193 protein-coding genes and 2 pseudogenes (2 of these 195 only partly in view) are annotated in these 229627 nt (G+C 70.1%); 71 read left to right on the forward strand and 124 right to left on the reverse strand.

Annotated elements, in window-relative coordinates; all coding sequences use genetic code 11:
* Positions 1-1588, forward strand: partial view of a GAF domain-containing sensor histidine kinase gene (locus ACVTJA_RS44420; RefSeq protein WP_465829856.1) — the 3' end only. The gene continues 3380 nt to the left of window position 1, outside the view; the window shows 1588 of its 4968 coding nt (coding positions 3381-4968); its start codon lies off the left edge, out of view; it ends in the stop codon at positions 1586-1588.
* Between the two features lie 16 nt (positions 1589-1604).
* On the opposite strand, the gene ACVTJA_RS44425 is transcribed toward ACVTJA_RS44420, so the two are convergent.
* Both ACVTJA_RS44425 and ACVTJA_RS44430 read right to left on the reverse strand, forming a co-directional pair.
* On the reverse strand, positions 1605-2633 hold the full coding sequence (locus tag ACVTJA_RS44425; protein WP_465829858.1) for a class I SAM-dependent methyltransferase: 1029 nt from the start codon (positions 2631-2633) through the stop codon (positions 1605-1607).
* Between the two features lie 99 nt (positions 2634-2732).
* Positions 2733-3281, reverse strand: a complete 549-nt coding sequence (locus ACVTJA_RS44430) for a GspE/PulE/PilB domain-containing protein (RefSeq protein WP_465829860.1) — start codon at positions 3279-3281, stop codon at positions 2733-2735.
* Positions 3282-3620: 339 nt separating this feature from the next.
* On the opposite strand from ACVTJA_RS44430, the gene ACVTJA_RS44435 reads away from it, so the two are divergent.
* Positions 3621-5573: an alpha/beta hydrolase family protein gene (locus ACVTJA_RS44435; protein WP_465829862.1), complete on the forward strand. Its 1953-nt coding sequence runs from the start codon at positions 3621-3623 to the stop codon at positions 5571-5573.
* An 18-nt stretch (positions 5574-5591) separates the two neighbouring features.
* Here ACVTJA_RS44435 and ACVTJA_RS44440 read toward each other — a convergent pair whose 3' ends face one another.
* On the reverse strand, positions 5592-7502 hold the full coding sequence (locus ACVTJA_RS44440; RefSeq protein WP_465829864.1) for a TonB family protein: 1911 nt from the start codon (positions 7500-7502) through the stop codon (positions 5592-5594).
* 203 nt (positions 7503-7705) lie between these two features.
* Positions 7706-8008 (reverse strand): hypothetical protein, encoded by a 303-nt coding sequence (locus tag ACVTJA_RS44445; protein ID WP_465829866.1) that lies wholly within the window; start codon positions 8006-8008, stop codon positions 7706-7708.
* Positions 8009-8223: 215 nt separating this feature from the next.
* Between ACVTJA_RS44445 and ACVTJA_RS44450 the strand changes: the two genes are divergently transcribed.
* The 5 genes from ACVTJA_RS44450 (at position 8224) to serA (ending at position 14929) form a co-directional block, all read left to right on the forward strand.
* Positions 8224-8601, forward strand: a complete 378-nt coding sequence (locus ACVTJA_RS44450; protein WP_465829868.1) for a SpoIIAA family protein — start codon at positions 8224-8226, stop codon at positions 8599-8601.
* A 121-nt stretch (positions 8602-8722) separates the two neighbouring features.
* A complete protein-coding gene (locus tag ACVTJA_RS44455) occupies positions 8723-10369 on the forward strand; it encodes a trypsin-like serine peptidase (protein ID WP_465829869.1) in 1647 nt (548 codons plus the stop codon).
* A 265-nt stretch (positions 10370-10634) separates the two neighbouring features.
* Positions 10635-11861: a sensor histidine kinase gene (locus ACVTJA_RS44460; RefSeq protein ID WP_465829871.1), complete on the forward strand. Its 1227-nt coding sequence runs from the start codon at positions 10635-10637 to the stop codon at positions 11859-11861.
* Between the two features lie 144 nt (positions 11862-12005).
* Positions 12006-13667 (forward strand): sensor histidine kinase, encoded by a 1662-nt coding sequence (locus ACVTJA_RS44465; RefSeq protein ID WP_465829873.1) that lies wholly within the window; start codon positions 12006-12008, stop codon positions 13665-13667.
* An 11-nt stretch (positions 13668-13678) separates the two neighbouring features.
* Entirely contained in the window at positions 13679-14929 is a 1251-nt protein-coding gene (gene serA / locus ACVTJA_RS44470) for a phosphoglycerate dehydrogenase (RefSeq protein WP_465829875.1), read from the forward strand.
* Positions 14930-14947: 18 nt separating this feature from the next.
* On the opposite strand, the gene ACVTJA_RS44475 is transcribed toward serA, so the two are convergent.
* The 3 genes from ACVTJA_RS44475 to ACVTJA_RS44485 all read right to left on the reverse strand — a co-directional run bounded on the left by ACVTJA_RS44475 (position 14948) and on the right by ACVTJA_RS44485 (position 19102).
* On the reverse strand, positions 14948-16354 hold the full coding sequence (locus ACVTJA_RS44475; RefSeq protein WP_465829877.1) for an FAD-binding oxidoreductase: 1407 nt from the start codon (positions 16352-16354) through the stop codon (positions 14948-14950).
* A gap of 72 nt (positions 16355-16426) precedes the next feature.
* A complete protein-coding gene (locus ACVTJA_RS44480) occupies positions 16427-17728 on the reverse strand; it encodes a hypothetical protein (RefSeq protein ID WP_465829879.1) in 1302 nt (433 codons plus the stop codon).
* A 15-nt stretch (positions 17729-17743) separates the two neighbouring features.
* Positions 17744-19102 carry a hypothetical protein gene (locus ACVTJA_RS44485; protein WP_465829881.1) on the reverse strand — a complete coding sequence of 453 codons (1359 nt, stop codon included), beginning with the start codon at positions 19100-19102 and terminating at the stop codon, positions 17744-17746.
* Positions 19103-19259: 157 nt separating this feature from the next.
* On the opposite strand from ACVTJA_RS44485, the gene ACVTJA_RS44490 reads away from it, so the two are divergent.
* Positions 19260-20096, forward strand: a complete 837-nt coding sequence (locus ACVTJA_RS44490; protein ID WP_465829883.1) for a hypothetical protein — start codon at positions 19260-19262, stop codon at positions 20094-20096.
* A 21-nt stretch (positions 20097-20117) separates the two neighbouring features.
* Here ACVTJA_RS44490 and ACVTJA_RS44495 read toward each other — a convergent pair whose 3' ends face one another.
* Complete coding sequence (locus ACVTJA_RS44495; protein ID WP_465829885.1) at positions 20118-20591, reverse strand: GNAT family N-acetyltransferase; 474 nt, start codon at positions 20589-20591, stop codon at positions 20118-20120.
* Positions 20592-20793: 202 nt separating this feature from the next.
* Here ACVTJA_RS44495 and ACVTJA_RS44500 point away from each other — a divergent pair, with 202 nt between their 5' ends.
* From ACVTJA_RS44500 to ACVTJA_RS44515, 4 genes are all read left to right on the forward strand, one after another.
* Positions 20794-22428: a cell wall anchor protein gene (locus ACVTJA_RS44500; RefSeq protein ID WP_465829887.1), complete on the forward strand. Its 1635-nt coding sequence runs from the start codon at positions 20794-20796 to the stop codon at positions 22426-22428.
* 187 nt (positions 22429-22615) lie between these two features.
* A complete protein-coding gene (locus ACVTJA_RS44505; RefSeq protein ID WP_465829889.1) occupies positions 22616-23479 on the forward strand; it encodes a TolB family protein in 864 nt (287 codons plus the stop codon).
* Positions 23479-24129 (forward strand): M23 family metallopeptidase, encoded by a 651-nt coding sequence (locus ACVTJA_RS44510; protein WP_465829891.1) that lies wholly within the window; start codon positions 23479-23481, stop codon positions 24127-24129. The genes ACVTJA_RS44505 and ACVTJA_RS44510 overlap by 1 nt, the downstream gene beginning before the upstream one ends.
* 111 nt (positions 24130-24240) lie before the next feature.
* Entirely contained in the window at positions 24241-24735 is a 495-nt protein-coding gene (locus tag ACVTJA_RS44515; protein WP_465829893.1) for a SpoIIAA family protein, read from the forward strand.
* 9 nt (positions 24736-24744) lie between these two features.
* Here the strand turns inward: ACVTJA_RS44515 and ACVTJA_RS44520 are convergent, their stop codons facing one another.
* The 13 genes from ACVTJA_RS44520 to ACVTJA_RS44580 all read right to left on the reverse strand — a co-directional run bounded on the left by ACVTJA_RS44520 (position 24745) and on the right by ACVTJA_RS44580 (position 37234).
* Entirely contained in the window at positions 24745-25254 is a 510-nt protein-coding gene (locus tag ACVTJA_RS44520; protein WP_465829895.1) for a hypothetical protein, read from the reverse strand.
* A gap of 21 nt (positions 25255-25275) precedes the next feature.
* Positions 25276-26364: a hypothetical protein gene (locus ACVTJA_RS44525; protein ID WP_465829897.1), complete on the reverse strand. Its 1089-nt coding sequence runs from the start codon at positions 26362-26364 to the stop codon at positions 25276-25278.
* Entirely contained in the window at positions 26364-26879 is a 516-nt protein-coding gene (locus tag ACVTJA_RS44530) for a phage tail protein (RefSeq protein ID WP_465829899.1), read from the reverse strand. The genes ACVTJA_RS44525 and ACVTJA_RS44530 overlap by 1 nt, the downstream gene beginning before the upstream one ends.
* Positions 26866-29457 (reverse strand): putative baseplate assembly protein, encoded by a 2592-nt coding sequence (locus ACVTJA_RS44535; RefSeq protein ID WP_465829900.1) that lies wholly within the window; start codon positions 29455-29457, stop codon positions 26866-26868. Before ACVTJA_RS44535 ends, ACVTJA_RS44530 begins: the two co-directional genes overlap by 14 nt.
* On the reverse strand, positions 29454-29882 hold the full coding sequence (locus tag ACVTJA_RS44540; RefSeq protein WP_465829902.1) for a GPW/gp25 family protein: 429 nt from the start codon (positions 29880-29882) through the stop codon (positions 29454-29456). The genes ACVTJA_RS44535 and ACVTJA_RS44540 overlap by 4 nt, the downstream gene beginning before the upstream one ends.
* A complete protein-coding gene (locus ACVTJA_RS44545; RefSeq protein WP_465829904.1) occupies positions 29879-30220 on the reverse strand; it encodes a hypothetical protein in 342 nt (113 codons plus the stop codon). The genes ACVTJA_RS44540 and ACVTJA_RS44545 overlap by 4 nt, the downstream gene beginning before the upstream one ends.
* Positions 30220-31728, reverse strand: coding sequence for a phage baseplate assembly protein V (locus tag ACVTJA_RS44550; RefSeq protein WP_465840665.1), 1509 nt, complete (start codon positions 31726-31728; stop codon positions 30220-30222). Before ACVTJA_RS44550 ends, ACVTJA_RS44545 begins: the two co-directional genes overlap by 1 nt.
* Before the next feature lie 5 nt (positions 31729-31733).
* Entirely contained in the window at positions 31734-32477 is a 744-nt protein-coding gene (locus tag ACVTJA_RS44555; protein ID WP_465829906.1) for a CIS tube protein, read from the reverse strand.
* Positions 32477-33802, reverse strand: a complete 1326-nt coding sequence (locus tag ACVTJA_RS44560; RefSeq protein WP_465829908.1) for a hypothetical protein — start codon at positions 33800-33802, stop codon at positions 32477-32479. Before ACVTJA_RS44560 ends, ACVTJA_RS44555 begins: the two co-directional genes overlap by 1 nt.
* Complete coding sequence (locus tag ACVTJA_RS44565; protein WP_465829910.1) at positions 33795-34283, reverse strand: phage tail protein; 489 nt, start codon at positions 34281-34283, stop codon at positions 33795-33797. Before ACVTJA_RS44565 ends, ACVTJA_RS44560 begins: the two co-directional genes overlap by 8 nt.
* Positions 34276-35457: a phage tail sheath family protein gene (locus tag ACVTJA_RS44570; RefSeq protein WP_465829912.1), complete on the reverse strand. Its 1182-nt coding sequence runs from the start codon at positions 35455-35457 to the stop codon at positions 34276-34278. The genes ACVTJA_RS44565 and ACVTJA_RS44570 overlap by 8 nt, the downstream gene beginning before the upstream one ends.
* Before the next feature lies 1 nt (position 35458).
* Positions 35459-36142 (reverse strand): carboxypeptidase-like regulatory domain-containing protein, encoded by a 684-nt coding sequence (locus ACVTJA_RS44575; protein WP_465829914.1) that lies wholly within the window; start codon positions 36140-36142, stop codon positions 35459-35461.
* Between the two features lie 150 nt (positions 36143-36292).
* Positions 36293-37234 carry a LysR family transcriptional regulator gene (locus ACVTJA_RS44580; RefSeq protein WP_465829915.1) on the reverse strand — a complete coding sequence of 314 codons (942 nt, stop codon included), beginning with the start codon at positions 37232-37234 and terminating at the stop codon, positions 36293-36295.
* A 72-nt stretch (positions 37235-37306) separates the two neighbouring features.
* Here ACVTJA_RS44580 and ACVTJA_RS44585 point away from each other — a divergent pair, with 72 nt between their 5' ends.
* Positions 37307-38215, forward strand: coding sequence for a cyclase family protein (locus ACVTJA_RS44585; protein WP_465829917.1), 909 nt, complete (start codon positions 37307-37309; stop codon positions 38213-38215).
* Between the two features lie 139 nt (positions 38216-38354).
* Here ACVTJA_RS44585 and ACVTJA_RS44590 read toward each other — a convergent pair whose 3' ends face one another.
* The 3 genes and pseudogenes from ACVTJA_RS44590 to ACVTJA_RS44600 all read right to left on the reverse strand — a co-directional run bounded on the left by ACVTJA_RS44590 (position 38355) and on the right by ACVTJA_RS44600 (position 40520).
* Positions 38355-38642 (reverse strand): hypothetical protein, encoded by a 288-nt coding sequence (locus ACVTJA_RS44590; protein ID WP_465829919.1) that lies wholly within the window; start codon positions 38640-38642, stop codon positions 38355-38357.
* A gap of 302 nt (positions 38643-38944) precedes the next feature.
* Positions 38945-39690, reverse strand: a pseudogene (locus ACVTJA_RS44595) (immunity 52 family protein).
* On the reverse strand, positions 39687-40520 hold the full coding sequence (locus ACVTJA_RS44600; RefSeq protein ID WP_465829920.1) for a Tox-REase-5 domain-containing protein: 834 nt from the start codon (positions 40518-40520) through the stop codon (positions 39687-39689). Before ACVTJA_RS44600 ends, ACVTJA_RS44595 begins: the two are co-directional and overlap by 4 nt.
* Positions 40521-40853: 333 nt before the next feature.
* Between ACVTJA_RS44600 and ACVTJA_RS44605 the strand changes: the two genes are divergently transcribed.
* The 3 genes from ACVTJA_RS44605 to ACVTJA_RS44615 all read left to right on the forward strand — a co-directional run bounded on the left by ACVTJA_RS44605 (position 40854) and on the right by ACVTJA_RS44615 (position 42733).
* Positions 40854-41477, forward strand: coding sequence for a hypothetical protein (locus tag ACVTJA_RS44605; RefSeq protein WP_465829921.1), 624 nt, complete (start codon positions 40854-40856; stop codon positions 41475-41477).
* Positions 41478-41495: 18 nt separating this feature from the next.
* On the forward strand, positions 41496-42038 hold the full coding sequence (locus ACVTJA_RS44610) for a hypothetical protein (protein ID WP_465829923.1): 543 nt from the start codon (positions 41496-41498) through the stop codon (positions 42036-42038).
* Positions 42039-42199: 161 nt separating this feature from the next.
* A complete protein-coding gene (locus ACVTJA_RS44615; RefSeq protein ID WP_465829925.1) occupies positions 42200-42733 on the forward strand; it encodes a CBS domain-containing protein in 534 nt (177 codons plus the stop codon).
* 6 nt (positions 42734-42739) lie between these two features.
* Here the strand turns inward: ACVTJA_RS44615 and ACVTJA_RS44620 are convergent, their stop codons facing one another.
* Positions 42740-43297, reverse strand: a complete 558-nt coding sequence (locus tag ACVTJA_RS44620; protein ID WP_465829927.1) for a hypothetical protein — start codon at positions 43295-43297, stop codon at positions 42740-42742.
* A 98-nt stretch (positions 43298-43395) separates the two neighbouring features.
* Between ACVTJA_RS44620 and ACVTJA_RS44625 the strand changes: the two genes are divergently transcribed.
* The 3 genes from ACVTJA_RS44625 to ACVTJA_RS44635 all read left to right on the forward strand — a co-directional run bounded on the left by ACVTJA_RS44625 (position 43396) and on the right by ACVTJA_RS44635 (position 46932).
* Complete coding sequence (locus ACVTJA_RS44625) at positions 43396-44136, forward strand: TetR/AcrR family transcriptional regulator (RefSeq protein WP_465829928.1); 741 nt, start codon at positions 43396-43398, stop codon at positions 44134-44136.
* A 51-nt stretch (positions 44137-44187) separates the two neighbouring features.
* Positions 44188-45054, forward strand: a complete 867-nt coding sequence (locus ACVTJA_RS44630; RefSeq protein WP_465829929.1) for a lytic transglycosylase domain-containing protein — start codon at positions 44188-44190, stop codon at positions 45052-45054.
* Positions 45055-45330: 276 nt separating this feature from the next.
* Positions 45331-46932: a vWA domain-containing protein gene (locus tag ACVTJA_RS44635; RefSeq protein WP_465829931.1), complete on the forward strand. Its 1602-nt coding sequence runs from the start codon at positions 45331-45333 to the stop codon at positions 46930-46932.
* Positions 46933-47025: 93 nt separating this feature from the next.
* On the opposite strand, the gene ACVTJA_RS44640 is transcribed toward ACVTJA_RS44635, so the two are convergent.
* On the reverse strand, positions 47026-47760 hold the full coding sequence (locus tag ACVTJA_RS44640; protein WP_465829933.1) for a glucosamine-6-phosphate deaminase: 735 nt from the start codon (positions 47758-47760) through the stop codon (positions 47026-47028).
* 171 nt (positions 47761-47931) lie between these two features.
* On the opposite strand from ACVTJA_RS44640, the gene ACVTJA_RS44645 reads away from it, so the two are divergent.
* The 3 genes from ACVTJA_RS44645 (at position 47932) to ACVTJA_RS44655 (ending at position 52211) form a co-directional block, all read left to right on the forward strand.
* Positions 47932-49359 carry an amidase gene (locus tag ACVTJA_RS44645; RefSeq protein WP_465829935.1) on the forward strand — a complete coding sequence of 476 codons (1428 nt, stop codon included), beginning with the start codon at positions 47932-47934 and terminating at the stop codon, positions 49357-49359.
* A 77-nt stretch (positions 49360-49436) separates the two neighbouring features.
* Positions 49437-50474 (forward strand): 6-phosphofructokinase, encoded by a 1038-nt coding sequence (locus tag ACVTJA_RS44650; protein ID WP_465829937.1) that lies wholly within the window; start codon positions 49437-49439, stop codon positions 50472-50474.
* 93 nt (positions 50475-50567) lie between these two features.
* Positions 50568-52211 (forward strand): long-chain fatty acid--CoA ligase, encoded by a 1644-nt coding sequence (locus ACVTJA_RS44655; RefSeq protein WP_465840667.1) that lies wholly within the window; start codon positions 50568-50570, stop codon positions 52209-52211.
* A gap of 6 nt (positions 52212-52217) precedes the next feature.
* Here ACVTJA_RS44655 and ACVTJA_RS44660 read toward each other — a convergent pair whose 3' ends face one another.
* The 6 genes from ACVTJA_RS44660 to ACVTJA_RS44685 all read right to left on the reverse strand — a co-directional run bounded on the left by ACVTJA_RS44660 (position 52218) and on the right by ACVTJA_RS44685 (position 58287).
* Entirely contained in the window at positions 52218-52679 is a 462-nt protein-coding gene (locus tag ACVTJA_RS44660) for a hypothetical protein (RefSeq protein WP_465829939.1), read from the reverse strand.
* Entirely contained in the window at positions 52676-52978 is a 303-nt protein-coding gene (locus tag ACVTJA_RS44665; protein ID WP_465829941.1) for a hypothetical protein, read from the reverse strand. The genes ACVTJA_RS44660 and ACVTJA_RS44665 overlap by 4 nt, the downstream gene beginning before the upstream one ends.
* Positions 52979-53231: 253 nt before the next feature.
* The gene (locus ACVTJA_RS44670) at positions 53232-53807 is read right to left on the reverse strand and encodes a GNAT family N-acetyltransferase (protein WP_465829942.1); all 576 of its coding nucleotides are present in this window, start codon (positions 53805-53807) and stop codon (positions 53232-53234) included.
* 69 nt (positions 53808-53876) lie between these two features.
* Complete coding sequence (locus ACVTJA_RS44675) at positions 53877-54755, reverse strand: bestrophin family protein (RefSeq protein ID WP_465829944.1); 879 nt, start codon at positions 54753-54755, stop codon at positions 53877-53879.
* Between the two features lie 94 nt (positions 54756-54849).
* Positions 54850-56964 (reverse strand): hypothetical protein, encoded by a 2115-nt coding sequence (locus ACVTJA_RS44680; protein WP_465829946.1) that lies wholly within the window; start codon positions 56962-56964, stop codon positions 54850-54852.
* A gap of 348 nt (positions 56965-57312) precedes the next feature.
* The gene (locus tag ACVTJA_RS44685; protein WP_465829948.1) at positions 57313-58287 is read right to left on the reverse strand and encodes an alpha/beta hydrolase; all 975 of its coding nucleotides are present in this window, start codon (positions 58285-58287) and stop codon (positions 57313-57315) included.
* Between the two features lie 69 nt (positions 58288-58356).
* Between ACVTJA_RS44685 and ACVTJA_RS44690 the strand changes: the two genes are divergently transcribed.
* A complete protein-coding gene (locus ACVTJA_RS44690) occupies positions 58357-58890 on the forward strand; it encodes an FHA domain-containing protein (protein WP_465829950.1) in 534 nt (177 codons plus the stop codon).
* 183 nt (positions 58891-59073) lie between these two features.
* Positions 59074-60261 (forward strand): metallophosphoesterase, encoded by a 1188-nt coding sequence (locus tag ACVTJA_RS44695; RefSeq protein ID WP_465829952.1) that lies wholly within the window; start codon positions 59074-59076, stop codon positions 60259-60261.
* A 73-nt stretch (positions 60262-60334) separates the two neighbouring features.
* Here ACVTJA_RS44695 and ACVTJA_RS44700 read toward each other — a convergent pair whose 3' ends face one another.
* Positions 60335-61351 carry an MBL fold metallo-hydrolase gene (locus ACVTJA_RS44700; RefSeq protein ID WP_465829954.1) on the reverse strand — a complete coding sequence of 339 codons (1017 nt, stop codon included), beginning with the start codon at positions 61349-61351 and terminating at the stop codon, positions 60335-60337.
* A 142-nt stretch (positions 61352-61493) separates the two neighbouring features.
* On the opposite strand from ACVTJA_RS44700, the gene ACVTJA_RS44705 reads away from it, so the two are divergent.
* Positions 61494-62417 carry a LysR family transcriptional regulator gene (locus tag ACVTJA_RS44705; RefSeq protein ID WP_465829956.1) on the forward strand — a complete coding sequence of 308 codons (924 nt, stop codon included), beginning with the start codon at positions 61494-61496 and terminating at the stop codon, positions 62415-62417.
* Here the strand turns inward: ACVTJA_RS44705 and ACVTJA_RS44710 are convergent.
* Genes ACVTJA_RS44710 through ACVTJA_RS44735 form a run of 6 tightly spaced genes read right to left on the reverse strand, consistent with a single transcriptional unit; the run spans position 62414 to position 66945 of the window.
* A complete protein-coding gene (locus ACVTJA_RS44710; protein ID WP_465829958.1) occupies positions 62414-63052 on the reverse strand; it encodes a class II aldolase/adducin family protein in 639 nt (212 codons plus the stop codon). The genes ACVTJA_RS44705 and ACVTJA_RS44710 overlap by 4 nt on opposite strands.
* 2 nt (positions 63053-63054) lie before the next feature.
* Entirely contained in the window at positions 63055-64161 is a 1107-nt protein-coding gene (gene mtnA, locus ACVTJA_RS44715; RefSeq protein ID WP_465829960.1) for an S-methyl-5-thioribose-1-phosphate isomerase, read from the reverse strand.
* A complete protein-coding gene (locus tag ACVTJA_RS44720) occupies positions 64158-65045 on the reverse strand; it encodes an S-methyl-5'-thioadenosine phosphorylase (RefSeq protein WP_465829962.1) in 888 nt (295 codons plus the stop codon). Before ACVTJA_RS44720 ends, mtnA begins: the two co-directional genes overlap by 4 nt.
* A 24-nt stretch (positions 65046-65069) precedes the next feature.
* A complete protein-coding gene (gene mtnC / locus ACVTJA_RS44725) occupies positions 65070-65765 on the reverse strand; it encodes an acireductone synthase (RefSeq protein WP_465829964.1) in 696 nt (231 codons plus the stop codon).
* On the reverse strand, positions 65762-66307 hold the full coding sequence (locus ACVTJA_RS44730; RefSeq protein ID WP_465829966.1) for a 1,2-dihydroxy-3-keto-5-methylthiopentene dioxygenase: 546 nt from the start codon (positions 66305-66307) through the stop codon (positions 65762-65764). The genes mtnC and ACVTJA_RS44730 overlap by 4 nt, the downstream gene beginning before the upstream one ends.
* Positions 66304-66945 carry a methylthioribulose 1-phosphate dehydratase gene (locus ACVTJA_RS44735; protein ID WP_465829968.1) on the reverse strand — a complete coding sequence of 214 codons (642 nt, stop codon included), beginning with the start codon at positions 66943-66945 and terminating at the stop codon, positions 66304-66306. The genes ACVTJA_RS44730 and ACVTJA_RS44735 overlap by 4 nt, the downstream gene beginning before the upstream one ends.
* A gap of 338 nt (positions 66946-67283) precedes the next feature.
* Here ACVTJA_RS44735 and ACVTJA_RS44740 point away from each other — a divergent pair, with 338 nt between their 5' ends.
* The 3 genes from ACVTJA_RS44740 (at position 67284) to ACVTJA_RS44750 (ending at position 69640) form a co-directional block, all read left to right on the forward strand.
* A complete protein-coding gene (locus ACVTJA_RS44740) occupies positions 67284-67751 on the forward strand; it encodes a hypothetical protein (RefSeq protein ID WP_465829970.1) in 468 nt (155 codons plus the stop codon).
* Between the two features lie 32 nt (positions 67752-67783).
* Positions 67784-69040 (forward strand): SGNH/GDSL hydrolase family protein, encoded by a 1257-nt coding sequence (locus tag ACVTJA_RS44745; RefSeq protein WP_465829972.1) that lies wholly within the window; start codon positions 67784-67786, stop codon positions 69038-69040.
* Between the two features lie 159 nt (positions 69041-69199).
* Complete coding sequence (locus ACVTJA_RS44750; RefSeq protein WP_465829974.1) at positions 69200-69640, forward strand: CBS domain-containing protein; 441 nt, start codon at positions 69200-69202, stop codon at positions 69638-69640.
* A 50-nt stretch (positions 69641-69690) separates the two neighbouring features.
* Here the strand turns inward: ACVTJA_RS44750 and ACVTJA_RS44755 are convergent, their stop codons facing one another.
* Positions 69691-70500, reverse strand: coding sequence for an alpha/beta hydrolase (locus ACVTJA_RS44755; RefSeq protein WP_465829976.1), 810 nt, complete (start codon positions 70498-70500; stop codon positions 69691-69693).
* A gap of 138 nt (positions 70501-70638) precedes the next feature.
* Between ACVTJA_RS44755 and ACVTJA_RS44760 the strand changes: the two genes are divergently transcribed.
* On the forward strand, positions 70639-72213 hold the full coding sequence (locus ACVTJA_RS44760; protein ID WP_465829978.1) for a right-handed parallel beta-helix repeat-containing protein: 1575 nt from the start codon (positions 70639-70641) through the stop codon (positions 72211-72213).
* 3 nt (positions 72214-72216) lie between these two features.
* On the opposite strand, the gene ACVTJA_RS44765 is transcribed toward ACVTJA_RS44760, so the two are convergent.
* From ACVTJA_RS44765 to ACVTJA_RS44825, 13 genes are all read right to left on the reverse strand, one after another.
* The gene (locus tag ACVTJA_RS44765; RefSeq protein ID WP_465829980.1) at positions 72217-73464 is read right to left on the reverse strand and encodes a DUF1501 domain-containing protein; all 1248 of its coding nucleotides are present in this window, start codon (positions 73462-73464) and stop codon (positions 72217-72219) included.
* 106 nt (positions 73465-73570) lie between these two features.
* The gene (locus ACVTJA_RS44770) at positions 73571-75190 is read right to left on the reverse strand and encodes a DUF1800 domain-containing protein (protein WP_465829982.1); all 1620 of its coding nucleotides are present in this window, start codon (positions 75188-75190) and stop codon (positions 73571-73573) included.
* Between the two features lie 33 nt (positions 75191-75223).
* Positions 75224-76312: an alpha/beta fold hydrolase gene (locus ACVTJA_RS44775; RefSeq protein WP_465829984.1), complete on the reverse strand. Its 1089-nt coding sequence runs from the start codon at positions 76310-76312 to the stop codon at positions 75224-75226.
* 47 nt (positions 76313-76359) lie between these two features.
* The gene (locus ACVTJA_RS44780) at positions 76360-77598 is read right to left on the reverse strand and encodes a type IV pilus twitching motility protein PilT (protein ID WP_465829985.1); all 1239 of its coding nucleotides are present in this window, start codon (positions 77596-77598) and stop codon (positions 76360-76362) included.
* Between the two features lie 242 nt (positions 77599-77840).
* On the reverse strand, positions 77841-79088 hold the full coding sequence (locus ACVTJA_RS44785) for a serine/threonine-protein kinase (RefSeq protein ID WP_465829987.1): 1248 nt from the start codon (positions 79086-79088) through the stop codon (positions 77841-77843).
* Positions 79089-79225: 137 nt separating this feature from the next.
* A complete protein-coding gene (locus ACVTJA_RS44790) occupies positions 79226-79927 on the reverse strand; it encodes a response regulator transcription factor (RefSeq protein ID WP_465829989.1) in 702 nt (233 codons plus the stop codon).
* Positions 79928-79931: 4 nt separating this feature from the next.
* The gene (locus ACVTJA_RS44795) at positions 79932-81749 is read right to left on the reverse strand and encodes a sensor histidine kinase (protein WP_465829990.1); all 1818 of its coding nucleotides are present in this window, start codon (positions 81747-81749) and stop codon (positions 79932-79934) included.
* Between the two features lie 9 nt (positions 81750-81758).
* Positions 81759-83258 carry a YfbK domain-containing protein gene (locus tag ACVTJA_RS44800; protein WP_465829992.1) on the reverse strand — a complete coding sequence of 500 codons (1500 nt, stop codon included), beginning with the start codon at positions 83256-83258 and terminating at the stop codon, positions 81759-81761.
* A gap of 137 nt (positions 83259-83395) precedes the next feature.
* Positions 83396-83743, reverse strand: a complete 348-nt coding sequence (locus ACVTJA_RS44805; RefSeq protein ID WP_465829994.1) for a hypothetical protein — start codon at positions 83741-83743, stop codon at positions 83396-83398.
* A gap of 59 nt (positions 83744-83802) precedes the next feature.
* Complete coding sequence (locus ACVTJA_RS44810; protein WP_465829996.1) at positions 83803-84450, reverse strand: M15 family metallopeptidase; 648 nt, start codon at positions 84448-84450, stop codon at positions 83803-83805.
* Complete coding sequence (gene queC / locus ACVTJA_RS44815) at positions 84447-85139, reverse strand: 7-cyano-7-deazaguanine synthase QueC (RefSeq protein WP_465829998.1); 693 nt, start codon at positions 85137-85139, stop codon at positions 84447-84449. The genes ACVTJA_RS44810 and queC overlap by 4 nt, the downstream gene beginning before the upstream one ends.
* Position 85140: 1 nt before the next feature.
* Positions 85141-85746, reverse strand: a complete 606-nt coding sequence (locus tag ACVTJA_RS44820) for a hypothetical protein (RefSeq protein WP_465830000.1) — start codon at positions 85744-85746, stop codon at positions 85141-85143.
* 20 nt (positions 85747-85766) lie between these two features.
* Positions 85767-95315 (reverse strand): flagellar hook-length control protein FliK, encoded by a 9549-nt coding sequence (locus tag ACVTJA_RS44825; RefSeq protein WP_465830002.1) that lies wholly within the window; start codon positions 95313-95315, stop codon positions 85767-85769.
* A 155-nt stretch (positions 95316-95470) separates the two neighbouring features.
* Here ACVTJA_RS44825 and ACVTJA_RS44830 point away from each other — a divergent pair, with 155 nt between their 5' ends.
* The gene (locus tag ACVTJA_RS44830) at positions 95471-98059 is read left to right on the forward strand and encodes a protein kinase domain-containing protein (protein ID WP_465830004.1); all 2589 of its coding nucleotides are present in this window, start codon (positions 95471-95473) and stop codon (positions 98057-98059) included.
* Between the two features lie 62 nt (positions 98060-98121).
* Here the strand turns inward: ACVTJA_RS44830 and ACVTJA_RS44835 are convergent, their stop codons facing one another.
* The 8 genes from ACVTJA_RS44835 to ACVTJA_RS44870 form a co-directional block, all read right to left on the reverse strand.
* Positions 98122-99231 (reverse strand): energy transducer TonB, encoded by a 1110-nt coding sequence (locus ACVTJA_RS44835; protein WP_465830005.1) that lies wholly within the window; start codon positions 99229-99231, stop codon positions 98122-98124.
* Positions 99232-99257: 26 nt separating this feature from the next.
* Positions 99258-99917 carry a hypothetical protein gene (locus ACVTJA_RS44840; RefSeq protein WP_465830006.1) on the reverse strand — a complete coding sequence of 220 codons (660 nt, stop codon included), beginning with the start codon at positions 99915-99917 and terminating at the stop codon, positions 99258-99260.
* 14 nt (positions 99918-99931) lie between these two features.
* Positions 99932-101557, reverse strand: a complete 1626-nt coding sequence (locus ACVTJA_RS44845; protein ID WP_465830007.1) for a caspase family protein — start codon at positions 101555-101557, stop codon at positions 99932-99934.
* Positions 101512-102228, reverse strand: a complete 717-nt coding sequence (locus ACVTJA_RS44850; protein WP_465830008.1) for a zf-HC2 domain-containing protein — start codon at positions 102226-102228, stop codon at positions 101512-101514. Before ACVTJA_RS44850 ends, ACVTJA_RS44845 begins: the two co-directional genes overlap by 46 nt.
* The gene (locus tag ACVTJA_RS44855; protein WP_465830010.1) at positions 102218-102733 is read right to left on the reverse strand and encodes an RNA polymerase sigma factor; all 516 of its coding nucleotides are present in this window, start codon (positions 102731-102733) and stop codon (positions 102218-102220) included. The genes ACVTJA_RS44850 and ACVTJA_RS44855 overlap by 11 nt, the downstream gene beginning before the upstream one ends.
* Before the next feature lie 136 nt (positions 102734-102869).
* Positions 102870-103325, reverse strand: a complete 456-nt coding sequence (locus ACVTJA_RS44860) for a hypothetical protein (protein ID WP_465830012.1) — start codon at positions 103323-103325, stop codon at positions 102870-102872.
* Positions 103326-103393: 68 nt separating this feature from the next.
* Positions 103394-104326, reverse strand: coding sequence for a CHAP domain-containing protein (locus ACVTJA_RS44865; protein ID WP_465830014.1), 933 nt, complete (start codon positions 104324-104326; stop codon positions 103394-103396).
* 67 nt (positions 104327-104393) lie between these two features.
* A complete protein-coding gene (locus ACVTJA_RS44870) occupies positions 104394-109970 on the reverse strand; it encodes a hypothetical protein (RefSeq protein ID WP_465830016.1) in 5577 nt (1858 codons plus the stop codon).
* Between the two features lie 339 nt (positions 109971-110309).
* Here ACVTJA_RS44870 and sitA6 point away from each other — a divergent pair, with 339 nt between their 5' ends.
* From sitA6 to ACVTJA_RS44895, 5 genes are all read left to right on the forward strand, one after another.
* Positions 110310-111008, forward strand: a complete 699-nt coding sequence (gene sitA6, locus ACVTJA_RS44875; protein ID WP_465830018.1) for a SitA6 family polymorphic toxin lipoprotein — start codon at positions 110310-110312, stop codon at positions 111006-111008.
* Positions 111005-111772: a SitI6 family double-CXXCG motif immunity protein gene (gene sitI6 / locus ACVTJA_RS44880; RefSeq protein WP_465830020.1), complete on the forward strand. Its 768-nt coding sequence runs from the start codon at positions 111005-111007 to the stop codon at positions 111770-111772. The genes sitA6 and sitI6 overlap by 4 nt, the downstream gene beginning before the upstream one ends.
* Positions 111773-112166: 394 nt before the next feature.
* Positions 112167-112679: a GNAT family N-acetyltransferase gene (locus ACVTJA_RS44885; protein ID WP_465830022.1), complete on the forward strand. Its 513-nt coding sequence runs from the start codon at positions 112167-112169 to the stop codon at positions 112677-112679.
* A gap of 120 nt (positions 112680-112799) precedes the next feature.
* Complete coding sequence (locus ACVTJA_RS44890; protein WP_465830023.1) at positions 112800-113015, forward strand: hypothetical protein; 216 nt, start codon at positions 112800-112802, stop codon at positions 113013-113015.
* A gap of 31 nt (positions 113016-113046) precedes the next feature.
* The gene (locus ACVTJA_RS44895) at positions 113047-113793 is read left to right on the forward strand and encodes an endonuclease III domain-containing protein (protein WP_465830025.1); all 747 of its coding nucleotides are present in this window, start codon (positions 113047-113049) and stop codon (positions 113791-113793) included.
* 18 nt (positions 113794-113811) lie between these two features.
* On the opposite strand, the gene ACVTJA_RS44900 is transcribed toward ACVTJA_RS44895, so the two are convergent.
* Positions 113812-115095, reverse strand: a complete 1284-nt coding sequence (locus ACVTJA_RS44900; RefSeq protein WP_465830027.1) for a phospholipase D-like domain-containing protein — start codon at positions 115093-115095, stop codon at positions 113812-113814.
* Between the two features lie 143 nt (positions 115096-115238).
* Between ACVTJA_RS44900 and ACVTJA_RS44905 the strand changes: the two genes are divergently transcribed.
* Positions 115239-117578 carry an acyl-CoA dehydrogenase family protein gene (locus tag ACVTJA_RS44905; RefSeq protein WP_465830028.1) on the forward strand — a complete coding sequence of 780 codons (2340 nt, stop codon included), beginning with the start codon at positions 115239-115241 and terminating at the stop codon, positions 117576-117578.
* A gap of 66 nt (positions 117579-117644) precedes the next feature.
* The gene (locus ACVTJA_RS44910) at positions 117645-118157 is read left to right on the forward strand and encodes an ester cyclase (protein WP_465830029.1); all 513 of its coding nucleotides are present in this window, start codon (positions 117645-117647) and stop codon (positions 118155-118157) included.
* A gap of 7 nt (positions 118158-118164) precedes the next feature.
* On the opposite strand, the gene ACVTJA_RS44915 is transcribed toward ACVTJA_RS44910, so the two are convergent.
* Positions 118165-118788: a hypothetical protein gene (locus ACVTJA_RS44915; protein ID WP_465830030.1), complete on the reverse strand. Its 624-nt coding sequence runs from the start codon at positions 118786-118788 to the stop codon at positions 118165-118167.
* Between the two features lie 151 nt (positions 118789-118939).
* On the opposite strand from ACVTJA_RS44915, the gene ACVTJA_RS44920 reads away from it, so the two are divergent.
* A complete protein-coding gene (locus ACVTJA_RS44920) occupies positions 118940-120370 on the forward strand; it encodes a M48 family metalloprotease (protein ID WP_465830032.1) in 1431 nt (476 codons plus the stop codon).
* Positions 120371-120467: 97 nt separating this feature from the next.
* Here the strand turns inward: ACVTJA_RS44920 and ACVTJA_RS44925 are convergent, their stop codons facing one another.
* Positions 120468-121262: a hypothetical protein gene (locus ACVTJA_RS44925; protein WP_465830034.1), complete on the reverse strand. Its 795-nt coding sequence runs from the start codon at positions 121260-121262 to the stop codon at positions 120468-120470.
* A gap of 241 nt (positions 121263-121503) precedes the next feature.
* Between ACVTJA_RS44925 and ACVTJA_RS44930 the strand changes: the two genes are divergently transcribed.
* On the forward strand, positions 121504-121854 hold the full coding sequence (locus ACVTJA_RS44930) for a DUF3293 domain-containing protein (RefSeq protein ID WP_465830036.1): 351 nt from the start codon (positions 121504-121506) through the stop codon (positions 121852-121854).
* Between the two features lie 62 nt (positions 121855-121916).
* On the opposite strand, the gene ACVTJA_RS44935 is transcribed toward ACVTJA_RS44930, so the two are convergent.
* Together ACVTJA_RS44935 and ACVTJA_RS44940 are read right to left on the reverse strand one after the other, a co-directional pair.
* Positions 121917-122960: a hypothetical protein gene (locus tag ACVTJA_RS44935; protein WP_465830038.1), complete on the reverse strand. Its 1044-nt coding sequence runs from the start codon at positions 122958-122960 to the stop codon at positions 121917-121919.
* 176 nt (positions 122961-123136) lie between these two features.
* Positions 123137-123379: a hypothetical protein gene (locus ACVTJA_RS44940; RefSeq protein ID WP_465830039.1), complete on the reverse strand. Its 243-nt coding sequence runs from the start codon at positions 123377-123379 to the stop codon at positions 123137-123139.
* 794 nt (positions 123380-124173) lie between these two features.
* On the opposite strand from ACVTJA_RS44940, the gene ACVTJA_RS44945 reads away from it, so the two are divergent.
* Positions 124174-124437 (forward strand): hypothetical protein, encoded by a 264-nt coding sequence (locus ACVTJA_RS44945; RefSeq protein ID WP_465830041.1) that lies wholly within the window; start codon positions 124174-124176, stop codon positions 124435-124437.
* Positions 124438-124587: 150 nt separating this feature from the next.
* Here the strand turns inward: ACVTJA_RS44945 and ACVTJA_RS44950 are convergent.
* From ACVTJA_RS44950 to ACVTJA_RS44990, 9 genes and pseudogenes are all read right to left on the reverse strand, one after another.
* Positions 124588-124860, reverse strand: a pseudogene (locus ACVTJA_RS44950) (transposase); the annotation flags it as partial.
* A 942-nt stretch (positions 124861-125802) separates the two neighbouring features.
* Entirely contained in the window at positions 125803-127263 is a 1461-nt protein-coding gene (gene tnpC / locus ACVTJA_RS44955) for an IS66 family transposase (RefSeq protein WP_465826334.1), read from the reverse strand.
* A gap of 13 nt (positions 127264-127276) precedes the next feature.
* The gene (locus ACVTJA_RS44960; RefSeq protein WP_465830043.1) at positions 127277-129091 is read right to left on the reverse strand and encodes an RHS repeat-associated core domain-containing protein; all 1815 of its coding nucleotides are present in this window, start codon (positions 129089-129091) and stop codon (positions 127277-127279) included.
* A gap of 60 nt (positions 129092-129151) precedes the next feature.
* Positions 129152-130864, reverse strand: a complete 1713-nt coding sequence (gene tnpC, locus ACVTJA_RS44965; protein WP_465830045.1) for an IS66 family transposase — start codon at positions 130862-130864, stop codon at positions 129152-129154.
* A 90-nt stretch (positions 130865-130954) separates the two neighbouring features.
* A complete protein-coding gene (gene tnpB, locus ACVTJA_RS44970; RefSeq protein WP_465830046.1) occupies positions 130955-131296 on the reverse strand; it encodes an IS66 family insertion sequence element accessory protein TnpB in 342 nt (113 codons plus the stop codon).
* Positions 131293-131628, reverse strand: coding sequence for an IS66 family insertion sequence element accessory protein TnpA (gene tnpA / locus ACVTJA_RS44975; RefSeq protein ID WP_465830048.1), 336 nt, complete (start codon positions 131626-131628; stop codon positions 131293-131295). The genes tnpB and tnpA overlap by 4 nt, the downstream gene beginning before the upstream one ends.
* A 405-nt stretch (positions 131629-132033) precedes the next feature.
* Positions 132034-132615, reverse strand: a complete 582-nt coding sequence (locus tag ACVTJA_RS44980) for a HEAT repeat domain-containing protein (RefSeq protein WP_465830049.1) — start codon at positions 132613-132615, stop codon at positions 132034-132036.
* A gap of 349 nt (positions 132616-132964) precedes the next feature.
* Complete coding sequence (locus tag ACVTJA_RS44985) at positions 132965-133372, reverse strand: tetratricopeptide repeat protein (RefSeq protein WP_465830051.1); 408 nt, start codon at positions 133370-133372, stop codon at positions 132965-132967.
* Positions 133373-133392: 20 nt separating this feature from the next.
* On the reverse strand, positions 133393-135516 hold the full coding sequence (locus ACVTJA_RS44990) for an RHS repeat-associated core domain-containing protein (protein WP_465830052.1): 2124 nt from the start codon (positions 135514-135516) through the stop codon (positions 133393-133395).
* Positions 135517-136270: 754 nt separating this feature from the next.
* Between ACVTJA_RS44990 and istA the strand changes: the two genes are divergently transcribed.
* Together istA and istB are read left to right on the forward strand one after the other, a co-directional pair.
* Positions 136271-137776, forward strand: a complete 1506-nt coding sequence (gene istA, locus ACVTJA_RS44995) for an IS21 family transposase (RefSeq protein ID WP_465824713.1) — start codon at positions 136271-136273, stop codon at positions 137774-137776.
* Positions 137773-138534 (forward strand): IS21-like element helper ATPase IstB, encoded by a 762-nt coding sequence (gene istB / locus ACVTJA_RS45000; protein WP_465824711.1) that lies wholly within the window; start codon positions 137773-137775, stop codon positions 138532-138534. The genes istA and istB overlap by 4 nt, the downstream gene beginning before the upstream one ends.
* Here istB and ACVTJA_RS45005 read toward each other — a convergent pair.
* Together ACVTJA_RS45005 and ACVTJA_RS45010 are read right to left on the reverse strand one after the other, a co-directional pair.
* A complete protein-coding gene (locus tag ACVTJA_RS45005) occupies positions 138458-141829 on the reverse strand; it encodes an RHS repeat domain-containing protein (RefSeq protein ID WP_465830054.1) in 3372 nt (1123 codons plus the stop codon). The genes istB and ACVTJA_RS45005 overlap by 77 nt on opposite strands.
* Positions 141830-142427: 598 nt before the next feature.
* A complete protein-coding gene (locus ACVTJA_RS45010; RefSeq protein WP_465830056.1) occupies positions 142428-142811 on the reverse strand; it encodes a hypothetical protein in 384 nt (127 codons plus the stop codon).
* 421 nt (positions 142812-143232) lie between these two features.
* Here ACVTJA_RS45010 and ACVTJA_RS45015 point away from each other — a divergent pair, with 421 nt between their 5' ends.
* The gene (locus tag ACVTJA_RS45015) at positions 143233-145152 is read left to right on the forward strand and encodes a bifunctional metallophosphatase/5'-nucleotidase (protein ID WP_465830057.1); all 1920 of its coding nucleotides are present in this window, start codon (positions 143233-143235) and stop codon (positions 145150-145152) included.
* A 138-nt stretch (positions 145153-145290) separates the two neighbouring features.
* Here the strand turns inward: ACVTJA_RS45015 and ACVTJA_RS45020 are convergent, their stop codons facing one another.
* Together ACVTJA_RS45020 and ACVTJA_RS45025 are read right to left on the reverse strand one after the other, a co-directional pair.
* The gene (locus ACVTJA_RS45020) at positions 145291-146727 is read right to left on the reverse strand and encodes a choice-of-anchor Q domain-containing protein (protein WP_465830059.1); all 1437 of its coding nucleotides are present in this window, start codon (positions 146725-146727) and stop codon (positions 145291-145293) included.
* A 185-nt stretch (positions 146728-146912) separates the two neighbouring features.
* Entirely contained in the window at positions 146913-147794 is an 882-nt protein-coding gene (locus ACVTJA_RS45025; RefSeq protein WP_465830060.1) for a hypothetical protein, read from the reverse strand.
* Positions 147795-148203: 409 nt separating this feature from the next.
* Between ACVTJA_RS45025 and ACVTJA_RS45030 the strand changes: the two genes are divergently transcribed.
* Positions 148204-149262: an SDR family oxidoreductase gene (locus ACVTJA_RS45030; protein WP_465830061.1), complete on the forward strand. Its 1059-nt coding sequence runs from the start codon at positions 148204-148206 to the stop codon at positions 149260-149262.
* Between the two features lie 69 nt (positions 149263-149331).
* Here ACVTJA_RS45030 and ACVTJA_RS45035 read toward each other — a convergent pair whose 3' ends face one another.
* From ACVTJA_RS45035 to ACVTJA_RS45045, 3 genes are all read right to left on the reverse strand, one after another.
* Entirely contained in the window at positions 149332-149754 is a 423-nt protein-coding gene (locus ACVTJA_RS45035) for a hypothetical protein (protein ID WP_465830063.1), read from the reverse strand.
* 207 nt (positions 149755-149961) lie between these two features.
* Positions 149962-150660: a hypothetical protein gene (locus ACVTJA_RS45040; protein WP_465830065.1), complete on the reverse strand. Its 699-nt coding sequence runs from the start codon at positions 150658-150660 to the stop codon at positions 149962-149964.
* Between the two features lie 168 nt (positions 150661-150828).
* Positions 150829-151275 carry a hypothetical protein gene (locus ACVTJA_RS45045; RefSeq protein WP_465830067.1) on the reverse strand — a complete coding sequence of 149 codons (447 nt, stop codon included), beginning with the start codon at positions 151273-151275 and terminating at the stop codon, positions 150829-150831.
* Between the two features lie 124 nt (positions 151276-151399).
* On the opposite strand from ACVTJA_RS45045, the gene ACVTJA_RS45050 reads away from it, so the two are divergent.
* Positions 151400-152212 (forward strand): helix-turn-helix transcriptional regulator, encoded by an 813-nt coding sequence (locus ACVTJA_RS45050; RefSeq protein ID WP_465830069.1) that lies wholly within the window; start codon positions 151400-151402, stop codon positions 152210-152212.
* Positions 152213-152281: 69 nt separating this feature from the next.
* Here the strand turns inward: ACVTJA_RS45050 and clpP are convergent, their stop codons facing one another.
* Together clpP and fumC are read right to left on the reverse strand one after the other, a co-directional pair.
* Positions 152282-152887 carry an ATP-dependent Clp endopeptidase proteolytic subunit ClpP gene (gene clpP, locus ACVTJA_RS45055; RefSeq protein ID WP_465830070.1) on the reverse strand — a complete coding sequence of 202 codons (606 nt, stop codon included), beginning with the start codon at positions 152885-152887 and terminating at the stop codon, positions 152282-152284.
* Positions 152888-153092: 205 nt separating this feature from the next.
* A complete protein-coding gene (gene fumC / locus ACVTJA_RS45060) occupies positions 153093-154493 on the reverse strand; it encodes a class II fumarate hydratase (RefSeq protein ID WP_465830071.1) in 1401 nt (466 codons plus the stop codon).
* A gap of 159 nt (positions 154494-154652) precedes the next feature.
* Here fumC and ACVTJA_RS45065 point away from each other — a divergent pair, with 159 nt between their 5' ends.
* Positions 154653-154826, forward strand: a complete 174-nt coding sequence (locus ACVTJA_RS45065; RefSeq protein WP_465830073.1) for a hypothetical protein — start codon at positions 154653-154655, stop codon at positions 154824-154826.
* Between the two features lie 8 nt (positions 154827-154834).
* On the opposite strand, the gene ACVTJA_RS45070 is transcribed toward ACVTJA_RS45065, so the two are convergent.
* The 3 genes from ACVTJA_RS45070 to ACVTJA_RS45080 all read right to left on the reverse strand — a co-directional run bounded on the left by ACVTJA_RS45070 (position 154835) and on the right by ACVTJA_RS45080 (position 156786).
* Complete coding sequence (locus ACVTJA_RS45070) at positions 154835-155182, reverse strand: antibiotic biosynthesis monooxygenase family protein (protein ID WP_465830075.1); 348 nt, start codon at positions 155180-155182, stop codon at positions 154835-154837.
* Positions 155179-156336, reverse strand: coding sequence for a cytochrome P450 (locus ACVTJA_RS45075; RefSeq protein WP_465830077.1), 1158 nt, complete (start codon positions 156334-156336; stop codon positions 155179-155181). Before ACVTJA_RS45075 ends, ACVTJA_RS45070 begins: the two co-directional genes overlap by 4 nt.
* A 99-nt stretch (positions 156337-156435) precedes the next feature.
* Positions 156436-156786, reverse strand: coding sequence for a PspC domain-containing protein (locus tag ACVTJA_RS45080; RefSeq protein ID WP_465830079.1), 351 nt, complete (start codon positions 156784-156786; stop codon positions 156436-156438).
* A 272-nt stretch (positions 156787-157058) separates the two neighbouring features.
* On the opposite strand from ACVTJA_RS45080, the gene aceB reads away from it, so the two are divergent.
* The 3 genes from aceB to ACVTJA_RS45095 all read left to right on the forward strand — a co-directional run bounded on the left by aceB (position 157059) and on the right by ACVTJA_RS45095 (position 160663).
* Positions 157059-158684 carry a malate synthase A gene (gene aceB, locus ACVTJA_RS45085; protein WP_465830081.1) on the forward strand — a complete coding sequence of 542 codons (1626 nt, stop codon included), beginning with the start codon at positions 157059-157061 and terminating at the stop codon, positions 158682-158684.
* 91 nt (positions 158685-158775) lie between these two features.
* Positions 158776-160062 carry an isocitrate lyase gene (gene aceA / locus ACVTJA_RS45090; protein ID WP_465830083.1) on the forward strand — a complete coding sequence of 429 codons (1287 nt, stop codon included), beginning with the start codon at positions 158776-158778 and terminating at the stop codon, positions 160060-160062.
* A 181-nt stretch (positions 160063-160243) separates the two neighbouring features.
* The gene (locus tag ACVTJA_RS45095; RefSeq protein ID WP_465830084.1) at positions 160244-160663 is read left to right on the forward strand and encodes a hypothetical protein; all 420 of its coding nucleotides are present in this window, start codon (positions 160244-160246) and stop codon (positions 160661-160663) included.
* 16 nt (positions 160664-160679) lie between these two features.
* Here ACVTJA_RS45095 and ACVTJA_RS45100 read toward each other — a convergent pair whose 3' ends face one another.
* From ACVTJA_RS45100 to ACVTJA_RS45140, 9 genes are all read right to left on the reverse strand, one after another.
* Positions 160680-160925, reverse strand: a complete 246-nt coding sequence (locus ACVTJA_RS45100) for a hypothetical protein (RefSeq protein ID WP_465830086.1) — start codon at positions 160923-160925, stop codon at positions 160680-160682.
* A gap of 103 nt (positions 160926-161028) precedes the next feature.
* Positions 161029-161364: a hypothetical protein gene (locus tag ACVTJA_RS45105; protein ID WP_465830088.1), complete on the reverse strand. Its 336-nt coding sequence runs from the start codon at positions 161362-161364 to the stop codon at positions 161029-161031.
* 50 nt (positions 161365-161414) lie between these two features.
* Complete coding sequence (locus tag ACVTJA_RS45110; RefSeq protein ID WP_465830090.1) at positions 161415-162713, reverse strand: TIGR04013 family B12-binding domain/radical SAM domain-containing protein; 1299 nt, start codon at positions 162711-162713, stop codon at positions 161415-161417.
* Between the two features lie 72 nt (positions 162714-162785).
* Positions 162786-164309, reverse strand: a complete 1524-nt coding sequence (locus tag ACVTJA_RS45115; RefSeq protein WP_465830091.1) for a pyridoxal-dependent decarboxylase — start codon at positions 164307-164309, stop codon at positions 162786-162788.
* Positions 164310-164369: 60 nt separating this feature from the next.
* Positions 164370-164747: a DUF2019 domain-containing protein gene (locus ACVTJA_RS45120; protein WP_465830093.1), complete on the reverse strand. Its 378-nt coding sequence runs from the start codon at positions 164745-164747 to the stop codon at positions 164370-164372.
* Between the two features lie 5 nt (positions 164748-164752).
* Entirely contained in the window at positions 164753-164983 is a 231-nt protein-coding gene (locus ACVTJA_RS45125; protein ID WP_465830094.1) for a hypothetical protein, read from the reverse strand.
* Positions 164984-165016: 33 nt separating this feature from the next.
* Entirely contained in the window at positions 165017-165370 is a 354-nt protein-coding gene (locus ACVTJA_RS45130; protein WP_465830096.1) for a DUF2019 domain-containing protein, read from the reverse strand.
* Positions 165367-166725 carry a SitA5 family polymorphic toxin gene (sitA5, locus tag ACVTJA_RS45135; protein WP_465830097.1) on the reverse strand — a complete coding sequence of 453 codons (1359 nt, stop codon included), beginning with the start codon at positions 166723-166725 and terminating at the stop codon, positions 165367-165369. The genes ACVTJA_RS45130 and sitA5 overlap by 4 nt, the downstream gene beginning before the upstream one ends.
* Positions 166726-166862: 137 nt before the next feature.
* Positions 166863-167876, reverse strand: coding sequence for a polysaccharide lyase (locus ACVTJA_RS45140; RefSeq protein WP_465830099.1), 1014 nt, complete (start codon positions 167874-167876; stop codon positions 166863-166865).
* A gap of 350 nt (positions 167877-168226) precedes the next feature.
* Between ACVTJA_RS45140 and ACVTJA_RS45145 the strand changes: the two genes are divergently transcribed.
* Positions 168227-169252: an arginine N-succinyltransferase gene (locus ACVTJA_RS45145; RefSeq protein WP_465830101.1), complete on the forward strand. Its 1026-nt coding sequence runs from the start codon at positions 168227-168229 to the stop codon at positions 169250-169252.
* 12 nt (positions 169253-169264) lie between these two features.
* Here the strand turns inward: ACVTJA_RS45145 and ACVTJA_RS45150 are convergent, their stop codons facing one another.
* Positions 169265-170320 carry a lasso peptide biosynthesis protein gene (locus ACVTJA_RS45150; RefSeq protein ID WP_465830103.1) on the reverse strand — a complete coding sequence of 352 codons (1056 nt, stop codon included), beginning with the start codon at positions 170318-170320 and terminating at the stop codon, positions 169265-169267.
* Between the two features lie 62 nt (positions 170321-170382).
* Here ACVTJA_RS45150 and ACVTJA_RS45155 point away from each other — a divergent pair, with 62 nt between their 5' ends.
* Positions 170383-173529 (forward strand): ABC transporter substrate-binding protein, encoded by a 3147-nt coding sequence (locus ACVTJA_RS45155; protein ID WP_465830105.1) that lies wholly within the window; start codon positions 170383-170385, stop codon positions 173527-173529.
* Between the two features lies 1 nt (position 173530).
* On the opposite strand, the gene ACVTJA_RS45160 is transcribed toward ACVTJA_RS45155, so the two are convergent.
* Both ACVTJA_RS45160 and ACVTJA_RS45165 read right to left on the reverse strand, forming a co-directional pair.
* Positions 173531-175699, reverse strand: a complete 2169-nt coding sequence (locus ACVTJA_RS45160; RefSeq protein WP_465830106.1) for a hypothetical protein — start codon at positions 175697-175699, stop codon at positions 173531-173533.
* A 67-nt stretch (positions 175700-175766) separates the two neighbouring features.
* Positions 175767-176387, reverse strand: coding sequence for a DedA family protein (locus ACVTJA_RS45165; protein WP_465830108.1), 621 nt, complete (start codon positions 176385-176387; stop codon positions 175767-175769).
* Between the two features lie 304 nt (positions 176388-176691).
* Here ACVTJA_RS45165 and ACVTJA_RS45170 point away from each other — a divergent pair, with 304 nt between their 5' ends.
* On the forward strand, positions 176692-177249 hold the full coding sequence (locus ACVTJA_RS45170) for a hypothetical protein (RefSeq protein WP_465830110.1): 558 nt from the start codon (positions 176692-176694) through the stop codon (positions 177247-177249).
* A gap of 29 nt (positions 177250-177278) precedes the next feature.
* Here ACVTJA_RS45170 and mscL read toward each other — a convergent pair whose 3' ends face one another.
* On the reverse strand, positions 177279-177692 hold the full coding sequence (gene mscL, locus ACVTJA_RS45175) for a large conductance mechanosensitive channel protein MscL (RefSeq protein ID WP_465830112.1): 414 nt from the start codon (positions 177690-177692) through the stop codon (positions 177279-177281).
* Between the two features lie 379 nt (positions 177693-178071).
* Between mscL and ACVTJA_RS45180 the strand changes: the two genes are divergently transcribed.
* Positions 178072-178842, forward strand: coding sequence for a DUF1003 domain-containing protein (locus ACVTJA_RS45180; protein ID WP_465830114.1), 771 nt, complete (start codon positions 178072-178074; stop codon positions 178840-178842).
* 12 nt (positions 178843-178854) lie between these two features.
* On the opposite strand, the gene ACVTJA_RS45185 is transcribed toward ACVTJA_RS45180, so the two are convergent.
* On the reverse strand, positions 178855-179340 hold the full coding sequence (locus ACVTJA_RS45185) for a DUF2127 domain-containing protein (RefSeq protein WP_465830115.1): 486 nt from the start codon (positions 179338-179340) through the stop codon (positions 178855-178857).
* 379 nt (positions 179341-179719) lie between these two features.
* On the opposite strand from ACVTJA_RS45185, the gene ACVTJA_RS45190 reads away from it, so the two are divergent.
* Positions 179720-181171 carry a hypothetical protein gene (locus ACVTJA_RS45190; protein ID WP_465830117.1) on the forward strand — a complete coding sequence of 484 codons (1452 nt, stop codon included), beginning with the start codon at positions 179720-179722 and terminating at the stop codon, positions 181169-181171.
* 63 nt (positions 181172-181234) lie between these two features.
* A complete protein-coding gene (locus ACVTJA_RS45195; RefSeq protein WP_465830119.1) occupies positions 181235-181795 on the forward strand; it encodes an RBBP9/YdeN family alpha/beta hydrolase in 561 nt (186 codons plus the stop codon).
* A gap of 15 nt (positions 181796-181810) precedes the next feature.
* Here ACVTJA_RS45195 and ACVTJA_RS45200 read toward each other — a convergent pair whose 3' ends face one another.
* The 4 genes from ACVTJA_RS45200 to ACVTJA_RS45215 form a co-directional block, all read right to left on the reverse strand.
* Positions 181811-182875: a radical SAM protein gene (locus ACVTJA_RS45200; RefSeq protein ID WP_465830121.1), complete on the reverse strand. Its 1065-nt coding sequence runs from the start codon at positions 182873-182875 to the stop codon at positions 181811-181813.
* Entirely contained in the window at positions 182872-183111 is a 240-nt protein-coding gene (locus ACVTJA_RS45205) for an anti-sigma factor family protein (protein WP_465830123.1), read from the reverse strand. Before ACVTJA_RS45205 ends, ACVTJA_RS45200 begins: the two co-directional genes overlap by 4 nt.
* A gap of 65 nt (positions 183112-183176) precedes the next feature.
* Positions 183177-183791: an RNA polymerase sigma factor gene (locus ACVTJA_RS45210; protein ID WP_465830125.1), complete on the reverse strand. Its 615-nt coding sequence runs from the start codon at positions 183789-183791 to the stop codon at positions 183177-183179.
* Between the two features lie 34 nt (positions 183792-183825).
* The gene (locus tag ACVTJA_RS45215; RefSeq protein ID WP_465830126.1) at positions 183826-184407 is read right to left on the reverse strand and encodes a DNA-3-methyladenine glycosylase; all 582 of its coding nucleotides are present in this window, start codon (positions 184405-184407) and stop codon (positions 183826-183828) included.
* Between the two features lie 132 nt (positions 184408-184539).
* On the opposite strand from ACVTJA_RS45215, the gene ACVTJA_RS45220 reads away from it, so the two are divergent.
* Positions 184540-186090 carry a 4-alpha-glucanotransferase gene (locus tag ACVTJA_RS45220; RefSeq protein WP_465830127.1) on the forward strand — a complete coding sequence of 517 codons (1551 nt, stop codon included), beginning with the start codon at positions 184540-184542 and terminating at the stop codon, positions 186088-186090.
* Positions 186091-186187: 97 nt separating this feature from the next.
* Here the strand turns inward: ACVTJA_RS45220 and ACVTJA_RS45225 are convergent, their stop codons facing one another.
* Positions 186188-186496 (reverse strand): hypothetical protein, encoded by a 309-nt coding sequence (locus ACVTJA_RS45225; RefSeq protein ID WP_465830129.1) that lies wholly within the window; start codon positions 186494-186496, stop codon positions 186188-186190.
* A gap of 177 nt (positions 186497-186673) precedes the next feature.
* Here ACVTJA_RS45225 and ACVTJA_RS45230 point away from each other — a divergent pair, with 177 nt between their 5' ends.
* Together ACVTJA_RS45230 and ACVTJA_RS45235 are read left to right on the forward strand one after the other, a co-directional pair.
* A complete protein-coding gene (locus ACVTJA_RS45230; protein ID WP_465830131.1) occupies positions 186674-188791 on the forward strand; it encodes a BamA/OMP85 family outer membrane protein in 2118 nt (705 codons plus the stop codon).
* Positions 188788-193554 (forward strand): translocation/assembly module TamB domain-containing protein, encoded by a 4767-nt coding sequence (locus ACVTJA_RS45235; protein WP_465830132.1) that lies wholly within the window; start codon positions 188788-188790, stop codon positions 193552-193554. Before ACVTJA_RS45230 ends, ACVTJA_RS45235 begins: the two co-directional genes overlap by 4 nt.
* Positions 193555-193587: 33 nt before the next feature.
* Here the strand turns inward: ACVTJA_RS45235 and ACVTJA_RS45240 are convergent, their stop codons facing one another.
* Positions 193588-194640, reverse strand: coding sequence for a hypothetical protein (locus ACVTJA_RS45240; RefSeq protein WP_465830134.1), 1053 nt, complete (start codon positions 194638-194640; stop codon positions 193588-193590).
* Positions 194641-194846: 206 nt separating this feature from the next.
* Between ACVTJA_RS45240 and ACVTJA_RS45245 the strand changes: the two genes are divergently transcribed.
* Positions 194847-196220: a hypothetical protein gene (locus ACVTJA_RS45245; RefSeq protein ID WP_465830135.1), complete on the forward strand. Its 1374-nt coding sequence runs from the start codon at positions 194847-194849 to the stop codon at positions 196218-196220.
* Between the two features lie 51 nt (positions 196221-196271).
* On the opposite strand, the gene ACVTJA_RS45250 is transcribed toward ACVTJA_RS45245, so the two are convergent.
* The 15 genes from ACVTJA_RS45250 to ACVTJA_RS45320 form a co-directional block, all read right to left on the reverse strand.
* Entirely contained in the window at positions 196272-197525 is a 1254-nt protein-coding gene (locus ACVTJA_RS45250; RefSeq protein WP_465830136.1) for a DNA alkylation repair protein, read from the reverse strand.
* 363 nt (positions 197526-197888) lie between these two features.
* Complete coding sequence (locus ACVTJA_RS45255; RefSeq protein WP_465830138.1) at positions 197889-200657, reverse strand: VWA domain-containing protein; 2769 nt, start codon at positions 200655-200657, stop codon at positions 197889-197891.
* Positions 200654-202018, reverse strand: a complete 1365-nt coding sequence (locus ACVTJA_RS45260) for a hypothetical protein (protein ID WP_465830140.1) — start codon at positions 202016-202018, stop codon at positions 200654-200656. The genes ACVTJA_RS45255 and ACVTJA_RS45260 overlap by 4 nt, the downstream gene beginning before the upstream one ends.
* 25 nt (positions 202019-202043) lie before the next feature.
* Positions 202044-203309: a group II intron reverse transcriptase/maturase gene (gene ltrA, locus ACVTJA_RS45265; protein ID WP_465825123.1), complete on the reverse strand. Its 1266-nt coding sequence runs from the start codon at positions 203307-203309 to the stop codon at positions 202044-202046.
* 824 nt (positions 203310-204133) lie between these two features.
* Positions 204134-205858, reverse strand: a complete 1725-nt coding sequence (locus ACVTJA_RS45270) for a BatA domain-containing protein (protein WP_465830142.1) — start codon at positions 205856-205858, stop codon at positions 204134-204136.
* Positions 205855-206703 carry a DUF58 domain-containing protein gene (locus ACVTJA_RS45275; RefSeq protein ID WP_465830144.1) on the reverse strand — a complete coding sequence of 283 codons (849 nt, stop codon included), beginning with the start codon at positions 206701-206703 and terminating at the stop codon, positions 205855-205857. The genes ACVTJA_RS45270 and ACVTJA_RS45275 overlap by 4 nt, the downstream gene beginning before the upstream one ends.
* An 8-nt stretch (positions 206704-206711) precedes the next feature.
* Entirely contained in the window at positions 206712-208235 is a 1524-nt protein-coding gene (locus tag ACVTJA_RS45280) for an ABC transporter permease (RefSeq protein WP_465840669.1), read from the reverse strand.
* A gap of 8 nt (positions 208236-208243) precedes the next feature.
* On the reverse strand, positions 208244-209227 hold the full coding sequence (locus ACVTJA_RS45285; protein WP_465830146.1) for an ABC transporter ATP-binding protein: 984 nt from the start codon (positions 209225-209227) through the stop codon (positions 208244-208246).
* Complete coding sequence (locus tag ACVTJA_RS45290) at positions 209224-210951, reverse strand: hypothetical protein (RefSeq protein WP_465830148.1); 1728 nt, start codon at positions 210949-210951, stop codon at positions 209224-209226. Before ACVTJA_RS45290 ends, ACVTJA_RS45285 begins: the two co-directional genes overlap by 4 nt.
* The gene (locus ACVTJA_RS45295) at positions 210944-211942 is read right to left on the reverse strand and encodes an AAA family ATPase (protein WP_465830150.1); all 999 of its coding nucleotides are present in this window, start codon (positions 211940-211942) and stop codon (positions 210944-210946) included. The genes ACVTJA_RS45290 and ACVTJA_RS45295 overlap by 8 nt, the downstream gene beginning before the upstream one ends.
* Before the next feature lie 29 nt (positions 211943-211971).
* Entirely contained in the window at positions 211972-213492 is a 1521-nt protein-coding gene (locus tag ACVTJA_RS45300; protein WP_465830151.1) for a hypothetical protein, read from the reverse strand.
* A 555-nt stretch (positions 213493-214047) separates the two neighbouring features.
* Entirely contained in the window at positions 214048-217110 is a 3063-nt protein-coding gene (locus ACVTJA_RS45305; protein WP_465830152.1) for an ELWxxDGT repeat protein, read from the reverse strand.
* A gap of 215 nt (positions 217111-217325) precedes the next feature.
* Positions 217326-217703, reverse strand: a complete 378-nt coding sequence (locus tag ACVTJA_RS45310; protein ID WP_465830153.1) for a hypothetical protein — start codon at positions 217701-217703, stop codon at positions 217326-217328.
* Between the two features lie 279 nt (positions 217704-217982).
* Positions 217983-218471: a dihydrofolate reductase family protein gene (locus ACVTJA_RS45315; protein WP_465830155.1), complete on the reverse strand. Its 489-nt coding sequence runs from the start codon at positions 218469-218471 to the stop codon at positions 217983-217985.
* Between the two features lie 139 nt (positions 218472-218610).
* Positions 218611-218796: a hypothetical protein gene (locus tag ACVTJA_RS45320; RefSeq protein WP_465830157.1), complete on the reverse strand. Its 186-nt coding sequence runs from the start codon at positions 218794-218796 to the stop codon at positions 218611-218613.
* Positions 218797-219232: 436 nt separating this feature from the next.
* On the opposite strand from ACVTJA_RS45320, the gene ACVTJA_RS45325 reads away from it, so the two are divergent.
* Genes ACVTJA_RS45325 through ACVTJA_RS45335 form a run of 3 tightly spaced genes read left to right on the forward strand, consistent with a single transcriptional unit; the run spans position 219233 to position 221866 of the window.
* The gene (locus ACVTJA_RS45325; protein WP_465830158.1) at positions 219233-221161 is read left to right on the forward strand and encodes an alpha-amylase family glycosyl hydrolase; all 1929 of its coding nucleotides are present in this window, start codon (positions 219233-219235) and stop codon (positions 221159-221161) included.
* A 9-nt stretch (positions 221162-221170) separates the two neighbouring features.
* Positions 221171-221656, forward strand: coding sequence for a hypothetical protein (locus tag ACVTJA_RS45330; RefSeq protein ID WP_465830159.1), 486 nt, complete (start codon positions 221171-221173; stop codon positions 221654-221656).
* A 54-nt stretch (positions 221657-221710) separates the two neighbouring features.
* Positions 221711-221866: a hypothetical protein gene (locus ACVTJA_RS45335; RefSeq protein WP_465830160.1), complete on the forward strand. Its 156-nt coding sequence runs from the start codon at positions 221711-221713 to the stop codon at positions 221864-221866.
* Positions 221867-221951: 85 nt separating this feature from the next.
* Here the strand turns inward: ACVTJA_RS45335 and ACVTJA_RS45340 are convergent, their stop codons facing one another.
* Positions 221952-222164: a YgaP family membrane protein gene (locus tag ACVTJA_RS45340; protein WP_465830161.1), complete on the reverse strand. Its 213-nt coding sequence runs from the start codon at positions 222162-222164 to the stop codon at positions 221952-221954.
* A gap of 126 nt (positions 222165-222290) precedes the next feature.
* Here ACVTJA_RS45340 and ACVTJA_RS45345 point away from each other — a divergent pair, with 126 nt between their 5' ends.
* From ACVTJA_RS45345 to ACVTJA_RS45380, 8 genes are all read left to right on the forward strand, one after another.
* Entirely contained in the window at positions 222291-222875 is a 585-nt protein-coding gene (locus ACVTJA_RS45345) for an RNA polymerase sigma factor (protein WP_465830163.1), read from the forward strand.
* Between the two features lie 124 nt (positions 222876-222999).
* On the forward strand, positions 223000-223773 hold the full coding sequence (locus tag ACVTJA_RS45350) for a helix-turn-helix transcriptional regulator (RefSeq protein WP_465830165.1): 774 nt from the start codon (positions 223000-223002) through the stop codon (positions 223771-223773).
* Between the two features lie 48 nt (positions 223774-223821).
* Positions 223822-224304: a DoxX family protein gene (locus tag ACVTJA_RS45355; RefSeq protein ID WP_465830167.1), complete on the forward strand. Its 483-nt coding sequence runs from the start codon at positions 223822-223824 to the stop codon at positions 224302-224304.
* Positions 224305-224316: 12 nt separating this feature from the next.
* On the forward strand, positions 224317-225312 hold the full coding sequence (locus ACVTJA_RS45360) for an aldo/keto reductase family protein (RefSeq protein ID WP_465830169.1): 996 nt from the start codon (positions 224317-224319) through the stop codon (positions 225310-225312).
* Positions 225313-225571: 259 nt separating this feature from the next.
* Positions 225572-226066: a universal stress protein gene (locus tag ACVTJA_RS45365; RefSeq protein ID WP_465830171.1), complete on the forward strand. Its 495-nt coding sequence runs from the start codon at positions 225572-225574 to the stop codon at positions 226064-226066.
* Between the two features lie 207 nt (positions 226067-226273).
* A complete protein-coding gene (locus ACVTJA_RS45370) occupies positions 226274-226984 on the forward strand; it encodes a MotA/TolQ/ExbB proton channel family protein (RefSeq protein WP_465830173.1) in 711 nt (236 codons plus the stop codon).
* Between the two features lie 3 nt (positions 226985-226987).
* Positions 226988-227425: an ExbD/TolR family protein gene (locus ACVTJA_RS45375; RefSeq protein WP_465830174.1), complete on the forward strand. Its 438-nt coding sequence runs from the start codon at positions 226988-226990 to the stop codon at positions 227423-227425.
* A 16-nt stretch (positions 227426-227441) separates the two neighbouring features.
* The gene (locus ACVTJA_RS45380; RefSeq protein ID WP_465830175.1) at positions 227442-228239 is read left to right on the forward strand and encodes an energy transducer TonB; all 798 of its coding nucleotides are present in this window, start codon (positions 227442-227444) and stop codon (positions 228237-228239) included.
* 52 nt (positions 228240-228291) lie between these two features.
* Here the strand turns inward: ACVTJA_RS45380 and ACVTJA_RS45385 are convergent, their stop codons facing one another.
* Positions 228292-228783 carry a MarR family winged helix-turn-helix transcriptional regulator gene (locus tag ACVTJA_RS45385; protein WP_465830176.1) on the reverse strand — a complete coding sequence of 164 codons (492 nt, stop codon included), beginning with the start codon at positions 228781-228783 and terminating at the stop codon, positions 228292-228294.
* Positions 228784-229096: 313 nt separating this feature from the next.
* Here ACVTJA_RS45385 and ACVTJA_RS45390 point away from each other — a divergent pair, with 313 nt between their 5' ends.
* A protein-coding gene (locus tag ACVTJA_RS45390) for a TolC family protein (protein ID WP_465830177.1) crosses the window boundary here: on the forward strand, positions 229097-229627 show its 5' end (the start). It continues 918 nt past the right edge of the window; 531 of the gene's 1449 nt are visible here — the first part of the coding sequence; it begins with the start codon at positions 229097-229099; its stop codon lies off the right edge, out of view.

Here is a 229627-nt window from a genome sequence, read left to right on the forward strand (position 1 = left end):
CTCCAGCCTCCATCCCGCGCGCCGTGAGGCGCTGCTGCGCCGCGCGGACGCCATGGCGAAGCGCGCCCACCACGTGGCGCGCACCTACCGCAACAACCTCCCCCATGCACTGCGCGAGCGGGCCTTGCTGGCCGCCATGCGCGGCCACCCCCGGCGCGCGCGCCGCTTCCTGGAACAGTCGCTGCGGGTGGCGGAGGCGCAGGAGATGCGCCACGAGCGCGCGCTGACGCTGCGGGCACGCGGCGAGCTGGGCGAGGCGCAGGGCTGGCCCGGCGCCTCGGAGGAGCTCGCGGAGGCCACCCGCGAGCTGGAGGCCATGGAGGAGGGCATCGCCCCCGAGAAGGGCGAGCATGAGAATGGCGGCGTGGGCACGCTGTCATTGGTGGACCGCTTCCCGCGCGTGCTGGAGGCCGGCCGCCGCCTGGCCGCCGCCCTGTCGCGCGAGGCCGTCATCGAGGCCGTGCGCCAGTCCATGCTGGAGCTGCTGCGCGCCGAGCACTGCGTGGTGCTGGACCCGCAGGGCCTCCTGCCCGACGACGAGCTCCAGGCCCAGGGCGTCAGCCGCACGGCACTGGCCCGCGCGCTGGAGACAGGCCGCATCGCCGTCATGGGCCAGGGGCTGCCCGGCGGGGTGAGCGAGAGCATGGAGCTCCTCGGCGTGCGCTCTCTCCTATGCGCCCCCATCCAGGTGCGCGGCAAGACGGTGGCCTGCGTGGTGGCGAGCCACCGGCAGGTCGGCGCGCTCTTCGGTGAGACCGAGGAACGACTCGCCGAGTTCGTCGCCGTGCTGGCGGGCGCGGCCCTGGAGAACGCGGAGAACTTCGCCCGCATCGCCGCCCTCTCCGAGGAGCAGGGCCGCCTCTACCGCGCCGAGCAGGAGGCGGTGCGCCGGCGCGACGACTTCCTCTCCATCGCCGCGCATGAACTGAAGACGCCGCTCACCTCATTGCAGCTCCACATCCAGGGGCTCCAGTCCCAGGTGCGTGCGAGCGCGCACAAGCCGCTCGCGCCCGAGAAGCTCGGCGCCAAGCTGGAGTCCGCCTACTCGCAGACGCAGCGGCTGGGGCGGCTCGTCAACGACCTGCTCGACATCTCGCGCATCGCCCAGGGGCAGCTCCACATCAAGCTGGAGGACGTGGACCTGGTGGCGCTGGTGCGCGGGCAGCTCGAGCGTAGCAAGGAGGCGCTGGCCCGGGCCGAGTGCCCCGCGCGCCTGCACACCACCGCGCCCGCCATGGTGGGCCGCTGGGACGCCATGCGGCTGGAGCAGGTGGTGGGCAACCTGCTGGCCAACGCCATGAAGTACGGCGCGGGCAAGCCGATTGAGCTGAACCTGGAGGAGAGCGACGGCCTCGTCCGCCTGAAGGTGACGGACCGGGGCATCGGCATCGCCGAGGAGGACCGCGAGCGCATCTTCGAGCGCTTCGAGCGCGCGGTGTCCGTGCGCCACTACGGCGGCTTCGGCCTCGGCCTGTGGATTGTGCGCGAAATCGTCCAGGCGCTGGGCGGCACCATCGACGTGGAGAGCACCCCGGGCCAGGGCTCCACCTTCACCGTCACCCTGCCCCGCTCGGGGCCCGTGCACTGAAACCGAGCGCCGCGCGTCAACGCCGTGTCAGCTCCAGGTAGATGACATTGTCCTGGCTGTCCCGGTACAGGCGCAGGGCGGCGAGCTGGTCCAGCGGCACCTCGCCGAGGAGCGCGCGCATGCCGTCCTCGTCGCGGTAGATGAGCCACCAGTCCATGAAGGCCTCCATGTAGCCCGTCTCCGGCGGGTACATGGCGAAGTTGGCCACCACCACCTTGCCGCCCGAGCGCAGCATGCCGAACAGCAGCCCGGTGAGTCGCGTGGCCACCGCGTCCGAGAGGTAGTCGTACAGGCCCGCCGAGTAGACGAAGTCCATGTCCTGGAACTTCGTCTTGCCGGACAACAGCGCGCGCACCGAGCCGCACACCGGCTTCACCACTTCCGGAGGGTTGTGGTGGGAAATCTCCGCCAGGCTGAGCGGGTCCTGGTCGAAGGCGATGAGCTCGCCCACGCGGTGCTCCTTCACCGCGAGCGATGACTCCGCCTCGCGCAGGTGGCCGCACGCAACCGAGAGGATGCGCGCCTGTCCGGGGACGCGCTCGGCCGTCTCGTCGATGGCCTTCGCCAGCAGCTCCCGCCGCTCGCGCACGCTGAGCGAGCTGGGTTGCTGGTGCATGTACTTGTAGATTTCACGCCCCGCGTGCAGCTCGTCCGCGGCGTGGTCCATGTAGAGGTAGTCGATGAGGACCGCGTCACCGGCGTAGCCGCGAGGCCGCTCGTACGCGCGGCGGGTGAAGGGGCACTGGTGCAGGAAGGGCCGCAGCGGGTGCTTCTTCGCGGTCTCCTTGCAGAAGCGCCGCCACATCTCCGGGCTCCACCGCCGCCGCAGGGTGATGAGGCCCAGGTGGAGCGAGTGCATGTTCTGCCGCAGCACCTCGTCCGGGCCGTTCAGCATCCGCTCGTGGACATTGTCGAGCCACTCCCGCGCTTCCTCGAACGCTTCCCGGAAGGAGTCCTCGGGCACAGGAACGACCAACCGGTTGCGCTCACCGGCGATGAGGTTCGGGGCGGAGGCGCGGGTCGAAGTGGTCTGGGAATCGTGCATCGCCAACACAACGCGGAAGGGGATGGTTTTCACTTCCCTCGGGTACACGTCTCGCCCGCCCCGCATTTCGGGCGGCGGGCCGGGCGCTGCCCTGGCGGCTCACCCGGACCGGGCGTCCGAAGCAGGCCAAGCCTCGCCGCCCCGGGAGATTTCGAGGCCGCGTCCGTCGTCGGGCGCAAGCTCGAGGGGGACGATGCCCCGCGTGCCTACCAGCCCGTGTTGCCGCAGCGTCCGCTCGATGTCCTCCGGCAGGGCGAGCACCGGACGCACGGTGAAGTTGGTCACGAATGCCAGCTCGTCCAGGGCAGGCAGGTTCCCCGGCTGGTCCGTGGCCACGTACAGGATGCCCCGCGAGCCCTGGCGTTCCACGCGCAGTGGGCACACCCGCCACCGCGTCAGCATGGCCGCCGGCACGCTGTGCACCACGGCGGCCGGCACCTTCGCCATCTGCTCGCCCCGGACGAAGGGCACCTTGAGCTGGCTGGACAGCGCTCGCTGCACCTGCTCCGGCGTGAGCAGCCGCATCTGGACGAAGGCCTCGCCCAGCCGGCAGTGCCACCGCTCGTGGTACGCCAGCGCCGCCTCCAACTGCTCCCGCGTCACCAGTCCCAGGTGAAGCAGCAGCTCCCCCAATCGCATGCGCCGCATGCGCCACCCCCACGGCTTGCCACGCCTCGTGGGAAATGCGTACGCCGTGCCATGGCGCGCCCCAGTGCTTCCGCGCGCTTGCACCGCGCGCTCGCAGCCGAGGTGAAACCTTTTCCACCCGCAGGCTTTCGGAATGACAGTCCGGCCGCCGGGGCGCGAAGGGGGGTGTTGAGAATCTCGCCTTGCGTGGAGCGCTGCGCGAGAGTCTCCGCGCGGAACAGGCGTGCAATCTCCCCGCCCCCCATGCGTACAGGACTCACAAGCCGCTGCGCGTCCCCCGCGACGGCCCGGCGGCGAACCGGGCATCCCCCCACCCTCACATCCTCTCAGAGGTCTTCAATGCCATCGTGGTCCACCCTGTCCCGAGCGCTCACCGCCGCGGCGCTCGTCCCCACCCTCGCGCTGGCCGCGCCCGCGCCGAAGGCCACCCCGCCCTCCACGAAGCCCCCCGCCGAGCGCGTCACGCCGCGCCCGTCGAAGCAGTACACCGTCGAGCAGTTCATGAAGACGACGAGCGTGCGCGGCGCGTCCTTCTCCCCCGACGAGAAGAAGATCCTCTTCTCGTCCAACCAGACCGGCATCTACAACCTCTTCTCCGTGCCGGTGACGGGCGGCAAGCCCACGCAGCTCACGCACTCCACCACGGACACCACCTGGGCCGTGGGCTACTTCCCGAAGGACGAGCGCATCCTCTTCGAGCGTGACAAGGGCGGCAACGAGCTGTCCCACCTCTACGTGCGCACGCCGGACGGCAAGGAGAAGGACCTGACGCCGGGCGAGAAGCACGTCGCCAGCTTCGTCGGGTGGAGCCACGACGACTCCGCCTTCTACGTGCTCACCAACGAGCGCGACCCGCGCTTCATGGACCTGTACCGCTACGACGCGAAGACGTACGCGCGCACGCTGCTCTTCCAGAACGACGACGCCTATGACGTGAACGACGTGTCTCCGGACGAGAAGTGGGTGGCGCTCGGAAAGACGCGCACCACCGCCGATAGCGACGTCCACCTCTACAACGTGGCCACGAAGGAGCTGAAGCACCTCACGCCGCACAAGGGCTCGGCGGCGTGGAAGGTCGCCACCTTCTCCCCGGACTCCACCGCGCTGTACCTCCTCACCGACGAGGGCTCGGAGTTCAACCGCGCCGTCCGCTACGTGCTGGCCACCGGGAAGACGGAGGAGGTGGAGAAGGCGGACTGGGACGTCATGTACACGTTCTTCTCCCGCAACGGCGCGTGGCGCGTCACCGGCGTCAACGAGGACGCCCGCACCGTCATCCGCATCCATGACGTGAAGGCCGGCAAGCCGCTCGCCCTGCCGCAGCTCCCCGAGGGCGACCTCACCGGCGTGGTGATTTCCCGCAGCGAGAAGCGGATGACCTTCTTCGTGAAGGGGGACCGCGCGCCCACGGACCTCTACGTCTACGACTTCGGCACCAAGAAGCTCACGCGGCTGACGGACACGCTCAACCCCGAAATCGACGCGAAGGACCTGGTGGACTCGCAGGTGGTGCGCTTCAAGTCCTTCGACGGGCTGGAGATTCCGAACATCCTCTACAAGCCGCACCAGGCCACGCCGGAGAACAAACTGCCCGCGCTCGTCTACGTGCACGGCGGGCCGGGTGGGCAGACGCGCAAGGGCTACAACCCGCTCTTCCAGTACCTCGTCAACCACGGCTACGTGGTGCTGGGCATCAACAACCGCGGCAGCTCCGGCTACGGCAAGACGTTCTTCACCGCGGATGACCAGAAGCACGGCAAGGAGCCGCTCCAGGACTGCCTGGAGGCGAAGAAGTACCTGGCCAGCCTGCCGTACGTGGATGGCTCGCGCATCGGCATCATCGGCGGCAGCTACGGCGGCTACATGACGCTGGCGGCGCTGGCCTTCCACCCGGACAGCTTCAACGTGGGCGTGGACATCTTCGGCGTGTCCAACTGGCTGCGCACGCTGAAGAACGTGCCGCCCTACTGGGAGTCCTTCCGCGAGGCGCTGTACCAGGAGATGGGCAACCCGGAGACGCAGGAGGAGATGCTCCGCGCCGTCTCGCCCCTCTTCCACGCGGAGAAGATTCGCAAGCCGCTGCTCGTCATCCAGGGTGCCAATGACCCGCGCGTGCTGAAGGTGGAGTCGGACGAAATCGTCCAGGCCGTGAAGAAGAACAACGTCCCCGTCGAGTACGTCGTCTTCCCCGACGAGGGCCACGGCTTCACCAAGAAGAAGAACGAAATCGAGGCGTACTCGCGCACGCGCGCCTTCCTGGACCAGTACCTCAAGGCCCAGGCGACGAACTGAGCGCGCGAAGGTGCCCTTTCACCGCAGCCGGAAGGGCACCTTCACCACGCGGTAGACGGCGATGGGCCGGCCATCCAGCAGGGCCGGCTCGTAGCGCCAGGCGCTCACCGCGCGCACCGCCGCGGAGACGAAGGGCTCCTCGCCGCGCAGCACGGTGACGTCGCGCACCAGCCCCGTCTCGGTGACGACCACCTTGAGCACCACCTGTCCCTCCTTCCCGGCCGAGCGCGCGGCCTGGGGGAACTCGGGAGGCAGGTTGGAGGCGAGCTCCACCGGAGGCTTCGCGTCCTCCGGTAGCTGGATGGGGCCGGACGGACGCGCCGGCCTTGCCACCGCCTGCTTCTCCACGGTGCCGCTCGCGGGCTTCACCGGGGAAGGCATCTCCATCGGCGTCGGCGCGCTCAGCAACTCCGGCGCGCTCAGGCCTGGCTCTCCCACGGTGGACTCACGGGAGGACGCGGACGCAACCTGGAGCCGGCTCCCTCCGCCGCGCTGGCGCTGCATGCGCTGGGTGAAGTGCACCTCGCCCGAGCCGCCCGCCACCACGCGGTCCGTCGCATAGCCGTCCAGCATGAAGGTGAGCTCCGCGGAGGCCACGCCGTCCGCGCCCGGTGGCACCTCCAGCACCAGCGGCGTGACGCCGCGCTCCTGTCCCTTCCAGAAGACACGCGCACCCGCGGGCTCGCTGGAGACGCGGAAGCGCACCGGCGCGCGGGCCGTCTCGGCGGGTGTCGCCGCGGGCGCGGGCGCGGCGGCCTCGGGAGCCGTCGTCACCGGTGCCACCGGCGTGGGAGCTCCGCGCGTGCCCAGCACGTACGCGCCCACGATGCCCAGGCCCACGAGCGCCAGCACGGCCACGGCCACCCACGGCGCGCCCACGCCCACGCGCTGGGGCTGAAGCGAGGGCCCCTCGTCCACGCTGATGTCCAGCACCATGGTGCCCTGCGGCTGCGACTGGGGCCCGGTGGACAGCGCGGCGTGCGGCGCGCTCACGGGGCCGCTCACCGCCTGACCGGCGGCGGAGCGCAGCGCGTCCAGCACCTCGTCCATGTTGGCGTAGCGGTGCTCGGGCAACTTCTCCAGGCAGCGGCGCACCACGGCCTCCACCGCCTCGGGGATGACGAGGTCCGTGCGCAGCGCGCGGAAGTGCGGCGGCGTCTCCTTGTGGTGCGCGAAGATGAGCTCCAGCGCGTCCTTCGACACGAAGGGCGGCCGCCCCACCAGCGCGTGGTAGAGGAGCACGCCCAGCGAGTAGATGTCGCTGCGCGCGTCCGCCACGTTGCGCGCCTGCTCCGGCGCCATGTACGTGGGCGAGCCGAGGAAGGTGCCGCCCTGGGTGATTTCCGGCACGGACAGGCGGCCCTCCTGCGCGACGAAGGACTTCACCAGGCCGAAGTCCAGCACCTTCACGTGGCCGCCCTCGGCGCCGCCCTCCTCCGCCACCAGCATGACGTTGGCGGGCTTCAAGTCACGGTGCACCACGCCCAGCCGGTGCGCCTCGCGCAGCGAGCGGCAGATGCCCTGCGCCACGTCCACCGCGCGCGCCCACGGCAGCGGGCCGGACGCGAGGTGCTCCGCCAGCGTGCGCCCCTCCAGCAGCTCCATGGCGATATAGAACGTCCCGTCCTCCGTCTTCCCGTAGTCGATGACGGTGACGGTGTTCGGGTGCCGCAGCTTCGCGGTGACGCTCGCCTCCAGGAGGAAGCGGCGCTGGAAGTCCGGGTCCAGCGTCGTGGAGAACGCGGGGCTCAGCACCTTGAGCGCCACCACGCGCTCCAGCGGCAGTTGCAGCGCGCGGTACACGCGCCCCATGCCGCCGGCGCCCAGCGGCTCCAGCACCTTGAAGCGGCCGTGGAGCACCTGCCCCAACAACGCGTCGGCGGAAGGGTCCACGACGACGCTGGGAGACGCACGCGAGTCTGTCTGCATGGCGATGACCTCGGGGGGCACCGTCGCACGCGGCTGTCACGGAGCGGTCGAGCGAGCGTCACGACGGAGCCAATACGGCGCAACATGGCGCCCCAAAACACCGGCGCGGCGGGTGGAGGCCTCTCTTTCGAGACCCCACCCGCCGCGCCTGTCACTGCATGGCGCGGGCGCGAGCCGGCCGCCCGCGCGCGCTCATTCGTGGATCAGGACCGGAGCGGACTGACGGCCTCCGGGCACTTCCAGTACGTGTACTCGCAGGTGGCCTTCGTCTCGTCGCAAGGCACCTGGATGATGGTGATGAGCTCGCACGGGTGACGCGGAATTTCCGAGTCACTCGCGCTGCGCGTGGTCGCGCCCGTCGCGCGGCCTCCGCGGCCCTTCCGCGAAGCCCCGCGCGAGTCGGGACGCGACTCCTGCGGTGAAGCCACCGGCGCCGACAGCGCCTCCGGCGGCAGCCCCGGAGCGGCGCCCAGCACCGCACCCAGGACGTACAGCTTCGTGTTCATGAGACCCCCTTACCGGCACCTTCCGCCGCCACGCCCCTTCGGCGCGGCGGTACCGGGGCAGCCGGAATGACGGTGGTACCACCCAGGTCTGACATTCCCCGTACTCCCGGACAGGGCAGGCGGCCCACCCTCCAGGGAGGATGTGCGGTCGTCGAGTATCGGATTGTCGCCGGCTGCGGCTAGGATGGCGCGCCCGTCCGGAGCCGTCACCGCATATGCCATTCCAGATTGTCGTCCACGCGCAGGACCGCATCCTCGAGGTCGTCTATCCGCCGCAGGTCACCGCGGAGGACCTTTCCGAGTACCTGGCCGAGGTGAAGAAGGCCATGGCCTCCTTCGACGGAGAGTGGTCCGCGCTGGTGGATCAGTCCCAGCTGCGGGTGATGCCGGGGGACGTGGTGAGCGCCATGGCGAGCCTCAACGCCTACGCGCAGCTCCACGGGATGAATCGCTCCGCGCGCGTCGTCATCGACCCACCCTCGGGCCTCCAGGCCTGGCGCATGACGAAGCGGGCCATGCTCACCATCCCCACGCGCACCTTCGAGACGCGCGGCGAGGCGCTGGCGTGGCTGAAGAACCCCGACGCCGACTGAAGCACCGCCTCGCCTGGGGGCTCACTGACGGCCGCTTCCTGTTTCGCCTATAGTGTGGCCTGCCTGCCGTTCAGGCGGGCCTCCCTCTTCATCGCCCGTCCCCACCAGGAGTGGTCGTTCCATGCCTCGTTCCCTGTCCTCCGCCCGAGGGAAGCTGCTCGGCGCGCTGCTGTGTACCCTTGCCGTCGCGGCCTGCGGCCCCACTCCGGAGCCCGCGCCGTCCACCCCATCCACGGGTGAGGGACAGCAGCAGCCCGTCGTCTACGGCACGGACAACCGCACGGACGTGTATGCGCACGCGGACGCCACCCTGCGCGACCGCGCCCAGCAGTCCACCGTGGCGCTGATCAGCTCGGGGAAGATCAATACGTCCAACCCCAACAACGTCACCTTCACCGCGCCCACGCTGAAGAGCTACTACAACCTCTGCTCCACCGAGCGCTTCCTGAATGACCTGACGCCGGCGTTCTGCTCGGGCACGCTCATCGACGACGACCTGGTGCTCACCGCGGGCCACTGCGTCACCAGCGCGTCCTCGTGCTCCAGCACGCGCTTCGTCTTCAAGTTCTACCGCACGTCCGCCACCACGATGGAGACGGTGACGACGGCGGACATCTTCTCGTGCAAGTCCATCGTCGCGCGCCTGCAGGACACGGTGAATGGCCGCAAACTGGACTACGCCGTCCTCCGGCTGGACCGCGCGGCCACGCCGCGCTTCACGCCCGCCCCCATCCGCGCGGGCAACAGCGCGCTGCCCGCGGGCACCAGCGTGACGGTGATTGGCTCCGGCAGCGGCATCCCCTTCAAGATTGACTCGGGCGGCGCGGTGCGCGACCCGCGCGCCGGCACGCTGGACTACTTCGTGGCCAACACGGACACCTTCGGCGGCAACTCCGGCTCCGGCGTGTACGAGAACCCGGGCTACACCGTGGCCGGCATCCTGGTGCGCGGCGACACGGACTACGTCGCCAACGGGAGCTGCAACATCGTCAACGTGTGCTCGGAGACGGGCTGCGGCGGCGAGGAAATCACCTACGTGCGCCCCGCCATCGACGCGTACTGCGCGGTGGCCACCAGCACGCGGCTGTGCAACAGCGCGCCGCCGCCCGTGACGAGCAGCTTCACGTACACGGCCACCAACACCAGCAACGCCACGGTCAACACCACCAACAAGGTGGTGGCCCTCACCGCGGGGCAGAAGCTCACCCTGGGCACGTGCGGCGCCACGGGCGCGAGCTTCACCGGGGACACGTACCTGCGCCTGTACGGGCCGGCAGGCGCCCAGGTGGCGTCCAATGACGACGCCTGCGGAGGCGTGGGCTCCAGCCTGAGCTTCACCGCCACCACGGCCGGCAACTACGAAATCCGCGCGGGCTGCTACAGCAGCGGAAGCTGCGGCGGCACCGTGTCGTACACGGTGGAGGGAGGCAGCGCGGCGCCCACCAGCGGATCGTTCTCCTTCAACGCCACCAACACCAGCGACGCCCAGCAGAACACCGTCAACCGCGACGTCCCGCTCACCGCCGGCCAGAGCATTGCCTTCGGCACCTGCACGGTGTCCGGCGCCTCCGGTACTGGCGACACGATTCTGCGCCTGTACAACGCCGCCGGGCAGCAGGTGGTGTTCAACGACGACTCCGCCGCCTGCGGCCTGCTGTCGTACGCCACGTACACCGTGCCCACGGGCGCGGGCGGCACGTACCAGATTCGCGCCGGCTGCGCTGACACCTCGAGCTGCAGCGGCACCGTGGCCTGGACGCTCCAGTAGCCACATCAGTCACGTGAGTGCGCGCGACGGCGGGTGGCCAGCTCCTGGCCCCCGCCGTTCGTGTTCGTGGAGTCCGGGCCCTGTCAGGTACCCAACGCAGGGCTCCGCCCCCAGGGGTTGCGGCGCCTCCGCGCCATTCATATACCCGGTTGCATGCGAGCAAGTCCCTGCCCGCCCGGTCAGTCTCCGAGCGTCCAAGGCGAGCGCGTGAACGTTGCGCCTCCCGGACGTGTTGGCTGAGTCCATCCAACCGAGGAGGAGCTCCTTGCGCCGGTTCCAGGACCCGCTTCCGTTCGAGGAATTGTCTCACGACGACGCGCTCGTGCTGCTGGAGGTCGTACGGGAGCTCGCCCACCTCCGGGAGCTCGAGGACATCATGGCGCTGGTGCGTCGCGCGGCCCGCCAGTTGAGCGGTGCGGATGGCGTCACCTTCGTGCTGCGCGAGGGCGAGCATGTGCACTACGCGGACGAGGAGGCCATCGCTCCGCTGTGGAAGGGGCGGCGCTTCCCCATCACCGAGTGCATCTCCGGCTGGGTGATGCTGAACCGCGCGCCGGCCGTCGTGGAGGACATCTATGCGGACAAGCGCGTGCCCGCCGCCGCGTACCGCGCCACGTTCGTGAAGAGCCTGGCCATGGTGCCCATCCGCCGCGCGGACCCCATCGGCTCCATTGGTGCGTACTGGGCGGAGCGCACCACGCCGGGCACGCGGCAGGTGGCGCTGCTGCAGGCCCTGGCGGACTCGGCGGCGGTGGCGGTGGAGAACGGGCGCCTCTACGAGGCCGAGCGCACCGCGCGCCGCGCGGCGGAGTCCGAGACGCGGCTGCGCAAGGAATTGCTGGCCATGGTGTCCCACGATTTGCGCAACCCGCTCAGCGTCATCACCATGACGACGTCGCTGCTGGCGCCGCTGTTGGCCCCGCTCAACGGGCGCGCGCGAAACCACCTGGACACCATCAACCGCTCGACGCTGCGCATGGAGCGGCTCATCCATGACCTGCTGGACTTCGCGGCCATCGAGGCCGGGGCGTTCCGGCTGGCGCCGGAGCCGCTGACGGTGAGCACGCTGATGGAGCAGGCCGCGGAGCTGAGGCCGCTGGCGCACGAGCGCGGCATCGACCTGGAGCTGCGGCCGCCGGAGCGGGACATCTCCGTGCGGTGTGACGCGGACCGCATCCACCAGGTGTTCTCCAACCTCGTGGGCAATGCGGTGCGCTTCACGCCCTCGGGAGGCGTCATCCAGCTCGCGGCCGCGGTGCGGGAGGACGTGGTGGAGGTGAGCGTGTCGGACACGGGGACGGGGATTGAGCCGGACGTGCTGCCCGTGCTGTTCGACCGCATGCAGCGCCCGCCCGCGCGCACGCCCGGCGGCGGCGTGGGGCTGGGGCTGTCCATCACGCGTGGAATCATCGAGGCGCATGGCGGCTCCCTCACGGTGGTGAGCGAGGTGGGCCGGGGCACGACGTTCACATTCACATTGCCCGTGGCTTGAGGCCGCAGCTCGAGCCCCCGCTCCCACGCCCGGAAGGTATCCAGGCAGGCTTCGAAGACACCCACCCGGACAGGGCCCGCTCCCCCGCCCGGGCGGCCCCGGAGTGCCATTCATAGGTTCATGGTCCGAAGCAGGGGGCCGGGCGTGGACCCAACGCGACAGCGACAGCTCTGGCGCAGGGCGGGACGGCTGCCGCGAGCCGCCGTGGCCCTCGTGCTCCCCCTCTGCGCCATCGTGCTGGCCGGCTGGGCGCTCTGGGGCCGGGACGTGCTCACCTCCACCCTTCCCGGCGTGCCCGCCATGGTGCCCGCCTCCGCCACCTGCCTGATGCTCACGGCCGTGGCCACCGCGTGGCTGCTGAAGGGCAGCCCCACCCGCCACTGGCTCGCCGGTGTCGCCGCGGCGCTGGTGACCGCCGCGAGCCTCCTCACCCTCCTGTCGTATTTCTGGTACCCGAACGCCGTGCAGCTCCCCGGCCTGCTCACGGGACGCCGCATGTCGCCCCACACCGCGTCCACGCTGACGCTGCTCGGCCTGTCGCTGCTCATCGTGGACCGCCGGGGACTCGGCGCGGCGCGCTCGCAGCTCCTCGCCCTGGCCGCCATGCTCATCCCCCTCACGGTGCTGCTGGGCTATGCCTTCGCGGAGCACCGCATCTACCGCCTGGGCGGCGGCATCGGCGCCGCGCCCCACAACGCCGCGGCACAGCTCGTCCTGGCCATTGGCATCGTCTTCCTGCGCCCGGACCAGGGCCTCGTGGCCACCGTGACGTCCGTCGCGGCCGGCGGCGTCATGGCGCGCCGGCTGCTCTTCGCGGGCCTGCTGCCGCTGGCCGTAGGCGTGCTCGTCGACGTGGGCGTGCGGCGGGGGCACGTGGAGGCGCGGCTTGCCTGGCCCCTCTTCGCCATGACGATGATGGTGGCGCTGACGGCCGTGGTGTGGCGGGCCGCGCGGGAGAGCAACCGCCTGCACCAGGAGCAGGTCCGCGCCTGGAAGCAGGCGGGCGAGGAGGCCGAGCTCCAGCGCAGTCTCGCCGCGGAGAACGCACGCCTCGCCCAGGCCGCCGAGGCCGCCGCGCGCGAGCGCGAGGACGTGCTCGCCATCGTCTCCCACGACTTGAAGAACCCGCTGGCCACCATGCGCCTGAGCGCCGCGGTGCTCCAGCAGAAGCTCACCCGGCTGCCCGGCGGCGACGCCCTGGTGTGCCGCGTGGCCGCCATGGACCGGGCCGCGGTGCACATGCTCGGCCTCATCACCCGGCTGCTGGACGCCGCCCGCCTGGACGCGGGCCAGCCGCTGGCCGTGGAGCCACGGCCGGAGCCCGTGGGCGAAGTCATCGGCGAGGCGCTGGCCCTCATCGAGCCCCAGGCCACGCGCCGGGAGCTGCGGCTGGTGCACCACCTGACACCGGGCCTGGTGGCCCTGTGCGACCGCGAACGCATCCTCCAGGTCCTCGCCAACCTGCTGGGCAACGCGGTGAAGTTCACGCCCGCGGGCGGCACCGTGACGGTGGAGGCCCGCGTCGAGGCCGGCGAGGCCCGCATCATGGTGCGCGACACCGGCCCGGGCATTCCCGAGGACGAGCAGCCCCGCCTCTTCGAGCGCCACTGGCAGTCCCGGAGCACCGCCCGCCAGGGCAGCGGCCTGGGCCTCTACATCGCCCGGGGGCTGGTGGAGGCCCACGGCGGCCGGCTCTGGGTGGAGAGCGTCACCGGCTCCGGCAGCACCTTCACCTTCACCCTCCCCCTGCCACCCGGGCGGCGGCTCCCTCACCCCACGCTTGACAGCCCTGGAGCCGAGGTCTAACGCAAAGCGACATGAACACTGCCCGGTTCCCCTCACCGACGCGTCCCATCGCCAACACGGGCCCCTTCCGGGCCCTGCTGCTGGAGAACATCCACCCGTCCGCGGAGGAGATGCTGGCCGCCGAGGGCTTCCAGGTGGAGCGCACCTCCTCCGCCCTCAAGCCGGAGGAGCTGGCCGAGCGCCTGAAGGGCGTGCACCTGCTGGGCATCCGCAGCAAGACGACGGTGCCCGCCGCCGCGCTGACGCACGCGGAGAATCTCCTGGCCATCGGCGCCTTCTGCATCGGCACCAACCAGATTGAGCTGACGGCGGCCAACACCCACGGCATCCCCGTGTTCAACGCGCCCTTCAGCAACACGCGCAGCGTGGCGGAGATGGTGCTCGCGGAAGTCGTCGTGCTGACGCGCCAGCTCTTCGACCGCAGCCGCGAGGTGCACGCCGGCCAGTGGCGCAAGGTGGCCACCGGCAGCCACGAGGTGCGCGGCAAGACGCTGGGCATCATCGGCTACGGCCACATCGGCTCGCAGCTCGGCGTGCTGGCCGAGTCGCTCGGCATGCGCGTGCTGTACTTCGACGTGATGACGAAGCTGCCGCTGGGCAACTCGCAGGCGGCCAACACGCTGGACGAGCTGCTCGCGGTGTCGGACTTCGTCACGCTGCACGTGCCGGCGCTGCCGTCCACGCACATGATGATGGGCGCGGACCAGATTGCGCGGATGAAGAAGGGCGCGTGCCTCATCAACGCCAGCCGCGGCACGGTGGTGGACATCCCCGCGCTGGCGAAGGCGCTGCGCTCCAAGCACCTGGGTGGCGCCGCGGTGGACGTCTACCCGGAGGAGCCGGAGAGCAACTCGGACGGCTTCGTCACCGAGCTGCAGGGCCTGCCCAACGTGGTGCTCACGCCGCACATCGGCGGCTCCACGGAAGAGGCGCAGGCCTCCATCGGCAAGGAGGTGGCCACCAGCCTCCTCAAGTTCTACAAGGCCGGCGCCACGACGGGCGCGGTGAACTTCCCCAACATCGAGGCGCCGCTCATCCCCGGCACGCACCGCATCCTCAACGTGCACCGCAACATCCCCGGCGTGCTCCGTGACATCAACCGCATCGTCTCGGACCTCAACGCCAACATCCACGCCCAGGTGCTCAGCACGGACGCCAACATCGGCTACCTCGTCATGGACCTGGACCAGGACGTGTCCCAGCCCGTGTGCGACGCCATCGCCGGGCTGACGACGGACATCAAGACGCGCATCGTGTCCTGATGTCCCGAGGCACGCGCCTCACGCGTCGATGACCTTCCCGGGGTTGAGGATGCCCTGGGGGTCCAGCGTCTTCTTCAGCGCGCGGAGCAGCTCCAGCTCCGCGGGCGAGCGCGAGTAGCCGAGGTAGTCCTTCTTCAACAAGCCGATACCGTGCTCGGCGGAGATGCTGCCGCCGTGCTTCTTCACCAGCTCGAACATGGTGGGGTCCGCCTGCTTCGTGCGGGAGAGGAACTCGGCCTTCTCCATGTCGTCCGGCTTCATGATGTTGACGTGCAGGTTGCCGTCACCGATGTGGCCGAAGAGGCAGATTTCCCAGCCCGGGTAGCGCGCGGAGAAGACGGACTCCAGCTCCGCGCAGAAGTCCTCCAGCCCCGCCACCGGCAAGGAGATGTCGTTCTTGTGCGGCAGGCCGGTGGCGGACAGGCTCTCGCTGATGCCCTCGCGCAGGGCCCAGAGCTCCGCCGCCTGCGCCGCGCCCTGGGCCTGGGTGCCATCCGTCACGAGGCCCCGCTCGAAGAGCGAGGCCAGCCACGCCTCCACCGCCGCCGAGTCTCGCGGCTCCGCCTCCAGCAGCACGTAGCAGCCGCTGGACGCGTCGAACGGGGAGCGCAGCTTGCGGTGGCGCTGCAGGCGCGCGAGGCACTTGTCGGTGAAGAACTCGTACGCGGAGATGCCGAAGGACGTCTGCTGGCGCGCGTCGCGGAACAGCCGCAGCACCGCGGCCACGTCCGGCACCGCGAAGAGGAACACGTCCAGCTTGCCGGGCAGCTGCGTCAGCTTGAGGGTGGCCTCGGTGATGACGCCCAGCGTGCCCTCGCTGCCGATGAAGAGCTGCCGCAAGTCCGTGCCGGTGTTGTTCTTCTCAAGCGCGCCGTTGAGCTCCAGCACCTGGCCCTGCGCGGTGACGACCTGCAGGCCCAGCACCCACTGGCGGGTGAGGCCGTACTTGATGACCTTCACGCCGCCCGCGTTGGTGGCGATGTTGCCGCCCACGGTGCTGGAGCCCTTGGAGGCGAAGTCCACCGGCCAGGTGAGGCCGTGCTCGGCGCAGTGGTGGTGCACGGCCTCCGTCACCGCGCCCGCCTGCACGCGCACCGTGTTGCCGAGCAGGTCCACCGGGCCCAGGCGGGCCATGCGCTGGAGGGACAGCACCACCTCGCCCCGGGCCGCCACCGCGCCGCCCGCCAGGCCCGTGCGGCCTCCGGAGGGCACCACCGCCACGCGGTGCTGGTTGCACAGCGCCAGCAGGCGGGACACCTCGTCCGTGCTTCGCGGCCGCACCACGGCGCTGGGGGCCGGCGTATAGACGCGCGTCCAGTCGCGGCCGAACTCCTGCAGCTCGCCCGGCTCCCGGGTGAGGAAGTCCGGAGGGAAGCCCTCGGCGATGGCGCGGAGGAAGTCAGCGGGGAGCTCGGAGGAGGACATGCCTCTAGGCGTATTGCAGGGGCCCCGACATGACAAGCGGATGGCGCGCCGTTCCGCCGTCCCGCCGACGGCTCACGTGCCCGAGCGAGGCCACGAGCGGAGGATGCGCTCGGTGGCGTCCTGCCGGGACCAGTCCACCCCGCCCGTCAGCACCACCGGGCCGCGGGTGATGCGGACCTCCTTCCAGACGGGCGTCCCCGGGCGGTAGCTCGAATCCCAGGCCGACCAGCGCTGGCCACCCGTGGCCTTCACCACGCGCTCCAGGCACGCGTCGAAGTCCGAATCCGGCAGCCAGCGAAGCTGCTCCAGCACCCACTCCGTCTCCACCGGCAGGTCCGCCGCGTTCCCCGTGACGGCATGCAGCGCCGCGAGGCCGCTGCCTTCGGGAACGAAGGACACGCCATGCGGGCGCAGCACGGCATGCCCCTTCCTGCGCCCGGTGGCGTCCGTCAGCATCGCGGGATAGATGGCCACGTCCCCCAGCTTCACCCCGGCCCGCGCCACGCCGCGCAGCGGAGGCTGGCGGTGCAGCTCCACAAGCACGGCGAGCTGATGCGCGTCCTGCAGGTGCCTGACGTGCACCTTGCGCTCCCCCTCCACGCGAACGTCGAGCAACTCCGGGTGCACATGGATGCCGCCCAGCCGAATGGACTCCAGTGGGACGGACACCGCCTCGCCCAGCACCGGCTGCCACACCAGCCGCTCGCTGGTGAGCCACGCGCGTCCGGAGCGCAGCGCCACCACCATCAACGGCGCGAGGGTGGCCATCATCATCAGCAGCGCCGGGCCCCAGCCCATGCCGAAGACCTTGGCCACGAGGACGGCGGACACCACGAGCACCCCGGTGCACAGGAGGAGCAACAGCGCCAGCGGAGGAATGTGGGGCGAGGCCTGCCACTTCTGCTGCCCGTCGAAGACAAGCACCTCGCCCGGCGCCAGCGTCAGCGCCGCCTCCTTGCGCACCAGCGCGTCCAGCCGGGACAGGTCCTCCTGGAGCGACGCGGCTCCGGACACGGGCGCGAGCGAGGCCAGCCGGCGGCGCGCCAGCTCCGTCAGCCGCTGCCCGCCATCCACCAGCTCGCGCGCGGCCACCAGCACCGGTGTGTCCCCGGGCCAGCCCTCCAGCTCCGCGCGGCGGCGCGTGCGCTCCAGAGCCTCGGTGACGGCGGGCGCGTGCTCCACCCACTGCGGAATCAGCTCCGGCCGCGCGCGAAGCCGCCGCTTCCACCGCCGCGCGCCGAGCACCGACTCCAGCTCGGCCTGGCGCGTGCGGGCGGCCTCGATGACCTCCACCCGTCCCTCCAGCTGGCGGCGGATGTCCTCGGCGGAGAGCGTTTCCCCTGTGACGCCGCCGGAGCGGATGCGTTCGGCCATGTGCGGACCGAGAGCCTAGGCGCCGTCCCGGGGCGGGGGAAGCGCCGGCCCCGGGTCCCGTCTCCACGAGGCGAGGATGCGCTCGATGGTGTCCAGACTCCTCCGCGGCGCGCGACCCGCGAGCACCTCGTTGCCATAGGTGAAGTGGACTTCCTGCTCCAGGGGGACATTGCTGGAGTGGCGGGCGAGGTCCGAGGGCCACGCGGCGCCCCGGGTCGCCTTCACCGCGCGGAGGAGGTACGCGTCGACGTCCGACTCGGGCTGCCAGCGCAGCAACTCCATCACCGACGACAGCTCGGCGGGAAAGTCCGGCGTGCGCCCCGTCGCCGCGCGCACCAGGGCGGGGCCGGCCTCCGCCTCGGGGAGGAAGAAGAGCATGCGCCGCATCAGCACCGCGTACCCCGACTCCCACAGCTTCCCGCGGCGCAGGAGCGCCCGGAAGCAGGCCATCTCCACCGGCTGCTCCACCAGCACGGTCCGCTCCCGGAGCTCCGGATGGCGGAGCATCTCAAGCCACAGCCGGAGCTTGTCCGCGAATATCCGCTCGAGGCCTCGCAGGCGCATGAGCCGGTCTCCCTCCACCCGGAGCACCTTCCCGGCCTCCTCCGTCGTGATGCCCCCGTCCGGAATGGAGTCCAGGCGCACCTCGATGGGGCTGCCACGGGCGGGGGACCACACCAGCCGGCGCGGCGTGAGCCAGAGGGAGCCCGGGGCCAGCAACCGGAAGGCCGCGAAGGCGACCCCCGACGCGAGCACCGGAAGCGCGCTCAACCCCCACCACACATCCGGCTTCGACCCCCAGGCCTGCGTCATCGCGTACAAGCTGAAGGGCACGAGGGTCAGCATCGCCAGGCCATAGCCGATGGCCACCACGCCCTGCTTCCAATCTCCCAGCGACCCGCCGTGCAATACGAAGGACTCTCCCGGCTCGCGCACCATCGACACCGGGACGCGGACGAGGGGCTCCAACTGGCGCAGCGCCTCCTCCAGCGAGGGCTCGCCGCGCACCGTCTTCACCTCGCCCAGCCGCTCGCGCAGCAGCGTCTCCAGCCGCGCCCGGCACGCCGTCACCTTGCGGGCGAGCTCGAGCACCGACGTGCCGTCGGGCCAGTGCTCCACCTCCGCGCGCTTCCTCACGCGCTCCAGCGCCTCCAGGCACGCCGCGTCCCCATCCAGTACCTCCTTCATCAGCTCGGGCCGCGCCTGTAGACGGCCTTCCCAGTCGCCGTCCCTCAGCGCGTCGTCCAGCAACCGGTAGTGCCGCAGGCCCGCCTCGAGGCGCTCGACGCGCCCCTCCAGCTTGCGACGCAGGTCCTCGTCGGTGGGCCGGGACTCCGACGTGACTTCCCCCATGACACGTGCGCGGTCGGACATTTCCTACGCAGCATAGCGGCGAATCACTGCCCTCTGGGAGGAGCCCCCGTGCGACGCCGGACGCCGCGCGCCGCCAGGCCCGGGAGCCCACTGGCGCCGTGCCTATCCTCCACCGCGCGTGCGGCTCCGGCGCGCGCGCCGGACGGGGGGACGACGCATGGGTGGCCTACGCAAACCCTTCTTCATCGTGTCGCTGGTGCTGCTGGCGCTCTCGGTGCTGGTGGAGGTGGGCTCGCCGATTCTCCTGCCCAAGGCGCCTCCGGACTGCTCGGCGGTGCGGAACGTGGCGAGGCCGTGCCCCTCGACGCCACCGCCGAGCGTCACCGAGGAGTGCGTGCCCCTCTACAAATCGCTGTGCGAGGGAGAGGGAGTGGACGCGGATGCCGTGTTCAAGACGCAAAAGGAGAACCCTCCCACGCCCGGCATGGGCATCCCCTATCTCGCGCTGGTGGACGGGCTGCTCTTGCTCACCCTCGCGCTGATGGGAGCCAGCCTCATCATCCCCGAGCGCGTCACCGGGCGCGTGCAGGGCCTGGCCACGCTGATTGGCTCCATCGCGGTGCTGCTCGCGGGCATCGCCATGCTCGTCGCCGCCATCGCGCTGCTCATCACCATGGTGAGCCTGCTGTGCGCGGTGCCCTTCGGCACGATTGCCTATCTGGCGGTGTGGGGCTTCTTCAACCGGGGCGGCGCGGCCGGCACGCTGGGACTGCTGATGACCTTCAAGCTGGCGGCGGGCGTGTGCCTCGTGCTCGCGCACCAGCGCTTCCTGCAGAACAAGGGGCTGGTGCTGCTCTACCTCACGTCGCTGCTGGCCAACGCCGTGGTGGCCTTCCTCCACGGCATCGTGCCCGGCATCCTGGTGAGCATCACCGACGCGGTGGGCGCCATCATCGTCGCCATCCTCGGGCTCATCTGGGCGGTGCTGCTGCTCATCGGCGCGCTGGTGTCCATCGTCAAGGTGCTGCGCCTCAAGCGCGTGGCCGTGGCGTGAGTCAGTCGAAGTGCATGGGACTCACGCCCTCCCGAGGTACTTCTTGAAGCCCCGGCTGAGGTCGCCGCGGAAGCCCAGCCGCTCGAAGAGGCGGTGCGCGTCGGTGCGGTGCTGGGCGCTCAGGAGCATCATCTTCGTGCACCCGCGCTCGCGGCAGAGCCCCTGGGCATGTGACAACAGTTGAGTCCCCAGTCCCTGGCCGCGCGCTTCTGGGGCCACGACGAAGTTCTCCAGCACGGCATAGGGCCGCTCGCCGTACATCACGTCCGCGCACAGCGTGACGAACACGGTGCCCCGCACCTCGCCGCCCATCTCGGCCACGAGGAGAAGGCTCGCGGGGTCGGCGCGCAGTCCCTCCACCCGCTCGGGCAGGACGTGGATGCGCGGGTTGTCGGGCACGAGGGTTTGATACAGCGACGCGAGGGCTCCGCTGTCGCGACCCTCCGCGCGGCGGATGACGGAAGAATGCGGTGTGGCGGTCGAGACACGGTTCATGGCACTCGCAAGGCCATTGCAACCGCCAGGCCGCGCGCTCTCTCGACGGAACGGGCCGGGCCGCGTCTTGCGGGACACGGCCCACGTGGCACGTGAGCCACACCGGACCGCCTTCATCCATACATATACATGCGCGGATGGCTCATGTAACACAGACGCAATGTCTGGCGACCGAGCCAGACAGTCCCCCTCGGAGATTGTAATGACATTGAAGGTCTTCAGGCTGAACGCCTCACGCCTCGCCTGCGCGCTCCCGCTCCTCGCCCTGCTGGGCTGCGGACCGGTGGACACCCGCGAGACGCCCATCGAGTCCGACTCCCCGTCCCAGCAGGCCTGGTCGCTGACGACCATCGGCTACCGGAGCAGCACCACCGCCAGCGGGAAGTCGATGACGTCCCTTGCGATTGCGAAGCCCGCGGGGACGGTGGCGGGAGACGTGCTGCTCGCGCGCATCATCAACCGCAACAACGTCGCCGCCGTGCTGACGGCGCCCGCCGGCTGGACGGTGCTGCGCTCGGACCAGAGCGCGTCTCAAATCAAGGCCTGGGTCGCCTACAAGGTCGCGGGGAGCAACGAGCCCACGAGCTACACCTTCACCATCGACCTCGCGAGCTACATGGCGGGCAGCCTCTCCGCCTTCACCGGCGTGGACAACGCCGCCCCCATCGACACGCACAGCGGACAGAAGAACGGGCTCACCTCCGCATTCAACACGCCGGCCATCACCACCACCGCGTCCAATGGGCTCGCGGTGTGGTTCGGCTCGCAAATCTGGACGGGCGCGGCCTGCCCGGACAGCCCCATCGTTCCTCCGGCGGGCTTCACCGAGGCGTTCGAGACGTGCCTCGTCTCCTCGTCCACGGGGCTCATCTACGACGCGGCCCATCTGTCCCTGGGCGCGGCGGGGGCGCAGCCCGCGTTCAACGGCAGCTCGCCGTACGCGGAGACGAACATCGCCCAGGTGGTGGCGCTGCGCCCCGTCGGCGCGCCCACGTGCACGGCGGGTGACACGTACGCCAGCACGTACACGACGGTGGGTACCGTGCAGTCCACCGCCATCGTCGAGCCGTCCGGGCTCGCCGCGAGCCGCCTCACGCCGGGCGTGCTGTACGTGCACAACGAGGACACCACCGCCGTGGTCGCCATCAGCACCGCCAACGCGAGCACGCTGGGCACCTTCAACGTGGCCAACGTGACGCCGGCCGACTGGGAGGACGTCGCCACCGGCCCCTGCCCCGCCGGCCAGTGCATCTACATGGGCGACATCGGCCGCAACAGCGCGAACTTCCCCACGCCTCCGTCCACCTTCGCCGTGTACCGCATCCCCGAGCCGAACATCGGCGGCGGACAGACGAGCGGCGACCTCACGGCGGAGAAGTTCCCCTTCCAGTACCCGGATACGCCCAAGGACGCGGAGGCCATCATGGTGCACCCCACCACCGGCGACATCTACGTCATCACCAAGTCGGGCACCGGACTGAGCAAGGTCTACAAGTTCCCCCAGCCGCTGCCGGCGCCGGGCACGATGTCCACGCTGGTGTTCGTCTCCAACCTGCAGCTGCCCACCACCAGTGACGTGAACTTCTCGTACACCACGGCGGCGGCCATCCACCCGTGCGCGGAGCGCTTCATCCTCCGCACGTACCGCACCGTGTACGAGTTCCGCGCGCCCGCGGGCAGCGGCTTCGAGGCGGCCTTCGCGGCCGCGCCGGTGACGCTGACGGACACCGTGGAGGGCCAGGGCGAGGCGATTGAGTACGAGGCCAACGGCGCGAGCTACTTCACGATGAGCGAGAGCCCCTCGCCCTTCAAACTCAAGCGCGTCGTGCGGCAGTAGCGCGTCTGACGCGTGGCGCCCCCGAGGCTCAGCGCGGGGGCGCTTTTCCGTGTGGACATACACCCAGTCTTCAATTCTCGCGCCTCCAGGGAATTATCACTTTCCAAGCAACTTGTTCGGGCGATTGAGGAAAACCCATCTCGTCACAAGGCCCCCGCACGGTTTTCCCCTCTACCCCTGGAGTGAAATGAGAAAGCAATTCCTGGCACTCACCGTGTTGACGCTGGCGACCGCCAGTGTCGCGGCGGACCGCATGAATCCCGCGGACCTGCGCCGTGTCACGAAGGCCCGTGAGCACATCGTCCCCGCCGTCGCGAAGGAGTTCGGACCGAAGGCCCGGTTCGTCCACCTCTTCGGCCAGGGCAAGGGAATGCTGGCGGGCGTCGTCGCGGAGATTCCCGCGGAGCCGCTGGGTACGGACGACGTACCGCTGCTGGCCATCGTCCAGTACGACGAGGACACGGGCGCGGTGCGCGTGGTGGACCGCGAGTTCAAGTACCGCGAGGCACGCACGGTGGGGCGCGATGTGGCGCTGCTGGACGGCGAGGGAAACCTGCGCCTGCGCGAGGCCAACGGCCGTGAGCGACTGCTGGCGCAAGGCGTGGGCGGAGACCTGTTCCCCACCGCGAAGGGCGACGCGCTGGTGGCCACGCTCATCATGGACGGACAGCATGCGCACGAGACGTCCGTGGGCATCATCGACCTGAAGGGCCGCGTGAAGGTGCTGGCGGACGGGCCCGGCGTGGACGCGACGCCCAGCATCTCTCCCGATGGCCGGACGGTGGTGTTCGTGTCTGGCCGCACCACCGTGGCCTCGTTCTACGTGACGACCGTGGACGGCGCGGCGCCGAGGCAGCTCACCAACGTGGGCATGGACAACACGATGCTGTTCGGCGGTCCGCCGAAGGGCTTCGTGCCTCCGCCCGTCTCCAGCCACCACATGGAGTGGGTGAGCGAGGACGTGCTCCGCTACAACGCGGGCGGCGGTGAGTTCTGGAAGCTGAACGTGCGGACGGGCGAGGCGGCTCCGGACCTGGGAGGTGAGAAGTGATGCGCGCCCTGATGAAGCAACTCACCGCGGTCCTGGCCTTCTCGCTGCTGGCTCTTCCGGCCCTCTCCTCCGCGCAGACGATGTTCCGCTTCCCCGCGTCGCAGCTCGCGGACCAGTGCGGCAACGGCGGCTGCGTGGTGAGCGCGTACAAGGACTACGGCGGCCGGGATTACGCCTGCGGCGGCGTGCGCTACAGCGGCCACACGGGCACGGACTACGCGCTGGTCGGCGGGTTCAGCAAGATGGACTACGGCGTCTGGGCGATGAACGCCGCACGGGGCTACATCGAGGCCAACGTGGATGGGTACTACGACCGGTGCAACTACTGGAACCAGGCCAATCCCTACGCCGCCTGCGGCCTCTACACGGCCAACTACATCATCATGCGGCACCCGGACAACACGCAGAGCAAGTACTGGCACCTGAAGGCCTATACGCAGCAGTTCGCCCGGGGCACGTCGCTCTCCTGCGCGTATTGGATTGCGCGAGTGGGCTCGTCCGGTGCCTCCACCGGGCCGCACCTGCACTTCGAATACTGGGTGCCGGGCTACGGCACGGATGACCCGTACGCGGGCCCGTGCGGCACGCCGTACACGCGGTGGACGGCGCAGGGTGCGTACCGGGCGCTGCCCGGCATCGCCTGTCAGTAAAAGCGCACGTGAGCCTCGGCTCATGAAGTGGGGCGCTCCCGACTCAGGCCGGGGGCGCACCCGCAGTGCACGGGGTTGCGACACTCACGGCCCGCAGGCGACATTTCGTGAATGACTGCCTCTTCCGAGATGAGTGCTTCCTCGTCGGCACAGGCGATTCTCGACGCTCCGGACGTCGTGGGTGTCTTCAAGGGCCGCACGATGGGCACGGCCATGGTGGGCAGCGTGCTGGTCATCGCGCACAACGCGCAGCCGCCCGCGCAGGACGAGTGGGTCCACTACTGCGACCTCGTGGGCAGGTACATCTCCACCCTGAGCGCACAGCTCGTGATGGCAGAGGGGCCCGGGCCGAACGCCACCCAGCGCCAGCAGGCGTTGGACCGGGGCAGGCAGACGAAGGGGGCCTCCATTCCGCCCACCGCCGTCCTGACCCGCTCGGCCCTGGTGCGCGGCATCGTCACCCTCTTCAACTGGTTCACCCCGAGGTCCATGCGCGCCTTCCCTCCAGAGGACCTGGCGGACGCGGCCCGGCACATAAAGATGACCGATGAGCAGATGCGGCGCCTGATAGACGTCGCCCACGCGCTGCTGCCCTCGGGGCCGTAGGGCCCGGTCCTACCGCCCGGCGTCCGCCTTCGCGGTGGACGCGGGCAGCAGGCGCAGCTCGCAGAAGGGCAGCGGCGCCACGGGCACGAGGCACGTCACCTTCAGGTCCGCGCCCTCCTGTGTCACGTCCAGCTTCTTCGCCTCATCGAGCGTGTTGAAGGTGGCCGGCACCGACGGCTTGCCACGCGGCACCCACTCCACCTTCACGGAGGACGCTGAGCGCGGTGTCAGCTCAATCGAGCGGGAGCGCGTGTCCGACTCCTTCACGTCCACCGTGCACGTCGCCGCGCGAGGCACGGCCAGCGCGCCGTCAGCGAAGGAGCACGCCGTGGCCAGCTCCTCCGCCGTCACCGCGCGAGGCTTGAGGAAGCGCGCCTTCAGCCTCTGCCCCTCCTCCATCGGGTCCACCGCGCGAGGCGATGTGCCTGTCGCGCCCAGCCCCACGCCGAGCACGTACAGCGCGGCAATCGCGATGAGGACGAGGATGAGCACCGCGTGGATGGGCTTCAGCTCGGGCATGGCGCGTGGCGACCGTTGGAGTTACTGCGGAGCGCTCCTCTGAATCTGGAGCTGCTGGATGCTCTCGCGCGTCTTCGGTGCGGCGAGGAGCATGTCCTGGTTGAGCACCGTGCCCGAGGAGATGGGGATGCACCGTCCCCCGCTGCACGCGGAGAAGGGCGGGCACCCGGCGGGGCACTGGAAGGTGATGGGCGCGGGCTGGCAGGTGCCCGCGCAGAAGCCGGAGACGCACGCCTCGTTCCGCGTGCACTGCTGCCCGTTCGGAAGCTGGCAGAGCTTGGTCTGGCTGCACGTGGACGGCGAGCGACACTCCGCGTCGGTGTCGCAGCGCCCGTCGTCCCGGTTGCACTTGCCGTCCGGGCGGCAGAAGAAGCTGGAGCAGTCGCTGTCCCTCTCACAGGCCGAGTCCGGCTTCAGCATGCAGAGGGAGCTGCCCAGCACCGCGGTGCACTTCAGCGGGCCCGTGCAGTTCGCATCCGTCGTGCACGTCTCGCCCAATGGCAGCTCGCACTTCCCGCCCCGGTTGCAGAAGCCGGTGTAGCAGAGCGCTCCGCCGTCGCACGCCTGCCCCGCCGCCAGCAGGCACACGCCGCCGTCCTGTCCGGTACAGGCGAGCCCCTTGTCACACGCGCCCTCCGGACACGGCTCCTTCAGCTCCGGCTTGCCACGCGAGGAGATGATGCCAATCACCGTCCCGAGGATGAGGACGACGCCCGCCGCCAGCGCCACCCATATCCACGGGAAGGGCTTCTTCGGCGCCAGCGTGGCCACCACCACCTCGAAGGCCGTGGAGGGCCCCTCGGCGTAGCGCTCATCCGGACTCTCCACGTCCGCCACGAGCAGGTGGAAGGTGCACCGGCCCGGCGGCGTGCCCGGAGGCACGCGTACCTTCACGGCGAACTGCTGCGTGCCGTCCTGAGGGAAGTCCCGCTCCGCGTCGCCCTCGATGCTGAACCACTCCGCCTTCGCCCCTGAGTCAGGCACCACGGTGGCGCGGGCGCGCACGGGGGCGCGCAGCGCGTTGGAGACCGTGAAGGCCACCTCCCCCTGTCCCGCCGCATCCAGACGGATGGTGTCCGTCACGGCGGTGATGTCGAAGGCGCGTGGCATCAACCTGCTCCTTGGGCCGGCTGCACGAACTGCAGCTCGTAGGTGACGTAGGCGGGCTTCTCGCGCTCGATGATTCGCTCCAGCAGCAGCCGGTGGGCCGAGACTTCCGCGGGCGCGCGCACCCGCACGTGAAAGGGACGCGGCCGCCCGTCCGCGCCGGGCACCGACTCATCCACCTCGAAGTCCGTGCGCCCGGTGGCGGTGGTGAGGAACAGGCGCAGGCCGCGCGCCGTGCCGCGCCACCGCGAAATCTCCACCGCCGCGGCCACCAGTTCGCGCAGCCGGCCCAGGCCCGTCGTCACGGGCAGGTCCATGCCCACCCAGCTCGCGAGGAAGGGCACGAAGCGGTCCGGCGCGCGGCGCGGGTCGAAGTGCGCCGCCAGATTGCCGAGCACCGCCTCGCTGGGCGCGTGCAGCGCCTCCATCACCTCCAGCAGCGCGGCCAGAGGTGTCTTCGGCATCACGGTGCGCTGGAAGACGCCCGGGAGGAGGCGCTGAATCTCAGGGCTCCGCATTGTCCGTCACCACCTCCAGCACATGCGGGCCGGAGCAGAGGAGCCAGGTGGGCGGCAGCGTCACCTTCTCGGTGAACTCGCGCGTGGAGACGGGCTCGTAGCGCTCGCTGCCCGCGGGCCTGCGGAAGACGCCGTCCGGGCCACCGGCCAGCAGCGGCGCGCCCTTGGGAGACGTGGCCAGCGCGTACACGGGCTGGAACAGACGCTCGGCCTCGCGCAGCGGGAGGCCGCAGCCCACCTCGGGCCGCTTCCACGTCACGCCCGGGCGGCTCCCGTCCAGCCACAGCACGCCCACGCGGTGGCTGCCCGCGTACACGGTGGAGCCACTGAAGGAGAGCGCGAGGCAGCTGCCTCCATCCCAGCCCTTGTCGAAGGGCCGCCACCCGTCCGGCGGGTCCGCGCTGCCCATGAGCTCCCAGCACAGGCAGCCCTTGCCCGGGTCCGCGCCGCTGGCGGCGGCCAGCCCCGCCCAGAGGAAGGAGCGCGGTCCGTCCTTCTGCACCTCCAGCACGCGCACGTCCGCGCCCTTCGGGCCGATGGGACGGAAGGTGCCGCTGCGCCCGCCGCCCGCGGAGAGGAAGACGCCGCGCGTGCCCATGGCCGCCACCGCCACGTTGACGGCGCCGCGCGCGTCCGTGGTGGCCGCCACCGCGAAGAAGCCGAGGTCCTGGCTCGCCGGGTCCACCAGCACCTGAATCGGCGTGGCGCCCGGACGCACCATCAGCTCGAAGAGGCCCACGCGCGTGGCGAGCAGCAGCACGGGCACTCCGTCGCGCTCCGCCCACGCGAGGTCCTCCACCGCGTCCAGCGTGTGCGTGGCGGACTCCCACGTCTCGCCGCAGTCGAAGGAGATGTGGATGCGCGAGCGCTTCGAGTCACTGGCCAGCCGCGCGGACACGGCCACGTAGCCCGCGCGCGTCGGGTGCGCCTCCACCGCGTCCACGTCCTCGCCGGGGAAGAGGCCTGCCTTCTCCCAGCCGTCCGCGTCATTCACGGTGCGGAACAGCGTCTCGCCTCCGCCCGCGTAGAAGGTGCCGGGCTGGAAGATGTCCGCGGCGAGCGTGCGCACCTCCTTCGGCACCTCGTCCACCATGAGGCGTACCTTGTCGAGGTAGCTGACGCCCGGCTCCGCCAGCAGCGCGTCGTACACGTGCGAGGCCCGCAGCGCCTGGCCGAAGCGCCATCCCTCCGGCTGCAGCGACGAGGGCAGCGGCGTGAGCGTGCGGTGGAGCCGCTCGATGAGGCGCGTGCGCAATGCGACGGGGTCCTCCTCGCGGTGCGCCACCACGCGCGCCTGCACACGGACCGTCTTGTAGCGCGCCCACTCCACCTGGCACGCGGTGCCCAGAGGGCGACGCATGTCCAGCTCCGCGAGGATGCGGGCGCGCGCCTCCTCCGTCTCGCGCTCGCGCAGGGTGGCCTCGGTGATGCCCTCTCCCGCCGTGCCCTGCACGTCCGGTGGCAGGTTGGGCACCAGCAGCACCTCCACCGTGCCCGCGGGCGCGTGGGCCCAGAGCTGCGCCAGCGTGACGGCCTTCGCGCGCGCCACCGCGCCGGAGCTGCGCAGCGCCAGCAGCTCGAAGTCTCCCGCCGTCACGGCGCGCCGCAACGAGTGCAGCTCCTGGGGCCCGCGCAGCAGCGCGTTCTCCAGCGTCTCCGCGGGCCGGCCACCCGTGGCGGGCGTGGGGTTCGTCACCTTGACGCCGGGGATGGGGACCTTGAGCACCTCCAGCGTGTTCGAGGCCACGTTGCCCTTGTCGCCACCGCCGCGCCAATACCAGAGGAGGATTTGACTCCCCTCGCGCGGAATGCCCGCCAGCGCGCGCGGCGCGCCCAGCTCGCCGGCCTCGTTCGCCAGCCGCGCGGATGGGGCGAAGGTAATCGCGCCCGTCATCCGGTCCACGACGTACGCGGGCTCGTCCGGTGCGAGCGCGGCGAAGTTCTCCACTTCCTTCCAGATGCGGTAGGTGCGGCCCTCGTGGCGGCGGGCCGGGGCGCGCGCATCCAGCTCGCCGGGCTGCGTCTCCACCCCGACCATCAAATCCAACCCGGTGCCGGTGGGCGCGACAATCGGAGGGCGCTTCGCCTGGAGGGTGAGGCCCGGCTGTCCGGTGCCCTGCCCCGCCACCTCCGCGTCCACCTGCTCGCAGTGGTACGCGACCACCTCCGCCTCGGTGCTCCCCACCGGAATCGTCACCGCGTCCGCGGTGTGGAAGACGACGGGCTCCGCGCCCGAGCTGGCCCGGGCCAGGGTGACGGGTGTGTTGCGTGGCACCTCCACCGGCCGCTCCGCCGGACGCGCCAGCGTGAAGCGCAGGCGCACCGACGCGGCGGCGGGCGGCTGGAGTCGCACGCCCAGCAGGCGCAGGAACTCCACGTACGCCTTCTCCGGCAGCCGGTTGAGGCGATACAGCATCGTCTCCGTGAGGTGCGAGAACACCTCCACCAGCACCATGCCCGGGTCATGCGGCGTAAGGTCCGTCCAGTCCGGGCACGAAGCCTGGATGCGAGCACGCGCCTGGTCCACCAACTGGGCGAAGCTGCGGTCATCCAGGCGCGGCGACGGGAGCGAGGTCATGTCGGGCCTCCCGCGAGCGAGAAGGGATACGCGAGCCGCTCGGTGCGGCCGGTGGCGCGCACGCGGTACTCGAGTGAGATGTCCAGCCGCTCCGGAGCCTCGGGGCTGCGCGTGGCGTCCAGGTGGAGCACGTTGATGCGCGGCTCCCAGCGCTCCAGCGCGCGGCGCACGTAGTGGATGGCGAGGCCCGCGGTGGTGTCGTCGTTGCTGGAGAAGAGCAGCCGGTGCAGCTCGCAGCCGTAGTCCGGGCGCATGACGCGCTCGCCGGGCGTGGTGGTGAGCAGCAGCAGCACGGCCTGGCGGATGGAGGCGTGCTCCTCCACCATCTCCGCCTTGCCCGTGGGGGCGAGGCGCAGGCCGGAGAGCTCCGCCATCTCGAAGTCCGGATGCGCGAAGCGCCAGGTGCGGTAGCGGGGCGCGCTCATCCGGCCTCCGTCACCAGCGACTGCCCGGGGGCATTCACCTTGTACTTCACCATGCCGGGCGGGGTGCCGTCCGTCAGCCCCGACAGCGAGTCGAGGCACACGGGCTTGCCATCAATCGTCACGAGCGTGGAGTAGCCCTTCTGCACCGCGAGCGTGCTGGTGCAGGGCTTGATGGTGGGGCCGATGTTGGGACACCCGCCGATGGGGCGCCCCTCCGGGTCCGCGCGCACCAGCACGGGCCGGCCCTCCACCGTCACGAAGGACTGGGAGTTGACGAGCCCCACCCGTCCCAGCTCGTGGGCACACACCACCAGCGCATCCACCGTCAGGAAACGCATCACCCTCTCCGGAAGTCGATGGAGCGCCCGCGGATGACCACGTCCTGCCCGGGCGCCTCGATGTCGAGCGACACCTCGCTGTGCAGCCGCACACCGCCGGGCGTCAGCTCCAGGTAGCTGCCCTTGCTGTCCTCCAGCCGCAGCGTGCGCTTGTCGTCGTCCAGCTTCAGCTTGTGGCCGCCCGGCGTCAGCAGCGTGAAGCGCTTCACCGCGCCGCCCTCCACGCCCGCGTCCGGATACCCGCCGCCGCCGTACAGGCCACCCACCACCACGCCGCGCGCCGGGTCCTCGCCGCCCAGCGCGAGCAGCACCGTGTCGCCCACGTCGGGCAGCAGCATCAGTCCCTTGCCCGCGCCGCCGCCCGCCGCGAGCACCTGCATCCAGTCCGTCTCCACGTTGCCGTACGCCGGCAGCGTGGCGCGGATGCGGCCCTTGCCGTCCGGGTCATCCACGCGGCTCACCACGCCCAGCGTCACCGCCGAGGCCCGGGCCCGTGTGCGGCGCGGAGGAGGCGCGGAGGACAGCTCGGAGATGAAGCCGTGGCGCGCGTCCACGAGGTGGGTGACGGCGGTGAGCACGTAGCGGCCCGCCACGGCGGCGGCCACTCCGGCCACCTCCACGCGAGCGCCGGGGCGCAAACGCGCGTCGCCCTCCGCCACGGCGGTGAGCACCACCTCGCGCGCGGCGCGGTAATCCAGCTCGGCCTGGGCCGCGGCGTCGGCGTGGGGCACGCCCTCCGTGGCCTCGTCCACCAGCGACCGCAGGGGCTCACCGCCCACGCTGCCCGGTGCGACTTCCACGTCCACGCGGCGGCCCACGCGCGGCGACTCCGCGTGGCCTGCGTGCGACTCGGCGCGCAGCGCGTCCCAGCCGTCCGCGGCCACCTCGCGGCACGAGGCATCGCCATTCACTTCGACAGTGGCCTCCAGCAGCGACTCGCCCAGGAGCAGCGGCACCGCGGAGCCCTCGCCTTCCAACGTCAGCAGCTTCAGCGTGTCCCCGTGCAGCACCGGGTAGAGGCCGCAGCGGTCCGCACGCTCCACGAGGAAGTCGAGGTCGGACTGGCCATGCTGGATGAGGTGGCGCCACAGCGGCCCGGACGCCGCCGCGTCGACGGAGAGCCCCAGCCCCGAGGCCAGCTCCCGCGCGAGGTCCTCCAGCGTCACCTGCACGTGCGCGCGCACCGGCTGGCGCTTGCGCAGGCGGTGGAGCACGTCATAGCCGCGCACCCGCACCTCGCGCGCGCCACCCGTGGCGTGGACGTACTCGACGGCCGTCACCTCGCCATTGAAGAGGTCCTCCGTGCCGGAGCCGGCCGCCACGCGCAGGGAGGTGCCCGGTGGAATGCCCGAGGAGGCCAGGCTGCCACGAGGGTCCGTGAAGACGAGCTCGCACTGCGCGGGCGCGGCGAGCCGCTGCTGCACGCGCACGGCGGACAGGCTGCGCAGCTCCGCCGCCGCCAGGGGCGAGCCGCCGCAGTCGATTCGCAGCTCTGGCAGTCCGCGCATGCGGCTCACATCACCCTCCGCAGTGCCTCGGCGGTGGGCAGTCGCAGCACCTGGCCCGCCGGAAGGTTGTTGGGGTCCGCCACGCCGTTGAGCCCGGCAACGAGCCGCCACAGCGACGGGTCCCCGTAGCGCTGGTATGCGATTTCATCCAGGCGCTGCCCACCCGGAGCTCCCTCTTCCTCGCTGGCGCCCAGCACGGTGTGCGCCTCGTAGTCCTCGGGCGCCAGTCTGGCGGCGACCTCGTCCGCGTCCGGAGGCTCTTCCGTGAAGACGGGCTCCGGCGCGCCCGCCTCATCCTCCACGCGTAGCAGGCGCATGCGCAGCCACGAGCGGCGCGGCGCGCCAGTGGTCGTGAAGTGCTCCAGCCGCTCCGCGACGGCGGCCACCACGCCGAGGTAGTTGAGCCACTTGCCCCAGACGATGCGCGCATACGACGGCCGCATGCTGCCGTCCTCGCGCAGGCCGTTCTCCGCCAGGCGCCACAATGGCTCGGTCAGCTCGCGCACATCCTCTGTCTCGAGAGTGGAGCCGGAGAGTGACACGTCGAAGAGCAGGTCCAGCGTCAGCTCCGTGCTGCCTCCGCCGGTGAAGATGAGCGGGTCATCCCCGGGCCCGCCCCACGGCAGCGAGCCGCCCAGCGCGCGCCGGGGATGGAGTCCCGCCACGCGGCGCATGACGAGCGTCTCGGGGTTGAGCAAGGCCCCGATGCGCTCGCCGCCGGGCTCGATGAGGAAGGCCACGCGCTCCATCACTCACCTCGCTGTTCGCGGTCCAGCCGTCGGCGTCGCTCCCACTGGCGGAGCTCCACCACCGCCTCCGTGCTCTCTGGCGCGGGAGCGGGAGGCAGCTCGGGCCACGGGCTCGCGGTGGCCGGCACGGACTCGTCATGAGTGCCGGGCACGTCGGGAGGCGTGGGCGGGGGTGCTTCCACGAGGCGCGGCCTCCACGCGGCGGGAGCGCGAGCGCCGTCCCACGTGCCCTCGTCCGTCAGGTACGACACGCGGCCGCGCGGAGGCTCGCGAGGCTCGGGGCGAAGACCGGCGTCTTCCTCCTGTGGCTGCCAGGGCGTGTGCACGCGGGGCAGGTCCAGGGCCGGCAGTGCCTTCAGGCGCTCTGCGAAGGCCCTCGGCCCTTCCTCCGAAAGCGTCGTCGCGGGAGCGGGCACGCGCGTGGGTGTGCGGGTGACGCGCTCCCCGCTCGCGAAGGGAGGAAGGTCGTCCCACGGAGAGCGGCGCTCGGGAGCGCCAGTCTCAAGCAGGGCCACTTCACGCGGCACGGGAGCGAGCGGAGGACGGGACTCCGCGCTGACAGGGGTGCGCGTGGGAGGCACGCGGAACGCCGCGAAGTTCTCCGGCCCCAGGCCCCATGAAGGCGGGGGCGTGCTCCGCGTGGGCTCCGGCTCCGGACGACGCGGCGGCATGGCCGGCCAGAGCGCGGCGACGGGTGGAGGCGTCGGCCGTGAAGCACGGGCCGTGGTCTCGAAGGGGAACGGCGGCGCCGGACGCACGCTCGGCTCGGCGACATGCGAGTCCGCTTCCGCTTCAGGAGGAGCCAGGTACTGCACGACGGAACGCGGCTCCTCCGTCGTCGCTGGCACGCGGGGCGGTGAGGGTCTGCGCGGCATGGCGGTGGTGGCCCCGGCTCCGCGCGGCGAACCAGGAGGCGCGAGCCCCTCGCGAGCCAGTTCCTCCAGCACGCGAGGCGCGCCCTTCGTCACACGCGCCACCCAATCCCCTACGGGGCCCCTGCGACGCGCTTCGATGTCGCGAAGCCAGCGCGCCTCCATGGCTTCGAGTGTGGCGCCCGGCGACATGGGCCCCAGTGGAGGAGGTGCGGCGGGAGCCCTCGCCATGCCGGACTCCGGAGACCATGAGCCCGCCGCGCCTGGCTCGAACGCCGAGCGCGTCGCGGCCAGCCGGGCATCCTCGCCGAGCACGGACTCCGGACGCGGTGCTCCCGTGGCGGAGGCCGTCCCCGCCTCCTCGGCGAGCACGGACTCCGCCCACGTCTTCACCCTGCGGGCCACGGCGCGCACCCAGGCGGCGCGCCAGGGTGTCTGCGGTGTCTCAGCCACGGGTGAGCGACTCGTAGACCAGCGTGAGCGAGGCGATGGCAATCTCCTGGCCGAGCGCATCCAGCGGATGCGCCTTCCACTCCGACGGCCAGCACTCGTTGAGGTTCCACCGCAGCCGCTCGGTCAGCCCATCCACGTCGAGCATGAGGATGGACACGTTCTTGCGCTGGGGCTGGCCGGCCGTCGTGGCGAGGAACCACGTCCACAACTCCGGCGACGTGGTGAAGCCGCAGCGCAGCACCACGTCCCCGTGCGAGATGGGCCCGGGAAGCCGGCGCACCACCGGCCCGCCGCCGCCCTCGCGGTAGCGCAGCGCGGCCACCTTCACGTGCACCTCCGAGCAGTACAGGAAGTGCCCTTCGTTCACCCCGTCGATGAGCAGCTTGAAGTTGTAGTTGCGGAACGGGTCCGTGGGCGCACCCGGCTGCGCGCCCGCGTCCTGGGCCGGCGGCGGTGCCTCGGGAGCCTTGGCCTCAGCCATTGGATGCCTCCTCCACTTCCGTGCCACCGGCGTGCTGGCCGATGCGGAAGATGATGAACTCAGCGGGCTTCACCGGCGCCATGCCGATGACCGCGAAGACCTGCCCCGCGTCGATGCTCTCCTGCGTGTTCACCTGCTCGTCGCACTGCACGAAGAACGCTTCCTCCGGCGTGCGCCCCATCAGCGCTCCGTCGCGCCACAGCCGCAGCAGGAAGGCGCTCACGTCGCGACGAATCGACTTCCACAGCGTGGGGTCGTTCGGCTCGAACACCGTCCAGTTGGTGCCCAGGGCAATCGACTCCTCCACGAAGTTGAAGAGCCGGCGCACGTTGATGTAGCGCCACTCGCTGTTGTCGGGAGATGCCAGCGTGCGCGCGCCCCACACGCGGATGCCGCCGCGCGGGAAGTAGCGGATACAGTTGACGCCCACCTGGTTGAGCTCGCCCTGCTCTTCCGGCGTCACGTCGCGCACCAGCCGCATGGCGCCACGGACCACCTCGTTGGCCGGCGCCTTGTGGACGCCGCGGGTGACGTCGGTGCGCGCGTAGATGCCGGCCATGTGGCCGGACGGCGGCACGTTGACCAGCGTCTTCCCGTCTCCCATGGGGTCCACCGCGGAGAACCATGGGTAGTAGAGGGCGCCGTAGCCCTGTGGCGAGTCGCGGGGATGAAGACCGCCGCCCGGTTCCCCCGTGGCCACCTTGGTGAGGCGGCCTATGTCGTCCACGTCCTCGGGCGCGTCGAGGATGGCGAAGCGGTCCCTCATCTTCTCGCAGTGGGTCAGCAGCGCGTCCCAGGCCATGGGGGTGGCGAAGCCGGGCGCGGAGACCATGGCCACCTCGCCGACCTCTTCCAACACGGCGACGCCCTGACGCCTGCGGGGGTCGCCCACGACGCTCTCGCTGTCGCCGATGTTGACGATGAAGCAGCGCCGTCCGCCGTTCTCGAAGAAGCCATACACGGCGCGGGCGAGCGGCGTGCCGGGCGTCCCGGGCGGGGCGAACTCCTTCACGAACTGGGCCCAGCCATTGACGGGCACGGCCTGGTGGAGCCGGGCATCCACGGCGGGTGCGCGGCCCACGAAGGCCGCGGTGGTGGTGCCCACGCCCTGGATGGAGCGTGTCCCACTGGGAACCTCCTCCACGTAGACGCCGGGCGTCAGGTAGTTCGGCACGTCACTCCTCCTTCAGCGGCAGGCGGATGAGCAGCGGCTGTGGCTCGGCGGCGAGCGCCTCCGGTCCGAGCGCGAGCACCTCCCCCTTCGCCCGCACTTCCAGCCGCCCCAGCGTGGCCACTGGCGGCACGCGGGGAAAACGAAAGCAACCCTTCGAGTCCGTGCGCGTGGTGAGCTTCAGCGCCGGAAGCTCCACCAGTGCGCCGGGAATGGGCACGTCGCCGGGGCCCACCACGCAGCCGAAGAGCACCTCGGCGGGGACGGAGCTGGTGACGACGGGGAAGCGCACGCGGTGGACGACGGGCTGCGGGCGCTCGCGGCGCACGGGGACGCGCAGGCGGAAGCCCGGACGCGGCGCGGAGCGGAGGCCCGCCCACACGGCGGTGGGGATGGGCGTGAGCTCCACGTCGAAGTCGGGCTCCTCCATCGCGGCGAAGACGAGCTCGCCGAGCAGGCGGTGCGCGCTCTCGGGGGACTCGCCGCCGGTGGTGATGAGGTAGCAGACGGAGATTTGCAGCGGGGTGCGGCCGCCGCCGCGCGGGGGCGGAGCGGGGCCGAGCTCGAGGAGGTAGAGGCAGACGCCGCGCTCGAGCGACTCACGGTCCGGCACCCCGAGAAACACGGGGATGTCACCGGCGATGCGGCCCACCCACGCCTTCATGCGTTGATCGACTTCGTCGATCATCCGGTCCCCCCCAGCCCTGGGCCGGAGCACACGGATGGCATCCTCGCCGTCCGTGCTTTCCGGGAGGGGAAGGTCTCACCGGCCCCATGCATCAGGTAGTGACCCGCGGGGTGGCGGGACGTCGGGACTTCAACGGAGCCTCGCGCCTGCTCAGCGGGCCGGCTTCGTCACTCCACGCGCGAGCGACAGCGGGTCCAGCTTCGCCGCCACGGTTGTCAGTGCATCGAGGAGGACGCCCACGACAGGCTCCAGTGCGGGGCGAGGCGCGCGGTGCCAGACGCAGAGCCGGCGGAAGCCCACGCCCGGCGTCGCGGCCAGCGCGACCGTCCCCGCGGGCAGGTCCGCGAGCGCGAGCAGGGGAACGATGGCGGCGCCGAGTCCCGCGGACACCAGGGCCAGGACCGCTGGGAATTCGGTGCACGTATGCGCGCGCCGCGGTGTGAAGCCGTGGTCCTCGCCGAGCCGGTCGAGGGCCTCGGCACAGGCCGTGCCGGGAGAGCCCGCCACCCAAGGCACTTTGGCGAGGTCCGCCAGTGAGCGCGGTCGCGGCGACCAGCGTCGGGGCACCACGACGCGGTACTCGTCGTCGAGCAGCGGCCGGGCCACGCTGCCCGCACGTGCGGGAGGCATCTCGCCTCCATCGTGCTCGCTGAGGACGAGGTCGACGCCGCCCGTGTGCAGTTCCCGGAGGGCTTCGGGCCCTTCGAGCTCGACGATGGAGGGAAGGACGTCCGGGTGGGTGCGCGCGAGCCGCTCCACGGTGGGCACGAGGAGGTGGCGAATCGCCGTGGGAAATCCCGCCGCCACCACGCGCCCCATGGCTCGGCCACTGAGGCTGGCGAGCTCCTGCCGGGCAGCGGCCAGCTCGGACTCGATGCGCTCCGCGCGGGCGGCGAGCAGGCGCCCCGCGGAGGTGAGCTCGATGCGTCGGCGTGAGCGGTCGAAGAGGGAGAGCCCTACTTCCTCTTCGAGCAGGGCGAGCTGCTGGGAGACGGCGGAGGGCGTGAGGTGCAGGAGCCGGGCGGCATCCATCACCCCACCGCGCAGCGCCACGGCCCGTAGGACCCGGAGACGACGGGGGTCGATGTCCATTCAGAATGTCCCAAGCGTTACTTCAGAAAGTCGAGATTGAACGTTAGCACTGCTTCATTGAAGGTAACGGGCATGTCCGAGCAATGGCGCGTGCAGTTCGATGCGAAGGTGGAGTTCCAGAACGGGGGCTGGCTGGAGGTGGAAGGGTTTCGCCTCGACATTCCGGGGACGGACATCGATGACGACGCACTCGCGGCGGCGTTCGTCCGGCACCTGGGGCTGCTGATGGCGGGGAAGGTCGAGGTGCGCCGCAAGGAATTGATTCGCGAGGCGCACAAGGGCTCGCGAGGCATGGTGCCTCCGGGTGCGCGAGTGGAGCGGCGGCTGGTGGAGCTGAGCCACGACATCCGCCATGGCATGACGACGTACCCGGGGCTGCCCGGTCCCGAAATCACCGAGCACCTGACGCGAGAGGCCTCACGGGCCCGCTACGCGCAGGGCACCGAGTTCCACATCGCGCGCATCTCGATGGTGGCGAACACCGGCACGTACGTGGATGCGCCGTCGCATCGATATGAAGGGGGCGCGGACCATGCGGCCGTCCCGCTCGGCTCGCTCGCGGACCTCGTGGGGCTGGTGGTGCGGGTGGATGACAGTCGCGAGCGCGCCATCGACCGGAATGTGTTCCTGCCGTACGACGTGCGTGGGCGCGCGGTGCTGGTCCACACGGGATGGGACAGGCACTGGGGGACGGAGCAATACGGCCGCGAGGCGCCGTTCCTCACGAAGGCCTCAGCGGAGTGGCTGGCCGAGCAGGGCGCGGCGCTGGTGGGAATCGATTCCGTCAACATCGACGACACGGGAGATGGAACCCGGCCCGCGCATACCGTGTTGCTCGCGGCGGGAGTGCCCATCGTCGAGCACCTGCGCGGGCTGGAGCAGCTTCCCGTGGAGGGATTCCGATTCCACGCCGCCCCGCCCCGCGTCCAGGGCATGGGCACGTTCCCGGTGCGGGCCTACGCCGTCGTGGAGCCTCGGTGAGGTCCATGGGCGAGGCGCGGGAGAAGCACCCGCGCTTCGCCTTCAAGGACGTGGCTCCGTTCGTTGCGTTCCGGATGCGGCCGAGGAAGGAGCGGGCGCCTCGGCCCCGCCCCGTCCTCGGCCCGTCCTCCGGTGTGACTCAGGGGCAGAGGCAGCCGCCACCACACTGGTGCTCACGGTAGCAGGCGACGCTGCCACATGCGGCGGCGCACAGCTCCCCCGTGTTGTAGTACCGGCGCGTGGTATCGCAGTACCACTTGAGCGGGCAGAGGGCCTGCTGCGTGACGTCCCCCTCGGGGCGCTGCTCATCCACGGAAATGGACTCGGACGCGGGAGCCTGCTCGGGCTCGGACATGCCGCCGCCGCAGCCCGCCATGGAGAGGGTGAGGCCCGCGAAGACAGCCAGCAATGAAGAGGTGAGTCGCATCGGAAGAGCTCCTGGGTTCCACGAGGTTTGACAGCAGTTGCCAGATTTTCTGGCTTTCACAGCTTACGCCAGGTGCGGACGTAAGCCCGCGAAGAAGTCCGAGCGCACGGAGCGCAAGCGGCGGAAGCAGGCCTGCGCGACACGAGCGTGGACTCCTCTCGCACCGCGCCCTGGGCGGCGGCGTCACAGTGGGTCGAGCGCAGCCGTGCCGCCTCGCGTCCGGGGCATGGGCACGTTCCCGGTGCGGGCCCATGTCGTCGTGGGTGCTTGAGGCGCGCACCAGGGCATGGACCCGGCCGTCGTCACACAGGCGATGGTGATGGGCTGAGAGGCTTCAGCAGCCCCGACTGTACCAGCAGGTTCTGCACATGAGCCGCGAGCTCAACGTGCGCTGGATTGCTGGCACTGAAGCGCTCAGGGGTCAGGATGACGAGAGTGCCTTTGTCGCCTACGGGCTTCGTGCGAACGGGGTCTGGCAATGGAGGCAGCGTCCCTCGACTGTGCGCGAAGTACATGACCCAGCCGACAAACGTTCCCGCCTTGGAGAGTTTCAAGACCTCATCCCGATGAGCCTGGGACGTGACGATGGCCCACTCCGGCTCCCAGGCCAGGACCATGGCTCGCAGCACCTGTTCGAGCGTGGCCGCGGACAAGACTCGCTCCCGGACAGGCCCTTCCGTCGGAAGGCTTAGCGTGCAGAAATCGCCCAGGAGTGACGATATCGGGCCGCAAGCGAACCGGACCGCGCTGCTGACTCATCCGATTCTCCATTCCAGGCCGAGAAGGAGATGCCATCCTCGTCGCGCTTGTACTGCTTCTTCTCGAAGAGGCCGAGCAGCGTTTCAGCATTCGGTGTGAACTGAAGCTCGAGCGCCGCCGAGCGAGAACCTGCCTTTTCGAGCCATCGCGTGAAGGTCGGGTCCGCGGAGGCCAGCAGGTGGAAGAAGGTCTCCGCGCGGTAAGCGTAGGCCTCCAACGGCTCGACGCGCCCGGGCCAGTACGCACCTGCGTAGTACGTTTCAATCATGCTGCGAATGCTCTCTGTCATCGGACCGGCGTGAAGACCACCTGGATGTCCCCGAGCTCGCTCTCACGAAGCATGGCTCGCACTGCGTCAGCGACCTCTCGCTCCGCGAAATGCCACTGGATGGGTGTTCCCATTGCCGCCTTGAACTGGCGCTCCGCCTGCTGAAGAAATCCGTCCGCACCCCGGAACCATGACCTGAAGCTCCCATTCTTGAGGAACTTTGCGTAACCGGGCCCCTTGGTCTCCAGCAGCACGCCATTCGTGTAGCCATCGAACTTCAGCAACTGCCCCATCGCCGCGGCCAGCTCGACGAACGCCTCCTCCGCGCCATCCAGCGAGCGCCCCAGGTAGTCGGCGTCGTCGTACACCTCCGCCAGAGCACCACCACCGGCATCCCTCAACCGCTCATCCAGCAACCGGAACGCCCCACCCTTCCCCGAGTAGAAGCGCCCCAGCTCGAACGGCCCCGCGCGGAAGGAACCGTCATTCCACTGCACCGGCCCCACGCCCTGCTGCGTGCGTCCGCTGCGTGTCCAGGCCAGGTATCCATCCGGCCTCAGCACCGCCACGAGGGTGAAGCGCTCGACCCTCCGCAGCAACTCCTCACGTGACACTTCGCCACCCGCGAGCACCTCACGCAGCAGGTGGCTCGCCGCAAGCCTTGGCGGAAAGCTGTCCAGCGTCACCGGCCGCGTCAGCAGCAATGCCAGCAGTCGCGCTGCGTCGTCCGGAGTCAGGTCCTCATCACGAGGAGGCAACCCCTTCGCGGAGTCCACCCCAGCAGCCACCAGCAACTGCTCGAACGTGTCGAGCCGCACTCCGCCCTGGGAAACAACCATGGGGCTCGCCATGGCGACCACCCGGCCCCGCTGCCGCGGCCCGGCCCCATACCCGAGAACCCCGTCAGACGCCGAGGGCACCGACGCACAACCCGCGACAAGACACGCCAGCAGCAGGCTCCAACCACACCGCGTCATGAAGCCTTCGCTCCGCCTCGGGCGCATGAAGCCTCAACCTACTCGACAGCCCCGGAAAACGTGCTCCCATACGCTCGGCAGGTCCCCCACAATCCCTGTCCGCCCGCACTCATTCGCGGGTCATTTCCCTCGACGTGACTTCCGTTTCCGCTCGTGCCGCCAAATGATGGTCGCCGGGCCGGAACCACGCTGGAACTTCCTATGACGATGGCGACATCCCCGACGAGAAGACGCACGGCACATCCCCTACGACAGCACGGCGCAATCTGCGTCTGTCTCCTGGCGCTCGCGGCCGCGACACCGGCGCTGGCCCAGGACGCCTCCGGCGAGCCGCAGCTCCGCCGCTTCGGCGTCCTGCTCGACGCGGGCGCACCCCACGGCGTCGGCCTGTCCGCGGTGCTGCGGCCGCTGCCCTGGCTGCGCCTGCAGGCGGGCCCCACCACCAACACGCTCAGCTTCGGCGTGCGCGGCGGCGTCAGCCTCCTCCCCATGCAGACCTTCGTGGCGCCGTCCATCAACGCCGAGGCGGGCCACTACTTCGGCTCCGAGTACAACGACGTCGTCGACTGGCTCGGCGCCAGGCCGACCGGCTCGTCCACCAGCGACGTCACCTACGACTACGTCGGAGGCAGCGTCGGCCTCGAAATCGGCTCGGCCAGCCGCTTCAACTTCTTCCTTCACCTCGGCCTGAGCTACGTGGCGCTCAAGGTCGACGACGCGAGCGCCATCGTCCAGGACGTCGCCAACGACCCCAGCATCACCGCCCGGGACCTCTCCGTGCGCGCCACCGTCCCCTCCGTGAAGGTGGGGTTCCTCCTGTACTTCTTCTAGAGCCGGAGCCTGATTCCCATGCGAACGACTTCCTTCCGCGTCCTGCTCCTCTCCGCGGCGCTCTTCGCCACCGGCTGTGACTCGCTCTTCTTCATCGAGGCCGAGGCCGAGGAAATCTGCAAGACGGAGCCGGACCTCGAGTTCCCCGCCGCCATCCCCGGCACCGCGAGCGTCCAGCAATCCCTCACCTTCCCGCTCGGAGACCTCTCCGACCCGCTCCCCGAGGACGCCGACGTGGACACCGAGCTGCGCCTCAAGGTCTTCGAGGTGACGGCCGACACGAACATCAGCGGCATCGAACGCGCCAGCGTCGCCGTGCGCAAGCCGGGCACCGAGGACACCATCCTCATCGGTGAGTACCGCCGCACCAGCACCGCGCCCACGAACACCATCGAGCTCACCAGCAGCGGCGCCGTGGACCTGCTGGACCTGGCCCGCGAGGACGAGCTGGAGTTCATCTTCACCGCCCGCGGCTCTCTGCCCCTCGAGGACTGGACGGCCACCCTCCGGGCGTGCGCGGGCATCCGCGCCCGGTCGAACTACTTCGACCTCGTGTTCTGACGGTAACAGCCACGCAGCCCTTGCGCGGCCCCACCCGGGGCACGCAGCGGCTGCGCGACTGTTGCCCATGAAGGCCCCGGCCGTGGCCCGCTGGAGGGCTGGCCGGGGCCTTGCTATCTCCCCTCCTGGAGCCCATTTCCGGGCCAGGAGGACTTCGCTTCATGGACACCATCGAGAGCTTCATGACCCGTTCCGTCCACACCATCGGGCTGAAGAGCCCGTTGGCGGAGGCCCACCGGGTGATGAACGAGTACGGCATCCGCCACCTGCCGGTGCTGGAGGGCGGGCGCCTGGTGGGGCTCGTCTCCCAGCGCGATTTGCACCTCGTCGAGACGCTGAAGGACGTGGACCCGAAGGAGGTCAACGTCGAGGAGGCCATGTCCCAGGACTGCTACACGGTGCAGGCGGGGACGCCGCTCGCCGAGGTGGCCGGGGAGATGGGCCGCCACAAGTACGGCTCGGCCGTCATCATGCGCGGCACGCAGTTGCTCGGCATCTTCACCACCACGGACGCGATGCGCGCGCTGGAGACGGTCCTCTCGCGCGCGGCTCCGGTGCCCGAGCGCAAGCCCGCCCCACGCAAGGCCGCCGCGAAGGGAGCCGCCCGCACCGCCGTGCGCAAGGCGAAGCCCACCGGCAAGCGCCCCGCTCGCAAGGCTCCCGCGAAGAAGGCCGCGAACCGCCGTACGCGCTGAAGCGCTTCAGGCCGCGCCGGCCGGAGCCACCGCCGCCGGAGCCACGGAGTCCTGCACGGCGGCGGGCGCGGGCTTCACGGACTCCAGCGAAGCAGGCGGCTGCACGCCGAGGTACTCGCGCCGCGTGCCCAGGACGTTGTCGAAGAACGGGTGCGTCACGCACCAGTTCGCATTCTGGTTGCGCCCCATGTGGTGGTCGTAGTGCCACGGCACGTGCTCGCGCGCCCACGCCGGGTCCAGGTGCGCGCGCCGGTGCACCCGGTAGTAGTTCACCGCGCAGACCCACACCGTGCCCACGAAGAAGGGCGCCACCGGGAACAGCGGCGCATGCGCCACCGCCAGCGCCGTCAGCGCCAGGAGCTCCTTCGTCTTCGCCGACCAGGTCCACAGCGAGCGCATGTACTGGTCATCCACCATGTCGTGCCGCCGCGACTTCTGGTGGTGCTCGTGCCAGTGGAAGCTCCAGACACTGTCCCGAGCCTTCCCCAGGCCGTGCAGCACGTACTTGTGCAGCGCCCATTCCCCGAAATTGGAGTACGCCCAGCCGAGTGGAATGCCGATCATCGTTGCCTCTCCGGCGGGCGCCCGGCCGACGCCACGCTGCGAATGATGACTATTTGGTCACTCTTTTTCTATACCGCAACACGTCGGAGTGCACGCTGATGGCGACGAAAGAGCCCCACCGAGGCGCGGGAGCGGACACTTCCCCACAGGCAGGCAGCAGGCCCGGGCGTCCGGGCGGGCGGCGGGAGGCCCACCGGCGTGAGCGGACGAAGGAGCTGGAGGACGCGGCGCTGAAGCTCTTCCTGGAGCGGGGCCTGGACGCCGTCACCATCGACGACATCACCCAGGCGGCCGGGGTGGCCAAGGGGACGTTCTACCGGTACTTCGACGACAAGGCCGCCCTGGTGGATGCGCTGCTGGAGCCGGTGCGGGGCGAGCTGCTCGAGGGGATGGAGGCGTGCGGCCGCTCCCTCGAGCAGGCGCGAGATGTGGAGGCCATGTTCGACGCCTACCGCGCGGTGGCGGCCGTCATCGTCGGGGCGCTCCTCCAGTACCCGGGGGTGGTGCGGCTGTACCTCCAGGAGAGCCGGGGCCCGGCGGTGGGCGCGCGCACCAAGGTCGCCGAGCTGTCGAAGCTGGTGGCTCGTCACGCAGTGGACATCACGGAGAAGGCGCATACTCATGGACTACTGAGACCCGTCCGCCCGGCTGTGAGCGGGCTCGCGGTGGTGGGCGCGGTGGAACGGCTGCTCCTGGCGGTGCTGAGTGAGGAGGACATCGGCAACCCACTGGAGCTCCCGGACGCGCTGACGACGCTGGTGCTGGACGGGCTGCGGCTGCCGCCGGAGGTCGGCAAGGCGGGGCGCCGGAAGTTGGACGGAGGCCCCAAGCGCCCTTAAGGGTGGGGCGTGGGACGCAAGCGGGCTCAGGGTGGCGGCGGCGGATTCGGCGTGCCCGTGTGGGCATGGCTGCTGCCGTGCGCGCTGGTGCCCGTGGTGCTGCTCAACGTGGGCGTCTCGTGGCTGGGCGGGACGACGGTGTCTCCGCTGTCGTTCTCCTTCCTGGAGCAGAAAGCCGATGCGCTGCGCGCGTACGCGGAGCACCGGCCGTCGTGCCTGCTGGAGGGGCACGAGGAGCTGGAGCCGCTCATCGACGCCGCCGAGCGCAGGCACCGGCTGCCTCCGGGCCTCTTGCGCGCGCTGGTGCAGGTGGAGTCGGAGACGCGCGTGCACCGCATCTCCCCGGCGGGGGCGATGGGCCCCGGGCAGCTCATGCCGACGACGGCATCCATGCTGCGCGTGGAGGACCCGTTCGACCCGGAGACGGCCATCAACGCGAGCGCGCGTTACCTGGCCGAGCAGCTCCGGCGCTTCGGCGACGTGAAGCTCGCGGTGGCCGCGTACAACGCGGGCCCGGGCGCGGTGAATGGACGCGTGCCTCGGAACGGAGAGACGGAGTTCTACGTGCCCAAGGTGATGGCGGCGTGGAAGCACACGCGGCCGGCCGCGCCCGTCGTAGCTGCACGGACGACGCCGAAAACACCCACGCCCGTGAGTGCCCGTCCGGCCGTGAAGCCCGCACCTGTCACGACGCCGGTCGCGCGCGCCGCGACGAAACCCGCGCCCAGCACACAGAAGGCGACCCAGGCCGCGACGAAGCCCGCTGCCACGCCGAGCCCCCTGGCCCAGGCGAAGCCCACTCCCGCCGCGAAGCCCGTGGCCCAGGCCAAGCCGTCGGCGCCCACCCGTGCGAAGGCACCGGCTCCCGCGAATGCCCAGGCGAAACCCGGCGTCACCGCGAGCGCGCGGCGCGGCTGAACAGCTTCGACTTCACCTCTTCGCTTCGCACAAGCGGACGCCCCGCGACCACGCTCCGGGGAGAATGGCACTGCGCCGGACGAAGCCGTGCATCACCGGGGGCATGTGGCGAGGTCGAGCGGCCTCACTGACGGCACACGCCCTGGCCGTGCCATCCGCCCGTTGACCGACCTCCTCCCATTGACCGACCTCGGACGAATGACGGACGCGCGGCCACCACTGCGCGTGAGACGAGGAGGCACCCACCGCGCCTACCGCTCTTCCCCCGAGGTCCCCATGAGCAGAACCTTCACCTTTGGCGGCATCGCCCTGCTGGCGGCCCTGGTCGTCCTCGCCAGCCTCGCCCTGTTCAGCGACCGCATCTTCCGGCTCTTCGGCGTCTCCGCCGCGGCGCTGTCCAGCTCCTCCAGCAGCCAGGGGAGCCGGACCAAGACCCTGTCGGACTTCAACCGCCGCACGCTCGGCGCGTCCGTCAGCGGCAGCGGCGCGGAAGCCCCCAGCAGTGGCAATACGCACACGCGGCACGAGCCCAATCCCGTCACCTCGGTCCGGGAGGACCGTCTCTCCACCTTCGCGGTGGACGTGGACACCGCGTCGTACTCGATGTTCCGCCGCACGGTGAACGAGGGCGAGCTGCCGGGATGGGACTCGGTGCGCGTGGAGGAATGGGTGAATGCCTTCGACTACCGCCTGCCGGGGCCGACGCCCGGCACGGGGGACTTCCGCGTGGACCTGGAGGCGGCGCCGTCGCCCTTCACGCCGGGCTGGCATCTGCTGAAGGTGGGGCTCCAGGGACGGCGGGTGGCGAAGAGCGAGCGCAAGCCCACGCACCTGGTGTTCCTCGTGGACACCAGCGGCTCCATGGAGGGAGAGGACCGGCTGGGGCTGGCGAAGAAGGCGATGAAGCTGGCGGTGGGCGGGCTCAACGAGACGGACACGGTGGCCATCACCACCTACGCGGGCGAAGTACGCACGGTGCTGGAGACCACGTCCGCCATGCAGCGCTGGCGCATCGAGCAGGCCATCGACTCGCTCGTCGCGGGAGGCGGCACGGCGATGGGGGACGGCCTGGAGCTGGCCTACCAGCAGGCGGCGCGGAGGGTGGGTCCCGACAACGTGTCGCGCGTGGTGGTCCTCACGGATGGAGACACCAACCTCGGGCGCAACCAGACCGCGGACGCGATGCTGGAGAGCGTGGCCCGCCACGTCCGCGAGGGCGTGACGCTGTCCACCATCGGCTTCGGCACGGGCAACTACCGCGATGACTTGATGGAGCGACTGGCGGACAGGGGCAACGGCAACTGCTTCTACATCGACACCGAGCTCGAGGCCCGGCGCGTCTTCCAGGAGAGGCTCTCCGGGATGGTGGAGGTCATCGCGAAGGATGTGAAGGTGCAGGTGGACTTCGAGCCGGATGCGGTGCGCCGCTACCGGCTGGTGGGCTACGAGAACCGCGCCGTGGCGGACAAGGACTTCCGCAATGATGCTGTGGACGGGGGCGAGATTGGCGCGGGCCACTCCGTCACCGCGCTGTACGAGGTGGAGCTGACCGGCGAGGGCACGCGCCTGGCCACCGTGCGAGTGCGGGCGAAGAAGCCGCACGGCGAAGAAGCGGCCGAGCAGCGCTTCACGCTGGAGCGCCACATGATGCACGCATCCCTGAAGGAGGCGTCGGCGGACCTGCGCTTCGCCGCGGCGGTGGCGGGCACCGCGGACCTGCTGCGCGGAGCACGCGAGGCGTCGAACTGGAGCCTCGCCACCGCCGAGTCGCTCGTGGAGGGCGCGCTCGACGGCAGGGAGGACCGCAAGGAGTTCCTCACCCTGTTGCGCCGCGTGCGCGAGCTGCGCGGCGAACGGATGTCACAGGCCTCCAGGTAGGAATGACGCTTCCGACCTCCAGGTGCGGCGCCACACCCGGACCGACGCCGGAATGAGCGTTCCTTCCACCGGAAGGGCGCACCGGCGCGGAGCCTACGTGGACACGAGCCGTCCAGCCTCAGGGTCCACCCAAACCTCCGCGTCGCGGTGGAGTTGAAGGAACGAGGCGGGACAGCGCGGCGTCACGGGCCCGTTCACCATCGCCGCCACCGCCTCGGCCTTGCTCGCGCCGAACGCGAGCAGCACCGCGTGCTTCGCCTGGAGGATGGCGCCCATGCCCAGCGTGAGCGCCTCCATCGGCACGCGCGAGGCGTCGTCTCCGAACAGCCCAGCGTTCGCCAGCCGCGTCTCGCGCCCCAGCTTCACGCGGTGACACGGCGCCAGCAGTGAGTCTCCGGGCTCGTTGAACGCGACATGCCCGTTGGCGCCGATGCCCAGCAGCACCAGGTCCAACCCACCCGCCGCGACCAGCTCCGCGTCGTACCGGGCGCACTCCGCCTCCGCGTCCGGAGCGCTGCCATCGAGGAAGTGGATGTGCTCGCGAGGCAGCTTCACGTACCGGAAGAAGTTCCGCTCCATGTACGAACGGAAGCTGCCCGCGTCCTCGGGCGGTAGCTCGAAGAACTCATCCAGGTTGAACGTGCTGGCGCGAGACACATCCAGCGCCCCACGCGCGGACAGGGCGACCAGCTCGCGATAGACATTGAGCGGCGTGCGGCCCGTGGGCAGTCCCAGCACCAGTGATGGATTCGCACGCACCGCCGCGGCGATGTGTGCCGCGCAAGTCACAGCGGCCTGTTGTTCGGAGTCGAAGACACGCAGTTTCACGGAAGAGGCCCCGCCCACGGAAAAGGGCGCGCGAGCATAGAGAGCCCGAGCCGGCGCGCGAGCGCGGAAGTCTCCGTCCCGTTCACTTCAATGCGGCGCGGCATGAACGCTGTCCACGGCGAACGGGCGCCTCGCGAGCGACCGACATGGAGGAAGCGCTAGAGTCCGGACATGGACCCCTTTGTCAGCCTCGATGCGACAGCCCAGGCGGAGCTCGTCCGCCGCGGTGAAGTCACTCCGCTGGAGCTGGTGGACGCAGCCATCGCCCGCATCGAGCGGCACAACCCGAAGCTCAACGCGGTGACGCAGAAGCAGTTCGACACCGCGCGCCTGCGCGCGAAGGGAGCACTGCCCCAGGGGCCCTTCACCGGCGTCCCCTTCCTGCTGAAGGACCTCCTCGCCGCGCAGGAGGGCTACCCGCTCACCAGCGGCTCGCGCTTCTCGAAGGACTTCGTGCCGGACCACGACAGCGAGTTGGTGAAGCGCCACCTGCGCGCCGGGCTCGTGGTGCTGGGCAAGACGAACACGCCCGAGCTGGGCCTGCTGCCCACGACGGAGAGCGAGCTGCTCGGGCCGTGCCGCAACCCGTGGAACCTGGAGCGCTCGCCGGGAGGCTCCAGCGGCGGCGCGGCGGCGGCGGTGGCCAGCGGCATGGTGCCCTTCGCGCACGCGTCCGACGGCGGCGGCTCCATCCGCATCCCCGCGTCGAGCTGCGGCCTCTTCGGCCTCAAGCCCACGCGCGGCCGCAACCCCACGGGGCCGGACTTCGCGGACCCCTACCACTGGCTCGTCGCGGACCACGCCCTCACCCGCTCCGTGCGCGACAGCGCGGCGCTGCTCGACGCCACGGAAGGCCCCGACGTGGGCGCCCCATACATCGCCCCGCCCAAGGCACGCCCCTACGCGCTCGAGGCCGGAGCCCCACCAGGCCGGCTACGCATCGGACTGGCGCTGCGCAACTCCGTGGGCGCGCCCGTGCACCCGGAGTGCCTCGCCGCCGTCGCGGCCGCCGCCCGGCTGCTGGAGGGCCTGGGCCACTCCGTCCTCGAGCTCAGCCTGGAGGCCCCCGGCGACGAGGTGCTGGGCCAACACTTCATGACGGTGTGGGCCGCGGGCGTCGTGTACGGCATCGACCGGATGGCGCAGAAGAGCGGCCGCACGCCCGAGCCCGAGCACTTCGAGCCCTTCACCTGGGCGCTCTACCAGTTCGGCCTCACGCAGGGCCTGTCGGCCTACCTGCTGGCCCAGGCGGAGCTGCAGCGCTTCAGCCGGCTCATCGCCCGCCGCTTCGAGGACGTGGACGTCTGGCTGCTGCCCACCGTCACCGAGCCGCCCGCGCCGCTGGGCACCTTCGCCTCGCCACCGGACGAGCCGCTGGCGCCCCTCTTCCGCGCCGCCGCCTTCACGCCCTACTGCCCGATGGCGAACATGACGGGGTGCCCGGCCATGAGCGTGCCGCTACACTGGAGCCCGGAGGGGCTGCCCGTGGGCGTGCAGTTCATCGGCCGCTTCGGGGACGAGGCCACCCTCTTCCGGCTGGCCGCCCAGTTGGAGTCAGCGCACCCATGGACGCTCCGCCGCCCGGCCGTGTTCGGCTAGGCGGAAAGTCCCCCGGTGAGCGCTCAGGCACATTTGAGGGGTTCCGTCCGGCGCGGGGCGGGTTAGAACATTCCCATATGAAAGTTGCTGTTCTCACGGGTGGGGGTGACTGCCCCGGTCTCAACGCCGTCATCCGCGCAGTGGTCCGCCGCGCCGCCGAGCACGGCTTCGAGATGATGGGGCTGCGGGATGGCTGGAAGGGGTTGCTGGAGGACAACCACTTCCGCCTCACGCGCGAAACGACGTCCGGCATCCTCCACCGCGGCGGCACCATCCTCGGCACCTCGCGCGTCAACCCGTTCAAGGTGGAGAACGGCCTGGAGCGCGTGAAGCGCGCCGTGGAGCGCAACGGCATCCACGCCATCATCGCCATCGGCGGCGAGGGCACGCTGTCCGCCGCCACGCGCATGTCGCAGGAGGGCCTGCGCATCGTCGGCGTGCCGAAGACCATCGACAACGACATCAACGCCACCGACTTCACCTTCGGTTTCGACACCGCGGTGGAGATTGCCACCGAGGCCATCGACCGGCTGCACTCCACCGCCGAGTCCCACAAGCGCGTCATCGTCTGCGAGGTGATGGGCCGTCACGTGGGGTGGATTGCGACGTACTCGGGCATCGCCGGCGGCGCGGACGTCATCCTGGTGCCGGAAATCCCCGCGGACCTGCCGAAGGTCGCCGAGCACATCCAGCGCCGCCATGCGAGCGGGCGCATGTTCTCCATCGTCGTGGTGGCGGAGGGCACGCGCATCAAGACGTCTCCGGACCAGAGCGAGCACCTCGTCACCACGGGCGCGCTGGACGAGGCGGGCCGGCCGCGCCTGGGCGGCGTGGGCACCATCGTCGCGGCGGAAATCGAGCGGCGCACCGGCTTCGAGACGCGCGTGTCCGTGCTGGGCCACATCCAGCGCGGCGGCGCGCCCACCCCACATGACCGCGTGCTGGCCACGCGCTACGGCGTCCACGCCTGCGACATGGTGGCCCGCGGCGAGTTCGGAAAGATGGCGGCCCTGCGGGGCAACGACATCATCAGCGTGGACCTGGCGGACGCCACCCGCGAGCTGAAGAAGGTGCCCAAGGAGTTCTTTGAGGTCGCCCAGGTGTTCTTCGGATGACACGGCGCGGCATCGCCGGGCGCCCCTGAGAAGGAGCGCCGGGCTTCCGGTAGCATCGGCGCTTTCACCCCTCACGACGAAGGGATGGTGCCGATGCTCGCCGGACGGATGATGGACTTCCCGCTGACGCTGACCCACTTTTTGGAGCGCGCGCGCACGTACTTCCCGCGCTCGGAAGTCATCAGCCGCAACCCCGACAAGTCGCTGCACCGCTATACCTTCGCGGACTTCTACAAGCGCACGTGCAGGCTGGCGAACGCACTGACGCGCCTGGGCGTGAAGCCCGGGGACCGCGTGGCCACGCTGAGCTGGAACCACTACCGGCACCTGGAGGCGTACTACGCGGTGCCGGCCATGGGCGCGGTGGTGCACACGCTGAACCTGCGGCTGCACCCGAACGATTTGGGCTACATCGCGCGGCACGCGGAGGACACGGTGCTGGTGGTGGACCGCTCGCTCCTGCCGCTGTTCGACAAGTTCGCCGCGCAGGTGCCGAGCCTGCGTCACGTCATCGTGGTGCCGGACGCGGGGCCCGCGCCGGAGGGGAAGCTGGACTACGAGCAGCTCCTCGCGGCGGAGTCGGACGTGTTCGACTTCCCGAAGCTGGATGAGAACTCGGCGGCGATGCTCTGTTACACGTCGGGGACGACGGGGAATCCGAAGGGCGTGCTGTACAGCCACCGCTCCATCGTGCTGCACACGATGGCGTGCTGCATGACGGACGTGACGGGCATGCGCGAGGCGGACCGGGTGATGCCGGTGGTGCCCATGTTCCACGCGGCGGCGTGGGGGCTCGCGTTCGATGCCATCTTCACGGGGGCGACGTTGGTGATGCCCGGGCCGCACCTGGACCCGCAGTCGCTGCTGGAGCTGATGGCGGAGACGAAGGTGACGATGGCGGGCGGCGTGCCCACCATCTGGCTGGGAATCCTGGCGCTGCTGGATGCGACGCCGAAGAAGTGGGACTTGAGCTCGGTGCGGTCGATGTTGATTGGCGGCTCGGCGGCGCCGCCGTCGCTGATTGACGGGTTCAAACAGCGACACGGGCTGGAGGTGGTGCACGCGTGGGGCATGACGGAGCTGAGCCCCGTGGGCACGATGGCGAAGCTGAAGGGCGAGCTGAAGGAGGCGTCGCAGGAGGCGCAGCTCGCGGCGAGGGCGTCGCAGGGCTTCGCGCTGCCCTTCGTGGAGACGCGGGTGGTGAGCGACGACGGGAAGAAGCTCCCGTGGGACGGGGAGACCATGGGCGAGCTGGAGGTGCGCGGCCCGTGGGTGTCGAGCTCGTACTACGGAGACGAGGGGAAGGACCGCTTCACGGCGGACGGCTGGTTCAAGACGGGCGACGTGGTGACCATCGACAGGGATGGCTACGTGCGCATCTGCGACCGGAGCAAGGACGTCATCAAGTCGGGTGGCGAGTGGATTTCGTCGGTGGCGCTGGAGAATGCGCTGATGGCGCATCCGGCGGTGCTGGAAGCGGCGGTGTTCGCCGGCCGGCACTCGAAGTGGGACGAGCGTCCCCTGGCGGCGGTGGTCTTCAAGCCGGGCCACACGGCCACCAAGGAGGAGCTGGCCGCGCACCTGGCGAAGCAGTTCGCGAAGTTCTGGATGCCGGATGACTACCTCTTCATCCAGCAGATTCCGCGCAACTCGACGGGCAAGTTCCTCAAGACGAAGCTCCGCGACGAGTACGGCGACCACCTGCTGAAGAACGCGGGTGTGAGCTCGGCGGGGTAGGCGCGTTCAGTCATCCGACGAGTCGATGAGCCGGATCTTCCGGCTCACGCACACATCTTCGAAGTCATCTCTGTTGAATGTGATGAGAGCGTGCAGCCGATGCTTCGGGCTGAGCAGCATCAGCCGCATGACCCTGTCGACCAGACTCAAGGCACGGTAGCTGCTGCCGTGCCGCTTCAACTCGTCGAAGCATTCACCGAGCGCCTGCTCGCGCATCTTCCGGTCGAACAACATCAACAGACGGTTCTGCCGCCGAAAACGCGTCAGGTCGCGCTCGAGGAACGCCATCGACTCGCGCCGCCGCGCCATGCGGGTCGACACCGTCTCGTACAGGATGGGCCAGGGAACGACGAGCTGGTGCGATGCCGAATCGAAGAACTGCTGAAAGAGCTTCGTCGCGACCTGATGCTGCCCGTCTTTCTTGTCGTACAGCGCGAGCATGAAGCAGGCATCCACGCAGACATTCATGCCTCGTCCTGCTCCTCGTCCGCAACCTCGGCATAACCGACCCAGGGAGCCGGCCTCCTACTGCCGAAAAGCCACTTGCCGCTCCACTTTCCATCCTTGCCAGGGCCCACCAGATAGGCTCGCCCCTTCTTGCCAACAATGGGCTTGAGCGCTCGCTTTATCTGTTCGGGCGACAGGTCCGCCGTGAAGGTCGCAACACCGTCCCCACACTCTCTGGCATCCAATCTGGCAAGCCATCTGTAGAGGTCGTCGTAGTTTCCTCGGAGCCCCAGATCATATGAGAGCCAGTACCTGCTCATGCTGCCTCCTCTACCGGCCCCGGGTGCACCGTGATGGGCATCCGCACGAGCAGGCGCAACGTCCCATCCAGGTCCCGAACCGTCAACACGACGCTGACTTCCATTGCTGGCCGTCCGAGGAATGGATGAGTGTCTGGCTCCGGAGCGCCTCTTGCGGTTTGGTTGCATGGAGTCTCACTATCGAGATGGTCTCAGCCGTTTCGAGGTGTTGAAACCCACTCCATGCAACGCACGCACCAATTGAACGTGAGCATTACCTCGAGAACGTGCTTTCCGAAGAATGCCTCGCCCACTCCCGGCCGAGCATCGCGTACAGGAACTCGTCACCCCAGGCGCCCTTGAAGAAGATGTTCTCGATGAAGTGACCTTCGCGGCGCATGCCCACGTGCTCCAGCACCCTGGCCGCAGCGGTGTTCTTCGCATCCGTCACGGCGATGACCCGGTGCATGTTCAACGCGCCGAACGCATAGCCCAGCAGCACCCTCACCGCCTCCGTGCCCAATCCCTGCCCCTGGTGCTTCCGGGACAGCGTGAAGCCAATCTCGCCCTGGCGTGGGTCCTCATCCGTGCGCAGCGCGCAATCCCCCGCCAGCGCGTCCGTGTCCTTCAGCGCAATCGCGAATTGGAACCAGCCGGGCTCTCCGGGCTGGCGCCCCTGCATCGACTCGATGAGGTGGCGTCCCCGCTCCGCGTCGTAGTCGCTCCAGCTCTGGTACCGCGCCACCTCGGGGTCATTCCGGTAGGCCACCAGCGCGTCCAGGTCCTCCGCTCGCAGCCGCCTCAGCACGAGCCTCGGGCTCTCTACCCTGCCGAACTCCGGTACCGCCATGGTTGTCACCCTCCTCGGCGACGCGGACGCCACCCACCTCCGGCTTCCTGACACCGGAGCATCAACCCCTCAGAGGATTTCCTCGACGTGCTTGCGGATGTTCCCGCTGATGCGGTCCGTGGGCAGGTCGTTCGCGTCCGTGCCGAAGGGGTTCTCGACTTCCTCCGCGATGAGCTCCATCGACGCGAGGACGTAGAACGTGAAGGCCACCGCGATGATGACGTAGTAGCCCAGGCTGAACGCCAGGCCGAACGGCAGCGTCATCACGTAGAAGAAGATGAACTTCTTCAGGAACACCGAGTACGAGAACGGCACCGGCGTGTTGAGGATGCGCTCACACGCTCCACAGACATCCGTGAACGACTGGAGCTCCGCGTTCACAGACAGCAACTCCTCCCCCGTCAGCACGCCCTGCCTCTGCAGCGCGTAGGCCTTCCGCATCATCACGGACGCGAGCTGGTTCGGCACGTGCTTGCCCGGGTCCACCTGCTGGAGCTCGAAGCCCCCTCCCGCCACGAGCTCCTCCGGGCGGTACTTCCCCTGGAGGTGGTTCTTCAGCGCGAAGGCGTAGTTGGGAATCAGCGCCCGGAACAACCGCCGGCTCTCCGCGTCCTCCGCGGGCAGGAGCGCGTTCAGCCGCAGGGCCAGGTTCCGGCTGTTGTTGACCAGCGAGCCCCACAGCTTGCGCCCCTCCCACCACCGGTCGTACGCGCTGTTCGAGCGGAAGGCGAGCAGCAGGGAGAGCACGAACCCCAAGAGGCTGTGCATCACCGAGATGTTCTTCACCCGGCTGGTGTCCGGCAGCTTCAACACCTCGGCTTCCAGCCACGCCACCAGCGCCGAGTACAGGCAGATGGCGACAATCATCGGCAGCAGCTTCCGGAACGTGTCCGCCTGGTGGAACCGGAAGATGAACGTGAACCAGTCCTTCGGGTTGTAATCAATCATGGCTATCCAGGCCCCTCGTATACCAGGGACCCGCCAGCCTCATGGGAGAAGCCGCGCGCCAGTGTCCTCCCGGCGCGCGGCTCCGGCCCTCACCTCAGTTGCCGCCCCGGCAGATGGCGCCACCAGCGCACGTGTTCTCAATCTGACCACCGGGCCGCAGGAAGCGGTCCACCTGCGCCAGGCCCTCGTCGTCCCGGCGCACGCCCTCGTGCACGGCGTTGTCCTGCGTCGGCAGGTCCGCCACCGTTCCCGGCAGCGGCGCCGGCAACCCGAAGTCGAACTGCACCAGCCCCGAACCGAAAATCGTCGAGTCCTGTGCGGCCAACTGTGGCACGCGCCACGTCGCGGGGAGCTGCTCCGTCAGTCCCACCACCCGCGCGTGCAGCTCGGTGGCCACGTTCGGTACCTGCGCATCGCCCAGCCCGTACTGCGCCAGCACCCGGCGCTCGGCCGGCGCTCCCGCGTATTTGTCGTTCAGCACGTGCGGTCCGTACGTAATCGGGTCGATGCGGTCGAAGCCCGTCTGCGTCAGCGCGGCGAACTTCTGCTGGTCCAGCGCGTCCGGCACCGTCTGGGCAATGACGTTGAGGAACTGGGCGAAGGGCCTCGCGCGGAACATCATCAGCGAGAAGTCCGCTCCGCCCACGCTCAGCACGGCCCGCTGCACGTGCGGCGAGAGGGCCATGTACGTCCCGCCCAGGATGTGCCCCTGGCTGATGCCGTAGAAGTACGTCTGGTCCGGGTCATAGACGAGCACGCCCTTGTCCTGCAGCTCCGCCACCGTCTTGAGCGTGTTGCGCGCCGCGTACGTGACGGCGATTTGATTCGCCATGCCCTGGTGCACGCGGTCCGTGAAGCGCAGCGTCTGCGTGGGATTGCTCCCCATGGCCTGCAGCACGCCCGGCGCGTCCACGTTGGACATGCCCCACCAGTCCACCGTCATCACCACGGACTTCGTCGCCTGGATGAAGGGCCGGACAAAGGAGCCGTCCGCCTCGGCCTGGCTGCCGAAGAAGCCGTGCCCGTACTGGATGAAGCGCACCGGCGCCACGCCCTGCCCCCAGACGCTCTTGGGAATCTGCAGCGTGAAGGGCACCTCCGCGTCTCCGTTGCGCCTCACGCGGCCCGCCGAGTCCCTCGCCAGCAGCGCTCCCAGCTGGGTGCTCTCCAGGAAGAGAGGCACGCGAATCGTGCCATTGATGCGGCGGGCGACATTCGCATCCACGTCGTCCTTCACCTCCGTCACCGTGACGGCGGGCGGCGTGGCGTCCAGCGCCGCCAGCGTCAGGCGCCGCACGTCGAGCATGTCGCGGGTGACGTTCTCCTCCGACTCGGTGGTGAAGTCCCAGGCGAGCTGCAGCTCGGCTCGGGGTACGCCCGCGGCGGCGAGCGCCGGGAAGACCTGCTCCTCGTAGCGCGCGGCGATGGGCGCCAGCAGCGGGTCACCCACCGTCAGCCTGTCCCGGATGCGGCGGAAGCCCTCGGGCACGGGCACCGGCGTGCCGTCCTTCGCCTTCAGCCCGCGCAGCGCGACGATGTAGCGCGCTCCATTGCGCAGCCGCACCAGCGGCCGGATGAACAGCGCGCGGCGGGCGTCGCTCGAAGCGCGCGGGTCCACTTCAGCGAAGTGGAGCACTCCCGCGCCGCGCTCCGCGTCGAGCAGCACCGTGCGCCCCGTGGTCACCGACAGCGGGTTGCCCAGCGTGGGCAGGCCGGCCGTGTCCACGCCGCCCGGGAAGAGCGCGAGCACCTGCGTCCCATGCGACCAGCCATCCGCCGGGTGCAGGTCCGTGAAGTCGAACGAGCCACCGTCCGTCATCTTCAGCTTCGCCGCCTCGGTGAGCTTCACGCGGTGCCCCGAGGGCAGCGTCGCGTCCGCCGCGAGGAAGTAGTCCGAGGGGAACGGCAGGAGGCAGTCATGCTCCGCCGCAATCGGGTTGCAGCCCTGCGGCACCACCAGCGGCGGAAGCTGCGTGCCCGCGTCGACGCCCGCATCCGCCGTGCCCGCATCGGCACCCGCATCCGCCGTGCCCGCGTCGGCACCCGCATCCGCCGTGCCCGAGTCCCCCGCGTCGGAGCTCCCGGAGTCCGGCACCGTGGTGCCGGCGTCCTGCCGGGGCTCGTCCTCCGAATCGCCCGAGCACGCGGACACCACCAGCAGCATCGTCACCAGCGCCAGCGCGCCGTACCTCCGCCTCTGCTCCCTCATGTGTCGCTCGTTCCTGTTGTCAGCACGGCGGTGGGCGCTCCTGAAGCCTGCCCCCGGACACACAGGACTTCACTGCGACCACCCGGCCCTCCAGGGCCTCACGAGGCTCCGCCCGGACGACCACCGCCCGGCCCCGAGAGGTCCATGCTCTCCTCGGGCTGCCACGACGGAGACGCTCGCGTCACGCGGATGTTACAGACCGAGAGCGCGGTGGGAAGCACTCACGCGGCGCGGATTCACTCGACGCACCGCACCACGAAGGTGCCTCACCGCGAGGGCATGGCCCCCACGCGCAGGAAGAAGCGCCTCACCACGAGGCTTCGGCCCCCACGCGCAGGAAGAAGTGCTTCACCGCGAGGCTTCGGCCCGCTCGCGCAGGAAGTCATGCATGGCCTGGCGGAGCTGCGACACGCCGGGCTCCTCCACCGGGAAGTGACCGGCGTTCTCCAGCATCACCTTCCGCTTCGGCACGCGCAGCTTGTCGAAGAACGGCTGGGACACGGAGACGTGCGTCCACCGGTCCTCGGCCGGGTGCACCATCAGGACGGGGCACACGTCGAAGGACTCCGGCGACACGAGAGGCTCGGACTCGAGGAACGTGCGCAGGAAGCGCCCCGGCATCCACGTGCCTCCCGCCAGCGGGTCCTTCGCGATGGCACGCGACAGCTCCGCCGAATTGGCGATGGCCATCATGTTGCCCGCCATGCGCATGGGCACCGGCAGCGAGTCCGAGAGGAACGGCAGCCCCGTCAGCATCGGCCCCGAGAGCCCCGCCATCCACGGCCAGCGCACCATGTGGCGGCGCACCTCCGCGTCCCGAGGCGCCAGGAAGCACGTCGCCACCAGTCCTGCGGGGATGCGCGTGCGCGCCGTCACGTCATACGCGAGCATCCCGCCCATGCTCGCGCCGAACACCACGAGCGGGCGCTTCGAGCGGCCGGCCTCCGCCTCCAGCACCGCGGCCAGCGTGTCCCGCCAGTCCTCGTAGACGAGCGCGCGTTTGTGCTCCACCCGCGTCAGCCCATAACCCGGCAGGTCCGGCGCCACGACTTCGTACCCGAGCCCGGCGAGCATCGCCCCGAAGGGGGAGAGCAGCCGCCCGTTGCCTCCACCTCCATGCACCACCACGACCGAGGCCGGCGCCTCCGGCCTGCGCCAGCAGTCCAGGTGGACGCGGAACGAGCCCACGTCCCGCCACTCCTCCTCCGGCATCGGCATTCCAGCCGCGCCGAGCCGGAGAGCGGGAGGCAGCAACTCCTGAACGTGGCGCCAGCCCGGCTCATGGGATGCATAGGTGGGCAGGGGCGCGGAAGTCGTCGACATGACGAACTCCATACGGCGTCCCCACCGGAATGGGCAAGGACGCACGAGCCCGGGGTATCGTCGCGCGCCATGCCGTCCGTGAAGCAACTTCGCCCGTTCGCCCTGGCTACGCTGGAAGCCTTTCTCGAGGCCTCCGGCCCCGTGGTCCTCGTGCAGCAGCCCCCCGAGCCCGTCTTCCAACAGGTGGCGATGCGGCTGGGCGAGGCACGCACCGTGGGCATGGCCCACCGCAGCCGGCTGGTGGACCGGCTCTTCGTCATGCTGCGCGGCTTCGACGCCCTGGAGGTCCACTTCCTCCGCCCCGAGGTGGACGGGCAGTCCTTCACCGTGGGCCGCACCGATGGCTGCACGCTGGTGGTGCCAGACCCGTCCGTGTCCAAGGTCCACGCGACGCTGCGCTGGCACTCGGAGGCCCATGACTGCTCCATCCGGGACGAGGGCTCCTTGAACGGCACCTTCGTCAATGCCCAGGCCCTGAGCGCCGAGCAGGAGCGCATGCTCAACGACGGCGATGCGCTGTCCTTCGGCGACGCGCAGTTCCTCTACCTCCGCACGGAGACGCTGCACGCACACCTGCGCATGGCCAGCCCCGGCCGGAGCTGACTCCCGGGGAATGTGCCGCCCGGCTCGCGAGTAGGAGGGAGGTGCGACCGGGCAGGGGCCCGACCGCTCATCCCCCCTTCCCGCCCATTCATGGCTCCCGCGCACCCGCTTAGCGAAACTTCACGGCACGGTCCGCCGCCTCTGGCTATGAGTCCTCCCTCCAACCGCAAGGGAGCGTCGTAGATGGTCCGGCTGCTGCTGATTCTCGGGGTCAACGTAGCTGCATGGGCCGTGCTGCGCTCGCTGTGGCCCGGCCTGCTCCGGAAGTGGCGGCTGGGCGTCTTCGTCGCCGGGGCGGTGCTGTCGCTCGTCATCCTGGCCTTCGCGGCGCTGCCGGGCCTTCGGTCCGGGATGCTCCTGGACGACGCCCTCTTCCGCGTGTTCGCCATGGGCTGGTCCCTCACCGCCGTCATGGTGGTCCTCTTCGGCACACCCATCGTGCTGGTGCGCGCGTGGGTGGAGCGCCGGGCCGCGAAGCGTGCACAAGCTCCTGCCCCGAAGGTGGACCTGGGCCGCCGCAGCCTGTTGACGAACGTGGGCCGCGCGGTGCCGGTGCTGGCGGCGACGACGAGCTCGGCGGGGCTCGCCGCAGGAGTGTCGGGGTTCACGGTGCGCCCGGTGGAGGTGCGACTGCCCGGCCTCCCCAAGGCGATGGACGGCTTCCGCATCGGCCAGATTACCGACGTCCACGTGGGCACCTTCATCGACACCGAGTACCTGCGCAGCGCGGTGCAGGCGATGAACGACGCGCAGGTGGACCTCCAGGTGATGACGGGCGACCTCATCGACGACCTGGAGCAGCTCGACGGCACCATGGCCGCGCTCTCCGAGTGCAAGGCGCGCCACGGCATGCTCGCGGTGCTCGGCAACCACGAGCACTGGCGCGGGCTGAATGCCGTCCGCCGCGCCTACGCCGACCTGGAGGCGCGCGGCGGCCCGGTGCGCCTGCTGGTGGACGCGTCCCACGGCTTCGAGCACGAAGGCCAGCGCGTGCGCGTCGTCGGCGTGGACTACCCGATGTCCCGGGGAAGCCGCACCCACGCCGTGAAGACGGAGCTGATGCAGCGGTCCGCGGAGCAGTCCTTCCGCGACGCCTCGCCGGAGGAGGTGTTGCTGTGCCTCTCGCACCACCCGGACTTCTTCCCGCACGCGGCCGAGCGCGGCGCGCGGCTCACCCTGGCAGGGCACACGCACGGCGGACAGGTGGCCTTCCTCGGTGTGCCGGCGTTCTGGTTCGCCTTCAAGTACATGCTCGGCCGCTACCGGCAGGGCGACCACCAGCTCTACGTGTCCGGCGGCACCGGACACTGGATGCCCTTCCGCATTGGCGTGCCCACCGAGGTGACGATTCTCACCCTGCGCTCGGCGTGAGGCGCCAGGCCATTGGCGCAGCGCCTCCACCCCGTCGCCCACGAAAGGGCTGTGCTCGTGGCGCTGGAGCGCATCACTCCGCGCTGCTCTTCGCGCCCTGCCACCGCTGCCCAGAGCTGTAGTTGACCGGTATCCACCGGTAGCCCTTCCCCTCCGCGCCAAGCCGGCCCAGGCCGGGAAAGGGCATGTGCGCGAGGCCGAGCAGGTCGCCGCGCCTCGCAGCCTCCGTGAACGCACGCGCTCGCTGGGATGCGGCCGCACGGTCATCGACGTCGTAGGCGACCGTCACCGAGGGCTCGCGCAGTTGCACGGAGCCGAAGTGCATGAGGTCGCCCCAAAGGGCCAGCCGCTGCCCACGGCTCTCGACCACGTATGCGCTGTGCCCGGGCGTATGTCCCGGGGTCGGCATGGCCCGGATGCCCGGGACGATGGCTTCCCCGTCTCCGAACGTCTTCAGCTTGCCCGCGCCCCGGTACGGCTCCACCATCGCTCGCGCCTCCTCGAAGTACTTCGGGTCTACCGGCCCCTTCGCCCGGTCATCGCGACCGAGCCAGAAGCTCGCCTCGCGCGCGTGCACCTGAAGGATGGCGTTGGGGAACGCCCGGGCGACGTTGGACATGAGCCCACCGGAGTGGTCGGAATGGATGTGCGTGAGCAGCACCACGTCGATCTGCTCCGGCTGGTAGCCCGCGGCCCGGAGACTCTGCTGGAGCTGGCCGCCCACACCGGGGCCGAAGAAGCCCCCAACGCCTGTGTCCACGAGCACCAGCGCCGTGCCGGTGTTGATGAGGAACGCGTTGATGGACACCTCGACCGGATCCTCGAGATGGTCGCGCGAGAGCAGCTCCTTGACCCGCTCCGGCGTCGTGCGTGTCGCCACCTCGCTCACCGTCTGTGGGACGGTGCCATCGGACAGCGTCGTGACTTCGAAGTCGCCGAGCATCATCCGATAGAAGCCAGGGGCCTGGGTTCGCACCTGGGGCGCCGCCGCATGCACGGTGGACGGAAGCAGTGGAGCGCCGGCCAGCAGCAGCAGGGTCAGGGCACGAGAGACAGCGTGGAAGGCACCGCGGGGCAGGGGATTTTTCATGGGTGAGGAGATACGCCCCGCATCCCCTGGGATAAACGGGCGCTCTTCACACATTCCGTTTCACCGCTGAAACAATCCGGGGGGCGCGACGGGCCCATGGGGCTTCCCGGCCGAACGCGGTATGCCGTGCTGGAGGTGGAAGATGGACAGGTTCACGGCGATGGAAGCGTTCGTCCGCGTGGTGGAAAGCGGCACCTTCACCAAGGCCGCCGACGCGCTGGGCCGCCCGAAGACGGCGGTGACCCGACTCATCCAACAACTGGAGGCGCAGCTGCGCGTGAAGCTGCTGCACCGCACCACTCGCCGCGTGACAGTCACGCCAGAGGGCATGACCTACTACCAGCAGGCCTTGCGCCTGTTGGGCGAGGTGCGGGACCTCGAAGCCACGCTGTCCCAGACGCGTCGCGGCCCCAGGGGGCGCCTGCGGGTGGAGTCGAGTGGGACCATCTCCCGGCTGCTGCTCATCCCCGCGCTGCCGTCCTTCTACGCGCGCTACCCCCAGATGCACATCGAGCTGGGGGTGAGCGACCGCGTCGTGGACCTCCTCTCGGACAACGTCGACTGCGCCATTCGCGGAGGCGCCGTGAAGGACGAGTCCCTGGTGGCACGACACCTGGGCGACCTCTGCTATTGGTTATGCGCGTCGCCTCAATACCTGGAGCGTCACGGCACGCCACTCCACCCGCTGGAACTGGCGGGCGCGTCACACGCGGTGGTCAGCTACTTCTCTTCGCCGAGCGGCAAGGAACTTCCCTTCGTCTTCGTCCGCGATGCCGAGCGGCTGGAGGTCCAGGGCCGCAGCCTGCTCACGCTCAACGAAACCAACGCCTACCTGGCCGCCGGGCTCGCGGGACTGGGCGTCATGTTCGCCCCGCGCTTCGTATTGGAGCCGTATGTGGCATCCGGGGAGCTGGTGCAGGTGCTGAACGGATGGCGGCCCGAATCCCGGCCCCTGTTCCTGGTCTACCCACCCGCGCGACAACTGGGCGCCGGGCTGCGGGCCTTCATCGACTGGACGACGGAGCTGTTCGCGAGTCGTCCGAACCTGTGGCGCCACGAGGGTTAGGGCTGCTGCCCGTACGTCTTGAACTTCTCGATGACGCGCTCCATCTCCGCGTCGTCGAGGATGACGGGCTCACCCACCTGGAGCGCGCGCCAGTACATGGCCGCGAGCGTCTCCACCTCCACCGCCAGCTTGAAGGCGGCCGGCAAATCCTTCCCCAGCGCGAGCATGCCGTGGTTGGCCAGCAGGCACGCCTTGCGCCCCTCCAGCGCGTCCAGCGCACTGCGCGCCAGCTCCGCCGTGCCGAAGGTGGCATAGGGCGCGCAGCGCACGTCCGAGCCGCCCGCCGCCGAAATCATGTAGTGGAACGCCGGGATGCCCCGGCGCAGGCACGCCAGCGTGGTGCAGAACATGGAGTGCGCGTGCAGGATGGCCCCGGCCTCCGGGCGCGCCTCCAGGATGTCCCGGTGGAGCTGCCACTCCGAGGACGGACGGCGCCGTCCCTCGTGGCTCCCGTCGAAGCGCATGAGGACGATGTCCTCCGGCACCAGCGCGTCGTACTCCATGCCGGTGGGGGTGAGCAGGAAGCCCCCCTCCACCCGCACGCTCAGGTTGCCGGAGGTGCCCTGGTTGAGCCCCGCCGTGTTCATCCGCCGGGCGGTGGCAATCATCGCCTCGCGCAACGCCCGGGGTTCCATGCTCAGGCCGCCTTCCCGCGCCGCTCGGGGAAGAGCGAGAGCAGGCCCTCCTCGGTGGCAGGACACACGCCGCGCTCCGTGACGAGCGCCGTCACCAGCCGCGCCGGCGTCACGTCGAAGGCGTAGTTGGCCGCGGGGCTGCCCTCGGGCGTGATTCGCACCGTGGCGATTTCCCCCGAGCGCAGGCGCCCGGTGACGTCGCTGAGCTCCGTGCCCTCGCGCTGCTCGATGGGGATTTCCTTCACCCCGTCCTTCAGCGTCCAGTCGATGGTGGGCGAAGGCAGCGCCACGTAGAAGGGCACGCCGTTGTCCTTCGCGGCCAGCGCCTTGAGGTACGTGCCAATCTTGTTCGCCACGTCCCCGTGCGCGGTGGTGCGGTCCGTGCCGACGATGCACAGGTCCACCTCGCCGTGCTGCATGAGGTGACCACCCACGTTGTCGGCGATGACGGTGTGCGGGACGCCGTGCTGTCCCAACTCCCACGCCGTCAGCACCGCGCCCTGGTTGCGCGGGCGCGTCTCGTCCACCCAGACGTGCACCGGCAGGCCCGCGTCGTGCGCGAGGTACATGGGCGCCAGCGCCGTGCCCCAGTCCACCGTGGCCAGCCAGCCCGCGTTGCAGTGCGTGAGGACGTTGAGCCGTCCCTTGCGTCCCTTCTTCTCCCACGCCGCCTCGAAGAGCTTCAGCGCGTGCTCGCCGATGGCGCGGTTGATGGCCACGTCCTCGTCGCAGATTTCGCCCGCGCGGCGCAGCGCCGCGGCCACGCGCTGGCCCGGAGGCAGCGGCGCCAGGGCGCGGCGCATCTCATCCAGCGCCCAGTGCAGGTTGACGGCGGTGGGCCGCGTGCCGCGCAGCACCGTGAGCGCCTTCTCCAGCGCCGCGTCAGAGGCATCCACGCGCATCGCCAGCCACACGCCGTAGGCCGCGGTGGCGCCGATGAGCGGAGCGCCGCGCACCAGCATGCTGCGGATGGCGTGCGCAGCCTCGTCGAGCGTGGACAGCCGCACGGTGACGAAGGCGTGCGGCAGGCGCGTCTGGTCGATGACCCCGGCGGCGGCGCCGTCGGGCTCGAGCCAGATGGAGCGCATCGGCTTGCCGTGGACCTTCATTTGCGCAGCACCCGGCCGGCCACGGCGGACAGCTTCTCCAGCAGCGCCGGGTCTCTCGCCTCAGGCGCGGTGATGAGCGCGTGGTCCAGCGCGTTCTGGCAGCCCTTGCTGCACGGGCCGGTATGCGCGCCGAGCAGCGGCACCACGTTCTTCACCAGCCCGCGCGCCTTGCCGGCGTTGCCCAGCAGGTGGGCAATCACCTGGTCCACGGTGACGGCGTCATGGTCCGGGTGCCAGCAGTCGAAGTCGGTGACCATGGCCACCGTCGCGTAGCAAATCTCCGCCTCACGGGCGAGCTTGGCCTCCGGCATGTTCGTCATGCCGATGACGTCGCAGCCCCAGCTCCGGTACAGGCGGCTCTCCGCGAGCGAGGAGAACTGCGGCCCCTCCATCACGAGGTACGTGCCGCCGCGCTTCACGTTGACGCCCAGGCCCTCGCACGCGGCCACCAGCGCGTCACCGAGGCGCCCGCACACCGGCTTCGCCATGGACACGTGGGCCACCATGCCGGTGGTGAAGAAGCTCTTCTCGCGCGCGAAGGTGCGGTCGATGAACTGGTCCGTCACCACGAAGGTGCCGGGGGGCAAATCCTCGCGGAGGCTGCCCACCGCGGACAGCGAGAGCAGGTCCGTGACGCCGCTGCGCTTGAGCGCGTCGATGTTCGCCCGGTAGTTGATTTCGCTGGGCGACACGCGGTGGCCGCGGCCGTGGCGCGGGAGGAAGACGACCTGCACCCCGTCGAGCGTGCCGAAGCACAGCTCGTCCGAGGGCTCGCCGAAGGGCGACGACACCTTCTTCCAGGTGACGTCCTTCAGGCCGTCAATCTGGTACAGGCCGCTGCCGCCGAGGATGCCGATGACGGGCTTGGTGGAGGTGGACGACATGGTGGGGACTCCCGACTCGGGGGGTTAGAGGGCGGACGGGTCCAGCGTGGCGAAACCGTGAAACGTGGGGTGGCCATGCCCGGCGGGGATGACGGCTTCCCCTCGGTCCAGGCAGGCCGTGCGCAGTCCCGCCGAGCGGGCGGCGTTCAACTCCGCCACGCTGTCCGACAGGAAGAGCACCTGCTCGGGCGCCAGGCCGATGGCCTGCACAATCTTCGTGTACGAGGGGCTCTCCACCTTCGGGCCGGTGGTGGTGTCGAAGTAGCCGGAGAACAGCGGCGTCAAATCACCCCAGGCCGTGTGGCCGAAGATGAGCTTCTGCGCGGCGATGGAGCCCGACGAATAGACATACAGACGGAAGCCGCGCGCATGCCACGCGCGCAGGCCGTCCACCGCGTCGGGGTAGACGTGGCCCTGGACCTCGCCGCTCGTGTAGGCCTGCTCCCAGATGAGCCCCTGGAGCGACTTGAGCGGCGTGGCCTTCCGGTCCTCGTCAATCCACTGGCGCAAGAGCGCCACGGTGTCCGCGTCGGACAGGCCCGGGTTGCCGGCGAGCTCGCGAGCGCCGTCGAGACACTCGCGCACCCGGGGCTCGTGGGCGTGGGCGGTGACGAAGGCCTCCAGGTTCTTCTTCGCGAAGGGGAACAGCACGTCCTTCACGAAGGAGATGGAGCTGGTGGTGCCCTCGATGTCGGTGAGGATTGCGCGGACGCCGCTCATGTCTCGTAACGGGGGAAGCGGTCGGCGATGGCGTCACCCGTGAAGTTCCCCACCCAGCCGTCCGGACGGATGAAGAAGCGGATGGCGGCGAACTCGGGGCGGGGGCCCATGTCGAACCAGTGGCGCATGCCCTCGGGGACGCTGATGAGGTCTCCGCGCGTGCAGACAATCTGGTACACGCGGCCCTGCGTGCGCAGGTAGAAGCAGCCGCTGCCCTCCACCATGACGCGGGACTCGTCCTCCGTGTGCGTGTGCTCGGAGAGGAACTTCTGGCGGGCCTGCGCGGCGTTGGGGTTGTCCGGCTTGATGCGCGCCACGTCCACGGTGTTGTAGCCGTGCTTCGCCTTCTCCGCGTCCACCACGTGCTTGTACGCGGCGAGCACCTCGTCCTGGCCGGCGCCGTCCGCCAGGGAGATGGAGGCGTCCACGCGCTCGAAGCGCACGCCGATGGCGTTCAGCTCGCGGCGGATGGCGTCGGCTTCGGTGTACGTGCCCACGGGGGCTTCGGGGTGGGCGTCGGGGTAGATGGTCAGCTGGCTCATCGTCGCACCTTCATCGTTTCGAGCTCGTACGTCAGCAGGTGTTCCAGGGCCACCGTGTGGCGGCGGGCCTCGGCCATGGAGCGGCCCCAGGTGTAGAGGCCGTGGCCGGCGATGAGGTAGGCCACGCACTCGGGGCGCTGCGCCAGGAGCTCCGACGCGCGCGCGGCGAGCCGGGGCACGTCCTGGTCATTGGGGAAGATGGGGATGGAGACCGTCGTCTCGTGCGTCTTGTTGTCGCCCAGGGCCTTGAGCAACTCGTAGTCGCTCAGCCGCAATTCGCCCTCGGCCTTGCGCAGGTTGGACAGCAGCGCGGAGACCATGGAGTGCGTGTGCAGCACGGCCTGGACGTGCGGCCGGTCTCGGTAGAGGTGCAGGTGCAGGTGCGTCTCCGCGGAGGAGCCGGGCGGCGGCGGCGCGTGGATGTCGAGCGCCCAGACGTCGGACTCCGTCAGCTCGCCCTTGTCCACGCCCGAGCGCGTGACGGCGGCGGTGCGCGCGTCGAGCCGGCGCGAGAAGTTGCCGCTGGTGGCCGGCACGAAGTCGCGGACGCTGAGGAAGCGGCCCACCTCGACGATTTCACGAGCGGCGTCCGCGAGCGCGGTGGAGGGAGACGTGGGGGCGGCTGCCGGGACACTCATCCGAACTCTCTTGGGGGGAAACCGAGGCCCGTGAGCGTATGGGCCGGGCCCCTCCGCGCGCAAGCGACGCCCTGCGTTATCATCAGCCCACTCGGTCCCCTGGTCTGGAGCTTTCCCGACTGGGACGCCTTCAGCTTCGCGTTCCATCTGCATCAGGATGTCACCCGGGCGCACGAACCGTGTGGCGCACGGGTGTACGGGTCTCATGACTGACCCCGTCCCCCGGTCGTCCAGCCCGCACGCCGCAAGACAGTGATGCGCACCGCCGCGCCAGAGTCTTCCACCTCGGGCCGCGCATACCCTGGCAGCGCGTCCAACCCCCGACCTCGAGGTAGTCCATGCGGAGAGTATTCGCGGCTGCTGCTTTCACTGTCGTGCTGGCGATGTGTGCCTTTGCGCCCACGGCACTCGCGGAGCCGCCCTCGGACGTCGACGACACGTTCGAGAACCTGACGGGCCTCTGCGACTTCCCCGTGACGGTCATCCAGGAGGGCCAGTCGAAGACCCTCCAGCTCTCGGGCGGACGCTTCATCGTCACCTGGCCCAACTTCCGCGTCACCGTGCGGAACGCCGACAACCCCACCCACGAGGTGACCTTCGTCGCCACCGGCACCTTCCACCAGACCGCCCTGTCGAATGGGAACGTGATGACGGTGTCCACCGGCCGCAGCGTCCTCTTCGACCCTGGGGTGGGCTTCGTCCTGGCCATCGGGCGGTTCACCTATGTCTCCGCTCCGGATGGGAGCATCGTCCAGACCCTTTCAGGTGAAGGGCACCTGACCGACATCTGCGCGCTGGTGGATTGAGCTTCAGGAGGCCCCTGAAGTACGCAGGAGGGGTGAGCATCACTCTCGGACCTGGTACCCGGCGCGCGGTGCTCGTCGCACTGGCCGTCGGCTGCGCGGCGCTGGCCTCGTGCAAGCCCCGTGGGGAGGCACCCACGGGCCCTCGCCCGACGCGGGTGCTCTTCATCGGCAACAGCTACACGTACTACAACAACCTGCCCCGCGTGCTGGAGGCGCTGGCCGCGTCCGCGTCCCCTCCCCTCCTGCTGGAGACCCGCGCGGTGACGGTGGGCGGCGCGCGGCTCAAGACACACTGGGATGACGGCGACGCGCTGAAGGTCCTCCGTGAAGGCGGCTGGGACTACGTCGTCCTCCAGGAGCAGAGCACGCTGGGCGGGCTGCTCGTGGATGGGCGGCTCGAAATCAATGACCCGGAGCGGGTCTTCTTCCCGTACGCGCGGAAGTTCAACGCGGAGGCGCGGCAGCGGGGGGCGAAGACGCTGCTCTCGCTCACGTGGTCCCGGCGGCGGGTCCCGGAGGCCCAGGCGCAGCTGAACCATGCGTTTCTCTCGCTGGGCCGAGAGCTCGGCGCCACCGTCGTGCCCATGGGGCCCGCGTGGCTCACCGTGCGCGAGCAGCATCCGGACGTCGCCCTGTATGTCAAAGACGGAAGCCACCCCGCTCCGTCCGGCACGTACCTGGCGGCATGTACGTTGTACGCGACGCTGTTCGGACGCTCGCCGGAGGGACTGACCTCCACCGTGCGCGGCATCCCCACTCCCGACGGGAAGCCGCGCGGAGCGGAGGCCACCCTTGTCTCGCTTCCCGAGCCCACCGCGCGACTCCTGCAGCAGACCGCGTGGAGCACGGTGGAAGCGCTGAAGGCCCGTGGCGACATCGTGGAGCCACTGCCTCCGAGGACGCTGCCGTCGCTACCGTCGGGAGCGAATGGGCGGTGGGACTCGCTCTCCGGCGTCTGGAGTGGCGAGCTGCGCTTCTACCCGGAGGAAATAGGCGAGTCGCCCGCGAAGCTGCGGTTGGAGCTGTCTTCCTCCGGAGAGGGGTACGACGGCGTGCTGCGCATCACCTTCGCGGATGGACGCAGCGAGGGCCCCTTCGAGGTGCGAGTGGAGCGCGCTCCGGAAGGGACGCTGCGCTTCACCGCGCCCTTCGGTGAGAACGGGCCGGGCGCGGTGCGCTATGCGGCCATCATGTCCGCTGACGGAAGGCTGGTGGGCACGACGACGTGGGAGGACGCGGAGTCGCTCGACCGGATGCTCGGCTCGTGGGGGCTGGAGCGGGCGCGCTGACGTTCGTTCGAGCCCCTGCTCCCCCCAGGCGTCCAGGCGGGCCTCCGCGTCCGTGAGCGCCGGGGCGCCCGGGCGGCGTCCCCCTGAGGTGGCCTCTGCCGCCATGCCGCGTGCGCCCCACCTTGAAGGGACACACTTCACAACTCCCGGAGAAGGCCCATGAAGGTGGAAGAAGTCATGACCGAGAACCCGGTCACCTGCATGCCGGACACGAGCATCCAGCAGGCGGCCAAGTGGATGGTCGACGGGGATTGCGGCGCGCTGCCCGTCGTGGACATCGACAACAAGCCGCTCGGCGTCATCACCGACAGGGACATCACCTGCCGCATCGTCGCCCAGGGCAAGAACCCCTACGCCCTCCACGTGGACGACGCGATGACGCACTCCACGGCCACCGTCTACAAAGACACCCCGTTGGAGGACTGCCGCGACCTCATGGAGGAGAACCAGGTGCGCCGGCTGATTGTCATCGACGATGACGGCGGCGTGTGCGGCATGGTGTCCATGGCGGACCTCGCCCAGAACATGCAGGCCGAGGACACCGCCGAGCTGGTGCGCGAGGTCTCCGAACACACGAGCACGCCGTCGATGGTGCACTGAGGCGACGGGCTCGCGAAGAGACGTGCAGCTTCGCGAGCCAGCCTCACTCCCTACGGGCCGCCGAGCGCGAAGGCGGCCATGCGGTCGATGAGCTTCGAGCCGGAGCGCGCCAGGACATCGTTGTGCCCTGCCCCCGCCACCGTCTCCACCGTGGCGTGGGGGAAGCGCGTCCCGAGCGTGCGCCCCATCTCCACCGGGATGAGCGTGTCCTGCTCTCCGTGGATGATGAGCACCGGCAGCTTCACGTCGGGCGCCTTGGAGAAGGTGTCGAAGCGGTCCCTCACCAGGAGCTTCGTCGGCAGGAAGGGGAAGCCCAGCGCCGCGACGTCCGCGATGGACGTGTAGGGCGACACGAGCATCACCCGCGAGCCATGCCCGCGCCGCGCCATCTCCACCGCCACGCCCGTGCCGACGCTGCGCCCGCTGAGCACCGTGCGCTCCGGAGGCACGCCCTGGGCGCGCAGCCAGGCGAGCCCCGCGTCCGCGGCGGCGTAGATGCCGTCCTCGGAGGGACTGCCGGGCGAGGCGCCATAGCCGGGGTACTCGACGGCGAGGAAGCCCAGGCCCCACGCGTGCAGCCGCGTGCCGAAGTCCATCTGGCCCAGGAGCTGCTCGCCGTTGCCGTGGAAGTGCACCACCGTCGGCGCTCCGGGAGGCGCGGGCAGGTAGTACGTGTCCACGTACAGGCCGTCCTTCAGGGGCAGGCGAGCGAACCCCTGTTTCTCGGGGAGCTTGATGGCCGCCTTCGGCGCGGGGAAGAGCATGGAGCGCTGAAGCGCGAACGCGGCCACGCACAGCACGAGGTAGAGAATCGCGACGGTGGAGACCAGGAGGGTGAGCATGCGGCGCAGCCGGAGCATGAGGGCTCCAGTCTGCCCCATCCGGCCCCTCGCGTGATGGGGCATCGCCAGGTGCTCCCGCATCCACCTCCGGAAGTCCTCGCGTAGCCGCTTTGGTGGCCCGGCCACCGAAGTCCCTACGCACCGGAGGTCTCATCCATGCCGCACCACAGGTTCCACGTCGCGAGCGCGGTGCTCGCGTTCCTCACCGCCCTTTGCATCGCGCCCCACACCGCGCGGGCCCAACAGAGCTGCGACGCGCTCGTGCCCTCGGGCGGAGACGACGCGCCCACCATCAACGCCTGCCTGGCCAACACCGGGCGCGCCTCCCTGGGCGCGGGCGTCTTCCTCCTCTCGCGCCCCATCGTCTTCCCCCGCGCGCCGGGCGTGCAGCTCTCCGGCGTGGGCGCGTCCACCGTGCTCAGGCCCACGTACACCTGCGGCCAGAGCTCGCCGTTCGTGCTGCCTCTGGGAGCCCAGTCCGGGCAGTACCAGCCCACCCTCAGCGTGACACGCGCGCCGGGCGCCGTGCTGCGCGACTTCCGCGTCAACCTCCAGGAGCTTCGCCGCGACTGCGGCCACAAGGGCGCGTACACCCTCATGGTCGACAAGTCGGATGACGTGCAGGTGCTCAACCTGCGCCTGAGGGGCTCGCAGTTCGGCACGCCCGACTACACCAGCGGCGGAGCCAACGGCGGCGGCATCCAGTTCGTCAACTCCGCGCGCGGCGTCATCCGCGGCAATGACATCCGCGACGTCGGCTTCGCCACCGACGTGGGTGCCCAGTCGGCGGGGAGGAACGGCATCGCCATCGAGAACTCAGCCCGCACCCGCGTCGAGAACAACAACGTCGAGCGTGCGGCCTTTCAAATCTCCGTGTCCAACTTCAGCCCGGCCTTCGGCTTCACGGGCGACTCCAGCGGCACCTCCGTGACGGGCAACACGCTGGTGGGCGCGGCCAACATCAACTGCCCGGGCTGTTCACAGGGACGCGCCATCAAGCTCCAGGCGTGCGGACGCCTGGATGTCCAGGATGAGCTGCCACTTCGCAACCTCGTGGTGCGGAACAACAACGCCCGCGACTTCGGCGGTGCCAATGGCCAGCAGGGCGGCTCCGGACTCGACCTGATATGCGGCGTCCAGTACGGCACCTTCGAGAACAACAGCCTCATCGGCGCCGGCACCGCCGAGTTCGCCGGACAGGTGCGCAGCTCCTTCCAGTCGCTCGTCAACCCGAGCCACCACAACACGTTCAACTTCAACACCTTCGTGTCGGGACGGGGGCAGCCGGGCTGCGACGGCTCGTGCGTGGACGTGAACTTCAACTCGGACGCGCCGGACCAGATTGGGCTGCGCCGCGGTGTCGCGGGCACCAACTTCGCGAACAGCTTCCGCCCCGGGAGCAGCAACTGCGGCGACTACAGCCACGCCTTCTTCAACTACCCGGCGGGGCAGAACTTCGTGAACCGGGGACAGAGCCTGCTGCTCGCCGCCGCGGGCACGAAGCCGGGCACGTCCACCGTCTTCCGCTTCAAGCGGCAGGACGGCGTCCAGGTGGCGGCCTTCACGTCCCAGTCCGCCAACGGCAACTGCGTGGTGAACCAGCAGTTCTTCCCCATCAACGCCGCGCAGTTCGCTCCGGGCCAATACGCCCTCTTCGCCGAGTACTCCGACGGCAGCAGCAATGGGGTCTTCATCTCCAATGACCCCGTCGGCACCATCGACGTGCGTTGAGGCCTACGTGGCGAAGGGCCCCAGCGGCGCGGGCGGAGTGAAGCCTGGGAACACCTTCGCCAGGTCCACTCCGGGACGGCACGCGCGCAGCGCCTCCGCGAGCGGTGCGCGCACGTCCGTCCACGAGGGCACGTCGCGCCCGTCCTGCAGGTGCTCCGGTGCGAGGGAGTCGAAGCGGCCGTACACCTTCCCGCCGCGCACGCCTCCACCGAGCACCAGCATGGCGCTGCCCACACCGTGGTCCGTGCCCCGGCTGCCGTTCTCCCGCACCGTGCGGCCGAACTCCGTGAGCACCACCACAGTGACGTGTTCCAGCTTGGGACCGAGGTCCGTGGCGAAGGCTGCCAGCGCTCCGGCGAGCTCCTGGCATCGATTGGCGAAGACGCCCGAGGCCGCGCCCTGCGCCGCGTGCGTGTCCCAGCCACCCATCTCCGTGGCGGCGACTTCGAGCCCTACGTCACCCTTGAGCAGCCTCGCGATGTCTCGCAACCGTTGACCCAGCGGGCCTCGCGGGTACTCCACCGTGGAGTCGGAGGGCAGCTTCGACAGGCGCTCCGTGTCGAGCTGGGACAGGGCCTCGAAGGCGCTGTGTCCCGTCGTGCGCAGGGCTTCGTCCACCGCGCCCGCGTAGAGCGCGCTGAAGCCACTGGCGGCCTGCTCTCCGCGCCTGCCGCCCCGGAGGCGGAACTCCTCCAGCCGTCCCATGGCCAGGGCTCCCGAGCTCCCGAACAGGGCTCTTGGCAGCGTGGGCTGGAGGGCTACGGCTCGCAGCGCGGCGCTGCCTTCCTCGTCTTCGAGGGCGCGATTGAGCCAGCCGTCTTGTGTGGACTTGCGGCCCGGGGTGCCGGACTCCACGAAGTCCTGCGCGTCGAAGTGCGAGCGCACCGGCTCCGGCAGCCCCACTCCGTGCAGCACCGCGAGCCGGCCGTCCTTCCAGAGCGGGAGCAGCGGCTCCAGCTTCGGGTGCAGGCCGAAGCGTCCGTCGAGCTTCAGCGCGGCGTCCGGGCCGCTGCCAGGTGACTTCAGCGCCAGCGTGGGACGCGCACGGTGGTACGCCGCGTCCTCGACGGGTGGAATCAGGGACAGGCCATCCACGCCTCCGCGCAGGAAGACGGTGACCAATGCGCGACGGGCGGGCGTGTTGGCACTGGCGGCCAGCGCTCGGCCCAGGAAGCCCGGTGCGAGGACGAGGCCCGCGCCCGTCATTCCCAGGGCGCGCAGCAGGTGGCGGCGAGAAAGTCGCGGGCTCATGGATTCGAGACCTCCGGCGCACGGGTGGCGAAGTGACGGCACAGCGACGGGCTCATCGCTTCGTGACCTCTGGCGCATCGAGCAAGCGCCCGGTGAAGAGACGAGCTCATTGCTTCTGGAACTCCGGCGAGCCGAGCAGCAGCCCGGCGATGAGGGGCACGTCCACGGGTTTCTGCTCGCCCTCGGCACTGGCGGCCTCCGCCCGCTTCGACAACGCAGCGAGGATGGTGGCCCGCGTCTCCTCCGAAGGCGACGCTCCCAGCAGCACGCGGCCGAGCGCGTCCACCTGGGCCTCCGCCGTGGATTCGGCCGGTGCGTCCAGCTTCACTCGCGTGCCCGGCAGTCTCCCGGAGACGAGCTCCAGGCTGAAGTTGAGCCGGGCCACCAGCGCGCCACTGTTCACCCATGGCGCGGAGACCTCCGGGAACCCCGTGGGCGCGGGCGCGCGATAGAGCGGCTCACCCATCCTCGCCAGGGACTGCACGAGCCTCGGCCTCACCGTCACCTCCGCGTCCGTCGCTCGCAGCGCCGACACCACGAACTCGAAGGGCGTCTTCACCTTCGCCGCTCGCGCCTCGGACGCCCAGAACTCCGGCGACTGGAAGAGCGCGCGGTACACCGTGCGCAGGTCTCCATCCGAGTCGAGGAACGCCTTCGCCACCCGCTCCACCAGCGCGGGCGGCGGCGTGTCCGAGACGAACCGCCGCGCCAGCTTCGTCGCGATGTGCCGCGCCGTGGCGGGATGACGCGCGAGCAGGTCCAGCACCCGCTCGCCGTCCTCCAGGTTCCCTCCCGAGGGAATCCGCTGCCCGAGCACGTGCTTCTCGTCCGAGTCATGCGCCCTGCGGCGGAAGAAGAACTCGGGCTCGCGACGAGGGCGGCGGATGCTCCAGCCGGTGAAGCAGCGCGCGACTTCACGGACATCCTGCTGCGTGTAGCCACCGTCCACGCCGAGCGTGTGCAGCTCGAGCAGCTCGCGCGCGTAGTTCTCGTTGAGGCCGGGACGGGGCTCCGCGTCCTCTGCTTCCTCGGACTCCATCATGGCTTCGTCCGCGCCCGCCGCTGGCGCCGCGTCCCGGCGCGGGAGCCTGGGCATGCCGTCGCGCGTGCTCCGCCAGTTGTCCAGGTAGAAGAGCATCGCCGGGTGACGGGCCGTCGCTCCGAGCAGGTCCCTGAAGCGGCCGAAGACATGCGGGCGGATGGCGTCGCGCTCGTAGGACGTCACCATCCACCGCACCGCGCCCTTCTCCGCCGACACGTTGAAGTGGTTGAACCAGAAGTCCACCAGCACCTCTTCGAGCTGGCGGGGGCTCTCCACCGCGCGCAGCACCTTGGCGGCGGACAAGTCATAGACGATGAGCGCGGGACGCAGCAGCTCGCGACCGTCCAGCAGCGCCTGCTCCCGCTCCTTCTTCAGCGGGTACTCGCGCGCGAGGTCCGCCATCGACATCGTCAGCGTGGGGTAGGCCTGGAGCTTCGCCTCCAGCTCGGGTGGCAGCTTCGACTCCGAGGGAGCGAGCTGCGCCTCCACCCAACCCTCCACGCCCAGTCGCCGCACCTCGCCCCAATCCCTCTCGGAAGGTCCGAAGGCCAGGCGCTGGAGGGCATGCACCGCTCGCGCCTCATCGAAGGGCGGCGGCTCGATGACATTCGCGCCCGAGGGGTGCGGGCCGTGCCCACACGAGAGCAGGACCGCCACCACGGGCCAGAGGAGCAGAATACGCATGGCAGAGGCTCCAACCCACGAGGCCGCCAGAAGTTACGCCGGGACCTCCGCGAAGAAGCCGAGCAGCAGCTTGCGGAACACCTCCGGCGCCTCCAGGTGCGGCGAGTGCCCCACGCCCGGCAGCACCTCCTCGCGCGCGTGGCCGCCCCGGCTCCGGTACTCGTCGAGCAGGGCCCGCATCTGCTTCACCATCGGCTGCGCCGGGTACACGTCCGCGCCCGGCCATCCCGGCACCGCGCCGAGCTGTCCCAGGAAGCCGAAGTCGAACAGCGACGTGTCCGAGACAATCTGGTCGTCCGCGCCGCGAATCCACAGCACCGGCGGTCGCGTGGGGATGGAGGGAAAGCTCCGCACGTCGAAGTACTTCCCGGAGATGGCGTTGTTCATGCCCCGCGTCCCCGGCCCCACGCCCGGCCAGTTCGCGGACTTCACGCTGTCGCCCGGGTAGAAGTCATCGCCCACCGCCATCTTCAGCATCTCCGCCACGAGGGCGTCCTCGCGCGAGCGCTCCAGCCGGAAGGGCGGCTTGAAGTAGTACCGGTTCATCACCGTGCGCGGCGAGGCGTCGTTCTCGTCGGACGCGTCCTTCGCGATGAGGCGCCGGACGAACTCCGGGTTCACCGTGCCGCCGCCCGAGCCCGCGAAGTCCGGCCAGCACGGCGCCACCGACGCATCGCCCTTCGTGCCGCCGAAGCCCGCCGGACTCATCGGCGACATCAACACCAGCGAGGCCACGCGCTCCGGGTGGTCCAGGGCGAGGCGCATCACCACACCCGCGCCCGCGGACCAGCCCACCAGGTGCACCTTCTTCCCCGCGGGCACCAGGTCCGGCTTCTCCAGCAGGGCGAACACGTCATCCGCGAAGTCCCGCACGCCGCGCGTCGCGTCGATGGGCGCGCGCTCCGTCTCGCCGAAGCCCCGCAGGTCCGGCGCGAGACAGCGGAACGACGCGGGCATCGCCGCCAGCGTGTCCTCGTAGAAGCGGCAGGAGGACACGTTGCCGTGGACGAAGACCACCGGCACTCCCTCCGGTGCACCGCTCGACAGCAGGTGCTGCTCACGGAGGCGGGACGTGGAGACCTTCAGGGACTCGATTCGGGGCAGGACGTTCGCGGTCGTCATCCCCGCAAGAATCGACCAGCGCCCGCCCGAGCGGAAGCCCCGTCCGCTCAGCTCCCGCCTTCCAGCTCGGCGATGAGGGAGACCAGGTCGTCCTGCTCGCCCTGGATGACGAAGACGCCGTCCTCCGGCGACCGCGACTCCGTGGGACTCGCGGGAGACGCGCTCCGCCGCGTCCGCGCGTGCTGCGCGGGAATCCGCGTGACGACGGCGGGCCGCGTTTTCGCGGCGGGGAGGAGCGACTCGCGCGAGGGCTCCGCGACGGGCGCCGCGGTGGGCGCCTCCTCCGTAGGTGTGGAAGGCTGGCTCCAATCCGTCTTGCGCGCCAGCCACTCCGCGTAGCGCGGGAAGGACCAGCAGCCGTCCGCGGCGCCAGTCTCGATGGCGGAGGGAATCTTGTAGAAGTGCCCCTGCCTCACGATGCTCTTCACCGGCGTGCTGCCCATCAGCACCTCGCACTCGGGCACGCGCAGGCCCACCTCGGGCCGGTAGCGCAGCCGCTGGCACACCACGCCCACGAGGCAGTCCGCGAGCTGCGCGCACACCGCCGCCTGCATCTCCGGAGGAAAGGCAGACACCACCCGAGACAGCGCCTCACCCGCGCTCGCCGAGTGCACCGTGGCCAGCACGAGGTGCCCCGTCTCCGCCGCGTTCAGCGTCAGGCGCATCACCTCCGGCTCGCGCATCTCCCCCACCATCAGCACGTCCGGGTCCTCGCGCATCGCATCGACGAGCGCCTGCGCGAAGGACGGCGTGTCCCGCCCCACCTCACGCTGGCGAATAAAGGACAGCCGAGGCACCAGCGCGTACTCGATGGGGCTCTCCACGGTGATGATGTGGCGCGACTCCTCCAGGTTCAGCTCCTGGAGCAGCGCGGCCAGCGTGGACGTCTTGCCCGAGCCCGTGGGCCCGCACACCAGCACGAGTCCATGCGTGGGCTCCACGAGCCGTCGTAAATCGGGGTGCAGGTTCAGGCGCTTCAGCGTCGCCTGTGACGTGGACAACAAACGGATGGCGAAGCCCACACCCCGCGCGCTGCGCAGCACGTTGATGCGGATGCGCTGTCCCTCCAGCGTGCGCGACAGGTCGTACGAGCAGCGCTCCACGAACTCGGGCCAGTCGTCGCCGACGACTTCACGGGCCAGCGTGGTGAGCGTGGAAGCGGACAGCGGCTCGCCCACCAGTCGCAGCGCGCCTCGCACGCGCAGCGCCATGGGCATGCCGCCTTCCAGGTGGACGTCGCTGGCCCCCTGCTCGCGGGCCTGGCGGATGATGGCTGAGAGCTGCATGCGGGCCTCCTTGTCTGACCCGCCACGTGCGGAGCAATGCACGTGCCGACAGGGCCTCACGAGTGGACGCGAGGCCACGCGGCGACGGCCCCGTGCCGGATTGTCGGAACAACGCGGGAGGTACCGGGACAGATTGTCCTCCCCGTTCGCGCAGTCATGTCTGGGGAGCAGGCAGCCTGGCACTCAGGCCGGATGCGGCCTCGGATGAGCCATCCGTCGCATGCGCGACATGAGGCCGCGCTTCATCCCAGCAGCGACATCAGCGTGAAGGCGATGGACCCCAGCACGAGGCCCGCCCCCAGGCCGGTGATGATGATGACGGCCACCGGGTGGCGGTCCACGAAGCGCAGCACCTCGTGCAGGCCGCGCTTGAGCAGCGTGCGCTGGCACTGCACCACGATGTTGCCCTCCATCAAGCCCTGGAGCGCCTCAATCATCTCCTCCACGGACTGGTAGCGCTTCGTCACGTCCTTCTTGAGGCCCTTGGACACGAACCACGACAGCTCCGCGGGCACAGGCTGCTGGTGCCGGCTCGACTGGAGCTCGCCCACCGCGGGCGAAACCCGCTGCACTCCGTCCAGGATGTCCTCGAGCGACTCGCGCCCGTCCAGGTAGTGCTTCAGGAAGAGGAACTCGTGGAACAGCACGGCGAGGCTGTACACGTCGCTGCGCGCGTCCAGCGCGTCGTCGCCGCGCGCCTGCTCCGGGGACATGTAGAGCGGCGTGCCGACAATGGAGCCCACCTGCGTGCGCAGCGAGGCGGCCTCGCGCAGACCCACCGGGGGCACCGCGTGGATGCGCATGGCCACGCCCTGGCTATCGGGTGTCGGGGCCGGAGCGGGCGCGCGCACCGCCCGGGCGAGGCCCCAATCCATCACCGTCACCTCGCCGAAGGGGCCCACCATGATGTTCGCGGGCTTCAGGTCGCGGTGGATGATGCCCTTGCGGTGCGCGTACGCGACGGCGTTGAGCACTCCGAGACACACCTGCACTCGCGCGCGGAAGCCGAAGCGGTCGTGCGTGGCCCTGTCCCCGCGCCGCAGCTTCGCGATGAGGGACTCCAGCGTGTCGCCGTGCAGGTGCTTCATCACGAAGAAGTACCGGCCACGCTCGTCGATGCCCACGTCGTGCACCGGGACGATGTTCGGATGGTCCAGCTGCCCGATGGTGCGAATCTCCTCCACGAAGCGCAGCACCCGGTCCACGTCCGCGCCTTCCGGCAGCCGCTTGAGCGCCACCAGTCGCTCGATGTCGTGGTCCTTCAGCAACACCACCTCGCCCATGCCGCCCTGCCCCAGCGGGCGCATCTCCTCGAAGCGCTCACGCTGGAAGGGGACGAGGTCCGCCCGGTCTCCCTTCCATTCCACCCGCGGCAGCACCGTGTTGCGACGCGCAGTGGAAGCAGACGCGGGTACCGCTGGCGCGGCCTCGCCGGGGGACTTCTGCGAGAGCACCGTGGCGTCCAGGGCGTAGCGAAGCGTGTCCGTCATGGCCCGCCTGAATAACGAGCCCCCCGCCGCACACTCAACCCCACCTGCTCCGCCAAATACTCATTTCCGGATGGAGGTGGATACGGACCCCATGGTTTGCCGCTTATACCTGGGTAGGGCCTGGTCCTTCGGCAGGCTCAGGGTGATTCGATTTCCATGCGGTAGCCCACGCCGCGCACCGTTTGAATCGCGAAGCGCGAGGCGCTGTTCCAGCCGAGCTTCTTCTTCAGGCTGGAGACGAAGTTGTCCACGGTGTGCGGGTCCACGACGACATCGCGGCCCCACACCGCGTCGAGGATGTCGTCACGGCGCAGCACGCGCTCCTTCTCGCGCACGAGGAAGGCGAGCAGGTCGAACTCGGTGCGCGTCAGTTCCACCGGCGAGCCCTGGGGCGACTCCAGCTTGCGGCGGTCCAGGTCCATCTTGTAGCCGGCGAAGCGCACCTGCTTCGTCGGCGCACCGCCGGAGCGCTTCACCAGCGCGCCCACGCGGGCCAACAGCTCGCGCAGCCGGTAGGGCTTGCCGAGGTAGTCCTGCGCGCCCGCCTCGAAGCCGCGCACCACGTCGTCCTCCAGCGTGCGCGCGGTGAGCATCAGCACCGGCGTCGTCACGCCCTCCTCGCGCAGCGCGCGGCACAGCGAGTAGCCGTCACCGTCCGGCAGCATCACGTCCAGGAGGATGAGCTGGAATTGGCCCTTCGCGAGGTGCTCTCGCGCCTCGCGCACGTTGGTGGCCTCCTCCACCGCGTAGCCGCCCTGGTGCTCCAGGTTGTCGCGCAGCGCGAGCCGCAGGTTGGTGTCGTCCTCCACGACGAGGATGGTGGGCTGGGGAGAGGTCATGTCGTCACCGTGGGGGGAACGTGAGCTCGAAGGTGGTGCCCTCGGGGCTGGAGGCCGCGACGCGCAGGTTGCCTCCATGCAGGCGCATGATGCGGCGGCAGAGTGCCAGACCCAGGCCGCTTCCGGGAACATCCCGTCCCTGCCCCGGCAGTCGGACGAACTCCTCGAACACGGTCTCCCACTGCGCCTGGGGAATGCCGATGCCGTTGTCCGAGAAGCGCACCCGGCCCCCGGGCAGTGCTTCCACGCGCAGGCGCACGGGGCTGCGTTGGTTGTAGGCACAGGCATTGCGCGCGAGGTTGGACAGCAGCAGGCGCAGGAGCTGCGCGTCCGCGCGGAAGGTCTGCTCTCCGACCTCGGCCTCCAGCTCCACCGGCACCTTGGACCAGGCTTCCAAGTCGCGACGCAGGAGGGACACCAGCTCGTCGAGGCGCACGGGCTCCAGCCTCGGCACCCAGCGGCCCTTGTCGATGCGGTTGAAGGAGAGGAGGTTCTCCACGAGGAAGCCCAGGCCGTCGGCCTCGCGGACGATGCGCGCGGGATAGTCTCGCGCGTCCGTGCCCTCCGCGAGCCGCCACTCCAGCGTCTCCGCGAGCAGCCGGATGGAGGCCAGTGGCGTGCGCAGCTCGTGCGACACGGTGGCCACGAAGTCGCTCTTCAGCTCCAGGAAGCGAAACTTGCGCTGCTGCGCGACGAAGGCCAGCGCGAAGATGGCCACGGCCAGCACGCCGCACAGCGCCACCATGCCCGTCTTCAGGCGGTAGCGCCGCTCCAGCGCGCCCTGGGCCCGCGCCCACTCGGGCGTGTCCACCGAGAGGGGCAGCGCATCCAGGGACAGCACCTCCGCGTCTCCGAGGAGGCGCACCCGCCCGTCGACTTCGAGCAGGCCACGCTCGCGCATCTCGCGGGTGAGGGACTCCAGCAGCGAAGTCGGGTCCACCGCCACGCCGCGCACCTGGCTGCCTCCGCGCGGCTCCAGGTAATAGCCGGCCCGCACCAGCGAGGGGCCCGGCAGCGTACGGGGTAGCGGGAGCGGCTCGGTGGCCAGCTCATTCACTCGCGACTCGAAGTCCGCGACCGGAGCGCCCACCTTCGCGGAGAGGGCAGCCACGCGCTCGCGCAGGAAGGAGAAGTCCGTGGCGGTGAAGCGCGAGCGGCGCAGGAGCAACAGCCGCTGGAGCCCTTCCAGCCGCCCTCCCCTTCCATCGGCGAGGCCGTCCCGCACCAGCGCGTGCATGAGCTGGGGCACCGGGTCTCCGCGCTCGGCCAGGGACTCCAGCACCACCAGCAGGCCCGGCACGTCGCGAGTGGAGGCGAGCACGTACTGCGCGCGGTGCTGGAGCAGGGACATCAGCGCCACCGTGGAGGCGCGACGGTCTCCGCGGGCCAGGGCGGTCTCCACGGCTCGCACCAGCGCGAGGCGCTCCGCCCAGGGGTCCCCCTCCTCCTCGTCCGCGCGCTCGGTGCCGGCGCGCAGACGGGCGTAGCGCTCCTTCGCGGGGGCGTCGTCGCCGGCGTCGTGGAGGGCCATGCGCGGCAGGAGCTGCTCTCCGCGCTCGCGCAGGTACAGGCCGGTGGCGGGGAGGAGCGGGTCCACGGACGCGGCCTCCAGCGCGGGGCGCGCGGCCTCCAGCCTGTCCTGCAGTGACTGTGACAGCGAGGCGCGCGCGTACTGCTCCAGTGCCTTGCGCCGCGAGTCGAGCGAGGCCTGCGCGTCATCGCGCTCGGCGGCGAAGATGCGCTGGAGGTAGCCCAGGCCCCAGCCGAGCCCGACGAGGCCGAGCACGAGGGCAATGACGGTGGGCAGGAGGCGGCGGAGCATCGTCTCGGGCTAGTTGTCCGTCCCCGGGGCGCGGTCCTGGTCCATGGCTCTCATGGTCGATTCGACTTCGCGGTCCTTGCGCTTGTCGAGCCCCTGCGCCTTGCGGATGAGCGCGCCCAATTCCACCACGTCCGGACGGCTGTGGAAGGGCTCGCCCACGTCGTCGCAGAGGGCGGCCAGCCGCGCCCAGTCGAGCGTGCGCGTCCAGTAGGAGTCGCGCAGCTTCTCCGCGAAGGCGGCGGCCACGTATGCGAGGCGCGTGGCGGGCGCGGCGCGGGCGTAGGAGGCGCGCAGCACGCTGGAGGGCAGCAGCTTCTGCACACGCCTCCAGCTTCCTCCGTCCGCGACGTCGTAGTGGATGCGCAGCGTGCCGAAGGCGATGGCGGGGCCGTGCACCTTCACCTCGTAGATGGCGGTGACGGCCTGGCCCGGGGCGAGCGGCGTCTTCGGCTCGTCGTCCTCGTCGAGCGACTCGGGTGCGGGGACGGCGCGCTCGTAGCCCACGAGCCGGTAGCGAGCCACGGCCGCCCGGTCGAACTCCACCTGTACGTCCACGTCCGGGAGCGCCTCGCGGGCCCGCAGGGTGATTCGCACCACGTGGTAGCCCTTGCGGCTGGGAGACGGGAAGCCCTCCGCTTCGATGACGAAGGGGCCGTGGACATCGCCGGAGTCGCCGTAGTCGAAGGCGTTGATGAAGGACTCGGCCCAGACGATGCGCTCGTCGGGGAGCACGTCGCGCTGCAGGTAGTCGCGCGCCACGGAGTACGGCGTCGTGTCCACGCCGACGAAGAAGACGGAGAAGCGGTCCTCCTCGGTGTCGATGGTGGGGTTGACGCCGTTGCTCCCGGGCTTGGAGTGGCTGCGCGAGGAGTCGTCGGAGTCCCGGTAGAAGTACTGGGTGGCGTCCTGCAGCGGGGTGAGGTGCCGCAGGGCCCAGGTCGGCGGGTCGCCCGGAGACTCGCGCGGCGCGAGGTAGGTGGGCATGTAGCGGGCGATGCCTTCTGCCTCCGTGCGCAGCGGCGGGGCCAGGGGGGCCACGGACTGGAAGGCGCGGGCCGGGTCCTGCGCGTTGACGGGAGGCGCGACGGCGATGCTCGGAGGCGCCTCTGGGGTGATGGGGGGCAATCCCCTGTCGATGCTCGGGAAGGGATTCACCGCCCGGGTCTCGCCGGGGTTCGCGGCGGAGGCCAGCTCCATGTTCACGCGCACGATGCCGCCGGGCTTCAGGCGGAGGTCCGTCTTGGTGAAGGGAAGGAAGGACTCCTTCTCGAAGCGGAGCGCGTAGGTGCCGGGCGGGAGCTGGGGGATGCGGTAGTTGCCCTGGGCGTCGGTGACGGCCACCTGCTCCGTCTTCAGCGCGGGCGAGGTGGCGGTGACGCGCACGCCCGCGATGGGCCGCAGGTCCACGCGAGCGACGACGGCACCGAGAAACGTACCGTTTTGTGCCAGCGCGGGCGCGGCGAGGAGCAGGAGGGCGCCACACAGGGCATGGAAGAAGGCGGGCTTCATGGGGTGGCCAGCACGGTGCGGCTGTCCTCGAGAGGGCCCCGCAGCGTGCCGCAGACGGGGTGACCAATCATCACGGTTTCATCATGGCACGGGGGACCGGCGCACGCCTGCTTGCTGGCGCGTACGCCGGGTACGCGTCAGTGTCCGAAGTCCGGGCTGCCACGCTGTGCCGACGGAGCCCGATAAACCAACTGGGGCGTGCCGTCCGGAACGACGACGGGCATCCGCGAGAGCATCCAGGACGGCGTCACGGCACGGGCGCGGTCCACCCGGAAGCCGTCCCGCGTGAAGTGTCGTGGGCGGGCCACGGCGACGTGCTTTTTGACCTCCACGCCCACCGGAGCGCAGGTGAGCGCCGGGTCGATGTCGATGGTCGGTGGAGTGGCCGTGGCCTTCGGCGAGGAATCCTCAGCGCTAGCGGCGGTGGACAGCAGGAGCGCACAGAGAGCGGCACTTCGTACGAATGGGTTCATGGTGATTGCCATGTTCCCCATCCGGCTCGCGCCCCGCCGCACGCGAGCCTCCGTTCTTCATCATCGTTCCGTCACGGCGTCTTCGGCGCGTCGAACGGCACGTCCAGCACGGGCCGCGTCTTCGCGTCCGGCAAGTCGTAGTGCCACCACTCCATGCGGTTGGGCGTGAAGCCCGCGCCCTCCATCGCCTCGCGCAGAATCTCGCGGTGCTGGCGCGACGCCTCGGTGCCGCCCTCGTAGCCGTGGTGTGCCGCCGGACTGAACGTGTCGAAGGGCGTGGGCATCTCCACGTCCTTCCCCTCCAGCGTCACCAGCGTCAGGTCCACCGCCCCGCCCCGGTTGTGGTTGGAGCCCTTCTTCGGGTCCGCCACGTAGCCGGGCACCGGCATGATCTTCCACATCTCGTACTGCACCGCGCGCGGCCGGTAGCAGTCGTACACCTTCAGCCGGTAGCCCTTCGGCCGCAGCACGTCCGCCGCCTTCTTCAGCCGCTCCGCCGACTCCGGCAACAGCAGGCACCGCGCCGAGTCCGGGTACACCTTCCGCTTCAGGAAGTTGTCCGGCGTCGCGTAGCGCAGGTCCTCCACGAGGTCCGGCACCACCGTGGTCGCCACCACCAGCTTGCCCGCGTCCTTCGGCGCCTTCGACTTCGCGAGCCCCGTGCCGCTCACGCAGAGCGCCACCGCCCCCGCCGTCGCCATCCACGTCCGCGCCGTCATGCGCCCTCCGTGTAGCGCGTCGGGTCCGGCACGCCCGCTTCCTCGAAGCCCTTCTTGCGCAGCACGCAGCTGTCGCACCGGCCACACGCGCGGCCCTGCGCATCCGGGTCGTAGCAGGAGTGCGTCATTCCGTAGTCCACGCCGAGCTTCACGCCCTCGCGGATGATGTCCGCCTTCGTCAGGCCGGACAGCGGCGCATGCACCGTGAAGCGCGCGCCCTCCACGCCGGCCTTGGTGGCCAGGTTCGCCATCGCCTCGAACGAGCGGATGAACTCCGGCCGGCAGTCCGGATAGCCGCTGTAGTCCACCGCGTTGACGCCGATGTAGATGTCCGTGGAGCCCACCACCTCCGCCAGCCCCAGCGCCAGCGAGAGGAACAGCGCGTTGCGCGCCGGCACGTACGTCACCGGAATCCCGTGGCTCATCTCGTCCGCGGGCCTGTCTTTCGGCACCTCGATGTCCGCCGTGAGCGCCGAGCCGCCAACCTGACGCAGGTCGATGCTGACGATGCGGAAGTCCTTCACGCCCATGGCCGAGGCCACCTTGCGTGCCTGCTCCAGCTCCACCGCGTGCCGCTGGCCGTACGCCACCGCGAGGCACACCGGCTCGAAGCCCTTCGCCTTCGCCATGGCCAGACACGTCGTCGAGTCCAGCCCGCCCGAAATCAACACCACCGCCCGCCGTGCCATCTCAGTCCCTCCGCTCGCCCTGGACGATGTACGACGTGGTGCAGGTCGCCGGCTGGCAGTTGCAGTTGCGCGTGCCCGGCAGGAACACGTCCGTCAACGAGCCACACGCCAGCGACACGTCGTAGCCATTCTCCGTCGGACCCGGCACCGTGCCCGGAGGAATGCCGCCGTCGTGCAGCTTGCAGTCGCGGTTGAGCGCGCGCGCCTGGCTGTCGCTGAAGAGCATCACCTTCAGCGTCTCTTCAATCGCCGAGTCCTCGCAGCCCGTGCCGCACGTGGCGCGCGGGGCATTGGCCCGCAGCGTGGACGTGGCGTTCTGCCCGGCGTAGCCCGCGTCGCGCGAGTAGCCCTGCACGGTGAAGTAGCCGGTGCCCGCGTCGGTGTCGCGCGAGAAGGTGCCCTCGAAGCGGAACACGCCCGCGTCGTCGAGCTGCGCGAAGTCTCGCACCGAGGCGTCGCACGTCGTCCGCGACGGGTCCAACCTCGCCTCGAAGCGGAAGGTGCCGAGCACCTGGTTGCCCGGGTACACCGGGTCCGAATAACAGGCCATGGCCACGGCGACAGCCGCGACCGGGAGGACGGAAAGGGCAAGGCGCTTCAGGTGCATACCGCGGGCAGGCTACACGGCTACGCGCCGTCGAGCACGGAAAGGGCCACTGCCCGGAAGAGCGAGCCCCGAGCGAGCACGAGGCCCACCTCCACCTTCGCCGGGTCCCCTCCGCGCACCTCGGAGTCCACCTGCGCCAGCACCCGCCCCGCCGCCAGCGAGGCCGGCATGGCGCGGAAGGCCTTCACCGCCGCCTCCGCCAGACCGGGCACGTCGCCGGGCCGCGCCAGCTTCACGCCGGACTCGCCCAGCGCCAGGGCCAGAGCGCACAGGTAGCCCAGCTCCGTCGCGCCGAACGCGGACAGCGCGCCCGCGCCCAGCACCAACTCCTCGGCGCTGGCGAGGTACGCCTCCACTCCGCCCACCGGGTCCACCATCACGCGCAGCGCACCGGCGCCCATCGACGACAGCAGCGGGCGCAGCGCGGCGGCGAGGCGCGGGAAACGCTCGGACGTCACCGGCACCCCGTTGGGAGGCACCGGATGCTGGAAGCCGGAGGGCACCGGCAGCGGAGAGATGGGCGCCATGCGAGCCGCCGCGCTGCTGGAGTCCAGCGCCGCGCCGAAGCCGTCCGCGCGCTCCGCGGCCTCCACGCGACCCAGGCCGCGCAGGGCCTCCGCGTAGAGCGTCCAACCGTCCACGTCCAGGGGCTGCGCGCGCAGCAACTCCGGCCAGAGGCGGGCCGCGAGCGGTGCGCCCTCGGGAGAGGAGGCGAGCCGCTCGGCCGCCATGCGGGTGACTTCCGGCGACAGCACGCTGGCCTCGAAGAGGCGCTCCGCGAGCCGGGCCGCGGGCGAGACGAGCTGCGCGTCCAGGTAGCCGCGGAGGATGGACTCCAGCACGGCGGGCTCGTCGGTGAGCCGCTCGCGCAGGCGCAGCGCCTCGCCGGTGAGGCCGCGCTCCTCGGCGAGCCGTGCGCGGCGGGCCAGGCGCTCCTCCGTCTCCGGGAGGCTCTCGAGCTGCGCGGCGGCGTCCGCCACCATGCCCAGGGCCTCGTACGCATCCGCCAGCCGCTCACGGTACGGCAGGCTCGCCTCGGGGCCCTCCTCCACGGAGAGCCGCTCCGCGAGCGACACGAAGACGGCGGGCTCGGCGGCCACGTCGACGAGGGCCAGCAGGTTGCGCAGCGCCGGCACGTGCGCGCCGTCCTCGGCCAGCGCCTTCTCGAAGGCCTTGCGTGCTTCCTCGGGCTGGTCGAGCGGGCTCAGCAGCAGCTCGCCGCGCTCGTGGTGCAGGGCGGCGCGCTCGCTCGCGTCCTCCTCGGCCTCGATGAGCCGCGTCAGCGTCTGCGCCGCGGCCTCGAAGCGGCCCAGCTCGAACTCCAGCCCGTGGCGCTCGCGCAGCAGCTCCTTGCGCCGGGAGGGCCAGCCGTCGGCGGCCATGGCCAGCGCTTCCACGCGGGCGTGCTCCGGCTGTGCGTGCACCTTGGCCAGCACGGCCCCGGCCAGCGCCTCGGGCAGCTTCTCCAGCGTGGGCAGCAGCAGCGTGAGGCGAGCGGCGAAGCTCGCGTCGGAGGACAGCTCCTCGAGTGCACGCAGGCGGGAACGCAGCGGGGCGCTCGCCGAGCGGAGCACCTCGTCGCGCAGCGCCACCGCGAAGGCGGCGTCGCGCGCCTCGGACACACCCGCCAGCTCCAGCAGCCCTTCCGTCTCGCCTTCGGCGCGCAGGCCTTCCGCCAGAGCAGCGGCATGCGCGGGGTCCGCGTCCGGCAGTCCGGCCAGGGCCCACAGCGCCTCGCGCTCGCGCGCGGTGTCACCGGCCTGCGCGGCCATGGCCAGCGCGTCCGTGTAGTCACCGGCGGCCATGGCGGGCGCGAAGCCCACGTCCAGCGCGCGAGAGAAGGCACCCAACCGGCCGAAGCGCTCCGCCAGCTCCGACGGAGGCAGCATGTCCGGCGCCTCGGTGGCGATGCGCTCGATGACCTCCAGCGCCTCGCCGTGCTCGCCGGCCTTCTCCCAGAGGCCCACCGCCTCCAGCAGCAGCGGCGGGCGCTCCTCAGGCGCCGCGAGCCGGGCCGCCTGCAGCAGCGCGCGCGCGGCGCTCGGCGCGTCTCCGGAGGTGCGGTAGAGCTGGGCCACGCGCAGGGCCGCGTCCACGTCCGGCTCCACCGCCGCCGCGGCCTTCGCCGCCTTCAGCGCGTCCGGAAGCCGGCCGGCGGACTCGAAGGCCCGCGCCGCGGACATGAGCAGCACCTGGCGCTCGCGGCCGGACACCAGCTCCGCGCGAGCCACCTGCACCTCGGCCCGGCGCGCGGGCACGTCGCCCAGCAACTGCTCCAGCGACACCAGCGCGTCCGCGTAGCCAGCGCCCGCGGGGCCGCGAGACACCACTGCTTCGAGCGCCTCGCGGGCCGCGTCCTCGCGCTGGGCGGCGCGGGCGAGAGAGGCCTGCTCCAGCCGCAGCACGGACGCCTCGTCCGCGTCCTCCACGCGCGGCACCAGCCGCTCCAGCGCCTCCAGCAGTCGCGTGGACTCGCCGCGCTTGCGCAGTCCTTCCACCAGCGCGCGCAGCGCCGTCAGGTCCTCCGGCGCGGCCTCGGCGGCGCGCTGGGTGAGAGCCCAGGCCGTGTCCTCGTCGGCCAGCGACTCGGTGGCGACGGAGGCGGCGGCCAGCAGCAATTCGGCGGCGCGCTTGCCTCCGGCGGCCTCGGCGCCGGCCGCGTACACGTCCAGCAAGTCCCCATGACGACCGAGGGCGTGCAGGCCCGCCACGGCGCGGTCGATGACGGCCCCGTCGGCGGGGCGCAGACGCGCCAGGGGCAGCAGCGCGTCGATGGCGTCCTTCGGGTCGTCGAAGAGGTCCGCCGCGCGGCGGTAGAGCACCTCGGCCGTGGCCGTGTCGTCCGCGCGGCGCGCGAGCTGGAGCGAGGCCCGGTACAGCCCCGGCCCGTTGCCCGTGCGCGAGTGGACCTCGGCCAGCAGCGACAGCGCCTCGCGGCCGCGCTCGCCCTCGGGCTCCAGCGCCACCACGGCCTCGAAGGCATCCGCCGCGTCGTGGTACGCGCCCGCGCCCAGCGACGCATGGCCCAGCCGCAGCCACGTGCGCGCGCGCACCGGCACCGGCAGCGCGTCACCACCGGCGGACAGCAGGCGGCGGTCATACGGCCGCGCGGCGATGGGGCCTCCACCCTTCGCGGCCAGCTCGGCGCGCGCGGACAGCGCCTCCACGTCGTCACCGGCGCGGGAGAGGTACTCGTCGAAGGCCTCGGCGGCCAGCAGCGCCTCACCCGCGTCCAGCAGGCTGTTGGCGCGCTCGCGCAGCAGCGGCAGGGCCTGGGGCGCGGGCAGCGCCGCGGCGCGCTGGGCCAGGAGCTCCGCCAGCCGGCGCACGTCTCCGGCGGCGCGCTCGCGCACGCGCTCGAAGGCCTCCTCGCTGGCGGGGTTCAGCTCGAACGCCTGGTCCTCGCACAGCAGCGCGCGCTCGCGGGCTCCGGCGGCGCGGAAGGCGCGGGCGGCGGCGAGGTAGCTCTCCGCGGCGTCGGCGGACTCCTGCCGCTGGGCCCGGCGCAGCATCAGCTCGGCGAGCGCCTGGTGGTCCTCCGTCTCCTCCAGGAAGGCGAGGTGACGCGTGAAGATGGGCTCGCGGAACGGGTCCGCCTCCAGCAGCACCGCGTCGAACTCGGCGGCGTCCGCGTGGCGCTTCACCTCGTGCAGCAGCTCCGCGGCCTGGGCCGTCAGCTCCAAATCATCCGGGCGCGCGGCGCGGGCGGCGATGAACGCGGCGGCGGCGGCATCCGGACGTCCCGCCCTGTCGCGGTAGAGAACGGCGGCGCGCTGGAGCAGGGCCGCGCGGCGCTCCGCATCCGGCTCGCCCTCGGCACACTCCTCGTACCAGGCGGCCAGCTCCGCGAGACGGCCGTCGCTCTCCAGCAGCTTCGCCAGCAGCGCTTCGGCCTCGGACAGCGAGCGGTCCGCGCGCAGGGCCTCGCGCAGGAAGGCCTCCGCCTTCTCCACGTCGGAGAGCACGCCCAGGTGCAGGCGCGCCAGCCGCAGCCGCAGCGTCGCCGCCTCGTGCGTGTCCTTCAGCAGCGGCAGCGCGCGCTCCAGCCAGCGGGCCTCCGCCTCCGCGTCGTCGCGACGCTCGGCCAGCGCCGCGCCCAGCCGCGCCGTGCCCAGGTCCTCCGCCAGCGCGAAGGCCCGCTCCAGCGCGGCCTCGGCGGCGGTCGGGTCCAGCTTCACGTCGCGCAGCAGCTCCGCGCGCTTGCGCTCGCAGGCGGCGGCGTCCGCGGTCTGGCCCTTCGACTCCAGCACGTCGCGCGCATCCGCCAGCGCGCGCAGCGCGTCGTCCGCGCGGCCGGTGTCCTCGGCGAGCCGGGCCTCCTCCGTGTACGCGGCCAGCGCCGCGGCCACGTCTCCGGCCTGGAGGCTGAGCGTGGCCACCTTGCGCAGCTCGGGGAGCAGCTCCAGCGAGCGGCCCGTCTCGCGGTACAGGCCCGCGAGCTGGCGCCGCAGCGGCAGCGGCTCCTTCGCCATGTCCGCCGCGCGAGCCAGCAGCGACGCGGCGACCCCCGCGTCCGCCAGCGCCGCGCGAGCCCGCTCCGCCAGCGCGACGAGCCGCCGCACCGTGTCCTCGGAAGGCGCCAGGGCGCGCGCATGGGTGACGAGCACGTCGAAGGCGCCGCGCGGGTCGTCCTTCTCCAGCAGCGCGGCGAGCCGCTGCACCGCGGCCTCGCACAGGGGCCGCTCGGCGAGCAGCTTCCGGTACGCGGCCACCGCGCGCTTCGTCTCTCCGGCCTGCTCGGCCAGCTCGCCCAGGCGCAGCCACGTGACCTCGGCGGCCTCGGGCGCCGCGCGGAAGTCCGCGTCGCGAGCGAGCGTGTCCTGCAGCGGCAGCGCTTCCAGCACCGCGCCGCGCAGGTAGAGGAGCTCCGCCAGCGAGGCGAGCTCGGCGCCCTGCGCGGGCACCAGCGCGTGGGCCTTGCGCGCCAGCTTCAGCGCGCGGTCCAGGTCCTGAGCGCCCCTGGCGTAGCCGGCGCCCTCGCGCAGCAGCGCGGCGGCCTCCTGGGCGGATGCGCTCTCGGACGCGGTCTCCAGCAACGCGGCGGCCTCGCGCAGCTCACCGCGCCCGGCGACGAGCGACACCAGCCGGCGGCGCACCGCCGCGTCGGAGGGAGACAGGCGCAGGGCCTGGCGCAGCGCCGCTTCAGCCGGAACGGGCTGCGCCAGTCGGTCGAGGTAGAGGTCCGCCAGCTCCGCGTACATCGCGGTGGCCTCGGCGGGCGGCGTGTGCGGCGCCTCGGCGGACAGCAGCTCCGCGAGGGCGGCCCAGTCCTGCTGGGCGCGCAGCACGCGCTGGAGGGCGGCGGTGGCCTGAGTGTGGCGCGGCGCCAGACCGAGCGCGGCCTCCAGGCTCTCCCTCGCGTCCCGGGTGCGTCCGCTCGACTCGAGCAGCGCGGCGCGAGTGAGCAGCGCCTCCACGCGGCGAGGCGTCGGCCCCTGGCGCGCGGCCTCGGCGAGCGCGGCGGCCTCTTCCTCCGGCTGCCCGTCGCGGTGGGCCAGCTCGGCCAGGGCGAAGAAGGCGTCACAGCGCTCGGCGGCGGGAGGCTCCAGCGCAATCGCGGCGCGCAGGGCTTCGCGAGCGGGAATGCGCGCGTCCTTCTCCACCAGCGCGGTGGCCAGGGCAAACAGGCGCTCACGGGCGCGCGTGGCGAGGTTGGCGTCGGCGGCGACGGCGCTGCGCCACACGTCCAGCTCGGCGGCCTCGTCGCCCGACTCGCGCGCCAGCTCGGCCAGGGCCAGCAGCAGCGGCGCGGGACGGCGGGAGAGCTTCGCCGCCTCGGAGAAGTCATCGCGCGCGGAGGCCACGCGGCCGGCGGCGCGGTGGAGCACGGCGCGGCGGGCGAGGAGCTCCGCCCGGACCTCGCCCGACGCGGCGGCCACGAGGGTGCCCAGCAGCTCCAGCCGCTCGGCCTCCTCCTCCGTCGTGCCCGTGCCCGGCGGGGGCAGCAAATCCAACAGCGACTGCGCGGCCCACGTGTCGTGCGGCTCCTCCAGCCGCAGGCTGCGCAGCGAGTCCACCGCCGCGCTCGCACGGCCCAGGCCCAGCGACAGCTCCGCCAGCTCGCGGCGGGCGGCGCGGCGGGGCTCGCCGGACAGTCGCGGCCACAGCTCCACCAGCAGGTCCGCCAGCGCCTCGCGGGCACCGGCCTTGCGGTGCAGCGCGGCCAGCTCCGTGCGGGCGTCCAAATCTTCCGGCGCACGGGCGCAGTACTCGGCCAGCAGGCGGCGCGCGGAGTCCGTGCGGCCCGCGCGCACCGCGGCGGTGGCGGCCTTGCGCGTGAGGGCGACACGCTCCGCCTCGCGCGGGGCGTCAGCGTCCACCGGCGGCAGCGCCAGCACGGCCTCGAAGTCCTCCAGCGCGGCGCGAGCGTCCGTGGGCAGGCGCAGCTCACCGCGCCGCTGACGGGCAGGGGCGAAGGAGGAATCCCGCTCCAGCGCCTCGGCGAGGAAGGCCTCCTCGCGGCTGGTGCCCGCGGCGAGCAGCGACGCGCGGAAGAGCAGCTTCGCCCCGGCGCGCGCATCCGGCACCAGCGCCGCGCGGCGGGCGTACAGCCTCGCGGCCTCCAGCTTCTCGCCGCGCTCCAGCTCCAGCTCGGCCAGCGACTCCAGCACCTCGGCGGCCAGCGGGCCCTGGGGGCTCGCCTCCAGCGCGGCCGTCAGGCGCAGCAGCGCGGCGGCCTTCTCTCCGCGCTCCAGCAGCGCGCGGGCGCTCTGGAGGAAGAGGGGCGCGGCCTCCTCCGCGCGGTCGGCGCCCATGAGCGCCTGGGCGCGGCTGGCCCACAGCTCGGCCAGGGCCTGCGTCTCACCGGCCTCGGTGTAGAGAGTCTCCAGGCGAGCGGCCAGCGCATCGTCCAGCCGGCGCAGCGGGAAGGCCTGCGCGTAGGCGGCGATGGCGCCGTCGCGGTCTCCCAACATCTCGCACGCGCGGCCCAGGCGGGCGCGCACGTCCGCCAGCTTCTCCGGCGCCGCCGTGCGGGGCAGCGTGGACAGCAGCGTCTCCAGCGCGCGGCGCGCATGCTCGGGCCGCTCGCAGCGCAGCGACAGGTCCGCGAGGTCCAGCAGCACCGCTGCGTCCGGCGCGAGACGCGCGGCCTTCTCCAGCGCCACCAGCGCATCGCCCACGCGGCCCAGGCGAGCCTCCAGCACTCCGGCCAGCTCGCGCAGCGCCGCGGCCGCGAGCCGCTTGTCGCCCTGCGCCTCCGCCACGCGCGCGCGCTCCTCCAGCGCCGTGGCCAGTCCCGACATGTCCGCGCGCTTGCGCTGCAGGGCGCACAGCTCACCGAGCGCGGGCAGGTCATCCGGCTCCGCGCGCAGCACCTCCTGGAGGGCGTGCACCGCGAGGTCCAAATCGAAGGCCAAATCACGCGCGGCCACCGCGAGGCGGCGGTACTTCTGCGCGCGGTCCTTCAGGTCCGTGGACAGCCGCGCCAGCGAGGACAGGCACCGCGTCAGCAGCGAGCCGTCACGCCGCGCCTCGGCCAGCGCGAGCAACGACTCCAGCGCGGCCCGGTGGTCGCCGTCCGCTTCGAGCGCGAGCAACAACAAGCGCTCGGCCTTCTCCGGCTGCTGGAGCTTGCCGCGGTACAGCTCACCGGCCTCGGCCCACAGCGCGGCGCGCTTGCCGGACTCCGCCTGGAGCGCGGCGGCCTTCTCCACCGCCTCGGCCAGTTCCTGCGAGCGGCCGGTGGCGCGGAAGTACGGAATCAGCTCCTCGAGCGCCACCGAGTCGCGCGGGTCCAGCGCCAGCGCGGCCTCCAGGTGCTCGCGAGCGCGCGCCGGGTCTCCCAGCCGCGTGCGATACAGCCGCGCCAGCGCGTGGTGGCTGGCGTGCGCGGCATGGCGCACCCCTTCCGAGCGCGGCGCGGGCCCCGCCAGCTCCAGCGCCTGCTGGTAGCCGGCGAGCGCCTCCTGCAAGCGCCCCAGTCCCTCCGCCACGCGAGCGGCGGCGAACAGCGGCTCCGGCTCACCGGGCAGCAGCGACACCGCTTCACGGAAGCGCAGCAGCGCGTTGTCCGGCTGCTTCAGGCCCTCGTCCCAGACGCGGCCCGCGAGCAGGTCCGCATGGCCCACGCGGTCCAGCTCGTGCCGGGCCATGGCCACTTCACGCAGCCGGTCCAACGCCTTCAGCGCACGCAGGTGCTCGCCGCCCCGGTGGCACAGCTCACCGAGGAGCAGCAGTGCGTCCGGATGGTCCGGCGCCAGCCGCAGCGCGGCCTCGCAGTGCAGCCGCGCACCCGCGACGTCATCCTCCGTCTGCGCGCACAGCCGCGCGAGGTGGACGTGCGCGTCGGCGGCCTCGGCCGGGTCCCTCGCGAGCGCCGCGAGCCGCCGGTACGCCCGCACCGCGCCGGCCCTGTCGCGGGCCTGGTCGGAGGCGCGCGCCAGCGCCTTGAGCGAAGGCAGGTGGTCCGGCTTGAGGCCCAGCAGCTCGTGCAGCGCCTTCACCGCCACCTGCGGCGCGGTGTCGCGCGAGCAGCGGGCGGCGGCCTCGGCGGCGTAGAAGGCCGCGGACTCCTCGGACGTGCGACGCGCGAGCGCGCACAACGCGAGATACCGCTCGGCCGCGCGAGCACCCTCGCCGCGACGCTCGCGCACCACCGCCTCGCCCCAGAGGGCCGCGGGGCTGCGGTCCCTGCGGCGCAGCAACGTGGCCGCGAGGTCCAGCGCCAGGTCGTGCGCCTGCGGGTCCGCCACCAGGAGCGACAAGAGCCGCTCGGCGGCGAACGGGTGCGCGTCCTGCGCGTCACCGGCCTGGAGATACGCCTGCCGCGCCTCCGCGAGCCGTCCCTGGGCCACCAGCCCTTCCGCGTCCGCGAAGGCGCGAGCGCCCTCCAGCGCGAGCATCAGCTCCTCGTCCGGAGCGGCCGGAGGAGGCAGTCCACCCGCGGCGAAGCGCAGGCGCAGGCCGGTGCTGGACACCTCCGCCGCGGACAGGCGCGCGGTGTCCAGCGCGGGCATCTTGTAGCCCCGGCTCACCGCCGCGAGCTGGCACAGCGCGGGCAACACGCGCGTGGAGAACCCCGTGGCCCCGCGCACCTCGACGTCCGGCACCAACCCCAGCGCGCCCACCGCCGTGGCGAGCAGCCCGGGCACCTGCACCGACGGAGTCGACGAGAACCCATACAGCCGCACGTCGTACAGGTAGACGGCGAGCTTCTCCCCGTCCGCGTCGAAGGCCACCTTGAAGGTGAAGGGCGTGCGCTCCGGCGCGGGCAGCCGGCCCTGGCCTTCGAGGTAGCCGGGGCGGAAGTGCAGCCGCAGCTCCTCGATTCCCGCGAGCCGCCCGGCCAGCTCCGCCACCTTGCGCGTCACCAGGTCCGCGTCGACGGACAGCTCCAGGAAGCCGAAGAGGAGCTTCTTTCGCTGGTAGCGCGTGGGCCCCGCACTGACGTTGAAGGGGAAGCTGACGTCCGGAATCTGCAGCGCGAAGTCGGAGATGCGCAGGCCCGGCAGCACCTCCAACGCCGGGAAGCCCACGAACGCCCTGCGGTCCAGCAGGCGCAGCTCGGGGGCGGCGGCGCGCGCTTCCTGCGCCGCGGCGGGCTTGGTGGAGTCGCTTTCGTTGGCCATCGCGGGGAGACAGACGCTACCACGCCCTCCAAGCCCTCGAAATTTCTGACAATCCCCCCGCTTGTGGAGCAGGCAACGAGGCGTAATGACGGGCTTGGCGCACTGTGCAGGAACGACATGCACCCCGGCCGGAAGTCGGACTATATGCCTCTCAAGTGCTGGCCCCCGACTCGCTCGTTCTCGAAGGTCGCTTCCGGGTCCTCCGACCGCTGGGCTCGGGTGGCATGGGCGAGGTGTACCTCGGTGAGCAGGTGTCCCTGGGCCGCAAGGTGGCCATCAAGGTCCTGCATCAGGATCTGCACGCCCAGGCCGGCATGGCCGAGCGCTTCAAGCGCGAGGCCCGCCTCCTCTCCGCCGTGGAGCACCCGGCGGTGGTGCACATCGTCGACTTCGGCGAGTCCGGCGACCACGCCTGCCTCGTCATGGAGTTCGTCGAGGGCCAGAGCCTCTACGACGTCCTCGTCCCCGGCCCCATGCCTCCGGGCCGCGCGCTTCCGTTGCTCCAGCAGCTCGCGGAAGGGCTGGCCGCCATCCACGACAAGGGCATCATCCACCGTGATTTGAAGCCGGAGAACGTCTTCATCTCCCCGGGCGCGCGCGGAGAGCAGGCGCGGCTGTTGGACTTCGGAATCGCCCGGCTCGTGGAGCCCGAGGCCGGCAGCGCCGTCAGCCAGGTGGGCGTGGTGCTGGGCACACCGGAGTACCTGTCTCCGGAGCAGGCCGTGGGCGCGAAGGTGGACACGCGCAGCGACCTCTACTCCTTCGGCGTGCTGATGTACCGCGTGCTCGCCGGGCGGCTGCCCTTCGATGGGCCCTCGCCGCGCCACTTCCTCGCGCAGCACGCGTCGCACGCGCCGCTGCCCCTGGACAGGGCGGCGCCGTCGCTGTCGCGCTACATCGGCCTGCTGTCGCTGGTGATGCGCCTGTTGGAGAAGGACCCGGCGAAGCGGCCGCAGAGCGCGCATGAATTGGCGGACGCACTGGCCGCGGCGCACTCCGCCCTCTCCGCCTTCACGCCTGGCCTGGGCACGCCCGTCTACGCACCTCGCGGAGCCACGCCGTCCTCCGGCACCTCCGTCTACGGCGGAGATGAGACGGCGGCTCCGGGGTCCAGCGGAACGGCCGTCTTCGCGGGAGGCGAGAACCCGGCGCCGGGGCCGAGCGGCACGGCCGTCTACGCGGGTGGCTCGCCCACGGCGCAGCCTCCGCCGCAGGGCAGCGGCACCGTGGCCTTCGGCGCGGGGAATGTCCCTTCCTCACCGGCCATGGCGCCCGTCGCGATGCGCACGGGGACGGCGGCCTTCGGGTCGCGGCAGTCCGGCAGCGCGATGTCGGTGTCGGGCAGCGCGTCGGTGGTGAAGCCGCAGAACCTGACGGTGATGCTCACCGACATCCAGGGCTTCACCGAGCGCACCAGCCGGCAGACGCACGAAGAGAACGCGCGGATGCTGGAGACGCACGACCGGCTGCTGATGCCGCTGGTGAAGGAGCACGAGGGTCGCCTCATCCAGAAGCGCGGAGATGCGCTGCTGGTGGTGTTCCGCTCCCCCACGGCGGGTGTGCTGTGCGGCATGGCCATGCAGGACCGGCTGTGGCGGCACAACCAGACGGTGCCGCCGGAGGAGCAGCTCCACGTGCGCGTGTGCCTGCACGCGGGCGAGGTGCTCGTCACCGCCGACACGGTGCTGGGCGAGCCGATGGAGGTCGTCGAGTCGGTGGAGCACGTGGCCTCCGCGGGCGAAGTCACCTTCACCGAGGCCGTGAATCTCGCGCGCAACCGCGCCGAGGCCGCCGCCGAGCCGTGCGGCACCATCACCCTCCCCGGCCGCGAGGAGCAGCTCCAGCTCTACCGCTGCCAGCACGCGGCGGAGGGCCCGCCCTACGGAGACCGCTTCACCTCGTCGGGCGGCATCGGGCCGCTGCTGGGCCGGGTGACGGGAGCGCTGGCTCCCATCGGTTCGCGCATGGCGGCGCTGCCCGTGAAGGAGCGGCTGAGCGACGTCGCGCGGCTCGCGGGGAAGGGGCTGTCGGCGGGAGTCTCGGCGCTGCGGCGCAACCCGCGCCTGCTGGCGGTGCTCGTGGGTGTGCTGGTGCTGGCGGGCGTGGGCATCGCGTGGGGGGTGCACCAGAACTCTCCGCCCGTGCGCGCGCTGGCGTTGCTGGACGAGGGCAAGAAGGAAGAGGCCCGGAAGCTCCTGGATGCGGTGCTGGACGAGGACCAGAAGGAGCCCGCGTGGCAGTGGGCGCGCGCGGCCGTCTTCCACGCGCAGAACTCGCACCGGAGCGAGCACTCCCTCCTCTCCAAGATGGATGAGGACACGCGGGCGAAGGTGGAGGACCGCGTCCTGGATGGGCTCGCGGAGGACTACGCCCGCGACGAGAGCGACGCGCTCGAGAAGCTCATCGGCCGCCTCCCGAAGGAGCACGTCGTCGACCACTTCGAGGACCTCGCCGAGGAGCCGTACTCGCCGAGGCAGTGGGGCGCGCTGCGCTACCTGGAGTCCGCGGGGGCCACGGGCGGCGTGGACCTGGTCCACGCGTACATCAACGCGCTGGACGCGAAGGACTGCGGCATCCGTGCACGGGCCGCGGGGCGACTGGAGGAGCTGGGAGACGACGATGCCGTCCCCGCCCTCACCCGCGTCACGGAGCAGCCGCGCGAGAAGAAGCTCCTCGGCAGCGGGAGCTGCGGCCACGACGAGGCCAACAAGGCCCTCCAGAAGCTCGCGCCGAAGCGGGACTGAACCGCTTCGGCGAAATCTCCCGAGGCGGGACCGGACATGCGCCAGGGATGAGCGGTGCTCCGCTACTTCTCCGAGGTTGTCGAGGCCCCCTCCGCGGCTGCCGCACCCACGCACTGGCGCTGGTACTCCGCCAGCGTGCGCGTGAAACGCTCCCGCTCCGGGGCGGGCCACTCGGCGGGGAGCTTCTCCACGGCGCGACGCTGCTCTGCGAGCGCCTGCTCACACTGTCCGGTGGCGGCCAGCACGGCCGCGGAGGTCTCCAGCACGTAGGAGTTGTCAGGCTCCTTCTCCAGCGCGCGCCTCACCAACGGCGCGGCCTCGGCATGGCGACCGGCCTGCACATGGAGCCAGGCCAGCTCGTTGGCCGGCCACCAGTAGGAGGGCAACAGGGCATGGAGGCCGCGCAGCGACTCGGCGAGCGCGGGGTTCTCCGGCGCATGACGCGAAAGCAGGGTCGCCAGACGGGCCCATGCCGGCGGACTCTTGGGGAACTGCTGCGTCCGAGCCGCCGCCACCTGGATGTGCTGCTCCGCCGTGAGCTCGACCCGGTAGGGATTGAAGTTGGCGGTGATGGTATAGGGAATCGAGATGGGCTGGCCCGCGATCCTCGCCGGCTGGAAGACCGCATTGGACGTATATGCGAGCATCACCCCGGTGAGCCCATCCGGCCCGCTCTCGAGCACCTTGCAGCCACGGAACCGGCCATCCGCGCCCAGTTGGCAGCGAACGACGACCACGGCAAAGGTCCCCTTCTCCAAGGCCTCGTTCGTGAATTCCGGCCGGGGCCCGGAGATTTTCACGGGGCTCTCGAACTGCTCGCGCGCGAAGTCGCACGCCTCCTTCAAGCCGGCCCTGCATGCGGCCAGGAGGTCATCGTGCGCAGCGCTCGTCTCCTCCGGAGTGGGCTTGCCGCGAAGCACCGCGACGGCCTCGTCGTAGACGGCGCGGGCCTGCTCGGGCTCCACGACCAGCTTGGGCTCATCCAACTCTCCGGCGGCGGGCACGGAGTCAGCCGCGGACTCCGGGGACTTCTCCACGTACAACTCCAGAGCCTTGGACAGACGCGCGTGGCTGGCGGGCAGCGTGGGCAGCGTTGGCGCGTTCGGCTGCAAATGACTGCATCCCGCCGCGAGCAGCAGGAGCGAGGACAGGGCACGGGCACGATGGCGCATGGGCCACCATCCTATGTCATACGCGCTCAGTGATAGTTGATGCAGGAGATGACGCTCTTGTCATTCGGGTCCGCCACGGGCACGGGCTCGTTGGGGATGATTTCCAGCGTGTCGAGGCTGGAGTCCGTCCCCGTGCAGACGCCGCGCGCGAGATTGTAGCCCTGCTTCAGGTCATCCACGTTGAGGAAGCCACCCCAGGCCCGCAGCATCTCCACGAAGTCTGGGGAGCGCTCGGGCACGTAGATGACCACGTGGTTGCGCGCCATGCCGCGCAAATGACTCCAGTTGGTGCCTTCCGAGCCCCAGCCATCCGGCCTGCCATCCGCATCCAGGTCCTCGTAGACGAGGAGGTTGGCGAACCCGATGAAGCCCCCGTGGAAGTCATTGATCTCCAGCCCGGTCGGGACGTCGAAGATGCTCAACTGGTAGTCGAACGGAGGGTTCTGGCTCCCCAGCTCCACGTCCTGGAACGAGTAGAAGTCCCCCTCGCGTGCCCAGTTGTCCCAGGCGAGGGTGACATGCGTCGCCCCCGGCTTCGTGGCGGGCGCCAGCGACTTCACCTCGCCCTGCACCGCGTAGAGGGTTTCCCCCACGTAGGAGCCGTCCCTCAGCGCATCTCCACACCCCGCGGCGCCCCCGAGCGCGAGCACCAGTCCCAGGGACTTCACGAACCGACTCCACGTCATGACAGGACTCCTTCTCACCACCGCAGCCCCATGCCGGCCGCGGCCATCCCCTTCACCGGCGTGCGCTTCTCCTCCGGCCCCGTCGACGACTGGGTGCGCATCCACGACGTCCGCACCCCCGCCTCCGCGCCCACGAAGAAGCCCCACCACGGCAGGTGCAGGTCCGCGCGCAGCACCGTGTCCAACTGCGGTACCACCTGCCAGCGCCTCGGCGCCTGCCGGCCGGAGAACCTCTCGAGGAACCGCTGGTCCACGTACGCGGCCCCCAGCCTCGCGCCGCCCGACAGGGAGAAGGGCCCCACGTCGAACACCTTCCGCGCCCCCACCCGGAGCGCCCCGAACGAGAGCCGCCGCTTGAGGCTCACATTGTCGGTGTAGCCCGAGTGTGCCCCCTCCAGCTCCGTGTCCAGTGTCAGCGCCGACGTGTCCAGCGACACCTGCACCGCGCCGGATGGAAAGAAGGGGAAGTCCTCCAACAGGCTCGGCGTCGCCCGGCTCCACAGGCCCACCGTCCACGTACTCCCACCGCTCCCTCCCTTGCGCACGAGCTGGTCCAGCTCCACCACGCTCCACGACGCCTTCGCCAGCTCCAGCGGCTGGCCCTCCCCCGCGACGACGCGCGCCTCGCGCAGCCGGTCCGGCAGGCGGTGCTGCACGAAGTACGTGCCCGGCACCAGCCGCGCCGTGCGCGCCTCGTGGGAGATGCCGGCCTCCAGCACCACCGGCCCGTCACGCCCGCCCTGCCGGAAGTAGTACTGCCCCGCTGTCTCCAGCCGTACCGCCGCCAGCCCCTGGTTGCGCCCCGGCCGCGTGAGCACCAGCTCCGAGCGCCCCTTCAACTCGTACAGGTACGTGGGGTGCTGCACCCCGCCCAACGTGGCGACGGTGCTCGCCACCGTGCGGTCCGCGGCGTACTGGTATGCCTCCGCGAGACTGACGAGCCCGTCCGCACTGGTGTCCGCCACGCCGCGCAGCGCGGCCACCAGGTGGTGCGTGAAGAACGAGCCCTGCAACGAGTCCGACTCCTGCGCGCTCTCCCCCGCGGCGGACGAGGACAGAATCGCGAAGCCCTCGGGCAGCCCATGAGACTCCACGTCCGGAGGCAGCGCGAAGGGCGCCGCCAGCTTCGTCCCCTTCACGCGCGTGGCCTGCCCGGAGCGGCACGCATCCACCACCAGCAGTCGCGCGGCGGCGGAGGAGCCGGACGTCAGGTTGCGCAGCTCCTCCCACGGCAGCAGCGTGCCGCCCAGGTGCAGCGACTCCGCGTCCGCGTGGCCCGAGTAGAAAACGAGCAGCACGCTGGAGCGGTCATGCGCCACCTCCTCGCGGATGCGGGCATTCGTCCGTGCCAGCGCGGTGCGCACGCGGTCCGCGCTGGGGTCCGTGAGCACGGTGACGTTCTCCTGCGGGAAGTCCCCCAGGGTGACGAGCACCTCGCGCAGCCGCTCCGCGTCCCGCCCGGCGAAGTAGAGGCGCGGCTCGTCCGCGTTGCCCTTGTGCGCGCCCACCAGCAACGCGTAGCGCGCCTCGCTCGCATGCGCGGCCACGGGCAGCAAGGCGAGCAGCACACCGAGCCACAGTGAAGCCACGCGCGTCATGGCGTCCCAGCCATGCCCCAGTCGTAGACGCGCACCCTGCATACCTCCTCGGGCGGCACGCCGCGCGGAGGCTTCTCCCTGCACGCCATGAAGCGCATCCGCGTGCGTCCCTCGGGAGTAATGGTGATTCCCATGGGCAGCCAGCCGCCCTGGGGCGCGAGCCCCTCGAAGTACGGGGTCCATTGTCCTTCCTCGTCGCCCTGGAGGATGAGCCATGTGGACGCCTCCGCGCCCTGCACGCGCAGGCGCAGCCGGTCTCCCGCCCGCAGCCCCGCCACCTCCTCGGCGGAGATGCCGTTGACCACGAGCGCCCCCTCGCGCGCAACCGCGACGTCCAGCGACACGGAGCCCTTCAGCGTCCCGCCAGGGCGCTCCACCGAAGAGGTCGGGCGTACCGCGAGGAACACCCCCACCGCCAACGCGGGCACGGCGGCGAAGGCGGGCACCCACTGCCACCAGGCCCGACGCGCCGGGCGCGAGGGCACGGCCGAGGCCGCCGCGAGCACCGCCTCCGGCACCTTCTCGAAGGCCGCCGCGCGCGCCTGGGCATGCTCCGCGTCCACGCGCTGCTTGCAGGAGGCGCAGGAAGCGAGGTGCGCCTCGGCGGGCGCGCGCTCCTCGGGGGACAGCAGCCCGAGCACCACCTGCGAGACGCGCCACCCGGACAGGCAGTCCGGGGACACCTTGGACCTGGGAAACGGCTCAGCCACCATGGCCTGCTTCCTTTCTGCGCTCGCCTCGCAGCATGAATTCGGCGTGGGCGCGGAACTTCTCCAAGCGGCGGCCCACGGTGCGGCGCGGGACGCCGAGCAGCCCGGCGATTTCCTCGTGCTCCATGCCGTGGATGAAGTAGCAGGCCGCAATCTGCGCCTGCTCCGGGTCCGCCTCGGCCAGCACCTTGCGCAGCGCCAGCCCGTCCTCGGGCGAGTGCGGGCTGCGCGGCTCCTCGTCCGGCAGGTGCGCGTCGTGCAGCCCCTTGCGCCGGCGCGCGTCGCGCAGCCGGTTGAGGGCGAGGTTGGTGCTGGTGCGGTAGAGGAAGGCGGCCGTGTCCTGCTCGTTGCCGCTGCGCTCGCGGTGCTGAAGGAAGCGGATGAAGGCCTCCTGCGCGACGTCCTCGGCGGCCGCGGGCTCACCGAGGATGCGCAGCGCACAGCCGCGCACCAGCGCCACGTGGCGCCGATAGAGCGTGGAGATGTCGGCCTGGGAGATGGGAGTCATGACGCCGCACCCTGAAGACACCGGGGCGCGAATCCGCGGACACCCGAGCATGAAAACAGCGCCGCCCGGCGTCCGTCACAGGAGGCGGTGTGGGGGCACCACCTCGCTGGCGGGCGGCCGGGCGGGAAGCGGAGGTTCAGTCGTCGCGGTGGGCGTGGCCCTTCTTCTTCCCCCGGCCATGGCCATGGCCGTGGTCGTCGTCGTCCCAGTCGTCGTCGTCATCGTCCCAGTCGTCGCGACGGGCCTTCACCTTGTCGTTCACCTTGAGCAGGTTGCGCGTGTAGGCGTCGTAGTCCAGGTGCAGGTGGCCCTTCGCGGGGCCGGGGCCGAAGACCTTGAACTTCACCTTCCACACGTCATTGCCGGTGCGGTGGGCGTCCTGCAGCCGGCACTCGTAGCGGCGCGAGCGGCACTGGCCGAAGCCCAGGTCCACGGCCTCGTTGTAGGACATGGCCGAGGGACGCGAAGGAGGTGGGGGTGGAGGCGGTGGAGGAGGCTGCGGGCGCGGCGCGGGACGCGGCAGCGGCCGCGTGTGCACGACACAGCCCGGGGCGAGGAGCAGACCACCAACGAGCAGGAGGGCGATTCGCATGTCGCGTATGACGCCCCAGCGCCGCTTCTCTTCAAAGCCACGCCGGGTGTGGGCGCCCTACTGGAAGGTTACAGGCCCTCAGGGGAGGCGAACGCGGCGAACAGCTCTCCGGCCAGGTAGGCGCGGGTGCCCTTGCTGGCGGGACGGATGTAGTCGTTGAGGATGGGCCCGCCGCCGCGGAGCTGGTGCGTCGCGGGAGCGGACAGGTTGAGACGCCCGCGCGCCACGCCCTTGCCGCCGCGATGGATGAAGGTGACAGTGCCGTCCGCGTCCACCGACTCGACGACGCCGATGTGCGTCATGCCGTCGTTGCGCCGGCCGTCGCGGTTGCGGTCATACGTCTCGCGGAAGAAGACGAGGTCCCCCGGGCGCGGCGCCGTGTGGTGCACGGTGCCCACGTCCAGCGCGCGGCGGAAGATGGCGGACACGGCGTTCTCCCCGGCGAGGAAGCCGTGGGCCACCAAATCGATACCCGCCGCGAGGTACGCGAGGCGCACGAAGCCCGAGCAGTCATTCGGCACGCCGCGACTGACTCGGCCCAGGTTGCGCTCACCGACGAGCTGGATGGAGCGCTGGACGATGGAGCGCCCCAACTCCGTGGGAGACAGCAGCTCGTCCCAGAAGCGGCCCGTGGTGCTGGCCGGGCCCGTCACCAGGCTCGCGGCCTGGAGCGCGGCGGCAATCACGCCCGACGCCACCAGCTTCACCTTCTCCGGCGGAGCGACCTCGGGCGTGGCGGCCGGCTCCACCGGGGCCTCGCGCACCATGGCCGGGACCGACGACGCGGGCGCCTCCACCGTGGCCACCGTCACCAGGCCCGCCTGCCCACCCTCCGCGTAGGAGTCGGCGGCCATCGCCGGCACCGCCTCCAGCGCGGGCGCCGTCACCGCCGCGGGCGCCGTGGCCACCGGAGGCTCCGCCGCACGGGACTTCACGGTGGCACAGCCCACGAGGGCACACAGGGGGATGGCGGCGAGCAGGCGCAGGCGAAGCAACAGCACTCCTCCGGGGGTTGTTGGGGCTGCATTCAATCCCACCTCCCGGGCCTGTCGCCAAGAACTCTCCGTGTCATCCCTCCCAGGTGGAGAGCAGCTCTCTCACCCGTGCATACCTCTGGAGGAGGGCGGCGCGGTACGCACTGAGCATCACCATGGAGCCGATGACGAGCATCCCCAGCATGAACAGCGACGCGGCGGCGATGCGGTGGTCCCTCATGCCGAAGCGCACGAGGTTGGCGGCGATGCACGTCACCAGGAACGCGGTGCCCAGGTACACGTACGAGCGGATGCGCAACGCGATTCCGAAGCCCACACCCACCACGCACAGCACCACGCACAGGAGCATGGAGCCGCCGTCGCTGAACATGAGCGGCTTCCATGCCCCCGCCACGTAGATGCCGGTGACGGCCACCGCGCGCAGCCGCTCGTAGGTGTCCTGCTCGATGGAGGCGCGGAACACGCGCAGCAGCGCGAGCAGCGAGAGGCCCGCGGGGATGACGTAGTACTGCGGCTCGCCGGCGCCGGTGCCCTGCCACACCAGGAGCAGCGCCGCGTTGAAGGCCACCACCGACGCCAGCGACGCCGTGCCCCGGCGCGCCGGGTCCATGCCCAGCGCGGCGAAGTGGGCGGCGTGGCCCACGAGCAGCGCGGCCACCTGCAGCGGCTCGTGCCACGGCGCGCAGAGCAGGCCCGCCATCGGGAAGAGGAACGCGCCCACCAGCGCGGCCCGGCGGAAGGCCTTCAGGCCCGCGCCCTCGCGTTGAACGAAGAAGTAGAGGCCGGTGAAGAGGGCGCCGCCCACCAGTGCGGCGAGGCTGTCCGCGGGGCCGGGGTCATCGCCCATGCCCAGCATGCGTACGGACAGGTAGCCCAGCGCGAGCACGCCCTGCGCGAGGAAGGCGGACACCTCGTCCTCCTCCACGGCGGCGCGACGCACCAGCGCGAAGAGCAGCACGGCCAGCGACACGGTGGCCACCAGCGCCTCGCGCAGCGCGTCCCCGTTGGCGCCCAGCAGCGCCAGGCCCAGCAGCACCTCGGTGAGCGCGACGACGGTGAAGCCGTGTCCCACGCCCCGGCGCCACGGCTTCCCCGCCACGAACAGGGCCAGCGTCGCGAGCAACGCGCTGGCGGCGCCGAAGTACGGGAGGATGAAGTCCGCGCCCCGGCCCGACGAGTACACCGCGCCCAGGTGCATGACCACGCCGTGCGCGGCGGCCAACGACGCCAGCCAGCCCACCACCTCGCGCTCGCGGCGTCGCAGCACCACGGCCCACGCGGAGCCCAGCCCGAAGAGGAGGCACAGCGGCGTGCCCGCGTGCTTCAAGTCGCGCAGGCCCGCCAGTGACAGCAGCGACAGCGCCCAGCCGCCATGGTGCAGCGCCGCGCCCACGCGCACGCCGCGCCCGTCCAGCCACATGCCGGCGAGGCACAACAGCAGTCCCGTCCCGCTGACGACGGCGGGCGCCCACAAGGGCGGCACCATGGCGATGAGCGACAGGCCCAACAATCCGGTGGCCACGTTGGCCATCCACCGAGAGCGCGCCACCATGAGCACGCACGACGTGAGCGCGGCGCCCAGCGCCACGGGCAGCGCCAGCCCGCCCGGGCCCATGTCCAACAGCCGCCCCATCAGCAGCAGGCCCAGCGAGCCCGCGCCGCCCACCCACAGCGGCTCGCTCCACGTGCCGTCGAGCTCCGGAAGCACGCGGGCGAAGGCAGCGGTGAGCGCGCGCTGCACGCGGCCGGACTGGCACACGGCGGACAGCAGCGCCGCGCCGAGCGCCACTGCGACGATGGGCAGCCCCGCCTCGGGCCGCCACTCCAGGAAGTCGTAGGCGATGGCCTTCCCCACGGGCGCGAGCGCCAGGGCCAACACCGCGGGGGTGAGCAGCCAGCGCCGCGACAGCAGGAACGCGGCGACGGCGAGCACGCCGGCCAGCCCGGCCAGGTGCGGCGGCGAGGGCAACGTCAGCACCGGCAGCACCGCGAAGGTGAGCGCCGTGAAGACGACCGCGGTCCGCAGCGTCTTGTCCGGCTCACACCGGAAGAAGGCCCACAGCGCGGCGGGGCGGTGGTACTCCGCGAGGGCGAGCGCCAACAGCAGACCCGTGACGACGGGCCGCGCCTCAGGCACGAAGATGAGGAACAGCGCGGCGCCGCAGACGCGGAGGAAGGGACGCGGCCCGGGCATCAGCGCCAGCGAGGCGGTGAGGAAGTACAGGTGTCCGGAGCCCTCCCACGGCGGCAGCAGCAGCACCGGCGTCACCACCGCGAGCGCGACCTGCATCCACCTGGACAAATCGCGCCGGGGCTTCTCCTCCGACGAGCGCAGCAGCAGCGAGGCCACGGCCGGGACGTGCTCCACCGCGCGCACCACGGCCAGGGCCACCAACGGCAGGAACTGCGTCCACGCGGGCGGAGTCCTACCCACCACGACGATGCCCACCACCGTGTAGGGCACCATGAGGGCGGCGAAGAACGGCATCCGGTTGGCGCGAGTCCACAGCAGCGGCAGCACCACCGTGCCCGCGACGAGCAGCGGCAGGCTCGCGTCATCCCACTCCATCACGGAGATGCTCAGCACGACGGCGGCGGCCAGCGTGGCGACCAGGGCGAAGCGCTGGCCTCCCGCGCCGATGCGCAGCACGGTGGGCACCTCCTCCAGCACCGCGAGGATGCTCAGCACGGTGGCCAGCGCCAGCAGCGCCACGGGGCCGACGGTGGAGAGAGCGACGGTGGCATACAGCGCGGCCATGCCGACACTGAAGCTCGCGGGCAGGGCACGCGCGGTGAGCAGCGCCGCGAGTGCCGCGGCGAGCATCAGGGACACATGGTGCCCCGCGCCCACCACTGCGGGGACCAACGGGAAGACGAGCGCCACCAGCGCCGCCGTGGTGGTGCTGGCGCTCCGGCCCCAGCGCACGGCGGAGAGTGAGGTGCCCAGCGACCAGAGCACGAACAGCACCGAGGACAGGGCCGGAGACATCCACCCGCCCCAGGGCTCGTAGACGTTATGGATGTCGGGGAGCAGCGCGGCGGCGGCCATGACGACGGCCAACGGCCGCACGGCGCGGAACGTGCGCGACGTCACTGCGACGGCGCCCGCCGCGGTGAGCACCACCAGCCCCAGCCCCGGCACCTCGGACGCAATGGCCCAGGGCAGCGCGAGCACGGCGTAGAAGACGGCGGGAACACCGAGCAACCGCGCCATCCCACCGCGCTCGCCCAGCACGGCGAGCCCCAGCGCGGCGACGGCGAGCGAGGGCGCCACGGCGTCCGAAGACACCTGGGCCGCCAGCTTCGGCACGGCCGCCACGGCGATGAACGCGGCGAACGCCATGGCCGCCGGACTCCGTGTGGCCCAGGCCGCGACGAGCGCCGCGATGCCGCACAGCACCACGCCCGTGACGGACAGCGCGCCACTGCTGATGACGCCCATGAGGAAGCCGAGGGACGCCACCACACCCACGACGGAGGCCAGCAGCCAGCGCGTGCGCGACGTGCACAGCAGGGCCACACCGGCGAGCACCAGCGCCAGCGCGCCGGACACGACGGAACCGCCTGCGGCGCCGAGCACGATGGAGGCATGGACGGGCAGCAGCAGCGCCAGCCCGGCGCCCACGGCCGTCAGGTAGAAGCGCTCCACCAGCAGGCCGGCGGTGAGGCACACCAGGCACAGGCCGAGCGCGCTCCAGAAGGCCGGGCGCGAGTCGGGGCCCGCCATGCCGTAGAAGGCGAACAGCGGGCTGGCGATGGCGGTGGCGCGCAGCAGCACCTCCGCGAAGGCGATGTCCTTCGCATTGCCCGTGCGCTCACCACGCCACAGCCGCGTCACCGCGAGCACGACACCGGCGGTGACGAAGGGCAGCGCGGACAGGGAGCCATACTGGAGGGGCAGCTTGTCGGCGACGGGGTAGCCGAGCTGGACCTTGAGCGCGTCGATGAAGCGCCTCACCGGGCCGGGGATGAGCTGCCCGCTGGAGGCATAGGCGAAGTACGTGCTCGCGTACGCGCCATACACCCAGGGCAGCCGCGCGAGCCCGCCGCGAGCCAGTGTCACCAGCGTCCACGTGAGCACGGCGGCGGTGAAGAAGAAGCCCGGTGGCGGAGCCGTCGCGGCGGCGGCCAGGGAGGCCACCTGGAGGGAGACGACACCGAGCGCCAGCGTGTCGGCGGTGCGCTCGGGAGGCAGCGTGCGGAAGCGCAGGGCCGTGGCGAGCATGAAGGCGACGAAAGGCGCGTAGGTGCCCGGCACGGGCTCCAGGTCCACGCCCACCAGCGCCACGTGCAGGCGCACGGAGTAGAGCGCGAAGAAGTAGAGCGGCGCGGCAATCGCGAAGACGAGCGCGGAGCCCTTGCGAGGCTCGGGAGTGGAGCGCAGCGAGAGGACGAAGAACAGCGCGCAGGGCAGGACGTTGAGCCACAGCGCGGCGCCACCGAGCTTCGCGGCGAGCGGAGCCAGCCCCATCATCAGCGTGCTCGCGGCGAGGAAGGCCTGCACGAGCGGCCGGGACGGAGCATCGAGGGCCCGAGCCGGCTTGCTGACGAGGACGGCGGCGACGCCGGACCACGCCAGCAACATGGGGATGAGCAGCAGCGGTCCCACGCCGCTGAACTGGAGCGCATCACCGAAGTCCAACGGCCCGAGCGCGATGCCCGCGAGCGGAGCGATGGCCGAGCCGATGATGCCGAGGATGTGGCCCTGGTCTCGCAGCGCCTCGCGCCGGGAGAGGAACGCCCCCCAGACGGAGAAGCCGGCGGAGATGCCCGCCGTCATGCCGAAGACGGTGAGCGAGCGCAGGCTGGAGGACATCCCCGCCCAGCTCTCGAAGACGAAGTAGAGGGTGCCCGAGAGGATGAGGAAGGCACCGACGAACCACATGATGCTCTCGTAGAGGAACGGCCTCCACACCCGGTTCCAGGTGGAGACCTCCTCGACGACGCGCGCGGTGACGCCGCGAGGTTGCGGAGGCTCCGCGTACGGCTCGGCTGGATTCGGAGGCAGCGGGAGCGGGGGACGCGGCAGGCCCGGCTTTCGGGTCGTCCGCCCGCGAGCCGGCTCTTCCCGCGAGTGGCTCTCCGTCGGCTCCTGCGCGGAAGCAGTGGCTTCACGCGAGCCATCAGTCGACTCCGAGGCAGGAGTCCCCTCTTCCGACTCCGAGGCAGGAGCCTCTGCTTCGGACGAACGAGCCTCCGCCGACTCCGGGGCAGGTACCTCGGCCTCTGGCTGGCGAGCCTCCACAGACTCGGAGGCAGAAGCGAAGGCCTCCGCCGTCTCCTCCGAACGCGACACCACCGGTTGCACGACAGGAGCCACGACTTCGGCCGAACCCGCCGCCTCGCCCCCCTCCTCGGTGCGAGCCACCGCCTCCACAGGAACGGGCACCGCCCCGCGCGCGTCGACAGGCATCTCCGTGAGCACGGCGAGGAGGATGCGCGCCTGGCGCTCGTACCGCTCGGAGATGAACCGGGCCACGTTGCGCGGGACCTCGGAGGTGTCCCAGCGCTTCAGCTCATCGAGCAGGAAGTGCACATGCGCGAGCTCGGCCTCCACGACGTCGCGCGGCCGCATCGTCATCGCGGTGCCGCACAGCGCGCAGTCATGGGCATTGCCGAGCCGTTCCTGCCGGCAGTCAGGGCAGTACATATCCCCCCTCTTGTTACAACGGACGTGCCACGGAGGATGCCCCGGAACGCGGGCGAGAAGAAGCCCGCCCCCCTCGGAGCCACAGTCCCAGGTGCGTCGCCCCGGTGGCACCTGTGCACCCGGCTGCACAACCGGTGCGCCGATTTGTTCCCAAGGGGGACGGTTCCAGAAACGGCAGCAGCGATTCCTCCTGGTGGAACCGGGTCAACTCCACGCCTGGCACCCCGGCACCACAGCATCCGCGAATGAATCTCGAATCGCATGGGCCTACGCGCTTTCCCTCATCCAGATACGGCATCGCGAGCCGGTAGGCTGACCGGATACTTCGCGGGGGGGACCATGCGGCTTTGGCTACTGCTACTCGTCGCAGCGCTGCAGGCGTGCGCCACCACGCCGACACACGAGCACTTGTACGACTCCACCGCCACGTGGGACGCGGCGGTCCATGATGACGAGGAGTGCAACGACTCGGACGAGGACAGGTGTCTTGTCCCTGCCTGCACGCCGAACGGATGCGGCCTCTACCGCTGCGAGGACCTGGAGCCGGCCCGTATTGTCCGTACACGGGGGGCATCGGCTGTAGGCCCGTCTGCGAACGCCCAGCGCAACTGGGGTAACAGCCAGGCCCTTCCAGGCGACACGCTGCCGGTGTTCGTCATCCAGTGGTATCGCCCCGAAGAACTCCCCAGCCAGAAGGAAACCGAGCGTCGGCTAACGCTATGGCGTCAGAGGCCGCACGAGCGGCACCACATTTTTCCCCAGGCGTTCAAGAGCTACTTCACGCGCAAGGGCATCAACATCCACCAGTGGACCCTGGTCATCGACGCGGCCGAACATGCCAGAGTCCACCGGCTGAAGGACCGGGGCCCCTGGAACACGGATTGGGACGACTTCATCACTCGTCACGGCAACAAGGCCACGAAGGCGATGATTTTCGAATTCGGCTCGTACCTCATTCAGAAGCACCACCTCTGGGGAATGCCAGCGACGTACTGGCAGACCTTCGAGTTGCCCCCGCTGCCGCCCACCAACCCATGACGCACTTCTACGTGATTGCTCGAAGCCCTGAGCCCACCTGGAGCAGCACCTATCGCGCCGAGCGTCGGTGGTCCCTGCCCGGCCTGGATGAGTGCCCCGGTTGTCGGGAGGGCTGGACCAGTCTCCTCACCTATCCAGCCGTAGACCTCTCGAAGCTGAAGGAGGCCAGCGAGCTTGCGGAACCCCGCCCCGCCTCGTTTGACGAGTACGTGCGACTCCGCGAACTGGTGCGTCCTTACCTCCCGCCAGGTGCGCCGCTGGAACCAGGAACGGAGCTCGGCCCGCTCGTTGGCTCAACTCGCGGCAGATGGGGCCCCTTCACCCTCGGGAATCTGGCAACGCTCTTTGTTCGTGAAGATGCGCTCCAGGCTCTCTCAGACCTACGCGGCATCGTGCCGTCCTGGCCGCAGTTCCGGCGCCCTCCCGTTCCTGCAGTCGCGGAGCTACAGCTACTCTCTCGGGGGCGGCTGTCGCCTGACTGCCTGCCACCAGACACCCCCGAGCCGTGCGCTGTATGCGGCTCCGCAGCGGTGGTGCTGCCACACCACTATTGGGTTGACCCGGATTCACTTCCAACAGACCTGGACGTGTTCCGGCTGCAGGGGCATCCGCATATCATCATCGTGAGCGAACGATTCGCCAACGTCGTTCGCTCCTGCGAGCCCAGCGACGTCGCGCTCAAGCTCCTCTCGACGTCCAGACCTCCAGGTATCCAGACACCAGAGCGCCTCCAAGGCAACGCAGCCATCATCATCCGGAGGTGAGCTCCCAGTCCGCGGCCTTCCGTGGTGCCCGGCGCGCGCTCCATGCACGAGGGCGGACTCTGCACCACGAATGCCGGCGCCGGACCGGCCTGCTTCAGGCTCGTGGCGCCCTCTTTCTGGCGGTGGAGGAGGAAGAATCCCGCTCGAAGTGAAGCAGCTTTGGGGAGAAGGCGCTCCTCCAGGGTACTCACTAGAGGAGCTTCGCCTGCTGGGTTCTCCTCCCGCTGCGCCCACGCTCAACAAAGCCCCGGTCCCACGAAACACGTCGGCACCCGACGGGAGCGCCAACCGCCCCAGCTTGCTCGGCCTCCGGCCTGCACAACCGGTGCGCTCCTGCACGCACCTCGCGCTGTCGCTGGCCCTCCGGCGCGGGCTGTGGAACGTTGCGGCTCCCATGACCACGAGCACGGAAACCCTGGTCCTCCGTCCCATCGAGCCTCGGGACGACGCGGCGGTGGCCTCCATCATCCGCGCGGTGATGCCGGAGTTCGGCGCGGACGGCCCTGGCTTCGCCATCCACGACCCCGAGGTCTCCACCATGAGCGCGGCCTACGCGCGCCCCCGTCACGCCTACTTCGTACTGGAGCGCGATGGCCGGGTCATCGGCGGCGCCGGCATCGCCCCGCTGGAGGGCGGAGAGAATGGCGTCTGCGAGCTGCGCAAGATGTACTTCCTCCCCGAGGCCCGGGGCCTGGGCGCGGGCGAGCGCATGCTGCGCCGCTGCCTCGACTTCGCGCGCGAGGCGGGCTTCAAGACCTGCTACCTGGAGACGCTCGCGGGGATGAAGCAGGCGCAGAAGCTCTACAAGCGCATCGGCTTCCAGTCCCTCTGCGCGCCCATGGGGAAGACGGGGCACTTCGGCTGCGACAACTGGTACGCGCTGGACCTGACGAAGCCCGCCGCCTGACCTCACAGGTCCTCTGTCCGCGAGCAGCCCCTCGCTCCCCTGCCCCACCAGCGGGCCAGGGAGCGAGCCCGGGCCACGTCCCGCCGCCGTCCCCACCTTTGGGGAACCAGGAGGCAGACCATGGCGAAGAAGCAGGACAAGGGCCAGGAGCGGAGGAGCGAACCGGAGAGCCAGCCCCGCAAGGCGGACTCCGGAGATGTGTCGGGCCAGGGCCGCGAGCGCCGTGACGACACGGACGTCTACCCCGCCAACCGCAATGCGGGAGACTTCGGCACGCACGGTGGCCCGAACAAGAATCGGGAAGCGCGCTCGGATGACGCCGACACGGAGGAATAGCAGGGCCTCCACTCGGCGCGCCCCCTCGGAGGTGAGCGCGAGGACGGCCCGCCAGCCCCGGAAGCCGGAGTCCGCTCCGGCACCGGGCGTGGTGGCCGAGCCTCCGCCCCGCGAGGACAAGGCCCCCTTCGACATCGACGAAGTGCTCGGCCGCATCCGCGAGGAGGTCCGCCGCTACGCGGACGCCGCGATGTTCGCGCTCGCCGCGCACGGCCACGACACACTCTTCGAACAACTCATCGCGTGCATCCTCTCCATTCGCACACGGGACGAGGTGAGCCTGCCGGTGTCGCTCGCGCTGCTCGGCCGCGCCTCCACACCCGACGCCATGGCCCGGCTCACGCCGGACGAAATCGACGAAATCATCCAGCCCGTCACCTTCCACGAACCGAAGGCGCGACAGATTCACGCCATCGCCGTGCGAACGCGCGACGAGCTCAACGGCAAGCTGCCGTGTGACGCCCAGTTGCTCCAGTCCTTCAAGGGCGTGGGCCCCAAGTGCGCGCACCTCGCGCTCGGAATCGCCTGCGGGCACGAAGCCATCAGCGTGGACATCCACGTGCATCGCGTGACGAACCGCTGGGGCTACGTGCGCGCCCGCTCACCGGAGGCGACGCTGGAAGCGCTGGAGGCCCAGCTCCCGCGCGCGTACTGGGTGGAAATCAATCGGCTGCTGGTGCCCTTCGGAAAGCACGTGTGCACAGGCACGCGGCCGAAGTGCTCCACCTGCCCGGTGCTGAAGTACTGCCGCCAGGTAGGCGTAACGGACCATCGCTGAAGGAAGCGGGCGGGCCCGTTACCTGTCCCGACCCACGAGCTGCGTGCTCCGCCGGGCCAGGCGCCGCCACGGGTTGGTGCGGCCGCCGTTCTCCAGCGTGATTTCCTTCGAGTGGCGCAAGTCCTTCGCCCAGCACCGCTCCAGCTTCCGGACGAACTCCGGGTCGTTCATCACCAGCGAGCCCTCGCCGAGCTTGTTGAGCGACAGCACGTCCAGGTTGGTGGAGCCCACCACCGCGAGCCAGTCGTCCACGATGAGGGTCTTCGAGTGCATCATCGACGGCTGGTACTCGTAGATGCGCACGCCCGCGGCCAGCAGGCGCTCGTACGTGGAGCGCTGCGACGCGCGGATGATGGGCACGTCGTGGATGGGCCCGGGCCCGAGGACGCGAATCTCCACGCCCTGCCGGCACTTCTCCTCGAGCTGCTCCAGAATCGCATTGGGCGGGGTGAAGTACGCATTCGCAATCCACAGCCGCTCACGCGCGGCGGCGATGACGAGCCGGACCATGCGTTCCGCATCCGTGACGCCCAGCTTGCCCGCGCTGTCCACGAAGCCCGCGCTCGAAGGGCCGTCCGTCTCCTGGTCTTCGACTTCAGGGAAGGCGCTCGGAGGCAGCAGCCCGCCGCCGGACTCCTGCCAGTGGCGAGAGAAGGAGAGCTGCATGCGGCGCACCTCGGAGCCCTCGACGCGCACGTGGGTGTCGCGCCACTCCTCGGGCTTGAGGCCGTCGCCCTCCCAGACCTTCCAGATGCCGAAGCCGCCCGTGTAGCCAATGCGTCCGTCGATGACGACAATCTTGTTGTGCGTGCGCCCCAGGAGCCGGCCCAGCACCTTGCCCGCGAGCAGCCGGTAGTAGTGCACCTCCACGCCGGCCTTGGTGAGCCGCTTCTCCACCTGCAGGTCGAAGTCCTTGTCGCCCTTGACCTCCTCGCTGCCCACCGGGTCCACCACCACGCGGCACTGCACGCCCGCGCGGGCGCGCTCCACCAGCGCCTCGACGATGCGGTCCGACACGCCGCACGGCCGCCAGATGTAGACGAGGATGTGGACGCTCTGCTTCGCGTTGCGGATGTCCTCGACCATGCGGTCGAAGACCGTCCCGTTCTCCAGGAGCTCCAGCCTGTGGCCCGGAATCAGCCCCACGCCCACGGACTGGTAGAGCGCGAAGGAGAACCCCGTAGGCCCGGGTGGCAGGAAGAAAGGCCCCTGCATCTCGTGCTTCGCCCGCTCCCGGTCGCTGTCGAGGAAGTGGGCCCCGGCCTGCGGCAGCATCTCCTCCAGTTCCTGCATCTCGTCCATGCGCGGCAACGTGGGGACGCTTCCCTGCCCCTGACAATGTCACGCTCCCTCGCCTGCCCCACGAAAGAGCGCGCTCTCCCATTGCCGCACGGGGCGCGGCTGGCCAACATGCGCCCGTCCCCTCGCCTCCTGGAGAGCCGACCATGGTGGAAGACGCCCGTCCGACAGCGCACGAACTGCTCTCGCTCCCCCGCCTCGCGCCGCTCGTGCCCATGCTGTACGTCGCGTGGACGGACGGCGAACTGACCCACGAGGAGCTGCGCGCCCTCGGCGAGGCGGCCCGGCAGCAGCCCTGGCTCGACCTGCGCTCCAACGTGGTGCTGGCGCGCTGGCTGGACCCCGTCCTCCCGCCGAGCGCCGGTGAGCTCGCGGTGGTGCGCGAGCACATCCAACGCACCGCCGAGCAACTGTCCCATAGCGGTCAGCAGAGCCTCGCGGAGCTGGGCGCGCAGCTCGCGGAGGTGGCCACTGGCAGGGAAGGCCTTCCCGCGCCCATGCCCGAGCTGTCCCAGGCGCTGAAGCAGTTGGAGAAGTCCCTGGGCATCTCCAGTCGCGAGGCCGTGCGCTCCCTGGTGCCCTCTGCCCTGCCGGCGCCACCGCGCCACGGGCCCACCGAGACCACCTCCTTCGACCCGGAGGCGCTGCGCGCGGTGCTGGACCGCAAGTACCCCGAGGCCCGCAGCAAGGTCCGCGAGTGGCTGGAAGCCCCCGCGTTCCGCTACACGGACGCGCACGACAAGGACGCGTACAGGGACCGGGTGTTCGCGTGGCTGAAGGCGCTGGCGGACCAGGGGCTGGGCCGCATCGCCTACCCGGAAGGGAACGAGACGCGCGCGGACCTGGGCGCCTTCATCGCCGCCTTCGAGACGCTGGCCTTCTTCGACTTGAGCCTCGTGGTGAAGGCCGGCGTCCACTTCGGCCTCTTCGGCGCGAGCATCCTCTTCCTCGGCACGGAGCGGCACCACCGCGAGTACCTGCCCAAGGTCGCCACGCTGGAGCTGCCCGGCTGCTTCGCGATGAGCGAGCTGCGCCACGGCTCCAACGTGCGGGACGTGGAGACGTTGGCGCGCTACGACGCGGAGGCCGGCGAGTTCATCGTGCACACGCCCGAGGACGGCGCGCGCAAGGAGTGGATTGGCAACGCCGCGCGCCACGGGCGCATCGCCACGGTGTTCGCCCAGCTCGAGGTGGGCGGCAAGGCGCTGGGAGTCCACGCGCTGTTGGTGCCGCTGCGCGACGCGCACGGCAAGGTGCTGCCGGGAATCCGCATCGAGGACTGCGGCGAGAAGATGGGCCTCAACGGCGTGGACAACGGCCGCATCTGGTTCGACCACGTGCGCGTGCCGCGAGAGAACCTGCTGGACCGCTTCGGCCAGGTGGACGCGAAGGGCGAGTACCACAGCAGCATCCCGGGCGACTCGAAGCGCTTCTTCACCATGCTGGGCACGCTGGTGGCGGGCCGGGTGAGCGTGGCATGCGCGGCGCTGAGCGCGGCCAAGAGCGGCCTGACGATTGCCGTGCGCTACGGCGACATGCGGCGCCAGTTCGGCCCGGTGGGCGCGCAGGAGGTGCGGCTGCTGGACCACCAGACGCACCAACTCCGTCTCCTGAAGCCGCTGGCGAAGACCTACGCGCTGGACTTCGCGCTGGAGTACCTGGTGGAGTGCTACGTGAAGCGCACGGAGGACGACGCGCGCGAGGTGGAGGCGCTGGCGGCGGGCCTCAAGGCGTACGCGTCCTGGCACACCACGGCGGTGCTCCAGGAGGCGCGTGAGGCATGCGGCGGCCAGGGCTACCTCACGGCCAACCGGCTGCCAGCGCTGAAGGCGGACACGGACGTCTTCACGACGTTCGAGGGCGACAACACGGTGCTGATGCAGCTCGTGGCCAAGAGCCTGCTGACGGGCCACCGGCAGCGCTTCGAGGACGACCGCGTGCACGCGGTGCTGAAGCTGCTGGCGGACCGGGCCGCGGGGGTGGTGGAGCGAAACCCCTTCACCACGCGCCGCACGGACACGGAGCACCTGCGCGACGGCGACTTCCAATTGCGAGTGCTGCGCTACCGCGAGGAGGACCTGCTGGCCTCGGTGTCGCGCCGCCTGCGCAAGCGGCTGGGCGCGGGGGTGGAGGCCTTCGAGGCCTTCAACCAGTGCCAGGAGCACCTGCTCGCGCTGGCGCACGCGCACGTGGAGCGGCTGGTGCTGGAGCAGTTCCTCAAGGGCGTGGCGGCGGTGCAGGAGCCGGGGCTGAAGACGGTGCTGGGACGGCTGTGCGACCTCTATGGCCTGTCCTGCCTGGAGTCGGCCAGCGGCTGGTTCCTGGAGCACGGGCTTTTGGAGGGCTCCAAGGCGAAGGCCATCCGCAAGGAGGTGGAGCGGCTGTGCGCGGAGGTGCGGCCGGACGCGGTGGCGCTGGTGGACGCGTTTGGGATTCCGGACACCAGCCTCGCCGCGCCCATCGGTCTGGGCCGGCTGGCGCCATGAGGTGAACGGTTGCCCGCCCTGGGGCGCTGACGGACTTGCGTAGGCGTGCGCAGACTGCCGCGCGCCATGACACGACACGTGACGTTGTTGCTCTGTGCGCTGGGGTGGCTGTCCGGCTGCGCCACCCTGTCCCCCGTGGAGCGCGCCGCCGCGCTGGAGGAACAGAACAAGGAGCGCGCGCGGCAGCTCACCGAGGAGCTCTACAACCTCCGGAAGCTGGACCGCATCCCCGAGTACATCGCCCAGGACTTCGTGGACCACTCGCCCGGCGCGCCGCCGGAGGCCACGGGCCCGGCCCTCGTGCGCCAGCAGGCGGAGGCCAGCTTCCAGGCGTTCCCCGACCTCAAGTTCGACATCCTCCACCTCGTCGCCGACGGCGAAATGGTGGTGGTGCACTGGAAGGCCACCGGCACCGACCCCAAGAACCTGGACGAGGCCGGCAAGCCGAAGCCGCTCATCCTCGATGGCCAGTCGCTCTACCGCATGCGAGACGGCAAGGTGGTGGAGGCCTGGGACATCTCGGACCGGCTCTCCCCGCTCCTCCAGCGCGGCTACAAGGTGGTGCCTCCGAGGCCGTGACGCGCCGTCACTGCACGCCGGGCGCGCGGAACACCTCGCCGTCGCGCCCTTCCACCACGAGGCTCGCCGCGTCGGACGCATTCACCCGCAGCGCCACGCGCGGTTGGCCGCGCCGGTCCACCAGCAGCAGGTTGGGCGCGCCGTGCTCGTCCGCGCCCAGAATCGCGCGGGGCCGTCCGTCCGCATCCGCCAATTCCAGCCGCGACGAGCCGTCCACCTGGAGCCCCACCGAGAACAGGTCCGCGCCGCCCGGCTTGGACAGCGTCAGGCGCGGCGCCTCATCCGAGTACACGGTGAGCTCCGCGAGCGACTCGCCGCCCGCGGTGGAGAAGCGCAGCTTCGGCGAGCCATCCTCGCTCACCCCCAGCAGCGCGCGGGGCTTCCCCTCGCCGTCGCGCAGCACCAGCGACGCGTTGCCGTCCTCGTCCGAGCCCAGCGTGGCGCGCGTGCGTCCCTTCGCGTCCGTGAGCACCAGCCGCGAGGCCACCAGTTCCCCGGACGGCACCGCCGAGTCCCGCAGCGCCGCCGCGCCCAGCCCCAGTCCGGCCATCGCGAGCGCCACGAAGGTCAATCCCTGCCACCGCCGGCAGCGGCGCTCCAGTCGTTCCAGCCGAGCATCGAGCGTGTCCATCCGAGAGCCTCCTCCTGCCGTACAACCCCGAGAAGCTAACGAAAGTCCGGCCCGCCCGCGCGCCCTTCTGTCCGGCAGTGACACTGCATCCGTACCACCCGTGGTCCTCCCGGGCCCGCTGCCCTAAGTCCCCACCCTTCCAGGAGGTCTCATGGCCCTTCGACTCCGGGTGCTGCCCCTGTTGCTGCTCGCGCTGAGCGCGTGTGTGCGCAACCCCGCCACCGGCAAGCGCATGCTGTCCCTCGTGTCCCAGGACGAGGAAATCTCCCTCGGCAAGCAGGGCGCGCTGGACGTGAAGCAGTCCATCGGCCTCATCGACGACGCGAAGGTGCAGCAGTACGTGTCCTCGGTGGGCCTGCCCATGGCGAAGCGCTCGGAGCGGCCGGACCTGCCGTGGACGGTGCAGGCCGTGGATGACCCGGTGGTGAATGCCTTCGCGCTGCCGGGCGGCCCCGTCTTCGTCACGCGCGGGCTGCTCACCCACCTCAACTCGGAGGCGGAGCTGGCCTCGGTGCTGGGGCATGAAATCGGCCACATCACCGCGCGGCACTCGGTGCAGCAGCTCTCCAAGGCGCAGCTCGCGCAGGTGGGCCTCGTAGTGGGCAGCGTCCTCAGCGAGGACATCGCGAAGTTCGGAGGGCTCGCCGCCGTGGGCCTCCAGCTCCTCTTCCTCAAGTACGGCCGCGACGACGAGCGCCAGGCCGACGAGCTCGGCTTCCGCTACATGCTGGAGGGCGGCTACGACGTGCGCGAGGCGGCGGATGTCTTCGTCACCCTCGGCCGCGCGAGTGAGTCCTCGGGAAGCGCCCTGCCCTCGTGGCTGTCCACGCACCCCGACCCGGGGGAGCGCGTGGAGACGGCGAGACAGCGCGCCGAAGAGGCCAACGTGGACCCCAGCCGGCTGAAGCAGGGCCGCGAGGAGTACCTCGCCATCCTCCAGGGCATGGCCTACGGCGAGGACCCGCGCCAGGGCTTCTTCCAGGGCAGCCGCTTCCTCCACCCGGGTCTGCGCTTCCAGCTCACCTTCCCGCAGGGCTGGAAGACGGCGAACCAGACGCAGGCGGTGCTCGCCGTCAGCCCGAAGGAGGACGCCATCGTCGGCCTCACGGCGGCCGGCAAGGTGGCACCCGAGGAGGCGCTCCGGGCCTTCGTCACGCAGCAGGGCATGCAGGTGCTGGACACGCCGGCCACGGGCTATCCGCCGGGCTCGGTGTACTTCCAGGCGCAGACGGAGCAGGGCACCGTCCGCGGCGTCACTACCTTCCTCTCACATGGAGGCGCGACGCTGCAGCTCCTCGGCTACACGGGGGCGGCGCAGTTGCCTGCGTATGACGACGCCTTCCGAGCCACCTTCAGCAGCTTCGGCGAATTGACTGACGCGGCCGCGCTGAACGTGCAGCCCGCGCGAATCGAATTGGTGAAGCTGACCGCGCCCATGACGGTGAAGGAGTTTCACGAGAAGTACCCCTCCACCATTCCGCTGGAGGAAGTCGCCCTCATCAACGGCGTGCAGGCCGGGGACACACTGCCCGCGGGCCAGACGGTGAAGCGCGTCACCGGAGGTGTGAAGCCCTCACCTTGACTCGCGCTCCCCCACCCCATTCAGGAGGGAATGACGCCGAGGCGCGACGTCCCGGCCCCGGCGGAGGTCGCCCCTGACGGAACCTGCTTCCGCTGGCTCAGTTGTCGTAGCGCTCTACGTCGCCGCTGTCGTCGGTACCGTGGTCGATGTCGTCGGCGTCGATGTTGGCGCTGCGATTGATGGGGCGACCGCTGCCGAAGAGGAAGCCGAGCTTGAACTGGACGAAGCCGCCGCCAAAGCCAGACGCCATCTTGGAGTCGGTCTGGCTCGTATTGAACTCGCCGAGCACCGGCATGGAGACGCCTACCTCGGGCATGAGCCGGAAGCTCTGCGTCACGCGCAGCGCATAACCCACGGAGGCGCCCACGCTGAGGATGTTGACGGCGGCGCTCTCCTCCAGCGCGCTGCCGGACAGGCGGGTGCCGGTGATGCGAGGCCCGAGCACGAGCTCCGAGCCGCCGCTCGTCTTGAAGCCCACCAGCAGAGGCAGGGCCACGTTGACGTAGCTGAGGCTGGTGTTGTTGTCGTCCGTGGTCGACGTGTCCACGAACACGCCGGACACGGAGGGCGCCAGGGAGATGGCCATGTTCGGGTTGCGCGAGTCGGTCAGCAGGAACTTGCTCTGCAGCTCCACCAGGGAAGAGCCGAAGCGGACGCCGAGGTCCACGCTGTCGGACACGCCATAGCGCATCGAGAGGTCCACATGCGGGTAGTAGACGGAGTCGGTGCCCTCCTCACTGCTGATGACAGCCGCGCCGGCCACGCCGGGCTCGATGCCAAACTGGAACTTGCCCCGTCCCAGTGTGTCCGCCGTCTGCACCTGGCTCACGGAGACACAGCCGGACCCAAACACCAGGAGCAACGCGGCTCCCGCGACGACTCGACGCAACATGTTGGATTCCCCCTCGCACGCCAAGGCGCTCCGCAATGGAACGTGGCGAAGCCCTCGGACGTCGAACGGAACCGGACATTCACCCGGGTTTCCGGAAAATTCTTTCGGCATTTACAAATCGCCGATATCCCAGGCGCGAATGACCGAGTCAGAGAGAGAATCCCTGGCGAAAGCCTATCGCGCAACGCGCTATGTCATCCGTCCCCAGACATTCACCGGGGGACACGAGTGGGCGCTGCGAGTGGACGCGCTCCATCCCGAGCTGGACAGGGCCCTGAAGGCCCACGGCCACGATGAGTGGGCATTCCTGACGGCGTGGAACCCGGGCTCGCGACCGTGTCCTCCGGAGGAGAATGACCGGGCCCAGCAGCAACTGAGGTCGGAGCTGGCGACGGGAGGCTGGCCGGCGCTGGAGGCCGTCGGCGTAGCGGAGGACGCCAGCTGGTCCGAGGACAGCCTTTTCGTCCCGGGCCTGCCGCGCGAGGAGGCCGAGCGCCTGGGCCGCGCCCATGGACAGGTGGCGGTGCTGGTGGGACGCGTGGACGGGCCCGCGCAATTGCTGTTCTGCGAGGGCTCGCGCACGAGCCGCTGAAAGGAAAAGGCCCGGGGCCGCCATGGGCGACTCCGGGCCTGCATCCCCAATCCAAGACGTGGCTACTTGTTGGGATTGTCCACGCCGTTGCTGGTCCACGTGTAGCGCTGAATCCAGTCACCACCGACGCCGAGGCCCGTCTCGCGCTTACGGTCCTGGACGAGGGCCGGAGGCAGGCCCTTGTCCTGGAAGGTGGCGGGCACGCGGGTGCCGGACTCGAAGTGGGAGTTGTTGACGACCTCGTACTCGAGGTTCGGCTTGCCGGTCTTCTCGTCGATGCCGGTGCACTTCACCTGCGTGCGGTAGGAGCCGATGAACCACTCGAGCGAGGTGTACGGGTCCTTCTTGTTGGCCTCGTCGGTGCCCGGGCCCGTGAAGCGGTAGAGGGCCTTGTCCTTCTGCTCGGGCGTGGCGTTGGCGGGCGGGAAGACGTCACCGGGCTTCGGGTTCGGGTACATCTTGAAGAACTCTTCCGTCACCTGCTGCTGGTGCGGGCGGCCGGCGAGGTCCCGGGTGTACTCGTTGTCGCGGACGGTGACGCGGTCGGTGCCGTCAGCCGTCTTGTCCCAGGTGCCGAGGTCCTTGGGCTTCTCCTCGAGGAGCCACGTGCCCCACAGCTTGGGCCAGTCCCCCTCCAGCTTCTGACCCGTCTTGGGGTCGGTGGTGCGGGTGACGCCCTCGAGGTCCACCTTTCCCAGCGTCTTCAGGCTGTCGGTGAGGGAGGAGTCGCCGGTGAGCAGCTCGGAAGCCTTCGCCAGGGCGTCCACGCCGTGCTCGCCGGCCTTCACGAGCTTGTTGGCCGCGCCGTCGGGCAGGAGCGCGTTGGCGCCGTTGTAGGCGACCCGGAGGCCGGTCTGGAACGTGTCGCGGACCAGGTCCTTGGGGTCGGTGACGGCCTTCTTGAGCGTGTCGGTGACGGGGTTGTGCTTCACCACCTCGAAGGTGTCCTTGGTGGTGTCGACGACGGTCTTCTTCACGTCCTTGGCCGTGTCGGTGACGGTGTTCTTCACGTCCTTCGCCGTGTTGACGACGGTGTTCTTCGCGTCGTTCACGGTGTTGGTGACCGTCTTCTTCACGTCATTGAAGCTGGGGATCTTGAAGCCCATGGCAGACCCTTGGGGGGGAAATAACGGGGGCACTTCGCCTACAAGGGAGTTATCGAGCCCACATGCCGAAAGTTTCTTGGAATATGAGGCCCGCGGTGACTTTTGACCCCAATGGCAGTGATTTCAGGGGGTTGGCGCGGAGCCAGGCGCCCCTCAACTGCGGAAGCGTGCGACCTTCAGCGGCTGGCGCCTCCCCATCCGAATCTTCTCCAGCACCACGTGAAGAAGAGCGCCCCCGAGGTGAGGCTCACCAGCCACAGGAGCGCAGAGCTGGGGAGCAGGACTTTCCCCAAGGGAATATCCGCCTCCGTGAGGTAACGGCTCACGCCTTTGGGGAGCACGGCCAGGAGCAGGAACATCACCATCGCCCCGGCCCAGGCGCCCAACCCCGCCCATGCAATACGCAGCAACAGCCACATGATTCCCTCAGGCCTTCGACTCGGGCTGGAGCTTGTCACTCCTTCGAAGTGCGGCGACAGGCACTGGCGCTATCGCTCGTAACACCCGGGGTACGGCGCACCGTCACAACCAACTCCAGGTCCTCGAACCTGATGGCGTCCGCCGCCGTTCGACCCTGCCGCCATTCCCGTCGCACACAACGACCGAGCGAACGCATCATGCTCGACTCGCTACATGAGGAGGTCCCTCAGGGACAACCAGCCAACCAACGACGGCCAGGGCGCGACGTCTTCAGGGGCTGGAACCGGCGTCCGCTGCTACGCATGAATGCTCCCGGCATGAATATCCAGCGAGGCAATCATCATCAGTGCGGCATGGAACGCACATTGAGGCCGCGCACTTTTCGCCTTGAGGCTCACAATCCCTATCTGACGTGCAGCCGATACGTCTTGGACACCCAGCCAGCCCAAGCCCCAGGGCCACCATCCAGACGGCCACCAACACTGGCAGCAGGTCATTTGACACAATCCGAAAACATTTCACAGAACTAGAACCCCTTTGCCAGAGGCCAAAAGCCGGCCCTGCTGATGTTTCACCCGTGCGCCCCAGACAAGAGACCTCCGAAGAGCAAGCAATGGCCTCTGCCATACGACTCCCGCCCAGGACACAGCGGAGGCCTTCCGCAACTCTACTGATTGCATGGGCACCACCGATGCTTGCCCCAGGCTCGCGCAGCCTGTCGCCAGAATGAGTCCACCAGGCATCAGGTAGCGCATGAAGACTGAGCTTCCACCATCTGCTGAGTCTGGTGCGCTTGCATTGGGCCATTGAGAACCGGCACCACTGGACGCTGGACCTGGTGCTGGACGAGGACGACCGGCAGCCATGTCTGCACTCACGCACCGCTCTGGAGGTGACGGCCTGGCTGCGCGTGCTGGCCTACAACCTCATTTCCTCATGGCGCGCGGGGCTTCCCCTCAAAGACAAGTTGCCAGTGGCCTGGGCTCGCGCCTGCGAGGTGCTGCGCGACGCGCTTGTCCACGGTCGCGCGGAGGAGCCCCTGCCCACACTCGCATGAGGGGCTCGCCCGGCCCCTCCGCTCTTCTCCTGCACTTCACTCGCGCGGCACGGCCGGCCGGTCGAACGGCGGAGCATTGCTCTCCGAGCACCTACTCTCAAGAGGCCCTGCCCACGCAATGGCTGACGAGCGACTTCGAATCAGGCCTGGCTTCTGCGCCAGGCGCCGTCTCATCTCTGCGTCATCCCAGCTTGCACCGGACACGCACTGCTGCAACCGCTGGCGCATGGCCTCGGTCTGGCCCGGCTCCTCGACGAGCCGGGCTGCCATGGGCTCAATGCTCTTGCGCTCTCCGTCGAGCAGCAACCCCGTGACGTAGCCGCCCAAGGCGCGACGTCTCTCGGTGCGGCCCATTCCCTCCGTCATTGAGGCCAGGTACTTGCTCAGCTCCCGGTCGAGCTTGCTCAACTGTGCGGGCGTCATGCCCCTTCAACACGGGGCGCCTACGCTCGATTCATCTGACCGGGTAGTACTAGTACATGCATCTACCTACGGATGGTTATCCATGCCTTCGCCGCTGTTCAGGTGCTCTTCCGTCCCAGGATCATCCAGAGCCGTTCCACTTCAGCGCGCACACGACGTTGGAACTCAGGGCTCACCTGCGCACGACCCGCTTTTTCGAACCAAACCAGGGCCTCGCTTGTGCGACCTACTCTTTCGCATGCCTCCGCGACTTCCACTGCCGGCCACCCTGAATCCGGCGCGAGGACGAGCAGTTCCGTGGCATATGTGGAGGCCTCATCCACAAAGTTGTGCCGAGAAGCAACAGTAACGGCCATAGCAAGCCATTTTGCACGCTCCTCTCGACGATACACCCCCTCCTCCTCCAGTCTGCGACGAAGACATCGCATGGCCCAAGCCCCTGGCACCATAGAGACTACAGGTTCAACCAGAAGCATGTGCAACATTCCAAGGGCGATTTTCCGTCCCGTGGTGAGTTGATCTTTCATGGAGGCCACACTGGGTTATGAGGTCGCGGCCACCCACGTCGGCACGCTTGGTAGTTGTTTCTAGCACGGCGCATACACTCTGTCCCCCTGTCGCGCGGCTGCTCACACTCATCGTCAGGAGGTGCGAAGGGGCTGCCAGGGCGAGTCGCGACGGCACCGCCCAGACAGCTCAGGCTATCGCCGACAGCCATGGTCACACAGAACAACTCCCTCCGACAGACTTCCACTGAGGCACAGGCTACGATTGCGGCTCCAACGACGACCACTGCTGCCGCAGGGACGACAATAGCACCAGCGAATTTTCCATCTTGGTCAGTAAAGTAGATCGGATTCGAATTCGCATAGGAATACGCTGCGAGCGTCCGGCTCTGCGCTGCATATGCCGCGACTACTCGTGGGGTAACCGTTCACCGGCTCAGGCGGAGAGCGTGAGCTGATGTGCAGGCGTGGCGGGTAGGAGCGAAGGCCCGCCCAGGCCGCGGCGGTGCGCGGCGAGGGTATCGGTGAGGAAGGCGAGCACGTCACGGCCCTGTAGCTTGAGGGTGGTGGTGGCGGTGAAGATGCGTTCGACGAAGCGGCTGCCCGCCTCGCTCTGCGTGCCGAAGGACGTCTTCCTGTACATGACGGCGTGCCGGATGCAGCGCTCGCCAAAATTGTTGGTGGGCTCGAGGCCCGGCACATCGACAAACGTCCAGAGGCACTTCTCCCACCGGAGGATTTCCCGGGCCATGCCGGCGGTCTTCTTCTCTGCCCGCAGCACCGCCTTGCGCAGCAGCCGGCCGACTCTGCGTTCCACGCCGCGCATGCGCTTCTCGAAGTCCTCGCGCGCCAGGGTGCCGTCGCGCACGCGGTGGTACCACTTGAAGAAGCGGTTGCGCTCGCGCATGAGCTCGCGGCCAATCCGTCCGCCCCTTCCTCCTCTGTCGATGAAGCCCTGGAAGTCGCGTGTGAGGTGGGCCCAGCACAGTTGCCGCAGCCCCGCGTCCACCCACTCGTAGGCGCTCCACCTGTCGGTGGTGAGGAAGCCCGCGAAGTCCTCGCCGAGCAGTTGGAGGGCGACCTTGCCGCTGCGGTTCCTGGCGATGTGAAACACCACCACCAGCGCAGTGGCCACTACCCATAGCCAGGCGCGGCGGGCCCGGCCGCTCTCACGCCCTTCTGCGAACCCCGTCTCGTCAGCGTTGGCCGCCTCCGAGGACTGCACGTAGGCGAGGGCCTCGGCCGTCGGTGAGGCGAGCGCGTCGGCCATCTCGCCCTCCAGGTTGCTGACGCTGCCCACCGACAGCTCGACGCCCAGCATGTCCGACAGAGCATCCTTCACCAGTCGCTTGGAGAGGCGATACTTGCCCACCAGCAGCGAGGCGAGCGCGGCAAGCCTGTCACCGAAGACGCTGCGCGCGTGCGCGGGCACCTCGGCACGCGTCACCAGCCCGCAGTCCGAGCACGCCAGTGCATGGCAGCGGTACTCGGTAACAATGGCCGACAGGACTGGCACCTCTACTACCTGATGACGCCGGGGCACGCTGTCGCGTCCGTGCAGCCGGCCCTTGCAGCCCCGGCACTGGCTGGGCATCAACTCCACGACGTGCTGCACGTCCTCGGGCCCCAGCAGTGCGCGCTCGTGCTTCTTGTGGCCGGGCTGTCCACCGGGACGCCGGCCCGTGGGCTTCTTGGGCTGGCGCGGGGTGCCAGGTGCGTCCGAGGAGGGCGGTCTTGAGGAGTTGTTGGAGTTCTGGTTGAGCCGTGCCTCCAGCTCCGCCACGCGCGCCGTCAGCGCCTCCACCTTCGCCATCAGCCGGGCGATGACCTCATCGCGCGCGGCCACTTGCGCTTCCAGTTCCGCGATACGCGCGTCCTTGGGGTCCACCGCCGCCACGCACCACGGTGTCTCACGCGCGAGCGGCCACCGTCGAGCGCCCGCCTGCCCACCGTCCGATGCTCAGCAGGCCTACCAGTCGAGCATCGGTCGGTGAACGGTTACCTCGTGGGTTCTGCAACAACGGCTCCGGCTGCAGATACCTCCCCACACTCGGGTCGTAGTATCGGTTCCAGTTCTCGAAGAGGTCCGTCTCCCCGTCGTGGTACTGGCCAGGGAAGCGTAGCGGTGTCCAAAGCGGCTGGGCGCCGGTCTGGAAGCGCCGGTACTCGTAGGCGGACACCGCCGCCCCCATCTGCGTACGACCCATGGTGGGAGCGCTGCCCGTGCAGATGCAGCCTGCGGAAGCGGTAGCGCAATCCCCCACGCTGGCGAGTGCCAACTGGGTGCCGGTGCTGCCTGGTGTCAACCACCCAGTCCACTGGTGGCGATCAGCCGCCACCAGGGTCGCAAGCGCCGCTCCACTAGTGGCGTCACGCACCTGCAGCATATCCGTCGAGTTGCTGACGCAGGCGGGCCCCTGGGGCGCATACAAATCCAACGCGTCTACCAACAACCGCATCTGCGTGCTGGTGCCAGGGGTGCTGGGCTGCTTCAACGTCGGCCCGAACGTACCCGTCAACGTGCCGTACGGGTGAGGGGTCTCCACGTCCACGCTGACGCGATTGACGTGGCCGAAGACATCGTACTCCCCCGTCCCCACCACCCGGCCCTGCCCATCCAGAAGCAGCGTGGGCTTGCCGATGTAGTCCGTCGCCAGCGGATACACGCCACACGCAGCCGCTTCGCCCGCGCGCTGGCAGTTGGTCGTGCTGTCCGATTCACGCCCCCAGGTCGCATCGAGCCGCCCGCGAATGAGCGCTACCGGCCTGCCGTCGAGCCACACGTACTCGTCCATTGGATGCGCACCGGGGGACTGCAACGAGTCATTCCCCACGTCGACCAGGAGGCCATGCCCCCTGTCATAGAAGTACTCGTCCACAGCCCCCGTCGGGTACACCTTCACTCGACGACGGTTGTCCGCGTCGTAATAGTAGCTGTAGCTGGCTCCCTGAACATTCGCGGTACGGAACACCGTGTCGTTGCCGCCCTGCGCCCAGGCGCCCGGCGTGAAGTCCACCGTATGCACCGACGCGCCCGACGCGGCATTCGGCCAGCGTTTCTGTGTCACGCGGCCGTCCGCATCGTAGGTGAACCCATAGGAGAGCCAGCTGCCCGTCTGCTGACTCGCGCGCTGGGTAAGCCAGTCGGGGTGCGCAGGCGCAGCGCCGTAGGTGAGCGTCCATGCATTGGATTCCCCGGCCTCCGACGTACGGTTGCCACGGCTGTCATACCCGAAGGAGCGGGAACTGAAAGGCGCGCCCGGCGATTGATACATGGCCGTCGCCGATGTCAAGCGCAGCATTCGGTCGTAGGTGTACTGGTGGGCGGGCGACGTGAAGACTTCCGCCCCCAGAAGGCAACTGATGCTGCTCGCCAGTTGGTCCGCGCTCCACTTGTAGGTCTGACGAAGCACCCCGCCATTGCCGGCACCGGGCACCCACGAGGCGCCCGAGGCAAGCGTTGACACCCACAGCGCCCGCATGCGGCCCGTCTTGTCATTGGTACCGAGGTCGCCATTGGCTTCCGTCGAGCAGCGGTTGAACGCCCCACTGGCGTTGCCCAGCCGGTACTCGACGCTGACGGTGGAGGCGCTGCCCTGCAGGTGCTGACGGTAGCCGCGCAGCCCTCCGTACGGCTCCCATGCAACCTGGGACAACAGCGTCACGTCGGACGAGGCACCACCCGTGCCGAAGACTGTCGCGCGGACTTCCTGTATGCGCTGCACGAGCCCCGTCTTCCGTGAGCCGGGAGGTCGGCGCAAGCTGACGGGGTGAACGGAACCCTTTCAGCGCGGCGACGACTGCTCTTCGGACGCGGTCGCGAGCGGCTCCGGGACGGTGAGCTCCCCCACCTCCGCGTCGAGTTCGGCGGCCATGAGGCGGGCTCGCGTGGCGGACCAGTACTTGGGAGCCAGCTCCAGGTAGCGCTCGCGGGGCCAGTGGGCCAGCACGCGCAAGAGGTCTCTCAGGTAGGCCTCGGGGTCGAGGCGGTGCAGCCGCGCGGTGGCGATAAGGGTGAAGAGGTGGCCGGCGCTCTGGGCGTGGTCATCACTGCCGACGAAGAGCCACGCCTTTCTTCCGACGGCAATCCGCCTCAACTCTCTTTCGGAGCGGTTGTTCTCCAGCAGCAGCCGGCCGTCCTCGAGGAAGCGTCGCAGGGCCTCGCAGTGCCGCACCGCGTAGCCGAGCGCCTTGCGCAACAGGCCGCGCTCCTCCCGCACCTTCTCGTGCTCGGCCTCGGCCCAGGTGAAGAAGGCGTCCACGTGCGGGCGCAGGTGCGCCAGCCGCAGCCGGTGAATCTCCTCGGCAGGCTTGTCCCTCCACGTCGCTTCCAACTCGAAAATGCGGCCGATGCGCGCCAGGCCCTCACGGGCGACGACACTCTTGGCCACTGTCGCCTCCCAGAAGCCTCGGCGGCAGTGCGCCCAGCACGCCACCTCGTGTCTCACCTCGGCCTCGCCGTCCGGCGGCTCGTCCTCGGCGGGACGGAAGAGGGCGTCGTAGACGCTCTTGGCGTCGGCCTGCACGTACCCGCTGAAGCCCTTGAAGAGCTCCAGCACCGCGGCGCTCGTCTCGCGCGGCGTGTACTCGAAGAAGACGGCGTCCTTGTCCACCACCTGCACGAAGTAGTGGCCCCGCCGGCACGCCTGGCGCTGGCCTTCGACGGGCACCGGCTGCACCGCCACGCCCGTGGCATCCGTGGCGATGCAGAAGGCGGTGGCGAGCGCCTCGTCGCGCATGGCGGCCACCACGGTGGTGCCTACCGTCGCCCCCATGTCCTCCATCCACCGGGCCATGGTGCCCCGGTCCACCGGCACCCCGTCGCGCGCGAAGCGCTGCTCCAAGCGGAAGAGCGGCAGCCCCTCGCAGTACTTCCCCGTCACCAGGTGGGCCAGCAGCGACGGCGCGGCCAGGCAGCGGAAGAAGAACTCCGGGGGCGTCATCGCCGACGCCAGGAAGACCTCACCATCGGCGTCCACGGTGCGGTACTTCACCCGGGCGATGACGAGCCGGCGCATCCCGCCCCGTTGCCAGGCCAGCTTGCAGCTCTCCTCGAAGCCGATTCGCTCCGCCTTGCCCTGCGCCACCAGCGCGTCGAAGACGGGGTCAGCAATCTCTACCCGCTTCTCCTCCAGCGGCAGGTTTCTCAAGTCCCGCCGGCCCGAGGGCTTGCGCTTCTTTTTCGCCCCCGCGTTGCCTGACACCTCACCCGAGGCCATGCCCAGCGTGCCGGCCACCTGCTCCAGGGCGCGCAGCTTCTGGGCGAACTCCAGCTCCAGTTGCCGCGTGTCCACCCGCTCGGCCTTGGCCACGAAGAGTCGTTGCTTGTGCAGCTCCAACTCCAGCCGCAGCCTCTCGTGCGAGGCCTTCAGTACCTCCCGCTCCTTCTCCAACTGCGCGGTGCGCTGCCTCTCGGCGGCCAGGGCCGCCCGCTCCGCCAGTAGGGCCGCCTCCAATTCGGCAATGCGCGCCTGGGTAACGGACGGGGACTCGTGCATCGGCGGCGGCCTTGTAACCCCTTGCATCGGCGCTGTCGATACCCTCCTACCGGGTAGGGGCCACCGCCTCCGCCCCGCTACCCTGGCTCCTCAATGCGGACGAGGGCCTCGGCGCGGCGCCTCGACGCGCAGCCCGTCCAGCAACTCCTCCAGCACGTGCTCCTCCACCGCGAGGCTTTGGGCGCCCTCCTCAAGTCCGTGCGGCACCTGGAAGCAGCCGGTGTCCAGCCGCTTGTAGAACAGGCACAGCCCCGTGCCGTCGTAGAAGAGCACCTTGAGCGCCGTGCGCCGCTTGCCGAAGAAGACGAAGAGCGCGCCGCTGCGCGTCTGGCGGCCCAGCCGCTCCTCCACCAGCCCCGCCAGCCGCTCGAAGCCCCAACGCAGGTCAATCGGCTCCAGGCCGACGAAGATTTCGACGCCGTGCGGAATCATCGCGCTGGGCTCCGCCCCGCGGCCTCGAGTGCCTCCAGCGCCACCCGCACCGTCGCCGCGTCCGCGCCAGCCGGCACCAGGACACGTGCGCCTTGCACTTCGATGATGACCTGGGCGGTCCGCGGCGCGGCCTCAACGGAGGCCGTCGCCGTGACCAGCCGCACCATGGGCAGCACCGCGCCCGCCTCACCGCGCGCGGTCCCCGCCATACGACTGGACCATCGGTACAGCGGGCCCGGCGTGAACTCCTGACCCTTGCAGTACTCCGCTGCGCTCAGCCCGCTGGCGCGCCAGTCCGCGACTCGCTTCCTCCACAGCTCCGCGTTTGCCATGCGCGCCACCCTGCTCGCGTCGGCTCAGCTCTGCCAGACGGGGCTCATGCAGCGGATACGGAACATCACCATCGCCCCGGCCCAGGCGCCCAACCCCGCCCATGCAATACGCAGCAACAGCCACATGATTCCCTCAGGCCTTCGACTCGGGCTGGAGCTTGTCACTCCTTCGAAGTGCGGCGACAGGCACTGGCGCTATCGCTCGTAACACCCGGGGTACGGCGCACCGTCACGACCAGCCCAAGTCCTCGAACCTGTCCGCCTGCTTCAATTTCAGCCCCGACTCCGTGCGTGCGCTCTCATAGCCAGGCGACACTCGGCGGCTGCGCGTAAATCTCCTCCCGGTCAGAGGACCAATCCGTGTTGGCAAGCGCCGACAAATGCACTCTCAGACCCATCCCAACGCTATTTATCGTACGGCGGCAACCGCTGTTGTCGGCGTTCGTGTGCCTTCCGAAGCCAATCAATCTGCTCAGCCGCCATTTCAGCGACGGTTCTACCCCAGCCTTCAACAAGCGTGTGGTCTGTCAGCATCGTTTCGAGTGCTGGCAGCAGCGAGAGATGTGCCGCGCTGCCAAGCGCGTGCACGGCACAATAGCGAACCTCAGGCGAAGGGTCCTTCATCGCGTCGAGCAGAGCAGCAGTGGCCGCTTCGAACTTGCCGTCGCCAGGCCACACAGCGCTGAACATGTACGCAAGGCTCTCCGCGGCTTGTCCCCGGACACTCGGTGCCTCTCGCGTGTCCGCGACGATGCGGACCGCCAGGTCCCACGTGCTGAGGTCGCCGTGCCAGGCGAGTGCGTAGAGAATGCCCTGGCGCACCTCCATCCGGCTCTCCAACGCGAGTAGGGCGACCAGGCGGGAAGTCGTCGAGGGGTCGGACGAAAGAAGGTTGGCCGCTTGGACGATGCGCACGGGGTCATCCCCCCGGATATCGCTGAGTGCCGATTCAAGCTCTTCAGGCGACAGTTGCTTGCGCTGACTCAAGGCAGGTCTCACTTTAGATGGACGACGACGCAGCAGTGCTGGACGGGTGAGTGGCGATGGGAATCGAGCACGGACGCACGTATCATCTTCGGGACGCCGCTTCAGCGAAATCACAACGGCAGCAAATCTCAGCGAGGAACCGAGGTAGCCGCGCTCCTCTATTCCCCCATCGAGACGGCACGCCTGCGTGGTGAGGCCCCGGGCTCTATCTGCGGCACGCTGTGCTCACCGCCATCGCGAATCCAGGAACTGTCACGCTTCCGAGGAGCCAAGACTGACGGCCGCTCCCGCCGGTCGTCCCGGGCGGGGCAGCACGTTGCCGGGATGGGGCTCGGCGAACATTTACTGTTCAACTGTCGTCGCTCGCCCACTCCGCGCGGATATTGGCGACCATTTTCAAGGCATCAGCATCGGAGGAGGACTGGGCCATGGATTCTGCTCTTGCCAGGCACGAACGTGCGCTGTCAGCTTGACCCAACCGCCAGCGTACGCCCGCCAAAGCGAGCAGCGGGAGTGGATCGCGATCCGCGGTAGCAACTGCTTCTTCGTAGTAGCTCGCTGCCTGCGAAAGTCTGCCGGCTTCCTCGCAGAAGAGTCCCGCCGTTCTGGCCAGGATCGATGCGTTGGCTGGCCTTTCCTTGTTTGACCGAGTGCGAGCCAGAGCAGATTCTAGGCAAGCGATGGCCTCGGCCGTCCTGCCTGCTTGGGCGAGGTCAGACGCGGTACGAAGGGGATTCTCGTCATTCACGATGAACATTCCTCCTGAGCCGGATGCGCTCATCTCATTGGCTGCCACGGGAGACCATTGAGGCACCTGATGTAGTTCTTCCAGGCCTGCGCCATGCACTTCTCGTACGGGACATCATCCGTGTACCAAGAACCGCACTCTGCCGTATCTTTCAGGTACTGGGGGTAGCATTGAGGATGCCGCGGATGTTTCGGTGGATTCGGGTCCTCAGGCTTGTCCTCACACTTGTCCGGCTCCGGTGGGAACCAGAAATCGCAGAAGTCGTAGTAGTTGCCTGTGGCCTTACAAATCAATGCAACCACGCCTGCACTGATAGCAAGCCCGCCACCGAGTGCTGCGCCAGCAGAGGCACCGCTTGCTCCTCCCACTACTTCGCCGACTGCCGCGCCACCGGTCGCGAGATCGAACTCGCCGTTCGGGTCGTACCGATTGACAGGGTTGTTGCTGGCGTAGGCGTACGAGGGCGTGCTCAGCCCAACCAACGCCCTTGATTGAATGAAATCTGGCTCCTGCAAAACTGGTTCTGGTTGTAGATAGCGACCAATGCTCGGATCGTAGTAGCGGTTCCAGTTCTCGAAGAGGTCCGTTTCCGCGTCGTAGTACTGGCCAGGAAAACGCAGCGGTGTCCAAAGCGGCTGGGCGCCCATCTGGAACCGCCGGTACTCGTACGCTGAAACCGCCGCACCCATCTGTGTCCGCCCCGAAGTCGGAGCGCTCCCCGTGCAGCTGCAACCTGCCGACATGGTGTCGCAGTTGCCTGCGCTGGTAATCGCCAACTGGACGCCCGTGCTGCCGGGCGTCAGCCACCCCGTCCACGCATGGCGCTTGTCCGCCGTCACTGTCTCAAGGGCAGCGCCGCTGGTAGCATCACGCACCTGTAGCGCATCCTTTGGGCTGTTAGCACAGGCAGCCCCCTGGGGAGCATACAAGTCCAGCGCGTCCACCAGTAGCCGCATCTGCGTGCTTGTACCTGGGGTACTGGGCTGCTTCAGAGTAGACCCGAACGTCCCTGTCAACGTGCCATACGGATGGGGCGTCTCCACGTCCACACTGACGCGGTTGACGTGCCCGAAGACGTCATACTCGCCCGTGCCCACTACCCTGCCCTGTCCGTCCAGCATCAACGCAGGCTTGCCCAGGTAGTCCGTCACCAACGGGTAAACGCCACACGCCGCTGCTTCGCCAGCTCGCTTGCAGTCAGCCGTGCTGTCCGGCTCGCGGACCCATGCGGCGTTGAGCCGCCCGCGAATGAGCGCTACGGGCCTGCCGTCCAGCCACACGTACTCGTCCGTCGGGTGCGCACCTGGTGACATCAGCACGTCATTGCCAGCGTCCACCAGGAGGCTGTGCTCCGTGTCGTAGAAGTACTCGTCCTTCGCGCCCGTCGGGTACACCTTCACTCGACGACGGTTGTCCGCGTCGTAGTAGTAGCTGTAGCTGGCTCCCTGGACATTCGCGGTACGGAACACCGTGTCGTTGCCACCCTGAGCCCAGGCCCCTGGAGTGAAGTCCACCGTATGCACCGGAGTGCCTGCAGACGCATTCGGCCAGCGCTTCTGCGTCACACGCCCATCCGCATCGTAGGTATACCCATAGGAAAGCCAACTGCCGGTCTGCTGACTCGCGCGCTGGGTAAGCCAGTCGGGGTGCGCAGGCGCTGCGCCGTAGGTGAGCGTCCACGCATTCGCCTCCCCCGCCTCTGACGTACGGTTGCCACGGCCGTCATACTCGAAGGAGCGGAAGCTGAAAGGCCCCCCCGGGGACTGCGCCATGGCCGTCGCCGACTTCACGCGAAGCATTCGGTCGTGGGTGTACTGGTGGGCGGGCGACGTGAAGACTTCCGCCCCCAGAAGGCAACTGATGCTGCTCGCCAGTTGGTCCGCGCTCCACTTGTAGGTCTGACGAAGCACCCCGCCATTGCCGGCACCGGGCACCCACGAGGCGCCCGAGGCAAGCGTTGACACCCACAGCGCCCGCATGCGGCCCGTCTTGTCATTGGTACCGAGGTCGCCATTGGCTTCCGTCGAGCAGCGGTTGAACGCCCCACTGGCGTTGCCCAGCCGGTACTCGACGCTGACGGTGGAGGCGCTGCCCTGCAGGTGCTGACGGTAGCCGCGCAGCCCTCCGTACGGCTCCCATGCAACCTGGGACAACAGCGTCTGTTGATGGTCTCCAGGAAGCGCTGATTCCTGGTCATCGGTCGCCCGGAGTTCCGTGACTTCGTGGCCGGCACCGTCGGCGCGTGCAGCCAAAAAGTTGAGGGGTGGGGAGTGCGCCGGTGGAGTCCGCGGTCGCGCGCGTCCTGAAAAACGGAAGGCCCACCAGCGACACCTGGAGGGCCCTCCTGGAGGCGCGCCCTGGTGTGCGAGAGGGGCGGGCCGGTGAGGCAGGGGTAGCGCAGTCCGGGGCGTAGCGCCAGAAGTCGGCGCGCGCGGGAGGCTGCGCGTGGAGTCGCTGCGGTTGGCGGTGTGCGGTCGGCCGGAGTGCCGACGGCTGTTTCAGCTGTGCACCGGATGCGACCGGGGCCAGCGCTACTGCGAGCGGGCCTGCGGCAGGAGGGCGCGCGCGGAGTCGGTGCGTGCGGCCGGGCGGCGCTACCAGCGCACGCGGGACGGGCGGCACGCCCACGCTGCGCGCCAGGCTGCATACCGGGAGCGACGCAGGAAAGTGACGCATCAGGCTCCCCCGGAGGCGGCTCACGAGGCGACGGTGCCACTCGCGCCGGTCCAGGCCACCACGCAGGTGGCCTCGGAGCCGAGCGCAGCGAGGCCCCCTCCGCATGCACTGCCGCCTTCTCCCGCCTGCACGTTCTGCGGGCGCCAAAGCCCCTTCCTCCGCCACACCACCTTGGCGCGCACCCGAGTGGGCCCGCGTTGGCGGCGCGGCCTTCCGTGAGGAGGTGGGCGGATGATTGCCCCGGAGGTACGTGCCCGCATCCGCCGGCTGCACTACGCGGAGCACTGGCCGGTGGGCACCATCGCCACGGAGTTGGGCCTGCACCACGACACCGTGGAGGCGGCCCTCGAGGACGTGCAGGTGGCCCCTGCCGATAGGAGCACGGTGAAACCCACCGTGCTGGGCCCCTACACGGACTTCATCGACGCCACCCTCAAGGCCCACCCGCGCCTGAGGGCCACGCGCCTTTTCCACATGGTGAAGGCCCGGGGCTACCCGGGGGGCTACGAGCAGGTGAAGCGCTACGTGCGGCGGGTGCGCCCTGGGCCCCAGGCCGAGGCCTTCCTGCGCCGCTGCACCCTACCTGGCGAAGAGGCGCAGGTGGACTGGGGCAGCTTCGGCAAGGTGCAGGTGGGGCGGGCCTCCCGGACGCTCTCCTGCTTCGTGCTGGTGCTGGGCCACTCGCGCGCCATGTACGCACGCTTCTTCCTGGGGCAGACGATGGAGTGCTTTCTGCAGGGCCACGTCCAGGCCTTCGAGGCGCTCGGGGGCGTGCCTCGCAGCCTCCTCTACGACAACTTGAAGTCCGTCGTGCTGGAGCGGGCCGGAGACGCCATCCGCTTCCACCCCCGCGTGCTGGAGGCCGCCGGGCATTACCACTTCGCGCCCAAACCCTGTGCCCCCTACCGCGGCAACGAGAAGGGCAAGGTGGAGCGCACCATCCGCTACCTGCGCGATTCCTTCTTCGCCGCTCGCAGCTTCCACGGCCTGGACGACCTCAATCGGCAGCTCAAGCGCTGGGTGGACGAGGTGGCCCACCAGCGTCGGGTGCCCGGCGACGCCTCGGGCCGCACGGTGGCCGAGGCACTGGAAGACGAGCGTCCCCGCCTGCTGCCGCTGCCCGCCCACCCATTGCCCACCGACGTGGTGCGCCCCGCCTCCTCCGGCAAGACGCCCTACGTGCGCTTCGACGGCAATGACTACTCGATTCCGGATGGCCTGGTACGCCGTCCTCTCACGCTGGTGGCCTCTGCCACCACGGTGCGCCTGCTCGACGGCGCCCAGCAGGTCGCCTCGCACGTGCGCAGCTGGGACAAGGGCGCCCTCGTCGAGGACGCCCAGCACCTGGCCGCGCTGGCCAGGAAGAAGGCCCACGCCCACGAGCTGCGCGGACGGGACTTGCTGCGCGCCCGCTGCCCACGCGCCGACCAGATGCTCCAGGCGCTCGCCGACCGCGGTGACAACCTCGGCAACCACACCGTGAAGCTGCTGGCGCTAGCAGAGCGCTACGGCGCCGCGGAACTGGACGCCGCCCTGGCCGAGACGCTCGAGCGCGGCGCACTCGGGCCCGCCTCCGTCGCCCACGTCCTCGACCAGCGACGCCGTCAGAAGGGGGCGCCTCCGCCGCTGCCCCTGGTGCTGCCAGATGACCCGCGCGTGCGTGAGCAGCGCGTCCCCCAGCATTCCCTCAACGCCTACGACGCCCTCCTCGAGGGCGACCCGGAGCAAGCACCATGATGCCCCTGAAAGAACGTCTCACCGCCCTCGGCCTGAGCCACACCAGCGACGCACTCGATGACCTCATTGCCATGGCCACCAAGCGCAGGTGGGGGCCGACCGAGCTGCTGGAAGCCATCGCCGAGGAGGAGACGAAGGACCGGGCTCGTCGCAGCGTGGAGCGGCGCCTGTCACGCAGCAAGCTCGGCGCGCTCAGGACGATGGCCGACTTCGACTGGGGCTGGCCCAAGCGCATTGACAGGCCGGCCGTCGAGAGCGCCCTGGCCCTGGACTTCATGGCCCGCCCCGCCAATGTCGTCCTTGTCGCCCCTCAGGGATTGGGCAAGACGATGATTGCCCAGAACATCGCCTACAACGCCGTGCAGGCTGGCCACTCCGTCCTCTTCACCACCGCCTCCCAACTGCTGCTCGACCTGGGCAGTCAGGACTCCGCCAGGGCCCTGGACCGGCGCCTGAAGCACTACTGCACCCAGGCGGGTCTGCTCGTCATCGACGAGATTGGCTACCTCTCCTACGACGCCCGGAACGCGGACCTGCTCTTCCAAGTGGTGTCGCGCAGGTATGAGAAAAAGCCGATTGTCTTGACGACCAATCTGCCGTTTTCGGAATGGACCACCATCTTCCCCAACGCCGCGTGCGCCATCGCTCTCATCGACCGCGTCATCCACCACGCCAGCATCATCAGCATTGAGGGCGACAGCTACCGCCGACGCGTGGCCGAGGAGTCCCGCGCCGAGCGCAAGGCCAAGAAGGGCTGACCCCCTCCGCGTCCCACTGCGGCCAGCCGGCCCCGCTCTCCCGCTCCGCGGTGGGGGCGGGGCCGAGCTGCATCCGATGACCAGATTTCCGCGCTCCGCGATGACCGCCAACAAGCGTCACGTCGGACGAGGCACCACCCGTGCCGAAGACTGTCGCGCGGACTTCCTGGACGCGGTTCACCCAGGCGCCCGTCCCATACACATACGAGACGGTGCGGCCATACGGGTAGACAATGGAGGTGAGGTTGCCGTTGGGGCTGTAGGTATAGGCCGTATGCGGGTTCGTATAGGGAGTGGACGCGCTGCACCCGGTGCTCCCCGCGCGGATGCGCACCTCCCGCACGACACGTCCTGCCCAGTCGTACCCGAACCAGGTGCGGCCGAAGGAGTCGTCCCGCCACCGCATGCGGCCCACCGTGAAGTCGAGCGCCCCGCACGAGGCTGGTGGAGTCTGCGAGGCGTCGTAGCCCTGGGCGTAGAGCACCTCCACGCCACCTATAGCCGTGGGACTGCGGTGCGCCACCTGCATCAACCGCCCGAGCACGTCATACGTCGACGCCACATGGTCCAGCGCAGACTGGGCCGCCTGCGAAGGCGTCTGCTTGATGGTCTGCTGGCCGTTGACGTCATAGGCATAGCGCGTCGTCCCACGGGCGCTTCCCGTCCCCATCGCCGGGCTGTCCACCTGCACCAACTGCCCGAAGTCATCATAGGTATAGAGCGTCGCTCCCGCTCCCGGGGTGTAGGTGTCACAGTAGCCGTCGGTGGAGACCGTGAGTCCGGGCTCCACGCTGGTGACGTTGCCATGCTTGTCATGCTTGAAGCATGTGCGGTACCCGGCCGAGACGACGTTGTTGGGGTACTCATCCAGCCGGCTGAGCCGGTTCACCCGGTCATAGACCATGGTGGTGCACGTGGGCGCGCCGTTATCACAGTCCGGGAATCCCTGCGGATACGGTAGCCCGATGCCGGACAGGTTGTTGTTCTTGTCGTAGCCGCGAGCGAACCCATAGAGCCCCGAGTTGTCTCCCCACACCTCCGTCTTCAGACGCTTGTGGGCATCGACAGAGAATCCCCGGACGCGCCGGACGTTGCCCGCCGAATCCAGATAGCGCTCGTACTCCACCGTGCCGTCCACCCAGTAGGTGTACGTCACCTTCTCGCTCCAGGTCGCCCCGTCCGCGACGGCGGACCTGGCACGCCACTGCAGCTTCGAGGTCATGGTGCCACCCGCGCAAGCTGCCGTCGGCGTGTCCTTCCGGTAGCAGGACACCTCGTAGTTGCCTTCGGGAAGGCGCGTCCACGTCAGATGCCCGGCGGAGTCATACCCGTAGGTGGTGGCCACCACCGCGGCTCCGCCTGGAGGCAGAACGCGAGTACTCACCACCCGGCCACTGAGTGATCGCGACTCCGTCACGACGCCATTCGGGTCCGTCTGGGTGAACACCTCTTCGCCCGTCGCGACGTCAAAGGCATGGTCAAAGGTGGTGACCAGGGCCGTCACGCCCGGCCCCTCCTCGCTGCGTTGGCTCAGCTTCCCCGCGCGAGGCCAGCCCGCGGTGTCGGGCCAGTAGTGGTATCGCACCACTTTGTAGGGCGTGCCCACGGGACAGTCGGTGGCGGCCTCATTCTCCACCCAGCAGGGCCCGTGCTCTTCCAACGTCCGGCCTTCGGGGTCGGGCGTCGTGTCTCCCACCGTGTGTGCCGTGAAATAGAAGGTGCCGCGCACGCGGGGCGTGTCGCTCCAGGTCCCAGCGTCGGCGTTGAAGTCGCGCGTCCAACCGGACTCCAGGGACGCCACCAACCGCGAGGTCCCCGGCGCGTAGCGGCTCACCTTGCGCGCCTTGCCGCCCGTGGACATCAGCACGCTGTCTCGCTCGGAAACGGTGGGGAGCTGGTGGTTCCCGTCGTCATAGGCGTAGGTGTAGCGGGTCTCCTCCAGCGCCATGCCTCCGTCCTGGTTGGCGGCGCCCTTGCGCTCGACCCGCTTCTCCGCCTGCACCGTCCCGGAGGTATCCGTGACGAAGGCGTAGTCATAGACAGTCCAATGGCCGAGCTTGTCCTGAACGCCCTTGAGTACGGGAGGCTGGCTCGACGTACCGCAGGTCCAGTCATAGCGAATGGTCCCGGAGCTGCAGCCCCCACCGGAGCAGTAGTCGGTCACCTTCAGCAGCGTCGGAGCACCGCTGGGCCCGATGCTCGTCACGGACTCATAGGTACTGCCATAGTAGGCCAGAGCCGCGCTCATCTTTCCCGTCAGGGCGGCATTATCCGTCACCTGCCGGCTGGTGAACGTGTCGCCGCAGCACCCCTGTCCAGCAGAGCAGCGCGATACAAACGGTTTGCCTACCTGGAGCTTTTCGTCCGCATCCTCAGTGGCCGTCACCTGCCCCGCGATGCTGTAGGTATGGCGCGTGACCTGCACATCCGAGCGCGACGTCACGAGACTTCCCACGGGGTAGTCGTACACCTCGGCTTCTCCCGAGGCATTCTCCACCCTGGAGAGAAGTCCCGGCTGCTCCACGCCAGCCTGCTGCACGTACGCGTACGTTGCATGCAGTCGCTCGTCGGCCTGGTTCGACGGGAGCGTGACGCGACGGTAGAGGCGGCGGACCACACACTGGGTCGCGCCCGCGGCCCCCAACTGAGCGTACTCGAGCCGCAAGCTCTCGCCGTAGGGCAGAGTCACCTGCGAGAGGTAGGGCACTCCCTCGCTGCCAGCCACGGTTCCGGCGACACAAGTGAGTCCTTGGGGTAGCGCATATGAGAGTGACGCCAGCACCTTCCCGCGGACGGATTCGATTCGCGTCAGGAAGTAATGGCTGGGCGCCACCGTCGCGCCACTCTCGTTCCAGGGTGAGCTGTAGACGTGACGTTCTCCGGACTGCGTGACGAGCACGAAGCCCGAGGCCGTACGCTGGAACTTGTCCGGAGAGGAATCCCCCTGCTCCTTTCCCGCCCAGCATGGAGCACCGACGCAGGGCGTGAATCTGAGCTCGGAGCCATTGCCGCGCTTCACGGTGTAGCGGTTCGACTCCTGCTTCACGTAGCTCCAGAAGCCATGCGACCACAGCGCCACGCGAGGATTGGCGGGCGCGGAACCGAAAGGCTTGGGCGCAAGTGTGTAGGCGACAGGCGTCTGAGAAATCTGGCCGCCATGCAGGACGACGCCGGGTTCGACACTCTTCACACCTGCGCCTGACACGAAGCTACGGGAGAACGCAACGGAGACATTGTCCTGGGAAACTCCGAAGTCCCTCGCCCACAGCACACTCGTCCCCGCTGACAGGTCCACGGGGTCTCCCTTGACGAGGTTCCGCTGTCCCGACGAGCACTCGCATTTTTCGTCCTCGCAGTCCGGTTGACTGCAAGTGGAGATGTCACAACGCACCTGCGGCGCCTTCACCTGGATGCCGTCATTCGAGACGTCGTACTCCGGATCGAGGACGCACGTCCCCTTGCATCCGTCCGCAACGCAGCTCTCACCCGGTGTGCATGGCCAATCCTGACAGGACCCTGCCGCGTACTGGTTCGTCACCGGCTGGCAGGTTCCCACCGGAGTACAGGTGATGCCACTCATGCACCCGCCGTCCGGGGCCGTCTGCCCGTTGTTGCAGACCTTGGTGCAGGTACCACCGTCACAGGGGCAACTCCATTGGTGCATGACCGCCACGCCGTCACCGCAGGTAGAGCCCGTGGGAAGGCAGTAGCTGATCTGGGCGGCGGCAGGAAACGCCCCCAGGACCAGGCCAACCACGGTGAGGAAGACGAGGACGCCACGCCATCGAGCGAGAGAAAGACTCACGGAAGAAAGCTCCAGAAAGGGAAAAGGGCGCGCACGGGCGCAGCCCGGTCAATCGGGTTGAACTTGCTTGGAAGGCGTCGCGCTCGGCCTAACGCGAGGACGGATGAAGCCGGGCGGCATGGGGCGCCCAGCCCTGCGGCGGCACACAGGCCCGCCCGCCTTCACCGGGGTAGAACTGAACGCAACTCCACTCCTCGGGGCACTGCGCGAGCGTCTCGCACGGTGTGCTGCACACGTAGGCACCAGCGCGGCCTGTCGATTCGGCCTTCACGTTCGCGGACTGCAGGCACAGGCGCGAGGCGCAGTCCGAGGCACCTCCCGCAGCGCAGTCCTCACCCAGCCTTGCCTCACCGGTCCCCCTCCGCAGCTCGCGGTGCTCCGTGATGACCTTGAGGGGCTCCGGGCCCGGCTCGACGAGCGCATCCCCCTGACAGGCCGACAGGAGCAGCATCGCCGTGGCGAGCCCCCACATCCCAACGCCTTGCGAAGACCGCATCGCACCCCACAGTCCCGCTCCCCCACTCGAAGGCGGGCACACGAATGACAGCTCACGTCTCTGGTGCATCGGACGACTCCACTGGCCGGTATCCCGGTGCTGAAGGGGCTCGGACGGACCGCCGGATGCAAAACCAGCACCAGACCCATCCGGCGCAAATCCATCCATTCCCAACCACCGAAACGCGCAAGCTCCGGATTTGACTTGCACCCAGAAACCGTCAGGCAGCACGAGACACCTGTGCCCCCAGCACGGCCTTGGAAGGACATTCCGTTACGCTTGCAGTACCGCAACGGCACCGGTTTGCCTCCGAGGCTTCACAGACTCGCCACACGGGTAGGCCAACGTCCGCCGCCCCGAGCGGGGCCATCCCCCTCCCGCTCCAGGAGCCGCCTCGATGCAACCATCTTCGTCCCCCCGGCGCTTCAGCCCACGACCCGGAACCTTCCTGCTCGCCGGAGCCTTCGTCACCGGCATGCTCCTCTTCACCCACGCCGGCTGCGGCAGCGACGACTGTGAGACCGCCGCCGACTGCCAGGACCAGAATGGCAACCCGTCCGCGGGCCAGCAGTGGGTCTGCATCGACAAGACCTGCGAGACGCGCTCCACCGAGTCCGACGCCGGTACCCCAGACTCTGGGAGTCCAGACTCCGGGACTCCGGACTCCGGCCCCGTGAGCGTGCAGATTCTCGCGTTCAATGACTTCCACGGGCAGCTCGAGGCTCCCGCCGGCAGCGGCGGTCAGATTCAGATTGGCGTGCTCCCCGACGGCGGTCCGGACCGGGTCAACGCGGGCGGCGTGACGTACTTCGCCAGGCACATCCAGGACCTGCGCGAGACCAACCCCAACACCGTCGTCGTCTCCGCGGGCGACCTCATCGGCGCCACGCCGCTCCTCTCGGCGCTCTTCCACGACGAGCCCACCATCGAGGCGATGAACAAGATTGGCATCGACCTCGTCGCCGTGGGCAACCACGAGTTCGACGAGGGCAGCCCGGAGTTGCTCCGCATGCAGACCGGCGGCTGCCACCCCGTGGACGGCTGCCAGGACGGCGATGGCTTCGAGGGCGCCCGCTTCAAGTACCTCGCCGCCAACGTGGCCACCTCCGCGGACCGCACCCTCTTCCCCCGCTATGACATCCGCACCTTCGAGGGCGTGAAGATTGCCTTCATCGGCATGACGCTCGAGGGCACGCCCGAAATCGTCACGCCCACGTTCGTGTCCGGCCTGTCCTTCAAGGACGAGGTGGAGACGGTCAACAAGCTCGTCCCCGAATTGAAGCAGCAGGGCGTGGAGGCCATCGTCATCGTCGTCCACGAGGGCGGCGTCGCGGCCACCGGCGCGCTGGTCAACGAGTGCAAGGGCACCGGCACCACGGATGGCCTCATCTCCGGCGCCATCGTGGACATCGCCAAGGGTATCGACGACGAGGTGGACGTCATCGTCAGCGGACACACGCACAACGCCTACAACTGCAACATTGACGGCAAGCTCGTCACCAGCGCCGCCTCGGTGGGCCGGCTCGTCACCGACATCGACCTGAAGCTCGACCGGACCACGGGCGATGTGCTGGAGGCGAAGGCCAACAACGTCATCGTCACCCGCACCGTGGCGGAGGACACCAACGTGAAGGCGCTCGTGGCGAAGTACCAGGAGCGCGCCACCCCGCTCGCCAACCGCGTCATCGGCTACGTGGCCGCCACGCTCCAGACGCCCGGCAACCAGAAGGACCCGGCAGGCCAGTCCACGCTGGGCTTCGTCATCGCGGACGCGCAGCTCGCCGCTACGAAGCCCGCCAACCTGGGCGGAGCGCAGATTGCCTTCATGAACCCGGGCGGCGTGCGCGCGGACATCCTCGAGGGCGAGGTGACCTACGGCGAGGCCTTCACCACGCAGCCCTTCGGCAACAGCATGACCACCTTCACGCTGACCGGCGCGCAGATTGAAGCGGCGCTGGAGCGCCAGTGGCAGCAGTCCGGCAGCGCCGTCATCACCCGCATCCTCCAGCCGTCCGTGGGCTTCTCGTACACGTTCGACGCCACCCAGCCCATCGGCAGCCGCATCGACCCGGCCACCATCAAGCTCAACGGCCAGGTCATCGACCCGGCCGCCGACTACCGCGTCACGGTGAACAGCTTCCTCGCCAGCGGCGGTGACGGCTTCGCGCCGTTCGCCGAGGGCCGCAACCGCCTCGGTGGCGCCGTGGACACCGACGCCCTGGAGGCCTACCTCAAGAACAACAGCAGCCAGGGCACTCCGCTGCCCGCCCCGGCGTTGGACCGCATCACCGCCATCCTGCCGCCGCCCGCGCCGTAGCGCGGTGAAGCAGGCTCCCGACCTCTTCTTCCGCGCTCGCGGGAGAAGAGGCGGGCAGCGAACGAGGGCCGCACGCAGAGGACGGCAGGGCTTCCATGAAGCCCTCCTGCACGAGCCGCCACCAAGGAGTGTGGGAGCCTACCGGGCGGCCGCTGCCTGGAACGCGGAGCACTGGGGCACACCCGCTCCTGCTCCCGTCGGGGCCTGCGACGTCGACTCGTACGCGCCCAGGTCCACGCCAGCGCCCTGGGGCCGCGCCACGCCCACGGTGTCGATGAGGGGCGCCAACGTCGCGCTCCCCACGTCAATCGCGGGCGAGCCCTGCTTGAGGCGCAGGTCATACGTGGCCGGATTCACGTAGAACGCCACAGGGTCGCTCACCACGAGGTTGTGGTCCTCGCTCACGCCCACGGTGGCATTCGCGTACTTGGGCGCCAGGTTGTTGCGCACCACGCAGGACTGCGGCGGAGTGCCGTTCTTGTGCTCCACCACGCGAATCCACGGCGGGCCCGGCTCTCCCGCCGCGCCGTTGGGCTCCAGCACGGTGTTGTTCACCACGCGCACGCCGCGCACGCCCATGAACGTGATGCCGTGGTAGTGGTCGGTGACGATGACGTTGTTCTCGACGAGCCAGTCCACGTAGGTCCCATCGAAGGCGCCAATGCCTTGCAGGGCGCAGCGGAACGGCTGGTTCGGGTCCTCGTAGTTGAGGATGTAATTGCCCCGGAGGACGACGTTGCGAATCTCGCCCTTGCCCACCCCGCCCGGACCGTAGGTCCATGACTGGAACCCGTCTCGGTGGTCGGCATACACCTCGTAGCAATTCTTGACGGTGTTGTACTGGAACAGGGAGTTGTCACCCATCCCGTGCATCCCGTCCCCGGCGAAGTTCGCCACCGTGTTGCACTCCACCACGGAGTCGTACGCACCCACCTTGATGCCGTAGTTGACGTTCTTCAGATGGTTGCCGCGGATGACGAGGCTCCACCCATCCCCCTCGATTCCGTCGCCCACCCTGCTCGTCCAGTCAGCCGCCGTGAAACCGCTGATGTTGGCCACCGCCTGGATGACGTTCCCCTCCAGGGTGATGTGGTGCACCGGCCCCCGGTAGCTGTGCCAGTCGATGTCCACGAGCGTGGTCTTCACCGGAACGGGCATGTACTCCGAGCTGATGTGCAGCCCCTTGAAGACCCAGTACGCGCTGGAGCGGACCTGGAGTCTGCCCAGCCGGGGCTCCTCGCCCGGCGCGGCCGCCACCGTCACGTAGCCCGTGTTGTAGTAACTCCAGACATCCACCTCGCCGTGGTACCCGCCGCGCAGCCAGAGGGTGTCGCCCGCCTTGACGGGAGCGCCCACGTTCCGGGGCACCAGCACCTTGCCCTCCACGTAGGGCAGCGACTCCCAGCTCTGGCTCTGCACCAGTCCGGCGTTGATGACCTCCCGCAGCGTCCGCCAGGGCCTCGCCGCGCTGCCGTCTCCGGTGGGACTGCCCCGCACCGGGTCCACCCAGAACTCCGCGGCCCACGTGCTCGTGGAGGCCAGGAGCAGGCCCGCCAGGAACAAGCGCCTCAGCACCCCATGCCCTTCAGTTGCTCTCGTTACATTGAAGCGATTCGGCTCGGACCTCATGACCTCTCCCGGGTGTGAATCCACATCACCCAGGTGAGGACCCGGCCCCCGCTCCGTCCCAGGAATCGCGGGGGCCGGCACCCGCGGCCGGATGGGGCCGCGGGCGGGACTCCGACAGACGGGCTCGCGGACTACGGCAGCGTGCCGATGTACGAGATGAGCGTCTTCGTCTGCTGCACGGCCGAGCGCAGGCCGAGGCCGATGAAGACCTCGTTGTCATTGGGCGTCGTGTTGTAGGCCTGGGAGTCGACGGTGCCGTACGGATTGATGCCGCCGTACAGGTACTGGTACGAGCCGGACATGCGCACGCCGGAGGAGGTCACCACCACCTGGCGGGCGTAGCCGACGAGGGTGCGCAGGTCATGCGTCCCCTGCTGGCCCGCGGCCACTCCGACGAGGGCGTAGCCGTCCGTCGCCTGCACCCAGGCCTCGGGGGTACGGTAGGCATTGCTGCCCGTGCGGTACAGCATGCGCGGCCCCATGGTGCCGTTCGCGTATAGCTCCCGGTACTCGATGACCAGCTGCTCGTAGTTGCTGTCGGAGACGATGGAGGCGCCGATGCCGGTGACGACCCAGCGGTTGCAGCGGCTGCCCTCGAAGATTTGCACCTCGGAATTCTGGGTCGACTCCTGGCCGGTGCGCTGCACGCGGTACTGGCTGATGAGCCCGTCGGCGGCCGTGCACGGCGGCGGGGGCGGCGGCGGCTCGTAGCACCAGTGCAGCGGGTTCGTCGGGTCGCAGGGCTCGCAGCCGTAGTCGCGGATGGGGCTGCACACGCCCACGCAGTCCGGGTCATCGATGCGGCAGACCTCGGGCGGCTGCACGACAGCGGCCGTCGCCACGTCGATGAACTTCGCGTCCCTGGGGAAGTTCGTGGCCACGATTTCACCCGTGGCCGGGTCGACCACGGACGTGGCGCCATCCGGGGGTGCCTCGCCGGCGGCCGAGCCGCAGGCACTCAGGGCGGGAACCGCCACGACCGCAATCACAGACAACATTCGCTTGAGAGACATTGCCTTCTCCTGACAGACGGAGGCCAGGCGCCCGCCACCCGGCGGGACGCTGGAGGTGAGTACGACTTCGGTGGTGACTTCACGGGGGGACGGCCCATGGGCCGCGCACGGCGCGCAACGACAGACACTCCTCGCGGAGCCTGGCGTTCGGAGGGGATGTTGCGGCGTCCTCACCGGAAGCCCGTGTCTGGACTTCCAGGTGCTGACACCCGGTAAACGCAGGCCCCCGGAAAATGTCGCAAACAAAGTGGGGACGGCGGCGCGCGCCCTCGTGACTTCACGTCACAGGTGCTGTGCCGTGTGAAGCCGTGGTCCACGCGAGGTGCGGGCTCCATATTCCACGGCGTTCGCGCCCGTCGCCGCGAGGCAGGCCCCGCGCGCGCCCGCGCCGCTTCCCCGGAGCATGCTCATGAGTCCGAAGCAGAAGGTCGCCCTCGTCGCCGGAGCCCAGGGCGTCATCGGCCGCAACCTCGTCACCCACCTCGCGTCGCTCGGCGACTGGGACGTCATCGGCCTGTCGCGGCGGGGCGGCCCCTCGGAGGGGCGCGTGCGGCATGTGGAGGTGGACCTGCTCGATGCGAAGGGCTGCCGCACGAAGCTGGGCGGCCTCAGCCACGTCACGCACATCTTCTACGCCGCGTATCAGGACCGGCCGTCGTGGGCGGAGCTGGTGGCGCCCAACCTCCGCATGCTGGTCAACGTAGTGGATGCCGTGGAGCCCGTGGCGCGCGGACTGCGGCACATCAGCCTGATGCAGGGCTACAAGGTCTACGGCGCGCACCTGGGCCCGTTCAAGACGCCGGCCCGCGAGACGGACGCGCACCACATGCCGCCCGAGTTCAACGTGGACCAGCAGGCCTTCCTGGAGGCGCGGCAGCAGGGCAAGGCGTGGACCTGGTCCGCCATCCGCCCGTCCGTGGTGTGCGGCTTCGCGCTCGGCAACCCGATGAACCTGGCCATGGTCATCGCGGTGTACGCCAGCATCTCGAAGGAGCTGGGGCTGCCGCTGCGCTTCCCCGGCAAGCCGGGCGCGTACGACAAGCTGCTGGAGATGACGGACGCGGGGCTGTTGGCCAAGGCCACGGTGTGGGCCGCCACCGACGAGCGCTGCGCCAACCAGGCCTTCAACATCAACAACGGCGACCTGTTCCGGTGGAACGAGCTGTGGCCGAGGATTGCGCGCCACTTCGGCCTGGAGGTGGCGCCACCGCTGCCCATGTCGCTGGACGTCGTCATGGCGGACAAGGAGCCGCTGTGGCAGCGCATGCAGGAGAAGCACGGCCTGGAGCGGCACGCGTACAAGGACGTGTCCTCCTGGCGCTTCGGCGACTTCGTCTTCTCGTGGGACTACGACATGTTCGCCGACGGCACGAAGGCGCGGCGCTTCGGCTTCCACGAGTACGTGGACACCGAGGCCATGTTCCTCGGCATCTTCGACGACTTCCGCCGCCGCCGCGTCATCCCCTGAGCGCCGGCTCGGCGCGGGCGGCCTGCCCGGCGAAGAGGGCAGCGAGAGTGGCGACCCCTCGACCTGACGTCAGGGAGTGGAGCCCTGACGCTGGAGGGTGCTGGGGACGCTGAGCCCACTTCCTCCCTGCTCCGGCTTGGGAACATCGCCCGGAAGGATTTCGATTTCCTGGGCGCGCGTGACGCGCCGGGCCAGCTCGTCGAACTCCAGCTCCAGTCCGCGTCCGGGCTTGTCCGCCAGGCCGAAGCGGATGCGCCAATAGTTGGGACGGACTTCCACCGCGTCGCTGCCCTCGGCCAGCAGGATGCTGTTGTTGCGCGCGTATTCCTGCCCCGCCTGGATGACGTCCCGCTGCCCGAGCTCCTGCTGGACGGTGTACGCCGACGGCGGCTCGGGCGGCCTGCCGGTGGGGCCGGTGGCACACGCGGCGCCGGCCAGGATGGCGCCGGGCAGGAGCATGCGGAGGACGAAGCGGGGGCGGGGTGGGGACATACCTGGAGATTGAGCATGGAGCGTGCCACTCGCAGGCGAGGGAGCTCTCGCGGCCAGCGCGAAGAAGCTGCGCCTGCCAGGGCCACCAGCGCAGGGACTGCGCCGGCGCCCCGGGGGAATCCTCGCGCCCCTCGCTGACAGCGCGCGCCCGGCTCCCGGCGGCAGCATGCCCGCTCGCTGGACCGGCGGCGGAGCCGTGGGCTGCGCTCAGGGCGCGTCGAATGCGCCGGGCCGCAGGTCGGCTCCCTCCCGCGCCAGGTACGCCACGGCCTGCACTCCCCCCGGCTGCCTCGGGTCCCCCTTGAGCGCGGCCATGAAGGGCCCGTCCCAATCATTCCCCGCGCCCATCAGTCCCTCGCGGACAAAGCCCTGGAAGGACTCCAGGTTCGGATGGGACAGCTCCAGCCTGCACATGGAGCTGCGACACTCCAACGAGACGAGCCGTGCCCCCTGCGGCAACAGCGCTCCGAGCCGCGCCGCGCGCTGCCGGGCCTCACCGCTCCAGCCCGGGTCCATCGGCTCGTCGAAGAAGCGCGTGTCCAGCTTCTCGACGACCTCGTCCGGGTCCACCTCACGCGCCGCCTGGGCGGATGCCTCCGCCTCGGGACGTGCCGCCTCGGGTGTCCCGGCGGCCGGCGCCGGAGCCGGGAGCACCTCCACGCGAGGAAGGGTGGAGGCCTGCTGGGCGGCACGGGCCGTCACGTGCGCCTCGCGCGCCAGGCGCTCGGAGCTGGCGACCGACGCCTCGAGCTCGCGAACCTGCGCCTTCAATCGATGCAGCTCGGTGGCGTCGCGCGCGCCGGGCTCCGGTGCCTCCTCCGAGCCCGCTCCCGCGAGCCGCGTCGCACCGTAGGTCAGCAGTCCTCCGAGAACGCCTACGCCGACGAATGCCCATCTGTTTGTCATTTCGCCTGAACCGGGGCGCCCGTGAATACACGGGCGCCCGCTCCGCCAATCACAGACACGTCCAACCACCGCCGGCCCCCGACTCACGGCTCCGGCACGCCCGGGGCGCTCCGGAGCCGGTTTCTCGGGCCCAGCGCATCGGCCTCCAGAGGCTCGTGCTCGTGAGACTCAGGGGTTGTAGTCGATGGAGTGGAACCGGCCACCCGGGTCGAGGTGGCAGCTCGCGTACAGGTAGCCGTTGCTGGGCACGTAGGCGTCGGTCAGCGTGATGAGCTGCGCCGAGCCGAACGTGGTGAGCCACTTGCGCGCGCCGCCCCAGGCGAGGGTGAGCTCGCGGTTCACTCCCACGGCGGCGCAGCCCACGTTGTTCGACGTCGTGGCGCCCTGGGCGGCGACGACCACCGTCTTGTTGCCGGACGAGTCCACCGAAAGGGGAATCTCGAAGCCCTTCCGGGTGGAGCAGCCATTGTAGATGGAGCTGTAGCTCATGCTGAAACAGGACCCGTCGGTCCAGATTTCGGGCCGGCCACTGCTCGCGGGCACGCTGCGCGCCACCGCCGCGAGCGGAAGGATGACCGCCACCGCGAGGACCCCCTGCTTGATTCGGCTCTTCATCGCACGTCTCTCCTGGGTTGAGGTGTTGCACGCGGGAAGGTCTCACCAGCATGCAACACCAGCAATTCACTCAAATCAGGGAGTATGCTTCGCGGCGTATCGACTTCGACTCAGGGGGACCGTCATGGGGAGCCGACTTCGAACCTCACAGGTGCGTGCGCTGGTGCGTCTCATCAACGAGGCCCACGAGCTGCCGGTGCACGGCGGAGAGCGGGCCAGACACCTGCTCGGGGGAATGCGCCGCATCCTGGGCGCCGCGGTGGGCGCCTGCGTGCTGGACCGGGACTTCGGCCCCGGAGGACGCGGCGACTTCACGTCCATCGTGATGGACGGCTGGGACGACAGCACGCTGCCGGCGATTCAGGTGCTCGGGCAGAGGGGCAGTGCCTTCAACCCGAGCATCCGCTCCCTGATGAAGCGGCGCCCCGAGCCCGGCGCCATCGTCACCGCGACACGACACGAGCTCGTCGAGGACCGGACCTGGTACGGCTCACCCTTCACCGAGGGCGTCCTCCACCCGGCGCACCTCGACGGCTCGGTGTACTCGATTCGCCGCTCGGAGGTGCCGTCGGTGGTGCAGGGCGCCGGCTTCTACCGGGGCCGGAGCGAGCGGCCCTTCGACGAGGCGGACCGCGAGCTGATGCACCTGTTCCACACCGAATGCGGGCCGATGCTCCACGTGCCGGAGCCCACGGAGGATGAGCGCCTGCGGGCCCGGCTCTCGCCGCGCGAGCGCCAGACGTTGGAATTGCTGCTGCACGGGCTGGCCGACAAGGACATCGCCGGGGAGCTCGGCATCAGCCGCTTCACGGTGAACCAGTACCTGAAGTCCATCTACCGGCGCTTCGGCGTCCGGGCTCGGACAGAGCTCATCGCCCGGTTGCTCGGACGCCCGGAGCAGGCCATGGCATCCAGGGCCCGGCTGACTGCTTCCTGACATCCGCGCGCCGACGCGGCACGGCCCCCGCTCGCCGGAAGCAAGCGGAGGCCGCGGGGTACGACGGGATTACTTTCCGGCGGTGGGGGGGGTGATGCGCTGCTTCTCCACCACCTCGTCGATGAGGCCGTACTGCCGGGCGTCCTCGGCGCTCATGAAGTAGTCGCGCTCGGTGTCCTTCTCGATGCGCTCGACGGTGTGGCCCGTGTGCTTCACGATGAGGCCGTTGATGTAGCTGCGCAGGCGGAGGATTTCCTTGGCCTGGATGTCGATGTCCGTGGCCTGGCCCTGCGCGCCGCCGAGCGGCTGGTGAATCATGATGCGGCTGTTGGGGAGCGCGTAGCGCTTGCCCTTGGCGCCGGCGAGCAGCAGCAGCGCGCCCATGGAGGCCGCCTGCCCGACGCAGATGGTGGACACCGGACACTTCACGTACTGCATGGTGTCGTAGATGGCGAGACCGGCCGTCACCGAGCCACCGGGCGAGTTGATGTAGAGGTTGATGCCCTTGTCGGGGTCCTCGGACTCCAGGAACAGGAGCTGGGCCACGATGATGTTGGCCACATCGTCGTTGACTGGCGTGCCCAGCATGATGATGCGGTCCTTGAGGAGCCGGCTGTACAGGTCATACGCCCGCTCGCCGCGGTGCGTGGTCTCGATGACGAAGGGGACGTTCATGGCCCCAGTACCCTAATCGTCCTCGTCCCGGCGCGCCCGTCCCTTCTTCCCGGAAGCGTGCGCTGTCCCACGCTTTGGGGCCGCCGGGTGGACGGCTCCGTCCGCTCCGACGCCCTCCTGGCCGCTCCCCTGCCCTGCGAGTCCGGGCCGCTCGTCGAGAGGGCCCGGCTCACCTTCTCGCACACGGCCCGGGCCGCCAGTCCCGTCAGTCCTTGTTCCCGACCATCGCCTCCGGGCGGACCCACTGCTCGAACTGCTCGGCGGTGAGGAGGCCCAGCTCGATGGCGACCTCCTTCAGCGTCTTGCCCTCCTTGTGGGCCTTCTTCGCAATCTTCGCGGCGTTGTCGTAGCCGATGTGCGGATTGAGCGCGGTGACGAGCATCAGGCTGCGCTGCAGGTTCTCCTGGATGCGCGGCAGGTTGGGCTCGATTCCCACGGCGCAGTGGAGGCGGAAGCTGCGCATGCCGTCCGCCAACAGCCGGCAGCTCTGCAGGACGTTGTGGATGATGAGCGGCTTGAAGACGTTCAGCTCGAAGTTGCCGGACGCGCCGCCGATGGAGATGGCCACGTCGTTGCCCATGACCTGAGCGCACAGCATGGTGAGCGCCTCGCTCTGCGTGGGGTTCACCTTGCCCGGCATGATGGAGCTGCCCGGCTCGTTCTCCGGAATGGTGATTTCCCCCAGCCCCGAGCGCGGCCCCGAGGCCAGCCAGCGCACGTCATTGGCAATCTTGACCAGCGACGCGGCCAGTCCCTTGAGGGCCCCGTGCGCGTGCACGAGGGCGTCATTGGCGGCGAGCGCCTCGAACTTGTTGGGCGCGGTGACGAAGGGGTGGCCGGTGAGGTGGGAAATCTCCTTCGCCACGCGCTCGGCATAGCCCTTGGGGGCATTGAGGCCGGTGCCCACGGCGGTGCCGCCCAGGGCCAGCTCGTACAGGTGCGGCAGGGCCAGCTCCAGGTGCCCGCGCGCGTGCTCCAACTGCGCCACGTAGCCGCTGAGCTCCTGGCCCAGCGTGAGCGGCGTCGCGTCCTGCAGGTGGGTGCGGCCAATCTTGACGATGTCCTTGAACGCGCGGGACTTCTCCGCGAGCACGTCCCGGAGCGCCTTCAGCTCGGGGAGCACCTGCTCGACGATGGCGGTGGCGGCGGCCACGTTCATCGCGGTGGGGAAGACGTCGTTGGAGCTCTGGCCCTTGTTGACGTCGTCGTTGGGGTGGACCTTGCGTGCCTCGCCGCGCTCGCCGCCCAGCAGCTCCGAGGCGCGGTTGGCCAGCACCTCGTTGCAGTTCATGTTCGTCTGGGTGCCGCTGCCCGTCTGCCAGACGCTCAGGGGGAACTCCCCGTCGTGCCTGCCGGCGAGGACCTCGTCGGCGGCCTTGACGATGGCCTCGCCCTTGTCGCGCGGCAGGGTGCCGTTCTCCATGTTGACGAGGGCGGCGGCCTTCTTCACCAGGACGAGCGCGCGGATGAGGGCGGGCGGCATCCGCTCGGTGGAGATGGCGAAGTTCTGGAGGCTGCGCTGGGTCTGCGCGCCCCAGAGGTGCTCGGCGGGCACCTCGATGGGGCCGAAGGTGTCCTTCTCGATGCGAACGTTCTTCGTGCTCACGCGCGGGGCTCCTCGAAAGAGGGTGGAAGCTCGGGCCAGGGCATAACAAGGCGGCCGCTGCGGCCATGGCCCTCGGGTGATTACCGTTGTGCCGTGAGCACTCCCAGCGCAAGCGGAACCGTCCGAGCCCTCCTCCTCGCCCAGACACGGGGCACGCCCATGCTCCGCGTCCCCGAGGCCCGTGCCGTGGAGGGGCGTGGCCTGGAGGGTGACCGCCATTCCCAGCGGGCGCTCGGGCACAAGCGCCAGGTGCTGCTCCTGGACGAGGCCTCGCGCGCGGCGCTGGACGTGAATCCGGACGCTCCGCGCGTCATCCGTCCGAAGCTGCCGTGAGGCGGGCTTCAGCGCTCGTGGAACCCACGGCTGTCGGCGGGCGCCTGGGCACGCTCGGCCATGCCGTAGTCGCGAAGGACGGCGGCGACGCGGAGCCGGTAGTCCTCGAAGACGGAGGCGCGGCCCCTGGCCTGCGCGGCGCGGTGCGGTTCTGACTCGCGCCACGCTGCGACAGCCTGCTCGTCCCGCCAGAACGACAGTGAGAGGAGCTTCCCCGGGTCCGTCAGACTCTGGAAGCGCTCGATGGAGATGAACCCGTCCACCCCTTCGAGCAACGGCCGCAGCCCCGCCGCGAGGTCCAGGTACTCCTGCCTTCCGTCCGCGTGGGGACGCACCTCGAAGATGACGGCAATCATGAGCGAACCTCGCGGGAGATGAGGGGGATGCGTCCGTTCACCGAAGGCACGTAGGACACGCCGTGCGCGGTGGCCCGGAAGAAGCCAGGGTCGGTGGTGAGCAGTTCCTCGAGCGCCCCCTGCACCATCCACTTCGCCAGCGCCTCGCCGGGACAGGCGTGCACACCCGCGCCGAAGGTGAAGGAGCGCCGGTCCTTCCGGTCCACGTCGAACCGGTGCGGGTCCTCGTTGAGCGCGGGGTCCCTGTTGGCCGCGGCCAGGATGACGAGCACGGTGTCGCCCGCGGCCAGGCGCTGGCCCTCGATGACGGCGTCCTCCGCGAGAAAGCGCCGCGTGTTCTGCACCGGAGCGTCGAACCGGAGCACCTCGTCCACGATGCGGGGCAGCAACTCCAACCGCTCCATCAGCGCCGGCTGCGCATGCAGCGCGAGGACGGTGTTCCCCAGCAGACCCGCCGTGGCGTCATGCGTCTGCGACAACAACCCGATGGCGTTGGCCAGCAGCGCCTCCACGGCCTGCATTCCGAAGCGCTCGGCCCCTCGAGCGAAGAGGGCCAGCGGCCCCGGGACATCCGAGGCCCGCTGGGCGGCCAGCGCGGCGCGGAATACTTCCAGCAACCCGTTTACAGCCCGCTCGCCCGCTTCGAGCCGCTCCGCGCCTGCTCCCGGTGCAATCGCCCGGACGAAGTCCCCCGTCCACACGGACACGCGAGGGAGCGCGTCCTCGGGTAGCCCGAGCAGGCTCCCCACCACGGACACCGGCAACCGGAATGGAAGCGTGTGCAGGAGCTCGGGCCCACCGAGCAGGCGCGTCCGTCGTCGCGCCTCCTCCACCACCCGCTGCTCCTCGAAGCCGCCGAGAAAGGCCGACACGGCCTGCTTCATCGGACAGTGCCCGGGCCCGTCGCTCATCCGCACGAGGTGCCGGAACACCGAGGCAACTCCAGGCCCGAGCGCTCGCGGCACCGGCTCTGTCGTGGGGCGGACACGGCAGGCGGGATGCGTGAGGACGGCCGTCACCGAGCGGGCGCTCGACGCAATCCACAGCTTCAGCGACGTGTCCCAGAAGAAGGGCCTGCGAGCGACGAGGTCCGCGTAGAAGGAATACGGGTCCAGGTGCGTCGGCGCGGCCAGCGCGTCCTTCGGAAACGACATCCAGTCACTCCTCCAACCGCCGGCACCATCCGGCGGTGAGGAGCTTCTACGAGCCCGGCCAGGGCCGACGTTTCGGCCCCGGCCGAACCATCGGCTCGGCTAGACGCGCGTCTCCATTCGCGGCTCCTCGGAATTCCCGATGCTGCCGAGCCAGTCCACCGTGCGCTGCAAGGGGGCCTTGCCCAGCGCGGACGACGGCGTGAAGGCCCACAACAGCAGGTAGACGAGCATCGTCGTCCCGAAGGACATCACGAGCGAGACGAGGAAGCCCACGCGCACCAGCGCCGGGTCCAGGTTGAGCTGGCGCGCCAGCGCCGCGCACACGCCGAACAGCGTCCGCCCCTGCACTCCGCGGTGCAGCGGCTCCGTCCGAGTCCCGCAGTGCGGGCACTTCGAAGCCTCCACCCTCATCTCCTCCGCGCAATCCGTGCAGCGCTTCATGGCGTCCATCGTGCGTCACTCCTGAGGGGCCGCCCTTGGCGTCCGCGGCCCTCATCCCTACCTACGGAATCCGCCGCCCCCGATTGCGCCCGCCCGGTGCCCCCTCACCGCAGGTGGGTCCGTGGGCACCCCGTTTGTTGATTTACAGATTTAATCCGCTACCTGTTGACAGCATTACAGGCAAGCAGGCAGAACTTCACCAACACTTCCCTTCCTCCCTCGGAAGATCCATTTTCCGAACCGTCGAAGCGATTTACAACGCAGCAAGCCAAGGAGCCTGGATGAGCGCGTCAGCCCCTTCGAAGCAGGCACCGGCCTTCGGCCCGGGGGTAGTGGTGAAGGGAGCCTGGCACCCCGACTACGCGGAGGTGCTGACCCCCGAGGCGATGGAGTTCGTCGCGAAGCTGGTGCGTACCTTCGGGGAGCGCCGCGTGGCCCTGCTGGAGCGCCGCAAGGTGGTGCAGCAGGCGTGGCGCAAGGGGGAGCGGCCCCACTTCCTGCCGGAGACGAAGTCCATCCGCGAGGGCACCTGGACGGTGGCGCCGCTGCCGGCGGACATCCAGGACCGGCGCGTGGAAATCACCGGCCCGGTGGACCGGAAGATGATCATCAACGCGCTCAACTCGGGCGCGAACGTCTTCATGGCGGACTTCGAGGACGCCAACAGCCCCACCTGGGACAACGTGGTGCGCGGGCAGCTCAACCTGCGCGACGCCGTCCGCCGCACCATCAGCTTCACCGCCGAGGGCGGCAAGCACTACGCCCTCAATCCGAAGACGGCCGTCCTCTTCGTGCGTCCCCGCGGCTGGCACCTGCCCGAGCGCCACGTGGAAATCGACGGCAAGCCCATCTCCGGCTCGCTCTTCGACTTCGCCCTCTTCTTCTTCCACAACGCCCGTGAGCAGCTCGCGCGCGGCACCGGCCCGTACTTCTACCTGCCGAAGATGCAGAGCCACCTGGAGGCCCGGCTGTGGAACGACGTGTTCCACCTGGCCCAGTCGGAGCTGGACATCCCGCGCGGCACCATCAAGGCCACCGTCCTCATCGAGACGCTGCCCGCCGCGTTCGAGATGGACGAAATCCTCTACGAGCTGCGCGAGCACTCCGCCGGCCTCAACTGCGGCCGCTGGGACTACATCTTCAGCTTCATCAAGACGCTCCAGTCGGACACCCACGTCGTCCTGCCGGACCGCGGTCAGGTGACGATGGACAAGGCGTTCCTCAACGCCTACTCGCAGCTGCTCATCCAGACCTGCCACCGCCGCAACGTGCACGCCATGGGCGGCATGGCGGCCTTCATCCCCATCAAGGGAGACGCGGCCGCCAACGAGGCGGTGCTGGAGAAGGTCCGCACGGACAAGCTGCGCGAGGTGAAGAACGGCCACGACGGCACGTGGGTGGCCCACCCCGGCCTCGTCCCCATCGCGAAGGAAATCTTCGACGCCCACATGAAGGGCGCGAACCAAATCGCCAACAAGCGCGAGGACGTGCGCATCGGCGAGGCGGAGCTGCTCAAGGTGCCGTCCGGCACGCGCACCGAGGACGGCCTGCGCCACAACATCCGCGTGGGAATCCAATACACCGCCGCGTGGCTGGGCGGCCTGGGCTGCGTGCCGCTCTACAACCTCATGGAGGACGCGGCCACGGCGGAAATCTCCCGCGCGCAGGTGTGGCAGTGGATCCACCACGGCGCCTCGCTGGAGGACGGCCGCAAGGTGACGGGGGAGCTCTTCCGCAAGCTGCTCGGCGAGGAGATGGCCCGCATCGAGAAGGAGGGCGCGAAGGAGCGCTACGGCGCCGCGCACCTCGAGCGCGCCCGCGTCCTCTTCGAGCAGCTGTCCACCGCGCCGGCCTTCGAGGACTTCCTCACCCTGCCGGCCTACGAGGCCTTGGACTCCACGTCCTGACGACTTCCACGGAGGGCCACCCCGGGGGCCCCTCCAACCACCCGAGCAGTACTTCGTTCCACCATTTCAACTCTGTAGCGAGGAGCCTGCGATGTACGACGCCACGCCGACGACCACCGAAGCTTCCCCTCACGCCAAGCTCCACGCTCAGCGGTTCGAGGGCATCACCCGCAACTACACGCAGAAGGACGTGGAGAAGCTCCGCGGCTCCATCACCGTCAGCTACACGCTGGCGGAGATGGGCGCGAAGAAGCTCTGGGAGCTGCTCCACACCGAGGACTACATCAACGCGCTGGGCTCGCTGACGGGCAACCAGGCGGTGCAGATGGTCCGCGCAGGCCTGAAGGCCATCTACCTGTCCGGCTGGCAGGTGGCGGCGGACGCCAACTCGGCCGGGCAGATGTACCCGGACCAGAGCCTCTACCCGGTGGACTCCGTTCCCACCGTCGTCCGGAAGATCAACAACGCCCTGCGCCGCGCGGACCAGATTGACCACGCGGAGGGCCGCAAGGACCGCTACTGGTTCGCGCCCATCATCGCGGACGCGGAGGCCGGCTTCGGCGGTCCGCTCAACGCCTTCGAGCTGATGAAGGGCATGATTGAGGCCGGTGCGGCCGGCGTGCACTTCGAGGACCAGCTGGCCAGCGAGAAGAAGTGTGGCCACATGGGCGGCAAGGTGCTGGTGCCCACCAGCCACTTCGTCCGCACCCTGACGGCGGCCCGCCTCGCGGCGGACGTCATGGGCGTGCCCACGCTCGTCGTGGCCCGCACGGACGCGGACAGCGCCAAGCTGCTGATGAGCGACGCGGACGAGTACGACCACGCCTTCATCGACAAGAAGTCCGGCCGCACCGGCGAGGGCTTCTACCGCCTCAACGGCGGCCTGGACTGCGCCATTGCCCGCGGCCTGGCCTACGCCCCGTACGCGGACCTGGTGTGGTGCGAGACGAGCACCCCGGACCTCGCCCAGGCGAAGAAGTTCGCCGAGAGCATCCGCGCGAAGTACCCGAACAAGCTCCTGGCCTACAACTGCTCGCCGTCCTTCAACTGGAAGAAGAACCTGGACGACGCGACCATCGCCAAGTTCCAGCGTGAGCTGGGCGCCATGGGCTACAAGTTCCAGTTCGTCACCCTGGCGGGCTTCCACTCGCTGAACTTCGGCATGTACGAGCTGGCCCGGAAGTACAAGGACCGCGGCATGGCGGCCTACAGCGAGCTGCAGCAGGCCGAGTTCGCCGCCGAGAAGGACGGCTACACCGCCACCCGCCACCAGCGCGAGGTGGGCACCGGCTACTTCGACCAGGTCGCCGAGGTCATCTCCGGCGGCAACGCCAGCACCCTGGCCCTGCACGAGTCCACCGAGGCGCACCAGTTCTAATCGCCCCTCGGCGTTGAAGGTTCACTGAAGGCCGTGGACGTACGGGCACGCCCCGTAGGTCCATGGCCTTCGGCCTTTTCATGGGCGGGACGCAACTTCCGGCCGGCTTTGGCGATAATGGGGATGAGAGGCCTGAAGCGCGCGAGGTGCGCGCTGTTTCACGGGCCGTGACGGAGCCGCCATGAACCGCATCAACTCCTTCTCGGGTCCCCGGGTGCAGCAGCCCACCACCCCTGCCACCAGCGGCGCTTCCCGCGCGGGCTTCGGCTCGCTCATCCAGGGCGCCGCGGCGAATCCTGCCAACCGCCCCGGCGATCCGCTGATGGCGAACGGCGGCGCGGTGGTGGCCTCGGCGCTGGCGTCCGTGGGCGGCTCGCCGCAGGGCGGCCTGCTGAACTCGTACCTGTCGGCGGTGGGCCGTGGCCCTGTCTCCGGAGACGGCGCCGCGGCGCAGGGTGGCGCCACGGCGGCGGCCCCGGGCTCGGAGCAGGCGAAGCAGGAGCAGGCCCTCTACGATTTGGCCACGCTCTCCGCCGCGACGCTGGGCAACTCCATCATCCACATGGGCAACAAGAACAAGGTCGACCTCGAGCGGGAGTAGCTCCGCTCGGGAGGCCTCAGCCCTTCTTCTTGTTGCTCTTCTCGTCGTACTCCTTGCGGTACTCGTCCTGCAGCTCGGGGGCGCCCTTCCAGGGCAGCTCGACCTCGGTGCGCTGGCCGCCCTGCTGCTCGGAGATGTCGTTGAGGTGCTCGGCGCGTCCTTCCGCGGGCACCTCGTCGCCGGCTTCCTCGGGGTCCTTCTGCTTCGATGGGTCCAGGGGGATGCCCGCGCTGCGCTTGAGGTAGTCGTCCTTCGAGTCCATGGTGGCTCCTTCGAGTCTCGGGTGCGTTGACGCCTTGACTCGAAGGTGGGGACGGACGCCCGCCCCGCGCAGGGAGCGGCCGGGCGGACGGGCTCCCGGTGGCTCAGTTGAGGTACTTCGGCCGGGGCGGCTCCGCGGGCTGCTGCTTCATCATCTCCAACCCCTGCCGGGTGAGGACGAAGCGCACCACGCCGGAGCCGCGCTCGGTGTCGATTTCCGCCTCGAAGGCCGGGCCGGAGATGCCGCCGAGGGCCACGTCCTTGCGCAGGTTGACCACCCGGCCGCTCAGCATATCGCCGGCCACCTCCTTCACCCCGTCACCACGCTGGTGCAGTTCGTAGGCGGCCTGGTGCAGCGTCATCGCCAGCGCCGGCGACAGCGGCTGGGAGCTGAACAGGACGGAGATGAGGACCCAATAGGGAGGAGCCTGGTCGGACATCGCGCTCCCATCCTAAACGCCCCGGGCGGCGGTGGCCCGGAGAAGTGCTGTCACGGGGTGTGAGCCCGGGTGGCGCGGGGCTTGCGGCGCGAGACGATGCCCTCCGCCAGGACGGCCTGGTGCTTCCAGTGGCCGTAGAGTCGGCCCTGCGAGGCCAGCCGGTCCAGCTTGCGCTGCGTCTCTCCGTCGACGTGTCCGGCGGGGGCATCCCGGAAGGGTGTGCCGGGCAGCGGCATGAAGGTGTGCCCGTGCACGCGGGCACCCAGCGCGGCGAGCTGTTCCATGAGGGCCACGGTGGCCTCCACGTCCGACGACTCCTCGCCGGGCAGGCCGAGGATGAAGTCCACGTTGGGGATGAAGCCGCCCTCCACCGCGAGGCGCGTGGCGCGGACCACCGTCTCCACGTCGTGGCCCCGGCGGGTGCTCTGGAGGATGCGCTCGGAGCCGGACTGCCCGCCGATGATGAGGTTGTCGTTGTGCACGTAGCGCTTGAGGAGCGCGAGCGCCTCGGGGGTGACGTGCTCGGGGCGGACTTCGGAGGGGAAGGTGCCGTAGTAGATGCGCCCGTCCGGGGCCATGGCCTCGCGCACGGCGGCGAGCAGCTCCTCCACGGCCGCGAGATTCACGGACTCGTCCGCGGTGCCGTAGGACATGGACGTGGGGGTGATGAAGCGGATGTCGCGCCGGCCCGAGCGCCGCAGCTCGCGCGCCCAGTGCGCGATGTTGGCCACGGAGCGGTGGCGGAAACGCGCCTTGCTCATGAAGGGCGTCTGGCAGAAGCGGCAGGCGTAGATGCAGCCACGCGTAATCTCGATGGCGCCGAACATGCCGTGGCGCGCGGCGAAGGGCGGGAAGTCGTCGAGCACCACGCCCTCGCCCCGGCCGTTCTGCCTCAGCTTTCCGTCCTCGAGGTACGCGGCGCCGTGCGTGGCGCGCGGGTCCTCGCCGCGCTGCACACGGGCGAGGAGCTCGCGGAGGAAGTACTCGCCCTCGCCCACGGCGATGACGTCGAAGCCGGCCTGGAGCGTCTGGAGGGGCTCGGCGGTGGCGTGGACGCCGCCCGCGATGCAGAGCACGTCGCGCCCGTCCAGGCGCTCGCGCACCCAGGCGAGCTCCTCGGCCGCGGGGCCGAAGCTGGCCGAGTAGAAGGACCACGCGGCCACCACCGTGTCACCGGCGTCGGCGCGCTCGCGGAGGGTGGCCAGCAGCGTCTCGCGGTCCCGCGGGAAGTGGAGCGAGACACTGGAGAGCGCCGGGTCCGACTCCACGGCGCCGGCCAGCACGGTGAAGGCGTACTTGCCCGGGTACTGGTAGCTCAGGACGAGCGCGACGCGACGATGGGGCTCCATGCAGGGAGGGCATGATGCCATACGGCTCGCGCCGCAACGTCTTCCGCGAGCAGGCGGCCAGCCGTCCGGGCCTCAGCCCGCGGCGGCGGAGAGCGCGTCCCAGGCGGCGCGCACGTGGCGCTCCTCCGTGTACGTGCCGCCGATGGCCATGCGCAGGACGTAGCGCGCGGGCCGGCCGTCCACGGTGGGCAGCACCGTGTGCGTGAGGAAGAGCTTCCCCGTCGCGTTGACCTTGTCCAGCAGGGCGCGGTTGCGCGCGTCGGTGGCCTCGGGCGCCTCACCGGGCAGGGGCTCGAGGCGGAAGCACACGAGGGCGAGGGAGCGGGGCACGGCGACCTCGAAGCGCGCGTCCTCTGAGACCCAGGACGCGAAGTGCTCGGCCAGGCGGATGTGATTGCGGATGTGGGCGCGCAGGCCTCGCGCGCCGTAGTGCCGCAGCACGAACCAGAGCTTGAGGGCGCGGAAGCGGCGGCCGAGCGGCACCTGCCAGTCGCGGTAGTCGATGACGGCTCCGCTCGCGCTCGCGGCGTTGCGGAGGTACTCGGGCGTCACGCTGAGCGCGTCGAGGAGGGCGCGCCTGTCCCGCGTGTAGAAGGCATTGCAGTCGAAGTTGGTGAGCAGCCACTTGTGCGGGTTGAAGGCGAAGGAGTCGCAGACCTCCACGCCGTCGAGCAGCGCGCGGTGCTCGGGGCAGACGAGCGCGGCGCCCGCCCACGCGGCGTCCACGTGCAGCCAGCCGCCCGACGCGGTGACGCCGGTGCGCTCCAGGACGGCGGCCACGGCGCGCACGGGGTCGATGGCGCCCGAGGAGGTGGTGCCCACGCTCGCGCAGACGAAGAAGGGGCGGCGTCCGGCGGCGAGGTCCTCGCGGATGGCGCGCTCCAGCGCTTCGGGGCGGAGCGCGTAGTGGGCGTCGGTCTCGATTTGGCGGACGTGCACCGTGTCGTCGGCGCCGCGGGCGACGCCGCACAGCATGGCGGCCTTGAGCACGGACGAGTGGGCCTGCGTGGAGGAGTAGGCCACCCACTGGGAGTTGCCGGGAGCGCCGTGGGCGCGGAGGCGCTCACGGGCGGCGACCATGGCGACGAGGGTGGCCTCGCTCGCGGTGCCCTGGATGACGCCGCCGCCGGTGGCGGAGGTGGAGCGGAAGGACGCGGGCATCGCGGTGAGCTCCGCGAGCCAGTCCAGCACGCGCGTCTCCATCTCCGTGGCGGCGGGGCTGGTGGACCAGAGCATGCCCTGCACGCCGAGACCGGCGGAGAGCATCTCCCCGAGGACCGCGGGGCCCGAGGCGTTGGCGGGGAAGTAGGCGAAGAAGGAGGGAGACTGCCAGTGCGTCAGGCCCGGGAGCACGACGTCTTCGAGGTCGCGGAAGACGGCGTCCCAACCCTGCTCACCGCCGAGGCCCTCCTCGGGGGGATGGGCGGGGAGCTTCGCGGCCACGCTGCCCGGGGTGACTTGAGAGCGAACGGGGAATGAGTCCAGGCGGGACCAGTAGTCGGCAATCCAGTCGACCATCTTGTGCCCGAGCTTCCGGAACTCGTCGGGGCTCAGGTGGGGGACTGCTTCGTCACCGTCACGCGCGTCGTGGCTCATGCGCGCGGTTCCTCCCACGGGAGGGGCGGAGCTTCAAGCGCCGGGCGCGGACGATGTGGGCTATCCGGGGTCGAGGGCCCAGTCGCCTTCCTTCCAGCGCAACAAGCACTGCTGCGCCTGGAATGCGATAAGGCCCTGGCCTTTGGAGGCCTGCTCCAGAACGGCCACTGCTTCCTGGGTGCGGTGACGAACAAGGTATGCCGCAGCCATGGTCCGTACATCCATGCTCGGATGGGTGAAAAGCACCGCGAGCGCATCGCGCCCTGCATCCCCGTGTGCACATAACTGCTTGAACGCCGTGACGCGCTGTCGGGCATGCTTGTTGCCGGTCCTCGCATCCCCTCGCCAGATGGCTTCGGTCTGGGCAACTACGTGCCGGGCGAACGCCTCGACAAGTTCACACAAATTGCTTTCCAACCGACCCTCCAGCACGGGCATCAGAGTCAATCATAGATCGCGGCCTTGACCCTGACGTCCATGCGTGGATGGGTGAACAGCGAGGCGAGAGCATCCATCCCAGCCTCGCGATGTTCTCGAAGCTTCATGAACGCGGCGATGTAGCGCTTCGCGTGCCTGTTCCCCTTCCTGGCATCGCCGTTCCAGATGGCATCGGTTTGGGCGGCTACGTGCTCCGTGAACTGCGCCACCAGTACTTCAAGAGGCACCACAAGCATCCCCACTTGAAAACGCCTTGAAGTTCCATGTCACTAGCCTGGATCCAGAGCCCACGTGCCCTCTTCCCAGCGCTTCAAGCACTGCTGTGCCTCAAATGGCACCATGCCCACTCCCTTCGCAGCCTCCTCCAGAACAGCTTTGGCCTCGGCAGTGCGATAGCGCAGGAGATGTGCTGCGGCCATGACACGCACGTCCATGCGTGGGTGCTTGAGCAACACGGTAAGCGCATTCCGACCCGCATCACCAAGCGCCAAGAGCTTGTCGACCGCCGCACCGTACTTTCGAGCGTGCCTGTTCCCGGTCGTGGCGTCCCCACGCCAGATGGCATCCGTCTGCGCGGCCACGTGCTCCGCGAACTGCTCCACCAGCTTGTCGAGAGTCTTCACCAGAGGCCCTTCCTGACATTCTCGATGGCGAGAAGCCCGAAATCGCGCTGCGCCTCGTACGACTGCGTACTCAACCATTGTCGTACGGTCAAAGTACCCGAACCGGTAATGACCCGGCGAATCGACGAGTAGAACGCGCTCACACGGGTATGCAGGGCTTTGTCCAAGGGAATGACGTTGTCCGTGTTGTGGAGGGCCTCAGGACCGAACCGCTGCACGTTGCCCGGAGTCTGCTCGACGATGTGGTGCCATTCCTTGCCTGGGCCTGCCTTCCCCATCGCCTTGCTGAAACCACTATGTGACTTCCACGCCCTGAACCCCGGCCTCGGCGGCGTGGCCGCGGAGCTCGTACCACTCACACCACGAGCCGTCATCGCCACGGCCCCGGGAGCCAGCGCCATGGTGACGCCCTCGGCTGTCACTGCCACCGTCGTCACCTGGCCCACGGCCCCGTACACGAGTCCGGCTTGCGCCTCCGCGCGCACCGTGGCTTGCGCGGCTCCGGGCAGCATCGGCAACTTCGCGGCGAAGGCCTCGGGCGTGCTGCTGATGGCCGCCATCGCCAGCATCGCGAACGCCCGCGCCGCGTTCCTGCCCATCACCTTCCCGTAGCGTTCTCCCGCATCGCGGAGCTCGTCGAAGCTCGTCGCACGGTCCGACTCCTCCCAGAGCCTTCGAAAGCCCAGGATGAGCTGCCTGAACGTGTCCACACCCACGTAGACGATGAGTGACGCCGTCATCACCGCCGCCACGCCCTTCGACAAAGGCTCGGGCACCGTCCACAAAATTGCGTACGTCGACATCGTCCACAAAACGGCGGACACCATCGCCTCCGGGTCCGCCATGTCCTTGAACGCAGCCAGCATCTCCTCCCGCACGACGCCCTTCGCCAGGGCCATGGCCAGCGTGAAGTGCCCATCCCCGGTGACGGTGGGCGCCTCCACCAGCAGTCGCAGGCAGTCACCCTTCCTGCCGGTGCGCTCGCACCACGCCAGGTAGGCACGCGTCAGCGCGACCTCGCCTGCTGGCAGCTCCGACTCCAGGCGCTCGCCCGGCCCCGCCGGAGTGATGCGGCCACTGCGCGGCTCGTAGGTGTACGTGCCCGAGCGCGCGTCCATCTCGAACAACCGGCGCGCGGCCTCCTGCGGCCTCGCCGGAGCACGAACGTGGCGCGCCAGCTCCGCCACGGCCCCCTCGAAGTCGTCCCCGTCCACCGCAACCGGCTCGGCGTCCGCGTCACGCGGAACATGGACACGAGGAGCACCCTCCCCCGTATCCAACCGCACCACCTGCCGGGGACCACCACACGCGGCCAACACCACGCACAGCAGCGGCCACCATCGACGCGGCATCATGCGAACCCCTCCGAGCGGGCGCCCGCATTTCCGGGCCGCATCACTCCAGGAGGAGGGGTCCTTCAAGTCAAGGCAGCACCAGGCCTCGCCTCGACGAAAGGGCGCGCGAGCTCATCACCCGCGCGCCCCACGGCACCTCAGCTCCGACGACGCCGCGCCCGCGCCAGGCCCAGCGCGCCCAGCATTGCGAACGCCGCGAATGGCGCACCACCCGTGCTGCTGCACCCCGCCTTCGCCGCAAGCTCCTCGTCCGTCGAGATGCCCTGCGCGGGCGGCACACCCGTGTCCGGCGGCGTCACCGTGTCCGGCGCCTCCACCACGTCCGGCGTCCCGGCATCCACGCTACCCTGCTCCTCCGGCGTGCCCGCATCCACCGCAGGCGTCCCAGCGTCCACCGTCGGCGTGCCCGAGTCCGCAGGCGGAGTACCGGCATCCACCGCCGGAGTCCCCGCATCCACAGCCGGCGGCGGCGCATCCAGCGCAATCACATCCGCCAGCGACGTCGCCTGTACGAAACCATCATGGTAGACGACGCCCACCGGCTTCACCGTGTCGCTCCGGTACAGCCCGAGCTTCAGGTAGTTCTTCTGCCCCGAGTACATCGTCATCGCGCCGCGCTTCGGCAGCACGAGCGCCTTGTCGTGCCACAGCTCCACGAAGCCCGTGTTCGCGGTGGTGCCCCACTTCACGTGGAGGATGAACTCGTGCCACACGCCGCGCACCAGCTTCCCCTTCCATGGCACCTCGCCCGTGCCGTTGAGCGCCATGCGAATCTCCTCGCCACGCACGTAGAACTCCACCGGCGGCGAGCCGCAGCACCCGTCATGGTGCCACTGCGTGAAGAGCTGCCACGTGTCCACGCTCGGGAAGTCCTGCGCGAACATCACCTTCCAGCGGTAGTAGTACTCCGAGCCCAGCGCCTCCTTGCCCTGGTACACCAGCTCGTTCCGGTTGCCGCTGGAGTCGATGGGGTCATCGCCCTGCTTCACCGTCGCCTTCAGCGCGTACTTCCCCTCCGCCACCGGTGACGTCACCACCTGCAGCCGGTCCGCGCTCACCATCTGCGTGCCCGAGTACTGCGAGCGGTCTCCTGTCTCGAAGTCACCGCGCCACACGATTCCGGCGGACGCCAGCCCGGGGACCAACCACATCGCAAGCCATACGGGGAGGAGCGCTTTCAATGATGTGTCCTTGCGAAAGTTTGACAGCCAACGACTGACAAACCGTACCGCAAGGCATTCCGTGATTCATTTCCGTGGCAATTCCTTCCCGCTGGCCTGACAACAGGGCAATCAGCCAGACAAGCCCCCGAGGGCCTTGAGACATGTTTCACTCCCGGCACACTGGGAGTAGCCCCCCGGCCGACCGGGCGAGCGGGTGCGTGCTGACGCAGTGCACAAGGCAACGGGGCGGGCAACCAGGAGGCTGACTGCCCGCAGGCGTGGTGTATGGTCGCCACCCTTCCGGCACCCCCTCTGAAGGGGGCGTCCCCGGTGCACCCATGCTTGTCCTGCGTGACGTCCAGAAGACCGACCTGGCCGGCCTCAAACGGCTTGCCGCCGTGCTCAACACGGTGAACCTGCCGAACAACGAAGAGACGCTCGAAGCCATCATCGACAAGTCGGTGAAGAGCTTCGCGGGAAAGGTGAAGAACCCCTTTGACCGCGAGTACCTCTTCGTCCTCGAAGACGTGCGCAACAACATCATCGTCGGCACGTCGATGATCATCGCGCAGCACGGGACGTACGAGGCGCCTCACACCTACTACGAGGTCAGCGAGCGCGAGGCCTACTCGGCGTCCCTCGAGCGGCACCTGCGCCACAAGGTGCTCTCCATCGCCTACAACTACGAGGGGCCCACCGAAATCGGCGGCCTCGTCGTGGACCCGCCCTACCGTGCCACGGAGGACAAGCCCGGCAAGCAGCTGTCCTACGTGCGCTTCCTCTTCATCGCCATGCACCGGCGGCTGTTCCGCCCGCGCGTACTGGCGGAGCTGCTCCCGCCGCTGCTCCCCGACGGGCGCAGCCTGTTGTGGGAGGCGTGCGGCAAGAAGTTCACCGGCCTCACGTACCAGGAGGCGGACCGCCTCAGCCGGCAGAACAAGGAGTTCATCAAGGAGCTCTTCCCCGCCTCGGACATCTACGCGTCGCTCTTCCCGGACCGCGTGCAGAAGGTGCTGGGCGAGGTGGGCCCCCAGACGCGCGGCGTGCAGCGCATGCTGGAGCGCATCGGCTTCAAGTACGTGGAGCGCATCGACCCGTTCGACGGCGGCCCCCACTTCGAGGCCAACACCTCCGACATCACCCTGGTGCGCAGGTACCGCACGGTGAAGCTGGCCGAGGAGGACTTCGAGCTGGAGGGGGATGACGTGCTCGTCGCCCTCGAGAAGGACTCGGGCCGCAGCCGCTTCCGCGCCGTGCGCTGCCAGGCCCGCGTCGACAACACCTTGGTCTTCCTGCCCGCGCCCGCCAAGGAAGCGCTGGGCGCGGAGCCCGGGGCGAAGCTGTCGCTCATTCCTTTCGAATAGGCGCGGCCCGCGTCACGGCCGGCGCACCACGCGGTGCGCCCCTCGCAGCAATTCCAGCCAGCGGCGTCCCGCCTCCAGCGCCGGCCCTCGCGCGTCCTCCAGCGCGAGCGGCAGGTGCGTGTCGGGCCGCACGGCGTCGAGCGACGTGGGGTCCAGGTCCAACGTCCTTCCATTCGTCAGCGCCACGCGCACCCAGGCGTGCGGCCGCGCGGGGCCGCCGTCCACCACCAGCAGCCCGTGGACGAGCGCCACCTTCACACCGCGCTCCCGCGCCTGGCCGGCGAAGCGCAGCGCGTGCGCGAGGCAACCGCCCGCCTCGCCCTCGCCATTCTCGTTCCAGTCCGCGGCTCCGGGGGCCTTGTTGGCGAAGGCCGCGTTGACGCGCGCCGCCAGGGCTCGTGCCGCGCCCTCGCTCCAGGGCGTCATGCCATCGAGTCGCGCGGGGACGTCCAGCGGAGGTTCCAGCGCCAGCGCTCCATGCGTGCCCTCCACCCGCAGGCCCCGCGCGAAGAATTCGGGCGGTGCGCGCAGGCGTGTGCCGGGGGCCGCCAGGATGAAGCGCGAGTCGCCCACATCCAGGGTCTCCAGCCGTCCGTCGTCGCCATAGCTCGCGCGGAAGGGCGAGCCCAGCAGGGTGCCCTCCACCCGCGAGCCCTCCACCCGCGTGACGCAGTGCGGGCCCTCGACGCTGGACAATTCCTCGCGTGCGACGACGCACCCCACGGGTGGCGGGCCACGCCAGAGCCAAAGCGCCTGCGGGAACACACCCGCGCCCGACGCCCGCCCCGCGCCTCCCGCCTCCGGGCCGCGCACCCTCCCTGCTCCATCCACCTCCAGCGTCACCTCGCGCAGACGCTCGCCCCGCTGTCCATCGCGCGTGTGCAGATGCCGGCTCTCGTACGTGAAGCGTCCCTGCTCCCGCTTCAGCGTCACCGTCCCCACCGGTACCCCTCTCCAGGTGAAGACGAAGCGCGCCTCTTCGCGGGGCGTAGCCGACCCTCCCACATCACCAGGGTTCGCCGGCTTCGCAGGGAGAGCAAGGAGCAGGAAGGCAAGCAGAGCGGCCACGGCCCGCAGTGTGCGGCGTTTCTAGGTCTGGCGCGAGAAGGCGGGTAGCGTTGCCTCCGTCCATGGGCGCCAAACGGTACCTGTTCGCGTTCGGCCTGGCAGCGGGCCTCATCTCCGCGCTCGTCCTGGGGGGACTGCTGCGGGCCATTCATGGCGCCGAGCTGCCGGACCCGACATGGGCCGTGCTCCTCATTGCCACGCCCGCGCTCTACCTCCTGGGCGGCTACCTCGCGTGGTTCCGCTGGGCGGCCCAACGCCGCCGCCTCCGCCGGAGGGTGATGGCCCGGCTCGCCGAGGGCGACCTCACCACCACCGTCAGCTCCGGCTACGAAGGCCATGAGGACGTGCGCCGACTCATCCTCTCGCTGCGCCGCGCGCTGTCCCAGGTGCAGCGCGTGACGGCCAACCTCCACCGCACCAGCAACGAGGTCAGCGAGCAGGCCCGCATGCTGCTCGAAGCCGCGCGCCGCCAGGGCGGCGCCGTGGAGCGCACCCTCGAGTCCGTCAGCGGCATGGGCGGCAGCCTCCAGGTGGCCGTCAAGCGCGTCCACCAACTGGAGGTCTTCGCCGTCGACACCACCGGCGCGCTCCTGGAGATGACGGAGCGCCTGGAGCAGGTGGTGGACTCGCTCACGCAGGTCAACAGCTTCGCGCACAACACCAGCGCGCTGATGCAGGCCATGGCCGAGCGGCTCGCCAACATCGCCGCGTCCGGTGACGAACTGGGCCGCTTCGCCAGCGAGGCCGAGGACTTCGTGGCCGCGGTGGAGGGCGGCATCGACTCCGTGCGCCGCCGCGCCAACGAGACGAACCAGCTCGCCATCGCCGTGACGGCCACCGCCGAGCGCGGCGAGGTGCTCGTGGGCGACAGCGTCCAGGGCATGTACCGGGTGGAGGAGACCATCCGCAAGGCCGCCGAGCTGATGGGGACGCTCGGCAACCGCTCCACCGAAATCGGCCGCATCGTCGACGTCATCCAGGAAATCGCAGACCAGACGAACCTGCTCGCCCTCAACGCCGCTATCATCGCCGCGCAGGCCGGCGAGCACGGGCGCCCCTTCGGCGTCGTCGCCAACGAGATTCGCAACCTCGCCGAGCGCACCACTCGCTCCACGCGCGAAATCGCCGCCATGGTGGCCGGCGTGCGCGACGCGGTGCAGACCGCCGTCACCCTGGTGCAGGAGGGCCGCGAGCAGGCCACCGCCGGCGTGGCGCTCGGTGACCGCGCCGCCGAGGCGCTGGTGGAGATTCGCACGATTACGCAGCGCACCTTCACCGCCGTCGAGGCCACGGTGGCCGAGACGCAGCGGCTGGAGACGCAGGGCACCACCGTCGTCGAGGCCAGCCGCCGCGTCGCCCGCCGCGTGGAGGACGTCACGCGCATGGCCATCGAGCAGTCCGGCCATGCCCGTGAATTGGTGCGCCAGACGCACGAGATGGCGCGCGTGGGCCAGAGCGCCTCGCAGAAGGCCGAGGCCCAGGCGCGCACCGGCCGTGACTTGTCCGAGTCCGTGGTGCGCCTGAGCGCGGCCATCGAAGAGCTGCGGTCCGCGAACGTGGTGCTCACCAGGGGCGACGCCTCCATCCGCGAGGAGGTGGCGCAGGTGCGCGAGGACGCGCGCCGGGTCATCCGCATCGGCGACGGGCTGACGCGCACGGTGGACCAGCTCGGCCACGAGGCGCTGGGCCTGGAGACGGAGGTGTTCCGCTTCAAGCTGCCCACGCCCCGCACCGGCGGCACGCTGCGCGTGGGCCTGCACCAGGCGGCGTCGCTGCGCAACCGGCAGGCGGTGGACCCGCTCTTCAGCGTGGAGAACCAGGTCTCCGAGCTCACCTCGTGCATCTTCTCCTGCCTGCTGCGGCTGGAGGACGGCGGGCTGGAGCCGGACCTCGCCGAGCGCTGGGACGCGGACCCTTCCGCGAAGCGCTACCGCTTCTACCTGCGCCGCGGCGTCACCTTCCACGACGGCACGCTGCTCACCGCCAGCGACGTGAAGCGCCATTTCGAGCGGCTGCTGGACCCGGCCGTGCGCTCGCCGGACCGCAGCCTGCTGGAGGACGTGGAGGGCGCGCCCGAGTTCACCTCCGGCCTCGCGCGCGAGGTGTCCGGCATCGAGGCGCTCGACGACGGGACGCTCGAAATCCGCCTGCGCGAGCCCAAGGCGTTCTTCCTGCACCTCATGGCGCTCACCGCCACGGCGGTGGCGCGGGTGGACACCAGCGGGCGGCTGGTGGGCACCGGCCCCTTCCGCCTCATGGCGCTGGAGCAGGAGCGCGTCGTGCTAGAGCGCAACCCCGCCTACTGGCGCACCGGCGGGCCGCTGGTGGACCGGCTGGAGTTCCATCTCGCCAACTCGCGGCAGGAGGCGGTGGCGCGGCTGAAGCAGGGCGCGCTGGACCTGGTCTCCTTCCTCTCCGCCGAGCACGTGGAGGTGCCGGGCCTGGAGTCCTTCCAGGTCGTCACCAGCACCACGCCGTCCACCGCCTTCGTGGTGCTCAACCACCGCGAGGCGCCGTTCGACGACGTGCGCGTGCGCCGCGCCCTGCGCGCGGGCATGGACATCCATGGAATGGTGGAGCAGTTCCACCCGGGCGCCCGCGTGGCGCGCACGTTCACCCCGCCGGAGCTGCTGGGCGACGTGGACGCGGGGACGCCACCCGCGCCGGACGTGGCGCTCGCGGAGCAACTGCTGCACGACGCGGGCCTGCGCCGGCTGAAGCTCACGCTGCACCACATCGCCGGGCAGGACCCCTCCGCCGAGGACGCGGTGCTCTTCCGCCCGTTGATTCAGGCGGGCCTGCTGGAGCTGCGGCACGTGGCGATGTCCCAGGAGGAGTACACGGCCCGGGGAAGCGAGGGGAAGCTGCCCGCCTTCCGCAACCGGTGGCTCGCGGACTTCCCGGACCCGGACACGTTCCTCTACTTCCTGCTCAACTCGAACGCGCAGACGGTGTTCCCGCTGGGGTACCGAAACCCGGAGCTGGACCGGATTACGTCCGAGGCGCGCGTGTCCATCGACCCGGGGCTGCGGCAGCAGCTCTACGTGCGCGCGGAGAAGCTCTTCCACGAAGACTGCCCGCTGATTCCCCTGTACCACGAGCGCATCCACGCGGCGGCCATGCCCACCGTGCAGGGCCTGCGGCTGCACCAGACGCCGCCGCAGGTGCGCTTCGAGGACCTCTGGGTGGACCCGAGCGCGGCCAACTGAGTCACGGAGACTCGCGCCGGGCACCGTCCATGGTGCCGTGACGCTGGGGCCAGCCGCGCGGCTCGGCGCTTCCGTCCACCTCGTAGGACTCGAGGAGCCACGCGCCGTCGCGCTCCACGACGACGTGCAGCCGGGTTCCGACGAAGGCCGCGCCCGCCACGTGCGGACGTCCAGGCAGCGGGCACATGCCCACGCGCTCTCCCTTCGCGAAGAGCTGGTACCAGACACGAGGCCCGTCCCCCTGCTCCGCGGCCGCGAGCACGCCCACCGCGTCGCCCCGCACCAGCGTCGCGTCGTGCAACGTGCCCGGCAGGGTTTCATCCGGCAGCGCGTCCACCTCCCACGCGACGCTCCCCGTCTCCGGGTCCACCGCGCGCAGCACCACGCGCTCCTCCTCGGGCGTGCAGGGCACTCCGTCCGTGCGCCCGCAGGCGCGCGCGAAGAGGTAGCCGGGCGCGCCCTCGGGGGACAGCAGGGCCGGCTCCGCGAGCGGCGTCAGCGTCCTGGCGCCACCGTCCCAATCCACCCCCACCGGCGAGCCTCCGTCCACGGCCTCGATGGGCACAAAGGCCCGAGCACCGACGAGCAACGTCCCATTCGCCACCGCCAGCGACGCGCCACCGTCCGGCACGCCCCCATCCACGAGCGCTGACAGCCACAACTCCGTGCCGCCGTCCTCCTCGACGTCCGCGCGCGCCAGCCTCCCGTCCACCGAGTAGAGGAAGGCCGCGCCCGTCACGTCCAACGCGAGCCGGGCCTCACCGGGCCAGGCCTCCAGGGACGACGCGCGCAGCAGCGTGCCCGCGTCCTCGCTCCCGGCCAGCCACACCAGCCGCGCGGCCTCCGGCGACGGCATCGGCACCATTCCCCCGTCGCCCCCATCCACTGCCAACCGCCAGTCCACATACGCCAGCACATCGCCCTCGGCCGTGAGCGCCACGCGCCCCGCCCCCGTCTCGCCGTGCCAGGTCCCCGCGTCCACCGCGGAGGGCGGCCCCATCACCGCCCATGAGGCCTCCCACAGCCGTTCTCCATCTCCTCGCGGCGCGTAGCCCTCCAGCCCCTCCGAGCCCATCACCACCACGCCCGCGTCCGACGCGGCGAGCAGCGTGCGTGCGCCGCCGTCCGGATAGGGCGACTCGAAGCGCACCAACCCGCCCTCCGTGTACGAGGCGAGCCGGCAGCCCGCGTCCCCACCACATACCGAGGTGAACAGCGCGCTCCCCTGAACGAGCAGCACGGGCTCACCGGGCACCTCCACCGGCGCACCGCCGAGCTGCTGCCGGAACACGTATTCCAGCTCACCCGCGTCCGGCAGCTCGCACTCGCCATCCTGACACGTGCCCTCATCCCGACAGGCCGTCGCGGGCGCGCAGACGGTGCCGTCCGGCGTGGGCACCTTCGTGCAACTCCCTCCGATGCAGACATTGGCGTTCTTGCAGTCCAGCGCGCCGCACGGGACGTAGTCCTCGACATCCACCTCCTTGCAGCCCTCTTCCCGGTCGCACACGCCCGCCTTGCAGGGGTTGCTCGGCGCGGGGCACACCACCCGCTGCGTCACGCACCCCAACGTGGGCGAGCACGAGTCCACCGTGCACGGGTTGTCGTCATCACACGAGCGCGGCCGGCCCACGCACGCGCCCGCCTCGCAGTGGCCGTTCTCCTCGCAGCGGCTCGCGGGAATGCACGCGGCCCCGTCCGGCTGGGGCGACTCCACGCACTCGCCGGACTCCACGTCGAAGTACGCCTGACGGCACTGCTCGGCCGGACACGGCTTGGGACGCACGCCTGTACCGGTGAGGCGGACGGTCGCCGTGTCACCACTGCCCGACAACACGAGCGAGCCCTCCGCGTCCCCGTTGCCCGCGGTGAACACCACCTCCACCGTGGCCGTGCCGCTGCCGGGCACCGTCACCTCCGGCGTGGCGACGGAGAAGGGCGCGCCCGCGGTGGCCGCCACGGTGATGCTCGCGCGGCCGGTGGCCAGCAGCGTCACCCGCCGGCGCGCCTGGTCACCTTCCCGCACGCGGCCGAACTCCACCAACTCCTCCTGCGGACGGAAGCCCTCGCTCGTGCCGCCAAGGCCGGGGTCACCGCACCGGCAGCCGCCGATGAGGACCACCGCGAAGGCCACGAGGAGAGGACTCCAGGAGCGGGCATGGAAGACCATGGCCCCGACTCAACCGCGCCCGCCGGGGTCATGCAATCCCGCTCCGCCGTCCCGTCCTCCCTCGGACTCAGGGCTCCGGCGCGGGGGTACGTCGGCGGGCCAGCATGCGCACCAGCACGGCCACCACGCCCACCACCACCAGCCCCACCACCGCGTACTGGTAGCGCTCGACGAGCGCCGCCAGCCGCTCCAGGTTGCCGCCCACCGCCGCCCCCAGCGCCAGCACCAGTCCGGTGTGGGCCATGGCGGAGATGGCGCCCAGCAGCAGCGCGTTGAAGCGAGGCATCTCCGCGGCTCCCGCCGCGACGAAGATGAGGCCCCGGATGCCGGGCAGGAAACGGTTGGCCAGGAGCAGCCATGGCCCGTTGCGTCGCATCCGCGCCTGGACCTCCTCCAGCCTCGCGTGGGTGATGCCGAAGTAGCTCTTCCCGGGGTGGGCGTCGAAGCGCCGCGCCAGCCAGCGGCCCACCCAGTAGTTGATGGCCGCGCCCACCACGCTGCCCGCCGTCACCACCAGGAAGACGAGCGGCCACGGCTGCGTGCCGCGCACCGCGTACACGCCCCCCAGCAGGGTGATGGTGTCTCCAGGGAAGGGTGGGACGACGTACTCCAGCGCCGCCGCCACGCCCAGCACCAGCAGGCCCAGGGGCCCCAGCGAGGAGATGAGCTGGTCGATGAATTCCACCATCCGCGCGTGAGACCTCCGGCTCCCAAGACTTAAGGCGGGCGGGCCTGGAGGGAAAGTGACATCCGCTCCGGGCCCGCCGAAGGTGAACACCCCCGGCGCGGAGCACCTGCCTCGGAGGCGGTGCCACATGTCGGGCCGTCTGTTCCGACGTGTCGAGCGACATGACGGACGGCCCCTTCGGCCGCCGCGCGAGCCAGCGCCACGGTGTCTCCCGAGGGAGAGCAGGTGCCAGCGCCACTGGTACGCCGGTTGCTCAAGCACCGGTCGACTCCACTGGTGGAGCTCCCCGACAAGGAAGAGACCGATGGGCACGAAGCGGGTGATGATTGTGGGTCAGGGCACCGCGACGATGGAAATCGAGAAGCAGGACAAGTCGCAGGACTGGGCCGTCGACGCGTCCTACAAGCAGCTCAACGGCGGTCCGCTGCCCAGGTCCGTGGACCTGCGCATCGGCAGCTCCGTGCTGCCCATTCCCCGCACGACGGACAAGCTCAAGGGCCAGGGGAGCTTCGTCACCGTGGACTGGAACCTGGGCGATGCGACGAACCTGCTCGTGCACCTCGGGAACCTTCCGGACATGAAGGACGGGCTGCTGCACGTCGGCGCCACCTCGCGCACGGAGGTGTTCCGGCAGATTCTGGACCCCGCCTCCGGTCCGTCCCAGCAGTGGAAGCTGACGACGGTGGTCGAGCCGCAGAGCGGCGTGACGGCGGACGTCACGCTGCGGACCAACCAGAAGACCATCAACATCCCGGTGGGCAAGTCCGTGCTGGGCTTCGACGGCGACTTCGCGGCCATCTACGTCTCCAACCTGGCCGGGCCCGGCTCCATCAAGGTCCAGTTCGAGCTGGACAAGGCCTGAGCCCGCTCCCGCCGCGTGCCCACCCCGCCTCAGGCGGGTGTGGGCGCGACGGGCTCCACCACGGACGTGCAGGCCCGGCAGCGCCGCGCGGTGAGCGGAATCGTCTCGCCGCACTCGGGGCACGTGCGCGTCGTGGGTGCGGCGGGCGCCTCCTTGCGGCGCCACAGCGCGCTCACCTTCACCACCACGATGAACAGCACCACCGCGATGATGATGAAGTCGAACATCGCGCCCAGCAGGTGGCCGACGCGCAGTTGCAGCGGCGTGACGGTGGCGCTGCGCCAGTCTCCGCCGGGCAGCACCAGCCCGACGATGGGCATGACCAGGTCCGCCACCAGCGCGTTGACGATGGCCGTGAATGCGTTGCCGATGACCACCGCCACCGCCAGGTCCACCACGTTGCCCTTCAGCGCGAACGCCTTGAACTCCGAGAGCAAGGACATGACAAGGCCCTCTCCGGAAGCGCGCGCACCCCCCGGCGATGGCCGGCGGCCCGGCTTCCTCGGCGGCACCCTAACCGGCGACTCCTGGCGGAAGTGCCCTCCCTCCAGGGCGGATGTCACCTGGTGGTCAGGGAGCTGCGTCCCGAGCCACCCCGCATCGGAGGCACGAGCTCGCCATGCCGCAAGCCACCAGGTCCGCGCTGGCCTGCAACGGGGTGGCGGGCGAGGGTGCGCCACTCCGCGCGCGTTCGACTTCGTTGCCCTCGTGAGGCGGTCCGGGCCCCTCGGACGACCTCCCCCTCGTACCTTCGTGGTGGCACAGTGGAGCCACGGGGTGGGCGGCCCCTCCGTGCACATTCCGCTCGGCGAGAGAGACACCATGGCGACGAACACCGGAGGCGGACACGCGGGACATCACCACCATGGGCCCCGTCATCCGCCCATGTTCACGTGCTGCGTCTGCCACCGCGAGCGCCCGTCCAGTGAGCGCACGCGCCTGGACGCCCTTCGCGCGGAGTTGTCCCGCTTCGTCATCCAGCGGCACCCGGATGCCGCCGCGCCCGGTGCACTCATCTGCCGGAGCTGCCGTGACTCCGAGCGCCTGGCCCTCGTCACCTCCCGCCTCGAAGAGGAGCGCGGCCAACTCACCGCCGTGGAGGCGGATGTGGCGCGGCGCGCGGCCATGCACTCCACCGTGGCCGAGGACCTGGAGCGCGAGTTCGCCCGCAACCTCACCTTCGGTCAGCGCGCGGCGGACGCGGTGGCCCGCGTCGGTGGCTCGTGGGTCTTCGTGCTCGGTGGCCTCAGCGTGCTGTTCGGCTGGGTCCTGCTCAACTCGGGCCTGCTCGGGGCGCGCGCCTTCGACCCCTACCCCTTCATCCTGCTCAACCTCATCCTCTCGTGCGTGGCGGCGCTCCAGGCCCCCATCATCATGATGTCGCAGAACCGCCAGGCCCTTCGGGACAGACGCCAGGCCGACCAGGACTACCGCGTCAACCTCAAGGCCGAGCTGGAGGTGGCCACGCTGCACGAGAAGCTCGACCACCTGATGCACATGCAGTGGGAGCGCATGCTGGAGCTCCAGCAACTCCAACTGGAGCTGCTCACCGAGCGGCTCTCCCGCGAGCGTCCCTCCGAGCCCCAGCGCTGAACGTGACGCGCCTCACGGGCGCTGCGCGTGATGCCGGGCCCGGAGCCGCAGGCGCACCAGGTACGCGACGATGGCCACGTTGACGGCGATGACGGCCACCTTCGCCACGGACGGGCGCTGCTCCAGGGAGAAGAGCTCCGCGGGGATGAGCACGGCGAGGCTCGCGACGACCACCCACTCTCCCCACGCGCTGCCCGTGACGAGGAGCGCCCCTTCGACGGCCGTCGACACGCCGTCGGCCCAGGCCACCATCCGCGCATCCGTCACGAGCTTCGCCACCCCATGCGCGCGGAGCCACTCTCCGATTCGGCGCAGCAGCGCCCCGCGCTCGGTGAGCGCGTGGATGAGCTGCTCGGTGAAGGCGCCCGCCTTCTCCGGCGCGAGCGTCAGCAACATCGCCAGTCCCAGCACCAACACCGCCTTGATGACCTTGTAGGCAATGATGAGCCGGAGCCCGAGCGGCTTCGCGGCGGCCTCCGGCGTGGATGGCGCGGACATGCGGCGCAGCATTCTCCGAGCAGCCGCACCCGGGAAGCGCCACGGAATGACAGTGCCACCTGAGTGACGTGACAGCCGCCATGCGCGCGCTCCACGGCAGCCCGCGCGAGGAACCAGCACGAAGGCATGGGCCCGCCCTCCTGCCTGCTCAGGCACTGAATCTTCACTGCGTGGCCCTCCGTGTTCCCACGCGTGGAGCAGGAAGCGGAGCACGTCCGTCATCCAGCGCACGCAACGCGTGTTGCCTTCAAGTGCCTCGGGTGGCCGCCATGAATTGCGCTCCCTACCCTCGCGCGAAGCTGTTGGACGGAGGTGGCGGATGCGTGGTGGATGGGTCAGAGGGGTGTTGGTGGGCTGGCTGGTCGCGGGATGCGGAGGGATGGCGCCCGACGGAGAACAGACGCCCGACACGGAGTCGCAGTCCCAATCGGATACTCGAGGACAGGCGGCGGCGCTCACGTCCGCCACGGCGGGCACCCCGAGTCGCCCGAAGGTCATCTTCCCGCCCACCCAGATGATTCCTCGCTATGCGGAGGGGCCCAGCGGGCTGGTGGACTTCAAGGGCCGGCTCGCCTTCGCCGCCAACTTCGAGGATGGCACCCGCTCGCTGTGGATGAGCGACGGCACCCGGGCGGGAACCGCCGCGCTGCGCGTCTTCCCTCCGGAGGTTCCGCACGCCACCAACGCCCAGGTGGCGAACCTCACTCCCGCGGGCGACCGCTTCTACTTCACCGTGGGCGACTACATCTGCGGCAACGAGCTCTGGGTGAGTGACGGCACCATCAGTGGTACCCGACGCGTGGCGGACATCACTCCGGGGGGCAAGGACTCGTACCTGTCGAGCTTCGCCGCGTTCGGCGACGCGGTGACCTTCTTCCGCTCGATACAGGACGTGGGCTCCCAGTCCTGGCGCACGGAGTTGTGGCGGAGCGACGCCACGGCCAGCGGCACGGTGCGCATCCGCGACCTGGGGGCGGGGAACGAAGTGGACTGGCGGACGGCCCGCGCGCGCAGCGCGCTCATCTTCTTCGTCCGGAACGAGGCCGGCGACACCTCGGTGTGGCGGACAGACGGCACCGCCGCGGGCACGCATTCCCTACGCGCTCTCCCCACGGGAGGCTACGGGCCCCTGGACGTCAGAAGTGGGGGCGGGCTCGCGTTCTTCACCATGTACGACGCGCAGGGCACCCACGTCTGGAAGACGGACGGCACGAGCGCGGGCACCGTGCGCCTCTATACGTTCGTCAATGACGGCCGCTACCCGGGGCTGATGACAGTCATGGGCGAGCACCTCTACGTCGGCCTCACCAACTCGGCGGACCAGCGGCTCGCCCTCTTCCGCCTGCGCGTGGACGGCGTGGGCGGCAAGGAGCACGTCGCCACGCTGTCCAATCCGTACGCGGCCCTGCCGGACGCCTGGCCGTACGTCAGCAACTTCAGCGCCACGGCGGACCGCATCTACTTCGAGCAGTACATCGGCAGCTCGGGCCCCGCGCCTCGCGACACGCAGCTCTGGGTGACGGACGGCACCAAGGCCGGCACGCGGATGCTGCACCGGCCGCTGAGCCTCTCCGACGAGTACGGCTCGCCCATCTTCGCCGCGGAGTCCAACCTCGCCTTCTTCGCCGCGTATGACAGCGCCTCGGGCATCGAGCCCTGGGTGACGGATGGCACGGTGGCGGGCACGCACGCGCTGAAGGACATCGCGCCGGGCGGGGAGAGCTCCTACCCGCGCAACTACACGCGCGTGGGGCAGCGCGTGTTCTTCGGCGCCTACGACGACACCAAGGCCAGCCAGCTCTGGACCGTGCCGCTCGTGCCCGGCCCGTGAGCCCGTGAGACACGGGGCCTCGCGCTTGACCGGGGCCGAGGCCCCCGGCTACGTGCCGCCTCCATGGCCACCGACTCCGCTCCCGCCGTGTTCCTCCTTCCGGGCCTCTACAACTCGGGCCCGGACCACTGGCAGACATTCTGGGAGCGGGAGCGGAAGGACTGCCGGCGCATCGAGCAGGCGGAGTGGAACACGCCCCGGCGCGAGGACTGGGTCGCCACGCTGGAGCGGGCCATCTCGGCGTCACCTCGGCCGGTGGTACTCGCGGCCCACAGCCTCGCGTGCATCACCGTGGCGTACTGGACCGCGGCCCATCCGTCCACCGCGGGCAACAAGGTCCACGGCGCGCTGCTCGTCGCGCCCAGTGATACGGAGGCGCCGGACTTCCCTCCGGTGACGGTGGGCTTCGCGCCCATGCCGCGCCAGCGGCTCCCGTTCCCCTCCGTCGTCGTCGCGAGCACCGATGACAACTACATCACGATGGAGCGTGTCACCGGGCTCGCCTCGGACTGGGGCGCGCGGCTGGTGAACGTGGGTGCGAAGGGCCACGTGGGCAGCGCGGCGAAGCTGGGCTCGTGGCTGGAAGGGCAGGCCCTGCTGGAGGAAGTGCTCCGGGGCGCCTGAACCGCCAGAGCCGCGCTAAGAAGCGGCGGGCTCCGGCCGGGGCATCACCGTGCCGCCGTACTGCGTGGCCGCGAGCGTGCCGCAGGCCGCGCCAATCTCCTTGCCACCCGAGTAGCGCCGCGCCACCGGCGACTTCAGAATCTGGAGGTGGTCGCGGAAGGCGCTCAATTCCTCGGGCGTGGGTGGCAGGTACTTCCCCGTGGGGTCCGTCACGTCGATGAGGTCCACCTTGATGGGGATGCCGTCGAAGGCCACCTTCAGCGCCTCCGCGTCCTCGCGGCCCAGGTTGAAGCCGCTGATGGCCACGTAGGCAATCATGGCCCGCTCGCGCCGCACGGTGCTGTACTCGCGGATGGCTTCAATCAGCTCCGGCAGCGGGTGCGTCTTCTCGATGGGAAGCACCTGGGCGCGCTTCTCCGGAATGGCGCTCGTCACGGAGAAGGCCAGCCGGTACGGGTGCCCCTCGCGGATGTAGCGGCGGATGGCCGGCACGTGTCCCGCCGTGGAGAAGGTAATCGCCTCGCCGGAGATGGAGAACCCGGACGGTGTGCGCAGGATGTCCGCCGCGCGCAGCGTCTCCTTGTAGTTGAGGAGCGGCTCGCCCATCCCCATGAAGACGACGCCGCGCACCGGCCGGTCCGCCTCCGCGCGCACCTGGAGCACCTGGTCCAGGATCTCCCACGTCTGGAGGTTGCGCTTGAAGCCCAGCTTCCCCGTCATGCAGAAGTCGCAGGCCAGCGCACATCCCACCTGGCTGGACACGCAGATGACGTACTTCTCGTCGAAGATGGGGATGCGGACCGCCTCCACGCGCCCGCCCAGCGGCGAGTCGAAGAGGTACTTCACGAAGCCGTCATCCGCCCGGCGCCGCTCCACCACCTGCAGCGAGGGCAGCTCCGCGTGTGCCCGCAGGTAGTCACCCACCTTGCGCGGCACCTGCCGGGCCCCGGCCACCTCCTCCACGGACTTCGCCCCATGGGCGAACACGGCCGCGAACACCTTGCGGACGGCGGTGGGAGAAGGAGCGAGCGGGGCCAGCGCGGCCTCCAGCTCCGGGAGCGAGAGCTGCTTCAGGTTCACGAGGCGGACTTGATCTTGTTGCGGAGGTACTCGGTCAGCTTCTCGGAGACTTCCTTCGGCATCTTCGCCGCCAGGGCCTTCTTGCACAGGCCGGGCGTCGCCTTGTACGTGCGCAGGAAGTCCACGCAGGGGCTGCACCCGCGCAGGTGCTCCTTCAAATGCTGAGCCTCCTCGGGTGACATCTCGCCATCGAGGAACTCCAGCAGGAGGTTGATGGAATCTTTACAATTGTACATCCGAACCTCGGCTGGCTGCGTCGCGCCCTCGTCCTTCTCCAAGATGCCGAGCGCTTCGTCGCGTTTCACGCCCCGCGACTGTCCCGGTTGTAGAAGTCATCGATGGCTTCACGGAGCGCGAGCCGGGCCCGGTGCAGGCGGCTCTTGATGGCGGGGATGGAGTCCCCCGTAACCTCTGAGATCTGTTCGTAACTGAGGCCATCCACGTCTTTCAAGAGGAAGACCTCCCGGTAGCCCTGCGGCAGCCGCTCGGTTGCTTGCTGGATGGCCGTTCCCAGCTCGGCGTCCAGGGCCTTCTCCTCGGCGTCCCGGCTCCAGTCGGAGAGGGGGTACTCGGCCAGGGAGCCCCGCTCGGTGAACTCGGGGCCCTGGAGCTCCTGCTCGGCCGCCTGGGCCACCCGCCGGTGGCGCAGGCGCATGAGCGCGTGGTTGGCGGCGATACGGTGTACCCAGGACCCGAAGGCTGCATCCCCCCGGAAATCCTTGAGATGTTGATAGGCGGACAGGAAGGTGTCCTGGGTGATTTCCGCGGCATCGGCCTCGGAGCGCGTCATGCGCAGGGCCAGGCCGTAGACCTTGTCCCGGTGCGCATCCACCAGCGCCTCGAAGGCGGAAACGTCCCCCTCCTGTGCCCTCTCGAGGAGCTGTCGGTCCTCTTCCCTGGCGGCCTCGTCGGACATGGCGGGCGCACCCAACCAGCCGGAGCGCGTTCCGTCAAGGCTGCTGGCGCGCCCCCCTGGGCGGACGGCTGACGTGCGGACTGTCCTTGACCCACAGCCGGAACGGCTCCGCGGCCCAGGCTCCGGCGTAGTCCACCCCGATTCTGGGGCCCCGGGCCACCCGCGACTCCGGGACGGGCGCCCCGGGCAGCAGGTGCAGGGCCGGAGAGAAGAGCTCCACCCGGTTGTGGGCCTTGGAGACGCCCAGGGCCTTGCACACCCGCCCGGGCCCGTCGGTGCGCTCGTCCTCGGCAAGCCCCTCCACGGGCTCCACCGCACGAATCAGCACCGCTGCCCCTACACCCACTGCATCCGTCACCACGTTGAAACAGTGGTGCATGCCGTAGATGAGGTAGACGTAGGCGCGTCCCGGCGGCCCGAACATGACCTCCGTTCGCGGGGTGACGCCCTTGGCGGCGTGGCAGGCCAGGTCGTGCTCGCCGATGTAGGCCTCCGTCTCGACGATGCGCCCCACCCGCCGGACGCCGCCCCCCTCCACCACCAGCAGGGTGCCGAGCAGCTCGCGGGCCACGGTGAGCGCGGGCCGCGCGTAGAAGGATTCCGGAAGCCAGTTCACGTTGGAATCGTACCTCCGGCCAGCTGGCGGCGCCGCCTGGAGTCTGTTCCGTCAGGCAGCGGAGCCCCCGCGCACTCCTCGGTGTCGGAGCAGTTCACACCGGCCCGGGGCTGGGGCAGATTGCGCCGCACCATGTCCACACCTGGCCGGCTCTCCGGTCTCCTGCTTCCGCTCTTCTCGCTCCGCTCTCAGACGGATTTCGGCATTGGCGACTTCGGCGCCATGGACGGCCTCTTCGGCTGGATGAAGGCCGCGCGCCAGCGCCTGCTGATGGTGCTCCCGCTGCTGCCCACCGCGCCGGGCGACCCGTCGCCCTACTCCACGCGCTCGGCCTTCGGCCTCAACCCGCTCTTCATCGACCTGAAGCAGCTCCCGGAGTTCACCGCCTCCGGAGGCGAGGCCGCCCTCTCCGAGGAGCAGCGCCAGAAGCTGGCCGAGGCCCGCGCCGCCCCGCGCGTCCGGTACGACCTGGTCTTCCCGCTCAAGGACGCCGCCTTCGCGCGCGCCTTCGACACGTTCGAGGCCCAGCACTGGGGCCCCCAGTCCGAGCGCGCGAAGGCCTTCCGCCAGTGGCGCGACGCGCAGGGCGAGTGGCTGGAGAGCTATGCCCTCTTCACCGCCATCAGCGAGCAGGAGGACCGCCGCCCGTGGTGGGAGTGGCCCGAGGGGCTGAAGCTCCGCAAGCCCGAGGCCCTGGCGGCCAAATCGAAGGAGCTGGAGCGCCGCGTGCGCTACCACGCGTGGCTGCAGTGGGTGGCGGAGCAGCAGTGGAACGCGGTGCGCGAGCAGGCCCGGACGCGCGGCGTGCTCCTGTGCGGCGACGAGCCCTTCATCATCGGCCAGGACAGCTCGGACTGCTGGGCCCACCCGGACATCCTCCGGCGCGACGCGCGCCTGGGCGTGCCCCCGGACGACTTCAGCGCCACCGGCCAGGACTGGGGCCTGCCGTACTTCGACTTCGCCGCCATGGAGAAGGACGACTACGCGTGGCTGAAGAAGCGCGCGAAGAAGGCGGCCAGCTACTACGACTTGCGCCGCGTGGACCACGCGGTGGGCTACTTCCGCCAGTGGATTCGCGACGAGCAGACGCCCACCGGCCGCTTCATCCCCCCGGACGAGGAGAGCCACAAGCGCCTGGGCGAGAAGCACTTCCGCCTGCTGTCCGAAGGCGCCGGCATCGTCGCGGAGGACCTGGGAGTCATCCCGCCCTTCGTGCGCCGCATCCTCGCGGACCTGAAGCTGCCGGGCTACCGCGTCATGCGCTGGGAGCGCGACGACAACACGTACCGGAACCCGCACCAGTTCCCCGCGGTGTCCCTGGTCACGACGGGCACGCACGACACGGACACGGTGGCGGAGTGGTGGGAGGGCGCACGCGATGACGAGCGTCAGGCCGCCGCCCGCGCGTGGCCGGAGATGAACGGCGTGCCCGTCACGCGCGAGTTCAATCCGGACATCCACCGGGCCATGCTGGCCTCGGCGCTCAACTCCGGCAGCGATTTGTGCGTGCTGCCATGGCAGGACATCCTCGGCACGAGGGACCGCATCAACCTGCCGGGCTCGATGAGCGACTCGAACTGGGCCTACCGCATCAGCCAGAACGCGGACGCGCTGCTGACGGATGAACAGACGCGCACCGCCGCCGAGCGCCTGGCCTGGCTCACCGCCTCTTCGCGGCGCTGACGGGGCAGGCCTTCCCACCGGAGGACCTCCCTCGGGAGGTCTCCGCCGGAGGGATGTCGAAGAGAAGAAGCCTTCCGCCGCCGGGCGGAGGGCCGCCTCACTCGATGCACTTCACCTGGCCGGGGAAGCCGTCGAACACGGCGCACCGGCGGTTGGAGTTGGCGCACTCCAGACGCTCGCAGACGTCGTCATAGACGCAGATGGGCGGCGAGCGGCCGAACTCAAGGAAGATTTCGGCGCAGAGCTGATACGGGTCCTCGCAGCCGAACGAGCCGCAGTACTCCGCGTCCGCCAGGCTCTCACCCTCCTTCAGCTTCACGACTTCGTCATCGTCCACGCCGCACGCGGAGCCGAACAGCGCCAGCGTGGAGAACAGCACCGCTCGCATTCGCCAGGACAGGGCCATAGGGGGCCAATCTTGCGCACCTCGGCCCGGCTTGCACGTGTCGCCGCATTACGACGGGCACTCCGCGCGAGACACCGGACACTGTTGACTTCGGGCAGGTCTCGGAATGCGACAGTGGGGCGGATTTCCCCTGGCAAGAGGCGAGTCAGCGACAAACGTTCCGGCTAGAACCGCCCCGTGGCCGCCGCCCAACTCCGAATCCTCCGCCTCGCCACCACCGCCGCCCTGCTGCTGCTGGCCGCGTGCGCCACGACACAGGAGCGTCCTCCGGGCCCCAAGGTCAACGACCTGAAAATCGAGGGGACGAAGCAGGTCAGCGAGGGTGACATCAAGGACCGCATCCTCACCTCGGAGACGCCGTGGTGGGGCTTCTGGCCCTTCGGCGGCCCGCGCTACTTCGACGCCAACGCCTGGCAGGCGGACCTGCGCCGCATCCAGCGCTACTACCAGGCCCAGGGCTTCTACGAGGCGGAGGTCGTCTCCAGCGAGGTGAAGCCGCAGGGGGCCAATGCCGTCTCCATCGACGTGAAGGTGCAGGAGGGAGAGCCCACCCGCATCGGCGACATCCAGGTCTCCGGCCTGGACGCCCTCCCCCAGGAGTTCAGGAAGGAGCACGGCGACCGGGTGATGGCGGACCTCCCCCTGAAGAAGGGGGACATCTTCCGCGAGGCGGCCTGGGAGGAGACGAAGGCCCAGGTGCAGGGCCGGCTGCGCGAGCTGGGCTACGCGGAGGCGGAGGCGGGCGGAGAGGTGCGGGTGGACCTGGCCACGAAGCAGGCCACGGTAGACCTGCGAATCACCCCGGGCCCGCGCTACCGCTTCGGCAACACCTTCGTCGCCACGGACGCCAATCCCCAGGTCCCCCCGCGCCGCATCATCGAGCAGGTGCAGGGCAGCCTGAAGAAGGGGGACTGGTACAGCGAGACGGCGCTGGCCGAGGCCCAGGCGCGCGTGTTCCGCATGGGCGTGTTCGGCGCGGTGAAGGTGAACCGCGGCGCGCCGGACCGCGAGTCCGGCACGGTGCCCGTCGTCGTGGACGTGCGCGAGTCGCCCTTCCGCTCGGTGCGGCTGGGCGGAGGTCTGGGCGTGGACGCCGCGCGCCAGGAGGTGCGCGTGTTGGGCGAGTGGTCGCACCGCAACTTCCAGGGCGGACTGCGCCGTCTCACCATCCGCGGCCGGCTGGGCTACGCCTTCATCCCCAGCGTCCTCAACCGGAGCAAGGACGGCCCCGTGGGCGAGGTGACGACGGAGTTCGAGCAGCCGCGCTTCCTCTTCCGCGACTTGCGCCTGCAGACGTCGGTCACCGCGGAGAAGGGCCTGGAGCAGGCGTACGACTATTGGGGCGGGAAGCTCCAGGCGGGCGTCATCTGGCAGCCCCACCGCAGCCTCTCCATCTTCCCCTCGTACAACCTCGAGGTGTACCGGCTGACGGGCCGGGTGAGCGCGGACGCGCGCGTGCCCCCCGTCATCCTGGGCTGCGCCAACAACCTCACCCAGTGCGACATCGCGCTGAGCTACCTGGAGGTGGCCATCGCGTGGGACCGCCGGGACGACCCCATTGAGCCGCGCGACGGCTACTACCTGGCGCTGTCCGTGCAGAAGGGCGGCGGGCCCTTCTTCGGCCAGTTCACCTATGTGCGCCTGCTGCCGGACCTGCGCTTCTACCGGGCGCTGGACGAGGAGCGGCGGATGATTCTGGCTGTGAAGGCGCGGCTGGGCACGCTCAACCCGGCCGGCGGCGGGCAGAGCTCCATCGTCACGCGCTTCTTCTCCGGCGGCGCCACGGCCATGCGCGGCTTCAACGGCCAGCGCCTGTCTCCCCTGGCCGCGCTGCCCACCGAAGGCCAGACGGGCCCCAACGGCGAGGCGACGGCGGAGTGGGACACGGTGCCGGTGGGCGGCAACAGCATGTTCGAGAGCTCGGTGGAGCTGCGCTACCAGTTCACCCAGAGCCTGATGGCGGCCGTGTTCTGGGACTCCGGCCTGGTGGGCATCTATGACTACTCCTCGCGGCTCGCCCCCCGACTGTTCGGTCCCGAGCACTACCACGCGATTGGCGTGGGGATGCGCTACCTCACGGTGGTGGGGCCCATCCGGCTGGACATCGCGCGGCGGTTGAACATCGGCAAGGGATTGCCCGTCACCAGCCCGGGATACATCTATCCCGAGTCCGGGGGCTGCTTCGGCATTGGCAGCAAGTGGAGGCCGACCGGGCCGACATCGCGCGACGCCACCTACGCGGGCTCTCCGGAAGGGCTGTGCGCGCTGCACCTGTCGATTGGAGAGGCGTTTTGAGCAACCGCAAGCGCTGGGGACGCAGGTTGCTGTGGGGGCTCGCCGGCCTCGTGGCCCTCGTGGTGCTGGCCGTTGCGGGTGCGCTCCTCTACCTCACCGGCCCCAGCGGCGAAGCGTGGCTCGTCCGCAAGGGCGTGGCCCTGGCGAACGAGCAGCTCTCCGGACGTCTGGAAGTGGGCGGATTGGATTTGTGGCTGGGTGGCGCCGTCCTCACGGACCTGAAGCTGTATGACCCGGAGGGCGAGCTGGTGGCGGAAATCGCCAGGGTGGAGGCGCGCGTGCGCCTGGGCTCGCTGGCCCAGCAGCACGTGGACCTCACCGCGGCGAAGGTGGAGCGCCCGCGCCTGTACCTCGCGCAGGACGAGCGCGGCCTCAACCTCTCCCGCGCGCTGGAGCCGCGCACCCCCAAGCCCGAGGAGCCCCCGCAGCCCCGTGGCAAGCTGCGGTTGGACCTACGCGAGCTGGTGCTGGAGGACGGCTACGTCGACTTCCGGCAGGAGGTGGAGGACGGCCCCGAGCGCCACGTGCGGCTGGAGGACTTCGACGCGAAGGGCTCCGCCAGCTACGCGGCGGCGACGCAGGGCCTCGACGTCAACCTGGACGCCACCGGTGGGCTCGCGCTCCCCGTGTCCGGGCCGGTGCGCCTGTCGCTGAAGGGCGGCGGTGAAGAGGGCGCGCTGAAGGCGGACGTGGGGCTGGAGGCCGCGGGGCTGGTGCTGGACGCGAGCGGCAACGTGAAGCTGCCGCCGGAGTCGCCTCCCGGTCAGCCCGAGGGGAAGATGCAGGCGCAGGTGACGGTGCGCCGCCTCTCGGCGCCGCCGGAGCTGCTCAAGGGCTTCGTGCCCACGTATCCGCTGCTCGTGCCCGTGTCGCTGGAGGGCACGGCGGCCATGGACGGGGACCTCGCCAACGTGGACGCGCGCGCGAAGGCGGCGGACGCGACGCTGGCGTTGAAGGGCGACTGGGATTTGGAGCACATGCGCACGAGCGGCGTCACCGCGAGGGTGCGCGACGTGGACCTGTCGCAGCTCGTGGCGGAGGGGCCGAAGACGAACCTGCACGCGGACCTCGACGCGAAGGGCGGCGGCACCAGCCTGGAGACGCTGGACGGCACGGTGGACCTCACCGTGTCTCCGTCCGAGTACCAGGGCCAGCCGCTGGGCCCGGTGGAGCTGGAGGCCAGCGCGAAGAATGGCCAGTACGTGCTGTCACGGCTGCAAGTGCTGCTGCCGGGCGCGTCGCTGCGCGCGCAGGGCCAGGGCACGCAGGAGAAGATGCGCGTGGACGGCGGCTTCACCGCGGGCAACCTCGCGCTGCTGTCGCAGGCGCTGACGAAGCTCTTGCCGGGCACGGTGGGCCCCATGTCCGGCAGCGGCACGCTGGACTTCGTCGTGGAGGGCCCGCTGCGCACGCCGGGCCTGGAGGCGCACGGCGGCTTCGCCTCGTTCTCGTACGGCCCGGACCTGGCGCTGAAGGACCTCACCGTGAAGGTGGAGCTGCCGGACGTCACCCGTCCGCTGGACACGGATGCCTCGCTGGTGGTGTCCGAGCTGCGCTCGGGCACGCGCACCTTCAAGGACCTGGCCGTCACGCTCGCCACGCGCGAGCGGAAGCTGGACGCCACGGTGCGCGTGCAGGGAGACGCGCAGCTCGGCCTCATCGTCGGAGGACTCGTGGACGAGGACGGCCAGGGGCTGGCGGTGGACGCGCTGACGCTGTCCTGGCCGGAGGCGACGTGGCAGCTCCAGCGCCCCACGCACGTGGGCTTCGGCGGAGGCCGGGTGGAGGTGGAGCCCGCGCTGACGCTCGCCTCCGGTTCGCAGCGACTGTCGCTGCGCGGCGCGAAGGAGGGGCAACAAATCTTGGCGCGCGTGGAGCTGGGCGCGGTCGATTTGACGAAGCTGCCGCACGCCTTCGTCCCCGAGTCGCTCGGCCTGGGCGGCACGGTGACGGGCTTCGTGTCCGCGCGAGGCCGGCTGCCGCGCCCGGACGCGGAGGCGAACCTCCGCCTGGAGGATGGCCGCGCGCAGGGCTACGAGGGCCTCCAGGCGACGGTGGAGGCGCGGTACGTGAAGGACCGCGCCTCCGGGAAGCTGTCCGCGAGCCTGCCCGTGGCGAAGCTCGCCGCGGACTTCGACGTGCCGGTGCAGGGCGTGCTGAAGCGCCGCCGCGACGCCATGTCCCTCAAGGTGAACCTGGAGGATTTGGACGTCGCCGGGGTGATGAAGCTGGCGAAGCAGCCGGAGGGCCCCAGCGGCCGCCTCTCCGGCACGCTGGCGGTGGTGGGCCCCGCGCGAGAGCCGAAGCTGGACTTCCTCCTGCGCGGCCACGACATCCGCTACCAGGTGCCGCCGCCGGGCTTCTCGTTGAAGACGCCCGTGGGCTTCGAGCTGCGCGCCGCGTCCGACGCGAATGACGGCACGTTGGACGCGCGCCTGGAGTTGCAGGGGCTCGCGCAGCAGGCCTGGGTCGCGCTGCGTACGCCCTTCACGCTGGGCGGGCTGATGGCGAAGCCGCCCACGCCCGACGAGGCCGTGGCCACGGCGCTGGAGGTGGAGGCGCGCGTGCAGGAGCTGCCCCTCACGCTGCTCGAGGGCATGCCCGGCGTGGAGCAGCCGGGCGGCACGGTGTCCGCGCAGCTCGACCTCAACGGCTCGGTGCTGGTGCCCCAGGGGAAGCTGGCCGTACAGGTGGCGGGGGTCACCGCCAACGGCGTTCCTCCGCAGAGCGGCCAGCTCACCGTGACGGGCGGCGAGAAGGACGTGAAGGTGGCGCTCTCCGTGCAGCGCGAGGCAGGCCCGCTCGCGCAGCTCGACGCCACGCTGCTCGCGCCGCTGGGCGCGCTGCAGGACCGCGAGGTGTACGGCCGCATCCCCTTCCGCATCCGCGGCCGGCTGATGCCGGTGTCCATCCAGGAGCTGCCGGGAATCGCGCAGGCGCACACGGGGCCTCCGCCCACGCCGGGCACCCAGACGCAGGGGATTCAGGGCGTGCTCGCGGTGGAGGTGGCCGCGCGAGGCACGCTGGACACGCCGGAGGTGGACCTCACCGCGGGCGTGCAGAAGCTGGGCGTCGGCACGCTGGGGCTGGGACAGGCCCGGCTGCACTACGCGTACAAGGGCATCCACTCCGCCTTCGACGCCATGCTCACCGCGCCGTCGGGCGGCACGCTGCTGGTGACGGGCGGAATGGATTTGGACGTGTCGCTGCCCGCCTTCGAGAAGGGCCTGCAGTACACGCGCGCGCCGCTGGAGGTGTCGCTCAAGGCGCGCAACTTCGACCCGTCCTTCCTCTCTGGCGCCACGGAGATGGTGCGCAGGCTGGGCGGCATGGTGCAGGCGGACGCGCAGCTCGCCGGCACCGTGGGCGCGCCCACCTTCCAGGGCACCCTGGCGTGGAAGGACGGCGTGCTCGGGCTGATGGGCATGGGCGAGTACCGCGACATCCAGCTCGCCCTGGAGGCCAACCAGGAGTCCATCGCGCTGCGCACGCTGGAGGCGAAGGCCGGCAGTGGCACGCTGCGGCTGGAGGCGCCGCTGACGGCGGTGCGCACGCGCTCGGGCGAGTTCGAGCTGTCCAGCCCGCAGGGCAACGAGCACCCGCTCGTCACGCAGGACTTCCCCATCATCTACGACGACCAGCTCATGGCCCTGGTGAGCCTGCGCGGGAAGGTGGAGGGCACGCTGTCCGAGCGGCTCGTCAACCTGCGCAACGTCTCCATCCCCGAGGCCACCATCACCCTGCCGGAGCTGAAGCGCAAAGATTTGCAGCCGCTGGAGCGTCCCGGGGACATCGTCCTCGTGCGCAACGGCGTGCCGGTGGAGCGCAAGAAGCGCAAGGCACAGCAGCAGCAACAGACGCCGACGGAGAAGGACCAGGAGGAGAACATCCCGGACGCCACGCCCAGCGGTGGACGCCCGTCGGCCGTGGGCGGCAGCGGGGCGACGCAGGCGGAGGACCTGGCCAAGGCCATCGACAAGGCCGGCGCGGACGAAAACGTCGTCACCGAGCAGGAGGCACCGCTGCGCTCGTATTGGATCAACGTGAATGCGCCGCGCAACCTCTGGGTGAAGGGCTCGGACGTCAACGTGGAGCTGGGGCTGTCCGAGGACTTCCGCGTGGAGTACCGCAAGGAGGCGCGCATGTTCGGCGAGGTGCGCGTGCTGCGCGGGCGCGTGGACGTGCTGGGCCGCCGCTTCGACGTGCAGCGCGACAGTCAGGTGCGCTTCACCGGCCCGCCGGCGACGCCGTACATCAACGTCACCGCCGAGCACCGCAACGACAACGCGAAGGTGACGGTGTTCGTCACCATCCGCGGCCAGGGCCGGGACATCACCCTCAAGCCCACCAGCGACCCGCCGCTGCCGGAGTCCGAAATCTACACGCTGCTCGCCACCGGCCGCCGCACGCTGGAGCGCGGCTCGGGCGCGTCGATGACGGCCAGCGCGCAGGCGGCCTCCGTGGTGGGCTCGCTCGTGGCCAACGAGGCGCGCAAGGCGCTGGCGGCGAAGCTGCCGCTGGACGTGCTCTCCATCGAGGCCGGCCAGTCCGGCCTCGCCGGCACCAAGCTGGAGGTGGGCACGTACGTGACGGACAAAATCTACGTGGGCTACACCGGCCGCGTCGGCGCCAACCTCCAGCAGGGAGAGAACGCCAACGCCGTGCGCTTCGAGTACCAGTTCGGCCCACGGTGGAGCCTGGAAGGCCAGTACGGCGACGCGCGCTCGGGCGGCCTGGACCTCATCTGGAGCAAGGAATACTGACGAGGCCCCAGGAGCCCGAGCACGCGCGCACGGCTACAGCGCGTAGAGCGCGAAGCAGGTGCCCACGGGGCCCGAGCCGGAGGTGGGCGCAGTGGGCGCGCTCTGCCATGCGCCCTCCACGCCGCACTGGTGCCACTGCGAGTCCCCGGAGGACTGCACGCACGTGCGCGCGGGCACGGAGCGGCCCAGCGTGGCGGAGGAGCACCACGGATAGGACACGGTGCACGTGGTGGGCTTCGTGGTGCTGCCCGCCGTGAAGACGCCCGTGGCCAGGCACTGCCGCCACATGGCGTCCGACGAGCTCTGCACGCAGCCGTCCACCGGCAGCGCGGCGCCCGCCGTCTCGGAGTAGCACGTGACGGGCGCGCTGCCCCAGTCGTAGGCCGTCTTGAAGCGGTTGTAGATGACGGCCATCAGCGACGAGCCGCCCACGGTGGTACGGCCGCACTGGAGCGCGTACGCGCCCACCCACGGCGTATACGTGTAGAGCGCCGCGGTGGCCTTGGTGGCGGGCGTCACCGCGCATGGGTCCGACGTGTTCTTCGTCAGGCCCACCTTCCACCCGGCGATGGTGGTGCGCCCCGCGTCCAAATCGATGAAGTAGCCGCGCATCTTCTTGGCGGAGCACTCAATCTGGTTGCCGAAGCCCACGTATTGCGCGTCGCAGCCGCTGCCGTCCGGACAGCCACAGCCGGTGGCCTTGGAGAGGTTGTTGGAGGTGCCGCTCTGCACGAGGCTCGACTCGCCCTGGATGCGCGCGAGCATGTAGAGCGGGTTGATGGTGTACGCCTTGGAGCGCTCGACGATGAGCGCGGCGGCCGTCTTGTTGCTCCAGGCCGGGTCCTTGTACGTCGCCAGGTACGAGCCGTTCTGCTGGAGGAAGGCCTGCACCTGCGCGGTGGTAATCCACTGGCCGCCGGTGATGTCCGCGTCCTCCATCAGCCGGTTCATGTCGTACTTCGTCGTGGCCTCCTGCAGCACCTGGCCCGTCAGCTCATCGATAACGGGCTCTCGCGCTTCATCGACAGGGCCACAGCCGGCCGCCACCAGCGCGGGCAACAGGAGCATCCACACTCGCGTCTTCATCACGTCTCCGGGGGGAAATGAGGGGAGCCGTGCGTCTACCTGGGCCGGTGTGCGGCTCTCAAGAATTTCTTGTTTTTAAAGACTGGCGGATTGTTGACCCCTGGTTGGATGGAGGTCTCGGGGGGCTGACAGGCGGGCCCGCGAGGGCACCGGCACGTTCGTCGGATGACGCCACGGCGCGGCGAAGGAGTAGCGTCACGGGCCGTATGCGCACTCCCTCTCCGAAGCGGATGAAGCGACTCGCGTTCCTCACCCTCGGCCTGCTGGCGTTGGCGGGCTGCTCCAGCTCGGACGACGACGACGGCACGAAGCCCGGCTCGGACGCTGGCGTGGATGCCGGCACGGGCGGCAACACCGACGCGGGCACCGGCGGCAACACCGACGCGGGCACGGGCGGCAACACCGACGGCGGCACCCAGCCCTCGGCGTGCCTGGGCGACTCGTTCCTGACGTCGCTGGGGAAGGACAAGCTGCTGGTGGGCGCGAAGATGGAGAACAGCACCGCCACCAGCGCGGCCTTCGACGTGCACTACCTCTACGTCTCGAGTTCGCTCACGGAGTCGTCCAGCGTCTGCACGGCGTGCAACGACTCGTGCACGACGCAGGAAGGCTCCTGCGGCCAGTACGCGTGCGCGTGGTGGGGCTGCTGGCAGGACATCGCCGTCAGCCCGGGAGCGCTGGTGCGCGACTTCGTCCGCACGGCGAAGGGGCGGGGCCAGATTCCCTTCATCACCTACTACGTGCAGCTGCTGGGCAGCCGCGCGGGTGAAGGGTCGGCGCAGCTCGGCGCGCTCAACAACGTGAACTTCCTGCGGCGCTACCTGAACGACTGGCGCTTCGCGCTGCAGCAGGTGGGCAACGAGCGCGCGCTGCTGCACCTCGAGCCAGACCTCTGGGGATACGTCCAGTTCAACGCGCCCAATGGAGACCCGGCGCAGGTGCCGGCGCCGGTGGCCACGGCCAACAGCACGGACTGCGGTGGGCAGCCGAACAACGCCGTGGGACTGGCGCGCTGCATGGTGGCCATGGCGCGCAAGTACGCGCCCAACGCGAAGGTGGGCCTGCACGCGAGCCCCTGGGCCACGAAGATGGACGTGTACCTCAACACGCAGGCGTCCTTCGACGTGGCGGGCGAGGCGCGCAAGGTGGCCGACTTCCTGTTGAAGCTGGGCGCGGCCGACACGGACTTCATCGCCATCGAGGCGGCGGACCGTGACGCGGGTTGGTACCAGGTGCTGCAGAACGAGGACACGTGGTGGGACGCCTCCAACGCCACCCTGCCCCACTTCCACCAGGCCTTCACCTGGGCCAAGGCCCTCTCCGAGCGGCTGAACAAGCCGAACTTCTGGTGGCAGCTCCCGGTGGGGAACATGTCGCTGCCCAACTCGGGCGAGAAGTGGAAGGACAACCGCGTGGACTACTTCTTCGCGCACACCGCCGAGCTGGCCGCCGCCCACTCCGTGGGCTTCGCGTTCGGCGCCGGCATCGACGGGACGACCACGCCGGAGTCGGACAACGGCAATCTGGTCAACCGCGTGAAGGCGTACAAGCAGGCCGGTGGCCAGAAGCTGTGCCCGTAGGAGTGAAGTGAGGCCCGGGCCGCGGGGTGAAGCCGCGGCACGGTGATGCCGTCACGACCGGGCGCGATTCCTCGCCCCGGTCCTGCTTCGCGCCGGGGCCGCATTCTTCGCCGTGGCCCGCTTCGGAGCGGGAGCAGCCTTCTTCGCGGTGACCTTCTTCGGCGCGGGAGAGGTCCGCTTCGGCGCGGGAGCAGCCTTCTTCGCGGTGACCTTCTTCGGCGCCGGAGTGGCCCGCTTCACCGCGGTGGAAGTGCCACGCTTCGCGGCGGGCCTCTTCGTTGCAGCCTTCTTCGCCGTCGTGGCACCACCGCGCTTCGCGGCGGACTTCTTCGCCGTGGCGGAAGTGCGCGTCGCGAGCGTCGCCTTGCGAGCCGCACCGGCCTTCTTCGCGCGAGCCGGAGCCGCCTTCGCATGAACCGGAGCCTTCTTCGCCGCACCAGCGGCGCGAGCCGGCTTCGCCCCCTCGGGAGACTTGCGCGCGCGCTTCGTCACCTTCGACACCACGCCCGCCACCACGTCCTTCGCATGGACCACGGCGCTCAGCGCGCCCGACGCCACGTCCTGCGCCTTCGCCGCCAGGTCCTTCACACCGTCCACGGCGCCCTTCGCCACGGCGGCGGCCTTCGCCACCCCACCCTCCTTCCGGGCGCGCATCTTCTCGATGTACCGCACCGCATCCGGCGTCTCGCAGGCGGTGTCACCGTGGTCCACCTCCACCTTGCCGATGCGCTTCGCCACTTCAATCGCCGCGTCGCCCAGCGCACCGCCGCGACCGCCAATGGCAATCAGCGCGGTGTTCATCGCCTCGCGCACGCGGTTCCGCGCGGTGTGAATGCCCTGCTCGATGCGCGGCAGCCAGGGAGCGAGCTCCTCGTCCGCCAGGTTCTGCGTCTTGGTGGCCAGCGCCGCGAGCAACTGCCAGCCCGCGCGCGCCTGCAGCTCCGTGGGCTGCGCCGTCCACGTCTCCACCGCCTGCTTGAAGTGCGGTGAGCGCAGCGCCACGTTGTTGACGAAGACGTCCACCAGCGAATGCCAGTTCAGCGCCTGCGCCCAGGCATTCAGGTGCTCCCAGGACATGGCGGCGGCGTCCGCCACCATCGTCGCCAGCATGCGCGCATCAGAATGGCCCGTGTCCCAGAGCGCCTCGGCGAGGCCCGCGTTCGTCTTGAGGCGCTTCCGCAACTTCTCCAGGTCCCCGAACTTCACCCCGAAGAGCGGCTCCGGTGCGCCATGGCGGAGGAACGTCTTCCGCGTCGGCTCCGAACCCAACGACTCCAGCGCTTTCATCGTTTCTTGGAGGTCCATGTCGCAGATTTCCACCCGTGAATAATTTTCCAATTCTGTTGCGCGATATACACTTGTTGTGTATGTTCCTCTTCGCCCTGTGAGACCCACGGGGAACGGATTACCCCGCAACTTTAGTTCTCCCCTCCGTGTTTGGGGTCATCCGTGCCTCACCCGCAGGTCGCCCCCCAACTGTGAGTCTGCATCCTGAGTCAGGGACGACCCGCACCCGCTTCACCGCGGGCCGCCCCACAACTGTGACTGCCCATCTCGTACCCGGGGCGGCCCGCACCTTTTCACCGCGGGCCGGTCCTCAGCACTGAATCGTCGTTCCCGAGTCCGGCCGGTCCGCACCTTTTTGTTCGACGCGCGCCATGAGCGCGGTCATCGGTCCAACCGTCTACGAGCGCGAGCGCGCGCGGCCTCCAGCGCGGAGTCCACACCGCCCTCCTTCGGCTTCGCGGCTTCGGCTTCCGTGGGCGTAGCGGCCTTCTCGCCTTCGCTCTCCGCGCGAGGCTTCCGCTCCACCACGGGAGCGGCGCGAACAGGCGCGGTGCTCGCAGCCGCCGTCCCTCCAGCAAACGCCGGCTTCGCCACCACCGCCGCCACGGGCTTGCGCAGTCGCGGGCCGGAGAGGAAGCGGCGCACGGCCACCTCCGCCAGCAGCACGGCCAGCGCCAGACCCACCAGCCACGGTGCCAGGGCGAGTCGCCCCTGCGACTCGGGCGCGTCCATGAACAGCCCCGTCATGGACAGGCGCTCCAAGCCGCCGCCCACCGCCGCCACCGCGCGCAGCAACTCCAGTCCTTCCTTCGCGCTGCCGGGCTCGAACTCCGGCGCGTACGGCAGCGTCACCGGCGGCGCGCGCAGCACCCGCGAGCCCAGGCGCACCACCGGATGCCACGTGCCGCTGCCCTGCAGTGGGTACTCGGCCACCAGCCGGTCCTCGTCCTCCCAGCGCATCGGCTTCTCCACCGGCGCGGTGCGTCCCTCTCCGGACAGCAGCACCAGCGTGGGCAGCGCGCCCGGCAGCGGCTCGCCCGGAGGCAAATCGAGCGTCACGCGCAGCAGGTGGCCCCGCCGCTCGGAGCGCACCACCGCCTCGCCCACGGGCGCCGCGCCCGCGAGCGTCCAGCGCACCATGGCCTCCAGCGCCGCGCGCAATGAGCCCCACTGCCGCAGCTCCCCCGTGTACGGCCCGTCCACCTCCGCGGTGAAGGCCACCGTGCGCCCCGCGCCGCGCGGCCACATGGCCAGCACCGGCGCGGCGTTGTCGTCGAGCGTACGCAGCGCCACGCTCGCGCGCGGCTTCAGGTACGTGAGGTTGTAGCCGCCCACCTGCGGCAGCCCCTCCGGGGACAGCCGGCCCAGCAGCGGAAGGTCCGGCGCGCCTTCCATGGACGCGGGCTCGTCCACGAAGGTGGCGCGCGCCACCGTGAGCGTCTCCTGGCTGAAGATGCGCGGCAGACTCATCGCATCCTCGGCGAAGTAGATGCGCCCGCCTCCGCGCGCGGCCACCTCCTTGAGGAGGTTCGCATCCGAGTCCTTCGCGGAGCCCAGGCCGATGACGGACACCGTCACGTCCTTCGAGCGCAACTCCGACAACGTGCGCAGGTAGTCGTCCGGCTCCTCGGAGTCCGCCGCGTCGGAGAAGAGCAGCACGTGCCGCGTGGGCTTGTCGCTGCGGAGGATTTCACTGCGGCCCGTGCGCAGCGCCTCGCCCACGAAGATGCCACCACCACCGCTGAAGCCACGAGCCACCTCGCCCAGCGGCAGGCCCTCCTCCACGGAGCTCAGCGGGAAGATTTCATGGGCCTTCGTGTCCACCATGTGGACGGACACCTCGTCCTTCGGATTGAGCAGCGTGAGCGCGGCGATGACGCCCTCGGCCGCCAGCTCCATCTTCGTGCGCCCGTCCGGGACGGTGACGCCCATGGAGCACGAGCAGTCCATCAGCACACTCAACGCCACGGCCGCGCGGCGCTGCTCCTCGCGCATCTCCAGTGATACCGGCAGCAGCGGCTCCACCGGCGAGCTCCGGTAGCCCCCCTCGCCGAAGCTGCTGCGCCCGCCCGTCATCACGAGCCCGCCACCCGCCTGCTCCACGTACGCCGCCAGCGCGTTGAGGCCCGGCTCGCCCAGCGTGTTGGCGTCCACGTTCTCCAGCACCACCGAGCCCACGCCGTCCAAATCATCCAGTGTGAGCCGGAAGGGCGCGCGGACCTCCAGTTGCATGCCCGTGGCCGCGAGCGCCTTCGCGAGCGTGCCCCGAGGCTGATTCGTCACCAGCAGCACGCGAGGAGGCCCCTCCACGCGCAGCACCGCGAGCCCCGTGTCGTTCTCCGTGACGCCGTCGCCGGGCGCCTCCACCGTGAGCTGGTAGCGCACGAGCCCCGGCTCCTCGACCAAATCACGCAGCGGCAGCACGTTGGCGCCGGGCACGAAGTCGTAGGGCCCCTTCACGAGCACGCGCCCGTTGCGCTCCAGGCGCACCGTGCCGGTGACGGCCGCCGAGGCCTGCACCACGGCGGAGAACTGGAACGGCTCGCGCACCGCCACGGAGGAGGGCACATCCAGCGAGACGACGGCGATATCCAGCGGAGGCTCCGGCCGCGCGAGCTGGCGCCAGTCCACGGAGAGCCCTCGCGCCGCCAGCCTCCGCGCCGCGCCGCGCGCATCCACGCCGGTGGCCCGCCCGTCTGACAGCACCAGCACCCGGCCGTTGCGCTCGTTGGGAATGAGGCCGCCCGCCGCATCCAGCGCGGCCGACAAATCGGAGGCCTCCACGTCCACCGGCCGCGTGAAGCCGCCGAAGTGGCCCGTCTCCGTGAGCGCCTGCTCCACGCGGGGCTCGCGGCCGAAGGTGATGACGCCCACGCGGTCGCCGGGACGGCGCTGGGCCTCCAGCAGGGAGATGAGCTCCTGCGCGGTGCGGTCCACGTCGCGAGGCATGGAGGCGGAGCGGTCCACCACCACGACGACGTCACTGCCGGAGTCCGACAGCCGCAGCTCGGGGCCGGACAGCGCGCCCACCGCGAGCACCAGCAGCGCCGCGCGCAGCCACATGGGCGGACCCGGCCGCCGTCCGTACTTCCAGAGGAAGAGGCCCAGCGGGAACAACAGCACCCACGCCTGGGGAAGGGAGAAGGTCATCGCGTGGGGCCCCTGAGGCTCGGGGGAAATGACTCGAGGGCCTGTCCCGGCCAGCGCGAGATGACGCGCTCGGCGGCCCGGCACTGAGGCCATGAGAGGTTGGCCCAGAGCGAGATGGCCCCCTGGGTCAGCTTGAGGGAGAACATGATGGGCTTGAAGGCGCAGCGCACCTCGGACGGCTTCCACAGCAGCGTGGCCGGGTGGTAGCGGGAGGTCGCCGCCCTGCGCAGCATCGAGTCCATCTCCTCCTCGGGCAGGAGGAGAATCTGCTCCAGGAGCAGCTCGATGGACACGGGCACTCCGTCCCGGCTGTCACTGAGCAAGGGCGCCGAGGGGTCCTCCGGCTCGGTGATGGCGTCCAGGAGCGGCGCCGCGGGCGCGTGCGGGAAGTAGGCGATGAGTCCCGGCCGCAGGACGACCAGCCCCACGGGCAGGTCACCGGTCACGCCGAAGGCATTCTCCGGCGTGGTGCGGAAGACGGGGATGATGGCCACGGCGCGGTGGGAATCCCGCGTGGCCGCCGCGCGGCGGAACTCCTTGCGGCGCCGGATGGACAGCAGCGCCGCGAGCGAATCCGCGTCCGCCACGTGGCGCAGCGACACGCCGTGGCGATGCAACGTGATGCTGCCGGTGAGCCGATTCACGGCGAGGTTCTGCTCCACGCCATGGGGCGTGAGCTTGCGCTCGCCGATGGAGGCCAGCGGAATCTGCACCAGGTCGTCTCCACGCGGCTGCCAGAGGAGCCGGTCGGTGGTGAGCCAGTACCGCCCGGAGCGAAGAGGGAAGAAGACTCCCAGCGCAGCGAGCAGCAGCATGGCCCAGACGGGGCCGATGAACGCCGACGCCCCCGCGCACAGCGCCAGCAGGAGCAGGGACATCCGCCACGGCGGCAGCAGCGCGGCGCCCTCCAGCAATCGCTGCTCGCCGCTGCCCGGAGGAAGCGGCACGGGGCGGAGGACCACGGCCTTCAGTGCCTCCAGCCGGCTCGACAGGAGCGCGCCCGGGTCCGCGGGAAGCCTGCGATTGAGCTCCCGCTCCAGGGCGGCACGCGTCTCATCCAGCTCCCGCAGGAGGGCACTGGCCATGCCCACTCCATCAGGCTCGCGCTCCGCGCGCCGTTCCAGGGACGCGAGCACCTCGAGCACCTCGGGCTCATGCTCGATGGCGGCCTCCAGCACGGCGGGCTGGAGGCGCAGCGCGGACTTCCAGCGGCGCTTGCCGAGCGTGGCCGTCAGCAGGCGGTAGCGCTCGAAGGCCGCCTCGATGACCTCCAGGCCTCCTTCGAGCTGCCGGCTCAGGTCTCTCAGCTCGGACGTGGCCCGCGTCTCGACGCCGGCCCCCGGCACGGTCCGTTGGAGCATTGGTAGATGGGTGGCGCGGTGACGCTCAAGCGTTCCGTTTCCACCCGCCTCCTTTCAAACCGTGCATGCGGATTTCCCGCACACGGCTTAACGATGGTTGTTCACGTTGCAGCTTGCACGGCTTGGGGTAGCGGATGGTTCCGCGCAATCGGTGCAGGCCGTGTCCCTCAAACCACTCACGCGTCCATTGATTCACCTGCCCGGGCCTCAGCTTGCGCCCGTACCGGCGGACCATGAAGCGCGTCAGCTTCCGCTCTACATACTTGTCGAGCTGGGCGAATTTCCGGGCCGCATTCCCGGTGCGGAAGTAGTTGCCCCATCCTCGGAGCACGGGATTCAGGGCGGCGATGACCACCCGCACGTCCTTCACCCCGCCAAGCCTCGCGTCCGTCAGCTCCTTCGTCCTGGCTCTCACCCGCACCATGCTTCTCTTCGAGGGCCACCGGTGGAGGTAGTAGCGGCGTATCCGCTTCTCTTCCCACAGCTTCCCCGACATCCGCTTGTGCAGGTGGCAACCCAGGAAGTCGAAGCCTTGCTTCCCGTCGCTCAGCTCCACCTTCCGCGTCTTCTCCGGGTGCAGCGTCAGCTTCAACCGCTCGAAGAGACTTCTGACTCTCCGCTCGGCTTCCTCGACTGCCTCGCGGTCCTTGCACAGCACCACGAAGTCATCCGCGTACCTCACCAGTTCGCCCACCCGTGCGCACTGGCGCTGCCATTCGGAGTCGAAGTCGTGCAGGTAGATGTTGGAGAGCAACGGGGAGATGACTCCCCCCTGCGGCGTCCCCGAGATTGTCTCGGAGTGCCGGCCCTCCTCCATCACCCCTGCGCGGAGCCAGCCACGCACCAGCTTGAGGACCCTCCGGTCGCAGACACGGGCCTCCAGCCGCTCCATCAGCAACCCCTGGTCGAGGCTCCCGAAATAGTCGCGGATGTCCGCATCCAGCACGAAGTCCCGTCCGCCGTTGGTCTTCTCGCGGATGGTCTCCAGCGCCTGCAAGGTGCCCAGCCGGGGCCGAAAGCCGAAGGACGAGGGCAGGAAGTCCGCCTCGAATATCGGCTCCAGCACCAGCTTCGCCGCCATCTGCGCGACGCGGTCCTTGACCGTCGGAATCCCCAACGGCCGCAGCTTCCCGTCCGCCTTGGGGATGTACCGCCTGAGTACCGGCGGGGGCCGGTACCGGCCTGCGTGGAGCGCGTCTTGAAGCTCACTCAGCAGCTTCTCGACGCCGTACCGCTCCACCGCCTCCAGCGTGACGCCATCCACGCCAGCGGCGCCCTTGTTTCGTTGCACCCGCCTCCACGCCTCCCACAGGACGTCACTCCGGTGGATTCGGTCAAACAGCGCGTGGAAGCGGCGCCCCTTCTGCTGCTTGGCTGCGACGTAGAGCTTCCTCTGGAGTCGTCGGACTTTCTCGTCCGGCCCTTGCCGAACGGGGTGATTGGGTCCGGTGAGCCGAACCATGCCCTCGCCCTTACCTCCCGCTGAAGCCTTACCAAAGCAGGGCCCCTTCCCTCCGGAGGCGTTATTCGTCGCCTCCCTCCCCGGTACTACGAGCCCCTCGGACTCCCGCTGCGCTCCGCTCGCTTTCGCCTTCGGCTTATACGCGCGGCCCTTGCCGGACGTCGGCTGCGCAGACGGGCCTCTCGTGTTCCGCACCCTTCCTTCAACGCGTGCTGCGCCCTCTACCCCGCCGAGACTCCGCGCGTATCCGGACTTGCCCGCGCTTCGCATGGCCTTCGCCGCGACATGCCCGGCTCGGCTCTCGGGTTGTAACTGTGACGAGGCGGCAGGCTTCACTTGATGTTGCGGCCCGCGTTGTTGCTCCCCTCCCACGACTTTCGCCGTGGAGGGCTTTTGACACCACGCTTCACCTTCGGACCTCTCGACCCTCGGTGGTGGTCTGCTACCGGGCTCTCCGGTGATTACCCGGACGGGACTTTCACCCGCTGGAACGGTGCAGCATGGCACGCCCTCTTCGTCGGGGCTTTCCGACGGACCTGCGGCTGTGCCTTCACGACGCACCATGGAACGCAGTCTAGCGACTCCGCCGCCGAAGCGTTCCGGGCCTCCCGTGCGCTCCATGGCGCCCTGTTCATCGCCGTGCATGAGTGCGTTCACACGCGCCGCGTGACGTAGAAGTCCGCCACCAGCGCGACGAGCAGCAGCACCAGCGGCCAGCGCGCCCGGCCCGGTGCGCCGCGCTCCTCGTCGTCACCGGACTCGCGCGGTGCCACGTCCGCGGTGCCGCGTCCGCTCAGGTCCGACTCACGGGCGTCCAGCGCGAGCACCTCGGCGGTGTCCACCTCGTCACCATCGCGCTCCAGCACGTAGCGGCCGGGGCCCGAGGGCGGCGGCAGGTCCACAGCGCCCGCTCCGAACACGGGCCGGCTTCCATCCGGGCCCACCAGCGTGTAGCGCGCGCCGGACACCGTCACCACGGGCAGCGGCTCTCCCAGCGTGAGCTGCTTGCGGGGAAAGCCCTCACGTGTGCGGCGTGCCTCGCGCACGATGTTGCCCAGCAGCACCGGCCACGCCGCCACGCGCTGCACGTTGGAGCGCGTCAGGTCCACGTTGAGGTGCACGCGGCCGCCCTCTTCCTCGGACACGAGCACCGACTCGCCCGCGGTCACCAAGGCATGTCCGGAAGGATTGTCTCCCGCCGTCCACCTCACGCCCGCGAGCTGCACGTCATCCAGCAGCGGGTGGCCCTTCTCCGAGAAGAACGGGCCCAGGAAGGTGCGCAGCTTCCCCGCCGCGCCCACCGTCACCCGCGCATCCGTGCCCCGAGGACCGATGAGCAGTGTCTCTCCTTCCGTCGCGCCCTTCTCCACCTCGGGCGCCACCGCGAGGAAGCGCTCCACGGCCTGACGCTCGGGAGGCGCGAGCCCTTCCGCCACACCCACCGCGACGGGGCGCAGCGGCGCGGGCGGCAGGAGGACATGTCCATCCTCGGGCAGTGCATCATCAGGCAGGGAGACCTCCACGTCGCCCGCGCCCTGGAAGGTGAGGCGCACCGTGGCGGTGCCCTCGTCGGGGAGCTGCACGCGCTCCACGCGCTCGGTGCCTTCCTTCGCGCCGGGCCCGGGCTTCGCGCGCACCCGTGCTTCCACTTCCCGTGGCCCCGCGCCGAAGCGAGCCACCCGCAGCGTCACCGTGGCCGTGGCACCTTCGTCCCGCCGCTGTGCGGAGACGAGCGCCACGTTGGCCAGCCCCGCCCCGAGCGCCATCCACCGCACCGATGCAGGCACGAGGGCCGCATTCTCCGGAGCCACGTCGGTGAGGAAGACCACCCGCCTGCCCGCACCGGCCAGCTCCTGCGCCCATATCAACGTGGGCATGGGGTCATGGTCCGCGCCCTGGGCATGGAAGGACTCCAGCGCGGCGAGCGCACGGGAAGGCTCCGCCTCCGGGCCGGCCAGCACGCGCGGCGCGATGCCACTGGCCAGCACCGTCACCTGCGTGGCGTCCACCTCCTCCACGCGCTTCGCGGCTTCCAGGCGCACCTTCTCCAGCACCGTGACGCTGTCCGGCCCGCGCGCGGACATGGAGAGGCTTCCGTCCACCACCAGCACCAGGTGCCGGGCCCGCGCCGTCTCGCCGAGCCGCACGTCCGCGAGGAACAGCGCGGCGGCGACCACGGCCAACGCCTCCAGGAGCAGCGAGGCCTCACGAGTGAAGCGCTCGAAGCGCGGGCCCGCCTCCGCCCGGGGACGCGGCGTGCGCCACAGGAACAGCGCGCTCACCACGACGGGCTTCTGCCTGCGACGCAGGAAGTACGCGGCCACGAGCGGAGCCAGTGCGCCCAGCGCCAGCAGTCCCCACGGGAAGCCGAAGCTCACGCTCCACCTCCCACGACGAACAGGGGCCGCAGCGGCCCGGCCACCAGCGCGTCCAGCGACTCCGACGCCGGAGCCGTCAACAAACTCCCGCGCGCCCGCATGGCCGCGGCCCTCAACCCGCGCTGGTGCTCGGCGAACCTCCGCGCGTACGCGGCCAGCACGTCCTCCGTCAGCAACTCCTCCAGCGCCGCGCCGCTCTCCGCGTCCACCAACCGCGCGCCCTCGCCTCCCGAGGGGTCCAGGTCCTCCGCGTCCAGCACCTGCGCCAGGAACAACCCCGATGCCCCGCGCCCCAGCCGCGAGCACAGCGCCGGCAAATCCGTCTCGAACAGGAAGTCGCTCACCACCACCCGCAGTCCACACGGGCGCAGCGGAGGCAGCCTCCCCAGCGACGCCGACAAGTCATCCCGCGCGTCGAACTCCGCCGCATGAAGCGCCGCCCGGCACGCATTCCCCTGCACCCGCTCCGGCCGCGCTCCCGCCACCATCAACGTGGGAGACAGTCCCTGCCGCGACGCCACCTCCGCCGTGAGCAGCGCCACCTCGCGCGCACACGCCGCCTTTCGCGGAGACAGCGCCATGGAGCGCGAGCCATCCAGCACCACCTCCACGCGGGGAGACACCTCGTCCTGGCGGATGCGCAGGATGAGCTCTCCCGTCCGCGCCACCGCGTTCCAGTCCACCTGCCGCAAGTCATCGCCCGGCTGGTACGCGCGGAAGTCGTGCAGCTCCAGCGAGCTTCCAGCCGACGTGGCGCGCACCTCGCCCACGCGGCCCCGGTGGGGGACTCGCGGCAGCGCCAGCCCCAGCCCGGGCACCAGCCGCGCGACAGCCGCCTCGTCCATCCTCGCGCTCACGAGGCGTGGGCCCGCTTCTCGCGCTCGGCGAGCACCCGGTCCGCGGCGAACACGGCCAGCACCGTCAAGCCCACCACGAAGCCCAGCAGCGGCCACGTCATCTTCGGTCCACCCGTCGAGTAGTCGTACCCGCCGAAGTTGACGATGCCCACCACCGGGTTGAGCAGGTTGATGAGCTCGTCATCTCCTTCCAAATCCATCAGCACGGCCACCAGCGGCGGCAACGCGGATGCCAGGCCCACCGCCGCCACGAAGAGCAGACGCAGCGCCGCGGGCGAGGACAGCCGGTCCGAGCGCGCCATGCGCCCCAGCAGCACCGCCACCGACAGGAACAGGATGCCGTACGTGGGCGTCGCCACCGTCGCCATCCGCATCGCCTCGCCGCGCAGCGGCATGTCCGCGGCCAGGAGCTCCAGCCCGAAGAACAGCAGCCCCCACGCCGCCAGTAACAACACCACCAGCCGGAAGCCCCGCAGCGCTCCGGGCCGCAACAGCGACCAGGGCCGCGTGGCCGCGCGCAGCGGCCGTGCCTGGCCGTCCACGTCCGTGGCCACGAAGAGCCCCACCGCCATCAGGTGCAACGCGCCGAGGATGCCGAACACCTCCGGCACCGTGTGGTCCTTCGACTCGGACCACCACACGCCCACGCCGACGAGCATGCCCAGCAGCACCTGCGCCAGCATCGCGCGCCGGGGCCCCCGCGTGTAGTCCTCCGTCGGCAGCGCCAGCCGTGACGCGGCCGTCTCGAAGAGCAGCCACCCGTCCGTGAGCATCAACATCAGCGAGATGCCCACCGCGTAGAGGAAGTCCTCGTTGCGCAGCAGCCGGTCGCCCTCGTCGCTCACGACGTACGCGGCCACCATGCCCTGTACCAGCGCGGTGGCCAGCGCGGCCAGCAGCACGAAGTGGATGAAGGCACGGCCCAGCCGTCCGTCCGCCAGCGTCGCCGCGCACACGGCCGCCACCGTGAGGAAGACGAGCCACGCCGCCCCCAGCGCCAGGATGACGAGGATGGTGGGCAGGGCGATGCCATTGAGGAAGTAGCTGAAGAGGAGGAAGGGCCCCACCGCCGACGCGTACAGCGCCGCCTGCACCAGGTACGACGTCATCTTCCCGCGCAGGATTCGACGAGGCCCCAGGCCCGTGAGCACCAGCAGCACCCACGTCTCGTCTTCCCGCTCCCGAGCCAGCGAGCGGTACGCGTTGTACGGAATGACGAAGAAGTGCACCACGCCCAGGCAGAGGAAGAACGAGAAGAAGAACCCCCGGCCATGACGGGCGAAGGCCGCCTCGCGCACCTCCACGTAGGCGACGAGCGACAGCACCACGCACGCCAGCAACATCAACCCGAAGCACACCCAGAAGATGCGCGTGCGCAGGCCCTGGCGGACCTCCTTCACCACCAGCGGGTTGAGTCGGTCTCCCCACCGCTCCCACCATGGGGCAGCACTCGCGGCCGCACCTCCGGCGGGAGGCGCCGCGTCTTGCGGTTGGGGTGCCGTGCTCGCGGCCGTGTCCATGGGCGTGCTCACGCCACCCTCCCCTTCGTCACCGTCATGAACGCATCCTCGAGGTTCCGCTCCCGGGCGCTGAACGCGCACACCGGCAGGCCCGCGGACACCAGCGCCGCCAGCAGCACCGCCGCCGCCGCGTCCACCTGCGCGGGCCCGGTGCCCGGCTCCAACTCCAACCGCACGCGCAGCGACTCACCCTCGCGTGCCACACGAGTCACGCGGGGCTGCTCCAGCAGCAACCGCTCCGCGCGCGTCCACAACGAATCTCCGTCGGCGCCCACTGCGAGCCGCACCGTCAGCTCCGGCTCCACGGCATGGCCGCCGCCCTGCTGGAGGATGTCCTCCACCTTGCCCGTGGCCAGCAGGCGGCCCTGCTCGATGATGGCGCACGTGTCACAGATTTCCGCCAGCTCCGTGAGGATGTGGCTGGAGATGATGACCGCCTTGCCCTGGTCCGCGAGCGCGCGCAGCAACTCGCGCAGCTCGATGCGGGCGCGCGGGTCCAGGCCGTCCGCCGGCTCGTCCAGCAGCAGCAGCCGCGGGTCGTGCAGCAGCGTGCGCCCGAGCGCCACGCGCTGCCGCATGCCCTTGGACAGCGCGGTGGTGAGCTTGTCCGCCAGCGGAGTGAGGCCGGTGAAGGCCATGACGGAATCCACGCGCTGCCTGCGCTGCGCGCCCTTCAGGCCATAGGCGCGCGCGAAGAAGTCGAGGAACTCGAAGACGGTGACGTCGTCGTAGGTGCCGTACCGGTCCGGCATGTAGCCGATGAGCGGCCGGGCCCGGTCGGGGGCGTCCACCAGCGAGTGCCCGTCCAGCAGCACCTCGCCCGCGGTGGGCACGTCCAACGTCGCGAGGATGCGCAGCGTGGTGCTCTTCCCCGCGCCGTTGGGGCCGATGAAGCCGAGGATGCTGCCGGCCTCCAGCGAGAAGGACACCTCGTCCACCGCGCGCAGCGAGCCGAAGTCGCGCCGCAGCCCCTTCACCTCCAGCAGGCTCATGGCTTCACCTCCTGCACCTGTCCCCGCACCACGTGCACAGCGGCCTCCAGCTCCACCTTCACCGTGGCCAGGGGCCCCATGCCCCGCCCGCCGGTGCGCACGATGAAGCCGCCCTCGGGCAGGTCCACGCGGAAGGAGCCCTTGTCCTTGAGGAGCCGCTCATACAGCGGGCTCCCCAGGGCGCTCAGCAGCGCATCCATCGGTTGGGCCATCTCGCTCTCGAGCACAGGGCCCTGGAGCACGGCCTCGGCTCCGTCCTCCAGCGCGGGCACGTGGTAGTGCGCCTTGCCCCAGCGCACGTAGCCCTCTTCGATGGCGTCGCCCAGCGCGTTCTGTACCCGGAGCCCGCCGCCCTCGCTCTTCAGCACCAGCCGCGCGCGTGAGGGCAACACCGAGACCTCGCCCCACTCGCGGTAGGTACGTGACGTGAGGAAGCCGTCCGTCACCGTCAGTCCCTCCGTCCAGTCCAGGTCCGCGGGCGGCTCCTCGATGTCGGTGGGAGGCAACAGCGAGCTGGAGGCGGGCACCTTCACCTGGTCCGGAGACAGGTTCGCGTACCAGGCCCCCACGCCGAGCGTCACCGCGCGGGAGCGCTCGCCGTCCAGCCACGTGAGGCTGTAGCGCGCGGCGTGCACCGAGAAGCCGTCCACCAGCACCGACCACGAGACGAGCGCCAGGCACGTGACGAGCGACACCAGCGGCACCGCCACGAGCACCGACACCGGCCCCCGGCGCCGCGCCAGCATCAGCCCGCCCGGGCCCACCGCCAGCGCGAAGGCGAAGATGAGGAAGAGGAAGCGCCCCACCGGCGCCCGCGCGCTCTCCAGCAACGGAGTCTCGCCACCGCGCAGCGCGCTGCCCCGCTCCCAGCGCGGCGGCGGGCCCACGGGATTCACCGGCCCGGAGGACGTCTCACTCGCGAGCGACGCGAGCACCGCGCAGGCGCCCGGCTGGTGGCACAGCCGCACCTGGCCGAAGCCATACGCCGCCGAGTCGCCACGGCTGCCCGCGGGCAACAGCGGCAGGCGCTCCGCCACGTCTCGCGGAGGGCGCATGAGGACGAGCCGGCCTCCCGTGGCGGCATAGGCCTCCAGCAGCGCCCACACATCCGCGGGCACCTGGGTGGCCTCCTGGGTCACCACGACCGAGCTGAACCCCACGTACGAGGACAGCTCGCGCGGTGCATCCTTCTCATCGAGGAACCTGGCCGCGAAGTACGGCTCCTGCCCCTCCTGCGACTCGCGCAGACCGGTGCCCGCCTCGAAGTCCTTCGCCGAGCCCAGCACCAGCACGGCACTGCTCTCCCCGGCGTCCAGGTAGACGGGCTGCACCATCCGCGGCAGCCCGGGCGCATCCACCATGAGGTTGCCGCCCGACAGCACCGACGGCACGGGCAGCCACACGACGATACGCGCGCGCGGCCCCACCTCCACGCGCCGCTCGGTGGTGCGCGAGCCCGTACCGTAGTGCCCCTGGAACGACAACCGGACCGGGAGCGGCACGGGCCCCGAGTTCTGGAGCACCACCTCCACCGGCGAGTAGCCGCGCGGAGGGCTCAACGCACCCGTGCGGGCGGAGACGCGCAGGTTGCCTTCCTTCAGGACCTCGACGGTCCCCGAAGCAGCGCGGTAGCCCGAGCGCTCATGCTCGTCGTTCGCCACCGCCGCGACGGGCGAGGTGGCGAGCGACAGGAGCAACATCGCCGCCGGCAATACGCTAGCCACGAGGCACCTCGGGCACCGCTTGCAGGAGGGCGCGCACCACGTCCGGCGCCGTCACCTTCTCCAGCGACGCCTCGTACGCGAGCACGAGCCGGTGGTTGAGAGCGGCGGGCGCGGTGGCCACCACGTCGTCGAAGCCCACGTTGGGACGGCCGCGCAGCAGGGCCAGCGCGCGCCCGGAGGCGGCGAGCGCGAGCGCCGCGCGGGGACTGGCGCCATAGCGCACGAAGCGGCGCACCGCGTCCGGCGCGGTCGGCTGTCGCGGGTCGCTGGCCTCCACCAGCCGGCCGATGAAGTCCGCCACAGGGCCGGGCAGGTGCACGCGGTCCACGGCGGCGAAGAGGCGCGACAGGCTGCTCGCGTCGAGCACGGAGGACAGCTCCGGCGGCGCACCTCGCACGCGCGTGGTGAGCAGCGTGCGCAGCGTCTTCGCGCCCACGGGCGGCACCTGGATGCGGAAGAGGAAGCGGTCCAACTGCGCCTCGGGCAGCGGGTAGGTGCCTTCGAGCTCGATGGGGTTCTGCGTGGCGAGCACGAAGAACGGGTCCGGCAGCGCGCGCGTCTGCCCGAGCACCGTGACGCTGCGCTCCTGCATGGCCTCCAGCAGCGCGGACTGCGTCTTCGGGCTGGAGCGGTTGATTTCGTCCGCGAGCACGAGGCTGGCGAAGAGCGGGCCCTCGCGGAAGACGAAGTCGCGGCGGCCCTCGCCCTCCAGCACGTAGGTGCCGGTGATGTCGCCGGGGAGCAAATCGGGCGTGAACTGGATGCGGCGGAAGGGCAGCGCCAACAGCCGCGCCAGGGCCTTGCACAGCTCCGTCTTGCCGAGGCCGGGCAGGCCTTCGAGCAACACGTGCCCGCGCGCGAGCACCGCCACCACGACCTGCTCGACGACGGATTCCTGGTCGAGCAGCACCGTGTTCAGCCCGTCCTTGAGCCGTGTTGCCACCTCCGCCGCACCCTGCGCCTCGACGGGACTGAGAAGCTCCGCTGCCACGTGTTCTCCCCTTCTGGACGACTCCCCGACTACTCGCCCCCAAAGTACCGCTTCACCAGGTCACGGTTGCGAGGCAGCAACGGCGCCGCACCGGGCCCCGCCGTCGCATCCCCCTGCGCACTCGTGCCCTGCGCTCCTCCCGGCCCGGCCGGCCCCGCGTGCCGCTGCGGGTCCGCGGCCTGGAGGCCCCACAAGTCCTCGGCCTCGTCGCCGCCCTTGCCCTGCGGCAGCGGCTCGAAGGCGAGCCGCTCCGGGTCCATCTCCGCCTCGTCTCCGAAGACGAGTGGCTGGCTCTCGCCCCCTCGGTCCGCGCCGCTGCCCTGCCGCACGCCCCGGCTCGCGTGTCCTCGGGAGCCCTCTCCATTCGAATCCTCTCCTTCACCGTCCGAGCCGTTGCGCCCGCGCCCCTGGCGTCCCCTGCCGGACTGGCCCTTCTGCCCCTGTCCGGAGCGCTGCTGCGACTGGGCCGTGGCGCTGTTGTCCTTCTGCGGGTCGAAGCGGTTCTCCAGCGACTGACGCCGACGCTCCAGCGACTGGCGGAGGCTGGCAATCTGGTCCGGTGAGCCCGAGGCCTGCGCCTTTGCCCGAGCGGCGGCGGACTGCTGGCCTTGTTGTCCCTGCTGGCCTTGTTGACCTTGCTGCGACTGGCCCTGTTGCCCCTGCTGAGCCTGGGCCTGCTGTCCCTGCTGCGACTCGCCGGACTGTTGCTGTCCTTGAGCACCGGTGTCGCCCTGGGCCTGCTGCTGCGAATCCTCGCTGCCGTCCTGCGCCGCGTTGTCGGAGTCGCTACCGCTCAACTCCATCAGCGCGCGCTCCAGCTCCTCACGCTCACGAGACGCGGCCTCCGCGCCACCCGCGGCGCCCAGGGCCTCCTCCAGCTCGCGCGCGGCGTCGGAAGCACGGGCCAGCTCGGCGGCGGCCTCGGCGGCCTTCTCCGCGAGCCGCTTCTCCATCATGTCGGCGGCCTCCCAGTCACCGGCGTCGAAGCGTCCCTCGGCGACCTCTTCGGCCAGTCGCCGCAGCTCGTCCTTCACGGCCTCGTCGAGCACCTCCTCCTTCGCGAGGGCCTCCGCCTGGGCCTGCACGGCGGCCACCTTCGCGGCGGCGGCGGCATTCGCGGGACGCACGCGCGGCGCGGGCAGCGGCAGCAGGAAGCCCACCACCGTGAAGAGCAGCGCGCCGAGCATCGCCGCCGCGGGCCGGCGCCACGGCACCTCCGGAGTCTTCACCGCGCCTGCGAGCTGGTTGACGGTGAGCTCCCATTCACCGACGGGCCGCTCCAGGCGCGTGAGCAGCAGTCCCCCCGCGTTGGCGGAGCGGTCCGCGAGCACGGCGGCATGCTCCAGCGACACGCCGCGCGAGCGCGCACGGAGGAACCACCATGCGACGCCAGCGGCCAACAGCGGAGGCAGGGCCCACACCACGGCGCCGCGCAGCAACAGGCGGGCGAGCACGCACGCGGTAGCGGTGGCCCACACCGGGGCGAGTCCGGCCTCGGCCCAGGCCACGGCATTGAGACGCCGCTGCACGCGCCGGACGGGCGCGAGCACGAGGGCCTGAAAGCGGCGTTCTTCGCTGGCAGCCATGTAGGTGCAGGAGTGTCGGACACTCGGCCCACTCCCCACAAGCGACGCCCGGCTGATGCGTCACAGACCCACCGGGAACGGTCGTTTCACCCAGGCGAGCGGGCGACCTGACACAACCATGACGGAGAGATGATTGGCCCCCAACCCACTTCAAGGCGCCCCAAGAGTCACACTGCCCGCCGGAGCGCTCCCGGCCCCCTCCCCGGGAGCGCTCCAGCGCTTCCCCCCAACTTCCTTGTGGCGACATCGCCTGCCCACTCCACGCTTCGCGCCTGGCGCCATGGGCGGTGGCCCCATCTCGATTCATGACTCGACCGGGCTCGTTGTCACTGTTGGCGAGTGCGGCGGCTCCAAGGTCTGGCGCATCGAGAACGGCGTCGCGCTGTGGTCATACCGGTGGGCGCTCGGCTTCGAACGCACCTCGCCCGAGGTGCTGAGGGAGTTCGGCATGCGGGTCAGCCACATGCCGGTACAGGGCGAGCCCCTCGTGTCGCCACGCTCGGGGGCGCATCCCCCAACTCACCCGTGGCGCAACCGTGTCCCCAACATGGCCACGAGCATGAGCAGCCCCCAGATGAGCCCCGAGCCCGCCGTACCAGAGCCCGCACCGCAAGAGCAGCCCTCGGCGGTGTCCGGGGGAATGGACGGCGCGGCGACGCGCACCTCGAAGGTGCACTGCTGACGGTTGCCGGCCGTGTCCCTGGCGGTGACTGTCACCACGGTGGTGCCCACGGGGAAGCGTGAGCCCGAGGGATGGCTGTACTCCACCGACGCCACACCCTGGTCATCGCTAGCGGTGGCGGACGCATAGCTCACGGTGACGCCGGAGGGCTCGCTCGCCTGGGCCTCGGTGGCCGCCGGGCAGACGAGGACGGGCGCGGTGCGGTCCACCGTGGGGACGGGAATGGCCCACGGCTCGCGGCCATGAGTCCCGTCGTCAGCGACCAGGAGCAACTGGTTCCCCACGAGGTGGAGATTGCCGGGCTGGGAGCTCGCGGGGCCGGGGTTGAGGTCCGCCAGCAGCGAGGTGCCCGCGGGCGTGCCGTCCGTCATCCACATCTCGACGCCATGGGCCGCGTCCATGCCCTGGAAGAGGACGAGCCCCTGCGCTTCCACCGACAGCAGCCAGCCATAAGGCAGCACACCGCTGGCGGAGCCGGGGCGCAGGTCGGTGACGCGCACCGTTCCGGCGTCGGTGCCATCCGACTTCCACAGCTCGAAGCCGTGCGCCGAGTCGTAGGCGAAGAAGTACACGTGGTTGCCCAGGCGCGTGAGGGACTCGAGGATGGGCTCGCTGCCCTGGGGGCCCGGCTCGATGTCCTTCACCAGCACGGTCCCCTCGCGGGTGCCATCGCTCTTCCACAGCTCGCGGCCGTGCGCGCTGTCCCGAGCCGCCAGGTAGAGCGTGTCGCCCACGAAGGCCAGGGTGAGCTCGTAGTCGGGCTCGGTGGAGCCGGGCTGGACTTCCGCGAGGAGCCAGGTGCCCTCGGGCGTGCCGTCGCTCCTCCAGGGCTGGGGACCGTGCTCGCCGTCGTCCGCGACGAAATAGACCACTCCACCGGGCGTGGAGACGAGGCTGAAGGTGGACTCCAGCGCGCCCTGCGGGCCAGGGAGGATGTCCTTCACCAGCGCGGTGCCCGTGGCGGTGCCGTCGGTCGCCCACAGCTCGACCCCGTGCTCTTCGTCGGAGGAGACGAAGAAGAGCCGGCCGCCCGAGGGAGTCAGCTGGTACGCGTAGCTGCCATCGGCACCGGGCGCGAGGTCCATCGCGAGCGCAGTCCCTTCCGGTGTCCCATCGCTCCGCCACAGCTCGGTGCCGTGCTCGCCGTCGTTCGCCGTGAAGAAGAGGGCGCCGTTCAGCACGACGACGCTCGTGCCGAGCTCCTTGCTGGCCTCGGCACCGGGGCGGATGTCCTTCACCAGGAAGGTGCCCGCGACGGTGCCGTCGCTGCGCCAGAGCTCCATGCCGTGGGTGCCGTCATCCGCGAAGAAGTACTCCACCCCGTTCAACACGGCGGAGGGATGGGCGACCCGCCTGCGGACGATGCCGTCGGGGCCGGGACGGATTTCGCGCACGATGCCGGTGCCCCCGGACGTGCCGTCACTGCGCCAGAGCTCCGCACCATGCACCGCATCGTCCGCGATGAACTGGAGCGCATTCCCCACGACGTGGACGGTGTGCATCAGGATGCCCGCGGGCGAGGCGCGCCTGCGCAGCGGAGCGGTTCCCGCCTCCGTCCCGTCGCTGCTCCAGAGCGTGGACACGCTGGTGGGGTCATCGTCGTGCCACTCCACCACGCGGAAGTAGAGCCGCTGGGAGGTGCCGACGAGGTCGGCCAACTGGAACTCACTGCCAGAACCGCTCAACGTCCGCACACGGGCAGTGCCTCCCGCGGTGCCATCGCTCGACCAGAGCTCCGCATTGGAGTCATACGTCCAGCCGACGAAGAGGCGCCCATTCGAGACAGCAACGTAGGCGCTCGTCACCGAGCTGGTGATGGAAGCGCTCAGCGTCGTGACGAGGGAGTGGCCCGTGGGAGTGCCATCGGTCCGCCACAGTCCGAGGCCCGGCCCCTGCCCGAGCGCCACGAAGTACACCGCGCCATTCCATGCGACCAGGTTGCTCATGGGCCGGGGCGCATTCCAGATGGAGGTACCGGCGGGGGTGCCGTCACTCTTCCCGAGTCCGTTCCCATGGCCGAACACGAGCTGCCCGTTCAGCAAGGCGTAGGAGGAGCCGAGTCCCCACGTATCCAAGGTGGCGAGCCGCGTGGTTCCCGCGGTCGTGCCGTCGCTCCTCCAGATTTCGGAGTCGCTGTCGAGCTGGATGCCCATGAAGAGCGCGGAGCCGGAGGGAGCCAGGAAGCTGAAGGAGGCCGTTGCGGCCGAAGGCTCCCAGAGCTTCACGGTGCCCGCCGCCGTCCCGTCGCTCCTCCACAGGGACGAGCGGGACGTGGGGCCTGGAGTGGCGGTGAAGAAGAGCTGGTTGCCCGCGGGCGTCAGCCGTGAAGGCCGGGAGCCCAAAGCCCCCTCGCGGAGGTCCGCGACGCGGACGGTGCCTTCCGGGGTGCCATCGCTCTTCCAGAGCTCCTCGCCGGTGTCGTCCAGCTCCGCGCCGAAGAAGACGCTGCTTCCCACCCGGGCCATGTTCCGGGCCGTGGGGAAGATGACCTGCGTGCTGGCACGCAGGCGGACGGTGTTGCCCGCCGTGCCGTTTGACTTCCAGAGGCCCAGACCCCGCTCGTCGTAGGCGAGGAAGAGCACCGAGTCTCCCAGGGCCGTGAAGCCACCGGGCTCCGAGTTGGGACTTCCGAGGCGGAGGTCGTCGAGGAGGACGGTGCCACCGGCGGTGCCATCGCTCACCCAGGGCTCACGTCCGAGGCCATCGGCCTCGGCCGAGAGATACACGGTGTTGCCGATGACGGCGTGATTCCTCCCGGAGAGGAAGGTGTCGTCCGTGCCGGTGCGGATGTCCGAGAGCAGCGTGGGCGCGGCCGAGGCAGCCGGCGCCGCTCCGGCCAGCAGGGCGCAGGCCAGCAGGGCGCAGGCCAGCAGGTGGGGCAATCCCAATCGGGTTGTCATTCTTGGTTCCCGGGCAGGTGGGACCGGAGACATCCGGCCCGCCACGCACGAGGCGCGGCGCACGAGAACGCTAAGGCGTGGAGCGGAGCGGGTCCGTACCACTTAAGTGGTACAGGCACGCGCTCCACTCCACCGATGAACCCCTCGTGCCGCCGCGCTCAGCCAGGTTGGACGACGTGCCCGGTCGCCAGCGCGGGACACCTCCGCTGCACACCTCACCAGGAGCAGGTCGAGTCGGCGCCGCAGTAGCCGTAGCGCCCGTTGCACTCACAATCCCAATCACTCCCGCAGAACCGCGCCGCGCAGAACGGTCCGCCGCCACCGCCACCACCACCGCCGCCGGGGTACGTGTACTGGCAGCCGTAATCGACGCACGTCGCGGTCTGCGCGGTCGGGCAGGCCGCCCGACAGTCCTCGTCGCTCCCGCAGAACGAGGCGGCACAGAAGAGCGACGCCCCGGCCTCCCCTTCGGTGGAGACGTCCCGAGCGGTGTCGTCACAGGCGTCCTGCGACGAGGCCTGCGCGGCTGGGGCGAAGGTGAACAGCAGGGCGGCGCCCAAGGAGAGCGTCAGTCGAAGCAAGGGTCTGAACATACGCGGCTCCAGTCCTCGCACGAGAGGTGGCGAGTGTCCGTTACTATAGCACTCCAGTTGAAATATTGCCCTGACCTGACCTCATGCCATATCAGTGAGGCTCACTCCCCAGAGCGCTCTAAACATGATCGCGTTGGTTGCCAGCCCGGGTTGACACGCCCCACGAGATGGCGAAGCTCAACGCGTCCACTGCCACAACCACCACGTGCCTCGGCTGCTGCACCAGTTCGGCTGCTCGTTCATCGCTACCGCGGCCGCAAGGTCTTCCTCATGTGATGGCTACCTTCGCGGCTCATACCGCATGGCCACCGCCCCCGAGGCGAGCTCCAGTCGGCTCACGAGCTTCAAGTCGATACACTTCGATAGTCCCGCGAACAACGTCGGCCCGTGGCCCACCAGCCTGGGATGCACCACGAACTCGTACTCGTCGATCAGTCCGAGCTCCGCCAACGCCAGCGGGAGCTTCACGCCTCCCACGAACAGTCCCTTCCCCGACTCCCTCTTGAGCTGTTGAACAGCCTTCCCCAGCTCCCCGCGCACGAGCTCCGCGTTCCAATCGACCCGGTCCAGGGTGCTCGACACGACGTACTTCTTTGCCGCGTCGATCGTCCGGGCGAAGGGTTCCGTCCAATCAGGCCTCGCTCCCGCCCGTGCCGACGGCCGAAACGCTGCCTCCATCATTTCGTAGGTCACCCGGCCAAAGAGGAGGGCATCGGCCCGTTCGAGGTTCTCGACCGCGTGACGATGCAAGTCTTCGTCCGCGGGCATTGCACGATGATCGCAGCACCCGTCCAATGTGACGTTGATGGAATACCGAAGAGGTCGCATTACGTGAGAGTACCGCGGTCGACGGTCATCGCCACTCACGTCGCGAGGTTCCAGTGTTCACCCACCAGCGCGAGAATGTTCAGCCCGCTCTCGGCGGTGACTCCCGCGGGCTTGAAGGCCCCCGTATCGCCTTGAACTTCTCGTACAGGTCATCCAGCTTCCGTGCGAGGTCCACATCCAACTGTGAGACCTTCGACTTGAAGGTCCTGAACGTGTACGCCTTGCGCAGCTCCTTGCGAGCATTGGGATAGTCCCCGGGCACCATGCTCTCGACAGGCTCCCAGCCCTGCAGGGTCGCCAGCTCCGCATCGACACGGTGGCGCGCTCCAGCTCCCTCCGGATCCGGTCAGGCCAGATATCCGCTGGCCGGATGGTCCCAACGTCCATGAAGACCCGGCTCACGCCGAAGTGGGCTCGCAACTGGGAACACAGTCCCTGCGCGACATGGAAGGAATCGCTTCGACGGTAGTTGATGAAGGCTGGTGTCGGCATTGCGCGCCTCCAAGCGAACAATGAGCCACGACATTGACACTGGAGAATGAGCCGAAGCCCCCGCCCCGAGACGGCCACTGCCCTGAACTGAACGCGCTGGCCCCTTCCCCAGGTTGCCCTCGCGCGGCCTCGCTGTCGGAATATCGTCCCACGAAATCCCGGGGGACGACATGGCCACGAACAGGGTGAAGCCGAACGAGGAGGCTCGAGTGCGAAAGGACTTCCACGCGTCCGTCTGTGAGAAGCGCGGCAACGAGGTCCTCCAGCGCGCGCCGAGGACGCGCTCCGCCCCCGAGCTGTTCGGCCCCGCGGAGAAGCTCCAGGCGCCCGCCGACTTCACCGCCTTCGTCCCCACCGAGGCGTGGCCCGAGCCCTCCTGGCGCGGCGGCATGGGCGCCATCCCCTACGACGGCGGCACCACCTTCCGCGTCTGGGCGCCCAACGCGCAGCGCGTGCAGGTGGTGGGCGAGTTCAGCAACTGGCACGCGGTGGAGCTGGCCCGCGAGCCCTCGGGCAACTTCTCCCGCGACGTGCCCGGCGCGTGGAACGGTCAGCAGTACCAGTACGTCATCCAGGGCAAGTACGGAGACTGGCGCTGGCGCAATGACCCGCGCGCCGCGGACGTCACCAACTCCACCGGCAACAGCATCATCGTCGACCACCAGAACTTCATCTGGCGCTACGACGACCACTTCCGCATGCCGCCCTTCAACGAGGTGGTGCTCTACGAATTGCACGTGGGCACCTTCCATGACGCGGAGGGCTGGGGTCCCGGCAACTGGCTGAGCGCCATCGACAAGCTCGACTACCTGCGGGACATCGGCGTCAACATGGTGGAGCTGATGCCCTCGTCCGAGTTCGCGGGCGACTTCTCCTGGGGCTACAACCCCACCTTCCCCTTCGCTCCCGAAAGCGCGTACGGCGCTCCCAACGACCTCAAGCGCTTCGTGGACGAGGCCCACCGGCGCGGCATCGGCGTCATCCTCGACGTCGTCTACAACCACCTCGGGCCCAGTGATTTGCCGCACTGGGACTTCGATGGAGAGACGTTCGGCCGGGGCGGCGTCTGGTTCTACCCGGACGAGCGCGCCAACACGCCCTGGGGCCAGACGCGCCCCGACTACGGCCGCCCCGAGGTGCGCGACTACCTGCGCGACAACGCGCTCATGTGGCTGCGCGAGTACCACATGGACGGCCTGCGCCTGGACGCCACGAAGGAAATCCGCACCGCCAACGGCCAGGACAACCCCGCCGGCTGGGAGCTGCTCCGCTACATCCGTGACTCGGTGAAGCGCGAGTTCCCCTGGAAGCTCCTCATCGCCGAGGACATGGGCGCCGACCCCGCCCTCACCCACCCGGAGGGCGCGGGGTGCGACTCGCAATGGGACCCGGCCTTCGTGCATCCCCTTCGCGCCGCGCTCATCACCCCGTTCGATGAAGGGCGGGACCTCAACGCCGTCCGCGACGCGCTGTACTTCCGCTACAACGGCCAGGCCACCCAGCGCGTCATCTACACGGAGAGCCACGACGAGGTGGCCAACGGGAAGAGCCGCATCCCCTCCGAGGTGTCACCCGGGGACACGGGAAGCTGGCTCGCGAAGAAGAAGTCCCTGCTCGGCGCGGTGCTGACGCTCACCGCCCCCGGAATCCCCATGCTCTTCATGGGGCAGGAGTTCATGCAGGACGGCCACTTCAATGACGGCACGCCGCTCGACTGGAACCGGGCCGACTGGTTCTCCGGCATCCGTCAGGCGTACCAGGACCTCATCCACCTGCGGCGCAACTGGCACGACACCACCGCGGGCCTGCGTGGGGAGAACATCAACGTCTTCCACCTCAACCACGCGGACAAGGTGCTCGCCTTCCACCGCTGGCAGCACGGTGGCAACGGCGACGACGTGGTCGTGCTCGTCAACCTCGGGCACAAGGCCTTCTCCTGGTACGAATTCGGACTGCCGTCGGACGGCCTGTGGCGCGTGCGCTTCAACAGCGACTGGCAGGGCTACGCGCCCGACTTCGGCAACGCGGCGAGCGTCGACTTCTGGGCCTCGTGGGGCGGGCGCGACGGCATGCCCGCGCATGGAGCCACCGCGCTGGGCAGCTACAGCGCCATCGTGCTGTCGAAGGACCGCTGGTAGAAGGAGACCATGGTGAAGACACTCCACTCCGGACTTCTCGTGGGACTCGTCTCTCTCGGCCTCATCATGCAGGCCCGCGCGGCCGAGCCCGCGAGCCCCAAGAAGTCGTCGAAGCCGGCCCAATCCCTGCCCGCGCCGGACTACCTGCCCACCGAGGCGCGGGCCACGCTGCGCAAGAAGATGGCGCGGCACGGCCAGGCGATGAATGACCTGATGATTGGCGTGACGCTGCTCCAGTATGACGTGGCCGGCGCGGCGGCCGCGCGCATCGTCAACGAACCCCGGCTCGCACGCCCCGAACCCGGCGCCGAGGACGAGCTCAACACCCTGCTGCCCGAGCGATTCTTCGTGCTCCAGGACGAGTCTCGCAGCCGCGCGCAGGCCGTGCAGGAGGCGGCGCGGAAGCGCGATGACACCGCGCTCGCGGAGAGCTTCGGCCGCCTGACGGAGACGTGCGTGAGCTGCCACGCCGTCTACACAAGCCACCGCAAGTAGTTACAGCCGGACCATGCTGCTCGCCCGACCTCCAGACCTCGCGCCTCGCGCGCCATGGCCGGACATGCCGCTCGTCGTCTGGCCCGCGGCGCTCGCGCGGCGAGCGTCGACTTCTGGGCCTCGTGGGGCGGGCGCGACGGCATGCCCGCGCACGGAGCCACCGCGCTGGGCAGCTACAGCGCCATCGTCCTCTCCAGGGACCGTGGGTGATGCGCGGACCTGGCGGCTCGGCGCGGGCCTCCGCGGAATGCACCCACGCACGGAGGCCCACGGGTCCGCGCCCGGCGTCCGTTGCTCAGGTACCGGATTGCACCGGGCAGGTGGACTTCCCCATCAGCCTGTAGCCCAGGCACGAGCCCGCCAGCGAGGTGCCCAGGAAGTACAGCCCCTGGGCCACCATCAGGCCGCGAACCCAGCCATCCACCGGCGCCACCACCGCGCCCACGCCGAGCCCCACCGCGGCCACCGCGCGCAGCACCCGGTCCACACTGCCTACATTGCGAGCCATCGCGTCACTCCCGTCTGAAAAAGGGTTGGTGCCCCAGAGAGCCCGCGAGGCGGAAAAAGGATTCAGCGGGATTTTTCGCGGACCTCCCTCGCGGCCCGGCGCGGGCTCGGCTATCCAGGGAGCGGGATGGACACCACGCCCCATGCCGCCCTCCTCCAGGCCGCCCGCGAAGGGGACCGTGCCGCGCTCGATGCGCTGGTGCGCCTCTACCAGGCGCGCGTCTACCGCTTCGGCCTGCGCGTGTGCCGCGACGCCGCGGACACCGAAGATGCCGTGCAGGAAGCCTTCGTGACGCTGAGCCGGGAAGTCTCCCGGTTGCGCGAGGAGACCTCCGTGGGCACATGGCTGCTCACCGTGGTGAAGAACGCCTGCCTGCGGCTCATGCGCCCCTTCGCCAGCGCACGCAAGGCCCTGGGCTCGCTCGTGGACGAACCAGAGGCGCTGACCCAACCCGACCCGGCGCCCACGCCCGAGGAGGCCGCCAGCCGCGAGCAGGTCGTCCGAGGCGTGCGCGAGGCGATCGAGCGACTGGAGCCCGCCTATCGCGAGGTCCTCGTGCTGCGCGACATCGAGGGCCTCAGCGGGCCCGAGGTGGCCCGGGCCATGGGCCTCACTCTGGAGGCAATGAAGACGCGACTCCACCGGGCCCGCCTCGCCGTGCGCGAGCACCTCCTCGCCGGGATTCCGGACGCAGCCCCGAGCAAGGACTGACTCCTGCACTCCCACGCAGGTCGCGCTAACTTCAGACGTCATCCGGCCTCACGAGGAAGCGACCTCACCTCCCATGCTGCTCGCCCGTCCTCCAGACCTTGCCCCCCGCGCCCCGTGGCCGGACATGCCACTCGTCGTCTGGCCCGCGGCGCTCGCGATGTGGGGGCCGGGGGACGCGTCCTCGAAGCACGCCCACCACGCCATGCACCTGGTGCTCTGCCGCGAGGGCACCCTCTCCGTCCGCGCGCAGGGCATGAAGGCGGCCGAGCGCACGGCCGGCGTCCTGGTGGGGCCCGATGTCTCGCACTCGCTCGACGCGCGCGGCCGCGACGTCCTTCTGCTCTTCGTGGAGCCGGAGAGCCACGACGGCATCCGCCTCCAGGCCTCACTCGAAGGCCCGGTGCGCCTCTTCGACGAGGCGAAGCGTGATGCCCTGCTGAGCCCCCTGCCCCGCACCGGTGCCATTCCACACGACGCCGTGGGCCCGTGGATGGAGACCACCCTCGAAGCCCTCTCCGGAACACCCGAGGCCCCACGTCGCGTCCATCCGCGCGTGCGCAGATTGCTGCGCCACCTGCGCTCCGAGCCCGCGCCCGAGGACACCTCGCTCGAAGCCCTCTCCGAGGTCGCGGGCCTGTCCCCCTCGCGGCTGATGCACGCCTTCACGGACTCGCTCGGGGTGCCGCTGCGGCCCTATCTCCTCTGGCTCCGGCTCCAGCGCGCGGCGGGCGCCATCGCGGCGGGGCGCACGCTGGGCGAGGCGGCGCACGCGGCGGGCTTCTCGGACTCGGCCCACCTGACGCGGACGTTCCGGCGCATGTTCGGCACCACGCCCTCGTCGCTCCAACGCCGTAGCCAGTTCGTTCAAGCGGAGGCCCGTACCGACGGCGCATCTTGAGGCCATGACGACGGACGCACCGTCGCCGCCACTTCGAGGAGCACCGTCATGACCTTCGCACTCGTCCTGCTGACCTTCTTCGCGCTGCTGCACCTGCCCCCGCTGCGCCGCCGGCCGGCGCTCGCCACCGCGGCGGACCGAGCGGCCGTGGCCTCGGGCCTCTTCTTCATCGGGGCCGGCGCCCTGCACTTCCTCTCGCCCGCGCGCTTCGAGGCGATGATTCCGCCGCAACTCCCCGCGCCGCACCTCCTCGTGCTCCTCTCCGGCGCCTTCGAAATCGCGGGAGGCGTGGGCATGCTGCTCAAGCGCACGCGGCCGCTCGCGGCGTTGGGGCTCATCGCGCTGCTCTTGGCCGTCCTCCCCGCCAACATCCACGAGGCCCTGGCGAACGGCGACTCGCACGTGCTGCCCCTGCCGGACTGGTACTTCTGGCTGCGCATCCCCTTCCAGGGCGTCTACATCGCCTGGGTAGCGTGGGCGGGTGGACTGTGGCGCACCTTCGGCCGTGCGAGGCTCGCGGCGCATGGTTAGTCTCGCGCACCTATGCACTTCCGCAAGCTCGGTCGCAGTGGCCTGGTCGTCAGTGAAATCTCCTACGGCAACTGGATTACCCACGGCTCGCAGGTCGAGGAGGAGGCCGCGCTCGCCTGCGTGCGCGCGGCACTGGACGCGGGCATCACCACCTTCGACACCGCGGACGTCTACGCGAACACGCGGGCCGAGGAGGTGATGGGCCGCGCGCTGAAGGGCCAGCGCCGCGCCGGCTACGAGCTGTTCACCAAGGTGTACTGGCCCACCGGCACCGGGAAGAACGACCGGGGCCTGTCCCGCAAGCACATCCTCGAGTCCATCGACGGCTCGCTGAAGCGGCTCCAGACGGACTACGTGGACCTGTACCAGGCCCACCGCTTCGACTTCGAGACGCCGCTGGAGGAGACGATGCTGGCCTTCGCCGACCTCGTCCGCCAGGGCAAGGCGCTCTACATCGGCGTCTCCGAATGGACGGCGGACCAGATTCGCCAGGGCGCCGCGCTGGCCCGCGAGCTGCGCGTGCCCTTCATCTCCAACCAGCCCCAGTACTCCATGCTGTGGCGGGTGATTGAGTCGCAGGTCATTCCCACCTCGGACGCGGAGGGGCTGGGGCAGATTGTCTGGTCGCCCCTCGCCAAGGGCGTGCTCACCGGCAAGTACCTCCCCGGCAAGCCGCCGCCGGCCGGCAGCCGCGCCACGGACCCGACCGGCTCGCGCTTCATGACGGAGCTGATGTCGGACGACGTGCTCACCCGCGTGCAGCAGCTCCAGCCGCTGGCGAAGGAGGCCGGCCTCACCATGGCCCAGCTCGCCCTCGCCTGGGTGCTCCAGAACAAGAGCGTCTCCTCCGCCATCATCGGCGCCACCCGCCCGGAGCAGGTGCACGACAACGTGAAGGCCGCCGGCGTGAAGCTGGACGCGGAGCTCCTGCGCCGCATCGACACGGTGCTCGGCCCCATCGTGGCGAAGGACCCGGCCCTCACCGAGAGTCCGTCCCGGCGCCCGTAGGCCACCCGCCTCCAGACAGGCGGTCTGGCGCACGGCGTCCCGGCGGCTCTTCGGTGCGATGAAGCACGAGGAGCTGTCTGGCGCCCGGCATCCCGGCTGCACTTCAGTGCGAGGAAGCACGAAGAGCGCTCCGGATGCGCACCTGCTGCGCGTCCGGCCGGGGCTGCCGCATGCCTTGCGCCACCGGTGCGCGCCGTCCCCCGAGCCAGGACTGGCACGGGAGGTGGAAGGACTCCCATGCGAGGGGAGGACCTGACCGATGCGACGAATCCTGGTGGCGGTGGACGAGACGGAGGCCTCGCATGATGCGGCACGGATGGCAGTCGAGTACGCGGAGCGCCTGGGCGCCCGACTGACTTTCGTCCACGTACTGCCCAAGCCCGTGTCCGGGGGCGGCTCGCAGGACGCGCCCGAGTTCGCCGCCTTCGAGCAGGCCTGCGAGTCGCACGCCCTGCGGCTTTTGGACGAAGCCTGCCAGCTCACCGGCAGGCCCGCCCCGCGCGCGGACACCCAGGTGCGATACGGAGACCCGGTGGAGGTGCTCTGCTCCGCCGCGCTCGCCGAGGACGTGGACCTGGTGATGACGGGGACCCGGGAGCGAGGCCCCCTGGCGCGCGCGCTGCTCGGCAGCGTCGCGGAGCGGCTGGTGAGAGAGTGCACCAAACCCGTACTGGTGGTGCCCCACCGGCAAGGCCCCACCGGAAGTCACACCCCGGTGAAGCCGCCCGACACCACCGGGCGTGCCACCAACTGATGCGCCGGTAACACGCCGGCGCCTGGGACGTATGCGGGGCGTGACACCGTTCCCTCCCGCGCCTCCTCCCCGTCCACCAGCAGGCGGAAGGGCTCCAAGTGGGCCGTTCCATTTGACTTTCACTGCGGGGGGAACAAGAGATGGGCGCGCGAGTTGGCAACCGGGTTACGTCAGACTTGTAACCCACCTACACCCAGGCTTCCCTTCATGACGCCCTTCCTCCTCCTGTCCCAGACGGGCCAACCCGAGATTGGCTGGCTCAGCAGCAAGCTGCTCGGCGTGACGCTCACCTCCGCCGAGTGGGTGTTGTGGATTCTCGTCGTCCTCTCGGTGCTCTCCATCGCCATCATGCTGGAGCGCACGGTGTACTTCGCCCGCCACCGGCTGCCGGACTCGGAGGGGCTGGCCGTGCGCCTGGCGCGCGGCGACTTCGAGGCGGCGCGCAAGGCGGTGGAAGGCAAGAGCGGCATGGAGGCCGCCGTCGTCCGCGAGGCGCTGGCGTCCACCGCCATGGGCGCGGACACCGTGGAGCAGGTGATTGCCTCCACCATGGCCCGCGAGCGTCCCCAGTACGAGCGCTTCCTCTCCTTCCTCGGCACGCTGGGCAACAACGCTCCGTTCATCGGCCTCTTCGGCACGGTGCTCGGCATCATCAAGGCCTTCCACGACCTCGGCAACGCCAACGCGAAGGGCGCGGCGATTCAGCAGACCGTCATGGCCGGCATCTCCGAGGCGCTCGTCGCCACGGCGGTGGGCCTCGCCGTCGCCATTCCCGCCGTGGTGGCCTTCAACATCTTCAACCGCCAGCTCAAGACGCTCACCAGCCGCGCCAACGCCCTGGGCTACGCCCTCGTGGGCAGCCTGCGCGCGGAGCGCCCCTCGTCCGATGCGGCCCCTCGCGCCGCGGAGGTCCGCTAGGCCATGGCGGGAGGCGCCCAGCAGGACAACGACGAGGAAATCACCGGCATCAACGTCACGCCGCTGGTGGACATCGTGCTGGTGCTGCTCATCATCTTCATGGTGACGGCCAACTTCATCGTCCGCGAGACGGTGGAGGTCGACCTGCCCCGCGCGGCCAACGGCGGCGAGACGGTGCAGGGGCTCGTCAACGTGGTGCTCGACAAGGAGGGCAAGCTCTACTTCGACGGCGCCGAGGTGAATGAGGCGGACCTCACGCGCAAGGTGGCCGAGCAGGTGGCGAAGGACAAGGACACCCGCGCCATCATCAGCGCCGACCAGAGCCTCGCGTACGGCCGGGTCATGCGCCTCATCGACGTGGTGAAGGGCCAGGGCATCGCGAAGTTCGCCCTCAACATCGAGAAGGACGTGGCCCCCGCGGCCACGCCCGCCGCGCCCTGAAGCGAGACTTCAGCCCATGAGCCAGGCAGTCCTCGACAGCGCGTCCCTGCCTCCCCGCCGCGACCGTTCCCTGACGTTCGTGGGCATCTTCCTGCTCGCGTCGCTGGTGCTGCACGGCGGCGGCTTCTGGATGCTCGCGCGCATGGCGGAGCGGCCCCGCCCCGTGGCCCAGCGCCCGGTGGAATTGGTCATGGTGGAGGTGCAGAAGCCGCCCCCGCCGCCTCCGCCCGAGGAGAAGAAGGAGGAGCCCAAGCCGCCTCCGCCCAAGCCCAAGCCGGTGAAGCCCCCGCCCGTGAAGGTGGCCGAGGCACCCAAGCCGCCGCCCCCGGTGGACGCGCCGCCCCCGCCCAACGACACGCCCCCGCCCGAGCCGCAGGCCAAGCCTCCGCCGCTCGTGGTGGGCATGACGATGTCGTCCACCACCAGCGCCGGCACCTTCGCCGCGCCCGTGGGCAACACCGCCTACGGCAAGGTGGACCGCACCGCGAAGGACCCCAAGGAGGTGAAGGGGTACTCCGCGCCGAAGTACACGCCCATCTACCAGGTGGACTCCGAGCCCACCGTCGCCTCCGAGGTGAAGATTCCCTACCCGGAGGAGGCCCGCCGCGCTGGAATCGAGGGCACGGTGACGCTGTCCATCACCATCGACAACGAGGGCAAGGTGGTGGCCGCGAAGATTCTCAACGGCCCGGGCTATGGCCTGAACGAAGCGGCGCGCGATGCCATCAAGCGCTTCCGCTTCAAGCCGGCCATCAAGGGCGGCGAGGCCGTCTCCACGGAGATGAAGTACTCGTACACCTTCCTGCTGGACTGAGTCGGCCGCTCTCTCTGCATCCGGGGGAGCGGGCCGCGCTCTCCCGCCATGCTCACTGCGGCCGCAGCGCGCGGCGCATGATGTCGCGCAGGGCGCGCAGGTCCTCGTCGGGCAGCGCGGCGATGGCCTCGGGCGGCTCGGCGATGCGGTCCAAGAGCCGCTCGCGCAGGGCCGCGCCGGCCTCCGTCAGCACCAGCATCTTCACCCGCCGGTCCTGCTCGGAGCTGCGCCGCTCCACCAGCCCGCGCGCCTCCATCCGGTCCACCAGGCCCGTGACGTTGGACGCGTCGCACGACAGGTAGCCCGCCAGGGTGCTCATCGCCAGCGGTGCCTCGCCGAGCTGCCGCAGCACGTGCGCCTGCACCGGCGACAGCTCGAACTCCGCCGCCAGCGCCGGGAAGTTGCGCATGTGCGCATGCATCAGCTCGAAGAGGAGCGTCCACGCCTGGCGTGGCAGGTCCGCCGCCTCCGGCTCCGTGGTGGCCTCGCTCCGCCGTCGCGAGTCCGCCGGCTTCGTCTTCCGTTCCAGATGCTCGCTGCTCATGCCTTCCAATGTAATTCCACCCGAGCACCTAAACAATTGACTTCATCAACCTTTGACGATTAATACATTCCGGAGCTTCCAATTTCGGACGTCCTGGCCTATGCGTCCGGGGCCCCGGAGGGCAGGAGGGCGGTGGCCGTGTCGCGGATGACTCCCATTAGCGTCGTCGGGGTGCGCGCCGCCTTTTTCCTGTCGTTTCCAGGGGCACCGGGTGAGAAGCCCAGGCGCTCGGAGCGATGAGACAACCCGTAGCAAGTCCTTTTGGACGTCGTGGGCCCGCGCCGGCGCGGGCACCTGAGGAGGTAGAGGCGGTATGAGCTCACTTCTGGCGCTGACCCTGGCGGCCACCCTGGCCGCGGCACCGCCGACTGCATTGACCCTGGAGGATGCGCTCTCCCGGGCCCGCAAGGAGAACCTGGACCTGAAGGCCGCGCAGGCCCGCCTGGAGCAGGCGGACACCGCGTCTCGCAAGGCCTGGGCGGGGTACCTGCCCACCGTCACCGCCAGCGGCGCCATCATCCGCAACTCGAACGCCGCCGAGATTCCCCCGGGCATCCTCGCCCCGGTGCCCATCACCATCCAGCCGCTCATCCAGCGGCAGGCGCAGATTGAAGCGCGCCAGGCCATCATCGCCCCGCAGCTGTGGGCCGCCATCTCCGCCGCCTACAAGTCCGAGCGCGTGGCGGCGCTGAACGTGGAGCAGGCGCGGCGCGAAATCCTCTTCGGCGTGGCGCAGGCGTACTACGGCGCCGCGGCGCAGGCGCAGGCCGTGACGGTGCAGGAGCGGCTGGTGGAGCTCAACGGGGCGCGCGCCAAGGACACCCGCGTGCGCTTCGATGCCGGC

Source organism: Pyxidicoccus sp. M6 (genome assembly GCF_055568925.1).

Coding starts and splice junctions, on each gene's coding strand:
- ACVTJA_RS44810 (WP_465829996.1), bottom strand. CDS start 84,450: ATGACGGCGCGGACGTGGATGGCGACGGCGGGGGCGGTGGCGCTCTGC.
- ACVTJA_RS45050 (WP_465830069.1), top strand. CDS start 151,400: ATGGGGAGCCGACTTCGAACCTCACAGGTGCGTGCGCTGGTGCGTCTC.
- ACVTJA_RS45170 (WP_465830110.1), top strand. CDS start 176,692: ATGGGCACGAAGCGGGTGATGATTGTGGGTCAGGGCACCGCGACGATG.
- ACVTJA_RS44710 (WP_465829958.1), bottom strand. CDS start 63,052: ATGGAACCCCGGGCGTTGCGCGAGGCGATGATTGCCACCGCCCGGCGG.
- ACVTJA_RS44790 (WP_465829989.1), bottom strand. CDS start 79,927: ATGACCTCTCCCCAGCCCACCATCCTCGTCGTGGAGGACGACACCAAC.
- ACVTJA_RS44675 (WP_465829944.1), bottom strand. CDS start 54,755: ATGATTGATTACAACCCGAAGGACTGGTTCACGTTCATCTTCCGGTTC.
- ACVTJA_RS44660 (WP_465829939.1), bottom strand. CDS start 52,679: ATGAATGTCTGCGTGGATGCCTGCTTCATGCTCGCGCTGTACGACAAG.
- ACVTJA_RS45155 (WP_465830105.1), top strand. CDS start 170,383: ATGGGCGCCAAACGGTACCTGTTCGCGTTCGGCCTGGCAGCGGGCCTC.
- ACVTJA_RS45250 (WP_465830136.1), bottom strand. CDS start 197,525: ATGGACCTCCAAGAAACGATGAAAGCGCTGGAGTCGTTGGGTTCGGAG.
- ACVTJA_RS45340 (WP_465830161.1), bottom strand. CDS start 222,164: ATGGCTCGCAATGTAGGCAGTGTGGACCGGGTGCTGCGCGCGGTGGCC.
- ACVTJA_RS44610 (WP_465829923.1), top strand. CDS start 41,496: ATGCGAACGACTTCCTTCCGCGTCCTGCTCCTCTCCGCGGCGCTCTTC.
- ACVTJA_RS44440 (WP_465829864.1), bottom strand. CDS start 7,502: ATGCAGACAGACTCGCGTGCGTCTCCCAGCGTCGTCGTGGACCCTTCC.
- sitI6 (WP_465830020.1), top strand. CDS start 111,005: ATGACGCACTTCTACGTGATTGCTCGAAGCCCTGAGCCCACCTGGAGC.
- mtnC (WP_465829964.1), bottom strand. CDS start 65,765: ATGAGCGGCGTCCGCGCAATCCTCACCGACATCGAGGGCACCACCAGC.
- ACVTJA_RS44765 (WP_465829980.1), bottom strand. CDS start 73,464: ATGAGCCCGCGACTTTCTCGCCGCCACCTGCTGCGCGCCCTGGGAATG.
- ACVTJA_RS45305 (WP_465830152.1), bottom strand. CDS start 217,110: ATGACAACCCGATTGGGATTGCCCCACCTGCTGGCCTGCGCCCTGCTG.
- ACVTJA_RS44455 (WP_465829869.1), top strand. CDS start 8,723: ATGCCTCGTTCCCTGTCCTCCGCCCGAGGGAAGCTGCTCGGCGCGCTG.
- ACVTJA_RS44500 (WP_465829887.1), top strand. CDS start 20,794: ATGACATTGAAGGTCTTCAGGCTGAACGCCTCACGCCTCGCCTGCGCG.
- ACVTJA_RS45015 (WP_465830057.1), top strand. CDS start 143,233: ATGCAACCATCTTCGTCCCCCCGGCGCTTCAGCCCACGACCCGGAACC.
- ACVTJA_RS45275 (WP_465830144.1), bottom strand. CDS start 206,703: ATGGACGAGGCGGCTGTCGCGCGGCTGGTGCCCGGGCTGGGGCTGGCG.
- ACVTJA_RS44795 (WP_465829990.1), bottom strand. CDS start 81,749: ATGCTCCGCCGCCTCCTGCCCACCGTCATTGCCCTCGTGCTCGGCCTC.
- ACVTJA_RS44645 (WP_465829935.1), top strand. CDS start 47,932: ATGGACCCCTTTGTCAGCCTCGATGCGACAGCCCAGGCGGAGCTCGTC.
- ACVTJA_RS45105 (WP_465830088.1), bottom strand. CDS start 161,364: ATGTCCGACCAGGCTCCTCCCTATTGGGTCCTCATCTCCGTCCTGTTC.
- ACVTJA_RS44760 (WP_465829978.1), top strand. CDS start 70,639: ATGCCGCACCACAGGTTCCACGTCGCGAGCGCGGTGCTCGCGTTCCTC.
- ACVTJA_RS44730 (WP_465829966.1), bottom strand. CDS start 66,307: ATGAGCCAGCTGACCATCTACCCCGACGCCCACCCCGAAGCCCCCGTG.
- ACVTJA_RS44905 (WP_465830028.1), top strand. CDS start 115,239: ATGGTGGAAGACGCCCGTCCGACAGCGCACGAACTGCTCTCGCTCCCC.
- ACVTJA_RS45365 (WP_465830171.1), top strand. CDS start 225,572: ATGCGACGAATCCTGGTGGCGGTGGACGAGACGGAGGCCTCGCATGAT.
- ACVTJA_RS45255 (WP_465830138.1), bottom strand. CDS start 200,657: ATGACCTTCTCCCTTCCCCAGGCGTGGGTGCTGTTGTTCCCGCTGGGC.
- ACVTJA_RS44780 (WP_465829985.1), bottom strand. CDS start 77,598: ATGCAGCTCTCAGCCATCATCCGCCAGGCCCGCGAGCAGGGGGCCAGC.
- ACVTJA_RS45190 (WP_465830117.1), top strand. CDS start 179,720: ATGGCGCCCGACGGAGAACAGACGCCCGACACGGAGTCGCAGTCCCAA.
- ACVTJA_RS44720 (WP_465829962.1), bottom strand. CDS start 65,045: ATGTCGTCCACCTCCACCAAGCCCGTCATCGGCATCCTCGGCGGCAGC.
- ACVTJA_RS44695 (WP_465829952.1), top strand. CDS start 59,074: ATGGTCCGGCTGCTGCTGATTCTCGGGGTCAACGTAGCTGCATGGGCC.
- ACVTJA_RS45375 (WP_465830174.1), top strand. CDS start 226,988: ATGGCGGGAGGCGCCCAGCAGGACAACGACGAGGAAATCACCGGCATC.
- ACVTJA_RS45035 (WP_465830063.1), bottom strand. CDS start 149,754: ATGTCCCCACCCCGCCCCCGCTTCGTCCTCCGCATGCTCCTGCCCGGC.
- ACVTJA_RS44485 (WP_465829881.1), bottom strand. CDS start 19,102: ATGTCCGACCGCGCACGTGTCATGGGGGAAGTCACGTCGGAGTCCCGG.
- ACVTJA_RS44915 (WP_465830030.1), bottom strand. CDS start 118,788: ATGGACACGCTCGATGCTCGGCTGGAACGACTGGAGCGCCGCTGCCGG.
- ACVTJA_RS44735 (WP_465829968.1), bottom strand. CDS start 66,945: ATGAGTGTCCCGGCAGCCGCCCCCACGTCTCCCTCCACCGCGCTCGCG.
- ACVTJA_RS44535 (WP_465829900.1), bottom strand. CDS start 29,457: ATGACCTCGCTCCCGTCGCCGCGCCTGGATGACCGCAGCTTCGCCCAG.
- ACVTJA_RS44615 (WP_465829925.1), top strand. CDS start 42,200: ATGGACACCATCGAGAGCTTCATGACCCGTTCCGTCCACACCATCGGG.
- ACVTJA_RS45335 (WP_465830160.1), top strand. CDS start 221,711: ATGGCCGGACATGCCGCTCGTCGTCTGGCCCGCGGCGCTCGCGCGGCG.
- ACVTJA_RS44585 (WP_465829917.1), top strand. CDS start 37,307: ATGTCCGAGCAATGGCGCGTGCAGTTCGATGCGAAGGTGGAGTTCCAG.
- ACVTJA_RS44650 (WP_465829937.1), top strand. CDS start 49,437: ATGAAAGTTGCTGTTCTCACGGGTGGGGGTGACTGCCCCGGTCTCAAC.
- ACVTJA_RS44525 (WP_465829897.1), bottom strand. CDS start 26,364: ATGCCACGCGCCTTCGACATCACCGCCGTGACGGACACCATCCGTCTG.
- ACVTJA_RS44910 (WP_465830029.1), top strand. CDS start 117,645: ATGACACGACACGTGACGTTGTTGCTCTGTGCGCTGGGGTGGCTGTCC.
- ACVTJA_RS45070 (WP_465830075.1), bottom strand. CDS start 155,182: ATGATTGCCGTCATCTTCGAGGTGCGTCCCCACGCGGACGGAAGGCAG.
- ACVTJA_RS44920 (WP_465830032.1), top strand. CDS start 118,940: ATGGCCCTTCGACTCCGGGTGCTGCCCCTGTTGCTGCTCGCGCTGAGC.
- ACVTJA_RS45210 (WP_465830125.1), bottom strand. CDS start 183,791: ATGTCCGACGAGGCCGCCAGGGAAGAGGACCGACAGCTCCTCGAGAGG.
- ACVTJA_RS45225 (WP_465830129.1), bottom strand. CDS start 186,496: ATGGCCCTGTCCTGGCGAATGCGAGCGGTGCTGTTCTCCACGCTGGCG.
- ACVTJA_RS45355 (WP_465830167.1), top strand. CDS start 223,822: ATGACCTTCGCACTCGTCCTGCTGACCTTCTTCGCGCTGCTGCACCTG.
- istB (WP_465824711.1), top strand. CDS start 137,773: ATGATGCCCCTGAAAGAACGTCTCACCGCCCTCGGCCTGAGCCACACC.
- ACVTJA_RS45245 (WP_465830135.1), top strand. CDS start 194,847: ATGCGCACTCCCTCTCCGAAGCGGATGAAGCGACTCGCGTTCCTCACC.
- queC (WP_465829998.1), bottom strand. CDS start 85,139: ATGGCACGGCGGGCGGTGGTGTTGATTTCGGGCGGGCTGGACTCGACG.
- ACVTJA_RS44425 (WP_465829858.1), bottom strand. CDS start 2,633: ATGCACGATTCCCAGACCACTTCGACCCGCGCCTCCGCCCCGAACCTC.
- sitA5 (WP_465830097.1), bottom strand. CDS start 166,725: ATGATGCCGCGTCGATGGTGGCCGCTGCTGTGCGTGGTGTTGGCCGCG.
- ACVTJA_RS44860 (WP_465830012.1), bottom strand. CDS start 103,325: ATGCGAATCGCCCTCCTGCTCGTTGGTGGTCTGCTCCTCGCCCCGGGC.
- ACVTJA_RS44565 (WP_465829910.1), bottom strand. CDS start 34,283: ATGGCTGAGGCCAAGGCTCCCGAGGCACCGCCGCCGGCCCAGGACGCG.
- ACVTJA_RS44520 (WP_465829895.1), bottom strand. CDS start 25,254: ATGCCCGAGCTGAAGCCCATCCACGCGGTGCTCATCCTCGTCCTCATC.
- ACVTJA_RS44890 (WP_465830023.1), top strand. CDS start 112,800: ATGGCGAAGAAGCAGGACAAGGGCCAGGAGCGGAGGAGCGAACCGGAG.
- ACVTJA_RS45110 (WP_465830090.1), bottom strand. CDS start 162,713: ATGGAGCCCCATCGTCGCGTCGCGCTCGTCCTGAGCTACCAGTACCCG.
- aceA (WP_465830083.1), top strand. CDS start 158,776: ATGTACGACGCCACGCCGACGACCACCGAAGCTTCCCCTCACGCCAAG.
- ACVTJA_RS45320 (WP_465830157.1), bottom strand. CDS start 218,796: ATGGTGCCCGGGGACTATCCCAATGCTCGCAAGGAGCTGCGCAAGGCG.
- ACVTJA_RS44635 (WP_465829931.1), top strand. CDS start 45,331: ATGAGCAGAACCTTCACCTTTGGCGGCATCGCCCTGCTGGCGGCCCTG.
- ACVTJA_RS45095 (WP_465830084.1), top strand. CDS start 160,244: ATGAACCGCATCAACTCCTTCTCGGGTCCCCGGGTGCAGCAGCCCACC.
- aceB (WP_465830081.1), top strand. CDS start 157,059: ATGAGCGCGTCAGCCCCTTCGAAGCAGGCACCGGCCTTCGGCCCGGGG.
- ACVTJA_RS45205 (WP_465830123.1), bottom strand. CDS start 183,111: ATGTACAATTGTAAAGATTCCATCAACCTCCTGCTGGAGTTCCTCGAT.
- ACVTJA_RS44775 (WP_465829984.1), bottom strand. CDS start 76,312: ATGACGACCGCGAACGTCCTGCCCCGAATCGAGTCCCTGAAGGTCTCC.
- mtnA (WP_465829960.1), bottom strand. CDS start 64,161: ATGAAGGTCCACGGCAAGCCGATGCGCTCCATCTGGCTCGAGCCCGAC.
- ACVTJA_RS44940 (WP_465830039.1), bottom strand. CDS start 123,379: ATGTGGCTGTTGCTGCGTATTGCATGGGCGGGGTTGGGCGCCTGGGCC.
- ACVTJA_RS44925 (WP_465830034.1), bottom strand. CDS start 121,262: ATGTTGCGTCGAGTCGTCGCGGGAGCCGCGTTGCTCCTGGTGTTTGGG.
- ACVTJA_RS44445 (WP_465829866.1), bottom strand. CDS start 8,008: ATGAACACGAAGCTGTACGTCCTGGGTGCGGTGCTGGGCGCCGCTCCG.
- ACVTJA_RS44540 (WP_465829902.1), bottom strand. CDS start 29,882: ATGAGCGCGCCCCGCTACCGCACCTGGCGCTTCGCGCATCCGGACTTC.
- ACVTJA_RS44840 (WP_465830006.1), bottom strand. CDS start 99,917: ATGACGTGGAGTCGGTTCGTGAAGTCCCTGGGACTGGTGCTCGCGCTC.
- ACVTJA_RS45220 (WP_465830127.1), top strand. CDS start 184,540: ATGTCCACACCTGGCCGGCTCTCCGGTCTCCTGCTTCCGCTCTTCTCG.
- ACVTJA_RS44820 (WP_465830000.1), bottom strand. CDS start 85,746: ATGCACCTGAAGCGCCTTGCCCTTTCCGTCCTCCCGGTCGCGGCTGTC.
- ACVTJA_RS44855 (WP_465830010.1), bottom strand. CDS start 102,733: ATGACTCCCATCTCCCAGGCCGACATCTCCACGCTCTATCGGCGCCAC.
- ACVTJA_RS44505 (WP_465829889.1), top strand. CDS start 22,616: ATGAGAAAGCAATTCCTGGCACTCACCGTGTTGACGCTGGCGACCGCC.
- ACVTJA_RS44600 (WP_465829920.1), bottom strand. CDS start 40,520: ATGGCGAGCCCCATGGTTGTTTCCCAGGGCGGAGTGCGGCTCGACACG.
- istA (WP_465824713.1), top strand. CDS start 136,271: ATGATTGCCCCGGAGGTACGTGCCCGCATCCGCCGGCTGCACTACGCG.
- ACVTJA_RS45080 (WP_465830079.1), bottom strand. CDS start 156,786: ATGGACGCCATGAAGCGCTGCACGGATTGCGCGGAGGAGATGAGGGTG.
- ACVTJA_RS45310 (WP_465830153.1), bottom strand. CDS start 217,703: ATGTTCAGACCCTTGCTTCGACTGACGCTCTCCTTGGGCGCCGCCCTG.
- tnpA (WP_465830048.1), bottom strand. CDS start 131,628: ATGGCAAACGCGGAGCTGTGGAGGAAGCGAGTCGCGGACTGGCGCGCC.
- ACVTJA_RS45195 (WP_465830119.1), top strand. CDS start 181,235: ATGGCCACCGACTCCGCTCCCGCCGTGTTCCTCCTTCCGGGCCTCTAC.
- sitA6 (WP_465830018.1), top strand. CDS start 110,310: ATGCGGCTTTGGCTACTGCTACTCGTCGCAGCGCTGCAGGCGTGCGCC.
- ACVTJA_RS44450 (WP_465829868.1), top strand. CDS start 8,224: ATGCCATTCCAGATTGTCGTCCACGCGCAGGACCGCATCCTCGAGGTC.
- ACVTJA_RS44885 (WP_465830022.1), top strand. CDS start 112,167: ATGACCACGAGCACGGAAACCCTGGTCCTCCGTCCCATCGAGCCTCGG.
- ACVTJA_RS45065 (WP_465830073.1), top strand. CDS start 154,653: ATGCTCCGCGTCCCCGAGGCCCGTGCCGTGGAGGGGCGTGGCCTGGAG.
- ACVTJA_RS44475 (WP_465829877.1), bottom strand. CDS start 16,354: ATGTCCTCCTCCGAGCTCCCCGCTGACTTCCTCCGCGCCATCGCCGAG.
- ACVTJA_RS45125 (WP_465830094.1), bottom strand. CDS start 164,983: ATGCTTGTGGTGCCTCTTGAAGTACTGGTGGCGCAGTTCACGGAGCAC.
- ACVTJA_RS45010 (WP_465830056.1), bottom strand. CDS start 142,811: ATGTGGGGGCTCGCCACGGCGATGCTGCTCCTGTCGGCCTGTCAGGGG.
- ACVTJA_RS44515 (WP_465829893.1), top strand. CDS start 24,241: ATGACTGCCTCTTCCGAGATGAGTGCTTCCTCGTCGGCACAGGCGATT.
- ACVTJA_RS45045 (WP_465830067.1), bottom strand. CDS start 151,275: ATGAAGAGCCGAATCAAGCAGGGGGTCCTCGCGGTGGCGGTCATCCTT.
- ACVTJA_RS44805 (WP_465829994.1), bottom strand. CDS start 83,743: ATGGCAATCACCATGAACCCATTCGTACGAAGTGCCGCTCTCTGTGCG.
- ACVTJA_RS44665 (WP_465829941.1), bottom strand. CDS start 52,978: ATGAGCAGGTACTGGCTCTCATATGATCTGGGGCTCCGAGGAAACTAC.
- ACVTJA_RS44870 (WP_465830016.1), bottom strand. CDS start 109,970: ATGTACTGCCCTGACTGCCGGCAGGAACGGCTCGGCAATGCCCATGAC.
- mscL (WP_465830112.1), bottom strand. CDS start 177,692: ATGTCCTTGCTCTCGGAGTTCAAGGCGTTCGCGCTGAAGGGCAACGTG.
- ACVTJA_RS44755 (WP_465829976.1), bottom strand. CDS start 70,500: ATGCTCCGGCTGCGCCGCATGCTCACCCTCCTGGTCTCCACCGTCGCG.
- ACVTJA_RS44850 (WP_465830008.1), bottom strand. CDS start 102,228: ATGGTGGCTGAGCCGTTTCCCAGGTCCAAGGTGTCCCCGGACTGCCTG.
- ACVTJA_RS45100 (WP_465830086.1), bottom strand. CDS start 160,925: ATGGACTCGAAGGACGACTACCTCAAGCGCAGCGCGGGCATCCCCCTG.
- ACVTJA_RS45240 (WP_465830134.1), bottom strand. CDS start 194,640: ATGAAGACGCGAGTGTGGATGCTCCTGTTGCCCGCGCTGGTGGCGGCC.
- ACVTJA_RS45185 (WP_465830115.1), bottom strand. CDS start 179,340: ATGTCCGCGCCATCCACGCCGGAGGCCGCCGCGAAGCCGCTCGGGCTC.
- ACVTJA_RS45350 (WP_465830165.1), top strand. CDS start 223,000: ATGCCACTCGTCGTCTGGCCCGCGGCGCTCGCGATGTGGGGGCCGGGG.
- ACVTJA_RS44690 (WP_465829950.1), top strand. CDS start 58,357: ATGCCGTCCGTGAAGCAACTTCGCCCGTTCGCCCTGGCTACGCTGGAA.
- ACVTJA_RS44825 (WP_465830002.1), bottom strand. CDS start 95,315: ATGGCCAACGAAAGCGACTCCACCAAGCCCGCCGCGGCGCAGGAAGCG.
- ACVTJA_RS44985 (WP_465830051.1), bottom strand. CDS start 133,372: ATGTTCATCGTGAATGACGAGAATCCCCTTCGTACCGCGTCTGACCTC.
- ACVTJA_RS44835 (WP_465830005.1), bottom strand. CDS start 99,231: ATGCGCCATCGTGCCCGTGCCCTGTCCTCGCTCCTGCTGCTCGCGGCG.
- ACVTJA_RS44620 (WP_465829927.1), bottom strand. CDS start 43,297: ATGATCGGCATTCCACTCGGCTGGGCGTACTCCAATTTCGGGGAATGG.
- ACVTJA_RS44935 (WP_465830038.1), bottom strand. CDS start 122,960: ATGGGCTTCAAGATCCCCAGCTTCAATGACGTGAAGAAGACGGTCACC.
- ACVTJA_RS44705 (WP_465829956.1), top strand. CDS start 61,494: ATGGACAGGTTCACGGCGATGGAAGCGTTCGTCCGCGTGGTGGAAAGC.
- ACVTJA_RS44800 (WP_465829992.1), bottom strand. CDS start 83,258: ATGAAGCCCGCCTTCTTCCATGCCCTGTGTGGCGCCCTCCTGCTCCTC.
- ACVTJA_RS44430 (WP_465829860.1), bottom strand. CDS start 3,281: ATGCGGCGCATGCGATTGGGGGAGCTGCTGCTTCACCTGGGACTGGTG.
- tnpC (WP_465830045.1), bottom strand. CDS start 130,864: ATGCACGAGTCCCCGTCCGTTACCCAGGCGCGCATTGCCGAATTGGAG.
- ACVTJA_RS44495 (WP_465829885.1), bottom strand. CDS start 20,591: ATGAACCGTGTCTCGACCGCCACACCGCATTCTTCCGTCATCCGCCGC.
- ACVTJA_RS44740 (WP_465829970.1), top strand. CDS start 67,284: ATGCGGAGAGTATTCGCGGCTGCTGCTTTCACTGTCGTGCTGGCGATG.
- ACVTJA_RS44590 (WP_465829919.1), bottom strand. CDS start 38,642: ATGCGACTCACCTCTTCATTGCTGGCTGTCTTCGCGGGCCTCACCCTC.
- ACVTJA_RS45165 (WP_465830108.1), bottom strand. CDS start 176,387: ATGGTGGAATTCATCGACCAGCTCATCTCCTCGCTGGGGCCCCTGGGC.
- ACVTJA_RS44845 (WP_465830007.1), bottom strand. CDS start 101,557: ATGCAGGGTGCGCGTCTACGACTGGGGCATGGCTGGGACGCCATGACG.
- ACVTJA_RS44605 (WP_465829921.1), top strand. CDS start 40,854: ATGGCGACATCCCCGACGAGAAGACGCACGGCACATCCCCTACGACAG.
- ACVTJA_RS44700 (WP_465829954.1), bottom strand. CDS start 61,351: ATGAAAAATCCCCTGCCCCGCGGTGCCTTCCACGCTGTCTCTCGTGCC.
- ACVTJA_RS45345 (WP_465830163.1), top strand. CDS start 222,291: ATGGACACCACGCCCCATGCCGCCCTCCTCCAGGCCGCCCGCGAAGGG.
- ACVTJA_RS45380 (WP_465830175.1), top strand. CDS start 227,442: ATGAGCCAGGCAGTCCTCGACAGCGCGTCCCTGCCTCCCCGCCGCGAC.
- ACVTJA_RS44490 (WP_465829883.1), top strand. CDS start 19,260: ATGGGTGGCCTACGCAAACCCTTCTTCATCGTGTCGCTGGTGCTGCTG.
- ACVTJA_RS45180 (WP_465830114.1), top strand. CDS start 178,072: ATGGCGACGAACACCGGAGGCGGACACGCGGGACATCACCACCATGGG.
- ACVTJA_RS44545 (WP_465829904.1), bottom strand. CDS start 30,220: ATGCGTTTCCTGACGGTGGATGCGCTGGTGGTGTGTGCCCACGAGCTG.
- ACVTJA_RS45025 (WP_465830060.1), bottom strand. CDS start 147,794: ATGTCTCTCAAGCGAATGTTGTCTGTGATTGCGGTCGTGGCGGTTCCC.
- ACVTJA_RS44530 (WP_465829899.1), bottom strand. CDS start 26,879: ATGCGGAGCCCTGAGATTCAGCGCCTCCTCCCGGGCGTCTTCCAGCGC.
- ACVTJA_RS45260 (WP_465830140.1), bottom strand. CDS start 202,018: ATGCTCCAACGGACCGTGCCGGGGGCCGGCGTCGAGACGCGGGCCACG.
- ACVTJA_RS44680 (WP_465829946.1), bottom strand. CDS start 56,964: ATGAGGGAGCAGAGGCGGAGGTACGGCGCGCTGGCGCTGGTGACGATG.
- ACVTJA_RS44435 (WP_465829862.1), top strand. CDS start 3,621: ATGCCATCGTGGTCCACCCTGTCCCGAGCGCTCACCGCCGCGGCGCTC.
- ACVTJA_RS44480 (WP_465829879.1), bottom strand. CDS start 17,728: ATGGCCGAACGCATCCGCTCCGGCGGCGTCACAGGGGAAACGCTCTCC.
- ACVTJA_RS45385 (WP_465830176.1), bottom strand. CDS start 228,783: ATGAGCAGCGAGCATCTGGAACGGAAGACGAAGCCGGCGGACTCGCGA.
- ACVTJA_RS44555 (WP_465829906.1), bottom strand. CDS start 32,477: ATGGAGCGCGTGGCCTTCCTCATCGAGCCCGGCGGCGAGCGCATCGGG.
- serA (WP_465829875.1), top strand. CDS start 13,679: ATGAACACTGCCCGGTTCCCCTCACCGACGCGTCCCATCGCCAACACG.
- ACVTJA_RS45120 (WP_465830093.1), bottom strand. CDS start 164,747: ATGCCCGTGCTGGAGGGTCGGTTGGAAAGCAATTTGTGTGAACTTGTC.
- ACVTJA_RS44575 (WP_465829914.1), bottom strand. CDS start 36,142: ATGATCGACGAAGTCGATCAACGCATGAAGGCGTGGGTGGGCCGCATC.
- ACVTJA_RS45280 (WP_465840669.1), bottom strand. CDS start 208,235: ATGGACACGGCCGCGAGCACGGCACCCCAACCGCAAGACGCGGCGCCT.
- ACVTJA_RS45145 (WP_465830101.1), top strand. CDS start 168,227: ATGCTTGTCCTGCGTGACGTCCAGAAGACCGACCTGGCCGGCCTCAAA.
- ACVTJA_RS45370 (WP_465830173.1), top strand. CDS start 226,274: ATGACGCCCTTCCTCCTCCTGTCCCAGACGGGCCAACCCGAGATTGGC.
- ACVTJA_RS44770 (WP_465829982.1), bottom strand. CDS start 75,190: ATGCGTATTCTGCTCCTCTGGCCCGTGGTGGCGGTCCTGCTCTCGTGT.
- ACVTJA_RS44900 (WP_465830027.1), bottom strand. CDS start 115,095: ATGGACGAGATGCAGGAACTGGAGGAGATGCTGCCGCAGGCCGGGGCC.
- ACVTJA_RS45285 (WP_465830146.1), bottom strand. CDS start 209,227: ATGAGCCTGCTGGAGGTGAAGGGGCTGCGGCGCGACTTCGGCTCGCTG.
- ACVTJA_RS44670 (WP_465829942.1), bottom strand. CDS start 53,807: ATGGCGGTACCGGAGTTCGGCAGGGTAGAGAGCCCGAGGCTCGTGCTG.
- clpP (WP_465830070.1), bottom strand. CDS start 152,887: ATGAACGTCCCCTTCGTCATCGAGACCACGCACCGCGGCGAGCGGGCG.
- ACVTJA_RS45040 (WP_465830065.1), bottom strand. CDS start 150,660: ATGACAAACAGATGGGCATTCGTCGGCGTAGGCGTTCTCGGAGGACTG.
- tnpB (WP_465830046.1), bottom strand. CDS start 131,296: ATGATTCCGCACGGCGTCGAAATCTTCGTCGGCCTGGAGCCGATTGAC.
- ACVTJA_RS45075 (WP_465830077.1), bottom strand. CDS start 156,336: ATGTCGTTTCCGAAGGACGCGCTGGCCGCGCCGACGCACCTGGACCCG.
- ACVTJA_RS44580 (WP_465829915.1), bottom strand. CDS start 37,234: ATGGACATCGACCCCCGTCGTCTCCGGGTCCTACGGGCCGTGGCGCTG.
- ACVTJA_RS45360 (WP_465830169.1), top strand. CDS start 224,317: ATGCACTTCCGCAAGCTCGGTCGCAGTGGCCTGGTCGTCAGTGAAATC.
- ACVTJA_RS44625 (WP_465829928.1), top strand. CDS start 43,396: ATGGCGACGAAAGAGCCCCACCGAGGCGCGGGAGCGGACACTTCCCCA.
- ACVTJA_RS45315 (WP_465830155.1), bottom strand. CDS start 218,471: ATGCCCGCGGACGAAGACTTGCATCGTCACGCGGTCGAGAACCTCGAA.
- ACVTJA_RS44655 (WP_465840667.1), top strand. CDS start 50,568: ATGCTCGCCGGACGGATGATGGACTTCCCGCTGACGCTGACCCACTTT.
- ACVTJA_RS44550 (WP_465840665.1), bottom strand. CDS start 31,728: ATGCGCGGACTGCCAGAGCTGCGAATCGACTGCGGCGGCTCGCCCCTG.
- ACVTJA_RS45160 (WP_465830106.1), bottom strand. CDS start 175,699: ATGGTCTTCCATGCCCGCTCCTGGAGTCCTCTCCTCGTGGCCTTCGCG.
- ACVTJA_RS44510 (WP_465829891.1), top strand. CDS start 23,479: ATGCGCGCCCTGATGAAGCAACTCACCGCGGTCCTGGCCTTCTCGCTG.
- ACVTJA_RS45140 (WP_465830099.1), bottom strand. CDS start 167,876: ATGTGGTTGGTCCCCGGGCTGGCGTCCGCCGGAATCGTGTGGCGCGGT.
- ACVTJA_RS44685 (WP_465829948.1), bottom strand. CDS start 58,287: ATGTCGACGACTTCCGCGCCCCTGCCCACCTATGCATCCCATGAGCCG.
- ACVTJA_RS44750 (WP_465829974.1), top strand. CDS start 69,200: ATGAAGGTGGAAGAAGTCATGACCGAGAACCCGGTCACCTGCATGCCG.
- ACVTJA_RS45330 (WP_465830159.1), top strand. CDS start 221,171: ATGGTGAAGACACTCCACTCCGGACTTCTCGTGGGACTCGTCTCTCTC.
- ACVTJA_RS45030 (WP_465830061.1), top strand. CDS start 148,204: ATGAGTCCGAAGCAGAAGGTCGCCCTCGTCGCCGGAGCCCAGGGCGTC.
- ACVTJA_RS44785 (WP_465829987.1), bottom strand. CDS start 79,088: ATGACGGACACGCTTCGCTACGCCCTGGACGCCACGGTGCTCTCGCAG.
- ACVTJA_RS45115 (WP_465830091.1), bottom strand. CDS start 164,309: ATGAGCCACGACGCGCGTGACGGTGACGAAGCAGTCCCCCACCTGAGC.